The sequence below is a fragment of the Aeromonas sp. EERV15 genome, from assembly GCF_900079845.1.
GTDB lineage: Bacteria > Pseudomonadota > Gammaproteobacteria > Enterobacterales > Aeromonadaceae > Aeromonas > Aeromonas sobria.
This window is the reverse complement of sequence record NZ_FKKY02000007.1, coordinates 1-200,700: the sequence shown is the minus strand read 5'-3', so window position 1 is coordinate 200,700 and position 200,700 is coordinate 1. Positions and strand designations below refer to the sequence as shown.

General features: G+C 58.5%; 186 protein-coding genes, 9 tRNA genes, 2 rRNA genes, 1 pseudogene and 1 riboswitch. Of the genes and pseudogenes, 80 read left to right on the top strand and 118 right to left on the bottom strand.

Annotation, left to right across the window (positions count from 1 at the left end; genetic code table 11):
* Positions 1–123: 123 nt before the first annotated feature.
* From BN4575_RS08425 to BN4575_RS08415, 3 genes are all read right to left on the bottom strand, one after another.
* Positions 124–1,983, bottom strand: coding sequence for a peptidase U32 family protein (locus BN4575_RS08425; protein WP_068977854.1), 1,860 nt, complete (start codon positions 1,981–1,983; stop codon positions 124–126).
* Positions 1,984–2,126: 143 nt separating this feature from the next.
* Positions 2,127–2,735, bottom strand: a complete 609-nt coding sequence (locus BN4575_RS08420) for a LysE family translocator (protein WP_068977853.1) — start codon at positions 2,733–2,735, stop codon at positions 2,127–2,129.
* 127 nt (positions 2,736–2,862) lie between these two features.
* On the bottom strand, positions 2,863–3,804 hold the full coding sequence (locus BN4575_RS08415; RefSeq protein ID WP_068977852.1) for a LysR family transcriptional regulator: 942 nt from the start codon (positions 3,802–3,804) through the stop codon (positions 2,863–2,865).
* A gap of 225 nt (positions 3,805–4,029) precedes the next feature.
* On the opposite strand from BN4575_RS08415, the gene BN4575_RS08410 reads away from it, so the two are divergent.
* From BN4575_RS08410 to BN4575_RS08360, 12 genes are all read left to right on the top strand, one after another.
* Positions 4,030–5,118, top strand: coding sequence for a ketoacyl-ACP synthase III (locus BN4575_RS08410; RefSeq protein ID WP_068977851.1), 1,089 nt, complete (start codon positions 4,030–4,032; stop codon positions 5,116–5,118).
* Positions 5,119–5,415: 297 nt separating this feature from the next.
* Complete coding sequence (locus BN4575_RS22615) at positions 5,416–5,691, top strand: c-type cytochrome (protein WP_368664537.1); 276 nt, start codon at positions 5,416–5,418, stop codon at positions 5,689–5,691.
* Between the two features lie 28 nt (positions 5,692–5,719).
* Complete coding sequence (locus BN4575_RS08405; protein ID WP_368664536.1) at positions 5,720–6,595, top strand: methyl-accepting chemotaxis protein; 876 nt, start codon at positions 5,720–5,722, stop codon at positions 6,593–6,595.
* A gap of 9 nt (positions 6,596–6,604) precedes the next feature.
* On the top strand, positions 6,605–6,973 hold the full coding sequence (locus BN4575_RS08400) for a response regulator (protein WP_068977849.1): 369 nt from the start codon (positions 6,605–6,607) through the stop codon (positions 6,971–6,973).
* A 13-nt stretch (positions 6,974–6,986) separates the two neighbouring features.
* Positions 6,987–7,313: an STAS domain-containing protein gene (locus BN4575_RS08395; RefSeq protein WP_068977848.1), complete on the top strand. Its 327-nt coding sequence runs from the start codon at positions 6,987–6,989 to the stop codon at positions 7,311–7,313.
* Between the two features lie 22 nt (positions 7,314–7,335).
* Entirely contained in the window at positions 7,336–9,546 is a 2,211-nt protein-coding gene (locus BN4575_RS08390; RefSeq protein WP_068977847.1) for a chemotaxis protein CheA, read from the top strand.
* Between the two features lie 10 nt (positions 9,547–9,556).
* Entirely contained in the window at positions 9,557–11,482 is a 1,926-nt protein-coding gene (locus BN4575_RS08385) for a HAMP domain-containing methyl-accepting chemotaxis protein (protein WP_068977846.1), read from the top strand.
* Positions 11,483–11,494: 12 nt separating this feature from the next.
* Complete coding sequence (locus tag BN4575_RS08380) at positions 11,495–12,064, top strand: chemotaxis protein CheW (RefSeq protein WP_068977845.1); 570 nt, start codon at positions 11,495–11,497, stop codon at positions 12,062–12,064.
* 43 nt (positions 12,065–12,107) lie between these two features.
* A complete protein-coding gene (locus BN4575_RS08375) occupies positions 12,108–13,865 on the top strand; it encodes a methyl-accepting chemotaxis protein (protein ID WP_068977844.1) in 1,758 nt (585 codons plus the stop codon).
* A 57-nt stretch (positions 13,866–13,922) separates the two neighbouring features.
* Positions 13,923–14,726 carry a CheR family methyltransferase gene (locus tag BN4575_RS08370; protein ID WP_068977843.1) on the top strand — a complete coding sequence of 268 codons (804 nt, stop codon included), beginning with the start codon at positions 13,923–13,925 and terminating at the stop codon, positions 14,724–14,726.
* Positions 14,727–14,729: 3 nt separating this feature from the next.
* Complete coding sequence (locus tag BN4575_RS08365; RefSeq protein WP_068977842.1) at positions 14,730–15,221, top strand: chemotaxis protein CheD; 492 nt, start codon at positions 14,730–14,732, stop codon at positions 15,219–15,221.
* Positions 15,218–16,276, top strand: a complete 1,059-nt coding sequence (locus BN4575_RS08360) for a protein-glutamate methylesterase/protein-glutamine glutaminase (RefSeq protein ID WP_042018157.1) — start codon at positions 15,218–15,220, stop codon at positions 16,274–16,276. The genes BN4575_RS08365 and BN4575_RS08360 overlap by 4 nt, the downstream gene beginning before the upstream one ends.
* Before the next feature lie 95 nt (positions 16,277–16,371).
* Here BN4575_RS08360 and pnp read toward each other — a convergent pair whose 3' ends face one another.
* The 15 genes from pnp to rlmE form a co-directional block, all read right to left on the bottom strand.
* Complete coding sequence (gene pnp / locus BN4575_RS08355; protein ID WP_042018159.1) at positions 16,372–18,516, bottom strand: polyribonucleotide nucleotidyltransferase; 2,145 nt, start codon at positions 18,514–18,516, stop codon at positions 16,372–16,374.
* A gap of 169 nt (positions 18,517–18,685) precedes the next feature.
* Complete coding sequence (gene rpsO, locus BN4575_RS08350) at positions 18,686–18,955, bottom strand: 30S ribosomal protein S15 (RefSeq protein ID WP_005326646.1); 270 nt, start codon at positions 18,953–18,955, stop codon at positions 18,686–18,688.
* 128 nt (positions 18,956–19,083) lie between these two features.
* Positions 19,084–20,043: a tRNA pseudouridine(55) synthase TruB gene (truB, locus tag BN4575_RS08345; RefSeq protein ID WP_042018162.1), complete on the bottom strand. Its 960-nt coding sequence runs from the start codon at positions 20,041–20,043 to the stop codon at positions 19,084–19,086.
* A gap of 1 nt (position 20,044) precedes the next feature.
* Positions 20,045–20,482, bottom strand: coding sequence for a 30S ribosome-binding factor RbfA (rbfA, locus tag BN4575_RS08340; RefSeq protein ID WP_042018165.1), 438 nt, complete (start codon positions 20,480–20,482; stop codon positions 20,045–20,047).
* A 55-nt stretch (positions 20,483–20,537) separates the two neighbouring features.
* Positions 20,538–23,237, bottom strand: coding sequence for a translation initiation factor IF-2 (infB, locus tag BN4575_RS08335; RefSeq protein ID WP_068977841.1), 2,700 nt, complete (start codon positions 23,235–23,237; stop codon positions 20,538–20,540).
* 20 nt (positions 23,238–23,257) lie between these two features.
* Entirely contained in the window at positions 23,258–24,760 is a 1,503-nt protein-coding gene (gene nusA / locus BN4575_RS08330; protein WP_042018167.1) for a transcription termination factor NusA, read from the bottom strand.
* Between the two features lie 14 nt (positions 24,761–24,774).
* Entirely contained in the window at positions 24,775–25,233 is a 459-nt protein-coding gene (rimP, locus tag BN4575_RS08325) for a ribosome maturation factor RimP (RefSeq protein ID WP_042018169.1), read from the bottom strand.
* Positions 25,234–25,399: 166 nt separating this feature from the next.
* Positions 25,400–25,476: transfer RNA gene (locus BN4575_RS08320), tRNA-Met, on the bottom strand.
* 93 nt (positions 25,477–25,569) lie between these two features.
* Positions 25,570–25,654, bottom strand: a tRNA-Leu gene (locus tag BN4575_RS08315).
* A gap of 9 nt (positions 25,655–25,663) precedes the next feature.
* Positions 25,664–25,990, bottom strand: a complete 327-nt coding sequence (gene secG / locus BN4575_RS08310; RefSeq protein WP_042018170.1) for a preprotein translocase subunit SecG — start codon at positions 25,988–25,990, stop codon at positions 25,664–25,666.
* Complete coding sequence (gene tpiA, locus BN4575_RS08305) at positions 25,991–26,755, bottom strand: triose-phosphate isomerase (RefSeq protein ID WP_068977840.1); 765 nt, start codon at positions 26,753–26,755, stop codon at positions 25,991–25,993. It lies immediately after the preceding gene.
* Between the two features lie 130 nt (positions 26,756–26,885).
* Positions 26,886–28,220, bottom strand: a complete 1,335-nt coding sequence (gene glmM / locus BN4575_RS08300) for a phosphoglucosamine mutase (RefSeq protein ID WP_042018173.1) — start codon at positions 28,218–28,220, stop codon at positions 26,886–26,888.
* 15 nt (positions 28,221–28,235) lie between these two features.
* Positions 28,236–29,081, bottom strand: coding sequence for a dihydropteroate synthase (gene folP, locus BN4575_RS08295; RefSeq protein ID WP_068977839.1), 846 nt, complete (start codon positions 29,079–29,081; stop codon positions 28,236–28,238).
* 60 nt (positions 29,082–29,141) lie between these two features.
* Positions 29,142–31,088 carry an ATP-dependent zinc metalloprotease FtsH gene (gene ftsH / locus BN4575_RS08290; RefSeq protein WP_068977838.1) on the bottom strand — a complete coding sequence of 649 codons (1,947 nt, stop codon included), beginning with the start codon at positions 31,086–31,088 and terminating at the stop codon, positions 29,142–29,144.
* Positions 31,089–31,133: 45 nt separating this feature from the next.
* Positions 31,134–31,763 carry a 23S rRNA (uridine(2552)-2'-O)-methyltransferase RlmE gene (gene rlmE, locus BN4575_RS08285; protein ID WP_068977837.1) on the bottom strand — a complete coding sequence of 210 codons (630 nt, stop codon included), beginning with the start codon at positions 31,761–31,763 and terminating at the stop codon, positions 31,134–31,136.
* Between the two features lie 97 nt (positions 31,764–31,860).
* Between rlmE and yhbY the strand changes: the two genes are divergently transcribed.
* Both yhbY and BN4575_RS08275 read left to right on the top strand, forming a co-directional pair.
* A complete protein-coding gene (gene yhbY / locus BN4575_RS08280) occupies positions 31,861–32,157 on the top strand; it encodes a ribosome assembly RNA-binding protein YhbY (RefSeq protein WP_042018180.1) in 297 nt (98 codons plus the stop codon).
* A 142-nt stretch (positions 32,158–32,299) separates the two neighbouring features.
* Complete coding sequence (locus BN4575_RS08275) at positions 32,300–32,842, top strand: PilZ domain-containing protein (RefSeq protein ID WP_256028922.1); 543 nt, start codon at positions 32,300–32,302, stop codon at positions 32,840–32,842.
* Positions 32,843–32,914: 72 nt separating this feature from the next.
* On the opposite strand, the gene greA is transcribed toward BN4575_RS08275, so the two are convergent.
* From greA to pomA, 3 genes are all read right to left on the bottom strand, one after another.
* Positions 32,915–33,391 carry a transcription elongation factor GreA gene (gene greA, locus BN4575_RS08270; protein ID WP_042018182.1) on the bottom strand — a complete coding sequence of 159 codons (477 nt, stop codon included), beginning with the start codon at positions 33,389–33,391 and terminating at the stop codon, positions 32,915–32,917.
* Positions 33,392–33,547: 156 nt separating this feature from the next.
* A complete protein-coding gene (locus tag BN4575_RS08265; RefSeq protein ID WP_068977835.1) occupies positions 33,548–34,441 on the bottom strand; it encodes a flagellar motor protein MotB in 894 nt (297 codons plus the stop codon).
* An 8-nt stretch (positions 34,442–34,449) separates the two neighbouring features.
* Positions 34,450–35,208, bottom strand: a complete 759-nt coding sequence (gene pomA / locus BN4575_RS08260; RefSeq protein WP_042018184.1) for a flagellar motor protein PomA — start codon at positions 35,206–35,208, stop codon at positions 34,450–34,452.
* Positions 35,209–35,417: 209 nt separating this feature from the next.
* On the opposite strand from pomA, the gene xseB reads away from it, so the two are divergent.
* From xseB to dxs, 3 genes are read left to right on the top strand one after another with little or no spacing between them, the layout of a single operon-like run.
* Positions 35,418–35,669, top strand: a complete 252-nt coding sequence (gene xseB / locus BN4575_RS08255) for an exodeoxyribonuclease VII small subunit (protein WP_042018186.1) — start codon at positions 35,418–35,420, stop codon at positions 35,667–35,669.
* Entirely contained in the window at positions 35,670–36,560 is an 891-nt protein-coding gene (ispA, locus tag BN4575_RS08250) for a (2E,6E)-farnesyl diphosphate synthase (protein WP_068977834.1), read from the top strand.
* Between the two features lie 21 nt (positions 36,561–36,581).
* A complete protein-coding gene (gene dxs / locus BN4575_RS08245; RefSeq protein WP_068977833.1) occupies positions 36,582–38,450 on the top strand; it encodes a 1-deoxy-D-xylulose-5-phosphate synthase in 1,869 nt (622 codons plus the stop codon).
* Between the two features lie 76 nt (positions 38,451–38,526).
* On the opposite strand, the gene BN4575_RS08240 is transcribed toward dxs, so the two are convergent.
* The 14 genes from BN4575_RS08240 to glyA form a co-directional block, all read right to left on the bottom strand.
* Positions 38,527–39,468 (bottom strand): ABC transporter permease, encoded by a 942-nt coding sequence (locus tag BN4575_RS08240; RefSeq protein WP_042018191.1) that lies wholly within the window; start codon positions 39,466–39,468, stop codon positions 38,527–38,529.
* A gap of 3 nt (positions 39,469–39,471) precedes the next feature.
* Entirely contained in the window at positions 39,472–40,446 is a 975-nt protein-coding gene (locus tag BN4575_RS08235; protein WP_042018193.1) for an ABC transporter permease, read from the bottom strand.
* A gap of 98 nt (positions 40,447–40,544) precedes the next feature.
* Positions 40,545–42,101, bottom strand: a complete 1,557-nt coding sequence (locus tag BN4575_RS08230) for an ABC transporter substrate-binding protein (RefSeq protein WP_068977832.1) — start codon at positions 42,099–42,101, stop codon at positions 40,545–40,547.
* 75 nt (positions 42,102–42,176) lie between these two features.
* Positions 42,177–43,901: a dipeptide ABC transporter ATP-binding protein gene (locus tag BN4575_RS08225; protein WP_042018196.1), complete on the bottom strand. Its 1,725-nt coding sequence runs from the start codon at positions 43,899–43,901 to the stop codon at positions 42,177–42,179.
* Positions 43,902–44,388: 487 nt separating this feature from the next.
* A complete protein-coding gene (locus BN4575_RS08220; RefSeq protein WP_068977831.1) occupies positions 44,389–44,883 on the bottom strand; it encodes a phosphatidylglycerophosphatase A family protein in 495 nt (164 codons plus the stop codon).
* Positions 44,880–45,839 (bottom strand): thiamine-phosphate kinase, encoded by a 960-nt coding sequence (gene thiL, locus BN4575_RS08215; RefSeq protein ID WP_068977830.1) that lies wholly within the window; start codon positions 45,837–45,839, stop codon positions 44,880–44,882. Before thiL ends, BN4575_RS08220 begins: the two co-directional genes overlap by 4 nt.
* A gap of 57 nt (positions 45,840–45,896) precedes the next feature.
* A complete protein-coding gene (gene nusB / locus BN4575_RS08210; RefSeq protein WP_042018200.1) occupies positions 45,897–46,310 on the bottom strand; it encodes a transcription antitermination factor NusB in 414 nt (137 codons plus the stop codon).
* Positions 46,311–46,324: 14 nt separating this feature from the next.
* Positions 46,325–46,795: a 6,7-dimethyl-8-ribityllumazine synthase gene (gene ribE / locus BN4575_RS08205; RefSeq protein ID WP_042018201.1), complete on the bottom strand. Its 471-nt coding sequence runs from the start codon at positions 46,793–46,795 to the stop codon at positions 46,325–46,327.
* 203 nt (positions 46,796–46,998) lie between these two features.
* Positions 46,999–48,108, bottom strand: coding sequence for a bifunctional 3,4-dihydroxy-2-butanone-4-phosphate synthase/GTP cyclohydrolase II (gene ribBA / locus BN4575_RS08200; protein WP_068977829.1), 1,110 nt, complete (start codon positions 48,106–48,108; stop codon positions 46,999–47,001).
* 149 nt (positions 48,109–48,257) lie between these two features.
* Positions 48,258–48,911 (bottom strand): riboflavin synthase, encoded by a 654-nt coding sequence (locus tag BN4575_RS08195; RefSeq protein ID WP_068977828.1) that lies wholly within the window; start codon positions 48,909–48,911, stop codon positions 48,258–48,260.
* A 54-nt stretch (positions 48,912–48,965) separates the two neighbouring features.
* Positions 48,966–50,075: a bifunctional diaminohydroxyphosphoribosylaminopyrimidine deaminase/5-amino-6-(5-phosphoribosylamino)uracil reductase RibD gene (gene ribD, locus BN4575_RS08190; protein ID WP_068977827.1), complete on the bottom strand. Its 1,110-nt coding sequence runs from the start codon at positions 50,073–50,075 to the stop codon at positions 48,966–48,968.
* Positions 50,076–50,180: 105 nt separating this feature from the next.
* On the bottom strand, positions 50,181–50,630 hold the full coding sequence (gene nrdR / locus BN4575_RS08185; protein ID WP_005338880.1) for a transcriptional regulator NrdR: 450 nt from the start codon (positions 50,628–50,630) through the stop codon (positions 50,181–50,183).
* Positions 50,631–50,765: 135 nt separating this feature from the next.
* A complete protein-coding gene (locus tag BN4575_RS08180) occupies positions 50,766–51,224 on the bottom strand; it encodes a hypothetical protein (RefSeq protein WP_083221017.1) in 459 nt (152 codons plus the stop codon).
* A gap of 82 nt (positions 51,225–51,306) precedes the next feature.
* Entirely contained in the window at positions 51,307–52,560 is a 1,254-nt protein-coding gene (gene glyA / locus BN4575_RS08175; protein ID WP_068977825.1) for a serine hydroxymethyltransferase, read from the bottom strand.
* 325 nt (positions 52,561–52,885) lie between these two features.
* Here glyA and BN4575_RS08170 point away from each other — a divergent pair, with 325 nt between their 5' ends.
* Positions 52,886–53,170, top strand: a complete 285-nt coding sequence (locus BN4575_RS08170) for a hypothetical protein (protein WP_068977824.1) — start codon at positions 52,886–52,888, stop codon at positions 53,168–53,170.
* Between the two features lie 54 nt (positions 53,171–53,224).
* Here the strand turns inward: BN4575_RS08170 and torS are convergent, their stop codons facing one another.
* Positions 53,225–56,047 (bottom strand): TMAO reductase system sensor histidine kinase/response regulator TorS, encoded by a 2,823-nt coding sequence (gene torS / locus BN4575_RS08165; protein WP_068977823.1) that lies wholly within the window; start codon positions 56,045–56,047, stop codon positions 53,225–53,227.
* Positions 56,048–56,117: 70 nt separating this feature from the next.
* Between torS and torT the strand changes: the two genes are divergently transcribed.
* Complete coding sequence (torT, locus tag BN4575_RS08160) at positions 56,118–57,164, top strand: TMAO reductase system periplasmic protein TorT (RefSeq protein WP_068977822.1); 1,047 nt, start codon at positions 56,118–56,120, stop codon at positions 57,162–57,164.
* A gap of 37 nt (positions 57,165–57,201) precedes the next feature.
* Complete coding sequence (locus BN4575_RS08155; RefSeq protein WP_005338893.1) at positions 57,202–57,606, top strand: GFA family protein; 405 nt, start codon at positions 57,202–57,204, stop codon at positions 57,604–57,606.
* Between the two features lie 36 nt (positions 57,607–57,642).
* On the opposite strand, the gene torR is transcribed toward BN4575_RS08155, so the two are convergent.
* Positions 57,643–58,356 carry a two-component system response regulator TorR gene (torR, locus tag BN4575_RS08150; protein WP_042080622.1) on the bottom strand — a complete coding sequence of 238 codons (714 nt, stop codon included), beginning with the start codon at positions 58,354–58,356 and terminating at the stop codon, positions 57,643–57,645.
* A gap of 145 nt (positions 58,357–58,501) precedes the next feature.
* Between torR and torC the strand changes: the two genes are divergently transcribed.
* The 4 genes from torC to BN4575_RS08130 all read left to right on the top strand — a co-directional run bounded on the left by torC (position 58,502) and on the right by BN4575_RS08130 (position 63,329).
* On the top strand, positions 58,502–59,668 hold the full coding sequence (gene torC / locus BN4575_RS08145; RefSeq protein WP_080771394.1) for a pentaheme c-type cytochrome TorC: 1,167 nt from the start codon (positions 58,502–58,504) through the stop codon (positions 59,666–59,668).
* A gap of 27 nt (positions 59,669–59,695) precedes the next feature.
* Entirely contained in the window at positions 59,696–62,188 is a 2,493-nt protein-coding gene (gene torA / locus BN4575_RS08140) for a trimethylamine-N-oxide reductase TorA (RefSeq protein WP_068977821.1), read from the top strand.
* Positions 62,189–62,287: 99 nt separating this feature from the next.
* The gene (torD, locus tag BN4575_RS08135) at positions 62,288–62,956 is read left to right on the top strand and encodes a molecular chaperone TorD (RefSeq protein WP_068977820.1); all 669 of its coding nucleotides are present in this window, start codon (positions 62,288–62,290) and stop codon (positions 62,954–62,956) included.
* A 4-nt stretch (positions 62,957–62,960) separates the two neighbouring features.
* On the top strand, positions 62,961–63,329 hold the full coding sequence (locus tag BN4575_RS08130; protein ID WP_068977819.1) for a hypothetical protein: 369 nt from the start codon (positions 62,961–62,963) through the stop codon (positions 63,327–63,329).
* Between the two features lie 85 nt (positions 63,330–63,414).
* On the opposite strand, the gene BN4575_RS08125 is transcribed toward BN4575_RS08130, so the two are convergent.
* Both BN4575_RS08125 and BN4575_RS08120 read right to left on the bottom strand, forming a co-directional pair.
* Entirely contained in the window at positions 63,415–63,813 is a 399-nt protein-coding gene (locus BN4575_RS08125; RefSeq protein WP_068977857.1) for a protein YgfX, read from the bottom strand.
* Between the two features lie 19 nt (positions 63,814–63,832).
* On the bottom strand, positions 63,833–64,102 hold the full coding sequence (locus BN4575_RS08120) for an FAD assembly factor SdhE (protein ID WP_005335417.1): 270 nt from the start codon (positions 64,100–64,102) through the stop codon (positions 63,833–63,835).
* A gap of 111 nt (positions 64,103–64,213) precedes the next feature.
* Here BN4575_RS08120 and ygfZ point away from each other — a divergent pair, with 111 nt between their 5' ends.
* Positions 64,214–65,122: a tRNA-modifying protein YgfZ gene (gene ygfZ, locus BN4575_RS08115; protein ID WP_068977818.1), complete on the top strand. Its 909-nt coding sequence runs from the start codon at positions 64,214–64,216 to the stop codon at positions 65,120–65,122.
* Positions 65,123–65,128: 6 nt separating this feature from the next.
* Here ygfZ and BN4575_RS08110 read toward each other — a convergent pair whose 3' ends face one another.
* Positions 65,129–66,010 carry a LysR family transcriptional regulator gene (locus tag BN4575_RS08110; protein ID WP_068977817.1) on the bottom strand — a complete coding sequence of 294 codons (882 nt, stop codon included), beginning with the start codon at positions 66,008–66,010 and terminating at the stop codon, positions 65,129–65,131.
* 137 nt (positions 66,011–66,147) lie between these two features.
* Here BN4575_RS08110 and BN4575_RS08105 point away from each other — a divergent pair, with 137 nt between their 5' ends.
* Entirely contained in the window at positions 66,148–66,573 is a 426-nt protein-coding gene (locus BN4575_RS08105; RefSeq protein ID WP_068977816.1) for a PACE efflux transporter, read from the top strand.
* A gap of 197 nt (positions 66,574–66,770) precedes the next feature.
* Here BN4575_RS08105 and BN4575_RS08100 read toward each other — a convergent pair whose 3' ends face one another.
* Positions 66,771–67,127 (bottom strand): hypothetical protein, encoded by a 357-nt coding sequence (locus BN4575_RS08100; RefSeq protein ID WP_005362699.1) that lies wholly within the window; start codon positions 67,125–67,127, stop codon positions 66,771–66,773.
* Positions 67,128–67,371: 244 nt separating this feature from the next.
* On the opposite strand from BN4575_RS08100, the gene cutA reads away from it, so the two are divergent.
* The 3 genes from cutA to BN4575_RS08085 all read left to right on the top strand — a co-directional run bounded on the left by cutA (position 67,372) and on the right by BN4575_RS08085 (position 70,021).
* On the top strand, positions 67,372–67,689 hold the full coding sequence (gene cutA / locus BN4575_RS08095) for a divalent-cation tolerance protein CutA (RefSeq protein WP_042018226.1): 318 nt from the start codon (positions 67,372–67,374) through the stop codon (positions 67,687–67,689).
* Complete coding sequence (locus tag BN4575_RS08090; protein WP_068977815.1) at positions 67,686–69,476, top strand: protein-disulfide reductase DsbD; 1,791 nt, start codon at positions 67,686–67,688, stop codon at positions 69,474–69,476. The genes cutA and BN4575_RS08090 overlap by 4 nt, the downstream gene beginning before the upstream one ends.
* Before the next feature lie 131 nt (positions 69,477–69,607).
* Positions 69,608–70,021 (top strand): hypothetical protein, encoded by a 414-nt coding sequence (locus BN4575_RS08085; RefSeq protein WP_068977814.1) that lies wholly within the window; start codon positions 69,608–69,610, stop codon positions 70,019–70,021.
* A gap of 54 nt (positions 70,022–70,075) precedes the next feature.
* On the opposite strand, the gene BN4575_RS08080 is transcribed toward BN4575_RS08085, so the two are convergent.
* The 11 genes from BN4575_RS08080 to BN4575_RS08030 form a co-directional block, all read right to left on the bottom strand.
* Positions 70,076–70,702 (bottom strand): hypothetical protein, encoded by a 627-nt coding sequence (locus BN4575_RS08080; RefSeq protein WP_068977813.1) that lies wholly within the window; start codon positions 70,700–70,702, stop codon positions 70,076–70,078.
* A gap of 217 nt (positions 70,703–70,919) precedes the next feature.
* Positions 70,920–72,224 carry an NAD(P)/FAD-dependent oxidoreductase gene (locus tag BN4575_RS08075; RefSeq protein ID WP_141689746.1) on the bottom strand — a complete coding sequence of 435 codons (1,305 nt, stop codon included), beginning with the start codon at positions 72,222–72,224 and terminating at the stop codon, positions 70,920–70,922.
* 159 nt (positions 72,225–72,383) lie between these two features.
* On the bottom strand, positions 72,384–73,463 hold the full coding sequence (gene fbaA / locus BN4575_RS08070; RefSeq protein ID WP_068977811.1) for a class II fructose-bisphosphate aldolase: 1,080 nt from the start codon (positions 73,461–73,463) through the stop codon (positions 72,384–72,386).
* A 115-nt stretch (positions 73,464–73,578) separates the two neighbouring features.
* Positions 73,579–74,742, bottom strand: coding sequence for a phosphoglycerate kinase (locus BN4575_RS08065; protein WP_042018236.1), 1,164 nt, complete (start codon positions 74,740–74,742; stop codon positions 73,579–73,581).
* A 61-nt stretch (positions 74,743–74,803) separates the two neighbouring features.
* Positions 74,804–75,814: an erythrose-4-phosphate dehydrogenase gene (gene epd, locus BN4575_RS08060; protein ID WP_042018238.1), complete on the bottom strand. Its 1,011-nt coding sequence runs from the start codon at positions 75,812–75,814 to the stop codon at positions 74,804–74,806.
* A 59-nt stretch (positions 75,815–75,873) separates the two neighbouring features.
* Positions 75,874–76,803, bottom strand: coding sequence for an ROK family protein (locus BN4575_RS08055; protein WP_068977810.1), 930 nt, complete (start codon positions 76,801–76,803; stop codon positions 75,874–75,876).
* 110 nt (positions 76,804–76,913) lie between these two features.
* Positions 76,914–77,981 (bottom strand): uroporphyrinogen decarboxylase, encoded by a 1,068-nt coding sequence (hemE, locus tag BN4575_RS08050; protein WP_042018242.1) that lies wholly within the window; start codon positions 77,979–77,981, stop codon positions 76,914–76,916.
* Positions 77,982–78,163: 182 nt separating this feature from the next.
* Entirely contained in the window at positions 78,164–78,943 is a 780-nt protein-coding gene (gene nudC, locus BN4575_RS08045) for an NAD(+) diphosphatase (protein WP_068977809.1), read from the bottom strand.
* Between the two features lie 221 nt (positions 78,944–79,164).
* Entirely contained in the window at positions 79,165–82,329 is a 3,165-nt protein-coding gene (putA, locus tag BN4575_RS08040; RefSeq protein WP_068977808.1) for a bifunctional proline dehydrogenase/L-glutamate gamma-semialdehyde dehydrogenase PutA, read from the bottom strand.
* A 325-nt stretch (positions 82,330–82,654) separates the two neighbouring features.
* Entirely contained in the window at positions 82,655–83,260 is a 606-nt protein-coding gene (locus BN4575_RS08035) for a TIGR04211 family SH3 domain-containing protein (RefSeq protein WP_068977807.1), read from the bottom strand.
* A 146-nt stretch (positions 83,261–83,406) separates the two neighbouring features.
* Positions 83,407–84,159 carry a potassium channel family protein gene (locus BN4575_RS08030; RefSeq protein WP_068977806.1) on the bottom strand — a complete coding sequence of 251 codons (753 nt, stop codon included), beginning with the start codon at positions 84,157–84,159 and terminating at the stop codon, positions 83,407–83,409.
* A 100-nt stretch (positions 84,160–84,259) separates the two neighbouring features.
* On the opposite strand from BN4575_RS08030, the gene BN4575_RS08025 reads away from it, so the two are divergent.
* On the top strand, positions 84,260–85,510 hold the full coding sequence (locus tag BN4575_RS08025) for a methyl-accepting chemotaxis protein (RefSeq protein ID WP_068977805.1): 1,251 nt from the start codon (positions 84,260–84,262) through the stop codon (positions 85,508–85,510).
* Positions 85,511–85,662: 152 nt separating this feature from the next.
* Here the strand turns inward: BN4575_RS08025 and gltX are convergent, their stop codons facing one another.
* A complete protein-coding gene (gltX, locus tag BN4575_RS08020) occupies positions 85,663–87,078 on the bottom strand; it encodes a glutamate--tRNA ligase (protein ID WP_068977804.1) in 1,416 nt (471 codons plus the stop codon).
* 274 nt (positions 87,079–87,352) lie between these two features.
* On the opposite strand from gltX, the gene BN4575_RS08015 reads away from it, so the two are divergent.
* The 3 genes from BN4575_RS08015 to BN4575_RS08005 all read left to right on the top strand — a co-directional run bounded on the left by BN4575_RS08015 (position 87,353) and on the right by BN4575_RS08005 (position 90,696).
* Positions 87,353–89,455: a methyl-accepting chemotaxis protein gene (locus tag BN4575_RS08015; RefSeq protein WP_068977803.1), complete on the top strand. Its 2,103-nt coding sequence runs from the start codon at positions 87,353–87,355 to the stop codon at positions 89,453–89,455.
* A gap of 99 nt (positions 89,456–89,554) precedes the next feature.
* On the top strand, positions 89,555–90,214 hold the full coding sequence (locus tag BN4575_RS08010) for a LysM-like peptidoglycan-binding domain-containing protein (RefSeq protein ID WP_042018255.1): 660 nt from the start codon (positions 89,555–89,557) through the stop codon (positions 90,212–90,214).
* Between the two features lie 272 nt (positions 90,215–90,486).
* On the top strand, positions 90,487–90,696 hold the full coding sequence (locus BN4575_RS08005) for a cold-shock protein (RefSeq protein ID WP_005317918.1): 210 nt from the start codon (positions 90,487–90,489) through the stop codon (positions 90,694–90,696).
* 386 nt (positions 90,697–91,082) lie between these two features.
* Here BN4575_RS08005 and BN4575_RS08000 read toward each other — a convergent pair.
* The 8 genes from BN4575_RS08000 to orn form a co-directional block, all read right to left on the bottom strand.
* Positions 91,083–91,158, bottom strand: a tRNA-Gly gene (locus tag BN4575_RS08000).
* Positions 91,159–91,182: 24 nt separating this feature from the next.
* A tRNA-Gly gene (locus BN4575_RS07995) sits at positions 91,183–91,258 on the bottom strand.
* A gap of 128 nt (positions 91,259–91,386) precedes the next feature.
* Positions 91,387–91,462, bottom strand: a tRNA-Gly gene (locus tag BN4575_RS07990).
* 25 nt (positions 91,463–91,487) lie between these two features.
* Positions 91,488–91,563: transfer RNA gene (locus BN4575_RS07985), tRNA-Gly, on the bottom strand.
* Positions 91,564–91,588: 25 nt separating this feature from the next.
* Positions 91,589–91,664, bottom strand: a tRNA-Gly gene (locus BN4575_RS07980).
* A 31-nt stretch (positions 91,665–91,695) separates the two neighbouring features.
* Positions 91,696–91,771 (bottom strand) — tRNA-Gly (locus tag BN4575_RS07975).
* A 36-nt stretch (positions 91,772–91,807) separates the two neighbouring features.
* Positions 91,808–91,883: transfer RNA gene (locus BN4575_RS07970), tRNA-Gly, on the bottom strand.
* Between the two features lie 178 nt (positions 91,884–92,061).
* Positions 92,062–92,607, bottom strand: a complete 546-nt coding sequence (gene orn, locus BN4575_RS07965; RefSeq protein WP_042018470.1) for an oligoribonuclease — start codon at positions 92,605–92,607, stop codon at positions 92,062–92,064.
* Positions 92,608–92,699: 92 nt separating this feature from the next.
* On the opposite strand from orn, the gene rsgA reads away from it, so the two are divergent.
* The 5 genes from rsgA to BN4575_RS07940 are packed head-to-tail and all read left to right on the top strand — an operon-like array spanning position 92,700 to position 95,582.
* On the top strand, positions 92,700–93,734 hold the full coding sequence (gene rsgA, locus BN4575_RS07960) for a small ribosomal subunit biogenesis GTPase RsgA (protein WP_042018620.1): 1,035 nt from the start codon (positions 92,700–92,702) through the stop codon (positions 93,732–93,734).
* A 43-nt stretch (positions 93,735–93,777) separates the two neighbouring features.
* The gene (asd, locus tag BN4575_RS07955; protein WP_042018621.1) at positions 93,778–94,668 is read left to right on the top strand and encodes an archaetidylserine decarboxylase; all 891 of its coding nucleotides are present in this window, start codon (positions 93,778–93,780) and stop codon (positions 94,666–94,668) included.
* Positions 94,665–94,949, top strand: coding sequence for a VF530 family protein (locus tag BN4575_RS07950; protein WP_068977802.1), 285 nt, complete (start codon positions 94,665–94,667; stop codon positions 94,947–94,949). The genes asd and BN4575_RS07950 overlap by 4 nt, the downstream gene beginning before the upstream one ends.
* Positions 94,939–95,190 (top strand): DUF2960 domain-containing protein, encoded by a 252-nt coding sequence (locus BN4575_RS07945; RefSeq protein ID WP_042018474.1) that lies wholly within the window; start codon positions 94,939–94,941, stop codon positions 95,188–95,190. Before BN4575_RS07950 ends, BN4575_RS07945 begins: the two co-directional genes overlap by 11 nt.
* A 2-nt stretch (positions 95,191–95,192) precedes the next feature.
* Complete coding sequence (locus BN4575_RS07940) at positions 95,193–95,582, top strand: hypothetical protein (RefSeq protein ID WP_068977801.1); 390 nt, start codon at positions 95,193–95,195, stop codon at positions 95,580–95,582.
* A gap of 96 nt (positions 95,583–95,678) precedes the next feature.
* Here BN4575_RS07940 and BN4575_RS07935 read toward each other — a convergent pair whose 3' ends face one another.
* From BN4575_RS07935 to gpt, 5 genes are all read right to left on the bottom strand, one after another.
* Positions 95,679–96,962 (bottom strand): glutamate-5-semialdehyde dehydrogenase, encoded by a 1,284-nt coding sequence (locus BN4575_RS07935; protein ID WP_256028920.1) that lies wholly within the window; start codon positions 96,960–96,962, stop codon positions 95,679–95,681.
* An 88-nt stretch (positions 96,963–97,050) separates the two neighbouring features.
* On the bottom strand, positions 97,051–98,154 hold the full coding sequence (gene proB / locus BN4575_RS07930) for a glutamate 5-kinase (protein WP_068977799.1): 1,104 nt from the start codon (positions 98,152–98,154) through the stop codon (positions 97,051–97,053).
* Positions 98,155–98,339: 185 nt separating this feature from the next.
* Positions 98,340–98,732 (bottom strand): sigma factor-binding protein Crl, encoded by a 393-nt coding sequence (gene crl / locus BN4575_RS07925; RefSeq protein ID WP_068977798.1) that lies wholly within the window; start codon positions 98,730–98,732, stop codon positions 98,340–98,342.
* 62 nt (positions 98,733–98,794) lie between these two features.
* Complete coding sequence (gene frsA, locus BN4575_RS07920; RefSeq protein WP_042018479.1) at positions 98,795–100,063, bottom strand: esterase FrsA; 1,269 nt, start codon at positions 100,061–100,063, stop codon at positions 98,795–98,797.
* Positions 100,064–100,215: 152 nt separating this feature from the next.
* Complete coding sequence (gpt, locus tag BN4575_RS07915; RefSeq protein ID WP_042018480.1) at positions 100,216–100,683, bottom strand: xanthine phosphoribosyltransferase; 468 nt, start codon at positions 100,681–100,683, stop codon at positions 100,216–100,218.
* A 948-nt stretch (positions 100,684–101,631) separates the two neighbouring features.
* Between gpt and BN4575_RS07905 the strand changes: the two genes are divergently transcribed.
* Entirely contained in the window at positions 101,632–103,083 is a 1,452-nt protein-coding gene (locus tag BN4575_RS07905; RefSeq protein WP_068977797.1) for an aminoacyl-histidine dipeptidase, read from the top strand.
* Between the two features lie 89 nt (positions 103,084–103,172).
* On the opposite strand, the gene djlA is transcribed toward BN4575_RS07905, so the two are convergent.
* From djlA to BN4575_RS07890, 3 genes are read right to left on the bottom strand one after another with little or no spacing between them, the layout of a single operon-like run.
* Positions 103,173–104,006, bottom strand: coding sequence for a co-chaperone DjlA (djlA, locus tag BN4575_RS07900; protein WP_042018483.1), 834 nt, complete (start codon positions 104,004–104,006; stop codon positions 103,173–103,175).
* A 19-nt stretch (positions 104,007–104,025) separates the two neighbouring features.
* Positions 104,026–104,694 (bottom strand): N-acetylmuramate alpha-1-phosphate uridylyltransferase MurU, encoded by a 669-nt coding sequence (gene murU, locus BN4575_RS07895; RefSeq protein ID WP_068977796.1) that lies wholly within the window; start codon positions 104,692–104,694, stop codon positions 104,026–104,028.
* The gene (locus BN4575_RS07890; protein WP_068977795.1) at positions 104,691–105,701 is read right to left on the bottom strand and encodes an aminoglycoside phosphotransferase family protein; all 1,011 of its coding nucleotides are present in this window, start codon (positions 105,699–105,701) and stop codon (positions 104,691–104,693) included. Before BN4575_RS07890 ends, murU begins: the two co-directional genes overlap by 4 nt.
* Positions 105,702–105,875: 174 nt before the next feature.
* On the opposite strand from BN4575_RS07890, the gene lptD reads away from it, so the two are divergent.
* Genes lptD through BN4575_RS07860 form a run of 6 tightly spaced genes read left to right on the top strand, consistent with a single transcriptional unit; the run spans position 105,876 to position 112,652 of the window.
* Positions 105,876–108,320 carry an LPS assembly protein LptD gene (gene lptD, locus BN4575_RS07885; RefSeq protein WP_068977794.1) on the top strand — a complete coding sequence of 815 codons (2,445 nt, stop codon included), beginning with the start codon at positions 105,876–105,878 and terminating at the stop codon, positions 108,318–108,320.
* A gap of 26 nt (positions 108,321–108,346) precedes the next feature.
* A complete protein-coding gene (gene surA / locus BN4575_RS07880) occupies positions 108,347–109,645 on the top strand; it encodes a peptidylprolyl isomerase SurA (RefSeq protein ID WP_042018622.1) in 1,299 nt (432 codons plus the stop codon).
* Positions 109,645–110,640, top strand: coding sequence for a 4-hydroxythreonine-4-phosphate dehydrogenase PdxA (gene pdxA, locus BN4575_RS07875; RefSeq protein WP_042018488.1), 996 nt, complete (start codon positions 109,645–109,647; stop codon positions 110,638–110,640). Before surA ends, pdxA begins: the two co-directional genes overlap by 1 nt.
* Positions 110,630–111,457 (top strand): 16S rRNA (adenine(1518)-N(6)/adenine(1519)-N(6))-dimethyltransferase RsmA, encoded by an 828-nt coding sequence (gene rsmA / locus BN4575_RS07870; RefSeq protein ID WP_042018489.1) that lies wholly within the window; start codon positions 110,630–110,632, stop codon positions 111,455–111,457. Before pdxA ends, rsmA begins: the two co-directional genes overlap by 11 nt.
* Before the next feature lie 4 nt (positions 111,458–111,461).
* Positions 111,462–111,824, top strand: coding sequence for a Co2+/Mg2+ efflux protein ApaG (gene apaG, locus BN4575_RS07865; protein WP_068977793.1), 363 nt, complete (start codon positions 111,462–111,464; stop codon positions 111,822–111,824).
* Between the two features lie 6 nt (positions 111,825–111,830).
* A complete protein-coding gene (locus BN4575_RS07860) occupies positions 111,831–112,652 on the top strand; it encodes a symmetrical bis(5'-nucleosyl)-tetraphosphatase (protein WP_042018492.1) in 822 nt (273 codons plus the stop codon).
* Positions 112,653–112,771: 119 nt separating this feature from the next.
* On the opposite strand, the gene BN4575_RS07855 is transcribed toward BN4575_RS07860, so the two are convergent.
* The 6 genes from BN4575_RS07855 to rplU form a co-directional block, all read right to left on the bottom strand.
* On the bottom strand, positions 112,772–113,272 hold the full coding sequence (locus tag BN4575_RS07855; protein ID WP_068977792.1) for a 2TM domain-containing protein: 501 nt from the start codon (positions 113,270–113,272) through the stop codon (positions 112,772–112,774).
* 235 nt (positions 113,273–113,507) lie between these two features.
* Positions 113,508–114,497, bottom strand: a complete 990-nt coding sequence (locus tag BN4575_RS07850) for a luciferase-like monooxygenase (protein ID WP_068977791.1) — start codon at positions 114,495–114,497, stop codon at positions 113,508–113,510.
* 152 nt (positions 114,498–114,649) lie between these two features.
* Positions 114,650–116,020, bottom strand: a complete 1,371-nt coding sequence (locus tag BN4575_RS07845) for a YjiH family protein (RefSeq protein WP_068977790.1) — start codon at positions 116,018–116,020, stop codon at positions 114,650–114,652.
* A gap of 367 nt (positions 116,021–116,387) precedes the next feature.
* Positions 116,388–117,590 (bottom strand): Obg family GTPase CgtA, encoded by a 1,203-nt coding sequence (cgtA, locus tag BN4575_RS07840; protein WP_042018500.1) that lies wholly within the window; start codon positions 117,588–117,590, stop codon positions 116,388–116,390.
* Between the two features lie 190 nt (positions 117,591–117,780).
* Positions 117,781–118,038, bottom strand: coding sequence for a 50S ribosomal protein L27 (gene rpmA, locus BN4575_RS07835; RefSeq protein WP_042018503.1), 258 nt, complete (start codon positions 118,036–118,038; stop codon positions 117,781–117,783).
* A 17-nt stretch (positions 118,039–118,055) separates the two neighbouring features.
* A complete protein-coding gene (gene rplU, locus BN4575_RS07830; protein WP_005304210.1) occupies positions 118,056–118,367 on the bottom strand; it encodes a 50S ribosomal protein L21 in 312 nt (103 codons plus the stop codon).
* 242 nt (positions 118,368–118,609) lie between these two features.
* Between rplU and ispB the strand changes: the two genes are divergently transcribed.
* Positions 118,610–119,581 (top strand): octaprenyl diphosphate synthase, encoded by a 972-nt coding sequence (gene ispB / locus BN4575_RS07825; protein WP_068977789.1) that lies wholly within the window; start codon positions 118,610–118,612, stop codon positions 119,579–119,581.
* 86 nt (positions 119,582–119,667) lie between these two features.
* Here the strand turns inward: ispB and BN4575_RS07820 are convergent, their stop codons facing one another.
* The 10 genes from BN4575_RS07820 to BN4575_RS07775 form a co-directional block, all read right to left on the bottom strand.
* A complete protein-coding gene (locus tag BN4575_RS07820) occupies positions 119,668–119,856 on the bottom strand; it encodes a DUF2065 domain-containing protein (protein WP_068977788.1) in 189 nt (62 codons plus the stop codon).
* Positions 119,857–119,962: 106 nt separating this feature from the next.
* Positions 119,963–120,844 (bottom strand): protease modulator HflC, encoded by an 882-nt coding sequence (gene hflC, locus BN4575_RS07815; protein ID WP_042018510.1) that lies wholly within the window; start codon positions 120,842–120,844, stop codon positions 119,963–119,965.
* 3 nt (positions 120,845–120,847) lie between these two features.
* Positions 120,848–121,996 (bottom strand): FtsH protease activity modulator HflK, encoded by a 1,149-nt coding sequence (gene hflK, locus BN4575_RS07810; RefSeq protein ID WP_068977787.1) that lies wholly within the window; start codon positions 121,994–121,996, stop codon positions 120,848–120,850.
* A gap of 92 nt (positions 121,997–122,088) precedes the next feature.
* Positions 122,089–123,375 (bottom strand): ribosome rescue GTPase HflX, encoded by a 1,287-nt coding sequence (hflX, locus tag BN4575_RS07805; protein ID WP_068977786.1) that lies wholly within the window; start codon positions 123,373–123,375, stop codon positions 122,089–122,091.
* A 63-nt stretch (positions 123,376–123,438) separates the two neighbouring features.
* Positions 123,439–123,702 carry an RNA chaperone Hfq gene (hfq, locus tag BN4575_RS07800; RefSeq protein WP_042018518.1) on the bottom strand — a complete coding sequence of 88 codons (264 nt, stop codon included), beginning with the start codon at positions 123,700–123,702 and terminating at the stop codon, positions 123,439–123,441.
* Between the two features lie 72 nt (positions 123,703–123,774).
* Positions 123,775–124,704, bottom strand: coding sequence for a tRNA (adenosine(37)-N6)-dimethylallyltransferase MiaA (gene miaA / locus BN4575_RS07795; protein ID WP_083221016.1), 930 nt, complete (start codon positions 124,702–124,704; stop codon positions 123,775–123,777).
* The gene (mutL, locus tag BN4575_RS07790; RefSeq protein WP_068977785.1) at positions 124,694–126,553 is read right to left on the bottom strand and encodes a DNA mismatch repair endonuclease MutL; all 1,860 of its coding nucleotides are present in this window, start codon (positions 126,551–126,553) and stop codon (positions 124,694–124,696) included. The genes miaA and mutL overlap by 11 nt, the downstream gene beginning before the upstream one ends.
* Positions 126,554–126,625: 72 nt before the next feature.
* Positions 126,626–128,365: an N-acetylmuramoyl-L-alanine amidase gene (locus tag BN4575_RS07785; protein ID WP_083221015.1), complete on the bottom strand. Its 1,740-nt coding sequence runs from the start codon at positions 128,363–128,365 to the stop codon at positions 126,626–126,628.
* Positions 128,356–128,829 carry a tRNA (adenosine(37)-N6)-threonylcarbamoyltransferase complex ATPase subunit type 1 TsaE gene (gene tsaE, locus BN4575_RS07780; RefSeq protein ID WP_042018522.1) on the bottom strand — a complete coding sequence of 158 codons (474 nt, stop codon included), beginning with the start codon at positions 128,827–128,829 and terminating at the stop codon, positions 128,356–128,358. Before tsaE ends, BN4575_RS07785 begins: the two co-directional genes overlap by 10 nt.
* 10 nt (positions 128,830–128,839) lie before the next feature.
* Entirely contained in the window at positions 128,840–130,351 is a 1,512-nt protein-coding gene (locus BN4575_RS07775; RefSeq protein ID WP_068977783.1) for a bifunctional ADP-dependent NAD(P)H-hydrate dehydratase/NAD(P)H-hydrate epimerase, read from the bottom strand.
* A 60-nt stretch (positions 130,352–130,411) separates the two neighbouring features.
* Between BN4575_RS07775 and queG the strand changes: the two genes are divergently transcribed.
* Positions 130,412–131,566, top strand: coding sequence for a tRNA epoxyqueuosine(34) reductase QueG (queG, locus tag BN4575_RS07770; protein ID WP_068977782.1), 1,155 nt, complete (start codon positions 130,412–130,414; stop codon positions 131,564–131,566).
* A gap of 111 nt (positions 131,567–131,677) precedes the next feature.
* Entirely contained in the window at positions 131,678–132,418 is a 741-nt protein-coding gene (ppgK, locus tag BN4575_RS07765) for a polyphosphate--glucose phosphotransferase (protein ID WP_068977781.1), read from the top strand.
* An 83-nt stretch (positions 132,419–132,501) separates the two neighbouring features.
* Here the strand turns inward: ppgK and BN4575_RS07760 are convergent, their stop codons facing one another.
* Entirely contained in the window at positions 132,502–132,957 is a 456-nt protein-coding gene (locus tag BN4575_RS07760) for a hypothetical protein (protein ID WP_068977780.1), read from the bottom strand.
* Between the two features lie 529 nt (positions 132,958–133,486).
* Between BN4575_RS07760 and metN the strand changes: the two genes are divergently transcribed.
* From metN to rfaH, 4 genes are all read left to right on the top strand, one after another.
* A complete protein-coding gene (gene metN, locus BN4575_RS07755) occupies positions 133,487–134,530 on the top strand; it encodes a methionine ABC transporter ATP-binding protein MetN (protein WP_042018532.1) in 1,044 nt (347 codons plus the stop codon).
* Positions 134,511–135,164 carry a methionine ABC transporter permease gene (locus BN4575_RS07750; RefSeq protein WP_042018533.1) on the top strand — a complete coding sequence of 218 codons (654 nt, stop codon included), beginning with the start codon at positions 134,511–134,513 and terminating at the stop codon, positions 135,162–135,164. Before metN ends, BN4575_RS07750 begins: the two co-directional genes overlap by 20 nt.
* A 25-nt stretch (positions 135,165–135,189) precedes the next feature.
* Positions 135,190–135,990, top strand: a complete 801-nt coding sequence (gene metQ / locus BN4575_RS07745; RefSeq protein WP_042018535.1) for a methionine ABC transporter substrate-binding lipoprotein MetQ — start codon at positions 135,190–135,192, stop codon at positions 135,988–135,990.
* Positions 135,991–136,086: 96 nt separating this feature from the next.
* Positions 136,087–136,587, top strand: a complete 501-nt coding sequence (gene rfaH, locus BN4575_RS07740) for a transcription/translation regulatory transformer protein RfaH (protein ID WP_042018536.1) — start codon at positions 136,087–136,089, stop codon at positions 136,585–136,587.
* A 27-nt stretch (positions 136,588–136,614) separates the two neighbouring features.
* Here the strand turns inward: rfaH and BN4575_RS07735 are convergent, their stop codons facing one another.
* From BN4575_RS07735 to arcB, 6 genes are all read right to left on the bottom strand, one after another.
* Entirely contained in the window at positions 136,615–138,591 is a 1,977-nt protein-coding gene (locus tag BN4575_RS07735) for a HAMP domain-containing methyl-accepting chemotaxis protein (RefSeq protein WP_068977779.1), read from the bottom strand.
* A gap of 39 nt (positions 138,592–138,630) precedes the next feature.
* Complete coding sequence (locus tag BN4575_RS07730; RefSeq protein WP_068977778.1) at positions 138,631–139,842, bottom strand: EAL domain-containing response regulator; 1,212 nt, start codon at positions 139,840–139,842, stop codon at positions 138,631–138,633.
* Complete coding sequence (locus BN4575_RS07725) at positions 139,835–144,094, bottom strand: ATP-binding protein (RefSeq protein ID WP_068977777.1); 4,260 nt, start codon at positions 144,092–144,094, stop codon at positions 139,835–139,837. Before BN4575_RS07725 ends, BN4575_RS07730 begins: the two co-directional genes overlap by 8 nt.
* Before the next feature lie 160 nt (positions 144,095–144,254).
* Complete coding sequence (locus BN4575_RS07720; protein ID WP_042018543.1) at positions 144,255–144,458, bottom strand: hypothetical protein; 204 nt, start codon at positions 144,456–144,458, stop codon at positions 144,255–144,257.
* A 315-nt stretch (positions 144,459–144,773) separates the two neighbouring features.
* On the bottom strand, positions 144,774–146,138 hold the full coding sequence (gene dgt, locus BN4575_RS07715; protein ID WP_068977776.1) for a dGTPase: 1,365 nt from the start codon (positions 146,136–146,138) through the stop codon (positions 144,774–144,776).
* Positions 146,139–146,171: 33 nt separating this feature from the next.
* The gene (arcB, locus tag BN4575_RS07710) at positions 146,172–148,484 is read right to left on the bottom strand and encodes an aerobic respiration two-component sensor histidine kinase ArcB (RefSeq protein WP_068977775.1); all 2,313 of its coding nucleotides are present in this window, start codon (positions 148,482–148,484) and stop codon (positions 146,172–146,174) included.
* A gap of 163 nt (positions 148,485–148,647) precedes the next feature.
* Here arcB and BN4575_RS07705 point away from each other — a divergent pair, with 163 nt between their 5' ends.
* Complete coding sequence (locus BN4575_RS07705) at positions 148,648–149,634, top strand: DUF2860 family protein (RefSeq protein ID WP_068977774.1); 987 nt, start codon at positions 148,648–148,650, stop codon at positions 149,632–149,634.
* Between the two features lie 72 nt (positions 149,635–149,706).
* Here BN4575_RS07705 and BN4575_RS07700 read toward each other — a convergent pair whose 3' ends face one another.
* From BN4575_RS07700 to BN4575_RS07685, 4 genes are all read right to left on the bottom strand, one after another.
* Complete coding sequence (locus BN4575_RS07700) at positions 149,707–150,405, bottom strand: DUF3334 family protein (RefSeq protein ID WP_042018548.1); 699 nt, start codon at positions 150,403–150,405, stop codon at positions 149,707–149,709.
* Positions 150,406–150,510: 105 nt separating this feature from the next.
* Complete coding sequence (locus tag BN4575_RS07695) at positions 150,511–150,942, bottom strand: HIT domain-containing protein (RefSeq protein WP_068977773.1); 432 nt, start codon at positions 150,940–150,942, stop codon at positions 150,511–150,513.
* A 73-nt stretch (positions 150,943–151,015) separates the two neighbouring features.
* Positions 151,016–151,657, bottom strand: coding sequence for a DUF2057 domain-containing protein (locus tag BN4575_RS07690; protein ID WP_068977772.1), 642 nt, complete (start codon positions 151,655–151,657; stop codon positions 151,016–151,018).
* Positions 151,658–151,728: 71 nt separating this feature from the next.
* A complete protein-coding gene (locus BN4575_RS07685; protein ID WP_068977771.1) occupies positions 151,729–152,628 on the bottom strand; it encodes a LysR family transcriptional regulator in 900 nt (299 codons plus the stop codon).
* A gap of 97 nt (positions 152,629–152,725) precedes the next feature.
* Here BN4575_RS07685 and BN4575_RS07680 point away from each other — a divergent pair, with 97 nt between their 5' ends.
* A complete protein-coding gene (locus BN4575_RS07680; RefSeq protein WP_068977770.1) occupies positions 152,726–153,328 on the top strand; it encodes a short chain dehydrogenase in 603 nt (200 codons plus the stop codon).
* A 135-nt stretch (positions 153,329–153,463) separates the two neighbouring features.
* Here BN4575_RS07680 and BN4575_RS07675 read toward each other — a convergent pair whose 3' ends face one another.
* The 3 genes from BN4575_RS07675 to dapA all read right to left on the bottom strand — a co-directional run bounded on the left by BN4575_RS07675 (position 153,464) and on the right by dapA (position 156,742).
* Positions 153,464–154,567, bottom strand: coding sequence for a phosphoribosylaminoimidazolesuccinocarboxamide synthase (locus BN4575_RS07675; RefSeq protein ID WP_068977769.1), 1,104 nt, complete (start codon positions 154,565–154,567; stop codon positions 153,464–153,466).
* Positions 154,568–154,734: 167 nt separating this feature from the next.
* The gene (bamC, locus tag BN4575_RS07670; protein WP_068977768.1) at positions 154,735–155,862 is read right to left on the bottom strand and encodes an outer membrane protein assembly factor BamC; all 1,128 of its coding nucleotides are present in this window, start codon (positions 155,860–155,862) and stop codon (positions 154,735–154,737) included.
* Positions 155,855–156,742, bottom strand: coding sequence for a 4-hydroxy-tetrahydrodipicolinate synthase (gene dapA / locus BN4575_RS07665; RefSeq protein ID WP_068977767.1), 888 nt, complete (start codon positions 156,740–156,742; stop codon positions 155,855–155,857). Before dapA ends, bamC begins: the two co-directional genes overlap by 8 nt.
* 199 nt (positions 156,743–156,941) lie before the next feature.
* Between dapA and BN4575_RS07660 the strand changes: the two genes are divergently transcribed.
* The 3 genes from BN4575_RS07660 to BN4575_RS07650 all read left to right on the top strand — a co-directional run bounded on the left by BN4575_RS07660 (position 156,942) and on the right by BN4575_RS07650 (position 158,626).
* Positions 156,942–157,475, top strand: coding sequence for a glycine cleavage system protein R (locus BN4575_RS07660; RefSeq protein WP_042018558.1), 534 nt, complete (start codon positions 156,942–156,944; stop codon positions 157,473–157,475).
* Positions 157,476–157,499: 24 nt separating this feature from the next.
* A complete protein-coding gene (gene bcp, locus BN4575_RS07655) occupies positions 157,500–157,964 on the top strand; it encodes a thioredoxin-dependent thiol peroxidase (protein ID WP_042018559.1) in 465 nt (154 codons plus the stop codon).
* A 161-nt stretch (positions 157,965–158,125) separates the two neighbouring features.
* Positions 158,126–158,626 carry a YfbU family protein gene (locus BN4575_RS07650; protein WP_042018561.1) on the top strand — a complete coding sequence of 167 codons (501 nt, stop codon included), beginning with the start codon at positions 158,126–158,128 and terminating at the stop codon, positions 158,624–158,626.
* 59 nt (positions 158,627–158,685) lie between these two features.
* On the opposite strand, the gene yfbV is transcribed toward BN4575_RS07650, so the two are convergent.
* The gene (gene yfbV, locus BN4575_RS07645) at positions 158,686–159,126 is read right to left on the bottom strand and encodes a terminus macrodomain insulation protein YfbV (protein WP_042018563.1); all 441 of its coding nucleotides are present in this window, start codon (positions 159,124–159,126) and stop codon (positions 158,686–158,688) included.
* A 304-nt stretch (positions 159,127–159,430) separates the two neighbouring features.
* Here yfbV and BN4575_RS07640 point away from each other — a divergent pair, with 304 nt between their 5' ends.
* From BN4575_RS07640 to BN4575_RS07620, 5 genes are all read left to right on the top strand, one after another.
* Positions 159,431–160,633, top strand: coding sequence for an acetate kinase (locus BN4575_RS07640; protein WP_042018565.1), 1,203 nt, complete (start codon positions 159,431–159,433; stop codon positions 160,631–160,633).
* Between the two features lie 53 nt (positions 160,634–160,686).
* The gene (pta, locus tag BN4575_RS07635; RefSeq protein WP_042018566.1) at positions 160,687–162,858 is read left to right on the top strand and encodes a phosphate acetyltransferase; all 2,172 of its coding nucleotides are present in this window, start codon (positions 160,687–160,689) and stop codon (positions 162,856–162,858) included.
* A gap of 380 nt (positions 162,859–163,238) precedes the next feature.
* A complete protein-coding gene (locus BN4575_RS07630; protein ID WP_068977766.1) occupies positions 163,239–163,559 on the top strand; it encodes a ComEA family DNA-binding protein in 321 nt (106 codons plus the stop codon).
* Positions 163,560–163,654: 95 nt separating this feature from the next.
* Positions 163,655–164,566, top strand: coding sequence for a UTP--glucose-1-phosphate uridylyltransferase GalU (galU, locus tag BN4575_RS07625; protein ID WP_068977765.1), 912 nt, complete (start codon positions 163,655–163,657; stop codon positions 164,564–164,566).
* 213 nt (positions 164,567–164,779) lie between these two features.
* Positions 164,780–166,177 (top strand): peptide MFS transporter, encoded by a 1,398-nt coding sequence (locus tag BN4575_RS07620; protein ID WP_068977764.1) that lies wholly within the window; start codon positions 164,780–164,782, stop codon positions 166,175–166,177.
* 74 nt (positions 166,178–166,251) lie between these two features.
* Here the strand turns inward: BN4575_RS07620 and BN4575_RS07615 are convergent, their stop codons facing one another.
* Positions 166,252–167,223 carry a response regulator gene (locus BN4575_RS07615; protein ID WP_068977763.1) on the bottom strand — a complete coding sequence of 324 codons (972 nt, stop codon included), beginning with the start codon at positions 167,221–167,223 and terminating at the stop codon, positions 166,252–166,254.
* A gap of 238 nt (positions 167,224–167,461) precedes the next feature.
* On the opposite strand from BN4575_RS07615, the gene BN4575_RS07610 reads away from it, so the two are divergent.
* The 3 genes from BN4575_RS07610 (at position 167,462) to BN4575_RS07600 (ending at position 169,856) form a co-directional block, all read left to right on the top strand.
* Positions 167,462–168,160 (top strand): DnaT-like ssDNA-binding domain-containing protein, encoded by a 699-nt coding sequence (locus BN4575_RS07610; RefSeq protein ID WP_068977762.1) that lies wholly within the window; start codon positions 167,462–167,464, stop codon positions 168,158–168,160.
* Between the two features lie 71 nt (positions 168,161–168,231).
* Entirely contained in the window at positions 168,232–169,086 is an 855-nt protein-coding gene (locus BN4575_RS07605) for a DnaA ATPase domain-containing protein (RefSeq protein ID WP_068977761.1), read from the top strand.
* Between the two features lie 134 nt (positions 169,087–169,220).
* Positions 169,221–169,856: an SDR family oxidoreductase gene (locus tag BN4575_RS07600; RefSeq protein ID WP_068977760.1), complete on the top strand. Its 636-nt coding sequence runs from the start codon at positions 169,221–169,223 to the stop codon at positions 169,854–169,856.
* Positions 169,857–169,974: 118 nt separating this feature from the next.
* Here the strand turns inward: BN4575_RS07600 and BN4575_RS07595 are convergent, their stop codons facing one another.
* The 4 genes from BN4575_RS07595 to BN4575_RS07580 all read right to left on the bottom strand — a co-directional run bounded on the left by BN4575_RS07595 (position 169,975) and on the right by BN4575_RS07580 (position 174,809).
* Positions 169,975–171,171, bottom strand: a complete 1,197-nt coding sequence (locus tag BN4575_RS07595; RefSeq protein ID WP_068977759.1) for an ABC transporter permease — start codon at positions 171,169–171,171, stop codon at positions 169,975–169,977.
* Positions 171,171–172,325: an ABC transporter permease gene (locus tag BN4575_RS07590; RefSeq protein WP_068977758.1), complete on the bottom strand. Its 1,155-nt coding sequence runs from the start codon at positions 172,323–172,325 to the stop codon at positions 171,171–171,173. The genes BN4575_RS07595 and BN4575_RS07590 overlap by 1 nt, the downstream gene beginning before the upstream one ends.
* Complete coding sequence (locus tag BN4575_RS07585; protein WP_083221014.1) at positions 172,325–173,329, bottom strand: HlyD family secretion protein; 1,005 nt, start codon at positions 173,327–173,329, stop codon at positions 172,325–172,327. The genes BN4575_RS07590 and BN4575_RS07585 overlap by 1 nt, the downstream gene beginning before the upstream one ends.
* 73 nt (positions 173,330–173,402) lie before the next feature.
* Positions 173,403–174,809, bottom strand: coding sequence for a TolC family protein (locus BN4575_RS07580; RefSeq protein WP_068977757.1), 1,407 nt, complete (start codon positions 174,807–174,809; stop codon positions 173,403–173,405).
* A 309-nt stretch (positions 174,810–175,118) separates the two neighbouring features.
* Here BN4575_RS07580 and dusB point away from each other — a divergent pair, with 309 nt between their 5' ends.
* The 6 genes from dusB to BN4575_RS07550 all read left to right on the top strand — a co-directional run bounded on the left by dusB (position 175,119) and on the right by BN4575_RS07550 (position 180,129).
* Positions 175,119–176,084 carry a tRNA dihydrouridine synthase DusB gene (dusB, locus tag BN4575_RS07575; protein ID WP_042018587.1) on the top strand — a complete coding sequence of 322 codons (966 nt, stop codon included), beginning with the start codon at positions 175,119–175,121 and terminating at the stop codon, positions 176,082–176,084.
* Between the two features lie 26 nt (positions 176,085–176,110).
* The gene (gene fis, locus BN4575_RS07570) at positions 176,111–176,407 is read left to right on the top strand and encodes a DNA-binding transcriptional regulator Fis (RefSeq protein ID WP_005906654.1); all 297 of its coding nucleotides are present in this window, start codon (positions 176,111–176,113) and stop codon (positions 176,405–176,407) included.
* 96 nt (positions 176,408–176,503) lie between these two features.
* Positions 176,504–177,385: a DMT family transporter gene (locus BN4575_RS07565; protein ID WP_068977756.1), complete on the top strand. Its 882-nt coding sequence runs from the start codon at positions 176,504–176,506 to the stop codon at positions 177,383–177,385.
* 298 nt (positions 177,386–177,683) lie between these two features.
* Positions 177,684–178,502 (top strand): DUF3100 domain-containing protein, encoded by an 819-nt coding sequence (locus tag BN4575_RS07560; protein ID WP_068977755.1) that lies wholly within the window; start codon positions 177,684–177,686, stop codon positions 178,500–178,502.
* Positions 178,499–178,948: a hypothetical protein gene (locus BN4575_RS07555; protein WP_042018594.1), complete on the top strand. Its 450-nt coding sequence runs from the start codon at positions 178,499–178,501 to the stop codon at positions 178,946–178,948. Before BN4575_RS07560 ends, BN4575_RS07555 begins: the two co-directional genes overlap by 4 nt.
* Entirely contained in the window at positions 178,948–180,129 is a 1,182-nt protein-coding gene (locus BN4575_RS07550; protein WP_068977754.1) for a M20 metallopeptidase family protein, read from the top strand. Before BN4575_RS07555 ends, BN4575_RS07550 begins: the two co-directional genes overlap by 1 nt.
* A 103-nt stretch (positions 180,130–180,232) precedes the next feature.
* Here BN4575_RS07550 and BN4575_RS07545 read toward each other — a convergent pair whose 3' ends face one another.
* The 8 genes from BN4575_RS07545 to BN4575_RS07515 form a co-directional block, all read right to left on the bottom strand.
* On the bottom strand, positions 180,233–181,192 hold the full coding sequence (locus BN4575_RS07545; protein WP_068977753.1) for a LysR substrate-binding domain-containing protein: 960 nt from the start codon (positions 181,190–181,192) through the stop codon (positions 180,233–180,235).
* Between the two features lie 135 nt (positions 181,193–181,327).
* The gene (locus tag BN4575_RS07540) at positions 181,328–181,957 is read right to left on the bottom strand and encodes a LysE family translocator (protein WP_068977752.1); all 630 of its coding nucleotides are present in this window, start codon (positions 181,955–181,957) and stop codon (positions 181,328–181,330) included.
* Between the two features lie 103 nt (positions 181,958–182,060).
* Complete coding sequence (gene ilvN / locus BN4575_RS07535; RefSeq protein WP_005311605.1) at positions 182,061–182,555, bottom strand: acetolactate synthase small subunit; 495 nt, start codon at positions 182,553–182,555, stop codon at positions 182,061–182,063.
* Between the two features lie 79 nt (positions 182,556–182,634).
* Positions 182,635–184,353 carry an acetolactate synthase 3 large subunit gene (locus BN4575_RS07530; RefSeq protein WP_068977751.1) on the bottom strand — a complete coding sequence of 573 codons (1,719 nt, stop codon included), beginning with the start codon at positions 184,351–184,353 and terminating at the stop codon, positions 182,635–182,637.
* 391 nt (positions 184,354–184,744) lie between these two features.
* Entirely contained in the window at positions 184,745–184,897 is a 153-nt protein-coding gene (locus BN4575_RS21700) for a hypothetical protein (protein WP_098972262.1), read from the bottom strand.
* Positions 184,898–184,934: 37 nt separating this feature from the next.
* Positions 184,935–186,044, bottom strand: a complete 1,110-nt coding sequence (locus BN4575_RS07525; RefSeq protein WP_068977750.1) for an MJ1255/VC2487 family glycosyltransferase — start codon at positions 186,042–186,044, stop codon at positions 184,935–184,937.
* Positions 186,041–186,544 (bottom strand): phosphatase PAP2 family protein, encoded by a 504-nt coding sequence (locus tag BN4575_RS07520; RefSeq protein ID WP_068977749.1) that lies wholly within the window; start codon positions 186,542–186,544, stop codon positions 186,041–186,043. Before BN4575_RS07520 ends, BN4575_RS07525 begins: the two co-directional genes overlap by 4 nt.
* 126 nt (positions 186,545–186,670) lie before the next feature.
* Positions 186,671–187,291: a TetR/AcrR family transcriptional regulator gene (locus BN4575_RS07515; protein ID WP_042018605.1), complete on the bottom strand. Its 621-nt coding sequence runs from the start codon at positions 187,289–187,291 to the stop codon at positions 186,671–186,673.
* Positions 187,292–187,699: 408 nt separating this feature from the next.
* Here BN4575_RS07515 and leuA point away from each other — a divergent pair, with 408 nt between their 5' ends.
* The 5 genes from leuA (at position 187,700) to BN4575_RS07490 (ending at position 193,634) form a co-directional block, all read left to right on the top strand.
* The gene (gene leuA, locus BN4575_RS07510; RefSeq protein WP_068977748.1) at positions 187,700–189,262 is read left to right on the top strand and encodes a 2-isopropylmalate synthase; all 1,563 of its coding nucleotides are present in this window, start codon (positions 187,700–187,702) and stop codon (positions 189,260–189,262) included.
* A 192-nt stretch (positions 189,263–189,454) separates the two neighbouring features.
* On the top strand, positions 189,455–190,540 hold the full coding sequence (leuB, locus tag BN4575_RS07505) for a 3-isopropylmalate dehydrogenase (RefSeq protein ID WP_068977747.1): 1,086 nt from the start codon (positions 189,455–189,457) through the stop codon (positions 190,538–190,540).
* A gap of 33 nt (positions 190,541–190,573) precedes the next feature.
* Entirely contained in the window at positions 190,574–191,971 is a 1,398-nt protein-coding gene (leuC, locus tag BN4575_RS07500) for a 3-isopropylmalate dehydratase large subunit (protein ID WP_068977746.1), read from the top strand.
* A gap of 16 nt (positions 191,972–191,987) precedes the next feature.
* Entirely contained in the window at positions 191,988–192,587 is a 600-nt protein-coding gene (leuD, locus tag BN4575_RS07495; protein WP_068977745.1) for a 3-isopropylmalate dehydratase small subunit, read from the top strand.
* A 117-nt stretch (positions 192,588–192,704) separates the two neighbouring features.
* Entirely contained in the window at positions 192,705–193,634 is a 930-nt protein-coding gene (locus BN4575_RS07490; protein ID WP_068977744.1) for a hypothetical protein, read from the top strand.
* A gap of 58 nt (positions 193,635–193,692) precedes the next feature.
* On the opposite strand, the gene BN4575_RS07485 is transcribed toward BN4575_RS07490, so the two are convergent.
* Entirely contained in the window at positions 193,693–193,983 is a 291-nt protein-coding gene (locus BN4575_RS07485) for a PilZ domain-containing protein (protein ID WP_042018611.1), read from the bottom strand.
* Positions 193,984–194,072: 89 nt separating this feature from the next.
* A riboswitch (TPP riboswitch) is annotated at positions 194,073–194,163 on the top strand.
* Between the two features lie 60 nt (positions 194,164–194,223).
* Between BN4575_RS07485 and thiB the strand changes: the two genes are divergently transcribed.
* The 4 genes and pseudogenes from thiB to BN4575_RS21695 form a co-directional block, all read left to right on the top strand.
* Entirely contained in the window at positions 194,224–195,204 is a 981-nt protein-coding gene (thiB, locus tag BN4575_RS07480; protein WP_068977743.1) for a thiamine ABC transporter substrate binding subunit, read from the top strand.
* Entirely contained in the window at positions 195,201–196,826 is a 1,626-nt protein-coding gene (thiP, locus tag BN4575_RS07475; RefSeq protein WP_068977742.1) for a thiamine/thiamine pyrophosphate ABC transporter permease, read from the top strand. Before thiB ends, thiP begins: the two co-directional genes overlap by 4 nt.
* Before the next feature lie 81 nt (positions 196,827–196,907).
* The gene (thiQ, locus tag BN4575_RS07470) at positions 196,908–197,615 is read left to right on the top strand and encodes a thiamine ABC transporter ATP-binding protein (RefSeq protein ID WP_068977741.1); all 708 of its coding nucleotides are present in this window, start codon (positions 196,908–196,910) and stop codon (positions 197,613–197,615) included.
* A gap of 37 nt (positions 197,616–197,652) precedes the next feature.
* Positions 197,653–197,793 (top strand): annotated as a pseudogene (locus BN4575_RS21695) (thiamine ABC transporter ATP-binding protein); the annotation flags it as partial.
* A gap of 68 nt (positions 197,794–197,861) precedes the next feature.
* Here BN4575_RS21695 and BN4575_RS07465 read toward each other — a convergent pair.
* The 4 genes from BN4575_RS07465 to BN4575_RS07450 all read right to left on the bottom strand — a co-directional run.
* Entirely contained in the window at positions 197,862–199,232 is a 1,371-nt protein-coding gene (locus BN4575_RS07465) for a PhoH family protein (protein ID WP_042018617.1), read from the bottom strand.
* Positions 199,233–199,629: 397 nt separating this feature from the next.
* Entirely contained in the window at positions 199,630–200,082 is a 453-nt protein-coding gene (locus tag BN4575_RS07460; protein ID WP_068977740.1) for a pullulanase, read from the bottom strand.
* A 284-nt stretch (positions 200,083–200,366) separates the two neighbouring features.
* Positions 200,367–200,481, bottom strand: a 5S ribosomal RNA gene (gene rrf, locus BN4575_RS07455).
* Between the two features lie 114 nt (positions 200,482–200,595).
* Positions 200,596–200,700: ribosomal RNA gene (locus BN4575_RS07450) — 23S ribosomal RNA — on the bottom strand; the annotation flags it as partial.

The following is a 200,700-nucleotide window of genomic DNA, read 5'->3' as shown; positions in this document are numbered from 1 at the left end:
ATCATCAATGCAGAGGGATGGCCAACCTGCTGGCTCGAGTGAAACACTTCATGGATACCGTGTCTCCTTTCCCCGGGAATGGCTATGGCACAGCGAAGGTGTAGCACTATTAGGATCAGTTATTTAGCGCTTCAAACTCCCCATCACATGCATTTCGCAGCGGTTGCAGTCAAAACGCAGGCGGAAGGTGTCCTTACCCATCTTGAGCTCCAGCGGCTCGGCCTTGAGACCGGGCACCTCTTTCGGGCAGAGGTTCTGGCTGTAACGAATGCAGTGCTTGGTGATCATCAGCACCACTTCCCCTTCCTCTTTGTTCGCCTCATAGGCGGGAGCAATACGCTCCACCCCGTGTTCGCGGAAGAACTGCTCGGCCGCGCTGTTAAGCACATTGCCAAGGTAGGAGAGACGGTGCTGGGGATAGCTGATATCCCGCAGGGCGATGCGTCGATCGGGGCGCTGATAACTGGCCACCCGTGCGGCCTCCAGCGCAGCGATGCCATCCCGGCGCAAACCGTTGAGCTGTGATGTGGCGATAAATAGCGGGTGAGTGAATGCCAACTCAATCTTGCGCGCCATAAACAGGGTATTGCCGAGCTTGCCGAGCTGGTCACGCGCCTGTTGCAGCGCCCGCTCCGGGTTGTCGGCAGGCTGTTTGTCACAAGGCAGGGTCACCGCAGCGCTGATGCCCTGCTCATCGGTGAGGGTAAGGCACAGGCCCTCATCACACTCAGAGAGCTCCATATCGACCCGGATGCGACGATCCGCACTGGCCTTCTCCAGCATCTTGCTGAACGCCTGATCATGGTTACGGTAGAGCTCGGTGCCTACTTTCAGCCCCGACATGGATTCTGACAGGAGTAACTGCTTACCTTCGACCTTGTTGAGGCGCATCCCCACCAGCTCGTTGTTCGGCTTGAAGAAGCCCAGACCGTCGCCGTTGTTGAGGGTCACCTGCTTGCCGTCGATCTCGATGCCATCCTTGGTCACCTTGGTAACGCGACCCAGCGGCTCACCCACATATTTCGGGCTCTTGGTGGAGTCGATCCCCTGCTGGCGGCCATTGAGGAAGTAGTCGGTAGAGCCACGATTGAAGCTCTTTTTCGGATCCGGCTCAAAGCTGTAGCTGCAACGACCCGCCGAAGCGGCCACCAGATCGCTGCGACTGTCGAGAATGGCGTCAAGCTTCTTGCGATACCAGGCGGTGACGTTCTTGACGTAGTCGAGCCCCTTGAGGCGCCCTTCAATCTTGAACGAGCGAATGCCTGCGGCGATCAGCGCCTCCAGATTGTCGGTCTGATCCATATCCTTGAGTGACAACAGGTGGCTGTCGGCCACCAGCACTTCACCATCCGGCTTTTGCAGCGAGCAGGGCAGACGGCAAAGCTGGGCACATTCACCGCGGTTGGCGCTGCGGCCGGTACGGGCGTGGCTGATGTTGCACTGGCCGCTGTAGGAGACGCAGAGCGCGCCGTGGATAAAAAACTCCAGCTGCACATTGGTGGCCGCGCTGATCTCGCGGATCTGCGCAAGGGACAGCTCGCGCGCCAGCACCACCTGAGAGAAGCCCACATCCTGCAGAAACTTCACCTTCTCCGGCGTGCGGTTGTCGGTCTGGGTACTGGCATGAAGCGCGATGGGAGGCAAATCCAGCGCCAGCAGTCCCATATCCTGCACGATAAGCGCATCGGCACCGGCTTCGTAAATTTGGTGGGTCAGGCGCTGGGCCTGCTCCAGCTCGTGATCGTGCAGCAAGGTATTGAAGGCAACAAAGACCTGGGCACCGAAACGGTGGGCGTGACGCGCCAGCGCTTCGATATCTTCGAGGGAGTTGCCCGCCGCACTGCGAGCACCAAAGGCAGGGCCGCCCATGTAGACGGCATCGGCGCCATGGTTGATGGCTTCGATGCCGTAGGCGAGGTTCTTGGCCGGAGCCAGCAGCTCCAACCGGTTGTTGTGGCTTAAAGGGTGCTTGTTCTGGTGCATGGTCTCGGGATCAGGGCGGACAGCAAATGGCCGCTACTCTAGCCCATTCACCACCCGCCTGCCTTGATCCTGCTTAAGGTATCCGCAAAATACAGGATTAGATGACCACCTTGAGTGCCAGCAGCAAATCGTCCACAAGAGGACTAAAGCACCACCTTCAAGGCCAACCCAAGCAGCACCAGGCCGCTCACCTTGTCGATCACGAAGGATTTGGCTTTAAGCCACGCCAGTACGGGGCCACGAGAGAGCACCAGCGCCACCAGCACGTACCAGACGGCATCGATCCCGCCAGCGGTAAGCATCATGATGCCCCCCTCACTCCAGCCGGTATCGGCCCGCACAAACTGGCTGAACAGGGCGATAAAGAACACTGCCAGCTGGGGATTGAGGAAGGCCACCATAAAGCCTTCAAAGGCCCCCTGCCGACCGCGCAGCTGGTGTACCTCTTCATTCGCTTCACTACTGGCTGGTTTGGCCAGCAGGGCTTTCACCCCGAGCCAGGCAAGAAATGCGGCGCCGCCATAGCGAATCACGTCAAACAGGATCGGGGTCTGGGTGATCAAAATGGAGAGGCCGAGCGCGGTGACCAGCGCATAGATACCAACCCCGAGGCCGTGACCGAGCGCAGTGGCGACGCCATGCCCCTGCCCGCCCTGCACCGTGTTGCGGATGATTAGCGCCAGACTCGGCCCCGGGCTGATGGCACCCATCACGCAGATTGCGGCCAGTGCCAGCCAACTCGTCAGTTCCATGCTTTCCCTCTTTTGTGCTCGATATGATGACCTGCACTCAGGGTACGGGTTGAACCATTATGCCAGTAGTGAAAGTTATGAATAGATTCCATAGCTAATGGCTATAGTGCCACACAACTGACTGGGGCTAACCTGTGTGATCGAGCTGCTTGCGACTCTCGCCGACGGTGCGCTGCAAGTGATCCCGCAGGAAGGGGTAGGCCAACTCACGAAACCAGCGGTGAGCCGGATCCTGATGGTGGCGCTGATGCCACAGCAGATGATACTGCTGATCGCGGGTAGCAAACGGTAGATCGACAAAGGTGAGCCCATGGCCGCAAGAGAGCTGCCAGGCGATATGGGCCGGGGTGGTCATCAGGCAATCGGTGCGCAGCAACACCTCCACCGCCGCCTGAAAGAAGGGAACCTTGGCAAACCAGCGCCGACTCAGTCCCTGTGGCGCCAACACCTGTTCCACCGGGCTGTCCTTGTCGCCACCGCCACTCACCTGCAAGTGAGGCCAGGCGAGATAGTCATCGAGACTCAACGCCTTGCCCGCCAGCGGGTGGTGACGTCCCATCAGCACAGCCAGCCGATCTTCCCCCTGATGCAGACCACGGATCTGGTCCGGCACCAGCTCGGTAATGGTAGAGACCAGATCCAGATCCGACTGCCACAACTGCAGCAGCTGACGCTTGTCCCACAGGCTGTACTCCAGCGCCGCCAACGGCGCCTCTTTGGCGAGCGCGGCGCAGATATCGGGCAGGATATGCTGGGCCACATAATCAGAGGAGGCGAGCCGAAACACCCGTTCGCAGCGGCTCGGGTCAAACTCGGGCGCCTCGTAGAGCCGCTCCAGCGCCCCGAGAGAATCCGCCAGCTGGGCGGCCAGCAGTTCGGCCCGTGGCGTCAGCAGCCAGCGTTGCCCCTCCCGCACCAGCAACTCGTCGCCAAACTCGCTGCGCAGTTGGGCAAGCTGCTTGCTGATGGAGGGCTGGCTCAGGTGCAACAGCTCGGCGGCGCGGCTGATATTGCGAGTTTCCAGCAGTACCTTGAGGGTGGGCAGCAAGTTGAGATTGGCTCTGAGCAAGGGATACCCTCATCGGTGGAGAAACGCCTATCTTAGGGCAGGCGGGTCCCGCGTTTTAAGCAAAATTTCCTACCATGTTCAGCACCTTGCAGCCCTTTCTGGCCAGATGGCGCTACCGCTCGCCCTGCGCATAGCCATGACCACAAGATGACAGTGGTTGTCTCGTACGGCATAATTGCACGATTTTCCGCCCGCGGGCGATCCACTTTGAGAAGCGGTAACAAGATGAAATACGCCAATATCACCGGCTGGGGCAAATGCCTGCCTCCCTCCGTGCTGACCAACGATGACCTCAGCACCATCATGGATACGTCAGACGAGTGGATCTATCCGCGTACCGGCATCAAGGCCCGCCGGATCTCCCACGTCAGCACCTCGGATCTCGCCACCCTGGCCAGTCGCCGGGCTTTGGCCTGTGCCGGACTTGAGGCCACCGATATCGACTGCATCATACTGGCGACAGCAACCCCGGATACCCTCGCGCCCAACGCAGCCTCTGCGGTACAGCAGAAACTGGGGGCCATCAACGCCGCCGTGTTCGACCTCAATGCCGCCTGTACCGGATTTGTCTACGCGCTGTCGGTCGGCACATCCCTGGTACAAAGCGGCATGATGAAGAAGGTGCTGGTGATCGGTGCCGAGCGTCTGACTTACCTGCTGGATTGGACCCGCCGCGATACCGCCGTGCTGTTTGGTGATGGCGCGGGGGCAGTGGTGATCGAGGCAAGCGAGCAGGAGTGTGGCCTGATTGCCAACAAACTCGGCTGTGACAGCGAAGCGCGAGAGATCCTGCACGTACCGAACTTTGGTACCGATCGGGTGCGTTTTGCCGATATCGACGGTCTATTTACCTTCAACTTTGAAGGCCAGGAGATTTTCAAGCGCGCGGTGCGCGGGATGGGCGAGGCTACCACAAGCGCACTCACCCAGGCCGGTATTACCCCTGAGCAGATCGATCTCATCGTGCCCCATCAGGCCAATGTTCGCATCATTGAGACCCTGGCCAAGCGGATGAATGCCCCCATGGACAAGGTGATGGTCAACATCGAAAACTACGGCAACACCTCCGCCGCCACCGTCCCTATCGCCCTGTGCGAGGCGCTGGAGCAGGGCCGTGTCAAGCCGAACTCCTATCTGCTGACCGCAGCCTTCGGAGCAGGCCTGACCTGGGGCGCAGCCATCATCAAATGGGGTGATCGCGTCACCCCCATCAACCAGTGCGATGCCGAACTCCCCCCCTGCGACAAGAGCGCGCTGGAGCTGATTGCCCACGCCGTTGAAGGATGCAAGAAGGCCCACCTCAATCAGGCCTGATCCTCATCAGGAGCCTGAACTCTCAGGCTCCTTCTCTCCTCACTTGCCCGCCGCTCTCTGACCAAGTCCCTGTCATCCCCTTCGCTCCCCCCGATACCGCTATCGCTGATACAAACAAATCCGATTTGCAGCCAATTTATTTTTTTCCGCTAACCTTACTGAGCCAACTATAAATAAAGAAAAGAGCTTCAAGGGACACCATGACTCTCGCAGTCCCGCTCCTTGACCTCTTACCAGATACTTGCACAGGGATAAGCTACGTATGGCACAACACAAAAGTGGCGTGAACACACCGCTTTGGGAACCGGTTTGCTGGATTTGCTGCATAGGGCTTGCTCTGCTGAGCTGCCTGTTGTTGCAACTCGCCGATGCGCTGTCACCTCTCTATCTGCTGATCAATGTGCTGGTTGCCATTGCAGCCGCCCTCTGGGCATCCAGCCACTTCCACCGACACTTGCAACGAAACAGTACCGAGCGGGAAGAGCCCGTCACAACCAATACCCTCGCCCGCTCCATCGTCGGGCTCGAACAGGTGTGCGAGAAAGCACTGCCCATCTGGTCACAACAGATTGAAAACTCTCGCCAACAGACCGAAGCGGCAATGATTGACCTGACCCAACGCTTCAGCGGCTTGGCCAGCAAGCTGGAAGAGGCGGTCAATGCCTCCCATCTGGCAGCAGGTGAGCTGGGGGACGCCAATTCCCGTGGCATGGCCGGGGTCTTGAGCGAGAGCCAACAACAGCTCAATGAGGTGGTTGCCATTCTGCACTCTGCCCAGGCAAACCGTGATGCCATGCTGGCCGAAATCAAGAGCCTGACCACCTACACCATAGAGCTCAACACCATGGCCATGGATGTGGCCAAAATCGCCTCCCAGACCAACCTGCTGGCCCTCAACGCCGCCATTGAAGCCGCTCGCGCTGGCGAAGCCGGTCGTGGCTTTGCCGTGGTCGCCGATGAGGTTCGCAACCTCTCGCGCCTCTCCAGCGAGACCGCCCAGAAGATGACCGACAAGGTCGATACCATCAACACTGCTATCGGCCGTGCTTTCCAGATTGCCGAAAATGCGGCGGCTCGGGATCACGCCTCGGCGCTCAATTCGGAACAGACCATAGAGCAAGTGCTGACGCGTTTTCGTCATGCCACCGATAGCCTGGCGGAATCGGCGTCCCTGCTGCAAAACGAGAGCACGGAGATCCACCTCGAAATCTCCAATGTCATTGTCTCGCTGCAATTTCAAGACAGAGTCAGCCAGATCCTCAGCCACGTCAGACAAAACATGGAGAGCCTCTCCAGCCACCTGGTTACTTCCGAGCAGAACAACCAGGCAGGGGGGCCAATCCAGATCGATGCCAATCGCTGGCTGGCAGAGATGGAGCTCTCATACGCCACCGACGAACAACGCAATATTCACCATGGTCGCACCACCCGTTCTGTCAAAGCGCAGCCAAGCAGCGCCGACATCACATTTTTCTAGGAGAGAGATATGGGCAAAACGATCCTGATCGTGGATGACTCGGCTACCATTCGCCAAGTCGTAGGCATGACCCTCAAGGGAGCAGGTTATGAAGTAATGGAGGCGAACGACGGCAAAGATGCGCTCAAGAAGCTTGATGGCAAGAAGATCAACCTGATCATCAGTGACGTCAACATGCCGAACATGGATGGCATCACCTTCGTCAAAGAGGCCAAAAAGCTGGCCAGCTACAAATTCACCCCCGTCATCATGCTGACCACCGAGTCGCAAGACAGCAAGAAGCAGGAAGGACAAGCCGCAGGAGCCAAAGCCTGGGTGGTCAAACCCTTCCAGCCCGAGCAGATGCTGGCCGCCGTCGCCAAGCTCATCATGCCCTGATCCGGAGCGCATCATGCAACTACAGAGTGAGCTACTCGACAACAAGGTGATGGTGACCATGCCGGACGAGATCACCATCTATACGGTCAGCGAGCTGAAAGATGCCCTCTCGCCCTTGCTGCATCAGGGGCGCGAACTGGAGCTGAATCTGGCCGCGGTATCCGAGATAGACAGCGCCGGGCTGCAATTGCTGCTGGCCGCCAAGAAAACCGCACTGCAGCAGGGTTCCTCCCTCGCGCTGGTCTGGCACAGCAATGTTGTGCTGGAGCTGCTGGAGCTGTGCCAGCTCTCGGCCTTTTTTGGCGACCCTACCCTCATCACCCATGGCGAACGGCATTGAGCCACCATGACAAGGAGTCACCGTGAGCATAGATCTTGATCAGGCTTTACAGACCTATATCGCCGAGGCACGGGAGTTGCTCGAAGAGATGGAGTCAGCTCTGCTCTCACTGGAGGCTGACCCTGACAATAGCGAGCTGATTGGCGCTATCTTCCGTGCAGCCCATACCATCAAGGGGTCGGCTGGCCTGTTTGGTCTGCAGCCAATCGTCGGGTTTACCCACATCGTCGAAGATCTGCTCGACCAGATCCGCAATCAGCAGCTCACCGTCACCTCCGTGCTGATCAAGGACTTGCTGGAAAGCTGCGACCACATCCAGATGCTGATCAGCGTCGTTGCAGAACAGGGCGACGCGCTGAGCGAAAACGATGCCAGTCAGGATGAACGGCTGAGGCTCGCCCTCACCCGTCACCAGTGCATCCCCCATGCCACACTGCCAGATACGGTACATACGCAGGAACCCAAGATCGAAAAAGAGGGAGGCATTACCAGCTCAGCCTCCTTGTGGCATATCTCCCTGCGTTTTGGCCCCGATGTGCTGCGCAACGGCATGGATCCGGCCGCGTTTCTGCGCTATCTCGGCACCCTAGGTAGCATCTGCTCGATGGAGACCATCCATCAGGTGCTACCGGATTGGGAACTGTTCGATCCGGAAAATTGCTACCTCGGCTACGAGATAGACTTCGACTCGCAAGCAGACAAAGCGGCCATCAGCGATGTTTTTGAATTTGTCAGAGATGACTGCCAAATCACCATTTTGCCACCCCACAGCAAGATCGCCGAGTTCATCAACCTGATCGAGTCACTGCCGGAAGATAACGCCATGCTGGGGCAGTTGCTGGTCAACACCGGAGCCCTGACAGCAGAGGAGCTGGCCAACGGTCTGCAGGCACAACAAGCAACCCCGGCAGAGCAAGCGCCCAAACTCGGGGAGATCCTGATTGCGCAGGGTGCCGTCAACGAAGCCGTGGTCGATGCAGCACTAAAAAAACAGAACCAGACCAAGGAGAGCAAGAGTAAAGAGGGTCGTTACGTCAGGGTGCATGCCGACAAGCTGGATGATCTGATCAATCTTGTCGGAGAGCTGGTGGTCGCCAGTTCAGGGGCCAACCTGTTAGCCCAGCGCACCCGAGAGAGCCAGCTGCAGGAAGCCACCTCGGTCATCGCCATGCTGGTTGAAGAGATCCGCGACAGTGCCCTGCGCCTGCGGATGGTGCCTATCGGCGATACCTTCAACCGCTTCCAACGGGTGGTGCGCGATGTCAGCCAAGAGCTCAACAAGGATATCACCTTGGTGATCTCCGGAGCCGAGACCGAACTGGACAAGTCGGTGGTAGAGAAGATCGGTGACCCACTGATGCATCTGGTCAGAAACTCGATGGATCACGGAATCGAATCGGCAGAACAACGGCTGCTGGCAGGCAAATCCCCCCGCGGCACCCTGAATCTCAACGCCTATCACGACTCCAACAGTATCGTCATCGAAATTCGGGATGACGGTGCCGGTCTCAACAAAGCCAGGATCCAGCAAAAGGCCATCGAGCGTGGTCTGATCAACACCACCACCACGCTGACGGATCAGGAGATATACAACCTGATCTTCGAGCCGGGGTTCTCCACCGCGGAGGCAGTCACCAACCTCTCCGGTCGCGGGGTAGGCATGGATGTAGTCAAACGCAACATAACTGCCCTGCGCGGCACGGTCGATCTGGACAGCATCCCGGGAAAAGGAACCCGCGTGCAGATCCGCCTGCCGCTTACCCTTGCCATCATCGACGGCTTTTTGGTGCGGGTCTGCGACACCCACTATGTCATTCCGCTTGATATGGTGATCGAATGCGTTGAATTGACCCAGAGTGCACTGGCCGATACCCAGGGGCGTAATTACATCAATTTGCGTGGCGAGGTGCTGCCCTTTATCCGCCTGCAACACTACTTCGATACCAATGGCAGCAAGGGGCGGCGCGAGAACATTGTCGTGGTCAGCCATGCAGGCAAAAAATCCGGACTGGTGGTGGATGAACTGCTGGGAGAATTCCAGACCGTCATCAAGCCGTTGGGGAAATTGTTCCAGCGCCTGCAAGGCATCAGTGGTTCAACCATTCTGGGGGGAGGAGAGGTCGCCCTGATCCTCGACATTCCCTCGCTGATCCAGCACGCGATAACTCAAGAATCCAGTCAACTCAACAGGTTGACAGTATCGCGCAACCTGCCTCAATCCAGCATCAACTGAGGGGACCATCATGTTCAAAAACTCCACCATCAAATTGCGTCTCATCGTGCTGCTCTGCATGCTCTGCCTGCTGCTGCTGGCCGTTGGCAGCCTCGGGTTATACAACATGCAGAGCAGCAACACCGGGTTGCAGCGTGTTTACAACGACAGGGTGGTTCCCCTCAAGCAGCTGAAGACCATCTCCGACAGCTATGCCGTGTCTATCATCGACAACCTCAACAAGGCCAATGCGGGGCTGATCCCGGCAGAAGAGGCCCTGACCCAGATTAAACAGGCCCAACAGACGATCAAGAACGAGTGGCATAACTACCAGTCCACCACCCTCACCCCGGATGAGCAGCGCTTGTCAGCCGAGGCGACCACCCTGTTCAACTCGGCCGATACCGATATTGGCAAACTGGAGAAATTCCTCGCCACCCAGCACGGCATGATTGCCGGCATGCTGAGCAATTTTGACGGCACTCTGTATGGTTCCATCGACCCGATAGGCAACAAAATCACCGAGCTGGTCAACCTGCAGCTCAACGTGGCCAAGTCGGAATATACCGCAGCGCAATCCTGGTATGACGTGATGCTGATAACCATGGCGGTGGTCGTCGCGGTTGGCATAGTGCTCGCTGCCTGGTTTGGCGCCATGTTGATCAAGAGCATCATCACCCCTATAGAGCAGGCCCTGCGCGTGGCCAATAGCCTGGCCGAGGGCAATCTGGATGTATCAATCAAGATCGAATCTAACGACGAGGCAGGTCAGCTCCTGATGGCGATGGACAACATGGTCAAAAAACTGGGGGCCTTGATCACGGATATCGAGACCTTGGTCACTGCCGCCGTCGAGCAGGGAGACTTCAGCCACAAGATTGCACTGGAGGATCGCCAGGGCTATATCAAGCGGGTATCCGAGCTACTGAATCGCCTCTCCAATGTGACAGATACCAGCCTGGAAGATGTGATGCGCATCGCCACCGCGCTCTCCAAGGGGGATCTGACCCAGCGGATCGATGAGCCCTACCCCGGTATTTTTGGCCAGACCAAAGATGGTCTCAACCAGACCATCACTGCGCTAACCAATATCATCGAAGAGGTACGTAATGCCGCCGACAACCTGACCAACGCCTCCAATCAGGTGAGCAATACGGCGCAGGCATTGAGTCAGGCCACCAGCGAGCAAGCGGCCAGTGTCGAGGAGACCAGCGCCTCTATCGAGCAGATGAGTGCCAGCATCAACCAGAACACCGAGAACGCCAAGATCACCGACAGCATGGCCAGCAACTCGGTGCTGGAGGCCACCGAAGGGGGCCAATCCGTACAACAGACGGTTACCGCCATGCAGCAGATCGCCAAAAAAGTCAGCATCATCGATGACATCGCCTACCAGACCAACCTGCTTGCGCTCAATGCTGCCATCGAGGCAGCTCGCGCCGGAGAACATGGCAAAGGCTTCGCGGTGGTTGCCGCCGAGGTGAGAAAACTGGCAGAGCGCAGCCAGATCGCGGCGCAAGAGATTGGCGAGCTCTCCTCCGACAGCGTCAGCAAGGCAGAGCGGGCCGGCAACCTGCTGGAGAGGATCGTCCCCTCCATTCGCAAAACCTCTGATCTGGTACAAGAGATCAATGCCGCTTCGGGCGAGCAGGCCAGTGCCGCCAACCAGATCAGTCAGGCTATGAACCAGCTCAATCAGGTGACACAACAGAATGCGGCCAGTAGCGAGGAGCTGGCGGCCACCGCCGAAGAGATGAGCTCGCAAGCCAGCGAACTGCAGCAAACCATGGCCTTCTTCGCTCTGGAAAAAAGTGTGCAACTCAACTCCAGGCCCCATGAAACTGGCCACAAGGGGATTCCTCCCAGAGGCAGTTTCATCGCACCGCCACAACGGGCCAGTCAGCCCAATCAACCATCATCCCATGCCATTGCTGAAGCGGATTTTGTCCGTTTCTAACCGGAGGCGACCATGCATACATCCACCGACATCACGCTGCCATTATTGGCCGCTGGCGAGAGCAGCGGCGATGCCCAGTACCTGACGTTTCTGATCAACAACGAGATGTTCGCCATCAATATTCTGGGGGTCAAAGAGATCATTGAATACGGCAATATCACTCCAATCCCGATGATGCCGAGCTTTATTCGTGGCGTCATCAATCTGCGAGGAGCGGTTGTCTCGGTCGTTGACCTCAGTGCGCGCTTTGGCAATACCCCTTCAAATATTACTCGCCGCAGCTGCATCATCATCATTGAGGGGATGGCGCAGCAGGGTGATGAGCCTGTCAGCCAGGATATAGGTGTTGTAGTGGATTCCGTGTCAGAGGTGTTAGGTATTCCACAAGCTGATATTGAACCACCGCCAAGTTTTGGCGCCCGCATCAGGGCTGACTTTATCAGCGGCATGGGCAAAGTCAGCGGTAAATTCGTCATCCTCATAGATACCGAAAAAGTGTTGTCACTCGATGAGATGGCACAACTCAACGAACTGGCCCAGCCACAGGCAAGGTTACCGCAAGGCAATCTGCAGCACTCCTGAACAGGCCCCCATACTCCATGACATGCAGCATAAGGAAACGCTCATGACCCAGTCACTCTTAGGTAAACTCTTTGGGAATGATGCCGCAGAAGCAAGACAACAGGCCCTGTTACTCGACGCTATCGGGCAAGTCCAGCGCGCCATCGTGGAAGATCGCCCCCCAGCCCCACTCGACCTTTCCGGACTGGATAATGCCCTGCGCACGATAGGAAATGCCGTCAACGACGTGGTGACCTTGCTCAGCGACAAGCTGGAGCAGAGCCGGGATGAAGTCAGGAACAGCCAGGCGTTGCTCCATGAGAACAGACTGGTGCGCAAGGCACTGGACTGCGCCAGCACCAACGTGATGATCGCCGACACCAATCTCGACATTATCTATATGAACGAGGCCGTGACCGGCATGCTTAATCAGGCTGAAACTGATATCAAAAAAGAGCTCTACAACTTCAATGCCAATCAGCTGATGGGCGCCAATATCGACAGTTTTCATAAAAACCCCAGCCATCAACGGGCGATGCTGGCCAAACTCAACAATACATTTCGAACCCAGATCCAGCTGGGAGGACGAACCTTCTCCCTGATTGCCAATCCGGTCTTCAGCGATAGTGGCGAGCGCATGGGCTCAGTCGTCGAATGGGCAGACAGAACCAAGGAGGTGATGATAGAGAAAGAGATGTCCGACATCGTGCAGGCAGTGATCAATGGTGAACTGCACCGCCGGATGGAACTTGCTGGCAAGAGCGGCTTCTTTCAGGCGATGGGTGAAGGGATCAACCAGATTGCCGAAGTGATCGACCGCACCCTCAACGAGGTTATCCGGGTCGTGCAATGTCTGGCTAAAGGGGATCTGACCCAACAGATAGAGGCTGACTATCCCGGTATTTTTGGTACCACCAAGGATTCACTCAACATCACAATCACCTCGCTGACCAAAATCGTCACCGAAGTTCGCGGCGCCTCTGACAACCTCTCCAGCGCCGCCGAGCAGGTAAGCGCCACCGCCCAGTCCATCAGTCAATCCAGCAGTGAACAGGCCTCGAGCATGGAGGAGACCAGCGCCTCCATCGAGCAGATGAGCGCCAGCATCAATCAGAATACCGACAACGCTCAAGTCACCGATGGCATGGCCAGCAAGGCCGCCAAAGAGGCCGTCGAGGGAGGCGAAGCCGTCAAACTCACCGTCGATGCGATGAAGCAGATCGCCAAACGAATTGGCATCATCGATGACATCGCCTACCAGACCAATCTGCTGGCACTCAACGCGGCCATTGAAGCGGCTCGGGCAGGTGACCATGGCAAAGGCTTTGCGGTCGTAGCCGCAGAGGTGCGCAAACTGGCAGAGCGCAGCCAAATTGCGGCACAGGAGATTGGTGAGCTCGCCTCCAGTAGTGTGGAAATGGCAGAAAAAGCAGGTCGCTTGCTGGATCAGATGGTGCCGTCCATTAACAAAACCTCTGACCTGGTACAGGAGATCAGTGCAGCCTCCAATGAGCAATCGACAGGGGTCAGCCAAATCAACCTGGCTATGAATCAGCTAAGCCAGGTCACCCAGCAGAATGCCTCTTGCAGCGAAGAGCTTGCAGCCACTGCCGAGGAGATGAGCAGTCAGGCCGAGCAGCTACAGCTGGCCATGGAGTTTTTCACTTTGGAGGAAGCGCGCAAGGATAGCCGGGCCCACGCAACGACACGCAATGCGATAACCAAGGGGCGTTTCATCAACGAGGGCAACGCCCCTGGTAATGAACGACCATCAAATCACTCGCGACCACCACTCAACGACGCCGATTTTGTCCGATTCTAGCTACGGGAGAGGCTTCGCCTCTCCCACATCCGACGTCACTGGTAGAGGGGCAGGATTTTGTATCAAACCCAGTTGCATGATGATGAGTTCTCCCGTTTCCAGCACTGGCTTCATCAAACGGCGGGAATAGAGCTGTCTCCAGCCAAAAAGGCTTTGGTTGCCAGCCGGCTGGCGAAACGACTCTGCCACTACGAGCTGGATAGTTATGACGACTACTTCCAGCTCATCATGAACGACCGTAGCAGCGAACTACAGCTGGCGCTCGATCTGCTCACCACCAATGAAACCTACTTTTTCAGGGAGCCTAAACACTTCGAGTTTCTGACCAAGCAAGTACTTGCGCATTTCCCGACAGAACGCACCTTGCGGATCTGGAGTGCCGCCAGCTCATCGGGAGAAGAGCCTTACAGTCTGGCCATGACGCTGGCAGAGAAACGCGGCACCCTCAACTGGGAAATCGTGGCATCTGACATCTCGTCACGGGTACTGGAACAGGCCATGAGCGGGCGCTATCGGATCGAACGGGCACACAACATTCCGCTGCCATTCTTGATGAAGTACTGCCTAAAGGGCATCGGCCTGCAGGAGGGTATCTTCATCATCGACCGCAAGTTACGGGACAAAGTCAATTTCATGCAGATCAACCTCAATCAGGAGCTGCCGGATCTGGGGATGTTCGACGTGATCTTCATCAGGAACGTGATGATCTATTTCAACAAGGAGACCAAAGGGCAAGTGTTGCAACGACTGGTACCCCGGCTCAAACCCGGTGGCTATCTGCTGGTCAGCCACGCTGAAAGTCTGCACGGCTTGCCTCACGGCCTGCAGTTGGTGTCCCCTTCCATTTATCAGAAGAGATGAACCATGGCACGGGAGGTAATCCTGCAACCGGGCGAACTCTTTTTTGGCAAGGAGGATGTGGTGGTCAAAACCCTGCTGGGGTCCTGTATCGCCATCACCCTGTGGCATCCCGAGCAAAAACAGGGGGGCATGTGTCACTACATGTTGCCCACGCGAGGCAACCCCTCGACCGGGCTTGATGGTCGCTATGCCGATGAGGCCCTCGCCTTGCTAGTGCAGGCAGCAGGTCTCTATCTCGCCCCCATTCATGAGTACGAAGCCAAGCTGTTCGGGGGAGGCAACATGTTCACCGAGCAGCAATACGCACAGAGCGACAACAATGTCGCCACCAAAAATATTCAGGCAGCCTGGCAGCTGACCAGAGACCTTGGCCTTGATATCAAGGCTCATCATCTTGGCCATAGCGGCCACCGAAGCTTGCTCTTTGAGCTCAGCAACGGCAGTGTCTGGCTCCGCCATCATCGTCTGCCACATCAACGGGAGTCGCGAGAATGAAGCAGATCCGGGTCATGCTGGTGGATGATTCCGCCGTGGTCAGACAGGTATTGCAAGCGGTGCTGGAGCAGGAGCCTGACATCAAGGTGATCGCCACGGCATCGGATCCCCTGTTTGCTCAGGAAAAACTGAAGAAAGAGTGGCCTGACGTCATCGTGCTCGATGTGGAAATGCCACGCATGGACGGCATCACATTTCTCACCAAAATCATGGCCGAACACCCGACACCTGTGGTGATCTGCTCATCTCTCACCGAAAAGGGAGCGGAAACTACACTGCAAGCGATGGCTGCGGGTGCAGTGGATATCATCACCAAGCCAACCATGGGATTAAAAAGCTTTCTGCAAGAATCCGCCCACGATCTGGCCATGGCTGTGCGGGCTGCCGCCCAGGCCAATCTCAAACGTGTTGGCAAGCCGGCCCCCTCAACGATCAGCACCAAACTCAATGCGGATGTCATACTGCCCCCCAACCAACATGCCATGGCACAAACCACTGAACGGCTCATTGCCATCGGCACCTCAACTGGCGGCACCCAGGCGCTGGAAGTGGTGCTGACTGCCCTGCCCCGGGTCAGTCCCGGCATTGTCATCGTGCAGCACATGCCGGAGAAATTTACCGCCATGTTCGCCGAGCGGCTGAACGGGGTCTGCCAGATAGAAGTGCGGGAGGCAAAAAACAATGACAGGGTGATCCCCGGGCTGGCGCTGATTGCCCCAGGGGGCAAGCACATGCTGCTCAAACGCAGCGGTGCCTACTATCACGTCGAGGTGGTGGATGGCCCCCTTATCAACCGCCATCGTCCTTCGGTGGATGTGCTGTTTCGCTCCGTCGCCAAATATGCCGGCAAGAACGCCACCGGCATCATCATGACCGGCATGGGGGATGACGGAGCCAGAGGATTGCGCGAGATGCTGGAAGCCGGTGCCAATACCTATGCCCAGGATGAGGCCTCCTGCGTGGTCTTCGGCATGCCCAAAGAGGCGATAAAACTGGGGGCCGCTCGCCATGTGCTCCCTCTGCAAGAGATGCAATATGCCATCCTTGGCAGGTAGCACCATCGTGTTTTTCCCATAAAAAAAGTCCGGCTCCCCAAGGGGAGCCGGACTTTTTACATCAACCGAAACCAGTCCGGTATCAGAGCGGCAGATTACTCTGCGGCAGGCGCTTCTTCAGCAGCCGGCGCGGCATCAGCGGCAGGTGCAGCTTCAGTCGGGGCGTTCGCTTCCTTGATGGAGAGACGTACGCGGCCCTGACGGTCCACTTCCAGTACCTTCACCTTGACCACATCACCGATGGTCAGGTGGTCAGCCACGTTCTGCACACGAGCGTCGGTGATCTGGGAGATGTGTACCAGACCATCTTTGCCCGGCAGGATGTTGACGAAGGCACCGAAGTCAGCCAAACGTACCACTTTACCTTCATAGATGCGGTTCACTTCGATCTCGGCGGTGATCGCTTCGATACGACGGATCGCTTCCATGGCAGCTTCGTTGGCCACGGCGGAGATACGAACAGTACCGTCATCATCCAGCTCGATGTTGGTGCCGGTCTCTTCGGTCAGCGCACGGATCACAGAACCCCCCTTACCGATCACGTCCTTGATCTTCTCAGGATTGATCTTGATGGTGTGAATACGCGGGGCAAAATCAGAGATTTCGCTGCGCGGAGCCTGGATGGCTTCATCCATCACTTTCAGGATGTGCAGGCGAGCGCCACGAGCTTGCTTGAGGGCAATCTCCATGATCTCTTTGGTGATGCCTTCGATCTTGATGTCCATCTGCAGCGCGGTGATACCTTCGGTGGTACCGGCTACTTTGAAGTCCATGTCACCCAGGTGATCTTCGTCACCCAAGATGTCGGACAGCACGACGAAACCTTCTTCTTCCTTCACCAGACCCATGGCGATACCGGCAACAGAGGCCTTGATCGGCACACCTGCATCCATCAGCGCCAGGGAGGAACCACAGACAGAGGCCATGGAGGAAGAACCGTTGGATTCGGTGATTTCAGACACCACACGTACCACGTACGGGAACTCAGCGGCGCTCGGCATTACGGCAGCAACACCACGCTTGGCCAGACGGCCGTGACCGATTTCACGACGCTTGGGGCTACCCATCATGCCAGTCTCACCGACGCAATACGGCGGGAAGTTATAGTGCAGCATGAAGCGGTCGGCACGATGGCCAGCCAGCTCGTCGATGTTCTGAGCATCACGCTCGGTACCCAGGGTCGCAACCACGATGGCCTGAGTCTCACCACGGGTGAACAGGGCAGAACCGTGAGCACGGGGCAGAATGCCGGTGCCGACAGACAGGGCGCGGATCATTTCCGGATCACGACCATCGATGCGCGGCTCGCCACGCACTACGCGGCCACGGACGATGCGGCTTTCCAGGCTGTGGAACTCTTCACCGATCTTCTTGGCATCGTCGGCAACACCGGAAGCAATGACCTGCTCAACCACGCGCGCCTTGATGGCACCGATAGCTTCGTAACGTACTGCTTTCTCAGTGATGCGATACGCTTCACCCAGTTCGGCAGTCGCCAGCTCGGCGATCTTGGCTTTCAGCGGCTCGTTAACGGCCGGCGCAGTCCAGTTCCACGGCTTGGTGCCAACGGCAGCAGCAAACTCGTTGATCGCATTGATGACGATCTGCATCTGGTCGTGACCAAATACCACGGCACCCAGCATCACCTCTTCAGAGAGGATGGCAGCTTCAGATTCAACCATCAGTACCGCGTTGGCGGTACCGGCAACAACCAGATCCAGATCGCTCTGCGGCAGTTCAGCGGTAGTCGGGTTCAGCATGTACTGACCGTTCATGTAGCCCACGCGAGCGGCTGCAATCGGACCACCAAACGGAATACCGGAGATGGCCAGTGCTGCAGAGGCACCGATCATGGCAACGATGTCCGGAGAAACCAGCGGATTCACGGACATGACGGTGGCAACCACCTGAACCTCATTGAGGAAGCCTTCCGGGAACAGCGGGCGAATAGGACGGTCGATCAGGCGGGAAGTGAGGGTCTCACCTTCGCTCGGACGGCCTTCACGACGGAAGAAACCACCCGGGATACGACCAGCAGCATAAGTACGCTCCTGGTAGTTGACGGTCAGCGGGAAGAAATCACGGCCATGATCGGCCTCTTTCTTACCAACTACGGTCACAAATACGCAGGTATCGTCCATGCTGACCATAACGGCCGCAGTGGCTTGACGGGCCATCACACCGGTTTCCAGAGTGACGGTGTGTTGACCGTACTGGAATGACTTTACAATAGGATTCACGTGAATTTCCTTTTTTTACAATTTGGCTCTTTAAATTCGCGCACAAGTATACTTGATTCACTGCAAAAGGTAAGCGGGGACACGAATTCTGTGAAGCAGGCAACGACTTGAAGAGCAATAAAAAAGGGGAACCTCACGGTTCCCCTTTTTTGCGAAATCTGATGGTCGATTAACGACGCAGACCCAGCTTGGCGATCAGAGCAGCATAACGCTGAACATCTTTACGCTTCAGGTAGTCCAGCAGCTTACGACGCTGGGAAACCATGCGCAGCAGACCGCGACGACCGTGGTGGTCCTTTGAGTGCTCCTTGAAGTGACCTTGCAGATGGTTGATCTGGGCAGTCAGCAGGGCAACCTGCACTTCGGGGGAACCAGTGTCGTTAGCGCAACGAGCGTTGTCAGCAACGATGGACGCTTTGATCTCAGCATTTAGAGACATGTGTGTACTCCAGTAGAGTGTTTAAAGGTTCACAGCCAATCTCTAATTCAGCCGTGAAATGAGGGCGGTATCATAATCGTCCCCGGCTATTTTCGCAACGGGAAAGACGCGCCGATACCGCCAGAGGATTACTCCTCGATGTTATCGTCGTGATAACGCACCAATCGCTTGGGCGCAACCCGACCATCAGCATCAATGTCACCCACGCCGATAAACTCGCGCTCAGGGCCGACTGTCATGCGAACCTGACCACTGGCCGGTGCGCCAGGCACCTGTACCGCCTGGCCCTGATTCACATACGCAGCGACTACCGCCAGCATGTTCACCTCAGGCAAAGATGCCACTGCGGTATCCATCGGCAACAGCAGCGGATCGAGCTGCTCGCGCGGCGGGGTACTCTCGGCCTTGGACTGCTCGAGAATGCACTCCAGCTGCTCCAGGGTCAGCATCCGATCATAGGGATAGCTGGCCACCTGAGTACGACGCAACTGGGTGACGTGGGCGCCACAACCCAGCACTTCACCCAGATCATCGACCAGCGTGCGGATGTAGGTGCCTTTGCTGCAGTGCACTTCGAGGCGCACTTCATCACCTTCGAAGCTCAGCAGTTTAAGCTCGAATATCGTGATGGGACGGGCTTCACGCTCGATGGTGATGCCTTCACGGGCATACTCATAGAGCGGGCGGCCATTGTGCTTGAGCGCAGAATACATGGACGGCACCTGCATGATCGGGCCGCGGAACTGATCCAGCGACTCAATCAGGGTACCCATCGCCACGTTCACCGGACGAGTGGAAACCACTTCGCCGTCGGAGTCGCTGGTATTGGTGCGCTCGCCCAGCTTGGCGGTCACCTCATAGCGCTTGTCCGCCTCCAGCAGATACTGGGAGAACTTGGTGGCCTCACCGAGGCAGATCGGCAGCATGCCGGTCGCCAACGGGTCCAGGGCGCCAGTGTGGCCAGCCTTGGCTGCGTTGTAGATCCGCTTGACCTTCTGCAACACATCGTTGGAGGTCAGACCGGTTGGCTTATCCAGCAGCAGGATGCCGTGAACATCACGGCCCTTGAAACGACGTCTGCGTGACATCTCAGGCTTTATCCTCTGTTGTGTCATCGGGTGTGGCATCCGTCTCTTCGTCACGGCCAGCTTCGGCCATGCGACGCTTGTCTTCGCGCACAGTGTTGGTCACCAGGTTGGAGAGACGCATCCCTTCGACCAGAGTCTGGTCGTAGTAGAAACGCAGCTCAGGCACTACCCGCAGACGCATCGCGCTGCCAAGCAGGCTGCGGATATAACCGGCGGCTTCAGTCAGACCCAACAGGCCTTCCTTGATGCGATCGCCGTCATTCTCCAACTGCAGAAAAGTGACGTAAATTTTTGCATAGTTAAGATCTTTGGACACTTCCACATCGGAAACTGTCACCATGCCAATGCGGGGATCTTTCACCTCACGCTGCAGGATCAGCGCGATTTCACGCTGGATCTGCTGTCCGACCCGACGGGTCCGGCTGAATTCTCTGGCCATATTCTATCCTGCGATAAAAGGGGGCCGTGGCCCCCTATTTTGTCTGACTCTCGGCTTACAGTGTCCGTTGAATTTCAACAGTCTCGTAAACTTCGATCTGGTCGCCTTCGCGCACGTCATTGTAGTTCTTGACCGCGATACCACACTCATAACCGTTACGGACTTCGTTAACGTCATCCTTGAAGCGGCGCAGGGATTCCAGCTCGCCTTCATAAATAACCACGTTGTCACGCAGAACACGGATACGGTTGGAGCGCTTGACGATACCTTCAGTGACCATACAGCCAGCAACAGCGCCGAACTTGGGTGATTTGAAGACGCTACGCACCTGAGCCAGACCGATGATCTCCTGACGATATTCAGGAGCCAGCTTACCGCTCATGGCCTGCTTCACTTCGTCGATCAAATCATAGATGACGGAGTAGTAACGCAGATCCAGGCTCTCGGCTTCGATGACCTTGCGCGCAGATGCGTCAGCACGGACGTTGAAACCAACCAGGATGGCGCTGGAAGCGGCAGCCAGGGTCGCATCAGTTTCGGTGATTCCACCTACACCTGAGCCGATGATCTTGACTTTAACTTCATCAGTAGAGAGCTGAACCAGCGCATCGCAGATAGCTTGCACAGAGCCCTGTACGTCGGCCTTGATCACCACATTCACTTCGGACACTTCGCCCTCGGTCATGTTGGCGAACATGTTTTCCAGCTTGGCCTTCTGCTGGCGAGCCAGCTTGACGTCGCGGAATTTGCCCTGACGATAGAGTGCCACTTCGCGGGCTTTCTTCTCGTCACGTACAACAGTGGCTTCGTCACCGGCAGACGGCACCCCGGACAGACCGAGAATTTCGACCGGCAGAGACGGGCCCGCTTCTTTGATGTCGCGACCCAATTCGTCACGCATCGCACGAATACGACCGTACTCCAGACCACACAGGACGATATCACCCTGACGCAGAGTACCTTGCTGAACCAGTACGGTTGCAACCGGACCACGACCTTTGTCGAGGAAGGATTCAACAACCACACCGCTTGCCATACCATCAACGACAGCTTTCAGTTCCAGTACTTCGGACTGGATCAGAATGGCTTCCAGCAGATCGTCGATGCCTTCGCCAGACTTGGCAGAAACATGAACGAACTGGCTATCGCCACCCCAATCTTCAGACATCACGTTGTAACGGGACAGTTCGGTTTTGACGCGATCCGGATCCGCTTCAGGCTTGTCGATCTTGTTAACTGCAACAACGATAGGTACCCCAGCCGCTTTGGCGTGCTGGATCGCTTCGATGGTCTGCGGCATGACGCCGTCATCGGCAGCAACAACCAGTACCACGATATCGGTGGACTTGGCACCACGAGCACGCATGGAGGTAAACGCAGCGTGACCCGGAGTATCCAGGAAGGTGATCATGCCACTGTCAGTTTCGACGTGGTAAGCACCGATATGCTGGGTAATACCACCGGCTTCGCCAGCAGCAACCTTGGCTTTACGGATATAGTCGAGCAGCGAGGTTTTACCGTGGTCAACGTGACCCATGATGGTCACGACCGGAGCGCGCGGCTTGGCTTCGGAGGTCTCGTCACGATCGGACAGTACCGCCTCTTCCAGCTCGTTCTCACGACGCAACACTACCTTGTGACCCATCTCCTCGGCGACCAGCTGAGCGGTCTCCTGGTCGATCACCTGGTTGATGGTCGCCATAGCGCCCATCTTCATCATCGCCTTGATGACTTCGACACCTTTGACGGCCATCTTGTTAGCCAGTTCGGCTACAGTGATGGTTTCGCCAATGACCACGTCACGGTTGACCACTACCGCGGGTTTGTTGAAGCCATGCTTCATCGCGTTAGGAGTAGCCACCTTGCCACGCTTGCCTTTACGGGCACGCGGGTTGCGTGAGTCACGGTCATCTTCACGACGACCCGGCTTTTTCGGGGCCTTGACCGCAGCAGCTGCAGCGGTACGACGGCTGGTCTCTTCCTTCCGGTCCAACTCATCTTCTGCGGCTTGCGCATGCTTGTTGGTGGTCAGATGATAGTCACTGCTCTCTTTGGCGCGAGCAGCTTCTTCTTCAGCCCAGCGAGGGCCATTCTGTTCTGCCATAAGACGAGCCTCTTCGGCTTTCTTTGCGGCGAGTTCTTCTGCTTTTTGCAAAGCGGTTAATTCCTGTTGGCGCTTCAGTTCTTCTGCTTCGCGCTTGGCCATCTTTTCTGCCTCTTGCTGAGCTGTGCTACTGGCTGCTTTGGCGGGCTGTGGAGCCTGTCGAGCCTTTGATTGTGCCTCGATCCGCGCCTTTTCCTCAGCGTCACGACGAGCCTGCTCAGCCTCACGGCGAGCCTTCTCTTCAGCTTCGAGACGGGCCTTATTCTCGGCCTCGCAACGAGCTTTTTCTTCTGCTTCCAAACGCGCTGTTTCCTCGGCTTCCACCTGACGCTGTTCATCTTCCAGCGCCGAGCGTCTTACATAGGTGCGAGATTTACGCACTTCTACCTGCACTTCCTTGTTCTTGCCGCCAGTACCCTGAACACTGATGGTGCTCTTGGTCTTGCGCTGCAAGGTCATGCGGGCAGGAGTGGCGACCTCGTCACCCCCATGCTGTTTCTTCAGGTGTGCCAGCAGGGTCTGCTTTTCAGACTCGCTAACCATGTCGTCGGCCTTGCTCTTGCTGATACCGGCATCGACAAACTGCTGGAGAAGACGATCAACCGGTGTGTCGATGTCAGTGGCAAGTTGTTTGACTGATACTTCTGCCATTCATTTTCCTCCGTTTGATCTTACTCGGACTGCTCTTCTCCGAACCAACAGATATTACGAGCAGCCATAATGAGCTCACCAGCCTTCTCGGCAGTCAACTCTTCGATATCAGCAAGGTCATCAATACCTTGCTCAGCCAAATCTTCCAGAGTGCCAACACCACGGCCCGCCAGAGCGTAAGCCATTTCACGGCTCAGGCCATTCAGATTGAGCAGGTCTTCAGAAGGCTCAACGCCATCAAAAGATTCTTCTTTAGCCAGTGCCTTGGTAGTCAGGGCATCTTTGGCACGGTTGCGCAGCTCTTCGACCATGTCTTCATCCAGACCATCGACAGCCAGCAACTCGTTAACCGGTACGAAAGCGATCTCTTCCAGAGTAGAGAAGCCCTCTTCCATCAGCAGACCGGCGAACTCATCGTCGATATCCAGGGTGCTGGTGAACAGGTTCATGATGCGGTCGTTTTCAGCCTGATGCTTGGAGCGCATGTCTTCAACGGTCATCACGTTCAGTTCCCAACCGGTCAGCTGGGATGCCAGACGCACGTTCTGACCATTGCGACCGATGGCCTGAGCCAGGTTGGCAGCTTCCACGGCGATATCCATGGTGTGGTTATCTTCATCAACAATGATGGAGGCCACATCGGCAGGCGCCATGGCATTGATCACGTACTGGGCCGGGTTGTCATCGTACAGCACGATGTCAGCACGCTCACCGTTCAGCTCAGCTGAAACAGCTTGCACACGGGCACCACGCATACCGATACAAGCACCTATAGGGTCGATACGACGATCGTTGGTCTTTACCGCGATCTTGGCGCGAGAACCCGGATCACGGGCAGCACCCATGATTTCGATCATCTCTTCGCCGATCTCTGGCACTTCGATGCGGAACAGCTCTTTCAGGAAATCAGGGCTGGAGCGGCTGACAAACAGCTGGGCACCACGGGCTTCCGGGCGAACTGCGTAGAGCAGGCCACGAATGCGGTCACCCGGACGGAAGGTCTCGCGCGGCAGCATGTCATCACGGAAGATCACGGCTTCGGCATTGCTGCCCAGATCGAGAACCACGTTGTCGCGGCTGCTCTTTTTGACCACACCACTGATGATGGTGCCTTCTTTATCTTTAAACTGATCAACTACCTGGGAACGCTCGGCCTCACGCACTTTCTGCACGATAACCTGTTTGGCGGTCTGGGTAGTGATACGGTCGAAAGTAACAGAGTCGATCTGGTCTTCAACATACTCACCGATCTGGATTTCCGGCTGATCAATCTGCGCAGCTTCCAGGGTGATTTCACCGTAGGCGTTTTCCATGGATGCTTGATCAGCAACCACTACCCAACGGCGATAGGTGTCGTAGTCACCGGTCTTGCGATCGATTTCAACCCGAACTTCAATCTCGCCTTCATATTTCTTTTTGGTCGCAGTCGCCAGCGCAGTTTCCAGAGCCTGGAAGATCTTCTCGCGGGGTACCGCCTTCTCGTTGGATACTGCGTCAACGACCAGCAAAATCTCTTTATTCATATCCGATAGCCTCGTTAACCAAAGTTCGGCACTATGTTCGCTTTTTGGATATTGGTGAAAGCCAACACGTCGTCCTTACCATCTACTGTCAGGGTGATCATGTCGCCTTGCACAGCTTTGATTACGCCTTTGAACTTGCGGCGGTTATTTGTTGCCATCCGAAGCGAAACCGCCGCCTCTTGGCCAACGTATTTTTCGAATTGGGCAACCTTGAACAGGGGGCGATCCAGACCCGGGGAGGACACCTCGAGGTAATACTCCTCGGTAATGGGATCTTCGACATCCATGATGGCGCCAACCTGATGGCTGACTGCTGCACAGCTTTCGACAGTCACACCCTGCTCGCTATCGATGTAGACACGCAAGGTGGAGTAGCTACCCGCACGGGTAAACTCAATACCCCAAAGTTCAAAACCCAAGGCAACGACCGGAGCCTCGAGCAGATCGGTCAAACGTTGTTCCAACGTAGCCAAAGTCACCCTCCGAAAAACAAAAAAAGGGCATAGAGCCCAGATAGATATCGATTCAGAGTAAATCGCACGTAACAAAAAGCCCCGATGTCAAATCGGGGCTTGGCGCTTTACCCTGACTGTCGCCTCGCAGCGACCGCTTTCCTGAGCGTAGGAAATGCGTGAAATTTGGTTGCGGGGGCCGGATTTGAACCGACGACCTTCGGGTTATGAGCCCGACGAGCTACCATGCTGCTCCACCCCGCGTCCGAATCGTGCGAGATTATAGCCACTCTAGCTTCTTGGTACAAGAGCGATATTGACTATAATATACTCGGCTGCCCGAGCTCACTGCTTAATTGGTGCCGTGGGCGGGACTCGAACCCGCACACCCTAGAGCACTACCCCCTCAAGATAGCGTGTCTACCAATTCCACCACCACGGCAAAACTCTCTTACTGGGGAACGTCAGTATCTTTGTTTACTGGCGCTTTAGTCTGCTCAGCCTGTTCGGTTTGTTGCAGATTTTCCCACTCACTGCCCTGTTTTACCTTGTGTGTGGACAGAGATCCAAGCACCAAGCTGATAATGAAAAACAGAGTAGCCAAAATTGCTGTTGTTCGGGTCAGGAAACTACCTGAACCACCGGAGCCGAATACAGTATTCGATGCCCCTGCGCCGAAGGAGGCGCCCATGTCAGCCCCTTTACCTTGCTGAATCATCACCAGACCAATCAGAGCCAGTGATACCAACAGATAAACGACTAAAAGAATCTCGTACATTTAACTTGCACCCTTTGCCGCTTCAACAATTCCTAAAAACGTGTCGCTATCAAGACTTGCACCACCAATCAGACCGCCATCAATGTCGTGCTGGGCGAACAAATCTCTCGCGTTGGTCGGCGTTACGCTCCCACCATAGATGATTCTAACTTTTTCACCTATTACCGGAGTATCCTCCGCCAAGCGACCGCGTATAAAGGAATGAACCTCTTGTGCCTGCTCGGGTGTGGCGCACTTACCTGTACCTACAGCCCAAATCGGCTCGTAGGCGATGATAGCATTATCGAAAGCCATCGCGCCATTTTTCTCTATGACGATATCCAGTTCTTCAGCGATCACCTCAAAGGCTCTTCTCGCTTGCCTTGCTGCACCTGACTCACCTAAACAGAGGATGGGAATCAAGCCTGCTGCTCTGGCTGCCGCAAACTTCTCTGCGACGATAAAACTGGTCTCACCAAAGAGACGCCTGCGCTCGGAGTGTCCTACCAATACGTAACGACACCCTGCCTCGACCAGCATCTGACACGAGATTTCTCCGGTGTAAGCGCCAGTACAGTGCTGACTCACATTCTGAGCCCCCAACCTTATTACTTTCTGCTCATTGAGCAGTGAAGCGGTAAAGTCGAGATGCACATGGGAAGGACATAGAACCACATCTACTTTTTCATCAACACCTTTCAGGCAGTGACTCGTAAACTGCTCTAACTGCGACCTACTACCGTGCAACTTCCAATTGGCTGCTACAAACGGCTTGCGGTTTCCCATCGGCAACTCCCTTGCGAAAGCGGGGCTGATAATATCCAGAGGATGCTCAGCTGACAAGTGCTATTTTTAATTTTTTGAATCGTTTGAACAAGATACAACCAGGGCGGCTAAAAAGCCGCCCTGGTGCTCATTAAAACGCCGACTTTACCTGTTGTGCGATACGCTGAGCCATGTCACGTACCTGCTGCTCATGCTCCCCTTCCACCATCACCCTGATAAGAGGCTCGGTGCCGGATTTGCGCAACAGGACTCGACCTCGACCAGCCAACTCCTGCTCTACCTTGGCAACCTCCTCCATAACAGCATCAGCCGCCAACGGATCATTGCCTTCGGCAAAGCGGACATTCACCAGCACTTGCGGGAACTTGCTCATACCGGAGCGCAACTTGGCCAGCGGCATCTCGGCACTGCGCATGGCAGTAAGCACTTGCAAGGCGGCTACGATGCCATCACCTGTGGTGGTTTGATCCAGGCAGATGATGTGACCTGAGTTCTCACCACCGATACGCCAGCCTTTCTCTTCCATCATCTCCAGCACATAGCGGTCACCCACCTGCGCACGGGCAAACGGAATACCCAAGGTCTGCAAAGCCAGCTCCAAACCCATATTGGCCATCAAGGTGCCGACTACGCCACCCTTGAGGCGACCATTGCGCAAGGCATCGCGGGCGATGATATAGAGGATTTCGTCACCGTCGATGAGATAACCGGTATGGTCAACCATGATCAGGCGATCACCGTCACCATCAAATGCAACCCCCAGATCGGCCTTGCACTCCAGTACCTTGGCAACCAGCGCCTCAGGCGCGGTAGAACCGACACCATCATTAATATTGAGACCATCCGGGGCACAACCCATGGTGATCACGTCGGCGCCCAATTCGCGGAAAACTGACGGAGCGATGTGATAAGTGGCACCATGACCACAATCAACCACCATCTTGACACCATCAAGGTTCATATGAGATGGGAATGTGCTCTTGCAAAATTCGATATAGCGACCGGCCGCATCATCAATGCGCATCGCTTTACCAAGCAGGGCAGACTCGACACAAGTGAGCTCGTGGTCAAGTTCGGCCTCGATGGCCATCTCGACATCATCGGGCAGCTTGGTGCCATCGGCGGAGAAGAACTTGATGCCGTTGTCATAGAAGGGGTTGTGGGAGGCACTGATGACGATACCGGCTTCGGCACGGAAGGTGCGCGTCAGATAAGCAACCGCCGGAGTGGGCATGGGCCCCATCAGAATGGCCTTGAGACCCGCGGCGGAAAGCCCCGCTTCCAGTGCGGATTCCAGCATGTAACCGGATATGCGGGTATCTTTGCCAATCAGCACCTTCTTGGTGCCTTTCTTGGAAAGCACCTTGCCAGCCGCCCAACCCAGCTTCATCACGAATTCAGGGGTGATCGGATACTCGCCAACCTTGCCACGCACGCCATCGGTGCCGAAATACTTTCTTGCCATTGTCTGTTCTCTTTATTATTTGGAAATAAAATCTTGTCCCGTCATTACCTGCCAGCCGACGCGCAGTGCATCCATGGTCTCCCGTACATCATGCACCCTGATGATCCGAGCCCCATGCTGCATGCCGATGAGGGCGCATGCCAGACTGCCCGCCAGGCGCTCGTCAACCGAACGGCCCAGCAGGTTGCCTATCATAGACTTTCGCGACATCCCCACCAAGAGCGGCAAGCCATAATCGAGCAGTTCCTTTTGGGCCGCCAGTAGCTGGTAGTTGTGCGCCAGGGTCTTGCCGAAACCGTAGCCGGGATCCAGCAGCAGCTGTTCACGCGCAATACCGGCAGCCATGCAAGCCGTGATTCGCTCATCAAAAAAGCCACGCACCTCCCCCAGCAGATCGTCATAGTGTGGCTCGACCTGCATGGTTCTCGGTTGCCCCTGCATATGCATCAGACAAACCGGTACCCGGGCTTCGGCGGCAGCCTGCAGTGCACCCTCCTCTTGGAGCGCCCTCACATCGTTGATCAGATGGGCACCCGCTTGGCAGCCTTCCCGCATCACCCCCGCCTTGGAGGTGTCGAGAGAGATCATCACCTCCAGCTCTGCGGCTATTCGCTTGATTACGGGAATGACTCTGTCGAGCTCCTCCTGCTCACTCACATCCGGCGCGCCGGGGCGAGTGGACTCGCCACCGATATCGATCAGCGTGGCACCATCAGAGACCATCTGACGCGCATGGGCCATCGCCCGTTCAATCTGATTGAAATTGCCACCATCGGAGAAGGAGTCAGGGGTTACGTTGAGGATCCCCATCACATGGGGGCGATCGAGAGAGAGGCTGAGCCCCTTGCTGATTAACTGCATCTTCGCGTCCATTTGCATAAAGAAAAACCCCGGGCAAGCCCGGGGTTTGGAGAGTCACGATTATTTGGCCGGAGCGTCGTTGGCTTTGTCGATAGCGACATCCGCCACTGGTGCAGCCTCATCGGCCGGCTTGGCCTCAGCAGCAACAGTAGAACCACCCTGCGGCGTATCACCATGCTCATCATGCCAGTTGCTCGGAGCACGGACCTCGCGGCGCGCCATCAGATCATCGATCTGCTTGGCGTCGATGGTTTCGTACTTCATCAGCGCATCTTTCATGGTGTGTAACACGTCCATGTTATCCAGCAAGATCTGCTTGGAGCGGGCGTAGTTGCGATCAATCACCAGCTTGACCTCGGCATCAATGACGCGGGCGGTATCGTCAGACATATGCTTGGCCTTGGCCATGCTGCGACCGAGGAACACTTCACCGTCCTCTTCGGCATAGAGCATGGGACCAAGACGCTCGGACATGCCCCACTGGGTCACCATCTTGCGAGCGATGTCAGTCGCACGCTCGATGTCGTTGGACGCACCGGTAGAGACTTTTTCGGCGCCGTAGATCAGCTCTTCTGCTAAGCGACCGCCATACAGACTGGAGATCATTGACTCCAGATGCTGCTTGGAGTGGCTCCAGCGATCCTGCTCCGGCAGATACATGGTGACACCCAGCGCACGACCACGGGGAATGATTGAGACCTTGTAGACAGGATCATGATCCGGTACCACACGACCAATGATGGCGTGACCCGCTTCATGGTATGCCGTCATCTCTTTCTCGGACTCTTTCATCACCATGGAGCGACGTTCAGCGCCCATCATGATCTTGTCCTTGGCCTTCTCGAATTCGGCCATAGAAACCACACGGCGGCTTTCACGGGCAGAGAAGAGGGCCGCTTCGTTGACCAGGTTGGCCAAGTCAGCACCGGAGAAACCGGGGGTACCACGAGCAATCAGCGCCGGATTGACGTCATCCGCCAACGGAACTTTGCGCATGTGAACTTTCAGGATCTGCTCACGACCACGGACATCCGGCAGACCGACCACAACCTGACGGTCGAAACGACCCGGACGCAGCAATGCAGGATCCAGTACGTCAGGACGGTTGGTTGCAGCGATGACGATGACGCCTTCGTTACCTTCAAAACCATCCATTTCAACCAGCATCTGGTTCAGAGTCTGCTCACGTTCATCGTGACCACCACCCAGACCCGCGCCACGCTGACGACCCACCGCATCAATTTCATCGATGAAGATGATGCAAGGGGAGGACTTCTTGGCTTGCTCGAACATGTCACGCACCCGGGAGGCGCCGACACCAACGAACATCTCCACGAAATCGGAACCGGAGATAGTAAAGAACGGAACCTTGGCTTCACCAGCAATGGCCTTGGCCAGCAGGGTCTTACCGGTACCGGGTGGGCCAACCAGCAGCACACCTGTCGGGATCTTGCCACCCAGTTTCTGGAACTTGCTCGGATCACGCAGATAGTCGACCAGCTCCTTCACTTCCTCTTTGGCCTCATCGCAACCAGCGACATCGGCAAAGGTGGTCTTGATCTGATCTTCACTCATCAGGCGAGCCTTGCTCTTGCCAAACGACATGGCACCTTTGCCACCGCCGCCCTGCATCTGACGCATGAAGAAGACCCAGACACCGATCAGCAACAGCATCGGGAACCAGGAGATGAAGATAGAGGTCAACAGAGACGGCTCTTCCGGCTTCTCGCCCATCACTTTAACGTTGTGATTGAGCATGTCATTGAGCAGCTGGGGATCCGGCGCAGGGATGATGGTGGTGAATTTTTCACCAGTGCGCTTGACGCCATTAATGACCTTACCATCCATCCGCACTTCACGGATCTGCTCTTGGGTCACTTCTTTAACGAAGCTGGAATAGTCCAGCTGGCGACTGGTGGTATCGCTGGGGCTGAAGCTATTGAACACCGACATCAATACGACGGCGATGACCAGCCACAGGATTAAGTTTTTCGCCATGTCACTCAAATCAGTAACCTCGCAGACTGACAGTTAACGATGAAGGGTAGGGTACTACAGTTTAAAACCGGTAGCCACAATGTAGACTTCCCGAGATCTGGCACGGGATGAGTCTGGTTTACGAATTTTAACAGCTGAAAAAAGTTTACGTATTTCATTGAGATAGGTATCAAACCCCTCCCCCTGGAACACCTTCACTACGAAACTGCCGTCACTGCGTAATACCTGATTACACATGTCCAGTGCCAGCTCGACAAGATACATGGCGCGTGCCTGATCCACCTGCTGGGTACCGCTCATGTTAGGTGCCATATCAGACATCACAACATCGACCTTATCGGGACCGACTCTTCCCAGCAAGGCACTCAGCACAGCATCCTCCCGAAAGTCCCCTTGCAGGAAATCGACACCGGCAATGGGATCCATCGGCAAAATATCACATGCGATGACGCGACCCGAGTCACCAACCTGTTCAACCGCAAACTGGGACCAGCCACCAGGAGCCGCCCCCAAATCCACAACTGTCATGCCGTTTTTCAGCAAGCGATCCTTGCCCTGAATCTCGTCAATCTTGAAAACAGCACGGGAACGCAGGCCCAATTTTTGAGCTTTTTTGACGTATTGATCGTCGAAATGTTCTTTTAACCAGCGACTAGAACTGGGGGAACGCTTTTTCTGGGTCATGATAATCGACTTTAAAAAACCACAAGGGTTATTAGTATTAAGGGCTAAGTGGGGTTAGAATACGCCCCTTTCAACCCTGACTTATGAAGAAATTGCGATGATTCTCAACAATAAACAGAAACAGTACCTCAAGGGCCTTGCTCACAGCCTCAAACCCGTCGTCCTGCTGGGTCAGCATGGTCTGACCGAAGGTGTACTGGCCGAAATCGATCTGGCACTGAACCATCACGAGCTGATCAAGGTTAAGGTTGCCGCTGAAGATCGCGAGATGAAGCAACTGGTTATGGATGCAATCGTCCGTGAAACCGCTGCAATCAAGGTGCAAAGCATGGGCCACGTGCTGACTATTTATCGTCAAGCCACCGAGCCAAAAATCCAGCTGCCCCGCAAGTAAAAGGGAAGAGCATCGCTCTTTCCTTATTCCACTTCTTCCCGAGTCGCTTGCCAAAGTAGTCGCAAAGCCCTTAACCTGCGATGAATACTTTTGGATACGCATTATGGCTCACCATCAAATTCTCACTGAAGATGAGCTGGCCATGCTGCGGGACTTGGGGAGCAATCAGGACACCCATGTCCTGAGTGGACACCTTGATGCCCCCATGCTTGGCTTGCTGCACAAAGCCGAACACCTGGTACTCGAAGCGCGCTTCGCAGGCCATCAGTTACGCTTTCCGCTTACCTTTATCGAAGCCGCTGAGGGTGTTGTCGAGCCACGTCTGGCTGCACCAGTGATCAGGGAGTTTGGCTTTACCCGGCCACGGGCCTGGCGTCTCGAGCAAAAAGCCAAATTACACAGCAGTAAAGGGCTATTTCAAGTATTAAGCCTCTCACTGAACGGCCTCATTGTCGAAAACTTGCCAACCGATATGCTAGCCGATGACTCACTCAGTGGAGAACTCTACATCGCGCAAGAGGCTTGTTTCCCCCTTGATGCCAGATTGGTTCGGCGCATCAAATCTGATGCCAACCATGCAACCTGGGCACTGAGCTTTCAGATGAGCGAAAGCGACATCGAACGGCTACATCAGTGGCTGTTCCAGCGCCATCAGAATACCTTTACCGAGGCTTATCTGCCCTAGCAAGTATCTCAGTATTAGCCAAATACAACAGGGGAGCACCAGCCCCCCTGTTTCGTCATAACCTGACGTCGCTTAAACGTAAGCTACGTTCAGCACTTCGTATTCCACATCACCAGCAGGGGTCTTGACGATGGCTACGTCGTCTACTTCCTTGCCAATCAGCGCACGGGCAATCGGCGAGTTGACAGAGATAAGGTTCTGTTTGATATCCGCCTCATCATCACCCACGATGCGGTAGATAACCTCTTCCTCGGTCTCGCTCTTGAGCAGAGTCACTGTCGCGCCAAAAATGACACGGCCATTATTGGTGATCTTGGTGACATCGATCACCTGAGCATTGGAGAGCTTGGCTTCAATCTCCTGGATACGGCCTTCGCAGAACCCCTGCTGCTCACGGGCAGCGTGGTATTCGGCATTTTCTTTCAGATCGCCATGCTCACGCGCATCGGCAATCGCTTCGATAATCTGGGGACGAAGCTCGGTCTTGAGATGGTCGAGCTCTGCGCGCAGCTTCTCAGCGCCGCGAACAGTCATCGGAGTATGATTCATAGTCGAAACCTGGGTTGCTTGAAAATAGACACTGCGGCTATCTGCTAGGAAGCCGCAGCAATCGGTTCGGATGAGGCATCTTAATATGAAGCCAACACAAAATCCACGTCAGCGCCCTGCAGCCAGTCCGCCCTGGTTGTCCCGCATCGGCAATGCTTACTTCCCTTCCGGTACCGAGATGGGCGCCGATACTGTCGGTTTACCCTGCAGGATAGAGATCTCTACCCGACGGTTCATCCGGCGATTCTCAGGGGTAGTGTTGGGCACCAGCGGCTGGGAATCTGCCATCCCCTGTACCACCAGCCGCTTGCCATCAAAACCAGGCACCTTGACCATCTGATGCGCCACCGCCACCGCCCGCTGGGAGGAGAGCTCCCAGTTGGACTGGAACAGCTCATCTTCGGTCGCGACGTTGTCGGTGTGACCGGAGATGGTTATTTCACCCGGTACATCCTTGAGCAACGCCGCCACCTTGCGAATAACCGGCCAGAACTGGGGTTGCAAAAAAGCGGATCCGGCAGGAAACGACGCTTTTTCCCTGATCCGGATGATGATCTGTTGGCCCAGCGCCTCGATCTCGATGGCACCGTCCTGAATCTGATCTTTCATCTGTTCGGCGAGCGCTTTGGCCAAGGTATTGGACTGCTGCAGTGCTTTTTGCGCATCCTGAGCCGTGTCCCCCCCTGTCTGTTTGCCATCACTCTTATCCTGACCACCAGCCTGATCCGACTCACCGGGCAGAAATTCCAGTTCGGTCTGGGTCATGTCGATGGTCTGCTGCATCACAGTATCAATCGGCGTTGGCTCGGGCCGGCCAGGCCGAAATTCCTGGGCAATCACCGAGGTTCCCTTGGGAATATCTTTTACCTCGAGAATATTCTGCACCCCGAAGGCTTTTTCCATGGAGCCCGCAATTTGCTTGAATTTTTGTACATCCATCTCGGCAAAAGAGAGCAACAACACAAAGAAACACATCAACAGTGACATCAAGTCGGCAAACGTACCCATGTACGCGGGTAGGCCGGGCGGCGGACATTTGCAATCGGACATACTGCCCCCTACTCGGTGCCGGTATTACGTTTGGATTGATTCAGATAGTTTTGCAACATCGACTGGATCACCCGCGGGTTCTGGCCATCCTGAATCCCCATAATGGCGTCCAAAATCAACGCTCGACACAGTTTTTCCTCGCCGCTACGCAGCTCCAGCTTGTCCGCGATGGGAATCGCGACCATGTTTGCCAAAATCGCGCCATACAGGGTGGTCAACAAGGCAACAGCCATCGCCGGGCCGATTGACTTGGGGTCACTCATGTTGGCCAGCATGGCTACCAGCCCCACCAGAGTACCTATCATCCCCATGGCAGGGCCCAGATCCCCGAGGGTACGGAAAACCTTGATGGCGGTGACATGACGCTCGGCAGTCAACTCGATATCTTTTTCCATCACGGCACGTACCACATCGGCATCGTGGCCATCAACCAGCATATCAATCCCTTTTTTCATGAAAGGATTGGGGATCTCAGCCGCTTCCAGCGCCAGAAAGCCCCCTTTGCGAGCTGCATCAGCCAGTTCGACCGCCTTGGTAATTAAATCATCCAGCTTGTCGCCCTTGTACATAAAGGCTTTGCCGCCAACCTTGAATGCCATAAAGAACTGGCCAATGTTGAACTTCATCATGGCGATGAAGATTGAACCAAAAATGGTGATATAGACCGATGGCATATCCACATACATGCTCATGGGGCCGCCCAGCAGCATGCCGTAAACCACCACTCCGAAACCCAGCACTATCCCTATCAGACTGCCTAGATCCACGTTCCTACTCCTGTCACCCGTTCTTATGGCTATTATAGTCTGTTGAATTTTCTGCTATTGCATCCCACGCGGCAAGCCTCAACCCACAGAGAATGCTGGTTCATTATCGACCAGTTTATCGAGAGTTTGAGGGGCCAGTGCTTTTCTGCCTCCCCCCTGCGGACGGTCGATGTTAATATAAGCCGTTTTTTCAATCCCCGAGGATGGACATGGCCAGTAAAAAAATCGACCGTCTGAGTTTTGATGCCACTCTGGAAGAGCTGGAAACCATCGTTCATCAGCTGGAACAAGGTTCCCTACCCCTGGAAGAGGCGCTCAAACAGTTCGAGCAAGGAGTCCATCTGGTGCGGGCCGGTCAGCAGAAGCTGGAACTGGCCGAACAGAAGATCCAGATCCTGCTCAGCCAAGCCGATGGCAGTGATAAGCTTGCCCCCTTCCAGCCAGAACAAGGAGAGGAGTGAGTGGCGCTGGACCATTTTTCCCGTCTGCATCGTCAGCGTATTGACGACTGTCTGTCAGCACAACTTGAATCCTTGCCCGCCATGGCGCCACGGCTGCGCGATGCCATGAGCTACGGCCTGCTGCTGGGCGGCAAGCGGGTACGCCCGTTTCTGGTCTACGCGGTCGGCGAAATGCTGGGCGTAAAGAGCGATCTGCTGGATGGCCCCGCCGCTGCCGTGGAGTGCATCCACGCCTACTCCCTGCTGCACGATGACCTGCCCGCCATGGATGACGACGACCTGCGTCGCGGCCAGCCAACCGTCCACAAAGCGTTTGATGAAGGCACCGCCATTCTGGCCGGTGATGCGCTGCAGACCTTGGCATTCTCCATTCTGGCCGACCACCCCATGCCCGATACTCTGATGGCCAACCGGGTGCGGATGCTGAGTACCCTCGCCCGCGCCTCCGGCTATCTCGGCATGTGTGGTGGTCAGGCACTGGATCTGCAGGCCGAAGGGCGCCAGATCTCTCTGGCCGAGCTGGAGCAGGTGCACCGCCACAAGACCGGTGCGCTGATTGAGTGCGCCGTGGCGCTCGGTGCCCTGTGCAAGGCCGATGTGGATGAAGCCACCCTGGCCGCGCTGCAAAGCTACGCCGCTGCCATCGGGCTGGCCTTTCAGGTGCAGGATGACATCCTCGATATCACTGGTGATACCGCCACCCTCGGCAAGCCGCAAGGCTCTGACCTGGCGCTGGAGAAAAGTACCTATCCGGCCCTGCTCGGTCTTGAAAATGCCCGTGAGCTGGCTCGCGAACTGCACGGCAAAGCCTTAACAGCCCTGCAATCCTTGCCCTACAATACCGACATTCTGGAAGCGTTTGCCGATTACATCATCGAGCGAACCCACTAAACGCTGGATAACAGTAACAATATGAGCGTTGATATTAGCAATTTCCCCAACCTGGCCCTGGCGGACACGCCAATCGAGCTGCGTTCCTTGCCCAAAGATCGGCTGCCGGTGCTGTGCAACGAGCTGCGCGAATATCTGCTGCGCTCGGTCAGCCGCTCCAGCGGACACTTTGCCTCCGGTCTTGGCACGGTCGAACTGACCGTGGCGCTGCACTACGTCTATAACACGCCGTTTGATCGGTTGATCTGGGATGTGGGCCATCAGGCCTATCCCCACAAGATCCTGACCGGACGCCGTGACCGGATCCACACCATCCGTCAGAAGGATGGTCTGCACCCCTTCCCCTGGCGTGACGAGAGCGAGTACGACGTACTGAGCGTCGGCCACTCCAGCACCTCCATCGGTGCCGCCCTCGGCATGGCGGTTGCCGCCGAGAGCGAAGGGCTGGGTCGCAAGGTGGTTGCGGTGATCGGTGATGGTGCCATTACCGCGGGGATGGCGTTTGAAGCGCTCAACCACGCCGGCGATGTGCACAAGGACATGCTGGTGATCCTCAACGACAACGAGATGTCCATCTCCGAGAACGTCGGCGCGCTCAACAACCATCTGGCCCGGGTCATGTCCGGCAAGCTCTACACCACCATCCGCGAAGGCGGCAAGAAGGTGTTGGCGGGTCTGCCACCGGTCAAGGAGCTGGCCAAGCGGGCCGAAGAGCACCTCAAGGGGATGGTGGTGCCCGGCACCCTGTTCGAGGAGTTCGGCTTCAACTATATCGGCCCCATCGACGGTCACGATATCGAGGCGCTGGTCGAGACCCTGCGCAACATGCGCAACCTCAAGGGCCCGCAGCTGCTGCACGTCAAGACCAAGAAGGGCAAGGGTTACGAGCCGGCCGAAAAAGACCCCATCGGTTATCATGCTGTGCCCAAGTTCAATCCGGACGAGTGCTCCCTGCCCAAGGCGAGCGGTGCCAAACCCACCTTCTCGGCCATCTTTGGCCAGTGGCTGTGCGACATGGCCGCCAAAGATGAGAAGCTGGTCGGCATCACCCCCGCCATGCGTGAAGGATCAGGGCTGGTGAAATTCAGCCAGCAATATCCGGATCGCTATTTCGATGTGGCCATTGCCGAGCAGCATGCGGTCACTTTCGCCGCCGGTCTGGCCATCGCCGACAAGAAACCGGTGGTCGCCATCTATTCGAGCTTCCTGCAGCGCGCCTACGATCAGGTGATCCACGATGTGGCGCTGCAAGATCTGCCGGTACTGTTCGCCATCGATCGGGCCGGTCTGGTGGGCGCCGATGGCCCGACCCATCAGGGTGCGTTCGATATCAGCTTCCTGCGCACCGTGCCCAATATGGTGGTAATGACGCCATCTGACGAGAACGAATGCCGCCAGATGCTCTATACCGGCTATCTCCATCAGGGCCCTGCCGCCGTGCGTTACCCTCGCGGCAGCAGCCTGAGCGATGCGCCCGTCTTGTCAGAGATGCAGGCGCTGGAACTCGGCAAAGGTCGCATAGTGCGAGAGGGCAAGGGTACCGCCATTCTGGCCTTTGGCACCCTGCTGCACGCTGCGAAAGCAGCTGCCGAGGCACTGGATGCCACCCTGGTGGACATGCGTTTCGTCAAACCGATGGATGAGGCGCTGGTACTTTCCCTTGCTGCCAGCCACGATCACTTCGTCACTATCGAAGACAACGCCATCATGGGCGGCGCCGGTTCGGCGGTGAACGAGCTGCTGATGCGCAATAAACAGTGCAAGCCGGTACTCAACCTCGGCCTGCCGGATCGCTTCGTGGAACAGGGCACCCAGCAGGAGATCTATACCCTGCTTGGTCTGGACGATGCCGGCATTCAGCTCAGCATCGAAACCTGGCTGCAAGCCTGACCTGCTGCGAGTTAAAGAGCAAATAAGAGAAGGGCGCCTGATGGCGCCCTTCTTGTATCTTCACTTCTGACCGGTATTAACCCTTGTAAATCTTCGGGTTAAACACATCCCGCAGCCAGTCACCCAGCAGGTTGATGACCAGCACCAGCACCACCAGACAGATCCCCGGGAAGGCGGTGATCCACCAAGAGCCGGAGAAGATGTAGTTGAAGCCGACGCTGATCAGCGACCCCAAAGACGGCTGGTCTACCGGCATCCCGAGCCCAAGGAAGGATAGTGCCGCCTCGCTCATGATGGCGTTGGCCACCTGCACAGTAGAGATCACCAGAATGGGCGACAGGCAGTTGGGCAGAATGTGGCGGAACATGATGCGCGGGGCACGGAATCCCATCACCTTGGCTGCTTCCACATACTCCTTCTTCTTCTCCGCCAGCACCGAAGCGCGCACGGTACGGGCGTACTGCGGCCACTCGGCAATACCGATGATCACCACCAGCATCATGATGGCGAACTTCGAGTAGAACTCGGAGCCAAAGGTTGCCTGAAAGATGGCGGAGATGATGATCGCCACCATCATGGTGGAGAACGACAGCTGCACGTCGGCAAAGCGCATCAACAGGTTGTCGATGCGACCACCGAAGTAACCGGCAATCAGACCAATGACGATACCGAGCACCAGCTGCAGCGCCACCGCAAACAGACCGATGGAGAGTGAAATACGGGCACCATAGAGGATGGTGCTCCAGATATCGCGCCCCTGGTTATCGGTGCCTAGCCAGAAACGTGCATCGCCCCCTTCCAGCCAGGAGGGTGGCAGTTCAGCATCCATCAGATCAAAACTGGTCTGGTCATAGACGTTGTGCGGTGCCAACCAGGGCGCCAACAGCGCCGCCAGCACAAACAGCACGAATATGGCAAAGCTGAACATGGCTACCTTGTCCCGCAGGAAGTAGTAGACGATGTCAGCATTCTTGAAGCGCGCCCAACGGCCTGGGCGTGTAGTTACAGCATTAGTCATCTGTTACCCCTTGGCTGTCAGGTTGACGGTCGGGTTGATAAACCCGTAGAGCAGGTCGACCAGGGTGTTGGTAACCACAAAAATCAGCCCCACGAAGATGACGTAGGCGGTGATCAGCGGAGTATCGACCCGGTGGATCGCCTCGAGGAACAGGAAACCGGTCCCCGGCCACTGGAACACGCTCTCGGTCAGGATGGTGTAAGCCACCATGGTGCCGATCTGCACCCCACCGACGGTAATCACCGGCAGCATGGTGTTTTTCAGGGCGTGGCTGTAGTAGACCTTGTTGTTGTCCAGCCCCTTGGCACGGGCGAACTTGACGTACTCGGAGGAGAGCTGCTCCAGCATCTCGGAGCGCACCAGCCGGATAAACAGCGGCAGCATGATGGAGGAAAGCGACACCGCAGGCAGGATCAGGTGCTTGATACCGTCCCAGGTGAAGAAGCCCGACTCCCAACCCAGCAGGTTATAGGTCTCGCCGCGGCCATAGGCCGGCAGCCAGCCCAGCTGGATGGAGAAGAGATACATCAACATGATGGCGGTCAAAAACACCGGGATCGAGATACCGATACTGCTCCCCGCCATGATGATCTTGGTGGCAATGCTGCGCGGGTGGATCGCCGAGTAAACACCGAGCGGTATAGAGACCACTACTATGATCAGCGCGGCGGCAAACACCAGCTCAAGGGTAGCCACCAGCTTGTCGAGGATCACCTCGAGAGCAGGTCGCTTGAAGAAATAGGAGGTGCCCAAATCCCCATGCACCGCATTTTTCAAAAAGCGGCTGTATTTAATGAGGAAGGGATCATTGAGGCCCATCTTCTCACGCAACTCGTGACGCTGGGCTTCGGAGACCGATTGTCCCACCATCTCGCGCAACGGGTCACCCAGGTTGTCCTGGATGGAGAAGGCGACCAGGCTGATGACGAACATCACTATCACGGCCTGATAGAACCGTTTCAGCAGGAATGTAAACATGCTTGTCCTTCTACGTGGCCTGTGTCTTGGCACAGGCTTCTGTTAGTGGGCGGAATGGCCAGCTGGCCACCCCGCCCGGTCCTTCCTTGGTGCTTCGCTTACTTGCCGACCACCAGGTCACCCAGGTAAGGGAAGTTCATCACGTTGACCACCGGCTTGATATCGACATTCTTCTTGGCGCCATAGGCCAGATCTTCCCAGTGCAACGGCACGTAGGCAGCATCTTCGATCACCATGGCTTCGACCTTCTTCAGCATCTCGGCACGCTTGGCCGGATCGGTCTCGGCATTGGCCTGCTCGATCAGCTTGTCAGCCTCGGCGTTGGCATAACCGGCGCAGTTGTACTGACCCATACCGGTCTTGGCATCCTTGGTGAAAGTCAGGAACTCGAAGAAGTTCGCAGTATCTTCGGTATCAGAGTGCCAGCCGATCAGCTGCATGTCCGCAGCGCACTTGTCAAACTCCGGCCAGTACTGGGCCACCGGCATGGTCTTCAGATCCACTTTGATGTTGATCTTGGCCAGCATGGCCGAGACCGCCTGGGCAATCTTGACGTCGTTGACGTAGCGGGCCGCCGGGGAGATGAAAGTCATCTTGAAGCCCTTCTCGTAACCGGCCTCTTTCATCAGCTCCTTGGCCTTGGCCAGATCATACTGGGGCACCAGCGCCTCGTTGTGACCGGCATAGCCTTTCGGGCTCAGCTGACCTGCGGGAGTACCGAAGCCCTTGTTGATCTTCTCGACGATGCCCACCTGGTTGATGGCGTAGTTGATCGCCTGACGCACCCGCTTGTCTTTCAGCGCCGGGTTGGTGTTCTGGTTCAGCTCGATGATGATGGCGCGGGTACCGGATAGGGTCACCAGCTGGGAATCCTTGCCATTCTTGACCCGCTCCAGATCGTTGGGCGCGACCGGATAGATCATGTCCACGTCGCCACCCAGCAGGGCTGCAACACGGGTCGCATCTTCCTTGATCGGCACCACGGTCAGGTTCTCGACGTTACCCTTGGAGGCTTTGTCCCAGTAGTTGGCGTTGCGGACATAGTCCAGCTTCACACCCTGCTCGCGGAACTTGACGATAAACGGACCAGTACCAGATACGTTGGTTGAAGCATAGGAGTCGCCATTCTTGACGATCTCGGCCTTGTCTTTGCCTGCTTCGGTCTTGCCGGTGTAGAACTTGGAGTCCATCGGGAAGATGTAGGTGACGGTCTGCAGCACCAGCGGGAACGGCTTGGCGGTGATCAGATCGACGGTGTAGTCATCGACCTTCTTCACTTCGGCAATAGGATCGAAGATCGCCTTGAAGTCGACGGAAGATTTCAGGCGATTAACGGTCCACACCACGTCGTCGGCGGTGAAGTCGTTACCGGAGTGGAACTTGACCCCTTTGCGCAGATGGAAGCGGACGGTCTTGTCATCGATACGCTCAAACTTCTCGGCCAGACGAGGCTCGAATTTCAGGTCCTGGGTGTAACGCATCAGGGGATCGAATACCAGATGAGACATCTCCAGAGTCTGACCGGAGAGCTGCTCCTGCGGATCCAGCGAAGTAGCGTCAGAGGCAACACCGACCTTGATATCAGCGGCTGAGACACCGAAGGCGAAACCGGCGGCAAACAGCGCCAGGGCAATTTTGGATAATCCTTTCTTCATCGTTTTCTCCATGCTTTTGGCTTTTTTATTAAATGACAAGGTACTTCACTCACCATCCGGCGAACCGGTGCGTTACTAGCTGGCGATTTCCAGCCCCTCACGGGACATGCCTTTAAATGCAGGCATGAGGGAGATCAGCTTGCGGCTGTACTCATGCTCGGCATTGGTAAAGAGTTTCTCGGTGGCGGCCACTTCCACCAGATGACCGTGCTGCATCACCCCGATGCGGTCGCACATCTGGCGGATCACCGGCAGATCGTGGCTGATGAACAGCATGGTGAGCTTGAGCTCCTGCTGCAGATCCTTGAGCAGATTGAGGATCTGGGCCTGCACCGACACATCCAGCGCCGAGGTCGGCTCGTCACAGATGAGGAAGCGCGGACGAGTGGCCAGGGCGCGGGCAATGGAGATGCGCTGGCGCTGACCGCCGGAGAACTCGTGGGGATACTTGACCCCGGCACCACGGCCCAGCCCGACATGATCGAGCAGGTCATTGACGATCCCCTCGATCTGGCTCTCGCTGCGGGCCAATTTGTGGAAGCGGATCGGCTCGGCAATGATGTCGCGCACCTTCATCCGCGGGTTCATTGACGAATAGGGGTTCTGGAACACCATCTGCATCTGGCGGCGCAGCGGGCGACGCTCGCGCTCGCTCTTGAGGGCGGTCAAGTCGATCCCCTCAAAGAAAATCTGGCCGGTATCAGGCGGATAGAGGCCGGTGATGGCACGGGCTATGGTGGATTTGCCGGAACCCGACTCCCCCACCAGACCGAAGGTTTCCCCTTCGAAGATCTCGAAACTGATGTTGTTGCAGGCGCGCACATACTGGCGGCGACTCGGGAAGATGGAGTCCTTGGTGACGAACTTCAGATCGACATTCTCCACCCGCAGCAGCGCCCCTTCATAGGCACGCTCGTCCTGACTCTGGCCGAGCCAGTGGGTCTTGAGGTCGATATTGGTATCCGGCGCACTGGCATCCTCGATATAGGAGACCAGCGGGAAGCGCACCAGCTTCACATCGGAGCGCGGCACCGCCGAGATGAGGCTGCGGGTATAAGGGTGATTGGGGCTGCCCAACACCTGTTCGGTCAGGCCGAACTCCACCAGATCGCCACGATACATCACCGCCACCTTGTCGGTGACGTTGGAGACCACCCCCATGTCGTGGGTCACCAGCATGCAGCCCACCTGACGCTCTTTACAGAGGTTGCGGATAAGCTGGAGGATCTGATCCTGAATGGAGACATCGAGGGCCGTGGTCGGCTCGTCAGCGATGATCAACTCAGGATCACACGACAGGGCGATGGCGATGACCACCCGCTGGCGCATACCACCGGAGAACTGGTGCGGGTACTGCTTGATGCGCAGTTCTGGCTGCGGGATCCCCACCGCCCCCATCAGCTCCAGTGCCTTGGCAAAGGCCGCTTCGCGGGAGAGCTTGGTATTGGCCAGCATGGTCTCCACCAACTGCTGTTCAACGGTAAACAGCGGGTTGAGGGAGGTCATGGGATCTTGAAAGATAAATCCGATGCGGGAGCCACGAATGGCCCGCATCTCGTTCTGGCTCTTGCCGGAGATGAGCTCGCCATTGAGGTAGATATCGCCACGGGCAATGTGCCCGGGGGGACTGAGCAGATCGATGACGGCGTTGCCGATGGTGGACTTGCCGGCGCCGGATTCTCCGACTACCCCGACAATCTCACCCTTTTCGATGGAGAAAGAGAGATCCTTCACCGCGGCCAGCACCCCGTAGCGGGAGGGGTACTCGATCCGCAAGTTTTTCACTTCGAGCAAGGACATGTTTACCTCTGCGGGGGACATCCGTCCCAAATAATTCGTCCGTAAATCAGCCGCAGATGCCGGTTGTTACCTTGGGCAATATTTGCTCAATCCATGAGGCAGCGAAACCAGCGATCCGGGCGGGTTTTTTGCATTTTTTTGGAATAACCCGCGAGTAACTTAGACGGTTTAACCTCGGGTGTAAATGCTTGCGTTATACAATCCCGCAATGTTTTGTGCAGATAACCACCCATTCAATAGCAACAAATGATGACAATCATCACAAAAATGGCCTGTCCGTCCGTATACCTATTGGTATCATTACTTTAATTTCAACAACAACGCAACAAGTAGCATTTATCACTATTTAAAACGCGAGTGCAGGCCCCGAATGAGTAGTGAATATTTATGTGAAATGGATGATAAACGGCAGCATATGCCGGTGAATGAAAATTAAGCAGATATAAATCGGGGAATGCCAGAACGGTCATCCCCCGGAAGGCAGCATTCAGCCGAGCCAGAACGCCAGCAATTGCATACAAAACAGGGCAAACAACGCGGCGATCAAATCGTCCAGCATGATGCCGAAGCCGCCGTGGATCCGGCGGTCAAACCAGCAGATGGGCCAGGGTTTGAGCACATCGAACAGCCGGAACAGCACGAAGCCGGCCAACACCCACTCCCAGCCAGCCGGAGCGGCAATCATGGTGACACCAAAACCGATCACCTCATCCCAGACGATGGCGCCATGATCCGCCATGCCGATGGCATCGCTGGCGCTCTGGCAGATGCGGATCCCCACCACAAACCCCACCGCCAGCAAGGCGATAAACCAGTGGGTCGGCAGACCGCTCACCAGCAGATAGAGCGGAATGGCCACCAGCGTGCCCATGGTGCCGGGTGCCTTGGGGGAGAGGCCAGAGCCAAACCCCACCGCCAGCAAGTGGAGCGGGTTCTTCAGGTTCAGTCGTTTCAACTCGGGCTTTATCATAAAAAAGCTCATACGAAGTGATCCCACCCTTTCAATTGCAGCTCCACCACTTGTTCGCCACGCAGATAATCGATACCCGGCTCACCCGCCAGGATGCGACCGATGCGGGTGAACTTGACCCCGCTGTGGGCCAGCGCCGTATCCAGCGCACCGTGATGTTCCTGCGGCACGGTAAAGCAGAGCTCGTAGTCATCACCACCGGCCAGCGCCAGTTGCCACGCCGCCTGATCGCTCACCGCATCGCGCAGCACTGGCGAGAGCGGCAGTAAATCGAGATCGATCTGGGCCCGTACCCCGGATGCCTTGAGAATATGACGAAGATCCGATGCCAGACCATCGGAGAGATCCAGCGCACTGCCCGCCAGCCCACGCAGGGCCTGTCCGGCAAGAATACGGGGGTGAGGATGCTCGAGTCTGGGCAATACCGCAGCCAGCTGGTTCTCGTTGAGGGTACGTTTGCCAAGCAGGTGGGAGAGCGCCAGCGCCGCATCCCCCAGAGTACCGGTCACATAGATGCCATCACCGGCTTTGGCACCGCTGCGCAGCAGGGCACGACCGGCAGGCACAGATCCCTTGACCGAGATGGTGATGGAGAGCGGCCCGCGGGTCATATCCCCCCCCACCAGCGCCACGTTGTAGTACTCGGCAAGCTCCAGGAACCCTTCGGCAAAGCCAGCAACCCAACTCTCGTTGATAGCGGGCAAGGTCAACGCCAGCGACACCCAGCGTGGCTCGGCCCCCATGGCGGCGAGATCGGAGAGATTGACCGCCAGCGCCTTGTAGCCGAGATCCACCGGATCCATGTCGGGAAAGAAGTGTACGCCACTCACCAGGGTGTCGGTGCTCACTGCCAGCTGGGTATCGGGAGGCAGGGTCAGCAAGGCACAGTCATCTCCAGGGCCCATCACCACGTCCTTGCGGGCGTGGGGAACCTTGAAGTACTTATCAATCAGCTCAAATTCACCCATACAGTAAAAAGCCAGCGGTTAGGCTGGCTCCTCTCTTAATGCTGACGGACAGCAGGATCAACGCTTGCTCAGCGTCTTGATCACTTTGTCCAGTACACCGTTGACAAACTTGTGGCTGTCATCGGCGGCAAAGGCTTTGGCCAGCTCGATCGCTTCGTTGATCACCACACGGGGCGGCACATCATCACGACGGGTCAGCTCATAGGTCGCCAGACGCAGGATCGCCTTGTCCACCATGTCCACTTCTTCCAGCGGACGGGAGAGGAAAGGTGCAAATACCTTATCCAGCTCGTTGCAGTGGAGGGCTACCCCAAACAGCAGATCGCGGAAATAGCTCAGGTCTACACCCTTGGTGTCCTGATCGATCTTGAACTGCTCTTCGATGTCACCCACGTTAGCCTTGGTCATCTGCCACTGGTAGATGGCCTGGGTGGCGCAATGGCGGGCTTTACGGCGCTCGGACGGTTTCAATGTACTTCTCCTCGTTACACGTCCAGTTCTTTCAGGACGTTGATCATTTCGAGCGCTGCCAGTGCAGCCTCTGCACCCTTGTTACCCGCCTTGGTACCTGCACGCTCGATGGCTTGTTCAATGTTTTCAGTGGTCAGCACGCCGAAGGCAACGGGAATTTCATACTCCATCATTACCTGAGCCATGCCCTTGCTGTTCTCGTTTGCCACCAGGTCGAAGTGGTAAGTGCCGCCACGGATGACAGTACCGACCGCCACGATGGCGTCGTATTGACCACTCTTGGCCAACTTTTTGATGACCAATGGCATTTCCATCGCGCCCGGCACTTTTACCAGTGTCAGGTTGCTGTCCTGTACTTGACCTTGACGCTTCAGTACGTCCACCGCACCGTTCACCAGACTGTCGTTGATGAAGCTGTTGAAACGGGCAACAACAATAGCAACGCGCGCCTCAGGAGCGGCGATATTTCCTTCGATAACTTTCATTGGAAATCCTGTATCTGTGCAATCAAAAGAGCCGGAGTCAAAAGTGCGCACATTCTAGCACAACAGACCCACGACAAAAACCATGGCTGCAATAGACAGCCATGATCGCGATTTAACCAGTCCGGCGAGCTTACTCGCCGACCTATTCCACTACTTCCAGACCGAAACCGCCCGGAAGGGGATGGTACTTCTCTGGTAGAACTTTACTCGCTGACGTACTCAACCACTTCCAGACCGAAACCACCGAGGGCATGGTACTTCTTCGGCGAGCTCAGCAGGCGCATCTTGCTCACGCCAAGCGCCTTGAGGATCTGGGAACCGACGCCAACCCGGCGCGAGGTGCCCTGCCACTTGGCCCCTTCCGGTGCCAATCCCTTGTCGGCGGCTTCAAAACCCTTGACCCGGGCCACCAGCTCATCACCATGAGATTCCGCCCCCAGGATCACCAGCACCCCGCCCTCGCTGGCGATGCGGGCCATGGATTTGGGCAGCGGCCAGCTACGGGCAGCGTGGCGGTCGGTCAGCAGCAGATCCCCCAACACATCGTGCAGGTGCACCCGCACCAGCGTCGGTTGGTCAGCCTGCACGTCACCCTTTTTCAGGGCGAAGTGAACCTGATTGTCGATGGTGTCACGGAAGGTGATGAGGTCAAACTCGCCAAACTCGGTAGGCAGCTTGCACTCAGCCACTTTCTCGACCGTGGTCTCGTGCTGGTTGCGGTACTCGATAAGGTCGGCGATGGTGCCGAGCTTGATGCCGTGCTGCTCCGCGAATACTTCCAGATCCGGACGGCGCGCCATGGAGCCATCTTCGTTGAGGATCTCGACGATGACGGAGGCCGCCTCATAACCGGCCAGACGAGCCAGATCGCAGCCAGCTTCGGTGTGACCGGCACGGGTCAGCACGCCGCCATCCTGCGCCATCAGCGGGAAAATGTGGCCCGGCTGCACCAGATCGGCCGCCTTGGCATTGGGCGCCACCGCCGCTTGCACGGTCACCGCGCGATCGGCGGCGGATATACCGGTCGTCACCCCTTCGGCCGCTTCGATGGTCACGGTGAAGGCGGTAGAGAACTGGGCATTGTTGCGATCAACCATCAGCGGCAGCGCCAGCTGCTTGCAGCGATCCTGAGTCAGGGTCAGGCAGATGAGGCCACGGCCGTAGCGGGCCATGAAGTTGATATCCTCAGGACGGACGCAGGAGGCGGCCATGATGAGGTCACCTTCATTCTCCCTGTCTTCGTCATCCATCAGGATCACCATCTTGCCAGCCTTGATATCGGCAATGATTTCCTGGGTTGTGCTCAGCGCCATGGGTTACTCCATCAATGTGCTTGGGAATTGAGCCCGCCGGCTCAATAAAAATGCGAGTGTATGTTGCTCTAGATGGGGGCGCACTGCCCCATTTCAATCAGAGCGGGATCACAGAAAATCGTTTTGGTAGCCTGATTTAGCGCACACCGTTAGAGAAAACCGGCCTTGGCCAGGGTCGCCATGGTCAGGGTCGAGGCGCTGCTCTCCTGAGGTTTGCCCATCATCAGCCGCTCCAGATAGCGGGCAATCTGATCCACCTCCAGGTTGACCTTGTGGCCGGGCTTCCAGCTGGCGATGGTGGTCTCCTGGGCGGTGTGGGGCACGATCGTCAGGCGGAACAGATCCCCCTGCACGGCGTTGACGGTGAGGCTGATGCCATCCACCGCAATCGAGCCTTTCTCGGCGATGTAGCGGGAGAGATCGCCCGGCGCCTTGATCCAGTACTCGATGGCGCGGCCGCTGCTGGAGACGCTTTTCACCTCCCCCACCCCATCCACATGACCAGAGACCAGATGGCCGCCGAGGCGAGAGGTGGGCATCAGCGCCTTCTCGAGGTTGACCCGATCGCCCACCCTGGCCGCGGCAAAGCCGCTGCGCGACAGGGTTTCCAGCGACACATCAGCGGTATAGCGCTGGTCGCCCAGCGCCACCACTGTGAGGCAGACGCCGTTGGTGGCGATGGAGTCACCCAGCTTGACGTCGCTAAAATCCAGCCCCGGCGCATGGACGGTGAGGGCCATGTCGTCGCCCTGACGGCGCAGTTCGGCCAGGGTTCCCACCGCTTCGATAATTCCGGTAAACATGCAGATCACCTTGCTGATGACGGGGCAGAAGCTGCCCCCTTGAACATTGATAAATCAGGCTATTTTGGCGGTAATGCGAATATCCAGACCAACCATCCGCACATCCTTGATGTTGAGCTTGGGCGCCTGAAACAGTCGGCTCAGCCCGGGCAGATGGAACAGTCCGCGCCCCTCATCACCCATCAGTTTTGGCGCCTGATAGAGCACCAGCTCATCCACCAGTCCTTTATCCAGCAGCGCGCCGCACAGCCGCGGCCCCGCTTCAACCAGCACCGAGTTGATCTGCCGTTTAGCCAGCAACATGAACAGGCTGACCAGATCCAGCTTGCCATCCAGCAGCGGCAGCTCCAGCTGCTGCACCCACTCGGGCCACTCGCCGGATGCCTTGTGGCGGGCCAGCAGCACCGGGCTTTCGCTCTGGAACAGCGGCAGATCGGGAGTGAGCCGGTTTTGCGAATCGACGATGACCCGCAGCGGCTGGCGCAGGGTCTCTTTGGGATAGCTGGCTTTGACCGAAGGTGGCAGCTCGTCCCAACGCACGGTCAGGGAGGCGTTATCGACCAGCACGGTTTCGGCGCTGGAGAGTACCGCATCGTGGCGGGCTCGCAGCCGCTGCACGTCGCGGCGTGCATCGGGGGAGGTGATCCACTGGCTCTCGCCGCTCGCCATGGCGGTACGACCATCGAGGCTGGCACCCAACTTGATTGTGGTCCGTGGAAAAGCAGTTCGCATCCGCTTGAAAAAACCCGGATTGAGCGCCTCGGCATCGCTGGCCAACAGGCCAAAATCGGTCTTGATACCCGCCTCGGAGAGCATGCGCAGACCGCGCCCGGCCACTTCGGGATTGGGATCGACCATGGCCGCCACCACCCGGGCAACACCGGCTTTGATCAACGCCTCGGCGCAAGGGGGAGTACGGCCATGGTGAGAGCAGGGTTCGAGGGTCACATAGGCGGTGGCGCCACGGGCATTGTCACCGGCGGCGCGCAGGGCATAGACCTCCGCATGGGGCTCGCCCGCCTTCTGATGCCACCCTTCGCCAACCACCACCCCATCTTTGACCAGCACGGCACCCACGCAGGGGTTGGGGGCCGTGGTGTAGCGGCCACGGCGGGCCAGTTCGAGGGCCCGACTCATCCATTGGTAATCATCTTGACTAAACATCAGGACTCCTGTCTTCAACAACACCCAAGCCACATCCGATCACGTAACTGACTGCGTTACCGCGTCCGATTACGCGTCGCTAATCGAACCTGCGTCCGGGAAGGTTCATTTTTCCAGCTTGGCGATCTCTTCACCAAACTCACGGATATCTTCGAAGCTGCGATAGACGGAGGCAAAGCGGATATAGGCCACCTTGTCCAGACTCTTGAGCTCATCCATCACCAGATTGCCCACCAGCTCGGAGGCGACTTCCCGCTCACCGGTGGCGCGCAGGCGGGATTTGATGTGGTTGACCGCCTTTTCGATGGCCTCCATGCTCACCGGCCGCTTCTCCAGCGCCCGCAGGATGCCGGCACGCAGCTTGTCTTCGTTGAACGGCTCTCGGGAGCCATTGGACTTGATGACGCGGGGCATCACCAGCTCGGCCATCTCGAAGGTGGTAAAGCGCTCGTGACAGAGCAGACACTCACGACGGCGGCGCACCTGATGGCCTTCTGCCACCAGACGGGAATCGATCACCTTGGTATCAACCGCACTACAGAATGGGCAATGCATCGGACCTCCGGCGTTAATGGAACAGGGACCGGCCCGGCGGGCCAGGATCTAGGTCGGCCAGTGTAGCACGGCCATACAAGGGCGGTAAAAAGCGGAAAAGCGTGATTTTTCTGTCCGTTATCACCAAGGGGCAACTCAGTCGTCGTAAGGCAGGGTATCGGGATCGCAATCCAGATAATCGGGGGCGGGATCGACCGTAAACTGCACCGCATCGATATAGTCATGACCCAGCATCAATGCCTTGCCGATCCGGTGCATGCCATCCATCACCCGACCGGCGCTGTCGAGAATAACCGGATAGGCGAGATCCGCCGCCATGATGAGCTGGCAATGCTCGACCACGCTGCGCACCGTGGGGCTGGCGCCGTCATGGCCGTACCAGTGCACCCGGTCAAGTTCGGCAATCCGGCCGAGGGCCACCGCCTGCACCGGCAGGTCGCGGCTCAATCGCACCAATCGGCGCACATCCCAGGCCAGCAGCCCCTGCTCGCTGGTACGAAAGTGATACTGGGCGCGGATCGCCAGCTTGAGCGCCGCCTCCCACTCCTCATCACGCCCGTCATCGTGCATCGTTGCTTTGTTACTCTGAGTCATCCGTCCTCACCTCTTGCCAAATGCCATAAAAAACAATGCCACCCGAAGGTGGCATTGGTCTCAAACCGGATTAACGCCGTTATCAGGCATAAACCGGGAAGCGGCGGCAGATGTCCAGCACCTGCTCGCGTACGGTGGCCAGCACGGCATCGTTGTCGTGGTTATCCAGTACGTCGCAGATCCAGTTGGTCAGCTGGATCGACTCGGCTTCCTTGAAACCGCGGCGGGTGATGGCCGGGGTACCGATCCGCACACCTGAGGTGACGAACGGGGAGCGCGGGTCGTTAGGCACGGAGTTCTTGTTGACGGTGATGTTGGCTTTGCCCAGTGCAGCGTCAGCCTCCTTACCAGTCAGCTCGCGGCCAATCAGGTCAACCAGCATCAGATGGTTGTCGGTACCGCCGGAGACGATCTTGTAACCGCGCTCGATAAAGGTCGCAGCCATCGCCTTGGCGTTTTTCACTACCTGAGCCTGATAGGTCTTGAACTCCGGCTCCAGCGCCTCTTTAAAGGCAACGGCTTTACCGGCGATGACGTGCATCAGCGGGCCACCCTGACCACCCGGGAAGACGGCAGAGTTGAGCTTTTTGTAGAGCTCTTCGTCGTCAGCGGCGGATAGGATCAGACCACCACGGGGACCGGCCAGGGTCTTGTGAGTGGTAGAGGTCACCACGTGAGCGTGGGGAACCGGGTTCGGGTAGACGCCTGCGGCAATCAGACCGGCTACGTGAGCCATGTCGACGAACAGGTAAGCACCTATTTTGTCAGCGATTTCACGCATACGGGCCCAGTCAACGATACCGGAGTAGGCGGAGAAACCACCGATCATCATCTTCGGCTTGTGCTCAACGGCCAGACGCTCCATCTCGTCGTAGTCAATTTTGCCGGACTCATCGATACCGTAAGGGATGATGTTGTAAAGCTTGCCGGAGAAGTTGACCGGGGAGCCGTGGGTCAGGTGACCACCGTGGGCCAAGTTCATGCCCAGTACGGTGTCGCCCGGCTGCAGCAGAGCCATATAGACGGCGCTGTTGGCCTGGGAGCCGGAGTGCGGCTGCACGTTGGCGTAAGTGGCACCGAACAGCTCTTTGGCGCGCTCGATGGCCAGGGTTTCGACCACATCCACATACTCGCAACCACCGTAGTAGCGCTTGGCCGGATAGCCTTCAGCGTACTTGTTGGTCAACTGGGAGCCCTGGGCTTCCATGACACGGGGGCTGGTGTAGTTCTCAGACGCAATCAGCTCGATATGCTCTTCCTGACGACGGGTCTCGTCTGTGATGGCCTGCCACAGCTGGGGGTCATAGCTGGCGATGGTCATGTCACGTTTCAACATCCGTTTCTCTCCTGAAAATCGTTTGCGCGGTAGGTGTAATGGGCGTGGCATTGTAACGTGAGCTGGATCAAAGAGACAGTCCAACAACCTAAAAAAATGTTGATTTTATGTTGTAAAAAAACAAGATTTCCTCCACGTTCAATACCCTGGCCACTCCGCCAAAAGAGACATTTTTCATCCCGCTGTTGGGCGGGAAAAACCCGAAGGGGATCACAACGCCGTGGTGATCCATCCTGTAACATATTAATTCGAAACAAATTTAATGATGATGGAGCTGATTGCCACCACCCACCCGAAGGGCGGCATCTGACCGGAGGAACTCAACATGGACCATTTGCTGACATTCGCGATCCTGGCTGTTTTTTTTCTGTTTTACTGGGTCTACTACACCAACCAGCGCAAACATATTGCGACCTGCCCGTGGGAGGATCTCCCCACCAAAGCCGAATATCTGGCGGCCCACCCGGAGGCCGTTGATGGCGACATCATCTTCTGCCACCACTGCGGCCACCACGAATTGCTGGAGGTGGGTCTGGTGCATCTGGCCGATTTTCGCCGCGAGTGGGTCTGCGCCAAGTGCAAGCAAGTACTGTTTCGCGAAATAGAATAACGGCGCAGGGGCCGGCCACCATGCTCCCTGATCGTTGTGCATAGCCAGAAGGGATCAGGGCTGTGCATCCCTATTGGCCGCCAGCCACAGCTGCAACCCGCTCAACGCCGCTTCAAATTGCGCCCTGATTGCCGCAGGCTCACCGCCTCCCGCCTCAAGGGCCGCACAGTGGCTGGCAAACTCGGTCAAACCCAGCGCCAGGGCACTTCCCTTGAGCTTGTGCGCCAGCTGACGTTGCTCACTCCCCTCCCCCTTGGCCAACTCATCCACCAACACCCGCCCTTGCGACTCAAACAGCCCGACCAGCTGGCGGATCCGCGCCATGCCGAGCAGGGGCAGATCGGCGTCCAGCACCGGATTGGCGAACTCGGGTTTGGTGGCAGAGACGGCGGCAGATAACTGCACGGACGACGCTATGGGTGATTCTTCCGGCCGGAACAGCCGCTCGATGGCGTTTGCCAGCACCGCCAGCCGCACCGGCTTGCCGACAAAATCGACAAACCCGGCGGCGAGGCAGTGGCGGATATCCTCCGGATACATCTGGGCCGAGATGGCGATGGCGGGCAGCGGCTGCTCATGCACCTCTTCACTGATGGCGGTTAGATCCTCGCGCAGGGTCATGCCGTCCATGTCGGGCAGGTTGATATCGAGCAGCGCCAGCTCGAAAGGGCGCTCGGTCACCAGCGCCAGCGCACTGCGACCATCCTCCGCCTGGGTGACACGATGGCCGAGGCGGGTCAGCATGCCGTGCGCCACCAGCCGGTTGATCTCGTTATCCTCCACCAGCAGGATGTCGCGAGGCTGACCAAGGTGTAGCGGCTGCGCCTCGGCGGGCAGTTGGGCACTCGAGCGCTGCAACGGCAAGCTGAAGCTGAATTCACACCCCTTGCCCGGTTCGCTGGCAAGAATCAGCTCGCCCCCCATGGCGGCCACCAGCTTGCGGCTGATCGCCAGCCCCAGCCCGGTGCCGCCCTGATGGCCTATATCACGCTTGCGCTGGCGAAACGCCTCAAACACTGCCTCTTGCTCATCGGCCGGAATGCCGGGGCCGGTATCACGCACCACGAAGCGGATGCATGGCTCGGCGCAAGGGCCCTGACAGACAAGGGGCGCCACCGTCAGGGTAATCTGGCCACGGGCGGTAAACTTGACTGCATTGCCAAGTAAATTGCCGAGCACCTGCCGCAGCTTGCCCAGATCCCCCTCGACCACCGGTGCCAACCCGGGCACATATTCCAGCGCCAAGGTCACCCCCTTGGCCGCCGCCTTTGGCCGCAGCAGCGCGCTGAGCTCATCCACCAGCTGGAACAGGGGGAAGGGTTCGCGGCGTGCCTCCACATGGCCCGCCTCGATCTTGGAGTAGTCGAGAATGTCGTTGAGGATCTCCAGCAGGGATTCGCCACTGTGCTCGATGGCGGCCAGATAGCGCTGCTGGGTATCGCTGAGGTAAGTATCTTCCAGCAGCGTCAGGCCCCCCAGAATCCCGTTCATGGGGGTGCGGATCTCGTGGCTCATGGTGGCGAGAAACACCGACTTGGCGCGGTTGGCCTGTTCTGCCTCGGCGCGGGCCTGCCGCTGCTTCTCCACCTCCTCATTGAGCCGCTCGTTGGCGTGGCTGAGCTGGCCGGTGCGCTCCTCGACCCGTGACTCCAGTTCGCGCTGATAGCGGCCCAGCTCAACCGCATTATCACGAAACACCTGCAAGGCCCGACCCAGCTCCGCCAGCTCATCGCGCCCGGCACTGGCGATCGGCTCAAGGGGGGCCAGATCCCCGCGCGCCAACCGGCTCATCCCCGCCACCGCCCGTTGCAGCGGCCAGACGATCCGGCCGTAGACCATGCGCCACATCAACAGCATCAGCAGTACCAGGGTGAGCAGGCCAATGCCCATCAACGCCTGCTCCAGCAGCCTGAGGCGCTGACTTAACGCCTGCTGGCTCTCCCCCAGCGAATCGCGGGCACGGTTAACCAGCTCACCGACCTGCTGGTTTAGACTGCTCATCAAGGCTTCGTTGGCGCTGGCCAGCACCCGCAGCGCCTCCCCCTTGCCGAGCCAGTCGCTGCGCAGCTGCACCAGCTTGTCGCTCTGCGCCAGCACGGTCAGCGCCTGCTCCACCGCCTGACGACGAGCCGGATCGGTCACCGCCCCGGCCCGCAGTTGCAAGATAGCCAGCTCCCGCTGCCCCTCTTGCAATAGCGTTTGCAATTGTTCCTGTCGTTCGCTGCGCCACATCTCTTCGATGCGCTGCTGCTGCATCAGGGTGCGATGACGCAGCTCGGTCATCTGCTCCAGCCAGTCAAGATCCTGCTCCAGCAGGCGGTCCAGCGTCCGGGCCGCTTGCCCCCCTTGCTGTTGATAGAGGGAGCCCAACCCTGCCACCATCACGGTTTCGGCGTTCTCCATTTGGCTGCGCGCCAGCTCGGCGATCTGCCCGGCCGCAGCCACCAGACGGGCGCGCTGCGCCTCACCCTGCCCCATCAGGGTCAGCCGCTCCCCCACCAGCCAGCCCTGCTGGCCCAGATTGCCGATGATGCTCTGACTGAGCTGATCGAGGCTTGTTGAACCCTGCCCACGACCAAGTTGCGCCAGCACCTGTTGCAGCTGTTGCCCCTGCAGAGTGAGCAAGCGCCCCTGATGCTCCCGCTCCTGCTCGCTGGTTGCGGTGGCCAGCAGCCGTGACGCGCTCTGGATCTCGCCACTGAGACGAGAGAGCGTGCGCGCCAGCTCCTGATCGGCCAGAGTCTGCTGCACCCCTTGCTCCAGCTGGCGCAGATGGCTAAGCCCCACCCAGCCCAGCAGGGAGGCACTCAGGGTCAACAACGCCATCAGGGAGAAGGCCAGCAGCAACTTGCCACCCAGGCCGGAAAAGATTCTCACGGGAAGTCCCTTGGTTGTGGTCGGCTTTGACCGGATAATATGGCTCAACACTTTAACAAAACCCCTGACCATGCGAAGCGTCTATCTCTCCCTGCTGTTGCTAATGTGGTTGCTCGCGCTTCCTCGCGCCGCCCTCGCCTTTGCGGTCGATCTCTGGCCTGGCGGCGAATTCAGCGGCCAGCCGGTGCGCCAGCAGTGGCCGGAACCCGCCGCCGCGACCAAACCGCTGACCCTCTGTGCCCTCTACCCCCATCTGCGCGACGCCTACTGGCTCTCGGTCAATCAGGGCATGGTGGACGAGGCGAAGCGGCTGGGAGTCAAGTTGCAGATCCACGAAGCGGGGGGCTATGGCGCCCTCGCCGAACAGCGTAAGCAGTTGCAGCGCTGTGTGCAGAAAGGGAGCGACGCCATCTTGCTCGGCGCGGTGAGCTATCAGGGTTTTCGCGAGGCGATCAAGGCCACGCCGCTGCCGGTCTTTGGGCTGGTCAACGATCTGCCCACTGGTCTGGTGCGGGCCAAGGTGGGAGTCTCCTGGTACCAGATGGGCTGGCAGATTGGCCACTGGCTGGCGCAGCGCCACCCCGCCGGCAGCAAGCCGGTCTCGGCCGCCCTCTTCCCCGGCCCGCAGGCGAGCGGCGGCAACAACTTCGTGGAGCCGGGCTTTGCCGACGCCATCAAGGGGAGCGCCATCAAGCTGGTCACCACCGAGCGCGGCGACAACAGCCGGGAAATCCAGCGTACACTGGTACAGCAGACGCTGGCCCGCTATCCCGACCTCGACTATCTGGTGGGGGGCGCCATCGCCGCCGAAGTGGCGGTCAACGAGCTGGCGCAGCGCCATCTCGACCGGCCCCAGGTGCTGAGCACCTACTTCAGCCACGGGGTGCAGCGTGGCCTGCGCCGGGGCAAGATCCAGGCCGCCAACAGCGATCAGATGCGGCTGCAGGGGCGCCTTGCGGTCGCTCAGGCGGTCTGCCTGCTGCAACACCCTGATGCCAATGCCGAGCAGTGCCCGCGAGTGATGGGGCCACCCATTCTGACGCTGTCTGCGCCACTGGCCGATCCCGCAGATTCCCTCTCGGATGGCGCTTTTCGTCCCGTCTATCGGGTCGAATAGCCGTTCCAAATCCGATTAGCCCACTCAAGGAGAAGAGATGAAAGAGTTACATGCCAGCTGCCTGTGCGGCGCCGTCGCCCTGACCCTGCCGGATCAGTTTGACTATATGGGGAACTGCCACTGCAGCGAATGCCGCAAGTTTTCAGGGGGAGATTACGCCTCGGTCGGCGGACTGGATGGCAACAAGGTCACCATAGTGAAGGGGGAAGAGGCCATCGGCCGCTACCGGAAATCGGCAGAGACCACCCTGGCCTTCTGTCGTCACTGCGGCTCCAGCCTGTTCAGCCAGAAGAGCAGCAGCGGCAAGATCAATCTGCGCCTCGGAGTACTGGACGATGTGCCGAGCCAGCGGCCCGCGTTTCACATCTTCGTTGGCTCCAAGGCGCCCTGGCACCAGATTGGCGACGACTGCCCGCAATTTGATACCCGCCCGCCGGTCTGATACCCGGTCAAACAGGCCAGGGCCACCGCAACGGAGTCAGGAGGCTATCTCGCCGGCAAACAGATAGCCTTCACCATGGACGGTGACAAACAGCTGGGGATCCCGCGGATCCGCTTCCATCTTGCCGCGCAGCCGCCGGATCAACACATCTATGGTGCGATCGCTCGGGCCATCGCCGCGATGGCTGATGAGGGTCAGGATCCGCTCCCGACTGAGCACCCGCCCGGCATGGGCGACAAAGGCCACCAGCACTTCATATTCGGCCTTGGTCAGGCGCACCGGCACTCCGTCCTTGCTGAGCTGGCGACGGGGGATGTCAAAACGCCAGGGGCCAAAGCGCACCGCATCGTCAGCCACCGCAGGCTCGCTCGGCGCGGCGGCCGCCAGCGAGATCCGCCACAGCAGATTCTTGACCCGCACCAGCAACTCCCGTAGCTCGAACGGCTTGGTGACATAGTCATCGGCCCCCATCTCGAGGCCGACTATCCGGTCTACCGCATCACTGCGGCCGGTGACCAGAATGATCCCCACCGTGCTACGCGCCCGCAGTTCACGGGTCAGCAGCAGACCATCTTCCCCCGGCAGGTTGATATCCAGCATCACCAGATCGACCGTCTGTTCCGCCAGCACGGCGCGCATCTCCTGGCCGTTTTCGACCGCCGTCACCCGATAGCCCTCCCGCTCGAAATAGCCGGTCAGCTTCTCGCGGGTAACCGCATCATCTTCAACAACCAGAATGTGGTAGCTCATGGGCAGGGTTCACGATGGTCGACAAGGGAGGATTATTCTATTCACATTTTGTCATAAATACCCCTATTTCATTAATTTGTGGCGGCAGCCCTGTTCACAACGCCTCCCTATCATGGCACCCATCAAAAAAGTGATGTGAGAGAGCATGATGAAAAAACTGTGGCACTTCCTGCGCACCCCCAGCCGTCGCTGGTCGGTACTGGCGCTGCTTCTGGTGGGCGTCGGCGTCACCCTCGCGGGCACCGTCGGCCTGCACTATGGCTTTGAGAAAACCAGCAGCCTCGAATTCTGTATCTCCTGCCACTCCATGAAAGACACCGTCTATCCGGAGTACAAGGAGTCCATCCACTTCAAGAATGCCTCCGGGGTACAGGCGGTCTGTACCGACTGTCACCAGCCGAAGGATTTCGTCGGCAAGGTGGCCCGCAAGATGGAGGCGGCCAACGACCTCTATCAGGAGTACATAGGCCACAGCATCGACACCCAGGAGAAGTTCGAGGACCGGCGCCTGCATCTGGCCGAGAAGGTGTGGGCACGGATGAGCAGCCAGAACTCCAAGACCTGCAAGTCCTGCCACAGCTACGACAACATGGATCACGCCAAGCAGTCCCCGGCGGCAGCGCTGGCGATGAAAGATGCGGCGGCGAAGAACATGAACTGCATCGAGTGCCACAAGGGCATCGCCCACGAACTGCCCAACATGGCGGGGGGCTTCCGGGCCACTTACGCCACCCTGGTCAACGACGCGCAAGAGGCGCCAGCCGCCGAGACCCTCTACAACCTTGGTGAAAAAGATCTCTATGCCAGCGAACAGAGCAGCGACCCGGTCGGCAAACTGCTGCCCGCCTCCCGCATCGACGTCGTAGATCGCAGCGGCGATCGCCTCAAGGTGACCATCGAAGGGTGGCGCGAGAGCGATGGCAAGGGCCGGGTGCTGAGTGAATACATGGGCAAGCGGGTCTTCGTCGCCACCATCCGTGATGAACTGAAAGCGAGCGAGAAAGTGCTCAAGCAGGAGACCGACAGCGCCACCCATATCAAGTGGGAGCAGGTTCAGGTGCAGGCCTGGGTCGATGGCAAGGGCTTTGAGTCCTCGCTCAAGCCGATCTGGGATTACGCCGGCGAGATGTACAAATCCACCTGCAACTCCTGCCACGGCGCGCCGGATCCCGCTCACTTCACTGCCAACGGCTGGATCTCGGGGCTCAAGGCAATGTCTGCCTACTATCGCCTGAGCAAGGAAGAGGAGCGCACCCTGCTCAAATACCTGCAAAACCATGCCGCCGATACCGGTGGTCAGGGCAGCCACTAAGTCCGGATTCGAAAGAGGAATAACAAGATGATCAATATTTCCCGTCGTGGTTTTCTGGGTGGCTTGCTGGCCAGCGGTGCCTCTGCCCTGATCGGCCCCTCCCTGCTCGGTCGTGCCGTGATGGCCGCCGAGTCTGGCGACAAGCTGGTGCAGTCCGGCTCCCACTGGGGCGCCTTCCGTGCCCGGGTGGTCGATGGACGCTGGGTCGAGACCCTGCCGTTCGAACATGACAAGCACCCCACCGACATGCTCAAGGCCTTGAGTGAGGTGGTCTACAACCCCTCCCGCATCCGCTACCCCATGGTGCGGCTGGACTGGCTGCGCAAGGGCCACCAGTCCGACACCAGCGAGCGCGGCCAGAACCGCTTCGTGCGGGTCACCTGGTCCCAGGCGCTGGACTTCTTCTATCACGAGCTGGAGCGGGTGCAGAAGACCTATGGCCCGAGCGCCCTCTATGCCGGCCACTCCGGCTGGCAGTCGGTGGGCAAGCTGCACTCTGCTGGCGCCATGCTGGGGCGTGCCATGAACCTGCACGGCACCTATCTGGCCAAGGCCGGTGACTACTCCACCGGTGCCGCCCAGGTGATCCTGCCCCACGTGGCGGGCGCCATGGAGGTGTATGAGCAGCAGACCTCCTGGCCGCTGGTGCTGGAACACAGCAAGACCATCGTCATCTGGGGCTCCGATCCCATCAAGAACCTGCAGGTGGGCTGGCTGGTGCCGGATCACAGCGTCTACGACTACTGGGCGCAGTTGAAAGAGAAGGTGGCCAAGGGCGAGATCCGGGTGATCAGTGTCGATCCGGTCAAATCCAAGACCCAGAAGTACCTCAATTGCGATCAGGTGACCCTGAATCCGCAAACCGACGTACCGCTGATGCTGGGCATCGCCCACACCCTCTACAGCGAGAAGCGCCACGACGAGGCGTTTCTGAAGAACTACACCACCGGCTTTGACAAGTTCCTGCCCTACCTGCTGGGCACCAGCGATGGTCAGGTGAAGGATGCCGAGTGGGCCGCCGCCATCTGTGGCGTACCAGCCGAGACCATCCGCGAGCTGGCCCGCGCCATGAGCAGCGGCCGCACCCAGCTTATCGGCGGCTGGTGTGTACAGCGCATGCACCACGGCGAGCAGTACGCCTGGATGCTGGTGGTACTGGCCTCGATGATTGGCCAGATCGGCCTGCCGGGGGGCGGTTACGGCTTTGGCTGGCACTACAACGGAGCGGGCACCATCACCTCCAGCGGCCCCATCATGTCCGGTTTCAGCTCGGTCATCCCCGGGGTCAAGCCGCTCCATGACGGCGACTGGAAGGGCTACTCCAAGTACATTCCGGTGGCCCGTTTCGTCGACTGCATCCTCAATCCGGGCAAGCAGATCGCCTTCAACGGCCAGACCATCATCTACCCCCACATGAAGATGGCAGTGTTCTGCGGCAACAACCCGTTCCACCACCAGCAGGATCGCAACAAGATGGTCGCGGCCTGGCGCAAGCTGGAAACCGTGGTCAGCATCGATCACCAGTGGACCGCCAGCTGCCGCTTCGCCGATATCGTGCTGCCCGCCACCACCACTTATGAGCGGGATGACATCGAGCAGTGGGGCTCCCACTCCAACGCGGGCATTCTGGCCATGTACAAGGTGGTAGAGCCGCTGTTCGAGGCGCGCGATGACTACGACATCTTCGCCGATCTCTGCCGTCGCTTCGGTCGCGAGGCCGAGTTCACCGGCGGCAAGAGCAAGCTGGAATGGATCCAGAGCATCTATGACGATGCCCGCCTGCAGGGCCGCGGCATCGGCATTCGTCTGCCCCGTTTCAGCCAGTTCTGGCACGGCGAAGGCTTCGTCACCTTCCCGGCTGGCCAACCCTGGGTGCGCCACGAGTCGTTCCGTCAGGAGCCGGATCTGGAACCCCTCGGTACACCGTCCGGCCTTATCGAGATCTACTCCAAGACCATCGCCGACTACGGCTATGGGGATTGCCCGGGCCACCCGGTCTGGATTGAACCCTACGAGCGTTCCCACGGCGGGCCGGGCAGCAAACAGTACCCGCTGCACCTGCAATCCTGCCACCCGGACAAGCGGCTGCACAGCCAGCTCTGCTCCTCCGACAACTACCGCGCCACCTACACGGTACAGGGTCGCGAGCCTGTCTACATGAATCCGCAGGATGCCAAATCCCGCGGTCTCAAGGACGGCGATCTGGTGCGGGTATTCAACGGCCGCGGTCAGGTATTGGCTGGTCTGGTGGTGAGCGATGACTACGCCCCCGGCGTGGTGCGCATTCAGGAAGGAGCCTGGTATGGCCCGCAAGAGGGTGGCAAGGTGGGGACTCTCTGTACCTACGGCGATCCCAACGTGCTGACCGCCGACATCGGCTCCTCCAGCCTGGCGCAGGCCACCACGGCCCATACCGCGCTGGTGGAGATCGAGAAGTTCCGCGGGCAGGCACCGGCAGTCACTGCCTTCGGCGCGCCGGAATCGGCCAAGGGCATCGACCCCATGTTCCCGGCACTCTGACCCCGGGGGGACGAAAGCGCCCCCTTGAGTTTCCTTTATTTTTAAAGTCGTTAGAATCGGGAGCCATCAAGGCTCCCGATTGCCATCCACGGAGGAAAAATGCAGGAATTTATGGCTACCAGCGAACGCCGGGCCGAACTCTACTGGTGGTTCTCCACCCTGTTCGCCGCCGAACTCAGTGATGAGCAGATCGCCGAATATGACACCTATGATGTGCGAAGCTTCCTGAAAAGCCTCTCCACCCTGGATCCGATGCGCGAGGCCGTGGCGGAACTCAACGACGCCATCGCTCGCCTGCTGGTGCGCCCGGATCGCCAGCTGGAACTGGCCGCCGACTTCGCAGGCCTGTTTCTGGTGGATCCCAAGCAGGGCGCTCTGCCCTACGAATCACTCTACCGCGGCGATGCCAAGCTGATGATGCAGGCCCCGATGACCGAGATGCAGGCCCGCCTCGATCGCCTCGGCATCAATGTCAGCGACAAATACAAGGAGCCTGCCGACCATCTGGCCATCGAGCTGGATCTGATGGGAAATCTCATCATCCGCGCGGCGGAAGCAAAGAGTGCTGCCGAGCGGGAAAGCTGGTTAAACGAACAGGAGGCGCTGCTGCACACCCATCTGCTGGGCTGGTTCGCCAAGTTCGAAAGCGCCTGTCGCGCTGCCGACCTGTTTGGCTTCTATGGCGCCTGTGCGCGCCTGCTGGGGGTATTCCTCACCATGGATGCCAACTATCTGGGGCTGGTGAAGCCGACCCAACCGGCCGGTTGAAGTAATGAGAACAGCGCTGCTATTGATAGCATGCTGGCTGCTGGCCCTGATCCCGCTGGATCAGGGCCTTACCCCTCTCGCGGCACTACTCTTTAATCCGGATCGCGAGCTGTATGGCACCGCCCAGCTCACCGGCTTTGCCGGTATTCTGCTCACCCTCTATCTCGCCAACCTCGGTGTGGAAGTGGTGCTACGCCGCCGTTTTCAGATCGCCGGCATGCTGGCCCTGCTGGCCGCCTGGATCGACTTCATCAACTGCAGCGGCAACGAGTCACACTTTCTGCTGCTCTACCTGCTGGCCCTGCCCTTCCATCTGCTTGGCTGGCTGGTATTGGTGCGGGGTATTCAAGCTTTTGGTCGCCAGAAAGGCTGATCCCTTCCTACCGCCTATTGATCACTGCCTGAGCCAGACACGACAACACTGGCGCTCACATGGCACCTTACTCAGGAAAGGGGTATCAGCCTCGATGACCAGACGGCAGAAAGTGAATGGCTCGCGCCAGCAGGCGGTAATGTTCGGGGGGAAGGGCGTCGGAGAAGATCCACAGTTGCTGTAACGACGCAGGTTCAGTGCCTTGCGGATCGGGGCAAAGCACCAACCTGAGCACACCGGGCAAAATACGGCTTTTCTTGCCGAGCTGATAGCGACGACCTTGCCACTGCAGCCACTGGCCATCCCAGACAAGCTCGAACGGGGGCGCGGCGAGCGCCCGCCAGCTCAACCAAAGCGCCACCAGCCAGACGGGCAGCAACAGCGCCCACTGCCAACCGGCAATCAGGCCAGCCACCGGCCAAAGCAGCAACAGAAAGAGGGCCACCAGCAAATATTGCTGATGGCGGGAGGGGTGAACCGTCATGATCACCCGCTCCACAGTATTACCCCTGGCGGTCGTGGCGCGCCTGATTGCGCTCCAGGATCATCGGGATCATGGCGGCAAATGCAGGATCGGCAGGGACACCATGACCCATGCACCATTTGAACAGATCCGGATCGTCGCTCGCCAGCAGGCGGATAAAGGTCTGCTGATCGGCTTCGCTCAGGGAGTCGAACTCGTGTTCGAAAAAGGGCATAAAGATCACATCCAGCTCGAGCATACCGCGACGGCAGGCCCACTTCAGGCGGGATTTTTCAACTGGGCTCAACATGGCACTCTCCTTACAAAGACCGGGGGATGGTACCAGCTGGATTTTCCGGCTGACAAACATTAGTTACGTCTTTACCATGCAGCTCACATACTTTCTCTCTGGAATACCATCGTGAGCCTGCAACCACCTGTTTTTCCTGCCGAGCCGACCCGCGTCCCTCTGACCAAGCTGGCCATCACCCGTATCAGCGGCCAGGATCGCGCCAAATATCTGCAAGGTCAGGTCACCTGTGATGTCAACGCCCTGCAACCGGGGCAACAGACCCCGGGCGGCCACTGTGATCCCAAGGGCAAGCTGTGGAGCAATTTCCGCCTGCTCTGCCTCGACGACAGTCTGCTGCTGCTGACCAGCCCCTCTGTACTGGAGCGTCAGTTGCCGGAGCTGAAGAAATTTGCCGTCTTCTCCAAGGTCGAGATCGCCGCCGATGAGCGTCACGCCACTGGTCTGGCTGGCAAGGGCACAGATGCGTGGGTCGCCGCGCAGTTTGGTCTGAAGCAGAGCGGTCTTATCGACGGTGGCATGGCGGTGAAGATTGAACAGGATCGCTGGCTGCTGGTGAGCAATCAGCAAGCCGACGCCCTGCCGCAAGGTGACGAGTCACTCTGGTGGGGGCTCGAGATCAAGGCGGGCCTGCCACACATGGAAGCGGTGCATCAGGGGGAGTTCATCCCGCAGATGCTCAACCTGCAGGCACTGGACGGCATCAGCTTCAACAAGGGCTGCTACATGGGGCAGGAGACGGTGGCCCGCGCCAAGTATCGCGGCGCCAACAACCGCGCCCTGTTCCTGCTGGCGGGCACTGCTGGCGAGCCGGTCGCCAGCGGCGATACCCTTGAACTGCAACTGGGTGACAACTGGCGCCGCAGCGGCATGGTGCTCAACGCCTGGCAACAGGCCGGGCAGGTGTGGCTCACCGCCGTACTGCCGAAAGATACCGAAGCTGACGCCCAATTCCGCCTCAAGCAGGACGAAGGCTCCCGCCTCACCCTGCAACCCCTGCCTTACGCCCTGACAGAGTAAGGTCGGCTAGCGAGGCACCCGCGCCAGCAGTGCCTCCTTCAACCAGCGCCCCGCCTGCCCAAGCGGGCGGGCGCGATGCCACTGCAGCTCCAGCGCCAACGCGTGGCTGGCGATAAAGTCCGGCTCCAGCACCACCACCTCGCCCCGCTTCAGCGGTTGATGCAGCAGAAATTCCGGAATCGCGGACCAGCCAAGGCCCCGCTTGACCAGCTCCAGCACCCCGAGATCCCCCTCGACCCACCACACCTGAGCCGAGATGCGAAAACGCTGGCGCTCGCTCCCTTCCCGTCTGCCAGTCACCATCAGCTGGCGCGCCCCCTGCAGATCGACCTCCCGTAGCGGCTGCTTGCGGGCCAGCGGATGATCCGGTGACACCACCAGCGGCATGGTCACCTCCCCCAGCGAACGGGCGACAATCTCCCGCTGGGGATGCACCTTCTGATAGCTGATGCCGAGCTGGGCCCGACCGGTCACCAGCATCTCGGTCACATCCTCCATCAGCGGGAAGAGCAGCTCCAGCTCCACGGTCGGGTAGCGAGTGGCGAACTCCTCCAGCAGGGTGCCGAGCCAGGGGAGGTGGGAGTCATCATCGATGGCCAGAGTGAGCCGCGTCTCCACCCCGGCCGCCAGCTCCCCGGCAATGGATTGCAACCGTTCACTCTGCGCCAGCAGGATCCCCGCCTCCTGCACCATGCGGGCCCCCGCCTCCGTCAGTTGCGGATAGCGGCCGCTGCGGTCAAACAGGGTGAGCGCCAGATCGATCTCCAGATTGGCAATGGCGCTGCTCACCACCGACTGCGCCTTGCCCAGCTTGCGGGCGGCAGCGGAAAACGAGCCGGTTTCGGCGGCGGCCAACAAGATTTTGAGTGGTTCCAGTGACGAATTCATCCTGTCTATCTCCTGCATGGGCCCGGCTGCGGGCGTTATCCATCTATTTTAGCGATGGATACCAACATGAATCTATCAGCGAAAGGCGATAGATTAGCGTTGTAATCTGTTAACACACCTGCGAAAGAGAGTGATTTATGCGTACCCGTAACGATCGACTGCGCCATGCCATTGGCTTTGAACTGATTGGCCTGCTGATTGCCGCCCCACTGGCCAGCTGGGCCACCGGCATTCATCTCAGCCACATGGGACCGCTGGCGATCTTCTTCTCGCTGCTGGCTACCGCCTGGAACTACGTCTACAACGTCGGCGTCGACAAACTGCTACAGAAGTATCAGGGCCATACCCACAAGACCATGTGGCAACGGGTGATCCATGCCATTGGTTTCGAAGGGGGGTTACTGCTGGCCGCCATGCCAATCATGTCTTTGTGGCTTGGCATTACGCTGCTGGAGGCCTTCTTCCTGGATCTGGGCTTTGCGATCTTCTATCTGATTTATGCCTTCGTCTACAACCTGAGCTACGACAAGATCTTCCCCATTCCCCGCGTGGTGGCACAATAAGTCACGCCATCAACAGGCACGGCAAGCTGCGCAGCAGAGTGCTTAGTGTTGAAAACCGAGGCTGAAGGAATTGTCTTGAAACAACAGGCAGGCGGTAAAAGCAAGGCACCATCATGGCAGACATGATGGTGCCGCAAGAGGGATCAGAGGTGGCAGGCCGGCTGATTCAGAGGTAAGGATTCAGGCCCGCCAGTTGCTCAGGCCTGGGCCTTGAGCTCTTCGCCGCTCTCGTCGGCAGCGGCAGCCTCTTCAGGCTGGGCCTGGGCGGCCTGCAGCGCTTCCAGTTCGCTCTGATAATCGCTCAGGATCTGCTGGGCAACAGCCATATCCCCCTTGTGTTTGCGCTCGAACAGATGGTGCTGCACCACGCCGTTGAGATACTCCACCGTGATAGGCTGCTCCAGGGTGGCCATCAGCTCCTCTTTCTCCAGCTCGGCATTGATTTCATCGGCGGTAGTGCGCAGCAGCCCGGCCAATTGAACCAACATGCGGCGCTCACCTTCGCGCAGCAGGCTCAACATGCGGTTTCTCTGCTGCTCATTCTGTTGGGTCATACATTTCCTTACGTCAATTGGGAACAAGCCCGCTCATTCTGCCCTGTCCCCATGACAGCGTCTATCTCATGCCCCCCACTAATTTTTGGCGCTGGCTCACAAATGGCTACAGATGCTATTTGAAGCGGCTCTGGGGTATAGTAGCCGCTGATTTTCGGGCGCTTTTTCACCTTCATCTGCAAGACCGGGATGACACGGCAAGGGCGCCTGCCCGGTTTACCCCAACGAGGTGAAGATCCGCTTTATGACCGACGCCATTGTGGTGCTCTGCACCTGCCCAGATCAAACCAGTGCCGACCTCGTCTGCGAACAGCTGCTGAACCAGCGGTTGGCCGCCTGCATCAATCAGCTGCCGGGCGTCACCTCCGTCTATCGCTGGCAAGGCAAGGTGGAGCGCGCCACCGAGATCCAGCTCATCATCAAATCCCGCCAGCCGCTCTTTGCCGAGCTGCAGGCATGCATTCAAGCCCATCACCCCTATGAGGTGCCCGAGCTGCTGGCCTTGCCGGTGAGTGCCGGACTGCCCGCCTACCTCGACTGGCTGAACGGGGAGACCGCATGACGTTCTCCCGCTTACTCTCTCCCCTGCTGCTGGTCTGTGCCCTGCTGATGACAGCGGTGGGCAGCGCCCCGGCACACGCCAGCGGCGCCGATCTGCTCAGCTCGCTAGGCATTGACGCAAATGCCAAACCCAAATTTTTGCAGGTCGATGAGGCCTTTCAGATCGAGAGCGAACAGCGCGGCGATCAACTGCTGCTGACCCTCCATATCGCCGACGACTACTACCTCTATCGCCACAGCCTGCGCTTCAAGGGGAACAACCTCACCTTCAGCGAACCGACCCTGCCAGAAGGCACCGAGCATGAGGATGACTTCTTCGGCAAGACACGGGTCTACTACCAGCAGGTGAGCATCGCGGTGCCGCTAAAAGAGGTGGGGGACGGCGCCACCCTGCGGGTGCGCTATCAGGGCTGTACCGACGGCCTCTGCTACCCGCCGACCGACAAACTGATCGATGTGGCCCCGCTGGCCGCTGCGCCCACAGCGACCACTGCTGAAACGGCACAAAGCGTCGCACCAGTGAGCCAGCAGGATCAGCTCGCCGCCGCCCTCGGCCATCAGGGGTTCTGGCTCAGTATTGTCGCCTTCTTCGCACTGGGGCTGGGGCTCGCCTTCACCCCCTGCGTCTTCCCCATGTACCCGATCCTGACCGGCATCATCGCCGGTGCCGGTCATCGCCTCTCCACCGGCCGAGCCTTCCTGCTCTCCCTGGTCTATGTGCAGGGGATGGCGGTCACCTACACCTTGCTCGGATTGGTAGTCGCCTCGGCGGGGCTGAAATTTCAGGCGGCGCTGCAACACCCCTATGTACTGATCGGCCTCTCGGCGATGTTCGTGCTGCTGGCCCTCTCCATGTTCGGGCTCTACACCCTGCAGTTGCCGAGCAGTTTGCAAACCCGGCTCTCCGGTCTCTCCAACCGCCAACAGGGCGGATCGGTGGTCGGGGTCGCCATCATGGGGATGATCTCCGGGCTGGTTTGCTCCCCCTGCACCACGGCGCCGCTTTCGGGGGCGCTGATCTATGTGGCCCAGAGCGGCGATCTCTGGCTCGGCGGCGCAGCGCTCTATGCGCTGTCACTGGGGATGGGGCTGCCGCTGCTGCTGCTTGGCACCTCGGGAGGCAAACTGCTGCCCAAGGCGGGCGCCTGGATGGATGTGATCAAGCAGCTGTTTGGCTTCGCCCTGCTGGCGGTGCCCATCATGCTGCTGTCACGACTCTGGAGCGATCAGCTTGCCACCCTCGCCTGGCTCGGCTGGGGGCTGCTGCTGTGCGGCTACCTCTATCACCACAACCAGCACCAGCCCCACTCGGTGGCCAAAAGCGTGCGCGGTTTCGTGCTGTTGCTGGCGATGATCAGCGCCGTGGTGGTGGGCAAGGATCTGCTGCAACCAGCCGCTCCTGCCGCCGTCTCTGCGGGCGCCAGCCAAAGCGCTCCGCAGTTTATCCCCATCAAGACGCTGGATGATCTCAAGGTGCAGCTTGCCGCCGCCCGCGGCAAGCCGGTGCTGCTCGACCTCTACGCCGACTGGTGCGTCGCCTGCAAGGAGTTTGAGCACAAGACCTTCAGCGACCCCGCAGTGCGGGAGCGCTTCGGCCAGATGGTGCTGCTGCAGGCAGATGTCACCGCCAACGACGATGCCGATATCGCGCTGCTCAACAGCCTCAATGTGCTGGGGCTGCCGACCCTCATCTTCTTCGACCGTGAGGGCAAGGAGCTGACAGGGCAGCGGGTCACCGGCTTTATGGGGCCTGCCGAGTTTCTGGGCAAGCTTGATCAGCTACGCTGACCAGCGTATCCCTTGTCGGCAAACAGGGGCCGCCTCATGCGTTACACACTGATTTTTCTGGCAATCCCTTGTATATGACCGGCAGCATGGCAGAATTTGCCCTTCGATTGTCTCGCCCGTCCGGAGTTTTGATGAAAAAGTGGTTCATCCCCCTGCTAGCCCTCTGGCTCTATGGCTGCAGTGCAGGGCCCGGTGAAGAGGATATCCGGAGCCAAGTTACCGCCAGGCTGCTGGCCGAGACAGACGCCAACCTGTTCGAGATCAGCGACTTCACCATCCTCGGCAAGGAGGAGCGGATGGAGGGGGTCTATCTGGTCAAGGTGAGCTACCAGCTCCACTTCAAGCAGGGGATCGATCAGCTGCAGGTGTTGCACGACGAAGATCTGATTTATGACCGGGTCGGCCCCTTTCAGCAGGAGATGGGGCTGATGGAGCTGGAGCGTAAATATGGCGCGTTCGAGGCGGGTCAGGTGCTGCCGCAAGAGGCAGAGGTGTGGATGATGAAGAGCGAACAGGGGTGGCAACTGGCCGAACCGGCCCAATAAAAGGCAGCCCTGCCCTCACCCTCTGCAACGGCAGGTCTGCCGTTGCCAACCAGCTCAGACCTGGGTATCGACCCGATACCCTTTCCGCTCAGCGGGTTCGTTCGGCAGCTTGCTGGCCAACCCTGACAACACCTCCTTGAGCGTGACCCCGCTCTCTGCCGCACCGCTGCTCTCCAGCAATTTGGTCAGCTGACTCTGCAAGGGTTTCAGCTCCTTGTTCTCTGCGACTTGCTCGTTCTCTGTGACTTGCCCATTCTCTGATTCTTGCGCACGCGCTTTTCCCTGTTCGCCCTGTTTATCCAGCGTCTCCAACAGGCGCTCCAGATCCCGCTTCAGCGGATTCTCGCTGCTGGCTTCGAGGGCAAGCTTGCGCTGTTCCTGCTCTTGCCGCTGTTGTTGCTGCAACGCCAGCTGTTGTTCCTGCTGCTGTTGCAGGGCCCCCATCATGGTGTTGATGAACGCCTCCATCGAATCCCTGATTGAAGCACTGCTCCCGCCGCCACCCTCCCCTTTCGGCGACAGCCCGAGCTCGTCCAGCACAGCGCCAAGGTCGCGTACCATCCGGCTGTCACTGCTCGCCGATGGCGACGGCGTGGGCCTCTCCGGTACCTGCGCAGCTGGAGCTCCCTGCCGCTGCGCCAGCGGGCTGAGCCCGCCTGACGCTACCACATTCATCTCCATCTCAGCCCTCCTCTTTCCCTGTCCTCTGCCCTTTTCCGGCAAGCTGAGACGCCCGCACAGAATCACTCTCACACCTAAAAGATAGCGCCAACCGGAAGGGATTGGCGCGAATGCATATTTTGGTCTATCAGGCAGAACGATAGTGCCAACCCGCTATAAACAAGGAGCCGGTACAAGGGTCGCTTTCAGCCATCACAACAGAGGCTGACAAGGCGGGTCAGAAGATATCCTTCATCCGGTGCCACAGCATTCCCAGTGCCAGCAACGGGGAGCGCAGCGCCGGGCCGCCCGGGAAGGTCATGTGAGGCACGCTGGCGAAGAGATCGAAACCCCGGCTCTCACCGCGGATCGTCTCGGCCACCAGCTTGCCCGCCATATGGGTGGCGTTGAGGCCGTGGCCCGAGTAGGCCTGGGCGTAGAGTACGTTGGGGTATTCCTTCAAGCGGCCAATCTGCGGCAACCGGTTGGCACCGATCCCGATCATGCCGCCCCACTGGAACTCGATGGCGGTGCCAGCCAGCTCGGGGAAGACCCGCAGCAGTTTGGGCAGCATGAACGCCTTGATATCCTTGGGATCTCGCCCCGAATAGTTGCAAGCGCCGCCAAACAGCAGGCGGCCGTCGGCAGAGAGGCGGTAGTAGTCGAGGGCCACATTCTGATCGCACACCGCCATGTTTTGCGGCAGCAGACGCTGGCGCAACCGGCGATCGAGCACCTCGGTGGCGAGGATATAGGAGCCAGCGGGCAGCACCTTGCCCCCCAGATCGGGATTGAGGTCGTTGAGGTAGGCGTTGCAGCCGATCACCAGATAATCGGCAGTGACCCGGCCGTGGGCGGTGGTCACCTCGACCCGCTTACCATAGTCGATATGGGTCACTCTGGATTGTTCGAACAGGGCAACCCCGAGGCTGGCGGCGGCACGGGCCTCCCCCAGCGCCAGATTGAGGGGATGCAGGTGGCCGGAGCCCATGTCGATGAGGCCGCCGATGTAGCGATCCGACCCCACCACGGTATGGATATCTTCTCGCGCCACCAGTTTCAGCTCGTGCTCATAGCCGAGGCTTGCCAGATGCGCGAGATCCTCCTCAAAACCTGCCAGATGGCGCTGGCGAGTGGCAAGGTCGCAGTAGCCCCAGCGCAGATCGCAGTCGATATTGAAACGCTCGACCCGCTCGCGCACCAGCTGCACCGCCTCCAGCCCCATCAGGTCGAGCTCGCGTACCCCTTGCTCGCCAATCCAGCGGGCAAACTGGCTGGTGTCGTGGCCGATACCGCGGATCAGCTGACCGCCGTTGCGCCCCGACGCCCCCCAGCCGATGCGGTTGGCCTCCAGCAACACCACCTTGTAACCGGCATCCGCCAGATTGATGGCGGTGTTAAGGCCGGTAAAGCCGCCGCCGATGATGCAGACGTCCGCCTTGTACTCCCCCTCCAGCTCGGGCCACTGTTGCGGATCGTTGCGAGTGGCCGCGTAGTAGGAGGCGACGTGCTCCTGATGTCCATTGTGCTTTCCTGCCTGCATACTCAGCATCCTGCTTTGGTTGCAAATTGTTTAATAAAATAAGCAAGGTTGTTTCGATAATACCCAGTTCCTTCTCCACTCACCAACCTGTGCGGATCACAGAAATGCAAAAGGCGCCCCGAAGGGCGCCTTTTAATGCAATCAAGGTGCTGTAACGAATTACAGTACGTTGATGGCGTTCAGGTCGGCAAAAGCCTGTTCCAGACGCTTGATCATGGAAGTCTGACCTTCACGCAGCCATACGCGCGGATCGTAGAACTTCTTGTTCGGCTTGTCTGCGCCTTCCGGGTTGCCCAGCTGGCCTTGCAGATAAGCTTCGTTCTTCTGATAGAACTTCAGCAGACCTTCCCAAGTTGCCCACTGGGTGTCGGTGTCGATGTTCATCTTCACTACGCCGTAGGAGATGGACTCGCGGATCTCTTCCAGAGTGGAACCTGAACCACCGTGGAATACGAAGTCCAGAGACTTGGCAGGCAGCGCAAACTTCTCGGAAACGTACTTCTGGGACGCGTCCAGGATGGACGGGGTCAGCTTGACGTTACCCGGCTTGTATACACCGTGTACGTTGCCGAAGGAGGCAGCGATGGTGAAACGCGGGCTGATCTTGGACAGACGCTCGTAAGCGTAAGCAACATCTTCCGGCTGGGTGTACAGGGAAGATTGATCCAGGTGGCTGTTGTCTACGCCATCTTCTTCGCCACCGGTGCAACCCAGTTCCAGCTCCAGAGTCATGTTCATCTTGGCCATGCGGGTCAGGTACTCGCAGCAGATGTCGATGTTCTCTTCCAGAGACTCTTCAGACAGATCCAGCATGTGGGAGGAGAACAGCGGCTTGCCGGTTTCAGCAAAGTGCTTCTCGCCCGCTTCCAGCAGACCGTCGATCCACGGCAGCAGCTTCTTGGCAGCGTGGTCGGTGTGCAGGATAACCGGGATACCGTAGGCTTCGGCAACAGCGTGAACGTGCTTGGCACCGGAGATGGCACCCAGGATGGCGGCTTTCTGGCCTTCCAGCTTCAGACCCTTACCGGCGGTAAACACGGCACCACCGTTGGAGAACTGAACGATTACCGGCGCTTTAACATTGGCAGCAGCTTCCAGTACGGCGTTCACGGAGTCGGTACCAACACAGTTAACTGCTGGCAGAGCAAAGCCGTTCTCTTTAGCGATGGCGAACACTTTCTGAACGTCATCACCAGTGATCACGCCGGGTTTTACGAAGTCGAAAATTTTCTTAGACATGTTTAATCGTCCTGTCTCGTATGCCGTTAATAAAAAATGGAGGGTTCATCATGAACCGGCACAGCGGGCACATGATAAACGAAACGGGAGGCGTTTGCCCCCCGTCTCGGGTCAATTAGGCTTTGGCGCGCTGTTCCAGCATCGCAACAGCCGGCAGTACCTTGCCTTCTACGAACTCCAGGAAGGCGCCGCCGCCAGTGGAGATGTAGGAGACTTTGTCGGCGATGCCAAACTTGTCGATGGCAGCCAGGGTGTCACCACCGCCAGCGATGGAGAATGCCGGAGAAGCAGCGATGGCTTCAGCGATCACTTTGGTGCCAGCAGAGAACTGATCGAACTCGAACACACCAACCGGGCCGTTCCACAGAATGGTCTTGGCGTTCATGATGATGTCAGCCAGGGCCTTGGCAGAGTCAGGGCCGATGTCGAAGATCATGTCGCCGTCAGTCACGTCAGCAACAGACTTGATGGTGGCCGGAGTGGACTCGGAGAACTCGGTGCCTACAACCACGTCGGTGGTGACCGGAATATTGGTCTCGGCAGCCAGCTTCTTGGCGGTGTCGAGCAGGTCGTGTTCGCACAGGGACTTGCCGACGTTGTGACCGGCAGCAGCGATGAAGGTGTTGGCGATGCCACCACCGACAACCAGCTGGTCAGCGATCTTGGAGAGGGATTCCAGCACGGTCAGCTTGGTGGAGACCTTGGAGCCGCCAACGATGGCAACCATCGGGCGCTCTGGCTTCAGCATGGCTTTACCCAGGGCTTCCAGCTCACCCGCCAGCAGCGGACCGGCACAAGCAACTGGAGCAAACTGGGCAACACCGTAGGTAGAACCTTCGGCGCGGTGAGCAGTACCGAACGCATCCATTACAAAGACATCACACAGGGCGGCGTATTTTTTGGCCAGCTCTTCGGTGTTCTTCTTCTCGCCTTTGTTGAAACGGCAGTTTTCCAGCACTACCAGCTCACCGGCTGCGACGTCTACGCCATCCAGGTAATCTTTGGCCAGACGAACCGGGCAAGACAGAGCGTCTTTCAGATAGTTGACAACCGGAGCCAGGGAGAATTCTTCGTTGTATTCACCCTCGGTCGGACGACCCAGGTGGGAGGTGATCATCAGCTTGGCGCCCTTTTCCAGAGCCAGCTTGATGGTCGGCAGCGTCGCCACGATACGTGCATCGGAAGTGACCTTACCGTCTTTTACCGGTACGTTCAGGTCAGCACGGATCAGAACGCGTTTACCCGCCAGATCCAGGTCAGTCATCTTGATAACAGACATATTCAGTCCTCTATATTTTCAGGTAATGTTAAAAACAGTAACCTATTCGCCCGGGGCAGGCTCAGCCTGCGGCCATCATGGCCCGGGTGGTATCCAGCATCCGGTTTGCGAAGCCCCATTCGTTATCACACCACATCAACATCTTGACGAGGTTGGCATCGCTCACCCGGGTCTGGGTACCATCAATGATGCAGGAGTGTGCATCATGATTGAAGTCTACGGAGACCAAAGGCTCTTCCGTGTAATCCAGAATACCTTGTAATGTACCTCTGGACGCCCGTTGCAGGGCTTGATTTACGTCAGTAACTGTCACTTTTTTACGAACAGTAATACTGAGATCCATCGCTGTTACATTGATGGTCGGCACCCGCACCGCGATCGCCTCGAACTTGCCGGCGAAATGGGGCAGGATACGCTCCAGCCCCTTTGCCAGCTTGGTATCCACCGGAATGATGGACTGACTGGCAGCGCGGGTTCGGCGCAAGTCACTGTGGTAGGCATCGATGACTTGCTGATCATGCATGGCCGAATGAATTGTCGTAATAGTACCACAATTTATCTCGAATTCTCGATGCAATGTTTCAATCACCGGCACCACGCAGTTGGTGGTACAAGAGGCGTTGGAGACGATCCGCTCCCGTCCGGTCAGCACCTGATGGTTAACCCCGTAGACCACGGTGGCATCCACATCCGCATCGGCCGGGTGGGAGAACAGCACCTTGCCCGCTCCCGCCGCCAGATGCAGCTCGGCATCGGCCCGCGAGCCGAACACCCCGGTGCAATCGAGCACCACATCCACCCCCAGCGCCCGCCACGGCAGCTTCGACGGATCCCGCTCGGCGAACAAAGAGATGAGATCCTCCCCCACCAGCATGCTGTTGCCTGCCAGTTGCACCGGATGGTGGAAGCGACCGTGACTGGTATCGTAACGGGTCAGGTGCACCATGGCCTCGGGGGCCGCCAGCTCATTGATGGCGACGATCTTGATGGTCTTGTCGCGCCCGCTTTCATAGAGGGCTCGCAACACATTGCGACCGATCCGCCCGTAACCATTGATGGCAATCTTGATCATCGAGAATCCGTTTCCTTGAACCAGCAACAGGCGGCGCACCGGCCGCCCGGGAGCCCCGGCTACGACAGCAGGGCCTCCTTGAATTCACCGCGAGCCAGCAACGCCGCCCCGAATACCCCGGCACTGTCGCCAAGGGCAGGTGCAATAATGGGGGTTGCGAAGCGGGGATTAAAGAGGAAGGGCAAAATTGTCTGCCGTCCCACGCTGTAAAGGCTCTGTACGTTACCCACCCCGCCGCCGATGACGATCACGTCCGGATCCAGAATGTTGACCACGTTGGCCAGCGCCTGACCAAACAGCAGGTGTAGCCTGTCGATGGTGAGCTTGGCAACATGATCGTGAGCGCTCGCCACCGCAATCTGGGCGAGCGAGAGGCGACGCTTGGCCTTGGCCTCGTACCAGGCCTCCAGCGCCGGGCCACTGATCAGGGTCTCGACGCAGCCGCGTTTGCCGCAGTAACACTCGGGACCATCGGGGGCGAGCACGTTGTGGCCCCACTCACCGGCGATGCCGTGGTGGCCATTGAGGATCTGGCCGTTGATGACGATCCCTGAGCCGACCCCGGTGCCCATGATGATGCCGAACACCACTTTGGCATCGGGATGGTGCTGACGCACTGCGCCGAGGTGGGTTTCTGCCAGCGCGAAGCAGTTGGCGTCGTTGGCAATCAGCACCGGCACGCCCAGCTTGCGCTCCAGATCTTCCTTGAACGGCTTGCCGTTGAGCTCGGTGGTGTTGCAGTTCTTCATCAGGCCGGTCTGCGGATCCCTAGCGCCGGGGGTGCCCATACCGATGACGGTCGGGCGCTGGCCAATCTTCTCGGCGCACTCAGCTACCAGCTTGGCGATCTGGCCGATCATATGGTCATAACCGCCAGCCCGCTCGGTGGGGATGCGATGGCGCAGCAGCACCTCGTCGCCATCCAGCACCACACATTCACACTTGGTACCGCCAAGATCGATACCCCAATCCAGTGACTTGCTGCTCATCTTGCCTCCTGCACGATCGCCACGCTCTCGTCGTCGCGGCACCTTTTTAAATGTAAAACGGGGCCTTACGGCCCCGGATATCAATCAGTTTCTCTTCGCCCACACCGGCCTTAGCGGCCGTGATACTGGGCAGAGAGCTCGTGCACCGCGTTGACGAACACGCCAGCGTGCTCCGGGTTCACATCCTGATGGATGCCGTGACCCAGGTTGAAGACGTGGCCGTTGCCCTGACCGAAACCGGCCAGAATGGAAGCGACCTCTTCACGGATCCGTGCCGGATTGGCGTAGAGCATGGAGGGATCCATGTTGCCCTGCAGCGCCACCTTGTCGCCGACCCGGCGCTTGGCGTCGGCAATGTCGATGGTCCAGTCCAGCCCCAGCGCATCGCAACCGGTGGCGGCGATCTGCTCCAGCCACTGACCGCCGTTCTTGGTGAACAGGGTGACCGGCACGCGGCGACCATCGTGCTCGCGGATCAGGCCATCGACAATCTTGTGCATGTACTGCAGGGAGAAGTCGCGGTAATCCCGCGGGGTGAGCACACCACCCCAGGTGTCGAACACCATGACCGCCTGAGCCCCCGCCTTGATCTGGGCGTTGAGATAGCTAATCACGCTGTCGGCCAGCTTGTCGAGCAACAGGTGAAGGGTCATGGGCTCTGCGTACATCATCTGCTTGATCTTGGTGAACGCCTTGGAGCTGCCCCCCTCCACCATGTAAGTGGCCAGGGTCCAGGGGCTGCCGGAGAAACCGATCAGCGGCACTTCGCCCTTCAGCTCGCGGCGGATGGTGCGCACCGCATTCATCACGTAGCCCAGCTCATCTTCCGGATCCGGGATCGGCAGCGCCTGCACGTCGGCCATGGATGTGATCGGGCGCTCGAAGCGCGGGCCTTCACCCTGCTCGAAGTAGAGACCCAGCCCCATGGCATCGGGCACGGTGAGGATGTCGGAGAAGAGGATGGCGGCATCGAGCGGGTAGCGGCGCAGCGGCTGCAGGGTGACTTCACAGGCCAGCTCGGCGTTGCGGCACAGGGACATGAAATCCCCCGCCTGGGCGCGAGTCGCCTTGTATTCCGGCAGATAGCGGCCAGCCTGGCGCATCATCCATACCGGGGTCATATCCACGTCCTGGCGCAGCAGGGCGCGCAGGTATCGATCGTTCTTCAGCTCTTTCATCCCAGTTCCTGAGTTCGTATCACGCATAAAATGGCGGCCATAATACCACTTTGCCCACCGGAGCGGACTGCCCAAAACGGGGCAAATGGACCCGCGGTTGCAAAGATGTGAAGGGGCGCAAACCAGAGCGCCCTGTTTACAAAAAAAGGTGCGAAAAGGTTGGCAAAAAGATCAGCGCCTCGTTACCCCTCGCCCGCCAGCGAACGCTCGATCAGCCGCCGGGCGATGGTGCCGTGGGGCGGCAAGCGCGGCAGCCGGTCGGCGGCAAAGAAATCGGCGGCGACCAGTTCGTCATCCTGCACCTTGATCTCGCCGCTCTCGTAGTCGGCGGTAAAGCCCATCATCAGGCTGTGGGGGAAGGGCCAGGGCTGGCTAGCCACATAGCGCACATTGCGCACCCGGATGCCGCTCTCCTCGAACACCTCCCGCGCCACGCACTGCTCAAGATTCTCCCCCGCCTCCACAAACCCTGCCAGCACGGTATACATGGGATCGTCGGCCTGATAGTGACGACGATGGGCAGCCAGCAGGATCTCCGGCCCCTTGCGCACCGCTACGATAATGCAGGGTGAAATGCGCGGATAGGCCGTGTGACCATAGTGGCACACCTGCGCCCACTCCCCCACCTTCGGGGTCATGGGGGCGCCGCACTCGCCGCAGAAGCGGTGGGTGCGGCGAAAGGTGGCGAGCTGCCAGGCACGGCCCGCGAGACGAAAGCCCTCTTCATCCCCCGCCACCATCAGCTGGCGTAGGGGGGCCAACATCGCCGTGTCGCCCTCATCTCCCAGATCCAGCAGATAGCAGGGCAGCCCCTGCCACTCGTCAAAACGCTCGAAACGCGCCTCTGCCAGCGCAGCAGGCAGGCACGCTTTACTTCCCTGTGGCACCACTCCCTGCTGATCGAGCAGTACCAGATGATCGCCCCCCAGTACGAACCAGCGGGCTTGTTCGGTTAATGACATCAGATAATCACTCTCGTTAAAACAAAACCCTGACCACGGCTGGCCGACCAAGGGGCAAACGCCGCGCGAATGGTTCCCATCTTACGACCAGCACGGGTCGCTGACGACCCCGCCGTGGCCGATTGTCCCATTCGTAAAAAACGGATGGTGCAAATAAAGAGGCCGCCCGAAGGCGGCCCGTTGTTATCCGGTATCCCGTATCCGGCCACTATCGACGCGGATCAGGCATCGCCCATCGCCAGCAGGGAGGCGTTGCCGCCCACCGCCGTGGTGTTGATGGTGCGGGTCTTCTCGGTAACGAAGCGGCTTAAGTAGTGGGGGCCACCCGCCTTGGGACCGGTGCCGGAGAGCCCCTGCCCGCCGAACGGCTGCACCCCGACCATGGCGCCGATCTGGTTGCGGTTGATGTAGACGTTACCCACGTTGATGCGGCTCGCCAGCTCCTCGGCGTGGGATTCGTTGCGGCTGTGGATCCCCAGCGTCAGGCCGTAGCCGGTGCCGTTGATGTCGCTGATCACCTTGTCCAGATCCCGGATGGCGTAGCGCACCACGTGCAGGATGGGGCCGAATTGCTCCTTCACCAGCTCGCGGATGGAGCCGATCTCCAGCGCAGTCGGTTGAACAAAGTGCCCTTCCATCGTCGCGGCGGGCATCGGCGCCTGCGCAATCAGGCGAGCGCGCGGGATCATCCGGGCCAGATGGGCATCCAACCCCAGCTTGGCATCGGCGTCGATCACCGGGCCGACGTCAGTATTGTGCTCGGCCGGATTGCCCACTTTCAGCTCCTGCATGGCGCCGGTGAGGATCTCCAGCACCCGCGGGGCTATCTCCTCCTGCAGATAGAGCACTCGCAGGGCCGAGCAGCGCTGACCGGCGCTCTGGAAGGCGGCGCTTACCACGTCGCGCACCACCTGCTCCGGCAGGGCGGTGGAGTCGACAATCATGGCGTTCTGACCGCCGGTCTCGGCGATGAGCGGCAGGATGGCGCCATCGCGCTGGGCCAGGGTCATGTTGATGAGCTTGGCGGTCTCGGTGGAGCCGGTGAAGCAGACGCCGCCGATACGCGGATCCGCCGTCAGCTTGGCGCCGACGGTGGCACCATCACCGGGCAGCAGTTGCAGCACATCGCCCGGGATACCGGCCTGATGGGCCAGGGTCACCGCCAGATGGGCGATAAGGCCGGTCTGCTCCGCCGGTTTAGCGATGACGGTGTTGCCGGTGGCCAGCGCTGCAGCGATTTGGCCGAGGAAAATCGCCAGCGGGAAGTTCCACGGACTGATGCAGACAAACACCCCGCGCCCCTGCAGGAACAGCTCGTTCTGCTCGCCGGTGTAACCGGGCAGCAGGGTCGCCTGCCCCATCAGGCTGCGGGCCTGCACCGCGTAGTAGCGACAGAAATCCACCGCTTCACGTACCTCGTCGATGCCGTCCTGCAGCAGCTTGCCCGCCTCGCGGGTACAGAGGGAGACGAACTGCTCGCGGTTCGCTTCCAGCAGATCCGCCAGCTTCTCCAGCGCGGCAGCCCGCTCGCTCACCGGCGTTGCGCGCCAGCGCGGGAAGGCGGCATGGGCGGATGCCAAGGCCTGCTCCACCGCCTGCTCGTCGGCCCAGTGGATCTTGCCAACGGTGAGGCTCACATCCTGCGGGCTCAGCACCACACGGGCTTCGCTGCGCTTGAGGGTCTCGCCATCAACGATGGGGCCCGCCAGCCACTGCTTGCTCTCCAGCTCTTGCAAGCGGGCGAAGAAGGGACGCTGGATGGAGAGGATGTTCATGTTGACGCCGCTGGAGTTCTTGCGGTCGGTGAAGAGGTTCACCGGCTGGGGAATGCGGTCGTTGGCAAAGCCGGAGTAGCGCTTGAGGGTGCGCAGCGGGTGTTCCGCCAGTGAATCCACCGGGGTGTTGGGATCCACCAGCTTGTGAACGAAGGAGGTGTTGGCCCCGTTCTCCAGCAGGCGGCGCACCAGATAGGGCAGCAAGTCTTTGTGGGCACCGACCGGGGCATAGATGCGGCAGTGCAGACCGGGATTGTCGTTCAGCACCGCGTTGTGCAGCTCCTCCCCCATGCCGTGCAGACGCTGGAACTCAAACTGGCGATCGCCGGCCATCTCCAGAATGCTGACCACGGTATTGGCGTTGTGGGTGGCGAACTGGGGGGCAATAAAACCGCGAGTCGGCTCGCTCAGCAGGTAGCGGGCACAGGCGAGGTAAGAGATATCGGTGCCCGCCTTGCGGGTAAACAGCGGGTAGCCGGGCAGGCCCGCCTGCTGGGCATATTTCAGTTCGCTGTCCCAGTAGGCGCCTTTTACCAGTCGCACCGGAATGAGGTCACCCTGCTCGCGGGCCAGCGCGGTGAGCCAGCAGAGTACCGGCAGAGCGCGCTTGGAGTAAGCCTGCACCACCATGCCGAGCTTGCCCCAGCCACGGTTGGCATCGGAGCGGTAAAGCTGCTCGAACAAGTCCAGCGACAGCTCGAGTCGATCCATCTCCTCGGCATCGATGCTGATGGCCACATCCTTGTCACGGGCCAGCCGCACCAGACCCACCAGCCGCTCGCACATCTCGCCAAGCACCCGTTCACGGTTGGCCACGTCATAGCGTGGATGGAGCGCCGAGAGTTTGATGGAGATGGAGGGGGCCGGGCCGCCGTCGCTGATCCGCTCATTGCCGACCGCCTCGATGGCGTTGCGATAATCGGTCAGGTATTTGTCGGCATCTTGCAAGGTGAGGGCCGATTCACCCAGCATGTCGTAGGTGTGGGTGTAGCCCAGCTCGCGAGATTTGCGGCTCGCCTTGAGGGCTTCTTTCATGTCGCGCCCCAGCACGAACTGCTTGCCCATGATCTTCATGGCGGCATACATGGCGGAGCGCACCACCGGCTCCCCCAGCTTGTTGACCATGCGCCCCAGCAAGTTGGCCGGATTGCCGTCGAGCTTCTTGTCGAGCTTGATGATCTTGCCGGTCAGCATCAGCCCCCAGGTGGAGGCGTTGACCAGAGTGGAGTCGCTCTTGCGGAAATGGGAGGACCAGTTGGCGCCGGAGAGCTTGTCCTTGATCAGGGCATCGGCGGTCTCTGCATCGGGAATGCGCAGCAGTGCCTCGGCCAGACACATCAGGATGATCCCCTCCTGGGTATCGAGACTGTACTCCTGCAGGAAGGCGTCGATACCGTCACCGGAGCCGCTCTCCTTGCGCACCTTGGTCACCAGCATACGGGCGCGCTGGGTCACCTGCTCCAGCGCGGCACCATCCACCGCCAGCATGGCCGACAGTTCGGCCAGATAGGCATTTTCATCCACCACGTAGTTCTGGGTGATGGCTTCGCGCAGGGCGATCAGATCGGAGGGAATGTAGTCAGCAGCAAGCACGTGAGTCGCTTTGAACATAGGGGGTCTTCCTGTACGCCCGAAGGCTGATATCGACAAAGGCGGACGCGCCGCCGAAACGCCGATAATGTATACAATGTTGCACCCTATATGAAATGAATTTGTTTCCACTCTTTAACAAATATCGCTAATTCTGCCTCACTCTCCCTCTACGAGTCCCCTTTCCGACTATGAAGAGGGTCAACTGGCATCATTTTGTATACGATCTTGTGCCGTTCTGTTCAGCCACTCGAACTGCTGGCCCCGGCAACCCGGTGCGAGCAAAAAGGCAGATAAAAAAGAAGGGCCGCCACGGCGACCCTTCAGTTTATTCAGACCAGTGCGGTCAATTCATCCAGCGATCGCCGCGGCTGCGACGACGGGGCAGCATCGGCAGCAGGATACCGAGCAGGATCCCCGCCCCCACCATGGCACCACCACGGATAAACCAGTCCATCTGCATGTCGTGTTCCTGGTTGTCGTAGCTTTGGGTCAGGGCATCATTTTGCTCTTTGAGATTGCCAAGCTCCTCACCCTGACTAACCAGCTGGACCTTGAGGGCGGCAATCTCCTTGCTCTGGGCAGCGAGCTGGCCATCCTTCTCGGTGAAGCGTTTCTCGTTGTCACCGTTGAGATTCTGCAGGCGGTCTTTGAGCTCATCGCGCTCTTTTTCCACCTGGGGCAGCCGCTCGCGCAGGCTGATCTGGCTCTGCAGTTCGCTGTTTTTGATCCATCCTTCGCGACCACGACTGTCCACCACCTGGGTGAAACCGGCCTCGCTGTTCACCGCTTTTACCTCCAGCGGTTCACCAGCCTTGATGCTGCCAAGGATCCGGTACTGGGTGCCCGGACCGTTGTGGATGAAGGTAAAAATGTTGTCTGAAACATAACGGGTATCGGCCAGTGCCTGTTGGGCACACAAGCAGATCAAAATCCCGAGAAGGGCGCGCATGGTCGATCGGTTCTCTTTTTCAGGTTTGGACAAGAGGTTGAATGTTAAGCCGCCTGCAGGTTAAAGGACAAGCAAAGAAAAAGCACCTCCCCCCGAATAAAGCGCGCAGAGTTGCGAGTCAGCTCGCAACTTGCCCGCCCGCGGCCTTACTTGTTTTTCAGCTCCCGCACCTCGCTGCGCAGGGCGCGGATCTCCTGCAACAGCAGCTCCTGCTGACTGTTGTAGTGATGGCGCCACTTGTCGGTCTCGCCATCCCCCTTGTTGGGCTGCAGGAACAAACTGGCCATAAAACCGCTGATGGCACCAAACAGACCGACCCCGAACAGGATCAGCAGGCTTGCAACGAAACGCCCCTGCTCGGTCTTGGGTACCAGATCGCCATACCCCACGGTAGAGAGGGTCACTAGCGTCCACCAGAAGGCATCGTAAGGGGTCTCAATCTGGCTGCCAGGCTGGCCCGACTCAATCCAGTACATGACGCCGGAGCCCACCCCGAGCAGCAGGAAGAACAGGAACAGGATGCCAGATATGGTGGTCTCGTTGCGCTCGCGGCGGAATAAAGCCCACAGATCAGGCTGATCCCGCAGTAACTGATAGACTCGCCACAACTGGATCAAACGCGCCCAGCGCAGTTGCTCCACCATCGGCAGGCTACCCGGCAGATAGATCCAGTTGGCCCTGAAAAAAGCCCACTTGTCGCTGGCCCGCACCCAGCCATAGGCAAAGTGAGCGAGGAAGATGTAGCAAATCAGGCTGTCGATGTCATAGAAGAGCTGCAAGGTCTGCGGGGTGACACTCTGGTGGCCCCACCAGCGAGCCGTCACCAGCAATACCGACACAATAGACAGAAATGCCATCAGCAGATCCATCGCCCGCAGATGAGTTAAGTGACTTCGCATACATTTTCCAATGTTGAATACATTACGGATTAATAAAAAAGCAGATAATGCCGATAGCCCTGACGGGAAAGGATAAGCAGATTTTACAAGGAGAATGATAATGCAGTTGAACCTGCTGGAAAAGCGAATGAGCAACATCCGTCTGGTACCCAAAGTGGTGCTGCTGATGGTGTTCAGTACCCTGATGCTACTGACCAAACTCTGGTTTGATGCCAACAATCTCGAGATAACCCTGCTCGCCGAAGGGCTGGATCCGGCCAAAGCGGATGCCATCTCCAATCGCCTGCTCTGGACCGGTCTGATGGAGACAGCCATCATGGGGTTGCTGTTCGTGATCCTGCTACTCACCGGCTCCCGGCTGATGGTCAAACAGGTGAACTATCTGGTCGGCCTGCTGGAGCGCTTTGCCAAGCGGGATCTCAGCCACAAGGTATTGCTCAGATCCCGTGATGAGTTCGGTGACATCGCCAAGGCGGTCTCCCACTCGCAGGAGAACCTCAAAGAGGTATTCGGCAACCAGCGTGTCGCCTGCAAGGAGCTCAACGACATCGCCTCCCAGGTGACCCTCTGCATGGAGGAAGCCCACGAAGCGATCAGCGAAGAGTTCACCCAGATTGAGCAACTGGCCAGTGCCATGAGCCAGATGGTGGGCGCCATTCGCGAGGTTGCAGCCCATGCGGATCAAGCCTCCCGTGCCACTGCAGAAACCAGTCTGTTGGCACACGAAGGCAGCCGCTGCGTCGCCGACACCGTCAGCACCATCGATACCCTTTCTGGCAACATCCAACGCTCGGCAAGCGTGGTTAATCAGGTAGAACAGGGGGTCGAGCAGATCGGCTCTGTGGTCGACACCATTCGCAGTATTTCCGAACAGACCAACTTGCTGGCCCTTAACGCCGCCATCGAAGCTGCCCGCGCCGGGGAAGCGGGTCGCGGCTTTGCGGTGGTGGCCTCCGAGGTGCGCGAGCTGGCCAACCGCGCCCAGGCCGCCACTGTCGAGATCCAGAAGATGATCGAACAGTTGCAGGGCAATGCCGGTCAAGCTGCCGAGCTGATGGCCCAGAGCGTGCGCCAGGCAGACAAGGGGGTGGAGCAGGTGACACAGGCAGGTACCCAGCTCGCTACCATAGTGGAGCGGGTGCTGGGGGTGGCCGACATGAATCGCCATATCGCCACCGCCTCCGAACAGCAGATCGCGGTCGCCGAAGAGATGCGTGGCAATCTGGAGCAGGTCAAACAGATCGCGGAAGGATCTGTTGTGGTTTTCCGCGAACTGCAGGAAGCCTCAGAACTGGTAGAACAACACAGCAAGGAGCTCGACAGCCAGATCCAGTCCTTCAAACTTATCTGACAGCGCTCACTGGTCGGGCATGACAGCCCGCCTAGCCCCAATAGAACGGCAAATCGCAGCCATAAAAAAATCCGAAACCACTGGTTTCGGATTTTTTCTATTCGGCGAATGGCAGATCAGGGTTATCCCCTCACCCACCACATCGGCAGAGCTTACTCGGCAGCCATGCGCGCTTCGATATAAGCCAATGCACGGTCGATACGAGCAAGCACGCGCTCTTTGCCGACCAGCGCCATCACGGCGTCGATACCCGGTGACTGACCCAGACCGGTGACAGCAACGCGCAGCGGCATGCCGACCTTGCCCATGCCCTGACCCAGCTCGGCGGCAGTCGCTTCAATCAGCTCGTGCAGCGCTTCGGTGGTCCAGCTATCCAGTGCGGCCAGCTTGGCCTTGGCCAGCGCCAGCGGCTCGGCCGCCACACCGCGCAGGTGCTTCTTGGCAGCCGCTTCGTCAATGGCTTCGTACTCTTCGAACAGATAGCGGCTCTGGGCAGCCATCTCAACGAGCGTATTGCAGCGCTCGGCCAGCAGGGTCACCACTTCTGGCAAGGTCGGGCCATTGCGAGTGTCGATCTGCTGGTTTTCCATGTGCCATGCCAGGAAGGTGGCAACACGGGCCGGATCCAGAGTGCGCATGTAGTGGTTGTTGAGCCACAGCAGCTTGTCGGTATTGAACGCAGAGGCGGACTTGGAGATAGCATCCAGGCTGAACAGCTTGATCATCTCATCCAGGGTGAAGATCTCCTGATCGCCGTGGGACCAGCCCAGACGCACCAGATAGTTCAGCAGCGCTTCCGGCAGGTAGCCATCGTCGCGGTACTGCATCACGGAGACAGCACCGTGGCGCTTGGAGAGCTTGGCACCGTCGTCACCCAGGATCATGGAGACGTGGGCAAATTCCGGCACCGGCGCATTCAATGCCTTGTAGATATTGATCTGACGCGGGGTGTTGTTGATGTGGTCTTCGCCACGCACCACGTGGGTGATCTCCATGTCCCAGTCATCGACCACCACGCAGAAGTTGTAGGTCGGCGCGCCATCGGTACGACGGATGATCAGATCGTCGAGCTCGGTGTTGGCGAACTCGATGCGGCCACGGACGTGGTCATCGAACACCACAGAGCCTTCAGTCGGGTTGCGGAAGCGAATAACGTGCGGCGCATCGGCCGGATGGTCGTGGGCGTGGTCGCGGCACTTACCGTCATAACGAGGCTTCTCGCCATTGGCCATCTGGCCTTCGCGCAATTCGTCAAGCCGCTCGCGGGAGCAGTAGCACTTGTAGGCGCGGCCATCGGCCAGCATCTCGTCAATCAAGGCGTTATAACGGTCGAAACGCTTGGTCTGGTAGTAGGGGCCCTCATCCCAGTTCAGCTCCAACCAGCCCATTCCCTCAATAATGGCGTCGATCGCCTCCTGAGTGGAACGTTCCAGGTCAGTATCCTCAATACGCAGCACGAACTCACCGCCCTGGCTCTTTGCAAACAACCAGGAATAGAGTGCGGTACGGGCACCGCCGACATGCAAAAAGCCGGTCGGGCTGGGAGCAAAACGGGTTTTGACTTTCATCTTTAAGCCTTGTGTAGAGGGCCTTGGGCCAATTCGTTAGAAAAAACCGTCGCATTTTAGCACCGACCATCGCGGATGGGAAAACCATGAAGCCGTTGTGGGCCAAAGTAGGAGGATTAAATGTGTGGTCAGGCCGCTTACCGCCTGATATTTGAAGGGGATCGCAAAACAGAAGTGCCGTTTCAGATTTGCTATGCATCGTGCTGGAGAGCTGCCTCCTTCAGCCGATACCCAAATAACGCTCACCATACTTCTCACGCACAAGGAAGAGACGATGCAATTTCGTTCTATCCAGAATCGCATTCTAGTGATGGCCGGGATCGCCATGACGGCAGCCCTGGTCATTCTGATCCTGCTCAACCAATACTCGGGTCAACAGACCCAAAAACTGACCATCAGCTCCAGCCGCGCAGCGCTGCAACAGGAGGCGTGGCAAAAAGTGAGCGCCAACGCCCGCGCCGAGGCTGCCACCATCACCCAATTGTTGCAAAAAGGGCTCTCCTATACCCAGCAGATGGCCAGCGCCCTCGCGTTGCAGCAACAGGGTAAGCTGCCACTGGATCGCCAGCAGGCGATCGATCTGCTCAAGGCGCAGCTGGCGCTGGAACCCCAGCTCTATGGCGCCTTTGCTGGCTTCGAGCCCAACGGCTTCGACGGTCAGGATGCCGCCTTCGCCGGCCAGAATACACTCGGCAGTGACGGCAAGGGTCGCTTCGTCCCCTACTTCTATCGCGACAAGGATCAAATCGGCACCGACCTGCTGCTCTCCATCGAAAAAACGGATCCGGACCAATTCGGCAATCCCGCCAATGACTACTACTCCTGCCCGAAACGGGAAGGGCAATCCTGCCTGATCGATCCCTTCAAGGTGGACATCAACGGTCAACAGGTGCTGGTGAGCACCATCACCACTCCCATTCTGGTGGGCGGTCAGTTCAAGGGGGTCGCCGCGCTGGACTTGGCGGTGGACTCCATCAGCCGTCAGGCCAAGACCCTCAACAGCAACATCTATGACGGCAAGGGGGAAACCCTGATCGTCAGCGCCGCTGGCGTCATCACCGGTACCAGCGGCGATGCCAGCCTGCTCGGCAGTAGCGCAGAGAAGGTACTTGGCAACCAGTGGCTGCAGTACCTTAAACCGGAAGTGCAGCGTCAGGAGCTGGACGAGTCGTTCCGCATCTCGGTGCCTATTATGGTGCCGGGAATGAGCCGTAACTGGGCGATCATTGTCACGCTGCCCTACAAGGTGGTACTGGCGGGGGCTGATCAACTGGAGAGCCAGCTGAGCGACATGAACCAGGCTGCCATGACCCAGCAATTGGTGGGCGCCGTTATCGTGCTGGTGCTGGCACTGGCCACCATGCTGGTGATCGCCCGCAGCATCACAGGCCCCATCCGTCAGATGGTGAGCCTGGTGGATGACATCGCCGATGGCGAGGGGGATCTCACCAAACGCCTCACTACCCGCTCGGTGGACGAGCTGGGGGATCTGGCCAAAGGGATCAACCGCTTTATCGACAAGCTGCAGGGGCTGCTCGGGGAGGTGCTGAACACGGCCAGCGAGGTGAACCGCCACGCCAGCGATACCGATCGCATCGCCGGTCAAACCGACAATAACCTGCAGCATCACCAGGCAGAGATGGAGCAGATGCTGACCGCCGTGCAGGAGATGTCCTACGTCAGTCAGGAGGTGGCGACCCATGCCAACAACACTGCCGACTCGGCCAAACAGGCCCAAAGTGCGGCCGAACAGGGTAAGGTGCGCTTCCAGCAGGTGATCCAGTCGATGCACAAGGTCGCGGCAGAAGCGGGTAAAGGGGCCGAGGTGGTCGAAGGGCTGGCCCATGACAGCACCCAGATCACCAGCATCCTCACCGTCATTCAGGGGATTGCCGACCAGACCAACCTGCTGGCGCTCAACGCTGCCATCGAGGCGGCGCGTGCTGGCGAACAGGGGCGCGGCTTTGCAGTGGTCGCTGACGAGGTGCGCAAACTGGCGGGTAACACCCAGCAAGCAGTACAAAATACCCAGGAGCTGATCGAAAAAATTCGTTTGAGCTCGGCCAATGCGGTCAACACCATCACCCACAGCCAGCAGCTGACCCATCAGGCGGTGAGCGAAGCGGATCTGGCGGAAGAGGCGCTTGGCACCATCTACAAGGCCATTGCCACCATCAACGACATGACCTATCAGATCGCCTCCGCTGCCGAAGAGCAGAGTTCGGTCTCCGAGACTGTCTCCGGCAACCTGTCAAAAACCAATGCACTGGCCAACGACATTGCTCAGGATGCAACCGATACGGCCAAAGCCAGTCAGGCATTACGTCAGGCAGCCGATCAATTGCAGCAATTATTGGGACAATTTCGTCTCAGCTGATAATTTTCCTCTCCGGTACTCTCCCCCTCGGGGGCGAGTACGTTTACCATAGGCAACGAATTTGCCTGATGGCAGGCAATGTAGTGAGAGGTAAATGCCGTGCCCACCCCGGACCGTCGCCCACGAGGCCATAACAGACGAGCCCAGCTGCGTCGCCAAGACGAATCTCAAGGATCCCTGCTCCATCGCATCAATGCCGTGACTCTGTCCCTGCGCCAACGTTTTGGCCAAGGGATGAGCAGCCTGGGCCAGCGTCGCCAGGATGCCAAAGCAGGCAAATTCAAGCTGTCCAGCCCGCTGCCGCGCAAAAACACCATAGGTCTGCTGATCCTGATCCCGCTCTGGCTGCTGGTGCTGGCCTGGGAGCCGGCCCCTACCGCCCCTCAAGCGGCCCCATCCGGCTCGCTTGATGTGCCACTGGCGGTACCGGCGCAAGCACTGACTGCCGGTAACGCTACCTCCGCGGCAGCCAAACCCGTGGTCGAGGAGAAGGTCAACGGTACCTGGCTGCAACACGAGGTGCAGGCAGGCGAGACCCTCTACTCCATCTGGCGCAAATTCGAGTTGCCGGGTGCGGAGCTGAGCCGCCTGATCGCCATCGAAGGGCCAGATCGGCCATTGACCCGCCTGCAATCGGGCCGCGCCATCTTCATCCTGGTGGATGACTCCCGCCGCATCCAGCGGGTAGAGATCCGCTCCTACGGTCAGGCGGTCTACCGCTATGATCGACAGGGCGAAGGGTTCGCCCTCAAGGAATAACAAAACGGGAGGCGCTGGCCTCCCGTTTTTTTGGTCAATTGCCTTCAAATAAGCTACTGACTTCACAATATTTTTAGCTTGTTCGAAAAACGAAAGGGGGCAAATTGACAAGGATCTGCGCTAACGTACAATCGTTTGTGCTTTAAACAGGGATTGTTCTACGTGCTACTGGGACAAAGAGACGTGGTCAGTCATGAGCCAACCCCTGCTTGCAAGGCAAATGCAGCCCACCTCGGGCTTAGTTTCATTTCGTAATTGATAGGATTTAGCACATGTCTGACATTCGCACCGGCCAGGTAAAATGGTTCAACGAAACCAAGGGTTTTGGCTTTATCGAGCAATCCCAAGGACCGGACGTTTTCGTTCACTTCTCCTCCATCCAGAGCACTGGTTTCAAAACCCTGGCTGAAGGTCAGAAAGTCCAGTTCACTGTGACTCAGGGCCAAAAAGGTCCTCAGGCTGAGAACGTTACCCTGCTCTAAGCCACGCCAGTGAATACGCAGGAGGAGCCAAGGCCCCTCCTCTTTTTTGCCCGCAATTTGCCCTCTTCGGTCACAACCGCTTGCCCCGTTCAGCCCACTGTGTGAGCCCCCATATCCTTCCTGTTTGCAGGAGGCGGCCGAGACGCGCTGAGTAAACGCCAGATACGACAACGCATCGCAGCGCGATGTAATGGGCAATTTCGAAGATGGATTGGTGTACTTCGGAGAGATATTGGATTGATGTACTTTGAGGAGAGAGATTGGAGCGGGAAACGAGACTCGAACTCGCGACCCCAGCCTTGGCAAGGCGCGGATCATGCTCTACCAACTGGATATGGCAGTGAGTGTCTTGAGATATTGGATTGATGTACTTCGAGGAGAGAGATTGGAGCGGGAAACGAGACTCGAACTCGCGACCCCGACCTTGGCAAGGTCGTGCTCTACCAACTGAGCTATTCCCGCAACAGAATGTCATTTGCAAGTGATTGGAGCGGGAAACGAGACTCGAACTCGCGACCCCGACCTTGGCAAGGTCGTGCTCTACCAACTGAGCTATTCCCGCAACGGAATATCACTTACACATATCTAGTAAAAACTGTTTGGAGCGGGTAACGAGATTCAAACTCGCGACCTCAGCCTTGGCAAGCACGGATCATGCTCTACCAACCTGGTTACTCCGGCAAAACGTATTGGAGCGGGAAACGAGACTCGAACTCGCGACCCCGACCTTGGCAAGGTCGTGCTCTACCAACTGAGCTATTCCCGCAACAGATTGTCACTTGCAAATAATTTGGAGCGGGAAACGAGACTCGAACTCGCGACCCCGACCTTGGCAAGGTCGTGCTCTACCAACTGAGCTATTCCCGCAACGGAATGTCATTTGCAAATAGATTGGAGCGGGAAACGAGACTCGAACTCGCGACCCCGACCTTGGCAAGGTCGTGCTCTACCAACTGAGCTATTCCCGCAACAAATTTTGTTCGAAGGTGCAATGATGATTGGAGCGGGAAACGAGACTCGAACTCGCGACCCCGACCTTGGCAAGGTCGTGCTCTACCAACTGAGCTATTCCCGCATCTGGCTGGATTGAACCAGTTTCATCATCACTTTTTGGAGCGGGAAACGAGACTCGAACTCGCGACCCCGACCTTGGCAAGGTCGTGCTCTACCAACTGAGCTATTCCCGCAACTACCTTAAAACAGGTCGTACAGCATTTGGTTGCTTGCGCTACTGTACGGGAGCCGAATTATAAGAGCAGTCGTTCCAATTGCAAGGGCTTTTTTATCTGGTAGCGCGCGTTCGCTCAAAAGCTGGCCGAACTGCCGCTTTTAGCAACCAAACCGGGGTAACTCCTTACCTGGTACTCAGATTTTGAAGACGTGGCTGCGATAGAACTGCAATTCTGCAATGGATTCACGAATGTCATCCAGTGCCTGATGGGAGCCACTCTTGGTGAACTGATCCAGCAACTCCGGCTGCCAGCGACGGACCAGCTCCTTGATGGTGCTGACGTCGACGTTGCGATAGTGGAAGAAGGCTTCCAGCTCGCCCATGTGCTTGACCATGAAGCGGCGATCCTGGCCAATGCTGTTGCCACACAGCGGGCTGGTACGCTCCGGCACCCACTGACGAATAAACTCGAGGGTCTCGGCAACCGCCTTGGCTTCATCATGCTGGCTTGCCTTGACCCGGGCCACCAGACCGCTCTTGGTGTGGGTATTGACGTTCCAGTCGTCCATCTTGGCCAGCTCTTCATCACTCTGGTGAATGGCGATGACCGGGCCTTGAGCCAACACATTCAGATCCTTGTCGGTGACTATGGTGGCAATCTCCAGAACGACACACTCTTCAGGGTCCAGACCCGTCATTTCCATGTCGATCCATACCAGGTTCTGCGCGCTGACTGTCATGATTACTCTCTCTATATGGGAGGAATGGCGGAATTTTGCCAATTTGCATGTATCATACTGGCTTTGGATCTGTTCATAAACTGGCGAATCGAGTGGCAAAGAAAGCAAAACTCAATCTGGGTCAACAAAGGCGCGTCCAGGCTAACCGCGAGCGGCGACTGCAAAAAGATCACACCACAGTGGTGGATGACACCCTGTTTGGCCCGGCCATTGAAGGGATGGTGATCAGTCGTTTCGGTCAGCATGCAGACGTCGAAGCGACTGACGGCACCATCCATCGCAGCAATCTGCGACGCAGCAGCATCAGTAGCCTGGTGTGTGGCGACAAGGTGGTGTGGCGTCCCGGCCTCAATGCTGCGACCGCCGGGGTCATCGAGGCGGTTCATCCCCGTCATTCAGTGCTGACCCGGCCGGACTTCTACGACGGGGTCAAACCCATCGCGGCCAATATCGACCAGATCATCATCGTTTCGGCGGTGTTACCCGAGTTCTCCACCAACATCGTCGACCGCTATCTGGTGGCCGCCGAGGATGTGGAGATCCAGCCACTCATAGTGCTGAACAAAGTCGATTTGCTGGATGATGCAGCGCGTCTGCGTATTGAGCAGCAGCTGACCCCCTATCGCAAACTGGGCTATCAAGTGATCCTGGTCAGTTGCGAGAGCGGCGAAGGACTTGACGAGCTCAAGGCCCAGTTCGAAGGCAAGATCAGCATCTTCGTCGGCCAGTCAGGGGTAGGTAAATCGTCCCTGACCAACGCCTTGATGCCGGGACTGGGAGTGCTCACTGGCGAGGTCTCGGAAAACTCGGGGCTCGGCCAGCACACCACTACCACGGCCCGACTCTATCACTTCCCGAGCGGTGGCGATCTTATCGACTCCCCGGGGATCCGCGAATTTGCCCTCTGGCATCTGGAAGCCGATCGCATCACCTGGTGCTTTATCGAGTTTCGCGACTATCTGGGGGGGTGCCGTTTTCGCGACTGTACCCACAAAGATGACCCAGGCTGCGCACTGCGTGGTGCCGTCAATAGCGGCCAAATCAGTGCCGATCGATTCTACAATTATCACCGCATCCTGGAAACCATGCAGGAAGCCCGTCACGGTCGGCAACAGGCCCGACTGTGACCTGCTATTCACCCCCTCTTTTGACTAAGAGCTGATGATCAACATGAGCATTACTGACAACCTTAAAATTGCCGGTCAATACTGTTTGCCCAAGCATGCCCTCTCCCGTCTGGTCGGCAAGTTTGCGGCTGCGCAAGCCGGTAACCTGACCACCCGCGTCATCGAGACCTTTATCAAGCAGTATCAGGTCGACATGAGCGAGGCGCTGCACGAGAGTCCGGCCCATTACAAGAGCTTCAACGAGTTCTTCACCCGTGAGCTCAAACCCGGTATCCGTCCGGTGGTTGAAGATGCCATGACCCTGGCACTGCCGGTGGATGGCACCGTCAGCCAGCTCGGTCCGATCCATCAGGGCCGTATCATTCAGGCCAAGGGCCACGACTACAGCGCCCGTGAGCTGCTGGGTGGCTATGAGGATCTGGTGGCGCCGTTCAAGGATGGCGACTTTGCCACCATCTATCTGGCACCCAAGGATTACCACCGTATCCATATGCCGCTCGATGGCGTACTCGAAAGTATGGTGTTTGTGCCGGGGGATCTGTTCTCCGTCAACCCACTCACCGCCGAGAACGTGCCTAACCTGTTCGCCCGCAATGAGCGGGTGGTCGCCACCTTCCGCACCCCGCACGGCCCGATGGCGCTGGTGCTGGTCGGTGCCACTATCGTCGCCAGCATCGAAACCATCTGGGCCGGCAACATTGCGCCGGCTAAGCAGAAAGGTGTGTGTGGGCAGAAGGAAGTGGTGCGCTGGGATTACAGCGGCGATGAGGCTATCACTCTGCAAAAAGGCGCCGAGATGGGTCTGTTCAAGCTGGGCAGTACCGTGGTCTGTCTGTTTGGCCCCGGGATGCTGGCTGGCTTTGAGTCCCACTTGACCAACGGTGTGACCACCCGCATGGGTCAACCCTTTGCCAAATTGGCGGAGCAAGCATGAGCGAGCAGCAACCCCCTGCACAGCCAGACTCTGCGCAGAAAAACAACCCGCTGCACGGGCTGACGCTGGAAGCCATCGTCACCGCACTGGTCGAATACTACGGCTGGGAAGAGCTGGGGCAGCAAGTCAATATCCGCTGTTTCACTGAAGATCCCAGCATCAAGTCCAGCCTGAAGTTTTTGCGCAAGACCCCATGGGCACGGGAAAAGGTGGAGAGCCTCTACCTCTATGTCCAGCGCAAGCAAGCCAAATCGAAGAAGGAAGGGCCAGATGGCGTTTAAGATTACCTATACCTATAAAAAACAGGCTAAAGAGCTCGGCTACGCGAACGACAAGTTCCGCAGCATCTACGATGCCATTGCCGCTGCCGAAGGGCTGGATCTCGCCAGTTTCCACGCCATGGAGGCCCAACTGGCTCAGGTTTGTCGTCGTGACAAGAAAAGCGTGAAGGATTACCAAGAGAACTACTTCAAAGAGTTGGGATTTTCCAACATCGTCATTGAACGAGATAATCAGGAGTAACCATGCGAACCTTGACCCTGCTGACCGCCTCTCTCTTATTGGCTGCCTGCAGCGCACCGGAGCCATCTATGGTAGGTAATGATCACGACAATCACGGCTGCCTTGCCAGTGCTGGCTACCAGTGGTCACCACTGGCCAACCAGTGCGTGCGCCTGTTTGAACAGGGTGTACGACTCAATCCGACCGACACCAGCCAGACCAGCAGCGCCTTCGTGCTGTTCAATGCCGACCAGACGCAGGCCGAGTTGCATCTGCCCAGCGGCGAGATGCTTGCTCTGACCCGTCAGGGTGCAGAAGGCAACTGGTCCTGGCTGGGCGGCGACTACACCCTCTTCCCCTGGAAAGGTTATGTGCTCAAGTCCGGTGACAAGGTGCTTTATCAGGGGGAATAACCCCAACCGATAGCGCACTGCGTGGTATCGGCGCGATACCAGCCAAACAAAATGCCGACCCTGTGGTCGGCATTTTTGCAGGTAAACATGGCGTTATCAGGCGCGAATAAGATAATCCGCCTGCCCCACCCACTTGTAGCTGGTGAGCTCGGTCAACCCCATGGGGCCACGAGCATGCAGCATCTGGGTCGAAACCGCCACCTCGGCCCCCAGACCAAACTGGCCGCCATCGGTAAAGCGGGTCGAGGCGTTAACGTAGACCGCCGCCGAACCGGCACCGTTGACGAAACGCTCGGCATTGGCCAAATCGTTGGTCAGAATGGCATCGGAGTGACCGGCGTTATGCTCGCGCATATGGGCCAGCGCCTCGTTCACATCCGCCACCAGCTTGACCCCCAGGGTCAATCCCAGCCACTCGGTATCGAAATCTTCCGCCCCCGCCTCGCACAGGTTGTCGGCCCCCACCAGCAGCCCCATGGCATTGGCCGCGCCGACCAGAGTCACCTTGCGTTCATTCATCAACGTCACCAGCTGCGGCACAAAATCAGCCGCGACCTTTTCATGTACCAGCAGGGTATCGAGGGCATTGCAGGCGGAGGGGCGCTGCACCTTGGCGTTGTCGATCACCGCTAGGGATCGCACCAGATCGGCGCTCGCGTCGACGAAGATATGGCTGATGCCAAAGCCGCCGATGATAACGGGGATTGAGCTGTTCTCCTTACACATCTTGTGCAGCCCGGCACCGCCGCGGGGGATGATCATGTCCACATAACGATCGAGGCGCAGCAACTCGCCGACCAGCGCCCGATCCGGGTTGTCGATGTACTGTACCGCCTCGGCAGGCAGGCCGGAGGCGGCCAGCGCACGCTGGATCACCCGCACCAGCTCCAGATTGGAGTGGAAGGTCTCGCGCCCGCCGCGCAGTATGCTGGCGTTGCCGGTCTTGAGGCAGAGGCTGGCGATATCAATGGTAACGTTGGGGCGCGCCTCGTAGATGACGCCGATGACGCCGATGGGTACACGACGACGGGAGAGCCGCAGGCCGTTCTCCAGCACCCGGCTGTCGATCTCTGCGCCAACCGGATCGTCCAGGGTGATCACCTTGCGCACATCCGCCACAATCCCGGCCAGCCGGGCCGGATTGAGCAGCAGCCGATCCAGCATCGCCTCGGAGAGGCCCGCCTCACGGCCTGCCGCGATATCCTTGTCGTTGGCAGCCAGGATCTGCTCGCTGCGCGCCTCCAGCTCGTCGGCGATGGCGGCCAGCGCCCGATTCTTCTGCGCCGTGCTGATGGTGGCCAGCTGATAGGCGGCTTCACGGGCAGCCTGCCCCATTTTCTCCAGACTCATCTCGGTTCCCTTTTGTTCATGCCGTGCCACCCTGATTAGAGCAGCACCATATCATCCCGGTGGATAGCCCACAGACCCCGTAGCCATCGTTGGCTCTGGGCTAGTAGTACAAACCCACTCAGAGCAGCACCATGTCGTCTCGATGGATCGCCACTGCACCATATCCATAGCCCAATACCTGCTCAATCTGATCCGAGTGAACACCGCGCAGCTTCTCCAGCTCCAGATGGTCGTAACGGCAGATGCCGCGGGCCAGCTCAACCCCCTTGGGATCGAGAATGCGCACCACATCGCCCCGAATGAAGTCACCCTTGACCGCGACTATGCCCTTAGGCAACAGGCTGGAGCCTTTCTCCTGAATTGCAGCAACGGCCCCCTGATCCACATGCACTTCACCGTGAGGCGGTGGACCAGCCAAAATCCAGCTCTTGCGCCCTTCCAGCGGGGAAGCCAACGCAGGGAACAGGGTGCCGATACGCTCGCCCTTGGCGAGACGACCAATCACCTCCGGCATCTGACCGGTAGCAATCACCACGTTGACACCGGCGCGACGCGCCACATCAGCAGCCTGCAGCTTGGTGGCCATACCGCCGGTGCCGAGGCCGCTGACGCTGTCGCCCGCCAGCGAGCGCAGGGTATCGTCGATGGTCTGCACCTCTTCGATCAGCTGGGCATCGGGATTGGTACGGGGATCCGCGGTAAAGAGTCCCTTCTGGTCGGTGAGCAGGATCAGCAGATCCGCATCCGCCAGAATGGCCGCACGGGCAGAGAGGTTGTCGTTGTCGCCCACCTTGATCTCGGCGGTCGCCACCGCATCGTTCTCGTTGATCACCGGAATGATCCGGTGATCGAGCAGAGTGCGCAGGGTGTCACGGGCATTAAGGTAGCGCTCTCGATCTTCCAGATCAGCGCGGGTCAGCAGCATCTGGCCGATATGCACACCATAAAGGTTAAACAGATCCTGCCATACCCGAATCAGCTGGGTCTGGCCGACTGCCGCCAGCATCTGCTTGTTGGGCAGGGTGGGCGCCAGTGGCGGGTGGCCCAGATGTTCACGCCCGGCGGCGATAGCCCCCGATGTAACGACCACGACCCGATGGCCGTGACGGTGCAAGGCCGCACACTGTCTGACCAACTCGACCATATGGGCACGATTGAGCTGGGAAGACCCCCCTGTGAGCACACTGGTGCCCAACTTGACGACTATGGTTTTGTTTTCCATGGGAGCATAAAGGCTAAAAAAGTAAGGAATATCTTTATACCCACGGCCATGGTGGCCTGCAAGGCAATTAACGCCGGAGCGAGGGGATGCGGGAAAATGCGCGGCTCAGGTGGCTCGCAGGGTTGGACGAAGGGTTAGCTGATAGCCCGGCGAAAGGGTCTGTTCTCCTCGCCGGGCATCAGGATTCAGGCAGCTGTCACGGTCAATTCATTGGTGACCTGCTCAGCGGGTGCTAACTGGCACTCCAGAGCCGCCAACTTGTCACTGATGAGCTTGTAGAAGCGGTTAAGGGTTCGGTCAACCTCCGCCTGATGCTTCTTGGGGATCGCCTTATTGATCCACTCACCCTCGGCATTGTAGAAACCGAGCTCATAGTGGTAACGGAAATGGTGATCGTCCTGCTCCAGCACCAGCCACCAGCCCCAGAACTCCCGTTTGTCCGGCGCCGGTTTGGCACTGACGCAAACGGAAAGACTGTCAAAACGGTAGCGCCCCTCTTCGCAGAGATCCTCACGCAAATAGGGGCCGATAGCCGCAAACTGCCTCAGCAGCCGCTTGTAGGTCACTCTTTCAGACATGTTAACCTCCCTGTTAAACAAGCCACGCCATCTTATGAAGACGTCAGTTTTTTAGCGCAATGTCAGGTACACAAATGTTGCTTCAACCACTCGACGATTTCGTCCAATGCCTTGTCATACACCTCCAGCAAAGGCTGTTTATCGAATACGATGGCCTTGCCATTACGGCTGGCTGCCGCCAATGCCCGTACATCCTGCTCGGGACAAATAAAATCTTTCTTGTGTCCGATACTTAATATCGGCACCGAGGTGCGAGTCCCCAGTAATCCTTGGGTTTTAAGTGAAAATACCTGGCACTTGGTGCGCATGTCATCCCACTTCGCCGCATCGGCCCCCAACCGGTTAGCCAAGCTATCACGCATCATGCGTGGACACTTGGTAAACAACTCCTGATTGGTAAATAACTGATTGACCCCGGCCCCGACACAGACCACGGTGCGCAGTTTGAAGGGTTCGATAAAGGCCAGCCGGGCTGCGACATTACCTGCCAGCCGAAAACCGACCATGGCAATACGCTGGTGATCGACCCAGGCTACATCGGATAGATGGTGCAGTACTGCCTGGTGGAGGCGACTGGTGTCTTGTACCAGCGGCCAATGCTCGGCATAGCCGATCCCCGGCATATCGAGGGAAAGCATGCCGATGCCGTTGGGCTCCAGCCGCTTGAGATAAAAGTTGAGAAAATCGAGCTGCAGGGAGTCGATCCCCCCGCTGATGATCACCAGCGGCACCGGTTTGTCAGTGGTCGGTAGATGGAGATAACCCTGAATATGCTTGCCGCGAAATGGCACCTGGATCTCTTTGAGCGGCACTTTGAACAGTCTGCCCGCCTCACGATAGGCCATGTTGCCAAGCAACTGGGCCTGATCTGCCAGTTCGTCATCTTTCAGGTGGGGGTAGCTGGCGATGGAGTAGTAACGCACTGCCTTCAGCAGCTGTTTGAGCGCCCCCTTGGGGTCGCCTTGCTCACACAGTTCACGGCCTCGCTTGAAGTAAGTCCCGGCCAACTGGCTCCACTCATAGATCCAGTTGCCAGGTACGTATCCCTTGATGGTATCGAGATAGCAGTCGTGGGTACGCTCACCGGTTGCCATGGCAATCTGGGCCAGGGTTTGCTCTACTTCGACAGGATTGGCGCCCTGCCAAGCCCAGGAAGGACGGCGTAACAGGCGATACCAGCTCTTTGACATGGAGCCGTCGATAAACATCTGGTCTAACTGGGCCTCAGCCACGTCAGCCACACTGGAGTTGGAAATCTCGGATGTTTCCAATACCTTCTTGACGCGGGTAAATAACTTGTCAGTCAGGTTTAGGTCGTCGTTCAAGTCCAAGATGATGTCCCATTAATAATCAGGCAATGGTCCATCTTAACCACTTTTAACGCCGATCAGCCACCCCGTAACAGATTGATACACAAAAAACTGGGCCCCAAATTGGAGCCCAGTGCAACCATAACTGTGAAATGCGACACACTAACGTAGCGTTACTCTTCTTCACAAATCGGCGTGGTGAACTCCAGCGCCATATCCCACGGCTGTTCGATCCAGGTGTCCTGCGGGATGGCCACTTCGAAATCGTCCAACAGCGCCTCACCCATCGGCTTGGCGAAGATCGCGATGAACTTGGCTTTCGGGTAAAGATCGCGAATTGCCTTGGCGGTAGTACCGGTATCCACCAGATCTTCCACTATCAGCCAACCTTCACCATCACCGGCAGTCGTCGCACCTTTGACCACTACCAGCTCGCGCTGGCTGTTATGGTCATAGCTGGAGATGCAGAGGGTTTCTACGTTACGGATGCCAAGTTCACGAGCCATCAGGGCTGCGGGTACCAGACCACCACGGCTGACCGCGATGATACCTTTCCACTGGCTGACAGGCAGCTGACGACGGGCCAGACGGCGAGCTTCACGTTGCAGGTTATCCCACGACACATAGAACTTTTTCGGCATGTTATCTATCTCGAATAGTTATATAAAAACAACGACTTAAAGCAAAATCCCCGCTAGAAATCTTTCGGAGATCAGAAAATGTGGCTGGCGCTCAACTGAATTCAGATTGCACTTCGGCTGCCTCAGGGCTAAGCCTCGGCAGCGGATCTGGATACAATGGAAGCAAAACTGACATATCCGGCGATCGGCTAGAGAGAGAGTGCCGAAACCGCGGACAAGCTGTTGGGCCGAGATGATAGCACCGTTTGCAGAGAAAATGCCTGGCAAACGTATGCCAAAAACAGGAAAAATCGGCATCACCCTCTCCATTCGGCACATCCAGAGAGCCAAACGGCCAACCTGTCGCCCCTGCTGCTGACACCAAAAAGGGCACAGCGGTAAATCGCAGATAAAAAAATAGCAGGGGGAGGTTTGACCTCACGCACCTGCTGCTTTCTCGTCCCCGCCTAATCAGGCTGCTCGTCTTAGCGACGAGTGACGAAGGGGTTAGGGTAGCTGAAACCCTGGGTATACAAAGAAGGGGCAAACCAATAGGTTGAGTTGCTGCCTGGCATATTAAAACTCCTGATTGCTTAACAAGTTACGTACCTTTATGCGGGCTCAAATCCTTGAACAAACACTCGGTTCCATGGAGGCGCACTTGCTTTGCTTCGGTTCCCTGGAGGCTTTCATCGTCATCCTGACGGGTGGCGAACCACGGGAGCTAATGTACCAGTCGACACCGTAAATTCAACTTTTTTGTGAGATCGGTCACAAAATTTCTTTTGCACCACTCAGCATCGCTCTAACCTGACGATCGTACTGTCCTGTTGTCATACACCAGCACAATCAGCCTGCGATTTGCGCTGACGGCTCACATTTTTGTGCGATTGACTGTATTATCGTTAGCCTCTTCCTCGGCCCGCTGATGGGGCCCTGTTTTTTTCCGTGCTGGTAAGGAGTCCCGACGTGGCACAACTAAGTTCCTTGACCCCCCAACTGATTTGGCATTTCTTCGAACAGATCTGCTCCATTCCCCACCCTTCCAAGCATGAAGCCAAACTCAGTGCCTGGATCATCCAATGGGCCCAGGGGGAAGGGCTGACCGTCAAGCAAGATAACGTCGGCAACATCATCATCAAGAAGCCGGCCACCCCGGGAATGGAAAACCGCAAAGCCGTGGTGCTGCAAGCCCATATCGACATGGTGCCGCAGGCTAATGCCGACACCAAACACGACTTCGCGACCGACCCTATCGATGCCTATATAGATGGTGAGTGGGTCACTGCCCGTGGCACGACTCTGGGTGCCGACAACGGCGTAGGCATGGCAGGCTGTCTGGCTGTGCTGGCCGACAAGACCATCAAACACGGCCCGCTGGAAGTGCTGCTGACCACCGACGAAGAGACCGGCATGACCGGCGCCTTCGGCCTCGAAGCAGGCTGGCTGGAAGGCGAAATTCTACTCAACACCGACTCCGAAGAAGATGGCGAGGTCTATATGGGCTGCGCTGGCGGTGTGGATGCCAATATCCGCTTCCCGCTTGAACTGGTTGACGCCAGCGAAGGCGAGGCTGTCGAGCTGGCGGTCAAAGGGCTGCGTGGCGGCCACTCCGGTTGCGATATCCATCGCGGCCGTGGTAACGCCAACAAGCTGCTGGTCCGCTTGCTCAAAGCGGCCGAGCCGCTGGGCATCCGTCTGGCCGAAATCCACGGCGGCACCCTGCGCAACGCCATCCCGCGCGAAGCCCGTGCCACCCTGCTGGTGCCCGCTGCCAGCGTGAGCGAGTTCAATGCCTTGGTTGACCGCTACACCGGTATCTACCAGACCGAGCTGGCCGCCACCGAGCCAAACCTGACCCTGCTGGTCAACAGCGCAGCCAAACCGGCCAAGCTGATGAGCGTCTCCCTGCAGCAGCGCCTGCTGGATGCCCTGCTGGCCTGCCCGAACGGCGTGATGCGCATGAGCGATGCCATGCCCGGCGTGACCGAAACCTCTACCAACCTGGGGGTCATCAAGACTCAGAATGGCGAAGTGTACGTCCAGTGCCTTATCCGCTCCCTGATCGACTCCGGCCGCGAGAGCATCGAGCAGATGACCCGCGCCCTGTTCACCCTGGCGGGTGCCAGCTGCGAATTCACCGGTGCCTATCCGGGTTGGGCGCCGAACGTGGACTCCCCCGTCATGGCGCTGGTACGGAGCAGCTACCAATCGCTGTTTGGCACCATGCCCAACGTGATGGTGATCCATGCCGGTCTCGAGTGCGGTCTGTTCAAGAGCGCCTATCCAAAGTGGGACATGGTCTCCTTCGGCCCGACCATCCGTGGTGCCCACTCCCCTGACGAGAAGGTGCACATCCCGGCGGTCGAGCGTTTCTGGCAACTGCTGGTACACGTGCTGGAAGCCATTCCGGCCAAATAACCCGGCCGACGCCACACGGCAAAACAAAAGCCCCGCACTGCTGCGGGGCTTTTTATTGTCTGCTGGGCTGATATGACAGGCTGCAGCGCTTAACGAATGCCGCGCGCCTCGCGGATCCACTCCCAGGCTTGCTGGATCTCCTGAGTCTTCTCCTTGGCCATCTCCATCATCTCCGGTGGCAACCCTTTGGCGGCCAGCTTGTCCGGGTGGTGCTTGCTCATCTCCTTGCGATAGGCGCGCTTGATATCCTGATCGCTGTCGCTTTCGCTCACCCCCAGCAGCTGGTAGGCATCCTTGAGCCGATCCGCAGAGGGCGCCTCCTGCCGGTACTGCTGACCACCCGCACCACCACCCTGATATTGGCCATGAGAACGATTGAAGAAGTTCATCTGCGCTTCGGCCATCGCCAGAATACGTGCCAACTCGATGCGGCTGAAACCCAGTTCGTCGGCGATGGTATGGAGAATGGCGCGCTCGCCCTCCTCTACCCGCCCGTCAGCAAAGGCAGCCTGTAGCTGTACCTCGAGGAAGAAGCGCAGTATATCGCGCTGCCCCAGACTGGCGCGACGGAACTCGGCCAGCGTCTCGCGCAGCGGAAAATCGGCCTCTTTACCGAGGCGAAACGACTCCTGCGCCCGGGCACGCTGATCACCGGCCAGCCGCATCCGATCCATCAGGTTGGAGGCAACCCGGATCTCATGCTCGGTTACCTGACCGCTCGATTTGGCGATGTGGCCCATGACTGAAAAGGTGGCATGAAAAAAGACTGCTTGTTGTTGCGGGTTCGGGCCGCGACGAAACGCCCCTTGCAGCCCCATACCCCGATCAAAACGGTGGCCGATCCACAGACCAATCAGGGCGCCAATGATATTGCCGAGCAGAAAACCGAAGAAGGCGCCCAGCACCTTACCCCAAATACGCATGGTTCAAGACCTCTTGATGTTAATGAGTGCGAGCCTGGAGCTGGTCATCCAGCTCGCGCAGTCTCTCGACCGTGCCAATATCGCGCCACTCGCCAGCGAGCAAGCTGCCGCCCACTCGCCCTTGTGCCATCCACTCCCGCAACAGCGGCGCCAGCTTGCGGGCGCCGCCAGCGAGACCGGCAAAGGCCGCCGGATCATATAGCCCGACCCCGCTGAAGGTAAATGCTGGCGTATCCATGACTCGTCCCTCTTGCAGGGCAAAGTCGCCGGTCGGGTGTTGGGGTGGATTGGGCACCAGCCAGAGATGGGCCAGATCATCGCCAAGGGGCTGGCTGACCAGAGTGCGATAATCGACATCGAGCCAGGTATCGCCGTTGATCACCAGAAAAGGTTCCGCGCCCAGCAGCGGCAGCGCCTGCACTATGCCGCCCGCGGTCTCCAGCGCACTCTCCTCGGCCGACCAGTGGATGGTCACCCCAAGCGAGCTGCCATCGCCAAGGGTCTCGACCAGCTTGTAGCCGAGCCAGGCGTGATTGATCACCAGCTCGGTCACGCCAGCTGACTTCAGCTTTTCGATATGGTGGACGATGAGGGGCTTGCCCCCCACCGCCAACAGCGGCTTGGGCAGCAGGTCGGTCAGCGGGCGCATCCGCTCGCCACGGCCAGCGGCCAGGATCATCGCCTTCATGGTTTCACCCCAGCGTTGGCGATCCCGGGCAACACCACCTGCTCCAGCCACTGACCAAAGCGGGCCAGCACCGGATAGGTGCTACCGTGAGTGCGACAGACATCCACCACGTAGCCGAGGGTGCGGGGAATATCCTTGAGATAACCGGACTTGCCATCGCGATGATAGAGCCGGGTGAAGATCCCCGCCGCTTTCAGGTGGCGCTGCATACCGGTCAGGTCGGCATCACGACGGAAACTGGCATAATCGAGCTCGCCAAGCAGCCCCGCCTGTTGCAGGGTGGCAAAGCCGTGGCGCATCCCTTCATCGATCACTTCGTCCGGCCAGCGTACGTAGCAATCTTTGAGCAGGGAGACCAGGTCATAGCTAAGGGGCCCGATCACCATGTCCTGAAAATCGATGATGGCAAGGGTGCTGCTCTCGGGGGTATCACCGCCACACACCATCAGGTTACGACTGTGGAAATCCCGGTGCATCACCCCCTGCGGCTGGGCCAAATTGCAGGCTGTGAGGCAAGCAAAGGTCTCATCCAGCAACAACTGTTCTTCATTGCTCAGGGTCAGTTGCAGATGATGCCCCAGCAGCCACTCGGGGAAGATGCTGTTTTCTCGCGCCATAAAGGCCGTATCGAACGGCTCAAGCACCAGATCGACCGCCCCCAATCGAGGCAACAGCTCAATGGCTTTGCCATACCAGACCTGCACCGTTTGCGCGTTCAGGCAGCTGATCAGCTGGGTATCGCCAAGGTCGCTGACCGCCAGCAAGCCCTGTTCGTAATCCACTGCTTTTACTGCTGGCGCCAGTAGCTGACGCGCAAGCAAAGCGGCTGAATTACGCACAAACTCATGATTTTTTTCGGTTTTAGGATTGGCATCCACCCATACCAGACCACCACCACGGGAGTAGCGGCGGAAACTGGCATCACCGGAAATAAGGGTCAACTGAAGGTTGGCATCACCAGAAACATGGCGTGCCCACTGCAATAGCAGGGAATCGCGATCGTGCATAAGTCGGGGACCAAGGTGGAAAGCAGCACTTGGCTGTTAGCCCTGGCTGCAATAATGCTTTATCATTGCCGGCTAACATAAAGCAATGACATGCAATGTCAACTCGATGAAACCTGTCGTAAAATGCATGCCTTGGATCAACCGTATCTCTCACGGATTGCACGAGTCTTTCACATGAAAAAATGGACACTGGGGTACGGCTATCCCATCGCCCTGACTATCAGCCTGGCACCCGCCCTGACATCCATGATGGTACAGGCGGCACCGTTCGATCCGCCGCCAGCCACCGGGATCCTCGATAGTCTCTGCTATGACTATGTTCCCAAAATCGTGAAGCCTGCATCTGATCAGGAGGCCAACGCGCAACCCGTAGAGGTAGATGCCGACCGTCTCGAGGCCAAACAGGGCGGCACCGCCGTCTACGAAGGTGACGTCAAGGTGCGTCAAGGCGTTCGCAAGTTTGACTCCGACTATGCCCAGCTCGATCAGAAGAGCCGGGATGTCATCGCTATCGGCAACATCTATTACAACGACGGTCAGGTGACCGTCACCAGCGACAAGACCCTTAAATCCAACCTCAATACTAAAAATTCCGAGCTGGAAGAGGGCAATTATCAGGTGCATGGCTCACCGGTGCGCGGCTTTGCCAAGCGCGTAGTGATGACCAACAACAATCAGAACATCACCATGGAGGGGGCCCAGTACACCACCTGCCCCCCCGGTCAGGAAGTGTGGACCCTCAAGGCGGGCAGCATCGATATCGACCAGAAAGAGGTGTTCGGTGAAGCCTGGAATGCCAGCCTCTGGCTCTATGACTATCCGGTGTTCTACTTCCCGTACATCAACTTCCCCATCAAAGATGAGCGCAAGACCGGTCTGCTCTACCCGGGTTACAAGCAAAGCTCCAGCAACGGCATGGAGATCACCCAGCCATTTTATTGGAACATTGCCCCCAACTACGATGCCACCATCACCTCCCGCTTTATGGACAAGCGCGGCCTGATGGAGCAGGTGGAGTTCCGCTACATGCCGGACCCCGCCCATACCGGCACCCTCTATTTTGAAAATCTGGCGGATGACAAGCAGTACACCCCGAGCAACCAGAGTCTGGCTGGCCTGTCCGATGGCCATCGCTACCTGATGAACCTCCGTCACGGCTCTGCCCTGATGGATGGCTCCCTGCGCTTTGGTATCGACTACACCCAGGTGCGGGACAAGGACTACAACTACTTCAACGACTTCAGCCCGCAAGTGGGCACCCAGGTCGACAGCCAGTTGCAGCAATCTTTTACCGCAGGCTACTACCAGCACAACTGGAACCTCACCTCCGAGGTGCGCCGCTACCAGATCCTGAGTCCCTACGCGCTGCTGCCCCACGAGATGCTGCCCCGTATCGACTACAACTACTACCAACAAGGGAAATGGTTCGATCTGGCCTGGAACAGCGAGCTGACCAAGTTTGGTTACGACAGTGGCAACGCCAGTGCCCAGCAGGCCGGTGAGCGCTACACCGCCACCCGTTTGCATCTGGCACCGACCCTGACAGTTCCATTGGTGGACGCGCCGGGTTACTACCTCACCAGCCAGTACAAGCTGATGTTTACCTCCTACAACCAGGAGGTGCCCAAGGATCTGGTCTACACGGATCGCAGCCGCTTCACCGACGCGGATACCAAGCAGTTAACCCTCAAAGACGGCACAGTTACCCGTACCTTGCCCTCCTTCCGTCTCAAAGGGGGGGTCAACTTCGACCGCCCGCTCAACTGGTATGATGGCAAGGGGACCCAGACCCTGGAGCCCGAGTTCCAGTATCTCTATGTTCCCTATCGGGATCAGGATGATATCGGGATCTATGACTCCACCACCACCCGTCAGGACTACTACAGCCTGTTCAGCGATCGCCGCTACGCCGGTCTCGACCGTATCAGCGATGCCAACCGGATCACCGTTGGCCTGACCAGCCGGGTCTATGACAATGTGGGTGATGAACGGTTACGTCTGGCGGTGGCTCAAGCCTTCGAGATGACGCCGCCCAAGGTGCGCCTCTATCCGTCAGACCCAGAGAGCACCAACTCTCGCTCCCTGCTCTCGTTCGAGGGGGATGCCCGTATCACCGATGAGTGGTTTGCCCATGCGGGTACCCAGTACGATACCTCGGAAGGGGAGTTCACCGCCGGTAACAGCGCAGTGGAATACCGGACAGGCAAGCTGACGACCCAGCTCAACTACCGCTATATCAAGGATGGTAACCGGGACTACAGAGACCCCAACAACCCGGCCCTTACCGAAGATCTGAGCCAGGCAGGTTTGGTGATGATGGCGCCGATCGCCGATCAGTGGCAGATGTATGGCGGTTACTATCGTGATATCAAGCAGGATGTGAACATTGACCGGATGATTGGTGTCAAATATGACTCCTGCTGCTGGAGCATCAATATGAGTCTGGAATGGCACAACCAGCCGGACAACGTCACCCTGCAACCCACCTCGGAAAAAGTCATTGGTCTGCAGTTCGAGATGAAGGGACTTGGCAGCGTAGGTACCGGTGGCCGCAGCGTCACCATGGATACCGAGCTGTTGCCCTATGTTCGCCCGTTTAATTTGAAAGACCAGCAATGATGCTGGTCCAGCCTTGAGAGATGGATATGAAAAAGACCCTGATTGCCCTGCTGACCGCGGGAATGTTTGGTGCCATGAGTCAGGCTGCCCTGGCGGCGCCCGAGCTGATGGACAAGGTACTGGCCGTGGTCAACAAGGACGTGGTGCTGTCCAGTCAACAGGACGCACTGGTCAACAAGGTAAAACTCTCCGCTCAGGAGAGCGGCCAATCCCTGCCTGACGATGCCACCCTGCGCAAACAGGCGCTGGATCGGCTGATCCAGGAGAGCTTGCAGTTGCAACTGGCGGATCGTCAGGGACTGAAAATCAGTGATACCCAGCTGGAGCAAGCCATTCAGGGGATCGCGGCCGATAACAAAATGACCCTGGAGCAGCTGCGTGCTCAACTCGCCCGTGAAGGGATGACCTATGCCCAGTATCGGGAAGAGGTGCGCCGCGAGATCCTGATGAACGAGGTACGCCGCAATCAGGTTCGTCGTCGTATCAACATCTCCGAACAGGAGGTGAAACAGGTGGTCGAGGTTCTGAAAAAACAGGGCCAACAGCAGAACGAATATCACGTCGGTCATATCCAGATTGCCCTGCCGGACAACCCCACCGCTGCCCAGCTGGATGCCGCCAAGAGCAAGATTGACCGAATTCTGGCCGCCCTTAAACAAGGTGCTGACTTCCGCAAGCTGGCCATTGCCGAGAGTAACGGCCCCAAGGCACTGGAAGGGGGGGACTGGGGCTGGATGAGCCCACAAGAGATGCCGACCCTGATGGCCGAAGCGGTACAGGGCGCCAACAAGGGTGACATCGTCGGCCCGCTGCGCTCCGGTGCCGGCCTGCACATCGTCAAGGTGTTCGACACCAAGGGTCAGCAGCAAGTAATGCAGACCGAGGTGAAGGCCCGTCACATTCTGATCAAGCCCTCCATCATCCTGAGCGAAGAGAAAGCCAAGGGGATGCTGGACGGTATTCTGCACGACATCAAGAGCGGCAAAGCCAGCTTCGCCAGCATGGCAGAGAAGCACTCCGAAGATCCGGGCTCTGCGGTGCAGGGTGGCGAATTGGGCTGGTCTGATCCCAACGTCTATGTGCCGGAGTTCCGCGACATGGTCAACCGCCTGCAGCCAGGCCAGATCAGCGCCCCGTTCCGTACCAGCCATGGCTGGCACATCGTTCAGGTGGAAGATCGCCGCAGCCAGGATGCCACCGACAAGGCTCAGGAGCAGCGCGCTTACCAGCTGATCTACAACCGCCGCTTCGTGGAAGAGTCCCAGGCATGGCTGGATGAGCTGCGTGACGAGGCCTACATCCAGATCGAAGGCGCCAGCAGCTGATGAGCTGCCGTCGTCTTGCCGTTACCCCGGGCGAACCGGCCGGGATCGGCCCGGATCTGGTGCTGCAGATTGCCCAGCAGGATTGGCCCCACCAGTTGGTGGTGATCGCCGATCCGGCGCTGCTGCGCGAGCGGGCGGCCCTGCTGGGGCTCAGCGTCGAGCTGGAGCCCTATGACGCAACCGCCCCTGCCCGCCCCCAGCGGGCGGGCACCCTGACAGTCTGTCCGGTCACACTCGGCGCCCCCGTGGTGCCGGGTGAACTGAACGAAGGCAATGGTGCCTATGTGCTGGCGACCCTGCAACGTGCCTGTGACGGTAACCTCAGCGGTGAATTTGCCGCCGTGGTGACCGGACCGGTACACAAGGGGATCATCAATCAGGCCGGGGTCTCGTTCAGCGGTCACACCGAATTCTTTGCCCAGCAGTCCAATACCGCAGATGTGGTGATGCTGCTGGCAACCGAGGGGCTGCGGGTCGCACTGGCGACCACTCACATCCCCCTCGCCTACGTGGCGATGGCCATCACCGAGGATCGCCTCGGCAAGGTGATCAGGATCCTCAACGGGGATCTCACCACCAAGTTTGGCATCGCCAAACCCCGTATTTACGTCTGCGGTCTCAATCCCCATGCCGGGGAAGGTGGCCACCTCGGACGTGAAGAGATTGACGTGATCGAACCCGCTCTGGCCAATCTGCGCCTAGAGGGTATCGATCTGGTCGGCCCATTGCCGGCCGACACCCTGTTCCAGGAAAAATACCTCAAGGATGCGGATGCGGTACTCGCCATGTACCACGACCAGGGACTGCCGGTGCTCAAATACAAGGGCTTTGGCAGTTCGGTCAATATCACTCTGGGGCTTCCCTTCATCCGCACTTCGGTGGATCACGGCACCGCACTGGATCTGGCAGGCAAAGGCCTGGCGGACTCGGGCAGTCTGATCACCGCGATTAACCACGCCATCAAGATGGTAGAGAAAAAAAGATATGAGCAGTAAGGTGCAGAGCAATAAAGTGCATATGGGTCACACCGCCCGTAAGCGATTCGGTCAAAACTTCTTGCACGATCGCTATGTGATCGACCAGATCGTCGCCGCCATCAACCCGCAACCGGGTCAGAATCTGGTGGAGATCGGTCCGGGTCTGGCTGCGCTGACCGAGCCGGTCGCCTCCCAGATGGACAAGATGACCGTGGTCGAACTTGACCGGGATCTGGCGGCACGCCTGCGCGAGCACCCGACTCTCAAAGACAAGCTGACCGTCATCGAAGCCGATGCCATGCGTTTTGACTTCGGCACCCTGATGGGTGAAGGCAAAGGGCCGCTGCGGATCTTTGGCAACCTGCCCTATAACATCTCCACTCCGCTGATCTTCCACCTGTGCGAGTTCGCCGACCGGGTTGAAGACATGCACTTTATGCTGCAAAAGGAAGTGGTATTGCGGATGTGTGCTGGCCCGGGCAGCAAAGCCTATGGCCGCCTGAGCGTGATGGTGCAGTACTACTGTCAGGTAGTGCCGGTGCTGGAAGTGGGCCCGGGTGCCTTCAAACCCGCCCCCAAGGTCGACTCTGCCGTAGTGCGCCTGATGCCGCACAAAAACCCGACCATAGTCGCCAAAGACATTCGTTGCCTGAGCCGCGTCTGTACCGAGGGCTTTGGCCAGCGTCGCAAGACCATCCGCAACAGCTTCTCCAACTTCATCACCGACGCCCAGCTGACCGAGCTTGGTATCGATGGCAACCTGCGTCCGGAGAACCTCTCCCTCGAGCAGTTTGTCATGATCGCCAACTGGCTGGCGGATCAGCAACAGGCCTGATCCTGTGGCTCACCCGCACATCGAGATCCGCCCATACCCCGTGTATGTGGCGGAATCCAAAGACCCTTACCAGTTTCACTATCTGATCGAGATTGAGAATCTGGGGCCCGGCCCGGTGCAACTGCTGCACCGGCGCTGGCTCATCACCGATGCCAATGGCAAGATGCAGGAAGTGGCAGGCCCGGGCGTGGTGGGGGAACAACCCGTCATAGCCGAAGGTGAGACCTACCGCTACCAGAGCGGCGTGCCGCTGGCGACCCCGCTTGGGGTGATGGAAGGGAGCTATACCCTGCAAGATGGCTCTGGCCAGCAGTTCGAGGCGCCCATCGCCCCCTTCACGCTGGCCATCCCCAATATTATCAACTGAGGTTTCATGGCGAACTGTTTTGTCGGTGACATCCAGGGCTGTTACGACGACTTGCGCCGTCTGCTGGATCTTGCCGCGTTCGATCCCGACAAAGACGTGCTCTGGCTCTGCGGCGACCTGGTCGCCCGCGGCCCGGACTCCCTCAATACCCTGCGTTTCGTCAAAGGGTTGGGCAACCGCGCCGTCGCCGTGCTCGGCAATCACGACCTGCACCTGTTGGCGGTCGCTAATGGCGTCGCGCCGCTGAAAAAGAAAGACAAGCTGCAGAGCCTGATGGATGCCCCGGATCGGGATGAACTGCTGGAATGGCTGCGCCACCGCCCGCTGCTGGCCGAGCATCCGGATCTGCCCATCATGATGGTGCATGCCGGTATCTCCCCGGCGTGGGATGCCCGCACCGCCCGCAACTGCGCCCGCGAGGTGGAGAGCCTGTTGCGCGGCGATCAGTACCAGTGGCTGCTGCACAACATGTATGGCGATCAGCCCGATGGCTGGCAAGATGATCTGGTCGGGATCGACCGCTACCGCTACATCATCAACACCTTCACCCGGATGCGCTTCTGCTATTTCGACGGTCGTCTCGACTTCAAATGCAAGAAGGGCCCCAAGGAGTCGACCCCGGGGCTGCGTCCCTGGTTCGAACAGCGGGAGCACCATGTGGATGACCCCGTTCTGGTGTTCGGCCACTGGGCTGCCTTGATGGGCAACACCGGCAAAAGCGATATCAAGGCGCTCGATACCGGCTGCGTCTGGGGCAACAGCCTGACCCTGTGGCGCTACGAGGATGATGCCCTGATCGCCACCCCCTGCCCGGTTCACGCCAGCTAGGGGCAGCACTGCAATCAGGCGGTAGCTGCCGCGCTGATTGCCCAGAACCGCATCAATAACAAAGCCCGGCAATCTGCCGGGCTTTCTGTTTTGTGTTCTCTGGTTCCGTGCGAATAAGGTTACAACTTGCGCCCCAACCGCTTCTCGATCTGGCGCCGCTCCCACTCAGGGCCAAACAGCTTGAAGGGCTGAAATACCCGAATAGCATGGGAGGCAAGTCCCAACCCCCACCCCAGCGCCGGCCACCAGGCCCAGATATACTCCGGATTGCTCAGGTAGTTGATGACAAACAGCCCGCAGATCACCAGTACATAGCTGGCGACATGGTGATAGAAGCCCTTGAGCCCCTCCACATAGCGCATGGCCTCCCGCTCTTCTGCCGATACCTGCACCGCATCCTGACCCATAGCGTCACTTCCTCTCATCTCGCGCTCCTGTTGCTCTGACCCATCCAGTTGAGCCACATCGAGTTCAAAGACGGAGGCCAGGGCCTTGAGAGATTCCAGTCCGGGTTGCTGCCCCTGCTCGATCCGCTGGATAGTGCGGACACTCAAACCAGTCAACGTCGCCAACTGATCCTGGGACCAACCCCGTTGCAATCTCAACTTCCTGACGATCATCGCGAACTCCTTGTGGTAATTGACAGGGCCAGCATAAGGGCCGAGCAGTGACAAACGATACGACAGATGCCTGACACCAACCTGACTTTCTTTTTAAATCAATACATTAACCAGATATCCACCGCTATTGTGCAAACGCCTTGGTAGCGACTACAAACTGGTGTCGGTCACCCGACAGCAAGCCAACAACCTCATTCTCTTCAAGATAGCGCTTACCACAACTCATACAATGAGCTTACAGGCTCTGCATCAGCTCGGCGGAGATCTCGAAAGAGCGCAACCGTGCCTGATGGTCGACGATGGGGCCGTTGAACATCAGCTCATCGGCACGGGTTTCCGCCAGCAGCGCCTTGAGACCGTGACGAACCTGCTCCGGGTCACCAACCAGAGAGCGGGCCAGGGTCTGCTCCATCGCCATCAGCTCACGGGGCGCCCACTCGTCGCCAAGCTGGACGACCGGCGCGGGCAGCTTGCCCGCATCACCGCGATGGAGGCGCAAGAACTGCTGCTGTACGGTGGTGAACTGGAAGCGGGCCTCCCGCTCGTTGTCGGCGGCGATCATGTTGATGCAGACCACAGCATGGGGCTTGGGCCAGCGAGCAGAGGGACGATACTGGCTGCGGTAGATCTCCAGCGCTTGCAGCAACATGGCAGGGGCGAAATGGGAGGCAAAACCGAACGGCAAGCCCATCGCCGCCGCCAGTTGCGCGCTGTAGAGGCTGGAGCCCAGCAGCCAGATGGGCAGATGCAGCCCCTGACCGGGCACAGCCTGCACCGCGCCGATCTCATCGCCAAAGTAACTCATCAGCTCGCGTACATCGGCCGGAAAATCATCCACCTCACCACTGCGCATACGCCGCAGCGCCCGCATGGTACGCTGATCGGTCCCGGGCGCACGGCCAAGGCCCAGATCGATGCGGTCGGGGTAAAGAGAGCTTAGCGTGCCAAACTGCTCGGCAATGACCAGTGGCGAGTGGTTCGGCAACATGATGCCACCCGCCCCGATCCGCAACGTTGTGGTGGCCTCAGCCAGATGACCGATCAGCACCGAGGTAGCGGCACTGGCAATGCCCGGCATGTTGTGATGCTCGGCCAGCCAGTAGCGCTGGTAACCCCAGCCCTCGGCATGGCGGGCAAGATCCCGCGAACGGCGAAACGACTCGGCAGGCACAGAACCTTCGGCAACCGGCACCAGATCGAGCACAGAATAGGGGATGGCAGACATAAATACACTCCATTGCATCACAATTTGCTAACAGAGGGGCACTCTAGCATGAGATGCTCGAACGGAACACATCTGCCCTGCAGGAGCACACGCGCCAGATGCAAAAAGGCCACCCCGCAAGCGGGATGGCCTTTTTCAGCACTGCGGCATGATCAGAACAGCAGGTGCGCCACAGCGGCGATAACCGGCAAGGTGACCAGAGTACGCAGCAGGAAGATGATGAACAGCTCCCACAGCTTGACCGGGATCTTGCTGCCCAGCAGCAGGGCCCCCACTTCCGACATATAGATGAGCTGGGTCACCGACATGGCGGCAATCACGAAGCGGGTCATGTCGCTCTCTATGGTCGAGGCCAGCACCGCCGGAATGAACATGTCGGCAAAACCGACCATGATGGTCTTGGAGGCCGCTTCAGCCTCCGGCAGTTGCAGCAGCTCCAGCAAGGGAACAAAGGGCGCCCCCAGCCAGGTGAAGATAGGGGTATGTTCGGCCAGCATCAGGGCGCAGGTACCGATCGCCATCACTACCGGCAATACGCCAAATATCATATCCAGCGCATTCTTCACCCCTTCCCGTGCTACCGCGCCCAAGTCACTCACATTATCAGCCTTGGTCAATGCCCGCTCGAAGCCATAGCTCATCACGCTGTGCTGGTGCGGCACTGCCTCCTGCTTGCGGCACAAGGGCGTGCCATCGGCATAGATATCTTTCTTCCAGCACAGTGGTGGCAAACGCGGCACCACGATGGCAGCGACCACGCCAGCCAGGCAGACGGTCAGATAGAAAGGAACAAACATGTGTTCCAGTTTTACCTGAGAGATCACCACCAGACAGAAGGTGATGGAAACAGCAGAGAAGGTGGTGCCAATCACAGCGGCTTCACGCTGGGTATAAAACTTCCCTTCATACTGCTTGCTGGTCAGCAGGATGCCAACACTGCCATCGCCGAGCCAGGAGGCAAAGCAGTCCACCGCGGAGCGACCCGGCAAGCGGAATACCGGACGCATGATGCGGGTCATCATGGTGCCGACAAATTCCAGCAGCCCGAAATCGAGCAGCAGTGGCAGTAACAAACCTGCAAACAGGAAGACCGAAAAGAGCACCGGCAGCAGATCGTGCAACACCAGACCACCGGTTGCGCCGGAATAGAGCAACTCTGGCCCCATCTCGAAGAAGGTCAGCAGCACGAAAATACCGCCCAATACCCGTACACAGGCCCAGAAAGGGGAGACATTGAACAGGCTGTTGAGGAAAGGACGGCGCACCAGAATCGCCGGCTTGAACAACCAGGCAATCACCGTCATCAGCATGGTGGTGGTGATTACCGCACTGACCATGGCCACCAGATAATCGGCAAACACCCGCTGAACCAGCTTGGCCAGCACGGCAACCGGGATGGTGACATTGCCCTGATAGAGGACCGGCGTCATGAACAGCAGGATCCCGATAAGTGAAGGAACCAAAAACATCAATACGTTACGGCGGGTATTGACCGCGGGTGCTTCGAGACTCTTTTCCAACATGATATGACAGCCCTGACGTTACATTTACCTGGCCTGGCCAACCTGCATATTCACGCATTGACCAGCAATAGCGCGCGCAAGAATACTCTAAAAAAACGCACAAACAAGCCCTTAATCGAGTGAATTGCGCATAAATATTTCCACAGGTAAACCTTTCATCAAAACAACCGGATATAGCAACGCATATTGATTCAATCGATATCGTCAGGTTCTTGTTTCGTTTTTGTTGTATTTTGTAGGAAATATAATCCGTACCAAAAGCTCGGTAATACCTGATGTAACCGACTCGCCGAATGAGTGGTTGCTCGACAGGTATAAAAAAACCGGAGCCTGCGAAGGCTCCGGTTTTCAGTGACAGTAACGGGGATCAGTCACGCACGTAGATGACTTCAACGCCATCATCTTCGTCGTCATCCCAATCATCGTCATCCAGCCCTTCGTCGAAGGCCACAGAAGCGGCGAGCGCTTCTGCTTCAGCTTGAGCCAGCTGATTCTTGTGGTAATCGTCCCACTTGAACTCAACCTTCTCGATAGCGTCTTGCGCATCTTGCGCCAGTTGACGAGGCATGGTGTCCAGCAAGTCCAGAATGTCGTAGCAGACCTTCTTGGTACCTTCCTTGCTGATGGCGGTAATAGCGTAGACCGGACCTTCATGGTTCAGGGCCGCCTTGACGCGATCCATCACTTCCTGGGCTTCTTCTTCCAGGATCAGATCCATCTTGTTGAACACCAACCAACGCGGTTTGCCTGCCAGCTCGGGGCTGTACTTCTCCAGCTCGCCCACAATGGTGACGGCATTTTGCGCAGGATCAGAACCATCGATCGGGCAAATATCAACCAGATGGAGCAATACACGGCAACGCTCAAGGTGTTTCAGAAAACGAATACCGAGACCTGCACCGTCAGCAGCACCTTCGATCAGACCCGGAATATCGGCGATCACGAAGGAGCGGGAGTTCTCACCACGCACCACACCCAGGTTCGGTACCAGGGTGGTGAAGGGATAATCGGCTACCTTGGGACGAGCAGCAGAGACCGCACGAATAAAGGTAGACTTGCCTGCGTTGGGCAGACCCAGCATGCCGACATCGGCCAGCAGCAGCAGCTCCAGCTTGAGGGTACGCACTTCGCCCGGAGTACCATTACTCTTCTGACGGGGAGCACGGTTAACTGAACTTTTGAAGCGGGTGTTACCCAAACCGTGGAAACCACCTTTGGCAACCATCAGCTTCTGGCCATGACTGGTCAAGTCACCCAGTCGCTCACCGGTATCTTCGTCACTGGCACGGGTACCGACCGGCACGCGCAGCACCCGATCCTTACCACGATGACCAGTACAGTTGGCACTACGACCATTTTCCCCACGCTCGGCAGCATGGAAGCGCTCGAAACGGTAGTCGATCAGGGTATTGAGGTTCTCGTCGGCGATCAGATAAACATCACCACCGTCACCACCGTCACCGCCATCGGGTCCACCGTTCGGAATATACAATTCCCGGCGAAAGCTTACGCAACCGTTACCACCATCGCCGGCATCGACTCGAATCTGGACTTCATCAACAAACTTCATAGGCACCGTCACCTTAATTCGAAAAACCGATACGCGATTATAGTGGTACAGACCCCTGCGGGCGATACGCATCTTGGCAATCCACGCCTCTGTCGAAGCACGGGTCATCTGCGTTCCGTTTTTTCGTCAACAATTCAGAAAAACAAAAGCCCCGCCTGTTGGCGGGGCTTCGGATCCTTGCGGTCCGTAATTACTCAGCAATGATGCTTACGTATTTACGATTCAGCGGACCTTTAACTTCGAACAGGATTTTACCAGTCGCTTTCGCGAACAAGGTGTGATCTGTTCCCAGACCAACGTTAGTACCAGCATGGAACTTGGTGCCACGCTGACGAACGATGATGCTGCCAGCCAGAACTGTTTCGCCGCCGAAACGCTTCACGCCAAGGCGTTTAGCTTCAGAATCGCGACCGTTGCGGGATGAACCGCCAGCTTTTTTGTGTGCCATCTATCGGACTCCTCTAATTAAGCGCTGATGCCAGTGATTTTGACTTCAGTGAACCACTGACGGTGGCCCGCTTGCTTGCGATGGTGCTTACGACGACGGAACTTGACGATAGTCACTTTCTCGCCACGGCCGTGAGCCACAACTTCAGCTACAACCTTGCCACCTTCAACAAAAGGAGCACCTACTTTAAAAGTGTCGCCTGCAGCAACCATCAGAACTTCGTTGAAGTCGATGGTAGCGCCAGTCTCAACGTTCAGCTTTTCCAGACGAACGATTTGACCTTCGGCCACACGGTGTTGTTTTCCGCCGCTTTGGAATACCGCGTACATTTGATTAACTCCGTAAAGGCATGTCTTTTGCTCAAGGCTAGACATGCGCAAAAACCTATAACAATGGGCGGGCATTCTACGCAAATCGATTTGCTCAGGCAAGGCCAATTTAGCAAAAAGTTTATTTTGTGCGCATATCTGCCGCCGTGGATAAACACCTAACTGTAACCCATTGTGAAATCGTGTAGAATCCCCGCCATTACTAAAATCGCAGTTATTGCTGCTGTCACGTTACGAGACTTATGGACCAACAGACTATCCGTGCGCTCTGTGCCGCCGACATGACGGCGGTCAATGAACTGATCCTGGCCCGACTCCAGTCCGATGTTAGTCTGATCAATCAGCTGGGTTTCTACATCGTCAGTGCCGGCGGCAAGCGAATGCGCCCCATGCTGACAGTGATGGCCGCCCGCGCGCTCGGCTATGAGGGTGAGGATCACCTGAAACTGGCCGCCATCATCGAATTTATCCACACCTCCACTTTGCTGCATGATGACGTGGTCGATGAATCTGATCTGCGTCGCGGCCGTGAAACGGCAAATGCCATGTTTGGCAATGCCGCAAGCGTCTTGGTCGGTGACTACCTCTATAGCCGCTCCTTCCAGATGATGGCCGAACTATCCAACCTGCGGGTGATGGAGATCCTGTCGGATGCCACCAACACCATTGCAGAAGGGGAAGTGTTGCAGTTGATGAACTGTAACGACCCGGATACCACCGAGCAGAGTTACATGACGGTCATCTACTGCAAGACCGCCAAGCTGTTCGAGGCCGCCACCCGCCTCGCCGCCGTGCTGACCCATCAGCCCGAGCCCGTCGAGCAGGCAATGACCGATTACGGCAAGTATCTGGGTACCGCGTTCCAGATCATCGATGATGTGATGGATTATTGCTCCCAGAGCGAGGAGATGGGCAAGAACGTCGGTGACGATCTGGCTGAAGGCAAACCTACCCTGCCGCTACTGCGGGCCATGGCTGTAGGTAGTGCGGAAGAGCGCCAGCTGGTGCGCGATGCCATCGAGCACCGCAACGGTATGGAGCATCTCGACCAGATCCTCGGGATTCTCGACCGTACCGGTGCGCTGGAGTACTCACGCATGCGTGCCCAGGAGGAGGCTGACAAGGCCATTGCCGCCCTCGCCATCCTGCCAGACTCCCGCCACAAGCAAGCGCTGGAAACCCTTGCTCACATGGCGGTACAACGCAGCGCCTGAGTCTACGGCTCCCCTGGCAATAAAAAAGAGGCGACCGCCTCTTTTTTATTGCCTGTCATTCGACGGCCGGAGCTAGCTATCAAAGCTCAGTGGTTCAACATCCAGAGGATCACCAGCCCTGCCACCACCAGGGATCCTCCGATGCGGCGCAACTGCTCCGGAGGCTGCTCGCTCAGCAGACGCAGCATCTGTTGCCATGCTTTTGGGACCAGCAGCGGACCCAGCCCTTCAAACAGTAATAACAGCCCCAATCCTGCCAGCATAGATGTCAGCATCTTGTCCCCTTAAATAAAAAACCACCTGCATCGACAGGTGGCTTTAGCACTCAAAACAAAAGGGTCTGATGTGTCAGACCCTTTTGAGATAACCTCTCGGCGATAATTACTTGGTGCCGTTAGGAGATTTGAGGTAGCGGAAGAACTCGCTGTCCGGCTTCAGAACCATCAGGTCGTTGCCACCGGCGAAGCTCTTGCGATAGGCCTCCATACTACGCACGAAGCTGAAAAACTCGGGGTCTTTCTTGTAGCTGTCGGCATAGATTTTGGCTGCCTCAGCATCACCTTCACCACGCAGTTGCCGCGCATTACTCTCGGCGTCGGCGATCATCACGGTCACCTTGCGGTCGATATCTGCACGCAGGATTTCAGCCTGCTCACGACCCTGGGAGCGATGCTCACGGGCTACCGCAGTCCGTTCGGCACGCATCCGCTGATAGATGGAGCTAGAGACTTCCACCGGCAGGTTGATCTGCTTGATCCGCACATCAACCACCTTGATACCGAGCTCGGAAGAGCGCGCCATCTTCATCAGCGCATCTTCCATCACGGTACTGCGCTCACCAGAGACGATGTCTTTGATGGTACGGTTACCGATCTCGGAACGCAGACCGTTGTTAATTTTACGCTTGAGCAGGTCTTCCGCCTGGATCTTGTTGCCACCACCGGTTGCCAGGTAGTACTTGGAGAAGTCCTCGATCTTCCACTTCACGTAGGAGTCGATGATGAGGTCTTTCTTCTCGGAGGTAACAAAGCGATCTGCCTGGCCTTCCAGCGTCTGGATGCGGGCATCCATCTTGCGAACCTGATCGATGAGCGGCACCTTGAAGTGCAGACCAGGCTCATAGAGCCGTGGTTCGCCGGACTCAACCCGCTTCACCTTGCCAAACTGCACCACTATCCCTTTCTGACCTTCATCAATGATGAAAACAGAAGAGAAGCAGAACATGGTCGCCACAGCGATGACACCAATAGCTATTTTTTTCATCTATTAGTTTCTCCCTGAGCTGAAACGGTCACCGCCACGCAGCGGGGTCGGTGTAGAGTTGGCCCCTTCGTTGGAAGGTGGGGTCGATTCAACCGCTGGCGTGCCTGCCGGACGAGCCGGTTGTACCGCGTTCGCTTTACCAGACAGTTTGTCGAGCGGCAGATAAATCATGCTGTTGTTGCCAGCAGGCATGTCCACAACCACCTTGTTAGTCTGCTGATAGAGCTCTTCCATGGTTTCCAGGTAGATACGCTCACGAGTCAGTTCAGGCGCGGCTTGATACTGGGGCAGCAACTGGTTGAAGCGAGCAACTTCACCCTGGGCCTTCAACACGATCTGGGACTTGTAACCTTCGGCTTCCTGTTCCAGACGCTTGACCGAGCCACGTGCTTTTGGCTCAACTTCACGAGCATAAGCTTCGGCTTCACGGATAAAGCGCTGCTCATCTTCCTGAGCGGAGATGGCATCATCGAAGGCGTCTTTCACCTCTTCCGGCGGACGAGCCGGCAAGAAGTTGACGTCCACAATTTGCAGGCCCATCTGGTAAGGTTCGACGATGCTATCGACAACCTGCCAGGTTTCCTGACGCACTTTTTCCCGACCGGTGGTCAGTACATCATCCATGCGGGTATGGCCCACCACATAACGCAGGGCGCTATCGGTTGCCTGACTCAGACTCTCGTCGGCATTGGTCACGCTGAACAGATACTGCTCGGGATTGACGACACGGTATTGCACGTCCATTTCGACCCGCACCACGTTTTCATCCTGAGTCAGCATGAAACCTGACGCTGGCAGGGAACGCACGGACTCCACATCCACCGGGATCACCCGATCGATAAAGGTCGGCTTCCAGCGCAGGCCCGGATCGACATTGTGGGAATACTCCCCAAAACGCAGCACCACGCCTCGCTCAGCTTCGCGAATGGTATAGAAGCCACTGACGACCCACACCACCACCGCCACGACCAGGGCGATAGAGAGGCCAAACCGACCCACATCACCACCAGACTTGCCACCGCCAAACAGACCACCAAACCGGCTGGTCACCTTGCGCAGCATCGCATCCAGATCAGGGGGTCCCTGATTCTTGCCGTTATTCCCCCAAGGGTCACGGTCTTTGCCGTTATTTCCAGGCTCATTCCAAGCCATCAGCGTCTCCATTAATACATGCAGATGGATATCATCTCTATCTGACCATCAATCGTTGATGAAGCCATTAAGCATTCATCTTCATCGACCAATCAATGTCGGATAAAGCGTTGTAAACTCTCACCTTCCAGTTTCACAAGGCGGTTCCAGTCGGCCACTTGCAAGCGGACTTCCAGTACAAAATCCCCCTCCTCGCTAAAACCTTCCCGTTCAATCCCTTTCAGCTGATAGAGCGCACTGCGCAATCTAGCAGCAGAGGGGGGTAACTGCAGGGTGTGATGCACCATGGAGCCAGCCAGCAATTCAGTCAGCGCCATAAACAGGTATTCACAGCCTTCACCGGTCTGGGCCGATAACCAGACACGCACCGGGCGTCCCTCGTCATTACGTTCCAGACCCGCAGGGCGATCCTCCAGCTTGTCGATCTTGTTGCAGATCATCAGCTGCGGGCGGTCATCCGCTTCGATCTCGGCGAGCACCTGCTGCACGGCATCGATATTTTCCTGCATCTGCTCATCGGCACAGTCCACCACATGCAGCAACAGATCCGCTTCGCGGGTCTCCTGCAGGGTCGCCTTGAAGGCTGCGACCAGATCATGGGGCAAGTGTCGAATAAATCCAACTGTATCTGCCAAAATCACATCACCCACATCCCGGATCACCAGTTTACGCAGGGTGGGATCCAGAGTTGCAAACAACTGATCGGCAGCATACACACTGGCAGCTGTAAGTTGGTTGAACAAAGTAGACTTTCCGGCGTTGGTATAACCAACCAGTGACACCGTCGGCACTTCATTACGATTACGGGCGCGACGGCCCTGTTCCCGCTGCTTGGCGACCTTGTCGAGCCGACGCAAAATCGCCTTGATCCGTTCCCGCAGCAGCCGTCGGTCAGTTTCAAGTTGGGTTTCACCCGGTCCACGCAGACCGATCCCGCCCTTTTGACGCTCGAGGTGGGTCCAGCCTCGCACCAAGCGAGTGGAGAGATGGCGTAACTGGGCCAGTTCGACCTGCAGTTTACCTTCGTGGGTTCGGGCGCGCTGGGCGAAGATATCGAGGATAAGACCTGTTCGGTCGACCACCCGGCATTGGAACAGACGCTCCAGGTTACGCTCTTGGGCAGGGCTCAGGGCATGGTTGAAGATCACCACGTCGGCGCCCAGCAGCTGGACTTGGGACGCGATCTCTTCAGCCTTGCCGCTACCGACAAACAGCTTGGCACTGGGGGCTCTGCGACTGGTGGTAACAACCCCTAGCGCATTGACGCCAGCAGAGCTCACCAACATCTTGAGCTCTTCCAGATCCTCGCGCTCACCTTCATCACTGAAGTTCACATGCACCAGAACGGCCTGTTCGCCAGCTTCATAACGGTCAAACAAGCGTTTGCTCCTTAACAGGGATCATCACCAATCCAAATCGGCGAGTCGACTCACCCGGGGATATCACGCCTCGGCTTCATCCTGTGCATCAGCCGCACCATCAGGCATAGGCTGGTGGTGGTTAACGGCACGCGCGGGAACCACAGTCGAAATAGCGTGCTTGTAAACCATCTGGCTCACGGTGTTTTTCAGCAAAATGACAAACTGGTCGAAAGACTCGATCTGACCTTGCAGTTTGATGCCGTTCACCAAATAGATAGAAACAGGAATCCGCTCACGGCGCAGCGCATTCAAAAACGGGTCTTGGAGAGATTGCCCCTTAGCCATTGTTCTTTTCCTTATAGTTTGTTGTTTTTAAACACCGGATATCAATATAACAACCTGATTATACAGGGAGTGTCAAGCCGCACCAGCGTGCGCAAGCACACGGTCGAGATTGCCAGACTCTCCAGATTCCAACCAGGTCACCTCGGGCCAGCCGCGCAACCAGGTCATCTGTCGTTTTGCCAATTGGCGTGTGGCAACAATGCCACGATAACGCATTTCATCATACCCCACTTCGCCGCACAGGTAGTCCCACATTTGGCGATAACCCACGCAGCGAATGGAGGGGAGATCCGGGTGCAGATCGCCGCGTGCCATCAGCGCTCGCACCTCCTGCTCGAAACCACCTTGCAGCATCTTGTCGAAGCGCATTTCGATACGTTGGTGCAGCACGGCGCGATCACTGGGGGCAATGGCAAACTGCTGCACCCGATAGGGCAAGCCCTCCCCCTGCACTTGCGTCAGCTCGGTGAGCGTCTTGCCGCTGATGCGGTAGACCTCAAGCGCCCGGCTGAGCCGCTGCGGGTCATTGGGGTGAATTCGCGCCCCGGCCACCGGGTCGATGCGCACCAGCTCGTCGTGCAGCGCCTGCCAACCGAGGCGGGCTGCCTCTTCCTCAATCCCGGCACGAATGGCGGGGTCAGCAGAGGGCAGCGGGGACAATCCCTCCAGCAACGCCTTGAAATAGAGCATGGTGCCGCCCACCAGCAGCGGAATGCGGCCGCGGTCGGCGATCTCTTTCATCTCCCGCAGGGCATCCTTGCAAAAATCAGCCGCCGAATAGCTCATGGCGGGGTCAAGAATATCGATCAGCCGGTGCGGGGCCCGCGCCAGTTCATCGGCGGTCGGCTTGGCAGTGCCAATGTCCATACCGCGATAGATCAGCGCCGAATCGACGCTGATGATGTCGCAGGGCAGCGCCTGGCACAGTTCAATGGCGAGATCCGTCTTGCCGGAGGCCGTCGGCCCCATCAGAAAAATTGCGGTCGGCAAGTCACTCGCCATGTTCAAACTCCTCCAGCACGGTCGCCAGCGAAAGCGGGCGTACCATGCGAATATCTGTCAGTTGGTCAGCGTGAGCGGCCACAAGTTCCGTCAGCAGACGACTGGCTGTTGAAAAATCGTATATCTTCTCGCGGCTTATCCCCTGCTCCACCAGCCATTGGCATAATACTTCAGCCTGCTGACCGGCATCACTGTCAGATCCGCCCTCGATGATTTGCAACAGTTCGGGTAACAGGCGCACCAGGTCGGTCTGGCGCAGCAGGGCTGGCACCCGAGTCAGGATCATGGTGTCGCGCCCACCGCTTTTCAACTCCAGCCCCATCCGTTTCAGCAAACGTTCCTGCTCGCTCACCAGCGCGATCAGATTCTTCGGCAATTTGAAGGAGACCGGCAGCAACAGTGGCTGGGCCGCCAGTCCCTGTCCCCAGGCATCCAGCAACCAGCTTCGCAGCAGCACCCGCTCGGCGCGCACCAGCGAGAGCAGCGCCAGCTGATTATCCCGCTCGACCAACAGATAGGCCTGATCAACCAACGTCAGCGCGCGGCATCCCCCCTGCTTTGACGGAGTCACTGTGGTGGTATCCGGCTCAGCCACCGTTGCCGTTGCGATGGGCTGGGTCGTTAACAGCGACCCCATGCCACGCATCGCCTCGCGACCTAGCGGCTCGGGCGGTTGGTAGTTGCTGGCGCGCGCAGCTCCCCCTTCCCGCACCTGCGCAGGTGCCCGATAGCTGTGCTCGGCGCCGTACCATTCAGGCCGTGGCGCCTGACCGGGATATTCAATCTGTGGGCTGACCGGCAGTTCGACCAGGGTTTCGGCCAACGGCTCTTCCTGATGAGCAGTGCTGACCCCTTCGCGGCGCAATGCAGTAAACAGCGCCTGAAAGATAAAGTCGTGCACCAGCCGCGCCTGATGGAAGCGCACCTCGTGCTTGGCGGGATGAACGTTGACATCCACCTGACGGGGGTCCAGCTCGATATAGAGCACATAGGCGGCGAAGCGATCGGCGGGCAGCAGTTCATCATAGGCCTGACGGATGGCGTGGTTGATCAGCTTGTCGCGCATCATCCGGCCGTTGACATAGGTGTATTGCAGATCGTTCTGCGGTCTTGCCCCCTCCGGGGTCGCCAGCCAGCCCCACAGCCGCACGTCGCTGTGCTCGCTCTCTACCGCCAGCGCATGGTGCATAAAGGGGGTGCCGCAGACGGCGGCGAGGCGGCGCTCCTGCTCCGGCACAGTGTTGGCGCCCTTGTACTGGCGCACCACCTTACCGTTGTGGCGCAGGATCAGGGTGGCGTCGAAGCGAGAGAGCGCGATGCGCCGCACCAGCTCGTCAATATGGGCAAACTCGGTCTTTTCGCTGCGCATGAACTTGCGCCGAGCGGGGGTATTGAAGAAGAGATCCACCACCTCCACCGTGGTGCCCACCGGATGGGCCGCCGGCTTGATGGTGACGCTCATCTCGCGCCCTTGCGCCTCGGCTTGCCAGGCTTCGGACTGCTCTGCGGTACGGGAGGTAAAGGTGAGACGGGAGACCGAGCTGATGGAGGCGAGGGCCTCGCCACGAAAACCGAGGCTGTTGATCCCTTCCAGATCGTCCAGCGTGGCAACCTTGGAGGTCGCGTGACGCGACAGCGCCAGCACCAGCTCCTCTTTGGCGACGCCACAGCCGTTGTCACGGATGCGGATCAGCTTGGCGCCCCCCTTGTCGATGTCGATCTCGACCCGGTCGGCACCGGCGTCCAGGCTGTTTTCCACCAGCTCTTTCACCACCGAAGAGGGCCGTTCCACCACCTCTCCGGCTGCAATCTGGTTAGCCAGGATCGGGGGTAATATACGGATCGGCATCACTTACTCCTGAATTTCCATCTTGCGGATGATGTCGCCAACACGGGGAGCCGCATCGCCAGCTCCCGCGCGTTAGTTTTGGGGAATGTAGAGCACCTGCCCTACCTGAATATCCCGCGACTTGAGTTTGTTGATCTCCACCAGTCGCGCCTGACTTACCCCATGTTTCTCGGCCAGGCGGGAGAGGCTCTCACCCCGCGCGACCACATGACGGATCATCTTCGACTGATTATTGCTCTGGGTGCGAGTCGCCTGAGCCGGTTGCCCGGAACGGGGAATATAAAGCACCTGACCAATCTGGACATCACGGCTCTTGAGATTGTTAATCTCCACCAAGCGCGCCTGACTCACCCCGTTCTTTTCAGCCAACCGAGAGAGGCTTTCACCTCGGGTGACCACGTGCCGGGTCATGCCCGATTTGTCATTGGCGCCAACAGAGCTGACCGGGGCGCTCGGTGATGCGGTTGCAGCCGAATAGGGTTTGATCACCCCAGCACCAGAGCCACTGCTGACACTGCTGACCGGCGCTCCGCCGTCGCGCACGGTCGTCGCTGGCATCTTGTTGGTCACCACCGGCTGCGATTGCACCTGTTGTGGCCTGCTCACCGGTTGCTTGGTGACGACTGACCGGCTAACGGCGGCTGGCTGGCTGGCCTGCCCCTTACCGGTCAACATGGCCCCCTTGGTCGGGTGGGCACGGTAGTAGTTGCGGATCCCCTCGAAAATGGCGCGGGCCAGCTGGTCCTGATAACTGGTGTTAGCCAGCAGCTTCTCTTCCGCATGGTTGGAGATAAATCCGGTCTCCACCAGCACAGAGGGAATATCAGGCGCCTTGAGCACCGCCAGACTGGCGTGTTCAGGCTCTTTTTTGTGCAACTTGGCGACCTTGCCCATGGAACGCAGGATCTGACGACTCACGTCGTAACCCTCGGCACGGGACTTGTCCATGGAAAGATCAAGGAAGGTTTGCGCCAGATAGGGGTTGGGGTCGGATTCAGCCAACACCTTACCCACCCCGCCCAGCAGTTCGCCCTGCTTCTCTTGCTTTTCCAGCCAGCTGCCCATCTCGCGGTTGGCGCGGTTGGTCGACAAGACCCAGACCGAGGCACCACGCGGGGTCGAGTTGTGGAAGCTGTCCGCATGCACCGACACCAGCAGATCCGCCTTGGCTTTGCGGGCAATCTCGGAGCGCTTGTTGAGATCGACGAAGTAATCGCCGCGACGGGTCAACACGGCACGCATGCCCGGTTCGCGATCGATCAGCGCCGCCAGTTTCTGGGAGACGGCCATGGTGACCCGTTTCTCGTAGGTGCGGCGCGGCCCGATGGAGCCGGGGTCTTCCCCGCCATGACCCGGGTCAATGGCAATCACCACACCGCGGTGCTTGCCACTCACCGGCACCGGTTGCGCAGCGGCAGCGGATCGCTTCTCTTCATAAGGCAGGTCAATCACCAGACGGTGGCCATATGGCCCGGCTGGCGCCAGCGGAAACACCACCGGCTTGATGGTGGAGCTGAGATCCAGCACCAGACGCAAGCCCCCTTTCTCCAGTGGGGTGCTCTGGCGGATCTTGCGCACCAGTTCGCTGTTGTTCTCCACCCGGGCCAGATTGGCGGCGTTGCTCGCCCCCTTAAGGTCGATCACCAGCCGATCCGGGCCGTTCAGGGTGAAATAGTTGAAATTGGGGGCGCTGCTCATGTCGAGCACCACCCGGGTGTTATCCGGTGATGGCCAGATTCGTACGCTCTTGAGCTGATTCGCCCAAGAGGGTAACGCCATCAAAGAGAGAGCAAAAACAAGGATCAAGCGCACGTAGATGACAACCGTTCCAGAATGGCTTCGCCAATAGCAGTGCGGGCCTCTATCAGCACCTCACGCTGCTCGCCTACATAGGTGAGGGTAATTTCAAGGTCGGGGGCCGGTAACCAACCCTCGCCCTTCTCGGACCACTCCACCAGACAAAGGGTGTTGGCGGCAAAATAGTCCCGAATGCCCATGAACTCCAGCTCTTCCGGATCAGCCAAGCGATAGAGATCGAAATGGTAGACCTGCCAGCCATCAAGCTCGTAGGGCTCGACCAGGGTGTAAGTCGGGCTTTTTACCTTACCCGGATGGCCAAGGCCCTGCACCCAACCCCGGGTCAGAGTGGTTTTACCTGCGCCCAGCGTGCCATGTAGAAATACTGTGGTCGCCTGCTGGCAAGCTTGTGCCAAACGACCACCTAGAGCCACTGTTGCTGCCTCATCCGGCAGTGTCATCATCAACTGTTTTGCCATGTTCTTCTTGTTAACTTGTTATGGTGTCGGGATTAACCAGTTTGCGGATCAGCGGCAGCAGATCTGACGCCAGCATGCCCCGCTCGCCGTCGGTGGCGGCCAAGTCGGCGGCCTCGCCGTGGATCACGGCGCCCAGCCAGCTTGCCATGGTGGCAGAGCAGCCCTGAGCCAAAAGGGCGGCGATTATACCAGATAACAGATCGCCCATGCCGCCACTTGCCATGCCGGGATTACCTTCACAACAGAGGGCGACCCGCTCGCCGTCAAAAATAAGCGTCCCCGCCCCTTTTAACAGCACCACACCGCCATAGCGCCGCTGCAGCGCCTGCACGGCGGCAAACCGGTCGATTTCAATGTCGGTAATGGTACATCCCAGCAGTCGTGCCGCTTCGCCGGGATGGGGTGTGAGCACCCAATTATCCTGATGGCGGGGAGATTGCGCCAGCCAATTCAATCCATCGGCGTCCAAAACCAGTGGCAGCCGATCGGTGAGATAACGGGCGATTTGCCCCCTTCCCCACTCATCCTGACCGAGGCCGGGGCCGATGACCCGCACCGATGCCCACCCCTCGTCCTCTGCGGTGGTGAGGCTCATCAGCTCGGGTTGATAGAGGCTGACCGGCGGGTGCTCCGGATGTTGACACACCCGCACCAGCCCGGCACCCGCCCGCAGGCAGGCGCGGGCCGCCAGCACTATGGCCCCCTGCATGCCACGATTGCCCCCCACCAGCAGCACCTTGCCATAAGAGCCCTTATGGCAAGCGCGCTGGCGCGGGGTCAGCTGCGTGCTCAGGAGCGGATAATCGATACGCCAGGCGGCGGGCAACATAGCGCCATCCGGCGTGACGCCAAGGGGGTCACAGTCGAGCTGGCCGACGCAATCCACCCCGTCGCCGGTGAGCATCCCCTGCTTGATACCGATAAAGGTGAGGGTGCGAGTGGCCTGCACCACGGCCCCCATGGCGCGGCCGGTATCGCCGTTGAGGCCGGAGGGGAGATCCACCGCCAGCACGGGCGCAGCCAAGCCATTGATTGTTGCGACGATCTTTGTCAGTAGCGGTGAGAGGGGGGTGTTGACGCCGGTGCCAAGCAGGGCATCGATCACCAGATCCGCGGCGGGCAGCTGCATCCCGTCAAACTGCTCGGCTGGCCAGACCCGGCCACCGGCCGCCAGCCACTCATCGGCGGCCCGTCTGGCATCCCCCTTCAGCTGGTCAGCAGCTCTGGCGGCAATCACCACCACCTCGATGCCAATCTGGCGGGCAAGGCGGGCCAGCACATAGCCATCACCGCCGTTATTACCGGGGCCGACGAAGATCCACCAGCAGCGGCTCTCGGGCCAATGCAGGGAGGCATAAGTACGCAGCGCGGCACCGGCTCGCTCCATCAGGGCATAGAGCGGTTGCCCCTCGCGCGCGGCCCAGTTGCGCTCAAGTGCGCGGATCTGTTCAGTCTGCCACAGCCCCTGTGGTAAACTGCCCCCCTCTTTTATGCCCAACGCGCCCCTGATGATCTCTACCATGACGGCTCCCGCCTCTTATCAACCGACCCACGCCAGCAAACGCTGGCCAGGCCAAGCTGCATGAGCGCACCTGACTTCCACCAGCTGGCCCACGATATCAAGCTCTGGGCACGGGAGCTAGGATTTGACCAGGCGGGCATCACCGACACCGATCTGCGCAGCGAAGAGCCGAGATTGCAGGCGTGGCTAGATGCGGGCTACCACGGCAGCATGGATTACATGGCGCGCCACGGCATGATGCGAGCGCGCCCCCACGAACTGCTGCCGGGCACGGTGCGGGTGTTGTCGGTACGTATGAACTACCTGCCGTTCGAGGCAGGCTTCGCCGCTACCCTGCGCGACCCGACCCTCGGCTACATCAGCCGCTATGCCCTCGGCCGCGACTACCACAAGGTGCTGCGCAACCGGCTTAAACAGCTGGGTGATCGCATCGAAGCGCGCTGCGCCGAGCTATTTCAAGACACTGCTGACACCCTGGGTGAATGGCGCCCCTTCGTTGACTCCGCCCCCATCCTAGAGCGGCCGCTGGCAGCCAAGGCCGGACTTGGCTGGGTTGGCAAACACTCACTGCTGCTCAACGAATCGGCCGGCTCCTTCTTCTTTCTCGGTGAGCTGTTGCTCAACCTGCCACTGCCGCTCGACCAGCCGGTGGAGAAGGCGCAATGCGGCAAGTGCGTCGCCTGCATCAACATCTGCCCGACCGGCGCCATTGTCGCCCCCTATGTGGTGGATGGCCGCCGTTGCATCTCCTATCTCACCATCGAGAACGACGGCCCTATTCCGGAAGAGTTCAGGCCATTAATGGGCAACCGCATCTACGGCTGCGACGATTGCCAGCTTATCTGCCCCTGGAATCGCTACGCCGATGCCAGCCCGGAGCCCGACTTCAGCCCGCGCCCCAGCCTGCACCGTCCGCCCCTGCTGGCGCTGTGGCGCTGGAGCGAGAGCGATTTTCTCAAACAAACCGAAGGGAGCCCGATCCGCCGCATCGGCTATCAACGCTGGCGCCGTAATCTGGCGGTTGCCCTTGGCAATGGCCCGGCGACTCCCGAGGTCATCGCCGCCCTGCAACAGGGGTTGACCACCGCCGAGCCCATGGTGGCCGAACATATCGAATGGGCGCTGGCAACCCTTGCCCGGCGTCAGGATGAAGAGAACAAGAAAACCCGTTTGCTGATCCGCTGCATCGAAAAAGGTCTGCCGGATCACGCATAAGTGATCTGCCCCTTGCCGGATTGCTGCACTTTTTTCATGCTCTGCCGACCCGCAGTGACCAGAACACCGTAATTAGTACCAGCTGGTCGGCACACAACAAGGACAACACAGATGCAAATGTTGGGAGTGGATATTGGCGGCTCTGGGATCAAGGGCTGCCTGGTGGATACTGAAACCGGCGAACTGATTGGCGAGCGCCATCGCATTGCCACACCGCAACCGGCCACTCCGGCCGCCATCGCCCATACCCTCAAGGCGCTGGTAGAACACTTCGACTGGAAAGGGCCGGTGGGGTGCGGCTTTCCCGCCACCATCCACAACGGGGTTGCCAAGAGTGCCGCCAATATCGACAAGAGCTGGATTGAGACCGATGCAGAGCATCTGTTTGCCGATGTCACCGGCAAGCCCTGCTATGTGCTGAACGATGCCGATGCAGCGGGTTTGGCCGAGATGAATTTTGGCGCTGGTAAAGATCGCAAGGGGGTGATCATCCTCATCACAGTCGGCACCGGCATCGGCACCGCCGTGTTCGTCAACGGCCAGCTGCTACCCAATACCGAGCTGGGCCACCTGATGCTGGAAGGGATGGTGGCAGAGCACTACTGCTCCGATGCGGTGCGCAAGCGAGAAGATCTCTCCTGGAACCGCTGGGGCAAGCGCTTTAACAAGTATCTGGCGCGCCTCGAGTTTCTCTTCTCCCCCGATATCTTCATTCTGGGGGGCGGCAGCGCATCCAAGCTGGAGAAGTTTGTCGATCGCATCGAAACCCGGGCGCCGCTCATTCCGGCGGCCAGCCTCAATCAGGCGGGCATTATCGGGGCCGCCCTCTACGCGGCCGAGCAGCAGGGCTGACCGACACTCACTGCAAATCAGCAGATATCACATGGAAAGGGCCCGGCACTGCTGCCGGGCCCTTTTTTGTCGGCCATCTTGTATTACATGTCATCGAATCTGTGTACCCCGTGTACCAATCGGGTCAGACGGGTCTGCTCCAGTCCGGCCAGATTGTCGAGTAGCGTGGTGGTGGCCGGTGTCGGGCACTCCCGGGCCAGATGGCCCAGCTCACCCACTAACTGCTCTTCCCAGCGGCACACCTGAGTGACGATATCCTGGGTCTGGGCCGAGGCCGGCATCTCGAACCGGGTGATGGCAGGCAGCATATCCTCGCTGAAGCTCTGGTTCAGCCAGGTCTCCCTGACCGCCTCTCCCAGCTGAGCGGCATATTGGTGCAGATGGGCGCCAGCCGCATCCTCGCGACCTTGCAGATAGACCAGCAACATCCGGCTGCGTTCGCTGTCTACCTGGCTGGCCATTCGCCCGTAACAGAGCCCGAGCTGGTGATGAACCTGCTCAAGATAGTGCAGCAACTCTTTGATCTGTTGGAATCTCATCGCCCTGCCCTCCATGTTTGTCGACACCACTAGTATAAAAAACAACCACCAGCAACCCAATCCCTAACCGAGCGCCCCTTGCGCTGCATCAAGGTTGGCGACGACAAAAGGGCAGGCAGGTGATCCGGTCACGAATAGGGAACGATTTGTGCAGCTATTTGTGCAAATATTTGTGCAACTATTTGTGCAACTATGGAGGAGCATCAGGATCGACACCTGACGTGAGTGAAATCGGGCTGACACACTAATAAAACCAGCATTTACTCGCCATAACCCATCTTTAATTCGGCTATATGACGCGCAGGCGAAACAGGATCTGGATACGCAACCTATCCACCCTGCTCGTTATCCACCAGGCAGAAATCCTTATCACTTTTTTAGACGTCTAGACGTAAAAACATGCGTTGACACGGCCATCCAGACATCTTAGCATCATCCTCCATGATGGCAGAGTAACCCAGTGGAACCTCTGCCCAATTTACCCGCCTGTAGCGCCCTGTGCTGTAAGGCTGTGAGCACGGAATAATCCATGATTAAGTTGAACGGTCTCAACAAAGTCTACGGTACCGGCAGTGACGCCGTGCACGCCCTGCGTGACGTGAGTCTGCATGTACCCCAAGGCAAAATATTCGGGGTGATCGGTGCCTCTGGTGCCGGTAAAAGTACCCTCATTCGCTGTGTCAACCTGTTGGAGCGCCCGACAGAGGGGCACGTCATCGTCGCGGGCCAGGATCTGGTCGCCCTGAGCGAGCGGGATTTGACCCAGGCCCGCCGCCAGATCGGGATGATTTTCCAGCACTTCAACCTGCTCGCCTCCCGCACCGTATTTGCCAATATCGCCTTTCCGCTGGAGTTGGCTGGCTGGAGTAAAGAACAGATAAAAAGCCGGGTCGAAGAGCTGTTGGCACTGGTCGGGCTGGAAGCCCGTGCCCACGCCTATCCGTCAGAGCTCTCCGGTGGCCAGAAGCAACGTGTCGCCATCGCCCGAGCACTGGCACCGGCCCCCAAGGTGCTGCTGTGTGACGAGGCCACCTCGGCCCTCGACCCGCAGACCACCCGCTCGATCCTGACCCTGCTCAAGGAGATCAACGTCAAGCTGGGGCTCACCATACTGCTGATCACCCACGAAATGGATGTGGTGAAGGGGATCTGTGACGAAGTGGCCATCATCAGTGACGGCCGCCTGATCGAGCAGGGCGAAGTGGCCTGGTTCTTCAGCAATGCCAAGACCCAGCTGGCCCGTGACTTCATCCACTCCACCATCCATCTGGAGGTACCGCAGGAGTATCAGGATCGGATGAGTAGCGAGCGGGTGCCCGGCAGCTATCCGCTGGTGAAGCTCGGCTTTACCGGCAGCACGGTCGATACGCCGCTGATTTCCGAGGCGAGCCGCCGTTTCAACATCGACATCAGTATTTTGAGCGCGGATATCGAGTACGCCGGTGGCGTTAAATTCGGTTTTCTGCTGGCAGAGCTGTTCGGGGATGAAGCCCAGTGCGCGGCAACCCAGCAGTTCCTGACTGACAACCATATTCAGCTGGAGGTAATGGGTTATGTCCGAAGCCATGATTAATCTGCTCATTATCGAGCTGGGCAACACCTTGCTGATGGTCGCAGGCTCCGCCCTGTTTGGCTGCCTGCTTGGCCTGCCACTCGGCGTGGCGCTGCATGTGACCAAGGGGGGCCAGATCCTGGCCAACCCGCTGCTCAACCGCAGCCTCGGCATGGTGGTCAACGTGGGCCGCTCGGTGCCCTTTATCATCCTGCTGGTGGCGATCATCCCCCTCACCCGCTTGATTGTCGGCACCAGTATCGGCACTATCGCCGCTATCGTGCCACTCACCATTGGCGCAGTGCCCTTTATCGCCCGACTGGTAGAAGGGGCCCTGATGGAGGTGCCGGACGGCCTGCTGGAAGCGGCCAAGGCGATGGGCGCCAAGCCGTTGCAAATCATCACCAAGGTGCTGCTGCCTGAAGCCCTGCCCGGCATCATCAACAGCGTCACCATCACCCTCGTTACCCTGGTGAACTACTCGGCCATGGCCGGGGCCATCGGTGGCGGTGGTCTGGGAGATGTGGGTATTCGTTATGGTTATCAGCGTTTTGACCCCACCGTCATGCTGGTGACCGTGGTTATCCTGGTAGTACTGGTTCAACTCATCCAGAGCGCAGGTGAGCGCCTGGTTCACAAATATGATCATCGTTAATCGTCGATTTCTGACAGGAGGTTTTATGAAATTTGGCATCAAATCCGTTGCGGCAGCGTTGCTGGCTGGCTTGGTTCTGACCGGTTGCGGTCAAAAAGAAGAGAGCAAGGTTCTGAAAGTGGGCGCCATTGCGGGCCCCGAGACCGAGCTGGTTGAAATGGCTGCCAAGGTAGCAAAAGAGAAATACGGTCTGACCGTCGAGATCGTCAACTTCTCCGACTACGTCACCCCGAACGTGGCACTGAACGATGGCAGCATCGACGTCAATGCCTTCCAGCACAAACCTTATCTGGATGCGCAAGTACGTGATCGCGACTTCAAGCTGATACCGGTCGGCAACACCTTCGTCTACCCGATTGCCGGTTACTCCAAGAAGCTCAAGTCACTGAGCGAGCTGAAGGACGGCGCCCAGATCGCAGTACCGAACGATCCGACCAATCTGGGTCGCTCGCTGATCCTGCTGGCCAAACAGGGTCTGATCACCCTGAAGGATGGCGCAGGTCTGGAAGCGACTGTGCTGGATATCGCCAGCAACCCGCGCAATTTCAAGATTGTCGAGCTGGAAGCCGCCCAGCTGCCCCGTTCACTGGAAGATGTGGATCTCTCCATCATCAACAACACTTTTGCCGGTCAGATTGGTCTGACCCCCACCGAAAACGGCCTGTTTGTTGAAGATAAAGAGTCCCCCTACGTCAACCTGATCGTGGCACGCGACAACAACAAGGATGACGAGAAGGTCAAACAGTTCGTTCAGGCCTATCAGACCGACGAGGTCTACAAAAAGGGGGTCGAGTTGTTCAAAGGCGGCCTGGTGAAAGGTTGGTAATTGCTCACTTGGCAAAAAAGGCCACGCAATGCGTGGCCTTTTTTATTGGCGCCGTTATCATATCGTTGAGCACGGCAACACGAACATACTCATCACATGAAAAAATGGTATCTGGCCTACTGCAAGCCAAAAGAAGAGGCCCGCGCCCGCGCCCACCTCGATGCCCAGGGCATCGAATCCTATTACCCTATGGTAGAGATTGAAAAGCTGCGCCGGGGCAAGCGAGTACCTGTACGGGAACCCATGTTTCCCAACTATCTGTTTATCTTTGTCGATCTAAACGAAGTAACCCCGATCACCCTGAAATCGACCCGCGGTATCAGCCGGATCATCCATTTTGGCAGTGAATGGACCCCGATCAACAGCAAGCTGGTCTATCAGCTGATGAGTCGTGATGACAGCGACGAGGCAAGAGCATGCTACGCCAACCTGCCCATCACTGGTGACAAGGTATTGATTGAAGAGGGGCCGCTGGCTGGCTTCGAAGCCATCTATATGGAACCGGATGGGGAAAAACGGGCGATTTTGCTGGTCACCCTGCTCAATCGGGAGACCACCAGCAGCTTCGATAACCACGCCTTCAGACGGCTCGATTAAGGTAAATGGCGGGATCCTCCCGCCATTTCACGCGTGAAGATCGAAGCGGGCGATCACTGCCGTCAGCTTGCCGGTATTCCCAGCCAGTCTGGCAACTATCTCCTCCCCCTGCTGACTGCGTTGGCAGGATTGACGGCTGAGCCCGGCGATATGGTCCACGGTGCCAGCCACCTCCGCGGCAACCCGGGATTGTTGCTCGCTAGCCACAGTGATCGCCTCCAGCTGACCCGATAGCGACTGCACCAGCTGGTGCATGGCGCTCAGGGTGTCGGTCACCAGTCCCACCGCATCTCGCCCCTGTTCAACCAATCGAGTACCCCCACTCACCGTGATCACCGTCTGGCGAGTCTGCTGGGAGATGGCCGCAATGGTCTGGCTGATCTCGGCGGTCGATTGATGGGTACGGGTCGCCAGCTGGCGCACCTCATCGGCCACCACCGCAAAACCGCGCCCCTGCTCACCGGCTCGCGCCGCCTCGATCGCCGCATTGAGTGCCAGCAGATTGGTCTGCTCGGCAATGGTGGCGATCACCTCGGTGATCTGCCCCACCTGCTCACTTTGCCGCTCAAGCAACCCCATGGCTTCGTTGGCCTGCCCAATCATGGCGGCAATCTGCTGCATGGTGTCGGTCATGCGCTCCAGGGTGATCTGCCCTTGCCGGGTCTGCTGCTGCACCTGATGAGCGCTATCAGCCGCGCTGGCAATGTTATCCACCACATCACGGGCACGCATCGACATCTGATCGATGGCAACCGCCACCGCATCGACCTGCTGATCTTGTGCCGTCAAGTCACTCACGATGGCACCTGTGGTGCAGCCCACATCGTGGCACGCGGTCTCAACCTGTCCCACAGCTCCTTGCAGTTCCCCGACCAGATGACGCAACTGGGCAGACATCCGGTTGATGGATCCGGTCAACACCCCCAGCTCATCCTGCCCCGTGATTGGCAGGGGATCGGCCGCCAATCGGCCATCCGCGACCTGGCCCGCCCGGGTCACCAGACTGGCGATGTCACGGGTCAGACGATGGCTAAAGAGCCAGGCGACCACCATGCCAAGCACGATGGCACTGCCGCTTGCCAGCAGCAGGGTTTGGCTGATGGTTTGCCCGGCTTGGGTCATCTGGCGCGAAATCGCCTCTACTTCGGCCCCGGTTTTGGTAATTTGTTGTACCAGCTGCTCACTGAGACGGGACTGCATCGGCTCGATGTCGGTTGCCATCAGAAAATTAGCCTGATCCCAATCCGGCGCCTGCCGCTTGCTGATCACCTGATCCACCAGCTCTGAGAAAGGTGTCGCCATCTCTTCAAACAGCTGCCAAAGGCTGCGCTGGGTCTCGGTAAAGAGCGCGGCTTGTTGTTTCACCTCCGCCACCCGCTGCAGGTGAAACTGGTAGTAATCCTGATATTTACTGCGGTATTCGGGATCGCCAGAGATAAGAAAATCCCGCAGGGCAGAGAGCGCATTGGCGAGGCTGTTGTAGGCATCCCCCACCTGCTTAAGCAACATGCGACGATCGCCCGTGAGCTGATCCTGCGGGGTAGCGACCTCCTCATTGGCAAAAGATTGCAATTGATCGAGCGCAGCCTCCGCCAGCGGCCCCGCCTCTTGCAGCATCAGGGTGTGGGCAGGCAGGTTCTCTTCACTCTGTGCTATGGTCCAGACCTGCTCCTGCTGGCGCTTGAAGGTATCGAGGGGCTGAGTGAGCACCGGGCTGAACGCCTGATGGGCAATAGCTTGCCAGGCCGACTCCCACTCCTGCTTGAGCCGGGAGGCCTGGGCAGGGTCTTTACCGAGGATCAGATAGCCCCGCAAGGCAGAAACAGTGGCAACCAGCGCCTTCTGGCTCGCCTCATCCCGCTGCAGGGCAGGCAATGCCTGCTCCAGCAGGGTGTGCTGGGCCTGATTGATCTGGGTCAGCCGGTAATAGACCAGCGTGGAGGAGAGCAGGATCAGCAGGTTGATAAAACCGAAACTGAGCAGTAGCTTGCTTGATATTTTCATGAACATCCTTGTTCAAACGTGGCGCTCAGGCCAAAAAAATCAGATAGATAGCAGTGTAGGCAATCTATCTTGCCAAGTCCGGTGCCAATGCTGCAATTCACTGCGCGGCATCGGCTTGGCGGAGAAAAAGCCCTGACAAAGATCACAGCCGAGCTTGGCCAACAGCTGCCAGGTCACCTCGTCTTCCACTCCTTCTGCCACCGATTTGAGTCCCAATTTGCGGGCCAGTTCAATACTGGACTCGATAATGGCCAAACGAGCCGGATCGGCATAGCAGCGATGGACGAACGAGCGATCCAGCTTCAACTCGGTAAAAGGCAACGTGGCCAGCTGTTGCATCGAGGAGTAACCGGTGCCGAAGTCATCGATGGAGAGACCAAAACCGTGCATCCGCAGCCGGGTCAGCACCTCCAGCATGGCACCAATATCTCGAATAAAGGCACTCTCGGTCACCTCCAGAGTGATCAGTTCAGGATCAACGCTCCAGCGCTGACATTGCTCAACCAGGGTCTGGCACACGCCTCCCTCATGGAGTGAACTGACACACAGATTCATCGACAGATTGATCGATAACCCGGTTTTCCCCCAAAAATGGGCATCACTCAGCGACTTGCTGATGATAACGTCGGTCAGAGAGTCGATCAGGCCGTGCTCCTCTGCCATCGGAATAAAGAGTCCAGGGGAGATCAGCCCGAACTCCGGATGCTGCCAGCGTGCCAACGCCTCCATCCCCACCCACTGACCGGTAGCAAAACTGACCTTGGGCTGATACCAGGGCACAATCTGGTCACGATCAAGGGCCAACTTCAAATCATCGACATCCAGGCGGTAGGCTTCCTCTCTGCGAGCAAGAGGTAACGCGGGAGACCAGGTATCGATCAACTGCTTGAGCTGCGCCGGCTGGCAGGGCTTTTCAATGCGGCCCAGCACCTGCAAGCCATAGGCAGAGCCCATTCTCAGCACCGCATCAACCACATCCCCCCCCAGCGCACTGGAGAGAATAATGCCGCCACGAAAGCCCGCCAGCGAGAGGCGACGGAGCAAACCCATGCCATCCATACCGGGCATTCGCAAGTCACAAAACAGGATATCGATATTGTGCAGCTGACACAGCTCCAGCGCCTCCAGGCCATCTTTGGCTTCCAGCAACTGGTGATAGCCCAGCCCGCGGACCTGGTGCAGCAGGGTCTTGCGCTGAAAAGCGTGATCCTCGACCACCATGATGACCGGGTTGTATTCTGTTTTATGCATCTAGCCATAACCTCGTTTTATGGGTTACCTGAGTCATCAACTCATCAACACGCTGAGCCCATCCCTCCAGCGCGCCCCATTGCTCTAATCGTGCTGCCGATTCAAGGCGTTCGGCCTGCTCGGCCAGCTCGTCTTCACCCACGATGCGGGCTGCACCCTTGATACGATGGGCGACCTCCAGCAGGGCGTCTGCATCACGGGTAGCCAACGCCGCCGACATTTCTACGCCATCTTGCTGGTTAGAGGCCAGATACTCACCCGCCATGGCTCGGCCAGTTGCCTCGTCACTAAACAAGGCTATCCAGCGCTCGGCCAACTCGCTGTCAGCACGCTCTGGCAGCGGCTGGGGCTCAGCCAACTGCGAGGCGGGCAGCCACTGCAGCAAGATCTGGCGTAATGCCTCCAGCAGATAGGGTTTGAGCAGCATGCCATTCATCCCCGCAGCCACCATCCGTGCCGACGCCTCCTTCGAGGTATCAGCAGTAACCCCGATAATGGGCGCCCGTTCACCTTGCGCCCGTAGCTGCTGGGTCAAGGTAAAACCATCCATCACCGGCATGTGACAGTCGGTCAATAACAATGAAAAACGCTGCTCTTGCCACGCTTTCAGTGCTTTTTCACCATCTTCTACTACCTCGCAATCGACTCCCAGCAGGGTCAACTGGCGCACCAACAAGGCACGATTAACCGGGTGGTCATCCGCCACCAGCACCCGACCACTCAATTTTTGCTCGCTTTCTACCATGATGGTGTGCACTGACCCGCCAAGTAATTCGCGGCAGCTTTCGAGCAATAAATCCGGATAGAGTGGTGACTGGCCAAGCCGCCACCAGCGTTCGGGTCCCAGCCGTGAGCGCAGCACTTCGCGGGAAGAGAAGATGATCCCCTTGAGGTCGGGCTTTTGTATCCGCGCTAACCAGTCACTGCCCAAGGCACGCTCCAGCTGATCTTCATCGGCCAGTAACAACCCGCTGATGCCACTGCCAAGGCGCTCGGCATCGACAGGCTGCAAGGTGGCACCGAAGCGCTGCATCATTGCGTGTAACTGTGGATCATCGCCGAAGTACCACCATTCACTGTCCGCCAGCACGGGGGTATCCCATCTCGGATTGGTGATCGGTATCGTGAAACAGAAACTGGCCCCCTCACCGGCACGGCTCTTGAGGGTCAAGCTGCCACCCATCTTGCGGATCAACTGATCGCAGATAGCCAACCCAAGCCCGGTGCCGCCGAAGCGGCGATTGATATCCGACTCCAGTTGCTCGAATGGAGTAAATAGCAGCGCCTGCTTCTCTTCCGCGATCCCGATCCCGGAATCTGTCACCGTCACCACCAACTGCTGGTTGTGATAGTGCACATTGATGGCAATGACCCCGCGCTCGGTAAATTTGACCGCATTGTTCAGCAAGTTGGAAACCACCTGGGCAACCCGGACGGCATCGATATCTGCCCGATCAGGGACATGCCCCGCCCAGCAGAGGTCAACATGCAACCCCTTACCATGGGCCTGGGTAGCATGTCCGCGGATCGCATCGCATATCACCGACTGAAGGTGGCTCATGTGGTTATCTATATGGAGCTGACCTGCCTCGATTTTGGAAAAATCGAGGATGTCGTTCACCAGATAGAGCAGGTTATTGGTCGAAGTGACCACATTGCGCAGCAGGTAACGTTGATCATCATCCACGTTGCTCATCCGCAGCAGCTCCAGCATGCCGTGCATCCCGGAGATGGGGGTGCGCAACTCATGGCTCATGGTGGCCAGAAAGCGGCTACGGGCTCGCATGGCCTGCTCGGCATTGGCTCGCGCCTCACGCAGCGCCTTTTCTTGCAGCTTGAGAGCTGTGATGTCCTGCACCATGCCATTAAGCAGCAGGGTATCTTCCCCCTGCTCAACAAAGGTGCCACGCACCTGCAGATAACGCTCCCCGCCATGGTGGGGCACCTTGACCTCCCAATCGATCGGGGTCAGGGTCAGGGCATTGTCGGCAACCCTGTAGGTAAACTCCTGCAGCACCTCTTCACTAACACCAAATCCTTTCCATTCGGACCTGGCCGACATCAGCGCCCGAGAAGGCACTCCCAGCGTCTCCCCCGCGCCTTGCGACACATAGAGAAAACGCCCCTGTTCCGAACGATGCCATTGGTACTGATAGACCACCCCCGGCATGCTGTCGGTCATGTCTCGCAGCATGGCTTCCACTTCACGGACCTTGTTTTCTGCCGCTTTCAGGGCACTCACATCGGTCAGCACGGTCAATACTCCCTGGATCTCCCCATCAGGGCCCCGATAGGGCAACTTGACGTAGACCACATGGAACTGGGAGTCATCGATCCGCCGGGTAAAACCAGCCCCTTCATACATGGTGCCGGTTTCCCAGACCGAGAGCTCTTCACGCAACATCTGCTCCCGCTCGCTCAGCTGCATATAACTCCAGCCATCCCCGCCAGACTCGGCCCCGATAAAAGCCTCTCGATATGCCCTGTTGCAGAGAGTCAGGTTCTGCTGACGATCCCGCAGGGCCACCATGCTCGGCAAGGAGTCGAGCAGCGTCTGAACAAAAGCCAGCTGCTCATTGAGCTGTTTTTGTGCCTCTTTTCGCTGGTCATTTTGCCGCTGTAGCGTTTGGTTCCAGTGCCAGAAGATGGTAAAGAACACCAGTGCACCGCCAGCACACACCAGAAACCACAGCACCACTGTGCGAGTCTCCAGACCGGTCTGCAGTCGCATCGTCAACCAGCGGGATTCAAGCTTGTCAATCTCATGCTGGGGGATGGCATAGAGTATCTTGGTCAGGATCTGCTGCAGCATAAGGTCAGCAGGGGATACCCCCATGGCGCCGGGGAGGCGCAAATTTTGCCCGGAGTAGACCACCCGATAGCGATCTTCAAAGCCACGCCCCAAGGTGGTCGGCAAGGTGGTCATGGTGAGCAGAATATAATCGGCCCTCCCCTCATCCAACAAGCGCAGCAGGCGGCTGTCATCCTTGACCTCCACCGGGAGTGCCCCCAGCGATGCCAACAGCTCCTCGTCAATGGATGCATCCACAATGCCGACCCGCATACCTCGCAACAATCCGAGGTCAGACAGGTTTTTGCTATGTCTTCCCCCCACGATAACGCGGTCAACAAACATGTAGTTGGGGGTGTAAACACCCAGATGCTCGCGCTCTGCCGAAGGGGTCATCACAGGAATAAAGTCGATCTGATGTTTTTTGAGCAGTTCCTGAGTCTCTCGCCAGGAGTCGGTGCGCACCAGAGAAAACTCCAGCCCGGAATAGCGGCGCAGCAGGGCCACTATGTCGGGTACGTAGCCCACTAACCTGCCGCGATAATTGAACTCGCTCATCGAGACCCAGTTAGGTGAGACACCGTAGCGCAAGACCGGATGCGTGCGCAGCCAGGCTTGCTCCTCGGGGGTAAATTTGACCGTGGTGATCTCTCCCGATGCCGAAGCATTCACACCAGTGATCGCTTCAATAATGGGACGCATGTCCGTCACTGGCAGCTCAGGCATGATGTTGTTTACCAAGCGGATGAGCCCAGGGTTGCTGCGCAGCATATTGACAGACAGGGAGGAGACCGGCGCCCACTCCGGTTGGACAATCGCAAAACCGGCATTGGGGTTCTGAACATGTTCAGACATTAACGACGGCATATCAGCCAGATAGGCATCTGCGAGCCGTTGTTTAAGCATAAAGGTCGCTTCACTGCGCCGCTCAACAGCCTTGACCGGCACCAGACCCAGCGCCTCGAGCTGACCACAGGAGTCGGTCCCTACCATGCAGACCCACTTGATGTTACGGGCCTCATCGAGCGAGAGTCCGGCGAGCGGGCGATTTAACAGCACCCCTTGGGGGATAAAGAATGGCAAGGGTACAGAGGCGATCTGGTTTTCCCACTGTTCTCCGGGCGGAAAATTGATGACAATATGCACCTCGCCCGCTTGCAATGCGCTCAGCGCCTCGTCATAGGAGGTGAACTCTTTGTAGTGCAGGGGCACCCCGAGCGCTCTGGCGATCAACAGTGCCATCTCGGGCACCGGGCCGTTGAACCCTTGTACTGCATCCTTGTAGCTATAAGGGGGAGACCCCATCATAGGCATGCCGATGATCAGTTCGTGATTGGCCGTGCGCCACTGGAGCTCGGACTCTTCTAACGTCTCTGCATTCGGACTGCTAACAGCCTGACCCACCACACTCCATAGCAGTAGAAATAAAAACTGGAATAGACGGCAACGGCGGTGGCTCATCAACTCGCTCCAAAGAAAAATCGGCCGCAAATAATAGAGATTTTCGCAAGATTCGCGAATAGATATTCGCGTTTTAACTTAACCCCAGCTTAACCAAATAAAAATGGCAGACCGGGGTCTGCCATCAATGCCAAGAAGGGGGCCATACAGCCCCCTTTCATCAGGTTATTCGATTCCCGAGGCGGAAGCCGGTTTGATACTCCCGCTCGCGAACGAGGGAGATCTGGCCCTGATATCCTTCCAGCCCGATATCTTTGAGCAGGGCGGGCGACAGATTAACCTGCACGAGACGACGCTCGACCTTGGCTATCCGCTTTTGTACCAGGGACTCGACGCTACGCAGTAAAACCAGTTCGATAGACATGACATTCTCCAGTTGAACATGCGGTTCTCCCGGAGAAAGTGGATATCACCCTGCGGGACGAACCGCGGGTGATAAAAAGACAGGGGTTACCTGTTTACGCCACGCGGTAAAAGAGCACGAGATTTCACGCCGCACGCAGTGCCGCGAGAAAATGCAATATTGAGCATCAGATGTTGCATTTTCGTCTCCTTACCGGGTAAAAGTTGAACAGGTTGCAGAAGTCTAAAAAATATCCGAATTTAAAACAAGCCTCTTGCGACTCCTTTTTAAACGTTTTTACGGCATTTTATGCTGCCCGACAGGGAGCTTGGGGCATCAGATCCCCGAGAGTAGCCGGTACTCTTCCAGTACATAGGTATCGGTCATGCCGCTGACATAATCGAGCAGCAACCGCACCCGGTAATACCACTCCTGCTCGTTCTGGCAGGCAAAACGCGGATCCGGGGTGGCGCTCGCCAATCGATAGGCCTTGAGATGGCGGGCCGAGAGGCGGTGATAGAGGCGGCGAGCAAAAAACAGCGCCTGACTCCCCTCCCCGGCCAGCAGGCGGGCAAATTGTGACGCTGGCAGCGCCAGCAGGCAGGCATAGCTGGTCAGCACCCCACGCAGCGCCGCATAGCCTTCCAGTTCGAGGGCTTCCACCTCGGGGCGCAGAAAGACCAGCTCGCGGGCCACCCGCTTGAGAATATCGAGCACCCGCGCCGCTGGCGCCTGACCGTGGAGCAGTGCTTGCGGGTAGGAGCCCTGCAAAATGGCCCCATGTTCGCTGACATAGCTTTGCGCCGCCAGCGCCACCAGATCCCGAGTGAGCAGCTGGCGAAAATGGGGGAAAAAGCCCCGGCTGGATGCCAGCGCGTCATCGAGCAAGGTGCCCATGTAGTCGCTCTGATCGGCCCCCCGCAGCGCAGCCAACAGTTCGCCCAGCGTCAGGATCCGCCGATCGACAGCATCCTCCAGATCAGCGATGCAGTAGGAGATATCATCCGCCGCCTCCATGATGTAGACCAGCGGATGACGGCAGCCGGGGGCCAATCCCAGACTCTGGCCGAGGGCGCGGTAGAGCGGCTGCTCGCTAAAGAAAATGCCCCGCTTGCTGCTCCAGCCATGATGCTGGCCATAGCTGACTCCCGGTTGGGGTTGCTGCGGGTATTTGCACAGCGCCCCCAGCTGCCCGAGGGTCAGGTTGAGTTCGTGCAGACTGTGCACCAGCCGCAGGCTCTGGGCGTTGCCATCAAACAGCTGCAGATCCTGACGTAATTCCGCCCACTGGGCCGAGGGAGGCTGCGCCAGCGCCTGCTGATAGAGGGGATCGAGCATCTCGCCGAGCCACTGGCTCATCACCTGCTCGCCAAAGTGACCGAACGGCGGATTGCCGACATCGTGCAGCAGGCAGGACATCTCCACCAGATTGATAAAGGCCCCTTCGCAGACCTCACCGGGCGGCAAGGCGGCCAGAATGCGACGGCTGATCTGGCGGCCGGTCTCCTGCACTTCAAGCGAGTGAGTGAGACGGCTGCGCACCGAGGCCTTCACATCGAGCGGAAAAACCTGGGTCTTCTGCTGCAGCCGGCGCACCGGCGCTGCCTGTACAATGCGGGCGCGATCCTGCTCGGTCGCCTCCAGCAGATCCTCATCCCCCCAGGGGTGGATGCGCGCGGGGGTAATCAAACGGCTATACATCTTGCAGCTCCTTGCCAGCAACTTCCGTCAGACTCAAGACAGCAACCAGCGCCGCAGACGGGCGATATCGCCGGGATATTCGCGGCGCAGCGTCTCAATCCAGTCCTCTACGTTTTCCCACCAGGCGGGGTGATCCGGGCTCTGGATCAGCTGGGCAGTCTGCTGCAGCCGACGCAGGCCGATGGAGCCTGCCGCCCCTTTGATCTTGTGCGCCTCCTCCACCACCCCCGCCTGATCCTTGGCAATCATGTTGGAGTCGAGCACCGCCATGTAGTCGGGGAGCATCTTCTCGAACAGATCGACGCTGGAGAGCAGCACCGGCTTGCCCACGGTATCGGCGTAATCGGTGAGGAAGGGCAGATCCAGTAACGCATCCTGATTGCCCGCATCCGCCTGCTCGTCCGCTTCATCCTCGGCCAGATCGGCAAACAGGTGACCAATCACCTCCCGCACCGCTTTGGAGCCGAGCGGCTTATTAATCACATCCTGCATGCCGTGATCCCGATAATACTGGCGATCGCCGGTGGAATTGGCGGTGAGCGCCACCATGGGCGGCAAGCTGTCGCCATAGCGCTCCAGCAGTCTTGCGGCCACATCGAAGCCGGTCATATCCGGCAGCTGGATATCGAGCAAAATGAGGTCGAAATCATCCGGGTTGGCCATCGCCAGCGCCTGGGTGCCGTCCCGTGCCACCTGCACCTGATGACCCAGCTTGTTAAGCAAAGCGCAGGCCACCGTCACGTTGAGCTCCACATCCTCCACCAGCAGGATATCGAGGGAGGGCATCTCATCATCGGACTCCGGCTGCACCGGCTCAGCACAGGCCACCTCCAATTCGGCGGTGAAGCAGGAACCTTCGCCCGGATCACTGTCCACATAGAGCTGGCCACCCATCGCCTGCACCAGCTGGCGGGAGACCGCGAGGCCAATGCCGGTGCCGGTAGCGTGCTTCTTGCCCTGCACCTGATAGTACATGGCGAAGATCTTCTCCTGCTGGGCACGCGGGATGCCGACGCCGGTATCCTCCACCTCGAAGTGCAGGGCCAGCTTGCCTGGCTGGTCAGCGGGATGGGAGAGGCAACGCACGGTGACGCCCCCCTCATCGGTAAACTTGACCGCGTTGCCCACCAGATTCCACAACACCTGACGCAAGCGGGTGCCATCGGCCATCACAAATTGCGGCATGTCACCATCGCGATCGAAATGGAGATAGAGCCCCTTCTGCTCCGCCTGAATACGGGAGAGGGTCTCCAGCTCGTCGAGAAACGCAGGCAAGTCGATGCGGGTCGGCGCTATCTCGAGGCGACGGCGATCGAGTTTGTCGAGATCGATGATGTCATTGAAGATATTGCCAAGGGTGACCGCACTCAGATGGATGATCTTGAGCTGCTGATGCTGTTTGGCATCGAGGGGGGTATCCATCAGCATCCGGCTTAAGCCCACAATACCGTTGAGCGGGGTGCGCAACTCGTGGCTGATGGTGGAGATGAAGGTGGTCTTGTCGCGGCTCGCCTTCTCCAGCTTGTCCTGATACTGCTTGCGTTCGGTGATGTCGCGGCCAAAACCGAGCAGACCAAGCCGCTTGCCGAAGCGGTCGAAGAAGGGCACTTTGCGCAGCTCGAAGTAGGCTTTGCGGCCATCCGGGTATTCAAGCCACTGCTCGTAGGTGAGTGGCTCGTTGCTGCTGAACACTTGCCGATCGGTCTCTACGATTTTGTTGGCGATCTCCTGCTTGTAGACATCGAACGGGGTCAGACCGATCAGCTCGGCCTCCACCTTGCCGGTCAGCTCCTCCATGGCGCGGTTGCAGCCAGAGAACTGCTCATCCTCGTTGCGGTAGTAAACCAGATCGGGGGAACAATCGATGAAGGAGCGCAGCAACGCGGTGCGCTCACCCAGATGCAACTGCGCCTTCTCCCGCTGAAATACCTCGTTCTCCAAATCATCGATCGCTTGCTGACGCAGATCCTCGGCCCGGTTGGTCTCGGCAATCTGGGTATTAAGGCGACTGATGTTCTCCTGCAACTGGCTATTGAGCTCCAGATCCCGCTCGCGCATATCTTGCAGCTTGCGCACCATCCGGGTCAGGCGCTGACGGGAATCCTCCAGCTGATCCACCACGATGGAGAGAAAATAGACCGCCCAGGGGGTTACCAACAGGCCAAAAAACACCGAGCGAACGAAGTCGATCACATCGATATTGCCGCGCAGGAACAGGGTAACCCCCATCTGGATGGCGACCGCCAGCACTATGATTCCCGCCGCCAAAAACATACTGAAACGCACCAGTCCCAGCTTGGTCATCAAGTCGACGTAATATTGCGCCCAGGATTTAATCTGCTTCATCTTGTTGTTTTCCCCCGATATTCGCGGTACAGAATAACAGCACAACCGAGTGAACTCTTCTTAATCTCATACAACGACCTCTCGATTGTGTGAGCTGATAGACGAATACCGCAGGCATAACGCCAGTCGATAGGCCATACACAGCATTCAGGAGCACAATTCCATGCGTCATCTTCCGCTACTTGGCCTGGGTCTGCTGGCTGCCAACAGTGCCTACGCCGATTTGGGTGCCATCCCCAAGCAGTCCGGCTGGTCCGGTTTTCTGCTGGGTGGCATCAATGTCATTGACTACCAATCCAATTTTTATAGCGGCAACGATGACCACAGCACGATCGCCGGTCTGAATGGCCCACAAAGCAGCTCCACCGTTGCGCCACTGCTCAACGCCGATATCCGCTACACCTTTGCCGATACCCGCACTCAACTCTTCCTCGGTAACCTGATCCAGGATGCCATTCGCTTCGACTTCACCCAGCAGCTGGGACTGCGGCAGGAGCTGGGAGACAAGGGGATTGTCGGTGGCTCACTGGTATTCAGCGCCATGCCAACCGAGCAGTGGAGCGATCCATTCGCAGTGGGGGTAGCCCGCAGTTCGACCGATATCAACTCCACCGGGGCACGGGCAAGCTGGGATAAAATCTGGGGCAGCAACTTCAACGCTAGCCTGACTACCCGCAATATCGATGTCGATGAAGAGCGCAGCGGTAGCCAATATGGTGCCGAGACAGCAGCCAAGCTGGATCGCAACGGCAAGATCCACGCCCTTGAACTCTCCTATCAGTGGCGTTTTGCCCCCGGCCAAGTGCTTGAACCTGCGCTGATCTATCGCGACGCAGACCTTGATGGCAGCGCCCAGCGCTACAAACAGAGCGGCATACAGCTGACCTATGCCAAGCGGGGGCCCCAGTGGTCATTGGTCAATAACCTCTACCTCGGCCAAAGTAACTATGACGAGGCCAATCCCCTCTTTGGCCAGTACGCCGATGCCGACGAGTTTGCCGCAAACATCATCTTTTTCTGGCATAACCTGTTTGGCGTCAGCGCCCTCTCGGCCACCGCCAGTGCGGCGTATGCCAAATCCAGCTCGGATATCAGCTTCTACGATTCACAAGCCACCCGCTTCAGCACCGGCCTGCTCTACAACTTCTAGTGCGCAGTGGGCGTTACCCGCCAAAAAGAGCAAGGCCACTCGAGAGTGGCCTTGCTGCTGTCTGCTTGCGTCTCAAATCCCTAAAGAGTCGAGCAGATCGTCGTGATCGTTGGCGACCGGAGCCGCAGCCTGAACCGGCTTGGCGGCATCCAGCTTGGTTTGGGCGATCAGCGCATCGGGATCCAACTCCTCGTGCTCCATCCCCTCACTGTGAATGCGGATAAACTCGGTTTTATCCATCGCCAGCTCGAGATAGAAGATGTTGTTGCGGGCGGTGAAGAAAGTGACGCGGCGCGCTTCCGGGTTATCGAGGTTGGTATCGACACTCAGCATCACCTGCTTGTTGAGGGCCAGCATCTTCGGCTGATTCTGGGTGATATGGGTCTGCAGATCACGGCCCACCTTGACGGTAAAGCTGCCGACGATCTGGTTCATCAGCTCGCCCATCACGTTGCTCACCTCATCCGAGGTATGAGAGATGGCAAGATCCTCCTTGGAGAGCCCCATGCTGAGCATGTAGCTCTCGTACAGCTCCATGGCAGCGGCGGCGGAAAAGTTGATCACCACCAGACCGGAAAAACCGCCATCAAACAGCACAAAACAGCCGATATCCGGCTTGAGGCAGGTCTTGCTGATCCGCTGTACCATGCCGGAAAAACGAACCTGACTCTGCGTTGCAGCACTGAGAACCTGAGTCACCGAGTTGCACAGGCTGAGCAGCACATCCTCAGTGGTCAATACGGCTTCATCATCGGATCTTGTTACTATCATGGGACCTTCCTGAACATCGAAAATGGGCTTATCTATACCATAACTCTAACAGATGGCGCGGCCCGGAGACTGAAATAGCGACACGCCTCTCAGTTGACTCCGCTATCAGCAGTCACAGGGGGTGAAACCGCTTAGCTTGGCGAGCCGGGTACGCCATCTATCGCCTTGTTCAGCCAACTCTTGTGGCTCATAAGGCTCGGCCGGATGAGCCCCCCAGATGGGGCCAGGCCAGGCGCGGTCCGTTGCAAAACGGGCAACATGGTGAAGATGGAGTTGCGGCACCAGATTGCCCAGCGCCCCTATGTTGATCTTGTCCGGGCTGAGGGCCTGTTCCATCAGGGTGGCGACGGCGCAGGACTCCTGCATCAGCTGTTGCTGCTGCTCCGGCGCCAGATGGTGAATTTCCCGCAAATCGGCCACTCGCGGCACCAGGATCAGCCAGGGATACTGGCTGTCTTTGGCCAGCAAGACACGGCAGAGGGGCAGATCCCCGAGCAACCGGGTATCTGCCTGCAGGCGTGAATGCAATTCAAACATGAAAACCTCGTTGAGTTCGATGAATGGAGCGCCTGAAAAAGGAGTGTCCACGTTACTGCAACGGGCGGAAAACTTAAAGCTGCGGCACGGCCCAACCGATAAAGCGCTTGCGCAGAGCCGGATCAGCCTTGAGGAACAACTGCTGCAACTGCCCTTCCAGCTCGCTGGCGGCCACAACGGGTTGCGCCCCACCAGCGACCGGGGCCGCTGGCTGCGCAGCAACGGCGCCTGCAGTCAGCGCCGCCTTGCCGCCGCTGCGGTTGTATTCAGCCAGTTTGCCGTTCCAATCCACCCCGAGCAGCATACCGCTGGTCACCAATGCATCCTGCTGGATGGCAAGTGCCCGGCCACTCTCCTGCAACCCTACCAGCGGAGCCTTTGCATACGCCAGCATCCCCCGCTCGTCTCCCGGTACGCTGGCCGTCAGCTGCAAGCGCTGATTGCTGCCTTGATAGCGCACCACCTGCGGTTCGGAGCGCACCTGCCGGTCATTCTCGCTGCTGCTGCGACTGGGAATGACCCCCTCGAAGCGCACCAGCAGTTGCTGCTCGCCATCCGCAAGGGTGGCGTGCTGCTCATCCTGCAGAGTGCCGTTGCTCACCGCGAGGATGCGGAAATTCTCCGGCACCTTCACCTCGACGGCCGCTTGCGCACTGCCCGCCCCCAACACTGCACAGAGCAGCACAAACCCGGTCAACCCTCTATTGCTCTTCATTCCTGCTGATCTTCCTGCTGCCGATGATATGCGCAGGGTAGCAACCGAAGATGACAGAAAAATAACGCCGCTCAGAGCAGATAGTGAGGCCGCTCGGCAAACCACTGGGCCAGCACCTGCTTGAACAGCCGGATCTTGCGCGGCACCCGCCGCTGCTGGGCATGCAGCACATGGAGCTGATGCAGGCCGCTCTGCCACTCGTCGAGCACGGTCACCAGCGCCCCCGCCATCAGCTGCGATTCCACCAGCATCAGCGGGCACTTGGCATAACCCATACCGGCGCGAGCCAATTGCAGCACAGTGCTGTAGTGGTTGGCCCGCACCTTGCCCTGCACCAGAATGTGGGCCTCTTCCCCCTCACGGATGAAGTGCCACTGCTCCCAGGCCGGATTGTGCCCCTGCAACAGGCAGCTGCGCCCGCTCAGCTCATAGGGAGTGACCGGACGCCCCTCGCGCGCCAACAGTTCGGGGCTGGCGACCACCACATCCTTGAGCCGACCCAGCGGCAGGGCCACCAGATTGTCCGGCACCTCGTTCATGGCGCGCAGGGCGATGTCGTTCTCCCCCTGACTCATGTCGACCATCTGGTTGGTGAAATTGAGTTCCACCTCAACTCCCGGGCAGAGCGCGGCAAAGCTGGTCAGCAGCTCGCTCACCATGCGATCGCCGGTGCTGACCGGGCAGGTAAAGCGCAGGCGGCCGCCATCCTCTTCGGTCAACGCCTGAATATCCTGCTCCGCCTGCCGTGCCAGCGCGAAGATCTCTCCCGCCTGCTGATAGAGGGTCTTGCCCGCCTCGGTCAGGCTGAGGCGGCGGGTGGTGCGCTGCAACAGTTGTGCATTGAGGGAGGACTCCAGCGCGCTGACGTGGCGGCTCAGCATCCCTTTGCTGACCCCCCGCGTATCGGCGGCGGCAGAGAAACTGCCGCGCAGCACCACCTCATAAAAGCTGGCCAGATGGGCGATATCCATCATTAGCTCCAATATGGAAACAATGGGTTTATTTTACGCGCTTTTTCGCATTTTCTGTTGCGCTAGAATCAACACATCCCAACCAGGAGTGATGCAGATGAAAATTGTGATTGTGGGTGCCTCTGGCACCGTCGGCTCCGCGGTCAGTGAACTGCTTGCCAAAGATCATCAGGTGATCCGGGTCGGCCACAGCCGTGGCGATGCCACGGTCGACATGCGCGATCCCGCCTCCATCAAGGCGCTGTTTGCCCAGGTGGGCCAGTTTGATGCGCTGGTGGTGGCCAGCGGCAGCGTTGCCTTCAACGGTCTGACCGAGATGACCGACGAGCAGTGGCAGGTGGGACTGGAAAGCAAGCTGATGGGCCAGATCAACCTGACCCGCACCGCCATCCCCTATCTGAATGACACGGGCTCCATCACCCTGATCAGCGGCATCCTGAGCGAGGAGCCGATCAACTGGGGCGTGAGTGCCAGCACCGTCAACGGCGCCATCGATCACTTTGTGAAAGCCGCCGCCTGCGAGCTGCCCCGCGGCCTGCGCATCAACGTGGTGAGCCCCACCGTGCTGGAGGAGTCGATGGACAAATACGCCGACTTCTTCCCGGGCTTCGTGCCGGTGCCCGCCGCCAAGGTGGCGCAGGCTTACAAGAAGTCGGTGCTGGGCATCCAGACCGGTCAGGTATTCAGGGTCAACGGCTGATCGCTGATCGCCGCCCGCTTGCCGCCAGACCAGCAATAAAAACGGGCCCCGCAATGGGACCCGCCTGTTTCTCTGCCTATCTCCCTCGTCACCAGCAAACGTTTGTTTTTCGATGACAAAAAAAGAGGGCAACCCTTAGTCGATCAAACCGTACTGATCGCGCAGCACTTCGATGATCTCCTGCTTGGGATTGGCAGAGCGCTCCAGCTGGTGGCCGATGATCTTCTCGGCGATCCCGACGTAGGTGTTGGAGATATCCATCATCACTTCGGTCGGCAGCTTGTTGTCGCGGGCCAGGGCGAAACGTTCCGGCATGCGGTTCTTGTTGAGCAGGATGTCCGGATCCGGGAAGTGGTTGAGCAGCCACTGACGGAAACCCTCTTTCGACTTCTCGACAATCTGACCGTCGCGCAGGGCAGCGCCGTCCCAGATACGGGAGCTGTCGGGGGTACCCACTTCGTCCATGTAGATCAGCTTCTCGTTGCCCGCCGCATCGTGGACGTAACCAAACTCGAACTTGGTATCGACGAAGATCTGATCCAGCGCGGTCAGCGCGTCGCTGATGACGTTGAAGCCCTCTTTGAGCAGCACTTCGTAGCGGTCGATGTCGGCCGGTTTGCTGAAATTGAAGCCTTTATAGTGGCGCTCGATATCGGCACGGGAGACGTTGACGTCATCGGCTTCCGGCACGCCATCCAGCCCTGTCAGTACGCCCTTGGTGGAGGGGGTGATGAGGATCTCCGGCAGCTTCTGATCTTTTTTGAGCCCTTCTGGCAGGGTGATGCCGCAGAATTCGCGCTCACCATCCTTGTAGGCACGCCACATGGAGCCAGTAATGTACTGGCGGGCAATGGCCTCGATCATCACCGGACGGGCTTTTTGCACGATCCAGACGAAGGGGTGCGGAATATCCAGAATGTGGCTGTCAGCCAGTCCCTTCTCCTTGAACAGCTTGAACCAGTGGCTGGAGATGGCGTTGAGCGCAGCCCCTTTGCCCGGTACACCGTTCAGGCCATCCACACCTTGCCAGATACAATCAAAGGCCGAGATACGATCGCTGATCACCATGAGGGCGAGGGGCGCATCGGCCGGCACATCATAGCCTTTCTCTTTGATGAGCCGGGCACTGTCTGCCGGGGTCAACCAGTAGACGCTGCGCACTTTGCCGGAATGGACAGGTTTATCGGTACGGATCGGCAAATCGTCATTCACCGCCAATACTTGATCTGCAAGACTCATGGCTGATAACTCTTCCTGTTTGTGGGGGGTAAACATCGCAAGCCACGCTTGCCATCAACGGATTACCACTTGATGGCAAGGGGGCTCACATCATTGAAAACATGCACCATTCGCCCTCGTTTGCAGAGGGATCCCGATATAAAAACAGGGGCACAAGGCCCCTGTATTTATTCTGCTTTTGCTGCTGCCTGATCGGCCAGCCCTTTGGCGAACGCCTCGGACAGGCTGATATACATCTGGGAGATGACCCCGGACGAAACCGGCTTCTTATCCTTGTCGAACAAGGTAATGGAGGTCTTGCCTCCCGCCATCTCGCCCAGCTGGAAGCGGAACTTCTCCTCCTCCAGTTTGAACGGTTCACTACCCTTCTCTTTCCAGAACTTGGCGCCCGGCTCTTCGTACTCGACGTCGATCCAGCCCAGTGACTGCTGGGTGTCCTTGATAATAAAGCCGTAAGCGGGCAGTACCTGATTAAGGCGACGCCACACCTGATCAAAGGAGCCTTCAGCAATCCAGGCGCTCAGCTCGTTGTTGTCCAGCCCCAGTTGCAGAGCCATGCCATCGTTGGATTTGTGCTGTTCGCGCGCTTTCAACTGCTGGTCGTAATAGAGGGAGAACTGGTTCAGCACCCGGGCGGCATAGCGCTGGGCATCGGCAGGGGTCAGCTTGTTGCTGGTCTCGCCATCAATGGTCTCTTCATGATCCAGCACCCGTACCGACATGTTGACGGCATGGCGCTGCACATCGTTGCGCAAAGTGAACTGGTAACGCTGACGGATTTTGAAATCTTCGTCATCTTCACCCCAGCCATCGAGGGCAACCGTGTTGTCAAACCAACCGGTTTGCAATACGCCATCTTGCTGATCCAGCTTCTCGGTGGTCACCTTGTATTTGGCCAGGAAGTTCATCAGGAACGACCAGGTATCACGCTCCACACTCTGGCTGGTGCTCAGGGCATAGAAGGCCACGGTTGGCTCGCTGGCGGTTTGCACCACCTGACTGCCCGGTACCACGGTCAGCAGTTGGGCTGGCGGACGCACGTCAATCTTGGCGCCGAGGGCACCTTCACGGCTGCTCTCGGGCAACGGCGGAATGTCGTACTGGCTATTGAAAGTGGGGGCGCTCAATCCTGCGGGGATCAAGAACGCACGGCCCTCGAGGCGAGCATCTTCATATTCGAAGCCCCGGTTGGCCATTTTGCGATCCTGGGGGGTGCTGCAACCAGCCAATACGGCTACGGTCGCAACGCTCAGCACCAGACGGGCTCTATTTCCCTTTCCATTTGATTTAAACACTCGCCATCAACTCCGCAGTGGTCAGTGCTCGCGCCATCGCTTGTTCGCCCTCGGCAGTGAGGTCAACCAGCGGCAAACGCAAGGTTGCTGTTGCAATCAACCCCAGCTGGGCACAGGCCCATTTCACCGGGGTAGGACTCGGTTCGCAGAACAGAGTCTGATGCAACGGCATCAAGAGATTGTTGATGTCATGGGCCTGTCCGGCATTACCGGTCAGCGCAGCACGACACATGTCGGCCATCTGGGCCGCTGCAATATTGGTGGTAACCGAAATAACACCATCGCCACCTTGCAGCATAAAATCACAACCAGTGGCATCGTCGCCACTGTAAAGGGCAAACTCCGGCCCGCACAGCTCACGCAATAACGGGGTGCGGCTCAAATCACCGGTCGCCTCTTTCAAACCGATAATGCCGGGAACCTTGGCCAGACGGGCTACGGTCTCCGGTTTGAGATCGCAGCAGGTGCGACCGGGCACATTATAAAGAATTTGGGGCAGACCACTAGCCTCGGCGATCGCACAATAGTGGCGATAGAGGCCCTCTTGGGTAGGTTTGTTGTAGTAAGGGGTAACCGAAAGCCCTGCCACTACACCGGTTTTGGCCAGCCGTTTGGTCAATTCAATGGCATGGGCGGTATTGTTGGAGCCGCAACCGGCGATGACGGGAATGCGTCCAGCGGCATACTCAACGGTCTTTTCAACGACGGCGATATGCTCCTGCTCGCTCAGGGTCACCGATTCCCCTGTGGTACCCACCGCAACAATGGCGCAGGTCCCGGCGCTGACATGATAGTCGACCAAGCTGGCCAGACTGGCCCAATCGACTTCACCTGAAGCAAGCATGGGGGTAACGAGCGCAACAATACTACCGCGTAACATGGATATTTCTCCCGATTTTCAGGGGCGTAATGGTAAAGCTGCCCCCTTTTAAAAACAAGGGAGAGAGGGGATAAGCCGTGATACCATCCGCCACAAAAAGTAATGAACGAAAGTCGGCAGCGCCCATCAGGGAGTGGTCTTCACGGCCGGAGGGTTGGCTTGCGGCTTTCGCAACAAAATAATGGACGAGAGAAGATTTATGACTCATTACCTGGTCGTAACGGCCATCGGCACGGACAGGCCTGGCATCGTCAATGAAGTGACTCGCCACGTCAGTGGTTGTGGTTGCAACATCGTCGACAGCCGCCTTGGCATCTTCGGCAATGAATTTACCTTTATCATGCTGCTCTCTGGCGACTGGAACAGCATGATGCAACTCGAGATCAGCCTGCCCCTGCGCAGCCAGGAGTGGGACCTCATCACCATGATGAAGCGCACCGAGCGCCACCACTCCCTGCAGTATGATATCGGCGCCAGTGCCGAACTGTTGATCCGCGACCAGCCCGGCATCGTAAGCCAGTGCACCCAGTTCTTCAGCGAACATGGCTGGAACATCCAGGCGATGCAATCCATGACTCTGGAGCAGCAGCCGTTCAACCTGCTCAAGATCAGTTTTCAGCTCAATCTGGCCCGAGCAGGGGAAGTCGAAGGTTCACAAACCGCCTTCGCCGCATTCTGTGGTGCTCTGGGTGCCGAATCATTCGAGTTTATCGTCAATCGCAAACACGCCTGAGGGCGTTTTACCCGAGGAGACCCCATGCAACCACTACAAGCTGGCAGCCCCGCCCCCGATTTCTCCCTGCCCGACCAGAATGGCAATCAGGTCAGCCTCGCTGGCTTGCGCGGCAAGAAGGTGCTGGTCTATTTCTATCCCAAGGCGATGACCCCGGGCTGTACCACCCAGGCCTGCAGCCTGCGCGATGTGAACGCCGAGCTGGCCGCCCTCAATGTGGTGGTACTCGGCATCAGTCCGGATCCGGCCAAGCGGCTGAAGAAGTTCGAAGAGCGCGATCAGCTCAACTTCACCCTGCTGGCTGATGAGGATCATGCTGTGGCCGATGCTTTTGGCGTCTGGGGCCCGAAGAAGTTCATGGGCAAGGAGTATGACGGTATTCACCGCCAGAGCTTCCTGATCGACGAAGAGGGCAAGATCGCCCATCACTTCGACAAGTTCAAAACCAGCGATCACCATCAGGTGGTGTTGAATTTCCTCAAGGGCTAACCCTCCCCTGCGTGATTGAAAGGCCTGCCACGCAGGCCTTTGTTGTCTGGCGAATAGCCTCTTGCCCGCTGATTTTTCTCACCAATCCCCGCCCAGATCAAAAAATTCATTTTATATATGGGTTAACGTGACCCCAGAATCATCTTCCAGCGAGATACCCCATGAACATGAGCAACACCGAGCGTTTGATCCTGAGCAACCAGTACGAAATCCTGGCGAAACTCAATCCTGAAAAAGCGGCTTTCTATCAACGTGCCAGCACCATCATCGAGCGCGGCTACTGCCTGCAGATCCTCGAGCTGGAGAAGAGCTTCAGCCATCTGGATCTGGCGACCTGCCAAGAGGTAATCGATACCCTGGAGCTGCACCACGCGCTGGCTATCTCATGGGGTAATCTGGATGGGGCCGATCAGGGCGAAATCAACGCCAGCCGTCTGGAGTTCAATGGCTACAGCCGCAGCCAGGAGCGTGAGCTGGCCGACTATGTCTGCTTCCTGCTGGAGGTAGACAAGCGCTTCCCGGAGCTCAAGTGCCCATGCGACGAACTCTCCAGCGACATCGCCATGCGCGACAAATACCAGCGGATGCTGCAGGTATGGCGTCAGTGCCCCCGTCAGTACAAACTCTCCATTCAAGAGATCCGCAAGGTACTGGCGGCCTGATCCGCACACCAACCACAACAAAAAAGGCGCCACTGGCGCCTTTTTGCATCTGAATCGGGTTATTCGTAGAGAAAGGATTTATCGAGTTGCTGGAAGGCGGCCTTGAGGGTATCGGCCAGCTCCTCATAGCGCGGCTGGGAGACCAGCGGACGGCGCCCCCCCTGCTCGTTCATCTTGCCGTTGATCTCCCGATACCAGCTGGCAAGAGAAGGTGACAAACGAGTATCTGCTCGATGCCCGAGCCAGTAGTAGCCCTGCAGCGGCAAGCTGAGCAGAAACAGTACCGAGGTAATGACGGAAGGCCAGTAGTGCAGCTCGCCAAACTGGAACTGCAGCATCACGCTGAGCACTGCCAAGGCAGGAATAACCTTGAGGGAAAATTCGGTTGCCTTGATTACCCGATTTTCAGGAAACATCGAATTGAGCTCGGGACGGCGCGGCCAAAGCGTCATATAATGACGTCCTTGCTGTAACTTGGTTCCAAAAATGTTCATGCTCATACTACCTCCGAGCGCTTTTTGAACGTAACAACGGCAAAACCGCGACAAAATTTGATGCAAAATAACAAAGGTTGAGGATGACTTTGTTATTTTTCAACAATCGGGTTATCCTTTGTACGCCCATTTTTGCGTCAAAAGCATCTCGCTATTGACCTGTCAGGGACGTCTGGATTTCGGATCTTGTATCACTATACAAGGGGCAAGCAATAGATTGCCAACCCTCATAAGGATTAGTTGAAATTTTTTGGACGCACAACGTCCAACGCATCCGCCTACACCCCCCAATCTGCGATAGGATTTATTCATGAGTAAGCTGGTTCTTGTTCTTAACTGTGGCAGCTCTTCCCTGAAGTTTGCTGTCATTGACGCAACCACCGGTGATGACCTGCTGTCCGGCCTGGCTGAGTGCTTCGGCCTCGACGACGCCCGCATCAAGTGGAAACTGAATGGCGAGAAAGGCAGTGCCGATCTGGGCGCTGGTGCCGCTCACCAGGAAGCGCTGGACTTCATCGTCAACAAGATCCTGCCGCTCAATCCGGAACTGGCCAAAAACCTGATCGCTATCGGTCACCGTGTAGTACACGGCGGTGAGCGCTTCACCTCTTCCGTTGTCATCTGCGAAGACGTCATCGCTGGCATCGAAGCCGCCGTGCCGTACGCACCGCTGCACAACCCGGCTCACCTGATCGGTATCCGTGAAGCTCGCCGTGTATTCCCGGCGCTGGCTGACAAGAACGTGGCCGTATTCGACACCGCGTTCCACCAGACCATGCCGCAAGAGGCCTTCCTGTACGCTCTGCCGTACAAGCTCTACAAAGAGAACGGCATCCGTCGCTACGGCGCCCACGGCACCAGCCACTACTACATCAGCCTGGAAGCTGCCAAGCAGCTGAACAAGCCGGTTTCCGAGCTGAACATCATCAACTGCCACCTGGGCAACGGCGGTTCCGTCTGCGCCATCAAGAATGGTCAGTCTGTTGATACCTCCATGGGTCTGACCCCGCTGGAAGGCCTGGTGATGGGTACCCGCTCCGGCGATCTGGACCCGGCCATCATCTTCTTCCTGCACGACAAACTGGGCATGAGCGTTGCTGATATCAACACCATGCTGACCAAAGAGTCCGGCCTGCTGGGTCTGACCGAAGTGACCTCTGACTGCCGTTTCGTTGAAGACAACTACGACAGCAAAGAAGAAGCCAAGCGTGCCATGGATGTTTACTGCTACCGCCTGGCCAAGTACATCGGTGCTTACGCCGCCGCCATGGACGGTCGTCTGGATGCCGTAGTCTTCACCGGTGGTATCGGTGAAAACTCCGCACCGATCCGTGCAATCACCCTGAACAAGCTGGGTCTGCTGGGCTTTGACGTTGATCACGACGCCAACCTGGCTGCCCGCTTCGGCAAGGGTGGCGAGATCACCAAGGCTGGTTCCACCAAGGCCCTGGTTATCCCGACCAATGAAGAGTGGGTCATTGCCCACGATGCGCTGGAACTGATTGGCGCTTAATTGATGCAGTAACTCGAGGCCGCCCCAGGGCGGCCTTTTCCTGATCCCAAAAAATGAACAAGGGGTATAAAGTGGCACGCACTATTATGCTTATCCCGGTCGGCACTGGTGTCGGCGTAACTTCCGTGAGTCTTGGCGTGGTTCGCGCTATGGAACGTCACGGTGTCAATGTCAGCTTCTTCAAACCGGTCGCTCAGCCGCGTCCGGGTGAAACCGGTACCGAGCGCTCCACCGCCGTTATCCGTGCAGCTGCCAACATCAACCCGCCCGAGCCGTTCACTCTCTCCTATGCCGAGAACATGATCAGCTCCAGCAATACCGATATCCTGCTGGAAGAGATAGTTGCTCGCTTCGAAGAGCACGTAAAATCCAGTGGTGCCGAAGTGCTGGTTGTCGAAGGTATGGTGCCGACCGACAAGCAGCCCTTTGCCAACAAGCTGAACTACGACGTTGCCAAGGCGCTGGACGCTGACATGGTATTCGTGACCCACCCGGGCCATGACTCCAGCCAGAAGCTGAAAGAGCGTATCGAGCTGGCCTGCTCCAACTTCGGTGGTGTCAACAACCCCCGTATCGTCGGTTGCGTCATCAACAAAGTCGGCGCCCCGGTTGACGAGCATGGCGTTACCCGCCCTGATCTGACCGAGATGTTCGAAGCCCATCACCACATGTCTGAAGCTGCCCACAACCTGGAAGTGCTGCAGGTATTTGGCAAGAGCCCGCTGCGCATTCTGGGTTGCATCCCCTGGAACACCCAGCTGATCGCCCCCCGTGCCAAGGATCTCGCCAAGCATCTGGCGGCCAAGATCCTGCACAAGGGTGAACTGGACAGCCGTCGTCTGCAGACCGTGACCTTCTGTGCCCGCTCCATCCACAACATGGTTGAGCACTTCCGTCCGGGTAGCCTGCTGGTGACCTCTGGCGACCGCTCTGATGTCATCGTCTCTGCCTGCCTCTCCGCCATGAACGGCGTCAAGCTGGGTGCCCTGCTGCTGACCGGTAACTACCATCCGGAACCGCAAGTGATGGCCCTGTGCCAACAGGCCATGGCCACCGGCCTGCCGATCATGATCACCGGCACCAACACCTGGCAAACCGCGGTCAGCCTGCAGAACTTCAACGTCGATATTCCGGAAGATGACCGCGAGCGTATCGAGCTGGTGCAGGATTATGTGGCTGGCCACATCGACAAGCACTGGATCGAGTCGCTGACTGTCAGCTCTACCCGCTCCCGTCGTCTGAGCCCGCCGGCATTCCGTTATCAACTGACCGAGCTGGCCCGTCAGGCCAACAAGCGCGTTGTGCTGCCGGAAGGTGAAGAGCCACGTACCATCAAGGCTGCCGCCATCTGTGCTGAACGTGGCATCGCCCGTCCGGTGCTGCTGGGCAACCCGGAAGAGATCCGTCGCGTTGCCGAACAGCAAGGCGTGGTGCTGAGCAGCAGTGTCGAGATCATCGATCCGGCCATGGTGCGCGAGCGCTATGTGCCGCGTCTGGTCGAGCTGCGCAAGAGCAAGGGCATGACCGAAGTGGTTGCCCGCGAACAGCTGGAAGACAACGTGGTACTGGGTACCATGATGCTGGAGCGCAACGAAGTTGACGGCCTGGTTTCTGGCGCGGTGCACACCACTGCCAACACCATCCGTCCGCCGATGCAGATCATCAAGACCGCTCCGGGCGCCTCACTGATCTCCTCCATCTTCTTCATGCTGCTGCCTGACCAGGTGCTGGTCTACGGTGACTGCGCGATCAACCCGGATCCGACTGCCGAGCAGTTGGCCGAGATCGCCATCCAGTCTGCTGACTCCGCTGCCGCCTTCGGCATCGAGCCGCGCGTAGCCATGATCTCCTACTCTACCGGTACCTCTGGCGCCGGTGCTGATGTAGAGAAAGTGCGTGCCGCGACCGAGCTGGCCAAAGCCAAGCGCCCGGACCTCATCATCGACGGCCCGCTGCAGTACGACGCGGCCATCATGGAGAACGTGGCCAAGTCCAAGGCGCCGAACTCACCGGTTGCTGGTAAAGCGACCGTGTTTGTGTTCCCTGACTTGAACACCGGTAACACCACCTACAAGGCGGTACAGCGCTCTGCTGACCTGGTCTCCATCGGCCCGATGCTGCAAGGCATGCGCAAGCCGGTCAACGACCTCTCCCGTGGCGCACTGGTTGACGACATCGTCTACACCATCGCCCTGACCGGTATTCAGGCTGCCCAGGCTGAGTAATCAGCCCGTTACCTGAAAAAACCGATCTCGAAGGCTGCTCACCGTTGGTGAGCAGCCTTTTTTATTAATGATCCCTTAAACACCAGCGAAACATGCCATCAGCGCAATGTTGCGCAGAATAATCTCATCCGGCGCACCAGCAACGACTTGAGCAAAGCATCTCGGGGAAGCGTGCTCGCCACATTAAAGATGCATATTAAATACATTCAAGATCATAAGGTTGAACGTATGAGGGCATTCATACCGGAGCGCTTATAGCAAATCTTCCACCATCGGCATGGCGATCTGACCTGTCAGAAATTGCAGTAAAAAAGACCCGTTCGATACGCTATTTCTCAATGTGCCCACTCGGCAAAATCCAACATCATGGAGGAATGGAAATGCTGATGAAGAAGCTCTCTGCAGTCATGCTGCTGGCCTGCTTGCCCCTGTTCAGCCAACCCGTGCTGGCAGCGGAGAAAACTGCGCCCAAGCAGACCACCACAACCGCTGCCGCCAAGGAGGACGGCAAACTGAATATCAATACGGCCACCCTTGCCGAACTCACCAGCCTCAAAGGCATTGGTGACAAAAAGGCACAAGCCATCATCGATTACCGTGATAAACAGGGAAAATTCACCTCGGTCGATCAGCTGGCAGATGTCAATGGCATAGGTCCGGCCACGCTAGATGCAAACAGGGAGATGATTGTCGTCAAATAATGTCGACTGGAACAGTTGCAAATGGGGCAGCCGGTGGCTGCCCCATTTTTCTTGGAGTATCATGGCCGCACTTTCATCTCTCTGGATAGTTTTCCATGAAAAAGACTCCTCTGATCGTTCGCAAGGCCGTGCTCCCGGTAGCCGGTCTGGGTACCCGCATGTTGCCAGCCACCAAAGCCATCCCGAAAGAGATGCTGCCGGTAGTCGACAAACCGCTGATCCAGTATGTGGTGCGCGAAGCGATCGCGGCCGGGATCAAGGAGATCATTCTGGTCACCCACTCAAGCAAGAACTCCATCGAAAACCACTTCGACAAGAGCTTCGAGCTGGAAGCGACCCTCGAGAAGCGGGTCAAGCGCCAGCTGCTGGAAGAGGTGCAACAGATCTGCCCGAAAGACGTCACCATCATGCACGTCCGCCAGGGCGAGGCCAAAGGCCTAGGCCACGCGGTGCTGTGCGCCCGTCCACTGATCGGTGACAACCCCTTCGCCGTGCTGCTGCCGGATGTACTGATCGACGAGGTTGCCAGCAACCTCAAGCAGGACAATCTGGCCGAGATGGTACATATGTTCGAAGAGAACCAGATCAGCCAGATCATGGTGGAAGCGGTGCCCGCGAGCGAAGTGGACAAGTACGGCATTGCCGACATCAGAGGTGAAGCCCTGAGCGAGGGTATGTCACTGCCGATGCAAGCCATTGTCGAGAAGCCGCCCCGGGACGAAGCCCCTTCCAATCTGGCGGTCGTGGGCCGCTATGTGCTCTCTTCCAATATCTGGCCACTGCTGGAGAAAACCCCGGCCGGTGCTGGCGACGAGATCCAGTTAACTGACGCCATCGCCATGTTGATGGAGCAAGAGCAGGTCAACGCCTACTTCATGAAAGGCAAGAGCCACGATTGCGGCAGCAAGCTCGGCTATATGAAAGCCAATGTGCAGTATGCGGTACGCCATGCTGAACTGAATGGTGAATTTACCGATTGGCTGAAGCAGTTCGTCAAACAGTTGTAATAGCTGAAAAATCTGTTTTTTATAGAGGTATTCAAGGGGCATCATTCGATGCTCTTTTTTCATTTATGCAACATCTTATCAATCTATGACAAATAAATTCTCAGCAAATCATAATGTTGTAATTTATTCACACATGTTCTATAAGGATTGAGGCGTGTTTCTCGCCCTTGCATAAAAAACTCAAAAAAATATAAGACACAGGTGGAAGTTCCAATGAATAACCCGTCAAAAGGGACCTTTTTAGGTCACCCTAAAGGGCTTTTTTTGCTCTTTAGTACCGAACTGTGGGAGAGATTCTCCTATTACGGCATGCGTGCCGTGCTGGTGCTCTATCTGACCGACCTGACTGCCAACGGCGGTCTGGGCTGGAGTCAGGCAGATGCCCTCAAACTCTACGGTATCTATACCGGTCTGGTTTATATCACTCCGCTGATTGGCGGCTGGCTGGCTGACACCTTCCTGGGTCAACGTCGCGCCATCCTGATCGGTGCCGTGCTGATGGCGGCGGGTCAATTCACTCTGGCACTGCCCCATGCCATGTTCCCGGATATGGTCAACACCATGTTCTACGCTGGCCTCGCGCTGCTAATCGTGGGTAATGGCCTGTTCAAGCCGAACATCTCCACCATGGTGGGTGACCTCTATGAAGAGGGCGATCACCGCCGTGATGGTGCCTTCACCATCTTCTACATGGGCATCAACCTGGGTTCCCTGCTGGCAGGCGTGATCTGTGGTGCTGCCGCCACTGCCTACGGCTGGCAAGCGGCCTTCGTCGGCGCCGGTATCGGTATGCTGCTCTCTCTGGTGATCCAGGCCACCATGGCCCAGCGTTTCCTCGGCAACATCGGTCGCGTCACCGCAGCCCAGCGTGCTGCAGCCCTGCGCACCCATGAGCAGAAAGCCCCACTGACCAAGCAGGAAGTGGATCGCATCAAGGTTATTCTGGTTCTGGGCCTGTTTACCATCATCTTCTGGGCTGGTTTCGAGCAGGCCGGTGGTCTGATGAACCTCTACACCCAGGAGTATACCGACCGGATGATCGGTAACTTCGAAGTGCCAACCGCCTGGTTCCAGTCCCTGAACCCGTTCTTTATCATCACCTTGGCCCCGATCGTGGCAGCCATCTGGATCAAGCTCGGCAAGAAAGAGCCGAACTCTCCGGTCAAGTTTGCCATGGGTCTGCTGTTCCTGGCTGTCGGCTTCCTGTTCATGATCGGCGCTGTGCTGCAGCAAGGTGGCGATCAAGCAGTCAAGACCTCCATGTTCTGGCTGGTAGGTGCTTATCTGTTCCACACCCTGGGCGAGCTCTGCCTCTCCCCGATCGGTCTGTCTATGGTGACCAAGCTGGCTCCGCTGCGTCTGGCCTCCCTGATGATGGGTGCCTGGTTCGGCTTCGTTGCTCTGGCCAACTATGCAGCCGGCTTTATCGGCTCCTTCGTTGGTGAAGCGGGTCCGATCGCCATCTTCGGTGGCATCGCCCTGGCTGCGGTACTGAGCGCCCTGATCCTGCTGACCATGGCTAACCGTCTGGTCTACTGGATGCACGGTGCCGAAGGCCCGGCCAAAGAGCCGCAAGCTCAAGACAAGAAACTGCAGTCCGCCGCCGTCTAAACGGTCAGGATTGTAAATAACAAACAGGGCGCCCATCGGGCGCCCTGTTTGTTTTAGCCTGTGGTCAGGTGGCATCAGTGATGGCGTACCTGCACATCCAGCGATCCACCGCTGTCGCTACGAAACTGCAGAGCAAAGGGTTCATGCCAGCTGCGCTTGTGCAGGGCGTAGTGGCAACTGCGCATCAAGCCAAGGGGCAAGCCGCCGGAGCGCATCAACCAATGGGGAGAGGTGAGCCCGGCATTGGCGAACACCAGCCCATCGTGCTGATCAAATAGCAGCGCCGCCATGGCAAAGGAGTGACGCAGGCCGGACTCCATCAGCTGATGGTTGAGGTAGTCGAGTAACCGGTGTGGCTGGCTTAGCAGACGACTCTCGTGTTGCTGAAACTGGCGGTAGGACACGTTCATCAGGGATCGCACCAGCGCCCCGCAAAATGCCGCATCCGTGCCCATGATGGGCAGCTCCATCACCAGCACCAGCAGCTTGTCCTCCACCTTGAAAGTATCGGGAATAAACAGCTGCCCCAACCCCTTGAACGTGACCTGCCAGGGGCCCCACTCCTGCAAACCTGGCGGTTTCAGCCCCGCCAGCAAGCGGCTGGCCGCCTTGTCATGGGCACTGAAGTAGTCGATGTGATCCATCAGCTCCAATTGCTGCGCCCGGTTGGCGCTGCCGTTAAGGGATTGCTCGATACTGCGCTCGACCAGCGCGAAATTCTCAAGCGGCTTGAGCAGATAGTCCCGGGCACCGGCGCGCAGGGCGCTGGCGACCGCCTCCATGGTGCTCTGGGCAGAAATGACAATGACCGGAATATGGGGATAGCGAGCAGCGAGACAGGCTATCACCTCATGGCCATCCATATTGGGCATATTGAGATCGCACAGCACCACGTCGGGATGGTAGAGCGCCGCCGCCGATAGCCCTTCAATGCCATCTTCGGCCTGAAACACTGTGGCCCCGTCCCGTGCGAGGTAACTCACTAACGAGTGGCGAAAAACGGCCTCGTCCTCCACCACCAGGATCCGTAGCCCGGCTTTTGGCATCTTGATAAAAACCTTATTAGTCAATTGGTTATTCAGGTATAAAGACTAGCTCAAAAGTGCGCTCAGCGCGGAAACCCTGCGTCAAAAATAGACCTCGATCGCGAGGTGGCTTCAAGAGAGCCCCATCCAACCGTGCCAATATCTTCGCTCGGGGAGTCGTCGGCTGCGACCGCCATCTGAATTGTGCAAGTGGGCGCCTTAAGGGATAATGCCCCCACGTAGGATCACAAAGAACACCATGACCCCAGCCGAATACAGCGCCCTTGCCCACCCCAGATTGTCCCATCCGGCGCGCAGTCTCTATACCCTGCAACTGCGCAGACTGGTGCTGGAAAATCAGCTGGCCCGGCTCAACTACCCCGAGCTTGGCCGCGCATTGGCAGTGGTCGACCCGGGCGATCCCAGCGGTTTCTCGTTTCAGGTCAATGCCCGCCAGCTGACCGAACTGTTCGACGAACTGATGGAGGCCGGGCTGTTGCAGGTCGAAGCACAGGCAGAGAGTGAGCACTACCATCAGTGCCCATTTCTGCTGCCACTACTGGTCCAGAAACAGCGCAGTCCGCTGCCGGAGCGCCCCTTCCAGATGCACCTGCAGTGGCGACCGGATGAGGAGCTGCCCGCCCTCGCCCGCCTGTGCGGGGTGATCGATGCCAGCTACAACGAAGAGGATCTGGGGGAGTTTATCGCCTACTGGTTAGGGCGCCCCGAGGTGTTCGACTCCCAGCATCAATGGATGCTCAAATTCATTCGCGCCCTCAAGACCCGCCGCTATACCCGCCGCAAGCCGATGGAGGAGCAGGGTTACCAGCAGGTGACGCCGGCCCCTGCCGAGGCTGGCCCGAGCAAACGGGCCCAGCAGATGATCGAAGAGGCCAAGCGGCTGGCCCAACAGCAAACGCAGGAACAAGCGCCGCAACAGGAGCCGGATAATGATTGATAGCGGCCCCTGCCTGCAGGCAAAATCAACCCCCTGTCTACCCATCCCTGACCGAGCAGAAGGAGCATTCCATGACTGACCCGCAAGATCCCCTGCGCCAGGAGCTGGAAGAGATCGAAGCCAAGCGCAAGAGAATCGCCAAGGCCAAGCAGGATCATCGCATTCACGATCCCGAGCTGAGCCAGCACGTTGGCGGTCTGCTGGAGCGCATTCGTCGCCTGCAGGCCGAGACCGGCGGCGGCCAATATGATTACGAGACCCTGCGCAAGGAGTACGACGCCAAGGCCAACGCCGAGGTGCGCGAGCTGCAGAAGGCAGCCCGTCAGGAGCGGATCCAGAAGCTGATTGCCCAGGCTGACCTTAACCCTGACTGGGTGTTTGCCAAGATGGATGCCAACGATCCCGCGCTACAATATCCCGTCGAAACCGCCCGTTACTTTATCAGCGGTTTCGAGCACTGGGAGAAGAGCGGCGGCGGCTGCATGCTGATCTACGGCGACTATGGCACCGGCAAGTCGACCCTGGCGGGTGCCGTGGCGCACGAGCTGATCGCTCTTCACCAGAAATCGGTGATCTTCCAGCAGTGGGCCTCCATCGTCGATCGGCTGTTCTTCAACGTGATCCCCGATCAGGATGAGCGCAACCAGTATCGCCGAGCGCTGGAAGAGGTGGATCTGCTGATCATCGACGAGGTATCGGCCAACCGTGCCAAGATGGCGGAGAGCCAGTCCAGCTTCCTCGGCCACCTGCTGCGCCGCCGTCGCAACCTGTCAAAGAGCGTCATCATTATCACCAACCACACGCCCCAGAGCCTGCATCTGGCGATCGGTGATTTCAGCTATGAAGCGATCAAGGCGTTCAATCCGGTGGATATCCACCTGAGCGGCCCCAGCCGTCGCCCCAGCATCGGCAACTACAACGGCTGATCCCCTCTCAGTGGGTGCGAGTCGCTGGCGGCTCGCACCCTCTCCTCCCTGCTAGCTCACAAATAGAAACAACTCTCATTTACAGCAGGCGAACAAGCCACTAGGCTAGTCCCTTTTGCCAAGGGAGCCCATCTATGCCAACCACACTGATTTTCGGAGCCAGCCGCGGGCTGGGCCGCGCCTTTACCCACCACGCCCTGAGTGCGGGTCACCGGGTAGTCGCGCTGGTACGCAGCCCCGAGATGGCCGCCGAACTGCGCGCGCTGGGAGCCCTGGTGATCGAAGGGGATGCGCTGGATCCGGCTGCGGTGCAGCAGGCCTGCATTGCGGCAGGGCAAGATGCCTGCGTCGTCTCCACCCTCGGCAGCTTCCGTCAGGCAGCGCCGGTGGACTATCAGGGCAACCGACATGTGATCGATGCCATGGAGCAGGCTGGCCTCAAGCGACTGCTGCTGGTCACCTCCCTTGGCTGCGGCGACAGCTGGCAATATCTGCCACAGCGGGCCCGCGCCGCCTTCGGCCACGAGGTGCGCCTCAAGAGTCTGGCGGAGAGCTGGCTGCAGACCAGCCCCCTCGCCTGGACCATTCTGCGCCCGGCGGGCCTGCAGGATGGCGACGCCACCGGCCGCGCCGAGCTGAGTCAGGGCAAGGAGGTACACGGACTGGTGCGCCGCGCCGATGTGGCCGCCCAAGGCCTGCGTCTGCTGGCGGATCAGACGGCGGTGGGGCAGATCTACGCCATCGCCGACCCCGAGCTCCAGCACGGCTAAACCTGCTCCATCTCCATCACCTTCACCGATCCAGCGCATAACAAAACGGTCAGCCTTTCGGCTGACCGTTTCTCGTTTTATTGCACACGCCATGTCACGCGCGCTTGCACCATGGCGCTTAACCGGCGGTCGTTTCCACCGGAATGACCTGCTGGCTGGCCACCGGCAGCGACCGCTGCCGCCAGCGCAGCAGCAGGCAGGCCAGCACGCCGTAGAGCAGCGCCAGTCCCCACAGCTGCCACCAGTAGCGTGCCACCTGCTCAAAGCCCGCGCCCATCTGGTTGAGGCGCAGAAAACCCTCGATGGCCGGGATAGTGGGCACCCACTGAGCCAGCCAGTTGAGGGGCGCCGGGATCAGCTCCAGCGGCCAGATAAAGCCCGCCAGAAAGACCAGCGGCAGGGAGGAGAGCAGTACCACCTGGGTTGGCAGATCCCGCCGGGTAAAGATCGCCCCCAGTACAATCCCGAACCAGCAGGTCGCCAGCAGGAACGGCAGGGCGAATAGCCACAACTCCAGTGGGTCAGCATGGCGGGCGATGTTGTAGTGATCGAAGCAGAAACCGAGGAAGTAGCTCACCGGCAGCAGGAACAGCCCCGCCAGCACCAGGGTTCTGGCCAGCAGCAGCGGCAGTACCGGCGCGCTTTGCCAGTAACCGTGCTCGCCGCGGCCACTGCGCTGGTTCTGGGTCGACCCCAGGATCCCCGCCCCCATCAGCAACACCTGATGCAGGATCAGCACGAACACCGCCGGCACCACGTAGTTCACGTAACCCATGGTGGGATTGAACACCGGCACCACATTGAGGGCCACCGCATTCCAACCCATGGTTGCTTGCGGCAGCGCCTGGCCATGACTCAGCAAGCGCGCCACCTTCACCTGTGCCGCCAAGGTGCCACCGGCCTGCGCCAGTCCTTCGGCAATAGTGCCGTAGACCAGAAAGTAGGAGGCATCACCGGCATAGCTCAGGGTGACGCTCTTGCCCTGCATCAGATCCCGATAGAAGTGGTTGGGAATGTGCAGGATCCCGCTAGCCTCCCCGGCCATCATCAGCTGGCGCGCTTCGGCCAGCGAATGGGCTCGCGCCACCAGCTTCACCTGCGGCGTGGCATCGGCCATAAATTCCAGCTGACGGGACAACTGGCTGCCATCCTCGTTGACCACCACCACCGCCTCTTCCCGCGGCAACTGATGCAGATAGGGCTGGGGATAGAGGAACGAGTAGAAAAACACACCGCCAAACAGGGTCAGCATGATGGCGCGATCCGCCAGCAGGGTCCGCAGCTCTAAACGCAACAGATCAACAAATCCAAGCATCACTGCGGCTCCTTCTCTGCCACTGGCACTACGGCTGATTGACGGGCCAGTTCTGCCTGCTGTTTATAACGGCGCACCACCAGCAGCAGGGGGAGCAGGAACAGCAATAACGCCCCCAGTTGCGGCAGGGCGGATGCGAGGGGCAAGCCGTAGTTGCTCTGGCCAATCTGCAGTTCAACATAATGGGAAACCGGCAACAGGCTGCGCCAGAACTGGGCAAAATCCCCCATGGCGCTCACCGGAAAGGTGACCCCCATGAAAGCGAAACCGGGCGCAGTGTAAGCCCCCGCCAACGACAGGGCGCGCGCCGGATCCCGAATGATGCCGTAGAAAAAGGCACCCATGGTGACGCAGGCGGCCGAGGCCAGCCCCAGCCCCACCGTCAGCACCAACCAGCTACCGTGCATGGGATAGGAGAAGCCCTTGAACAGCAGCAGCGTCCAGGCCACCCCCCAGCCCCAGCCAATCAGCACATGGGGCAACAGGGTGCGCCACAGGCCGAACCAGACACCGCGGGTGGTCCAGTCCAGTCCCAGCCGGTCGGTGCGGGCCAGCGCATTGAGGCCAAACAGCACCACCAGGATCTGCCACACCGCGGGCAGAATGGCACTCAGCAGAAACTGGGCATAGCTGGAGTTGAGGTTGTAAAGCGCCGTTATCTGACTGCTGATGGGCACCGACTGCCCGAGCGCACCGGGCAATGCTTTGCCGTCGGCCATCGCCTCCAGCACCCCCACCTGACCGTTGAGGGTTCCCACCACCTGTGCCAGCGCCGAGCTGACCAGCTTGGCGATCAGGATAAACTGGCCGTTGTTGAATACCGTCACCTGCGGCTGGGTGCCCTGACGGGCATCCCGCTCCAGATGGTTGGGGATCACCACCAGTGCATAGATGTCGCCGCCGCGCAGGGCGTGCGCCCCCGCATCGATGGAGTCAAACTGGTTGGCCACCTTGAGCCCGGCCGAGCCATCCAGCGAGAAGGCGAGCTGGCGCGACAGCACGCTTCGATCCAGATCCACCAGCCCCACTTTGAGGTCGCGGGCCAGCCCTGCCGAGAAGATCCAGCAGAGGATCCCCATCAGCAGCAGCGGCACCCAGCTCATCAGGGCGCGGCTGAACGGGTCCTGCCACAGCAGCCGAAATTCACGTCCCATCAGAGTTCGACCAGCACACTCATGCCAACCCGCAACCCGTCAACCGGTTGCAGCAGGCGGGCCTCCACCTGAAAGCTCTTCATGTCAAAGCCCTGACGGGTATCAGTGGCACGCCAGGTCGCGAAATCCCCCATCACGGCCACATGGGTCACCTTGAAGCGCACCATCTGGTCGCCAAGGCCCGGGATGCGGGCATCAAACTCGGTATCAACGGTGAAACGCGGCAACAGATCTTCGCGAATATGGAACTGGGCCCAGGCATCGTTCATGTCAAGCAGGGTCACCACCGGAAAACCTTGTGGCGCCAACTCACCGCTGCGCAGCAGCACCTGGCTCACTTCGCCGCCATGGGGACTATTGATGCGGGTATCGGCCAGATAAGCCTCCACCTCGGCCACCGAGCCTGCCGCCATATTGGCTTTCTCACGGGCGGCGACCTTGGTCTCTTCCCGCGCCCCTTCCAGCGCCATCTGATATTGCTGCCACGCCATCCCTTCGCTGTACTTGGCGGCTTGCCAGGCAGTCCAGGCCTCATCACGCTTTTGCAGCGGCATCACGCCATCGCGATGCAGGCTGGCGATCCGTTCATAGGTCTTGCCACGCAGCTGGGCGGCAGCCTTGGCCTTCTGCCACTGATCCTTGGCAGCCGCAATCTGCTGGGAACGCGCCCCTTTTTCAGCCTCTTGTGCCATGGCGCCAGCGGCCGCTTCACCGGCTTTGGCCTGGCTCAGCTTGGCCTCGATTTCCGGACTGGCCAGGGTAAAGACCAGCTGGTCCTTACTCAGCTGATCGCCCTTTTTCACCAGCACCTCGTCAATACGCCCCGGCACCTTGGAGGAGACCGAATATTGCTGCGCTTCGATCTGCCCTTGCAGATGCACCGGCTCAGGCTGATAGGCCAGCCAGAAACGCCAGCCCAGCCACACCACCAGGATCACCAGCGCCAATGGCAACAACAGCGGTTTACCCTGGCTCATCTTCTTTTTGATGGGGGGATGGCTCATCACTTCACCTCGACAAACTGGCGACCCTTGACGGTCGAAACAGACATGAAAAAAGAAACAGACAGGGCGGCGATCACGAGTTCACCTCGATCACCTGACCATGCTGATATTGATTGAAACTGTTCATCTGGCCGGAGAGGGCCAGCAGACGGGCCAGCGACACCACATATTGATAAGCCGCCGCCGCGCGCTGGGTCTTGACCCCCGCCAGCTGGTTACGGGCATCCACCACATCAAGGGAGGTAGAAAGCCCCTGCCCGAAGGCTTTATCCCGCAGCAGCACGTTCTCCTCTGCCAGCGCCTGGGTAGACGAGAGTGACTGATACTCCTCCAGCCCTTGTGCCGCTTCGCGCCAGGTCTTCTCTACCAGCAACTCCAGATCCTGACGGGTCTTGGCTTGCAGCAGATTGACCTGCAATTCGGCGCTCTTGGCCGCCTGTACCGTCTCGGAGCGGCCATCGCGGCTGATCAGCGGCATGCTGACGCCCACCCCCACCAGCCAGTCCGGAGCAGTCTTGGAAGCCAGCGAATCATCTTCATAGAGGTTGTAGTTGCCGAACATGAACACTTCGGGGGCATATTTGCCCTTCTCCATCCGGATCACCCCCTTGGCTTGCTCTTGCTTGGCGCTGAGCAGCTTGAGACCGGGGTGCACCTCCAACGTCTGACTTACCAGCCCATCGAGTCCGGGCAACTCTTTATTGACGAACAGGCCACTGCCCGGCTCCGCACTCGGCAATTTGAGCATATGGCCGAGGGCCAACTCGGCGATCTCGAGACCACGACGTGACTTCTGGGTATCGATACGGGCCCGGTCATAAGCCGATTGAGCCGAGAGCCGCTCCACCTTGGCGATCTGGCCCTGAGCCTCGAGCTTTTTGGCATGATCCAGATGGTGGGCCAACCCGTCCTCGATCTCCTGCTTGGTCATCACCACTTGAGCGGCCAGCACCACCCCGAAATAGGTCTGGGAGAGGCTTTCAAAGGTGGCTTGCTGCTTGAGCACCAGCAACTGCTGCGCCTCGCTCACCTGCGCCTGGCGGATATCCTGCGCCGCATCGATACGACCACCGGTAAAGAGCGGCCAGAGCATTTTGACCGAGCTGGTCACCACATTCTGCTTGGTCAGCGGGGTGACGAAATCATCCGGACTGAGGTGGAACTTCTGCATGAGTGGCGCCAGCACCTGACCCAACTCCGGATGGCTGGCAATGGGGTTGAGATCCATCATGTCCAGCTCCACCGCCTGATCGAGGCGGGTATAGCTGGCCCCCAAATCCACCTTGGGCAGATACATATCCTTGGCGGCCTCGCGCAGTTGCTTGGCCCGGTCCACCCCTGCCTGCTCGGCGGCCAACCCTTCATCCTGCTGGATGACCCGGGTCCAGGCTTCGCCGAAGCTGATGGTCTGTGCCTGCGCCGATCCCAGCACGGCCCCCATCAGACACGGCCAGAGTGATTTAATGAACCTTGACGTCATAGTTCCCCAATCCGCTTTTGTTGCATACGCGCACATGTTACATAAATGTTTGGAGCATTTGCTCGACTTTAGCCGGCTATCATAACGCAAAGCAGGCCCACAAGTGGACTGTCAATTATGCAGACAACCGACATAGCTAGTACAGCCATCCCGCATGTGCAATCTGGCCGTTTTTCAATAACTCCTGAATTTGCAAGCCTTGGCGCGACGTTTTTTTCAGAAAAAAATGGCTGACGCTCAAATACTAACCTTTTCTCCTGCCTAAAAAATGCGTAATATACGCCGCCCTAAGCCGATGGTAACCGTGGAATGCAGATAGGTCCCCACACGCTTGAAACACCCTTGATTGTGGCTCCCATGGCCGGTGTAACAGACCGACCGTTTCGTGAACTTTGTTTGCGATTGGGGGCTGGCATGGCCGTTTCCGAGATGCTGCTGGCCAACCCGGATGTCTGGGATACCCAGAAAACCAGGATGAGGATGGATCACTCTGCAGAAGGCGGTTTGCGATCGGTCCAGATTGCCGGGGCCGACCCCGAGATGATGGCGTTTGCTGCCCGCTACAACGTGGAGCAGGGCGCACAGATCGTCGACATCAACATGGGGTGTCCGGCAAAAAAAGTGAATAAGAAGCTGGCAGGCTCAGCCCTGCTGCGTGTACCCGATCAGGTCAAAGCAATTTGCCGGGCCGTGGTGGATGCAGTAGAGGTCCCTGTCACCTTGAAGATCCGCACAGGATGGGATCCGGATAACCGCAATGGCGTGGAGATCGCCCGAATCGCCGAAGATTGTGGTATCGCGGCCCTCGCCGTGCATGGTCGTACCCGTGCCTGCCTTTATCGGGGTGAAGCGGAGTACGACACAATCAGGGCGATTAAGCAGGCCGTATCGATTCCTGTTGTCGCCAATGGCGACATAGACAGCCCGGAGAAAGCCCGGTATGTCCTCGACTATACCGGTGTCGACGCCGTGATGATCGGCCGCGCAGCGCAAGGACGACCCTGGATTTTCCGGGAAATCCGTCATTTTCTTGAGACGGGCACCAAGCTGCCGCCTCCCGAAAGGGAAGAGGTTCGCACCCTGATGAACGAGCATGTAACCAACCTGCACCAGTTTTATGGTGCATATCTGGGAGCGCGCATTGCCCGTAAACACGTGGGCTGGTATCTGGATGAAGAAGAGACGGGCCGAGAATTCCGCAAGCACTTCAATGCCCTGGATTGTGCAGACGCACAACTCGAGGCACTCGAAGCGTATTTCGATGGATTAGGTTAACAAGATAACTAAAGAGCCGACCGAATATGTTCGAACAAACCCTGACTTCTGATGCATTGGTAACAACTACTCACAATCACGCTGCCGAGCCAACCCAGCGCCCCCTGCGTGACTCTGTGCAACAGGCCCTGCGTAACTACCTGGCCCAGTTGAACGGTCAGGAAGTGATTGAACTGTACGATATGGTTCTCTCCGAAGTTGAAGCGCCGATGCTGGACGTGATCATGCAGTACACCCGTGGTAACCAGACTCGCGCTGCCGTGATGATGGGGATCAACCGTGGCACTCTGCGCAAGAAGCTCAAGCGTTACGGCATGAACTGATTGTTGGCTGTCAGCCATTGATATGAAAGGCGCCCGGTAGCAATACTTGGCGCCTTTCCTTTATGCTCTCCCCTCCATTTCACTACTATGCCCCCAATGAACCGCACACCCCTGCTGCTGATGGTACTGGTCACCCTGCTGGCCGCCGCTGGCTGGATATTCTCCAAAGAGGCGATCCACGAACTGCCCCCCGCCGCCTTTATCGGCAGCCGCTTCCTGCTGGCTGCCTTATTGCTGCTGCCGCTAGCCTGGTTACGCGAACCGCCGCCAACCCGCGCCCAACTGCTGCGTGCCGCTGGTTGCGGCACTCTGCTTGGCACCAGCCTGTTGCTGTGGGTCACCGCCATCAGCCAGAGCGATGCGCTCGGCAGCGGCGCCTTTATCATGAGTGTCGCCACCCTGATGGCGCCGCTGGCAGCCTGGGCCGCCTTCAAGAGCAAACCCGGTCGCCACTACTGGCTCACCCTGCCCATCGCCATCGCAGGTCTGCTGTTACTCTCCAGCAGTACCCACTGGGGCGTCTCGCTCTCGCTGTTCTGGTTTCTCGCTGCCGCGACGTCGTTGGGTATCCAGCTCGCCGTCCACCGCCACTTTGCCCAATCCATTCCCCCCACCTGGCTTACCTGCATCCAGCTGGCGATGACCGGCCTGCTCGGCACCCTGCTCTCCCTGCTGACCGAACAGTGGCCCGAGACCGGGGTCAGCCACAGCATCTGGTGCTGGTTTGCAGCGAGCGTGCTCATTGCCACCACCCTGCGCTACTGGCTGCTTACCCACGCATTGAGCAAGATGACGACCGCCCACGCCGCCCTGATGATGCTGCTGGAACCGGTCTGGACCCTGATGCTGAGCACCCTTGTATATAACGAACCCCTCGGCGGCGCCAAACTGGCCGGTGCGGGACTGGTGCTCGGCGCCCTGGTGCTCTACCAGCTCCCCCTGCTGCTGCGCAGTGCCAAGCTAAAAGCACCGGCCTGATGAGAAGTACCGCCCCGAGGGGCGGTGCCATCCATCCCCACCATTCCTCCTTTGACTCCTTCTGCCGCCGTCCTCGCCCTTCAACGCCTGCTAATGCTGACGTTCTGTTAACGGCATTTAACCCTTGGTATCCACAGGGTTAAAGGGCATACCCCATGAAAAAATGCCATATGGCCAGCTTGATGGAGGTCACATTCCTCCCCCGCAACCCTCCCTATCATGCCCCCATCATCCGCCAGCCCGTCAAGTTGGCGATGGCACTTAAGTGGAACACTCACGAATAACAAGAGAACACACCATGCAGCAAACCAGCACCCTCAAGACGGTCATGGTCAGCATATTGGCAACCTCCATGCTGATCTTTGTGGCCCAGTACCTGATAGGCAAGCAGGAGATCAAGATAGGCATCGCCATCATTCCGATCCTGCCGATGCTCTTTGCCGTCATCATCGGCATGATTGTCTCCGCCAAGCCGGTCAAGGATCGCATCCCCGGTTGGAAGCAGCTCTTCACCGAAAAAGAAGAGGGCTTCTGCGGCAAGATGGTGGGCTTCAGCCTGCTGATCCTGGGTACCCAGTACGCGGGGATGATCATCCCCAACCTGAAGATGATCCTGAGCGTCGGCGTACCGCTGTTCCTGCAGGAGATTGGCAACCTGCTGCCGATCCTGATCGCTATTCCACTGGCGGTGAAGTTCGGCTTTGGCCGTCGCGCCATCGGGGCCTGCTCCTCCATCAGTCGTGAGCCATCCGTCGCGGTCATTCAGGGCAAGTTCGGCACCGGCTCCCAGGAGTACATCGGCGTGCTGGCCATCTACCTGTGCGGCTCCGTCATCGGCACCCTCTGGTTCAGCGTGCTGGGCAGTATCGCCCCGCTCACCGGCCTGCATCCGCTGGCGCTGGCCGCCGGTTCCGGCGTGGGCTCAGGCTCCATGCTGAGTGCTGCCTCCGGTGCCCTGATCAACGGTCTCGATGAAGCGCTGGCCCAGCAGGTCCTGAGTATCGCGGCTGCCTCGAACCTGCTCTCGTCTGCCCTCGGCGCCCTCTCCCTCACCTATCTGGGTCTGCCGCTCGCTGAAAAAATCTATGCCCTGACTGCCAAAGGAGAGAAAGCATGAAAAGCATCGTAATGGATATGCGGTTCGTCTTTCTGGCGATCTTGCTGGCCATGTTTACCCAGACCCTGACTACCGGCACCCCGCTCTGGCTGATGGGTGACAGCTTCATCGCCATGTCACTGGTGGTGTTCGCCTCGCTGATTGCCAAGCGCTACCTGCCCTCCTCCCTGCCGGCATTTGCCTATGCCACCATCATCGGCATTCTCATCTGCCTGCCGGAGACCCCGGTGCGCGGCCTCTTCATTGATGCCGTTGCCAAGATCTCCTTCCTCTCCTGCTGCGTACCGCTGCTGGCCTTTGCCGGTCTCTCGGTGGGCGGTCAGCTGGAAGAGCTGAAGAAGATGTCCTGGAAAGTGATCCTGATCTTCATGATCGTCTCCACCTGCTGCTTCTTCGGCGCCTCGCTGGTTGCCCAGATCGGCTTCACCATGCAAGGGATCATCTGATGAGCAACATCCACATTGAACCGGCCCTGCTGACCCTGCGCGACTTCAGCCACGAAGTGCGCCACCACCTGCATACCATTCCGGAGGCCTCCGGCGTCGAGTTCAAGACCTCGGCCTACTGCCGCGAGCTGATGACGGGCTTCGGCTATCGCCTCACCGACTACCCGGGCTTCACCGGTTTTCACGGGGATCTGGTGGTTGACCCGGTACTGCCGACCATCGCCTTCCGTGCCGATATGGATGGCCTTGAGATGCACGACATGAGCGAAGTGGCGTTCAAATCGAGCCACGAGGGGATGGCCCACAACTGCGGTCACGACTCCCATATGGCGATTGCCCTGACTGCTGCCAAGTTTCTGGCCGCCAACAAAGCGCGCCTGCAGTACAACGTCCGCTTTATTTTCCAGATGGCGGAAGAGGATATGCGGGTGCCGGGCGCCGAGAAAATGGTCGAACTGGGTTGCATGAAGGGGGTGGACGAGGTCTATGCCCTCCATAACGACGGCGCCATGGAAACCGGCACCATCAAGTTCAACAACGGTGTCATGTCCTCCTGGGGCTCCGCCTGGACGCTGGATGTGCACGGCATCTCCGCCCACGGCTCCACCCCCCACAAAGGGCTGGATGCCATCCGCGAAGCGGTGCGGATCATCGAAGATATGGACTACATCGTCGCCAAACGCACCAGTCCGTTCAGCCCGGCTGTATTTGGCTGCGGCATGATCAACGGCGGCACCATCCCCAACGCCATCGCCGACCACGTGCAGGCCCGCGGCACCATCCGTGCCATGGATGCCGAGACCGACCAGATCCTGAAGAACAGCTTCAAGGAGATCGTGGCCCAGAGCGAACTGCGCGGCTTCAAGACCAAGATGGTCTATGCCGGTTATCCGGCAGTGGAGAACCACGCCGATGCCTGCGCCCGCCTGTTGCAAGCGGCCGCCGACGTATTGCCCGGCGAGGGGATCAACGCCCAGGGTCAGCCGATGACCGGCAGCGAGGATTTCAGCTACATGGTCAACGCCTGCCGTGGCCGCAAGGGGGCCATGTTCTTCCTCGGCAGCGGCTGTCAGGCCAAGGGGATCTGCAACTACCTGCACGCAAATCCCTACTATCTCGATGACGACTGCCTGTTAGTGGGAGCCCAGATCTTTATCAATCTGGCGACCCGCAGCGATTAATCCCGCATCCCGATAAAACCAGAAGAGAGGCCAAGGCCTCTCTTTTTTTGTCTCTGCACTTTTTATCCCCGCGTATTATCTTTGCACTGCAAGCAACCGACTCCTACAACCACGGCAGCTCCGCCATATTGGCGGCCGGCGGCTGGTTGATAAGGTGCAGCTGCACCGTCTCCCGACTGATATGGGGGGCGTAGAGGTGAATAAAGTCGTACATGTAGTCGCGCAAGTGGGCATGTTTGCGCAGACAGATGTGGGTGGCGCTCGAGGCGATCAGGTGGTCGATATTGAGGCTCACCAGATCTTCCCTGTCCCCCTCGTCAAAGGCCACGCTGGCGATCACCCCGACCCCCATCCCGAGCCGGACGTAGTGCTTGATCACGTCGGTGTCGGTGGCGGTCAGCACAGTTTTTGGCGAGAGGCCGTGGCGGCTGAAGGCCTTATCCATCTTGGAACGGCCGGTAAAGCCGAACACATAGGTGATGAGGGGGTAGCGAGCCAGATCCGCCATCGACAGCGGCTGGCAGTCGATCAGCGGATGGCCGTGGGGCACCACCACGCTGCGACCCCAGCGATGGCAGGGGACGGCGGCCAGCTCGTCGAACAGATACATGGATTCGGTGGCGATCGCCATATCCACATCGCCACTTTGCACCATCTGGGCCAACTGGGCGGGTGCCCCCTGATGGAGCTGGATCGCCACATCGGGATAACGACGGCTGAACTCGGTGATCACCGCAGGCAGCTTGTAGCGGGCCTGGGTGTGGGTGGTGGCGATGCGCAGCACCCCGCTGGTGGCCAGCGGCTCCCCCAGCGACAGCTGGTTGATCTGCTCCACCTGTGCCACCACCCCCTTGGCCAGCTCCATCACCTTTTCGCCTGCACTGGTCAAGCCGACCAGATTCTTCCCCTTGCGGGTAAAGAGGGCGAGCCCCAGCTCATCTTCCAGCATCTTCATCTGCTTGCTGAGGGTGGGCTGGGAGGTGTAGAGCTTCTCCGCCGTCGCCGAGATATTGAAGCTGTTCTTCACGATCTCGGTAAAGTTCTTGAGCCGGGCGATGTTCATCTGGGCAAGGGATCTCGCTGCTGCGGCCAGTGGGGCTGGCCTGAAAAAGAGAGAACGGGGCTGGCCCCGCACCTGACCGCCGACCATACCACAGCGCAGGACACGATAACCTGCCCCAGGTCAGAAAGCGGCGCGCTAGTCGCTGGCAAGCTTGATCCCGAGTCCGACAAACAGGGTGCCGATGCCCCGGTTGAGCCAGCGGCCAATCCGGGCTGGCAACTTCACCTTGTTGCGGGCATAGGCCGTGCTGAAGACCAGCAAGTGGCACCAGATCATCCCGTTCAGGTTGAAGATGCAGCCGAGCAGGATAAAGGCGAGCGCCTTATCAGGGGCATCCGGCGCGATGAACTGGGGCACGAAGGCGAGGAAAAAGAGCGCCACCTTGGGGTTGAGCACATTGGTCAGCACCCCTTGCCGGTAGATCCGGCCATAGGAGAGCGCGGGCAGCGTCACCGCAGCCCCTGCAGTGCTGTTCGCCGCCGGCTGGCGAAACAGCGAGACGCCAAGATAGACAAGGTAGAGGGCGCCAGCCAGCTTGATGACCGTAAACAGCTCGGCCGAGGCGCTGAGCAGGGCCGACAGACCGAGAGCAGCAGCCAACACATGGATCATGGTGCCGGTTCCTATCCCCAGCGCGGCCGCCGAACCGGCACGCCATCCCTGCGACCCGCCGCGCAACATGATGAGCAGGGTGTCCGGCCCCGGCATGATATTGAGCAGCAGGCCCGAGACCACAAACAGCGCCAGATCATGAATACCGAACATAGACTCCATCCTCGTATAGACAAACCAAATAAAGAGGGCTCCGCAGAGCCCCCTTCCATCTTATTTTCAACCCGTCTGACCGAGCCGCAGTGACAACTATGCCTTAAGGGCGCAGCGCCTTGTCAGCCCGGGAGATGCCGCAGACGCCGGAGCGCACCACTTCGATGATCTCGTTGGTCTGGGCGGCGGTTTTGATAAAGGCATCCAGCTTCTCGCTGGTGCCCACCAGCTGCACCGTGTACTGCTCGGGGGTGACGTCGACGATCTGGCCGCGGAAGATATCCGCCAGCCGTTTCAGCTCGTCACGGGCACCACCGGCGGCGCGTGCCTTGACCAGTGCGATCTCCCGCTCGATATGCTCCCCTTCGCTTAGATCACACACCTTGAGCACATCCACCAGCTTGTGAAGTTGCTTCTGGATCTGCTCCAGCACCCGCTCGTCACCCATGGTGACTATGGTCATGCGCGACAGGGTAGGATCCTCGGTGGGAGCCACCGTCAGGGTCTCGATGTTGTAGCCACGCTGGGAGAAGAGACCCACCACGCGGCTCAGGGCGCCGGATTCGTTTTCCAGCAGAACGGAAATAATATGTCTCATGATATTTCCCCCGCCTTGTTCAGCGACATCTCTTCAACGGCGGATTCCACCAGTACGACCGAAATAATATGTTCCATCGTCAGGTCCTCTCCGTCTTGCTCAGCCACATCTCGTCCATGGCACCAAACTTGATCTGCATCGGATAGACATGCTCATCCGGGTCGACCGAGATATCCATGAACACCAGCCGATCCTTCATGGCGAAGGCCTTCTCCATGGCGCTCTCCAGTTCGGCCGGATCGCTCACTGCGATACCGACGTGGCCGTAGGCTTCCGCCAGTTTGACGAAGTCCGGCAGGGACTCCATGTAGGAGTGGCTGTGACGGCCGCCGTAGAACATCTTCTGCCACTGCTTGACCATGCCCAACGCACGGTTGTTGATGGAGATGATCTTGATGGGTACCCCATACTGCAAGCAGGTAGAGAGCTCCTGAATGTTCATCTGCACCGATCCATCACCGGTGACGCAGCAGACCACCGCATCCGGGTTGGCAAACTGGGCTCCCATGGCGGCCGGAATACCAAAGCCCATGGTGCCAAGACCGCCAGAGTTGATCCACTGACGCGGTTTGGCAAACGGGTAGTAGAGAGCCGCAAACATCTGGTGCTGGCCCACGTCGGAGGCGACGAACGCCTGACCCTGAGTCACCTTGTAGAGGGTCTCGATCACCTGCTGCGGCTTGATCTGGGTAGCCGACTTTTCGTAGGCCAGACAGTGACGGGAGCGCCACTGGTTGATCTGGCTCCACCAATCCGTCATCGCCTGATGATCGTTAGCAAAGCCACACTCGCGGATCACCTCCAGCATCTGCTCCAGCACGGTTTCTACCGAGCCAACGATGGGCACATGAGCCTGCACCGTCTTGGAGATGGATGTCGGATCGATATCGATATGCACTATGGTGGCATTGGGGCAGAACTTGGCCACGTTGTTGGTGACGCGGTCATCGAAGCGGGCACCCACGGCAAAAATCAGATCCGCATTGTGCATGGTCTTGTTGGCTTCGAAGGTTCCGTGCATCCCCAGCATGCCGATAAATTGCGGATGAATGCCGGAGAAGGCCCCCAACCCCATCAGAGTGGTGGTCACTGGCAGGTTCAGCAGCTCCGCCAGCTTGGTCACCAGATGATCCGCGTTGGCGTTGATGGCACCACCGCCCACGTACATCACCGGGCGCTGGGCATCCACCAGCAGCTTGGCTGCCCGCTTGATCTGGCCCTTGTGGCCGGACTTGGTCGGGTTGTAGGAGCGCATGCTCACCGACTCGGGATACTGGTAGGGAAATTTCTCTTTCGGGTTCTGCACATCTTTGGGCAGATCCACCACCACAGGCCCCGGGCGGCCGCTGGCGGCAATGTAATAGGCCTTCTTGATGGCCTCGGGAATATCGCTCGCCTTCTTGCACAGGAAGCTGTGCTTCACCACCGGGCGGGAGATACCGATCATGTCGGTCTCCTGGAATGCATCCTCACCGATCATGCTGGTCGGCACCTGGCCGGAGAGGATCACCAGCGGAATGGAATCCATATAGGCGGTGGCAATACCGGTAATGCAGTTGGTCGCCCCGGGGCCGGAGGTCACCAGCACAGTCCCCACCTTGCCGGTGGAGCGGGCGTAGCCGTCAGCCATGTGAACCGCGGCTTGCTCGTGGCGCACCAGCACATGCTCCATCTTGCCGTTTTCGAAGAGTGCGTCATAGATGTCGAGCACCGAGCCACCAGGGTAGCCAAAGACGTGCTCCACCCCCTGATCTTCCAGCGCTCTAACCACCATCTGGGCGCCTGATAACATCTCCATGATAAAGCCCTCCAGGCTTTGCTCCGTTTTGCGAATCCTGTCAACGGCGCAGTGCTTCCCGGCACAACCCGACCCGTTTCTTGTTGTTATCTGAATGCAGATCGGGCTAATTCCGCCCCGTTGACCGGTGAAAAAAAGGATTTTTCAATCATTCACCCGAAAATCGGGTGAAAAACCAACTTAACCCGCTTCATAACGCTTGTCCACGGCTTTTCCTGACCAGAACAGTCATACATTTCAACCCACTATTAACATTCAAGGAGTTGGCATCGCAGCCATGAGATAAAAGGGAAGCAACTCGGGTAATGGCCAGCAAATCATCCCGCCGAGGGGAACAACGGCCACAAAAAAGCCCACCAGTCAGCGGTGGGCTTGATGCCGGATGATCGACTCAGTTGTCCTGATCCGGCTCAGCCAGCCAGATCTGCTGATCCGGATCTGTCTCTTCACTGACCGAGATACTGACACCCATATCCAGCAATTCATGCAGGGTCAGATTATCTGCCAGCGTCATGGTTTCGCCATTCTCATTGGTAAAGCGCATTTGCTCCGTCCTCTCCTTGGTGGGCTCGCCTTTCAGTCTAGTCAACAACGCTCACTTGCGATAACCAGCAACTGGATAAACAGTCCCCGCCATCCAGCTCGCTCAAACGATCACTCACCTCTTCCGGAAACAAGGTGCGAGCCCAGAGCCGACGTGACAGCGACGCCACGCTCTCATCGGCACCGGCCGCCAGCCAGCGGGCCAGTTCCCCCGCCACATCGGGGTAACAGACCGCCCCCGGCGAAGGGCTGTCGAGCCAGCTGCGCACCAGATTGGCATCGAGGCAGTCCATCAGGGTCGCCAGCCCCATCATCTCGAGGGTCTTGCCGTTGGTCAGCTGCTCGAACTGACCGCCAAGGGGTTTGACCAGCATCTTCTTGCCGAGGGTGAGTGCCTCGGAGGCCAGCTCGAAGCCCGCGTTGGAGATGACGCCGCGACAACCGGCCAGCACGGCGATAAACCCGTGCCGCGACGGCGGCTCGAAGCGCAGGTTGCGCCACTGGCTGGGGGTGCGGATGGCGGGGTGAAAGCAGACGAAGCGCTGCTGACCAAAGCGCGACAGCAGGGCGGCGATCGCCTCGGTCTGCTCGAACGGCAGATAGACCAGGATCTCGCCGTTATCAGGCGCAGCGGCAATGGGGTCGATCACCGGCGGCAACAAGGGGTGGCCGAAGTGAAACCAGTGCAGCCCGAGCGGTTGATCCACCGGGGCAAAGTGGCGCATCAGCTGACGGCTGACCCCATCCTCCCCCCAGCGCGGGATGGGCCAGTTGAAACTGGCCTGATGGCTGATGGTGAGGCTCGGCTTGCCATAACGGCGGGCGGCGTGGGCGGTCAACGGCTCAAAATCGCTCACCACCAGATCGTATTCGCTGCAATCGAGGGCCCGCAGATCCCGCCAGAAGGTGAGCGGCGAGGCGGCCTGCAGGGTACGCCACGGCGAGACCCGCCCCTCGTGACTGATAAAGGTGAGCCCGGCAAAAGTGCGGTAGGCGCCAAACTCCTCCATGTCGAAATAGCTGTCGGCAGGGCGACCGCTGAAGAGATAGTCCACCTCGACTCCGGCCGTGCGTAACGCCCGTGCAAGGGTGCGACTGCGGCTGATATGGCCGTTGCCGGTACCTTGCACACCAAACAGTATCCTCATGAATGGCTCCAGCCGAGCGCCAACACGGCGCAACCGCCACCCAGCAAAGCACCGGCCACCAGATCGCTCAGGTAGTGAACCCCGAGCAGCAGCCGGGATGCCCCCACCAGCGCCGCCCAACCAAACAGCAGGGGCGCCCAGAGCGGAAAGCCGCTGGCCAGTATGGTGGCCATCAGAAAGGCGGCGGCGGTGTGGCCGGAGGGGAGACTGTAACGATCGGAGGGGGTGATAAAGACCGGCAAGCCGACCGGTCGCTGCCGTTTCAGGCTGTTTTTCAGCAGCAGATAGAGGGGCAGCTCGATGGCGAAGGCGAGCAGTGCCAGTCGCACCAGTTCCCGCTCTGCCTCCCCTTGCCACCAGAGCAGGGCGGCCAGCACGGCGTAAAGCGGACCATCACCGGTGCGGGAGACAAGGCGGCTGACCCTCGCCTGCGGCCGGTTGTAAGCGTGAAGCAGGCAAACCCTGCATACCTGCTGGTCCCATTGCTGGATCTTGTTCATAACCCCTCCGTCCCTGAAATCTCTTGGCAGCATGAAGCCGAGGGATGACGTTACGTTGAACGGGGGATAACAGATTTATGAAAAAAGGGCCGAATGGCCCTTTTTAATCTCGACTGACAGCGGGATTCAGTGGCTGCCGCGCAGACCAGTCTCCATCATACGGCAGTTGTGATCCGCCAGACGGGTCATGAAATTCTCATCAACCTTGAGGCCGAACACCTGCTCGTAGAGATCTTTCATCACGAACGGCTGCCACATCATGCTGAGGAAGGAGATCTTCAGCATCTCGGGATCCAGGTTATCACCCAGCTCGCCGTTGGACTTCATGGTTTCCAGCAGGGCGTCGAACTGCGGCAGCTGGCGTTCCAGCAGGCGATTCAGCACAAAATCCCGACCAGGACTCTTCTCACTAGACAATGCGCTGGAGATAGCTGAAGTCAGCTCGCTGTTGGGCGCCATCACCTGATAGTAGGTATTGAGCATCTCATTGATGCTGTGATTGCTCTGCTCATCTTGCCAGGCGTGATCAAGAGGCTCGGCCACATCGCCCAGCACAGCTTTGTAAAGGCCCTCTTTACTGCCGAAGTAGTAGTGGATCATGGCCAGATTCGAGCCAGCCAGCTCCGCGATTTCGCGGGTAGTCACCTTGCTATAGGGAGTATTGAGAAAACGCTCACGGGCAGCAGCAAGCAACTTGTCACGAATGTCAGAACGTCCGACCGGACGACCAGGTCTACGTTTTTCCATGAAACACCTCAGATAATGCAGTCAATGCTGATAAGTCGATCTGGTTGTGCAAATAATCGAGCACAGCAGGAATGACCAGATAATCGGTCATAGGCCGAATATGGGACAAGGAAATTTGCAGTCCTTTACAATCCGATTAAATATCTCAGCAGATTGCTCCTGACAATCCAGGTTGACACAGCATAAAAATCTCGATATTGGTAAAAGCGTTATCGACTGGATGGAACAACAACGTCATGCATATCGCCACCCCGCTACTACTACTTTCCCTAATCGCGTTAACTCGCGCGGGATCCTTGTAGCCGGGCTAAGGCATAGCCGGAATTTACAAAAACCCGTGCACCCTGCACGGGTTTTTTTATGCCGCAGCAGGATGCACGTTACCGAACTTAGGAAGAGGGAAGTCACATGTCAGATAGGGTCATCATATTCGACACCACCTTGCGCGATGGTGAGCAGGCCCTGGCGGCCAGTTTGACAGTCAAGGAGAAGCTGCAGATCGCACTGGCACTGGAGCGGCTCGGGGTCGATGTCATGGAAGTGGGCTTCCCGGTCTCCTCTCCCGGCGATTTTCAATCGGTGCAGACCATAGCCCGCCACATCAAGCACAGCCGGGTCTGCGCCCTCGCCCGCGCCCTGCCCAAGGATATCGATGCCGCCGGCGAAGCCTTGCGGGTCGCCGACGCCTTTCGTATCCACACCTTTATCTCCACCTCCTCCATCCATGTGGAGAGCAAGCTGAAAAAGAGCTTCGAGGATGTGCTGGAGATGGGCACCAGCGCCATCAAGCACGCCCTGCGCTACACCGACGATGTAGAGTTCTCCTGCGAGGATGCGGGCCGCACGCCGATTGACAACCTCTGCCGCATGGTCGAGGCCGCTATCAAGGCGGGCGCCCGCACCATCAATATCCCCGATACCGTGGGCTATACGGTGCCAACCGAGTTCTCCGGCATCATCCACACCCTGTTCAACCGGGTACCCAACATCGACAAGGCCATCATCTCGGTGCACTGCCACGACGATCTGGGGCTCTCGGTCGCCAACTCCATCGGCGCGGTGCAGATGGGGGCTCGCCAGATCGAGTGCACCATCAACGGCATCGGCGAACGAGCAGGCAACTGCTCGCTGGAAGAGGTGGCGATGATCCTCAAAACCCGCGCCGATCTGCTCGGACTGCATACCAACATCCGCCACAACGAAATTCATCGTACCAGCACCCTGGTCAGCCAGTTGTGCAACATGCCGGTGCAGCCGAACAAGGCGATCGTCGGGGCCAATGCCTTCTCCCACAGCTCCGGCATCCATCAGGATGGGGTGCTTAAGGCAAAAAATACCTACGAAATCATCACCCCCGAAAGCATTGGCCTGACCCAGAACAACCTCAACATGACCTCCCGCTCCGGCCGCCACGTCATCAAGCACCGGATGGAGTCCATGGGTTATGCCGAGAGCAGCTACGACCTTGACCACCTCTACGGCAAGTTCCTGACCCTGGCCGACAAGAAGGGGCAGGTGTTCGACTACGACCTCGAAGCACTGGCCTTCTTCAGCCAGATCCACGAAGAGCCTGAGCACTTCAAGCTGGAGTACCTCGGGGTGCAGAGCGGCAGCTCGGTGCTGGCCACCGCCTCGGTCAAATTGAAGGTGGGGCAGGATCTGGTGTGCGAAGCAGCCACCGGCAACGGCCCGGTGGATGCGGTTTACCAGTGCATCAACCGCATTACCGGCTATGACATCCGCATCGACAAATATGCCCTCAAAGCCAAAGGTGAGGGGGAAGATGCCCTCGGTCAGGTGGATATTGTCGCCGAATACAAAGGGCGCAAATTTCACGGCATGGGGTTGGCCACCGACATCATCGAATCCTCGGCCCACGCCCTGCTCCATGTGATCAACAGCATCTGGCGCGCCGATCAGGTGGCAGAGCAGATGGAACGCAATAACAGCATCAAATCAGAAACCGTCTGAACAGGACTCGGAACCAAACAGATGGAATGGAATGACAGCATCAAATCGGAAACCGTTTGAGCAGGACTCGGCGCCACACAGACGGCATGGAATGACAACATCAGGACGGGGAACGTCTGAACCGGCATCCGCGCGCAGCGTCGGGGAAACCGGGCAGAGGGATCTCAAAGACAATATCAGGATGGAGAGTGTATGAGCAGTTATCGGATCGCAGTATTGCCGGGTGACGGTATTGGCCCGGAAGTGATGGCCGAGGCCGTCAAGGTGCTGGAGAAGGTGCAGGCCAGGTTCGGCCTCGCCTTCGAGTATGATCGCCATGACGTGGGCGGCATCGCCATCGACAACCACGGCACCCCGCTGCCGCAAAGCACCATCAAAGGCTGTGAAGCGGCCGATGCCGTGCTGTTTGGCTCGGTCGGCGGCCCGAAATGGGAACATTTGCCACCCAACGATCAGCCGGAACGCGGCGCCCTGCTGCCCTTGCGCGCCCACTTCAAGCTGTTCTGCAACCTGCGTCCGGCCCGCATCTACACCGGTCTGGAGCAGTTCTCCCCGCTGCGGGCCGACATCTCCGATCGCGGTTTTGACATCGCCTGCGTGCGTGAGCTGACCGGCGGCATCTACTTCGGCCAGCCCAAGGGGCGCGAGGGTGAAGGAGCGAACGAGAAGGCGTTCGACACCGAGGTATACCATCGCTTCGAGATTGAGCGCATCGCCAAGATTGCCTTTGAGTCGGCGCGGGTGCGCCGTGGCAAGGTCACCTCCATCGACAAAGCCAACGTGCTCGCCTCCTCCATCCTGTGGCGCGAGGTGGTGACGCAAGTGGCCAACTCCTATCCGGACGTGGCGCTGAATCATATGTATATTGACAACGCCACCATGCAGCTCATCAAGGATCCCTCCCAGTTCGACGTGCTGCTCTGCTCCAACCTGTTTGGTGACATTCTCTCCGACGAATGCGCCATGATCACCGGCTCCATGGGGCTGCTCCCCTCCGCCAGCCTCAACGAATCGGGTTTCGGCCTGTTCGAACCAGCCGGTGGCTCGGCCCCAGACATCGCAGGCAAAGGGATCGCCAACCCCATCGCCCAGATCCTCTCAGCCGCCCTGATGCTGCGCTACAGCCTGGGTCAAGAAGCCGCAGCTCAAGCCATCGAGCAAGCCGTGGCCCAGACCCTGGCCGAGGGTTACTTCACCGCCGACCTGCATCAGGCCAGCGCCTGCCATCCGGTGCAGAGCACGTCCGAGATGGGCAGCCAGATCGCCGCCCGGATCTGAGCTAAAGAACAGATAACAAGGAAGAGAGAAGCAATGGCCAAGACCCTCTATCAGAAAGTATTCGACGCCCATGTGGTACGGGAAGTGGAAGGGGAAACGCCCCTCATCTACATCGACCGCCATCTGGTGCATGAAGTGACCAGCCCTCAGGCATTCGACGGCCTGCGGGCCATGAACCGCAAGCTGCGCCGCCCGGATCTGACCTGGGCCACCATGGATCATAACGTCTCCACCACCAGCAAGGACATCGCCGCCTCCGGCGAGATGGCCCGCATCCAGATGGAGACGCTCGCCGACAACTGCAAGGAGTTCGGGGTTCGCCTCTACGATCTCAACCACAAATATCAGGGGATCGTCCATGTGATGGGGCCCGAGCTCGGCATTACCCTGCCCGGCACCACCATCGTCTGCGGCGATTCCCACACCGCCACCCACGGCGCCTTCGGTTCGCTGGCGTTCGGTATCGGCACCTCCGAGGTGGAGCATGTGATGGCGACCCAGACCCTGAAACAGGGCCGCGCCAACACCATGCGCATTTCAGTCAACGGCAAGCTGGCCGAGGGCATCAGCGCCAAGGACGTGGTGCTGGCCATCATAGGCCGGGTCGGCCATGCCGGTGGTACCGGCTACGTGGTGGAGTTCGCTGGCGAGGCCATTGCAGGCCTCTCCATGGAAGGGCGGATGACGGTGTGCAACATGGCCATCGAGCTCGGCGCCAAGGCGGGGATGATTGCACCAGACCAGACCACCATCGACTACATCCGTGGCAAGGAGTTTGCCCCCAAGGGCGAGGCACTGGAGCAGGCCATCGCCTACTGGCAGAGCCTCAAGAGCGATGACGGTGCCCACTTCGATGCCGAGGTTATGCTGGACGCCGCCGATATCGCCCCGCAGGTCACCTGGGGTACCAACCCGGGGCAGGTGATTGCCGTCAATGAGCCGATTCCGGCACCGGAATCCTTCAGCGATCTGATGGAGCAGCAGTCCGCCCGCAAGGCGCTCGCCTACATGGACTTGCAGCCGGGCCAGAAGCTCTGTGATGTCGCCATCGACAAGGTGTTTATCGGTTCATGCACCAACAGCCGCATCGAGGATCTGCGTGCCGCCGCCGCCATCGCCCGTGGCCGCAAGGTGGCCGCCGGGGTGCAAGCGCTGGTGGTGCCGGGCTCCGAGCAGGTGAAAGCCCAGGCCGAGGCCGAGGGGCTGGACAAGATCTTCCTCGAGGCGGGCTTTGAGTGGCGCCTGCCCGGCTGCTCCATGTGTCTGGCCATGAACAACGACCGGCTGCAACCGGGGGAGCGCTGCGCCTCCACCAGCAACCGCAACTTTGAAGGGCGTCAGGGCCGCGCCGGCCGCACCCATCTGGTGAGCCCGGCCATGGCCGCCGCCGCCGCCGTCACCGGCCGCTTCGCCGACATTCGCGTGCTGTAATTACGAGGAGAACAAGATGACAGGCTTCAAGCAACACAAAGGGATCGTCGCCCCCCTCGACAGCGCCAACGTCGACACCGACGCCATCATTCCCAAGCAGTTTTTGCAGAAGGTAAACCGCATCGGTTTTGGCAAGCACCTGTTCCACGACTGGCGCTTTCTGGACGATGCCGGTCAGCAGCCCAACCCCGAGTTTGTGCTCAACCAGCCACAATTCGACGGTGCCAGTATCCTGCTGGCCCGTGAGAACTTCGGCTGTGGGTCGAGTCGCGAGCACGCCCCCTGGGCGCTGGCCGACTACGGTTTCAAGACCGTCATTGCCCCGAGCTTTGCCGACATCTTCTACGGCAACGCCATCAACAACGGCATGGTGCCGGTACGCCTGAAAGAGGAAGAGGTAGAGGCGCTGTTCCAGCTGGTCGCCGCCAAGCCGGGCATCGAGATTGAAGTGGACCTGGAAGCCAATCAGGTGCGAGCAGATGAGCTCAGCTTCAGTTTCGAGATCGACGAGTTCCGCCGCTACTGCCTGCTCAACGGGCTGGATGCCATCGGCCTGACCCTGCAACACGAAGCCGCCATCAGTGCCTTTGAGGCTAAGCAGCCAAACTGGATTTAACGCGCCAGTTGCAAAAAAACGAGTAGAATCAACAGGGAGCTTCGGCTCCCTGTTTTACTGTTCGCTATGCTTCCCACTTTGGGCCACCGGAACTGGCCCGTGCAACAGGAAAGGATGATGAAGAGACCGACGGCAATCCCTCTGCTCTGTGCCCTGCTGCTAACCCTGCCTGTGGGCGCCAGCCAAACCAGCTTCAACAACAGCCTCGGCCAGATAAACGTCGGCTGGCGGGATAGCGAAGGCAAGCCCCAGCAGCTCACCTACCGGCTGGAACAGGGCAAGCTGCCGCCCCTTATCGCCTATCGCCCGGCCAGAATGCAGGAGGAGGTTCTGCAGGTATTGCTACGGGAGGTGCGCCAGAACTACCCCGAGGTGCAGTTCACCCTCACCCGCCCCACGCTGGAGCTGCATCTGAAAAGTCGCAATCAGGATAAAGCGCGTGAAGCGATGGCCTGGCTGGAATCACAGCGCAGCAAAGAGGAGCTGGCGTGGCTGACCGAGCACTACTTCCAGTACTTCACAACCCCTGACGGACAACTGGCGGTCAAGCAAGATCATCCGCGCATTGCGCTAGAGAGTCGCAGCACCTTGGCACCGCTGGCGGGTCAACTCAAGCAGCAGGGGAGCACCGAAACGGAAGCGCGCCAGAAAACCGTGGCTCATATGCTGACCTTTATCCAGAGCATCCCCTACCAGCAGTTGGATAATCTCAATGGACGGCAAGGCAAGGGGTTTCTCGCTCCTCGCCAGGTGTTGGAACAGAATCGGGGCGATTGCGACAGCAAGGTGGCCCTGATGGCCGCTATGCTGGCCCAACTCTTTCCCGAGCTGAAACAGGCCATGGTGTTCGTCCCCGGCCATGCCCTGCTGGCCGTTGACCTGCCAGCCAAACCGGGGGATGCCACCATCAGCTGGCAAGGGCAATCCTATCTGCTGCTCGAGCCCACAGGCCCCGCCACCTTGCCCGCCGGCCAAATAGCATCGACCAGCAAAACGCTGGTCGATAGTAAACAAATCAGTGTGCAACCGCTTCAGGCCAACAAGTGAGCCTATCAATCTCAGGCTCACACAGTGACCAATGACGACGATTGATTAGCGCGCTGACTCAAGCCACGGGTAAAAACTCTATCGCCAACAGCAAGCCATCATCCTCGTCCAGCACCCGAATGATGCGGGCCTGCGCTTCGAAAGGGGGCAGCAGGTTGTTGTGCGTGGCCAGGCTAACCCGGATCGGCAGATTGATGTCGAGCTGGTGTTCAGATACCGCAATCCCCATGCCGTTGGCACTGAGATCCCGGCAGACTCCCTCCAGCACCTGCTGTTGCTGATAAACAGTGACCGGAGCATTGATGACCATGCGCGCAAAGGCACGCCTTTCCTTGGTATTGGTAAGCACGCGAACATCCTCTGTTGGGTGGGCGTCATCTCATGGGTATTGCACAATTGTGCTGGTCTACCCAAAAGAACGTTAATACAATGCGGTTCGTTTCTCAAACGGGGTGCGGTTTACCGCTGAGATTATACCCGTATACCTGATCCAGATAATGCTGGCGGAGGAATTTGAGGCATGGCGCTCACTTTTTGCGCTCTCACCCGCTGGCACCTCATTATTAACAAGTAATAGGGAGTGCCATCAATGAAAACCCTGCTGCTGGTCACCACCGGCCTGCTGTCGGCCAATGCGTTCGCCGCCGACACCCTCACCGTCTACACCTACAGCTCCTTCACTGCCGAGTGGGGCCCGGGCCCCAAGATCAAGCAAGCCTTCGAGAAAGAGTGCGGCTGCGTCCTCAATCTGGTTCCCCTTGAAGATGGCGTTGCCATCCTCAACCGGTTGCGGCTGGAGGGCAACCACAGCAAGGCCGATCTGGTGCTGGGGCTCGATGATGCCCTCATCAGCGAAGCCAAGCAGAGCGGCCTGTTCGCACCCCATCCCACTAACCTCGACGGCATCAAGGTGCCGGGTGGCTGGCAGGATAAGACCTTCGTCCCCTACGACTACGGCTACTTCGCCTTTGTTTATGATAAGGAGAAGCTCAAGCAGCCACCCAAGAGTCTGAAAGAGCTGGTGGAGCGACCTGACCTCAAGGTGATCTATCAGGATCCCCGCACCTCTACCCCGGGACAGGGGCTGATGCTGTGGATGAAGTCCGTTTATGGCGACAAGGCGCCCGCAGCCTGGGCCGAACTGGCCAAGAAGACGGTCACCGTCACCAAGGGGTGGTCAGAGGCCTATGGCATGTTCCTCGATGGCGAAGCGGACATGGTGCTCTCCTACACCACCTCCCCCGCTTACCACCTGATTGGCGAGAACAAGCCCCAGTATCAGGCTGCCGCCTTCTCAGAGGGTCACTACCGTCAGGTGGAAGTGGCCGCCAAGCTGAACAGTGCCACTCAGGGCAAGCTGGCCGATCAGTTCCTGCAATTTATGGTGAGCCCCGCCTTCCAGAACGAGATCCCTACCGGCAACTGGATGTATCCGGTGATCGACACCCAACTGCCCAAGGGCTTCGAGCAGATGATCACCGTCAGCAAACCGCTGGCCTTCAGCGCCGATGAGGTGGCCGCCAATCGCAAAGGGTGGATCCGCGAGTGGCTGCAAGCCGTCACCCAGTGAGCCGTAACGCCCTGAAACCACAGGCTCGTCCCCTCTGGTGGCTGCCGGGCAGCGCAGCCACCCTGTTGATCCTGCTGTTGTCCCTCGGGCCGCTCGTGGCCCTGTTGTGGCAAGCCGGTTCGCTGGCGCCACGCACCCTGCTCGCAGATCCTTATCTGCGCCATGTGCTGGGCTTCAGTCTGGGGCAGGCACTGCTCTCCACTCTGCTCAGTCTCGGGCTGGCCATTCCGGTGGCCCGCGCGCTGGCGCGGCGCCGCTTCATTGGCCGCACCCTGCTGATCAAGCTGTTTGGCCTCTCGTTGGTGCTGCCAGTGATCATCGCCATCTTCGGTATCGTGGCGGTACACGGCAAACAGGGGTGGCTGCCGCAGCTACTGCGATCACTGGGGCTGGATCCCGGCAACTACCTCTACGGCCTGTTCGGCATCCTGCTGGCCCACGTCTTCTTCAACATGCCGCTGGCGGCCCGCCTGATGCTGCAGAGCATAGAGAGCATTCCCGAATCGAGCTGGCGCCTAGCCAGCCAACTCGGCATGCGCTCATCTCACATCTTCCGGCTGCTTGAGTGGCCGCTTATTCGCGGCATATTGCCGGGACTGGCCAGCCTCATCTTCATGCTCTGCTTCACCAGCTTCACCACCGTGCTGGCGCTGGGGGGCGGGCCGAAATCCACCACGCTGGAGGTGGCCGTCTATCAGGCACTGCGCTTTGACTTCGATCTCGCCACCGCGGGCGGACTGGCGCTGGTGCAGCTGATCCTGACCGCTGCCCTGCTCGCCCTGCAACACAAGCTGCAGAGCACCCCAGCCAGTCGGGTAACACCGCGCCGCCCCTGCTTGCGCCCGGATCGCCATCAACCGGGCACAGCCGTGGTGGATCTGCTTTCGCTCTGCATCGGGCTCGCCATCTTTCTGCCGCCCCTGCTGGCGATTGTGGTGGCCGGTCTCCACCCCGGCCTGCTGACGGCGCTCACCTCAAGCAAGCTATGGCAGGCGAGCGGCCAGTCGCTGCTGATTGCGCTGGCGGCAGGCACCCTTGCAACCCTGCTTGGCAGCGGCCTGTTGCTCACCAGCCGTCACCTCAAGGTGCGCACCCGCCAGCGGCGCGCTGCGGCCATGTGGGAGGCCAGCGGCTCGATGATCCTGATGATCCCGGCGGTGGTGCTCTCCACCGGTCTCTTCATCCTGTTTATGCCGTTCACCGATGTCTTCGCCCTCGGCCCCTGGCTGGTGGTGCTGGTAAACGCTCTGATGGCGCTGCCCTATGTGCTGCGCACCCTCTCAGCCCCCATGCAGCTGGTGGTACGCCAGTACGACCGGCTGGCCGACAGTCTGGGGGTACGCGGCCTGCATCGCCTGCGACTGGTGGAGTGGCCACTGCTGCGCCGCCCGCTGGCACTGGCGATGGCGCTGTCGATGATCCTCTCGCTGGGGGATCTCGGTGCCATCGCCATGTTTGGCAGTCAAGAGCTTACCACCCTACCCTGGCTGCTCTATCAACAGCTCGGCAGCTACCGGCTGACCGACGCGGCCGCCACCGCCCTGCTGCTGCTCACACTCTGCTTCTCCCTGTTCTGGCTGGTTGAACGTGGTCTTGGAGGAAAAAATGGCGAGCATCATTGAGATACAAAACGCCTTGTGGCCCTGCGCTAGCGTTTCTGCGGCAGTTCTCGCTAGTCGAACGGACCCTTTGAGGAGGAAAACATGCTGAACATTGATACGCTTGCTACCAGCTACCCCGACTGGCGCGTCAGCTTCAGCGCGACCCTGCCCAAGGGAGAGATCACCGCGCTGATCGGCCCAAGTGGCGCAGGCAAATCGACCCTGCTCGGGATGATCGCCGGCTTCGTGCCGGTGGAATCAGGTCACCTCAGTTTCGATGGTGAAGATCTGCTGCCGCTGGGCCCCGCCGAGCGACCAGTCACTACCCTGTTTCAGGATCACAACCTGTTCCTCCACCTGTCGGTGTTCGACAATATCGCCATCGGCCTGCATCCGGGTCTGCGCCTGAGTGACGCCCAGCGGGCACAGGTGATCGATGCTGCCGGGCGGGTCGGTCTTGGCGATATGCTAAGCCGCCAGCCTGAGCAGCTCTCCGGCGGCCAGCAACAGCGAGTCGGGCTGGCCCGCGCACTGGTACGGGGCAAGCCGCTGCTACTGCTGGATGAGCCCTTCTCGGCCCTCGATCCCGCCCTGCGCAGGGAGATGCTGGCGGAAGTGGCCCGCCTCGCCTGCGAGCAGGGCATTACCGTGTTGATGGTTTCCCACAATCCAGAAGATGCCCAGCTTATCGCCGATCAAGTGCTGTTCGTTGACGAGGGGCGCATCGCCCTGCAAGGCAAACCCGACATCCTGCAAACCAGCGATCATCCCGGGCTGCTGCGCTACCTTGGTCGCGCTCTCGCGCCATAGTGGATGGCCAACAAGCTGATGGTCTCCCCCTATCATGCCGGAAGATGCCCAGCTCATCGCCGATCAGGTGCTGTTCGTCGATGAGGGGCGCATCGCCTTGCAAGGCAAACCCGACATTCTGCAAGGCAGTGATCATCCCGGGTTGTTGCGCCACCTTGGTCGTGCGCATATCTCATAACGGGACACCCGCATCAAAAAAGGGGAAGCCGGATGGCTTCCCCTTTCTCATGCACAGATCCCGTTAAATCAGAGATTTTCCTCGGCGAACGAGGCCAGTCGGCTGCGCACCACGCCGTTGAGGAAGATGTTGGCGCTGCCGTCGAAATCCTTGAAACGCTCGACGATGTAGGTGAGACCCGAGGTCACCGGGCTCAGGTAGTTGGAATCGATCTGGGCCAGGTTACCGGAGCAGACGATCTTGGTTCCCTCGCCACAGCGGGTGATGATGGTCTTGATCTGGGACGCGGTCAGGTTCTGGCACTCATCCAGCAGCACAAAGGTGTTCTGGATGCTGCGCCCGCGCATGAAGTTGACCGATTTGAACTGGATGTTGGCCTTCTCCATGATGTAGCTGAGCGAGCCACTCATGTTCTCGTCCTGCTTGTGCAGCACCTCCAGGGTGTCGGTCACCGCCGCCAGCCAGGGCATCATCTTCTCTTCTTCGGTGCCGGGCAGGAAGCCGATGCTCTCGGCAATTTCCGGGGTATTCCGGGTGACGATCACTTTCTCGTAAATGCCCTTCTCAATCACCAGCTCCAGTGCTGCAGCCATTGCCAGCAGGGTCTTGCCGCAACCAGCCGGGCCAGTCAGGATCACCAGATCGATGTGTGGATCGAGCAGGGCATCCAGCGCCATCCCCTGATAGACGTTCTTGGGATGAACACCCCACGCCTTGCGGGACATCAGCCGCTCGCGCCCCAGATCCTTGATGCGGATCTTGCTGCCATCGTGGCTGAGCACACGGGCGGCGAAGAAGTTCTCCTCGTCGATCAAGTACTGGTTGACGTGAATTCCTTCGAGCAGGTTGTCGTCGATCACATGAATGGTATCGCGGCCATGGGTCTCGCTCTCGCACTCGCCGACCCGCTCCCAGAAGCTGCCGGGCACCACCTGAAAGCCTTTGGCCAGCAGGCGGATATCGTCGATCAGTTGGTCACTGCGATAATCTTCAACACGGGCGAGCCCTGCACCTTTTGCTTTGAGACGCATGTTGATGTCTTTGGTGACCAGCACCACCTGACGCTTCAACTCATGCTTTTGCAGATAGAGGGCCGCGTTGATGATGCGGTTGTCGGCTTCCTTGTCGGTAAAGACTTCGGCATCCTGCGGCAGGTGGTGATCGCTGAAGATGCAAATATTGCCGCTCGCTTCGCCAGCCAGCGGAACGCCCTGGGTGATCTGCTCCGGCGTTGCGTCACGGAACACATCTTCCAACGCACGAATGGCCACCCGCGCGTCGCGGCTGACATCCTTGTTGCGATCCTTGATGTTATCGAGCTCTTCCAGCACCGTCATGGGGATGAGCACGTCGTGCTCTTTGAAGGAGTAGATCGCGAGGGGTTCGTGAAGCAGAACGTTGGTATCCAGGATAAACAGCTTTCGGTCCGTATTGTCCATAAGCATTCTCCTTGGCACTGAAGGGCCACGTGTGTGAATCTCAGATGTCATTGAAACCACACGGCCGTGACAGTTTTATTACCCTCAACGCTACGCCCGATTTTACTATCACGCAACAAATCACTTGGCCGAGCGTTTTGATTGCCCATAAAAACAGCAATAAAAAGACCGGTACACAGACCGGTCTTTTTGCTTTCGCTCAATGAGTTAAACACATCGGTCAGCCACGCTGGGAGGCGCTGCTGAGGCTGTTAAGTAACCATCCTTGAGCACCAGCCCCCTTGCTTTAGCACTGATAGCAGAGCCCAGCATTGGTCGCAAAGCCACGATCAGCAGATCTCCGAACCAGGGCACTCAACTGATTAAGTAACTGAACGAATGAATACTCAGAGATAGATTAGGGCTTCTTAACGTAGACGGTCGGTGTTTCACCCGCCATATTCAGATAGAACTCGTAGACACCATCGCTATCCGGCGAGAACTTCATATCCTCATACTTGGAGCAGGGATTGACCGGCACCGCCTCACCACCCAATACGGCGACACCATCACTCGGGCTCTTGTAGCCAAAGTTACTACCGCAGCTCCAGCTCGAGTCAGCAAACTTGAACTTGTAGGGTGCCCACTCCTTCTTGAGCGTCCCTTTGGCCATGTAAAGCTTGTCGGCCACCTTGACCACCTTGCTTTCATCGGTCGCCATCCAGTCGTTCATCTCCCCACGCAGGTAGATGGACTTGCCACCGAAGTCACTGTTGTCTGCCCCAGCCTGCTCAGCACCACCATTGGATGCACAACCGCCTAATACCAGGGTTCCCGCCGCCAGCATCATCGTTACTGTTTTTTTGAACATGTGTCCATTCCTCAAATTATTGTGATTCCTTGGTCCATCGACGTGGACTGAAGTATTAAACCAGAGCAGGTATCACAAGAAAGGTAGAGGCATCACACTCTGTGCTTTTTATGTGCAACCGATTAAACGGTTGAATAAAAATAGAACGACAAGTGAATGAAATTTAGGCGACAGGGAAGATAGTCTATACAAAACAGACGTGAAACGATCGATAATTAGCCAGATAACTGATTTTCAGCCAATAAAAAAACCCCGCTCATCGAGCGGGGTTTCTTGTATTGGGTGCCTGGCAGTGTCCTACTCTCGCATGGCGAATGCCACACTACCATCGGCGCTACCGCGTTTCACTTCTGAGTTCGGCATGGGATCAGGTGGTTCCACGGCGCTATGGCCGCCAGGCAAATTAATTCAATCTGAGAAAGCTGATGTGAATAACGACTGGGTCATTATCACTGAATTAGTTAAGTAGTTCGTTCACTTGCTACAAGGCCCAGAACACTTCTTGGGTGTTGTATGGTTAAGCCTCACGGGTAATTAGTATGGGTTAGCTCAACACGTCGCCGCGCTTACACACCCCACCTATCAACGTTGTGGTCTCCAACGGCCCTTTAGGACCCT

Excerpts from the sequence above, each read along its gene's own strand:
- BN4575_RS07945 (WP_042018474.1), top strand. The coding sequence starts at position 94,939 with ATGGCGTTTAAGATTACCTATACCTATAAAAAACAGGCTAAAGAGCTC.
- BN4575_RS07525 (WP_068977750.1), bottom strand. The coding sequence starts at position 186,044 with ATGAGGATACTGTTTGGTGTGCAAGGTACCGGCAACGGCCATATCAGC.
- BN4575_RS08240 (WP_042018191.1), bottom strand. The coding sequence starts at position 39,468 with ATGACTAATGCTGTAACTACACGCCCAGGCCGTTGGGCGCGCTTCAAG.
- rplU (WP_005304210.1), bottom strand. The coding sequence starts at position 118,367 with ATGTACGCGGTATTCCAAAGCGGCGGAAAACAACACCGTGTGGCCGAA.
- tpiA (WP_068977840.1), bottom strand. The coding sequence starts at position 26,755 with ATGGGAAACCGCAAGCCGTTTGTAGCAGCCAATTGGAAGTTGCACGGT.
- BN4575_RS08120 (WP_005335417.1), bottom strand. The coding sequence starts at position 64,102 with ATGTTGAGCCCAGTTGAAAAATCCCGCCTGAAGTGGGCCTGCCGTCGC.
- ribD (WP_068977827.1), bottom strand. The coding sequence starts at position 50,075 with ATGTTTAGTCAAGATGATTACCAATGGATGAGTCGGGCCCTCGAACTG.
- glmM (WP_042018173.1), bottom strand. The coding sequence starts at position 28,220 with ATGGCAAGAAAGTATTTCGGCACCGATGGCGTGCGTGGCAAGGTTGGC.
- cutA (WP_042018226.1), top strand. The coding sequence starts at position 67,372 with ATGACCGACGCCATTGTGGTGCTCTGCACCTGCCCAGATCAAACCAGT.
- BN4575_RS08015 (WP_068977803.1), top strand. The coding sequence starts at position 87,353 with ATGCAATTTCGTTCTATCCAGAATCGCATTCTAGTGATGGCCGGGATC.
- hflK (WP_068977787.1), bottom strand. The coding sequence starts at position 121,996 with ATGGCTTGGAATGAGCCTGGAAATAACGGCAAAGACCGTGACCCTTGG.
- murU (WP_068977796.1), bottom strand. The coding sequence starts at position 104,694 with ATGAAGGCGATGATCCTGGCCGCTGGCCGTGGCGAGCGGATGCGCCCG.
- BN4575_RS08375 (WP_068977844.1), top strand. The coding sequence starts at position 12,108 with ATGACCCAGTCACTCTTAGGTAAACTCTTTGGGAATGATGCCGCAGAA.
- ppgK (WP_068977781.1), top strand. The coding sequence starts at position 131,678 with ATGCAAATGTTGGGAGTGGATATTGGCGGCTCTGGGATCAAGGGCTGC.
- tsaE (WP_042018522.1), bottom strand. The coding sequence starts at position 128,829 with ATGGCAAAACAGTTGATGATGACACTGCCGGATGAGGCAGCAACAGTG.
- arcB (WP_068977775.1), bottom strand. The coding sequence starts at position 148,484 with ATGAAGCAGATTAAATCCTGGGCGCAATATTACGTCGACTTGATGACC.
- torA (WP_068977821.1), top strand. The coding sequence starts at position 59,696 with ATGATCAATATTTCCCGTCGTGGTTTTCTGGGTGGCTTGCTGGCCAGC.
- queG (WP_068977782.1), top strand. The coding sequence starts at position 130,412 with ATGAGCGCACCTGACTTCCACCAGCTGGCCCACGATATCAAGCTCTGG.
- ribE (WP_042018201.1), bottom strand. The coding sequence starts at position 46,795 with ATGAAAGTTATCGAAGGAAATATCGCCGCTCCTGAGGCGCGCGTTGCT.
- BN4575_RS08005 (WP_005317918.1), top strand. The coding sequence starts at position 90,487 with ATGTCTGACATTCGCACCGGCCAGGTAAAATGGTTCAACGAAACCAAG.
- miaA (WP_083221016.1), bottom strand. The coding sequence starts at position 124,704 with ATGGCGAGTGACTTGCCGACCGCAATTTTTCTGATGGGGCCGACGGCC.
- BN4575_RS08130 (WP_068977819.1), top strand. The coding sequence starts at position 62,961 with ATGAGAACAGCGCTGCTATTGATAGCATGCTGGCTGCTGGCCCTGATC.
- greA (WP_042018182.1), bottom strand. The coding sequence starts at position 33,391 with ATGAATCATACTCCGATGACTGTTCGCGGCGCTGAGAAGCTGCGCGCA.
- BN4575_RS07565 (WP_068977756.1), top strand. The coding sequence starts at position 176,504 with ATGAACCGCACACCCCTGCTGCTGATGGTACTGGTCACCCTGCTGGCC.
- BN4575_RS08170 (WP_068977824.1), top strand. The coding sequence starts at position 52,886 with ATGGACCATTTGCTGACATTCGCGATCCTGGCTGTTTTTTTTCTGTTT.
- BN4575_RS07600 (WP_068977760.1), top strand. The coding sequence starts at position 169,221 with ATGCCAACCACACTGATTTTCGGAGCCAGCCGCGGGCTGGGCCGCGCC.
- yhbY (WP_042018180.1), top strand. The coding sequence starts at position 31,861 with ATGATTCTCAACAATAAACAGAAACAGTACCTCAAGGGCCTTGCTCAC.
- thiB (WP_068977743.1), top strand. The coding sequence starts at position 194,224 with ATGAAAACCCTGCTGCTGGTCACCACCGGCCTGCTGTCGGCCAATGCG.
- BN4575_RS07850 (WP_068977791.1), bottom strand. The coding sequence starts at position 114,497 with ATGTCTGCCATCCCCTATTCTGTGCTCGATCTGGTGCCGGTTGCCGAA.
- BN4575_RS07760 (WP_068977780.1), bottom strand. The coding sequence starts at position 132,957 with ATGAGATTCCAACAGATCAAAGAGTTGCTGCACTATCTTGAGCAGGTT.
- BN4575_RS07550 (WP_068977754.1), top strand. The coding sequence starts at position 178,948 with ATGAGCAACATCCACATTGAACCGGCCCTGCTGACCCTGCGCGACTTC.
- rpmA (WP_042018503.1), bottom strand. The coding sequence starts at position 118,038 with ATGGCACACAAAAAAGCTGGCGGTTCATCCCGCAACGGTCGCGATTCT.
- metN (WP_042018532.1), top strand. The coding sequence starts at position 133,487 with ATGATTAAGTTGAACGGTCTCAACAAAGTCTACGGTACCGGCAGTGAC.
- hfq (WP_042018518.1), bottom strand. The coding sequence starts at position 123,702 with ATGGCTAAGGGGCAATCTCTCCAAGACCCGTTTTTGAATGCGCTGCGC.
- BN4575_RS07620 (WP_068977764.1), top strand. The coding sequence starts at position 164,780 with ATGAATAACCCGTCAAAAGGGACCTTTTTAGGTCACCCTAAAGGGCTT.
- BN4575_RS08105 (WP_068977816.1), top strand. The coding sequence starts at position 66,148 with ATGCGTACCCGTAACGATCGACTGCGCCATGCCATTGGCTTTGAACTG.
- thiQ (WP_068977741.1), top strand. The coding sequence starts at position 196,908 with ATGCTGAACATTGATACGCTTGCTACCAGCTACCCCGACTGGCGCGTC.
- BN4575_RS08385 (WP_068977846.1), top strand. The coding sequence starts at position 9,557 with ATGTTCAAAAACTCCACCATCAAATTGCGTCTCATCGTGCTGCTCTGC.
- BN4575_RS07730 (WP_068977778.1), bottom strand. The coding sequence starts at position 139,842 with ATGCATAAAACAGAATACAACCCGGTCATCATGGTGGTCGAGGATCAC.
- dxs (WP_068977833.1), top strand. The coding sequence starts at position 36,582 with ATGAGCGTTGATATTAGCAATTTCCCCAACCTGGCCCTGGCGGACACG.
- BN4575_RS07590 (WP_068977758.1), bottom strand. The coding sequence starts at position 172,325 with ATGGGACGTGAATTTCGGCTGCTGTGGCAGGACCCGTTCAGCCGCGCC.
- rpsO (WP_005326646.1), bottom strand. The coding sequence starts at position 18,955 with ATGTCTCTAAATGCTGAGATCAAAGCGTCCATCGTTGCTGACAACGCT.
- BN4575_RS07685 (WP_068977771.1), bottom strand. The coding sequence starts at position 152,628 with ATGGATATCGCCCATCTGGCCAGCTTTTATGAGGTGGTGCTGCGCGGC.
- BN4575_RS07520 (WP_068977749.1), bottom strand. The coding sequence starts at position 186,544 with ATGAACAAGATCCAGCAATGGGACCAGCAGGTATGCAGGGTTTGCCTG.
- BN4575_RS07845 (WP_068977790.1), bottom strand. The coding sequence starts at position 116,020 with ATGTTGGAAAAGAGTCTCGAAGCACCCGCGGTCAATACCCGCCGTAAC.
- BN4575_RS08225 (WP_042018196.1), bottom strand. The coding sequence starts at position 43,901 with ATGTCCTTGCTCGAAGTGAAAAACTTGCGGATCGAGTACCCCTCCCGC.
- ilvN (WP_005311605.1), bottom strand. The coding sequence starts at position 182,555 with ATGAGACATATTATTTCCGTTCTGCTGGAAAACGAATCCGGCGCCCTG.
- asd (WP_042018621.1), top strand. The coding sequence starts at position 93,778 with ATGAGCATTACTGACAACCTTAAAATTGCCGGTCAATACTGTTTGCCC.
- BN4575_RS07950 (WP_068977802.1), top strand. The coding sequence starts at position 94,665 with ATGAGCGAGCAGCAACCCCCTGCACAGCCAGACTCTGCGCAGAAAAAC.
- BN4575_RS08125 (WP_068977857.1), bottom strand. The coding sequence starts at position 63,813 with ATGACGGTTCACCCCTCCCGCCATCAGCAATATTTGCTGGTGGCCCTC.
- BN4575_RS08365 (WP_068977842.1), top strand. The coding sequence starts at position 14,730 with ATGGCACGGGAGGTAATCCTGCAACCGGGCGAACTCTTTTTTGGCAAG.
- BN4575_RS07695 (WP_068977773.1), bottom strand. The coding sequence starts at position 150,942 with ATGTTTGAATTGCATTCACGCCTGCAGGCAGATACCCGGTTGCTCGGG.
- metQ (WP_042018535.1), top strand. The coding sequence starts at position 135,190 with ATGAAATTTGGCATCAAATCCGTTGCGGCAGCGTTGCTGGCTGGCTTG.
- bcp (WP_042018559.1), top strand. The coding sequence starts at position 157,500 with ATGCAACCACTACAAGCTGGCAGCCCCGCCCCCGATTTCTCCCTGCCC.
- dgt (WP_068977776.1), bottom strand. The coding sequence starts at position 146,138 with ATGTATAGCCGTTTGATTACCCCCGCGCGCATCCACCCCTGGGGGGAT.
- hemE (WP_042018242.1), bottom strand. The coding sequence starts at position 77,981 with ATGAAAGAGCTGAAGAACGATCGATACCTGCGCGCCCTGCTGCGCCAG.
- BN4575_RS08030 (WP_068977806.1), bottom strand. The coding sequence starts at position 84,159 with ATGCGAAGTCACTTAACTCATCTGCGGGCGATGGATCTGCTGATGGCA.
- BN4575_RS07860 (WP_042018492.1), top strand. The coding sequence starts at position 111,831 with ATGGCGAACTGTTTTGTCGGTGACATCCAGGGCTGTTACGACGACTTG.
- BN4575_RS08380 (WP_068977845.1), top strand. The coding sequence starts at position 11,495 with ATGCATACATCCACCGACATCACGCTGCCATTATTGGCCGCTGGCGAG.
- BN4575_RS08405 (WP_368664536.1), top strand. The coding sequence starts at position 5,720 with ATGATTGACCTGACCCAACGCTTCAGCGGCTTGGCCAGCAAGCTGGAA.
- BN4575_RS07725 (WP_068977777.1), bottom strand. The coding sequence starts at position 144,094 with ATGAGCCACCGCCGTTGCCGTCTATTCCAGTTTTTATTTCTACTGCTA.
- BN4575_RS08025 (WP_068977805.1), top strand. The coding sequence starts at position 84,260 with ATGCAGTTGAACCTGCTGGAAAAGCGAATGAGCAACATCCGTCTGGTA.
- pdxA (WP_042018488.1), top strand. The coding sequence starts at position 109,645 with ATGAGCTGCCGTCGTCTTGCCGTTACCCCGGGCGAACCGGCCGGGATC.
- leuB (WP_068977747.1), top strand. The coding sequence starts at position 189,455 with ATGAGCAGTTATCGGATCGCAGTATTGCCGGGTGACGGTATTGGCCCG.
- BN4575_RS07610 (WP_068977762.1), top strand. The coding sequence starts at position 167,462 with ATGACCCCAGCCGAATACAGCGCCCTTGCCCACCCCAGATTGTCCCAT.
- BN4575_RS07630 (WP_068977766.1), top strand. The coding sequence starts at position 163,239 with ATGCTGATGAAGAAGCTCTCTGCAGTCATGCTGCTGGCCTGCTTGCCC.
- BN4575_RS07545 (WP_068977753.1), bottom strand. The coding sequence starts at position 181,192 with ATGAACATCGCCCGGCTCAAGAACTTTACCGAGATCGTGAAGAACAGC.
- BN4575_RS08035 (WP_068977807.1), bottom strand. The coding sequence starts at position 83,260 with ATGCGCGCCCTTCTCGGGATTTTGATCTGCTTGTGTGCCCAACAGGCA.
- thiL (WP_068977830.1), bottom strand. The coding sequence starts at position 45,839 with ATGGGTGAATTTGAGCTGATTGATAAGTACTTCAAGGTTCCCCACGCC.
- BN4575_RS08265 (WP_068977835.1), bottom strand. The coding sequence starts at position 34,441 with ATGTCCGATTGCAAATGTCCGCCGCCCGGCCTACCCGCGTACATGGGT.
- rlmE (WP_068977837.1), bottom strand. The coding sequence starts at position 31,763 with ATGACCCAGAAAAAGCGTTCCCCCAGTTCTAGTCGCTGGTTAAAAGAA.
- BN4575_RS08110 (WP_068977817.1), bottom strand. The coding sequence starts at position 66,010 with ATGAATTCGTCACTGGAACCACTCAAAATCTTGTTGGCCGCCGCCGAA.
- BN4575_RS08360 (WP_042018157.1), top strand. The coding sequence starts at position 15,218 with ATGAAGCAGATCCGGGTCATGCTGGTGGATGATTCCGCCGTGGTCAGA.
- BN4575_RS07735 (WP_068977779.1), bottom strand. The coding sequence starts at position 138,591 with ATGAAAATATCAAGCAAGCTACTGCTCAGTTTCGGTTTTATCAACCTG.
- yfbV (WP_042018563.1), bottom strand. The coding sequence starts at position 159,126 with ATGAGCATGAACATTTTTGGAACCAAGTTACAGCAAGGACGTCATTAT.
- fbaA (WP_068977811.1), bottom strand. The coding sequence starts at position 73,463 with ATGTCTAAGAAAATTTTCGACTTCGTAAAACCCGGCGTGATCACTGGT.
- BN4575_RS07705 (WP_068977774.1), top strand. The coding sequence starts at position 148,648 with ATGCGTCATCTTCCGCTACTTGGCCTGGGTCTGCTGGCTGCCAACAGT.
- BN4575_RS07595 (WP_068977759.1), bottom strand. The coding sequence starts at position 171,171 with ATGCTTGGATTTGTTGATCTGTTGCGTTTAGAGCTGCGGACCCTGCTG.
- pta (WP_042018566.1), top strand. The coding sequence starts at position 160,687 with ATGAACAAGGGGTATAAAGTGGCACGCACTATTATGCTTATCCCGGTC.
- BN4575_RS07855 (WP_068977792.1), bottom strand. The coding sequence starts at position 113,272 with ATGATCGTCAGGAAGTTGAGATTGCAACGGGGTTGGTCCCAGGATCAG.
- orn (WP_042018470.1), bottom strand. The coding sequence starts at position 92,607 with ATGACAGTCAGCGCGCAGAACCTGGTATGGATCGACATGGAAATGACG.
- folP (WP_068977839.1), bottom strand. The coding sequence starts at position 29,081 with ATGCAGTTAATCAGCAAGGGGCTCAGCCTCTCTCTCGATCGCCCCCAT.
- BN4575_RS08080 (WP_068977813.1), bottom strand. The coding sequence starts at position 70,702 with ATGGAGATGAATGTGGTAGCGTCAGGCGGGCTCAGCCCGCTGGCGCAG.
- BN4575_RS07720 (WP_042018543.1), bottom strand. The coding sequence starts at position 144,458 with ATGTCTATCGAACTGGTTTTACTGCGTAGCGTCGAGTCCCTGGTACAA.
- xseB (WP_042018186.1), top strand. The coding sequence starts at position 35,418 with ATGGCCAGTAAAAAAATCGACCGTCTGAGTTTTGATGCCACTCTGGAA.
- BN4575_RS08420 (WP_068977853.1), bottom strand. The coding sequence starts at position 2,735 with ATGGAACTGACGAGTTGGCTGGCACTGGCCGCAATCTGCGTGATGGGT.
- torT (WP_068977822.1), top strand. The coding sequence starts at position 56,118 with ATGCGAAGCGTCTATCTCTCCCTGCTGTTGCTAATGTGGTTGCTCGCG.
- surA (WP_042018622.1), top strand. The coding sequence starts at position 108,347 with ATGAAAAAGACCCTGATTGCCCTGCTGACCGCGGGAATGTTTGGTGCC.
- BN4575_RS08230 (WP_068977832.1), bottom strand. The coding sequence starts at position 42,101 with ATGAAGAAAGGATTATCCAAAATTGCCCTGGCGCTGTTTGCCGCCGGT.
- torD (WP_068977820.1), top strand. The coding sequence starts at position 62,288 with ATGCAGGAATTTATGGCTACCAGCGAACGCCGGGCCGAACTCTACTGG.
- infB (WP_068977841.1), bottom strand. The coding sequence starts at position 23,237 with ATGGCAGAAGTATCAGTCAAACAACTTGCCACTGACATCGACACACCG.
- BN4575_RS21700 (WP_098972262.1), bottom strand. The coding sequence starts at position 184,897 with ATGCGCTTTACCAATGAGAATGGCGAAACCATGACGCTGGCAGATAAT.
- galU (WP_068977765.1), top strand. The coding sequence starts at position 163,655 with ATGAAAAAGACTCCTCTGATCGTTCGCAAGGCCGTGCTCCCGGTAGCC.
- BN4575_RS07680 (WP_068977770.1), top strand. The coding sequence starts at position 152,726 with ATGAAAATTGTGATTGTGGGTGCCTCTGGCACCGTCGGCTCCGCGGTC.
- BN4575_RS07585 (WP_083221014.1), bottom strand. The coding sequence starts at position 173,329 with ATGAGCCATCCCCCCATCAAAAAGAAGATGAGCCAGGGTAAACCGCTG.
- lptD (WP_068977794.1), top strand. The coding sequence starts at position 105,876 with ATGAAAAAATGGACACTGGGGTACGGCTATCCCATCGCCCTGACTATC.
- BN4575_RS07605 (WP_068977761.1), top strand. The coding sequence starts at position 168,232 with ATGACTGACCCGCAAGATCCCCTGCGCCAGGAGCTGGAAGAGATCGAA.
- nusA (WP_042018167.1), bottom strand. The coding sequence starts at position 24,760 with ATGAATAAAGAGATTTTGCTGGTCGTTGACGCAGTATCCAACGAGAAG.
- BN4575_RS07640 (WP_042018565.1), top strand. The coding sequence starts at position 159,431 with ATGAGTAAGCTGGTTCTTGTTCTTAACTGTGGCAGCTCTTCCCTGAAG.
- BN4575_RS07530 (WP_068977751.1), bottom strand. The coding sequence starts at position 184,353 with ATGGAGATGTTATCAGGCGCCCAGATGGTGGTTAGAGCGCTGGAAGAT.
- glyA (WP_068977825.1), bottom strand. The coding sequence starts at position 52,560 with ATGTTGAAACGTGACATGACCATCGCCAGCTATGACCCCCAGCTGTGG.
- cgtA (WP_042018500.1), bottom strand. The coding sequence starts at position 117,590 with ATGAAGTTTGTTGATGAAGTCCAGATTCGAGTCGATGCCGGCGATGGT.
- djlA (WP_042018483.1), bottom strand. The coding sequence starts at position 104,006 with ATGCGTATTTGGGGTAAGGTGCTGGGCGCCTTCTTCGGTTTTCTGCTC.
- BN4575_RS08425 (WP_068977854.1), bottom strand. The coding sequence starts at position 1,983 with ATGCACCAGAACAAGCACCCTTTAAGCCACAACAACCGGTTGGAGCTG.
- rbfA (WP_042018165.1), bottom strand. The coding sequence starts at position 20,482 with ATGGCCAGAGAATTCAGCCGGACCCGTCGGGTCGGACAGCAGATCCAG.
- gpt (WP_042018480.1), bottom strand. The coding sequence starts at position 100,683 with ATGCCGAAAAAGTTCTATGTGTCGTGGGATAACCTGCAACGTGAAGCT.
- nudC (WP_068977809.1), bottom strand. The coding sequence starts at position 78,943 with ATGTCATTAACCGAACAAGCCCGCTGGTTCGTACTGGGGGGCGATCAT.
- proB (WP_068977799.1), bottom strand. The coding sequence starts at position 98,154 with ATGGAAAACAAAACCATAGTCGTCAAGTTGGGCACCAGTGTGCTCACA.
- ribBA (WP_068977829.1), bottom strand. The coding sequence starts at position 48,108 with ATGGCGCTGAGCACAACCCAGGAAATCATTGCCGATATCAAGGCTGGC.
- BN4575_RS08235 (WP_042018193.1), bottom strand. The coding sequence starts at position 40,446 with ATGTTTACATTCCTGCTGAAACGGTTCTATCAGGCCGTGATAGTGATG.
- fis (WP_005906654.1), top strand. The coding sequence starts at position 176,111 with ATGTTCGAACAAACCCTGACTTCTGATGCATTGGTAACAACTACTCAC.
- BN4575_RS07675 (WP_068977769.1), bottom strand. The coding sequence starts at position 154,567 with ATGAGTCTTGCAGATCAAGTATTGGCGGTGAATGACGATTTGCCGATC.
- BN4575_RS08075 (WP_141689746.1), bottom strand. The coding sequence starts at position 72,224 with ATGCAGGCAGGAAAGCACAATGGACATCAGGAGCACGTCGCCTCCTAC.
- BN4575_RS08065 (WP_042018236.1), bottom strand. The coding sequence starts at position 74,742 with ATGTCTGTTATCAAGATGACTGACCTGGATCTGGCGGGTAAACGCGTT.
- BN4575_RS08220 (WP_068977831.1), bottom strand. The coding sequence starts at position 44,883 with ATGAGCTTTTTTATGATAAAGCCCGAGTTGAAACGACTGAACCTGAAG.
- BN4575_RS08180 (WP_083221017.1), bottom strand. The coding sequence starts at position 51,224 with ATGACTCAGAGTAACAAAGCAACGATGCACGATGACGGGCGTGATGAG.
- BN4575_RS07890 (WP_068977795.1), bottom strand. The coding sequence starts at position 105,701 with ATGCACGATCGCGATTCCCTGCTATTGCAGTGGGCACGCCATGTTTCT.
- BN4575_RS08090 (WP_068977815.1), top strand. The coding sequence starts at position 67,686 with ATGACGTTCTCCCGCTTACTCTCTCCCCTGCTGCTGGTCTGTGCCCTG.
- BN4575_RS07490 (WP_068977744.1), top strand. The coding sequence starts at position 192,705 with ATGAAGAGACCGACGGCAATCCCTCTGCTCTGTGCCCTGCTGCTAACC.
- rfaH (WP_042018536.1), top strand. The coding sequence starts at position 136,087 with ATGAAAAAATGGTATCTGGCCTACTGCAAGCCAAAAGAAGAGGCCCGC.
- BN4575_RS07775 (WP_068977783.1), bottom strand. The coding sequence starts at position 130,351 with ATGGTAGAGATCATCAGGGGCGCGTTGGGCATAAAAGAGGGGGGCAGT.
- mutL (WP_068977785.1), bottom strand. The coding sequence starts at position 126,553 with ATGCCGATCCGTATATTACCCCCGATCCTGGCTAACCAGATTGCAGCC.
- BN4575_RS07540 (WP_068977752.1), bottom strand. The coding sequence starts at position 181,957 with ATGTTCGGTATTCATGATCTGGCGCTGTTTGTGGTCTCGGGCCTGCTG.
- BN4575_RS07460 (WP_068977740.1), bottom strand. The coding sequence starts at position 200,082 with ATGTTCAAAAAAACAGTAACGATGATGCTGGCGGCGGGAACCCTGGTA.
- dapA (WP_068977767.1), bottom strand. The coding sequence starts at position 156,742 with ATGTTACGCGGTAGTATTGTTGCGCTCGTTACCCCCATGCTTGCTTCA.
- BN4575_RS08395 (WP_068977848.1), top strand. The coding sequence starts at position 6,987 with ATGCAACTACAGAGTGAGCTACTCGACAACAAGGTGATGGTGACCATG.
- BN4575_RS08100 (WP_005362699.1), bottom strand. The coding sequence starts at position 67,127 with ATGACCCAACAGAATGAGCAGCAGAGAAACCGCATGTTGAGCCTGCTG.
- leuA (WP_068977748.1), top strand. The coding sequence starts at position 187,700 with ATGTCAGATAGGGTCATCATATTCGACACCACCTTGCGCGATGGTGAG.
- BN4575_RS08085 (WP_068977814.1), top strand. The coding sequence starts at position 69,608 with ATGAAAAAGTGGTTCATCCCCCTGCTAGCCCTCTGGCTCTATGGCTGC.
- torC (WP_080771394.1), top strand. The coding sequence starts at position 58,502 with ATGATGAAAAAACTGTGGCACTTCCTGCGCACCCCCAGCCGTCGCTGG.
- leuD (WP_068977745.1), top strand. The coding sequence starts at position 191,988 with ATGACAGGCTTCAAGCAACACAAAGGGATCGTCGCCCCCCTCGACAGC.
- BN4575_RS08410 (WP_068977851.1), top strand. The coding sequence starts at position 4,030 with ATGAAATACGCCAATATCACCGGCTGGGGCAAATGCCTGCCTCCCTCC.
- BN4575_RS07660 (WP_042018558.1), top strand. The coding sequence starts at position 156,942 with ATGACTCATTACCTGGTCGTAACGGCCATCGGCACGGACAGGCCTGGC.
- BN4575_RS07515 (WP_042018605.1), bottom strand. The coding sequence starts at position 187,291 with ATGGAAAAACGTAGACCTGGTCGTCCGGTCGGACGTTCTGACATTCGT.
- putA (WP_068977808.1), bottom strand. The coding sequence starts at position 82,329 with ATGTTCAAAGCGACTCACGTGCTTGCTGCTGACTACATTCCCTCCGAT.
- BN4575_RS07560 (WP_068977755.1), top strand. The coding sequence starts at position 177,684 with ATGCAGCAAACCAGCACCCTCAAGACGGTCATGGTCAGCATATTGGCA.
- rsmA (WP_042018489.1), top strand. The coding sequence starts at position 110,630 with ATGAGCAGTAAGGTGCAGAGCAATAAAGTGCATATGGGTCACACCGCC.
- gltX (WP_068977804.1), bottom strand. The coding sequence starts at position 87,078 with ATGAAAGTCAAAACCCGTTTTGCTCCCAGCCCGACCGGCTTTTTGCAT.
- leuC (WP_068977746.1), top strand. The coding sequence starts at position 190,574 with ATGGCCAAGACCCTCTATCAGAAAGTATTCGACGCCCATGTGGTACGG.
- BN4575_RS08055 (WP_068977810.1), bottom strand. The coding sequence starts at position 76,803 with ATGAGCAGCAAGTCACTGGATTGGGGTATCGATCTTGGCGGTACCAAG.
- secG (WP_042018170.1), bottom strand. The coding sequence starts at position 25,990 with ATGTACGAGATTCTTTTAGTCGTTTATCTGTTGGTATCACTGGCTCTG.
- BN4575_RS07940 (WP_068977801.1), top strand. The coding sequence starts at position 95,193 with ATGCGAACCTTGACCCTGCTGACCGCCTCTCTCTTATTGGCTGCCTGC.
- torR (WP_042080622.1), bottom strand. The coding sequence starts at position 58,356 with ATGAGCTACCACATTCTGGTTGTTGAAGATGATGCGGTTACCCGCGAG.
- BN4575_RS08400 (WP_068977849.1), top strand. The coding sequence starts at position 6,605 with ATGGGCAAAACGATCCTGATCGTGGATGACTCGGCTACCATTCGCCAA.
- BN4575_RS07820 (WP_068977788.1), bottom strand. The coding sequence starts at position 119,856 with ATGCTGACATCTATGCTGGCAGGATTGGGGCTGTTATTACTGTTTGAA.
- BN4575_RS07750 (WP_042018533.1), top strand. The coding sequence starts at position 134,511 with ATGTCCGAAGCCATGATTAATCTGCTCATTATCGAGCTGGGCAACACC.
- BN4575_RS08275 (WP_256028922.1), top strand. The coding sequence starts at position 32,300 with ATGCTGCGGGACTTGGGGAGCAATCAGGACACCCATGTCCTGAGTGGA.
- crl (WP_068977798.1), bottom strand. The coding sequence starts at position 98,732 with ATGTCTGAAAGAGTGACCTACAAGCGGCTGCTGAGGCAGTTTGCGGCT.
- BN4575_RS08155 (WP_005338893.1), top strand. The coding sequence starts at position 57,202 with ATGAAAGAGTTACATGCCAGCTGCCTGTGCGGCGCCGTCGCCCTGACC.
- hflC (WP_042018510.1), bottom strand. The coding sequence starts at position 120,844 with ATGAAAAAAATAGCTATTGGTGTCATCGCTGTGGCGACCATGTTCTGC.
- BN4575_RS07690 (WP_068977772.1), bottom strand. The coding sequence starts at position 151,657 with ATGAAGAGCAATAGAGGGTTGACCGGGTTTGTGCTGCTCTGTGCAGTG.
- nrdR (WP_005338880.1), bottom strand. The coding sequence starts at position 50,630 with ATGCATTGCCCATTCTGTAGTGCGGTTGATACCAAGGTGATCGATTCC.
- BN4575_RS07465 (WP_042018617.1), bottom strand. The coding sequence starts at position 199,232 with ATGGACAATACGGACCGAAAGCTGTTTATCCTGGATACCAACGTTCTG.
- truB (WP_042018162.1), bottom strand. The coding sequence starts at position 20,043 with ATGTCACGCAGACGTCGTTTCAAGGGCCGTGATGTTCACGGCATCCTG.
- BN4575_RS07555 (WP_042018594.1), top strand. The coding sequence starts at position 178,499 with ATGAAAAGCATCGTAATGGATATGCGGTTCGTCTTTCTGGCGATCTTG.
- dusB (WP_042018587.1), top strand. The coding sequence starts at position 175,119 with ATGCAGATAGGTCCCCACACGCTTGAAACACCCTTGATTGTGGCTCCC.
- BN4575_RS07615 (WP_068977763.1), bottom strand. The coding sequence starts at position 167,223 with ATGCCAAAAGCCGGGCTACGGATCCTGGTGGTGGAGGACGAGGCCGTT.
- BN4575_RS07580 (WP_068977757.1), bottom strand. The coding sequence starts at position 174,809 with ATGACGTCAAGGTTCATTAAATCACTCTGGCCGTGTCTGATGGGGGCC.
- BN4575_RS07650 (WP_042018561.1), top strand. The coding sequence starts at position 158,126 with ATGAACATGAGCAACACCGAGCGTTTGATCCTGAGCAACCAGTACGAA.
- ispB (WP_068977789.1), top strand. The coding sequence starts at position 118,610 with ATGGACCAACAGACTATCCGTGCGCTCTGTGCCGCCGACATGACGGCG.
- BN4575_RS08195 (WP_068977828.1), bottom strand. The coding sequence starts at position 48,911 with ATGTTTACCGGAATTATCGAAGCGGTGGGAACCCTGGCCGAACTGCGC.
- BN4575_RS07700 (WP_042018548.1), bottom strand. The coding sequence starts at position 150,405 with ATGATAGTAACAAGATCCGATGATGAAGCCGTATTGACCACTGAGGAT.
- epd (WP_042018238.1), bottom strand. The coding sequence starts at position 75,814 with ATGATCAAGATTGCCATCAATGGTTACGGGCGGATCGGTCGCAATGTG.